The sequence below is a fragment of the Burkholderia sp. RF4-BP95 genome (assembly GCF_001521985.1).
Taxonomy (GTDB): domain Bacteria; phylum Pseudomonadota; class Gammaproteobacteria; order Burkholderiales; family Burkholderiaceae; genus Burkholderia; species Burkholderia diffusa.
In genome coordinates this window covers 515,014-745,699 of sequence record NZ_LOSX01000018.1, presented here as the reverse complement: position 1 = coordinate 745,699, position 230,686 = coordinate 515,014, and the positions used below count along the sequence as shown (strand labels likewise).

At 67.5% G+C, this 230,686-nt stretch carries 199 protein-coding genes (2 of these 199 running past the window's edge); 87 read left to right on the top strand and 112 right to left on the bottom strand.

Going from position 1 to position 230,686, the window contains the following annotated elements; translation table 11 throughout:
- From WS46_RS07975 to WS46_RS07960, 4 genes are all read right to left on the bottom strand, one after another.
- A protein-coding gene (locus WS46_RS07975; RefSeq protein WP_179949133.1) for a penicillin-binding protein 1A crosses the window boundary here: on the bottom strand, window positions 1–1,336 show its 5' portion. It extends 1,217 nt beyond the left edge of the window; only the first 1,336 of its 2,553 coding nucleotides appear in the window; it begins with the start codon at window positions 1,334–1,336; the stop codon falls past the left edge of the window.
- 198 nt (window positions 1,337–1,534) lie between these two features.
- Entirely contained in the window at window positions 1,535–2,542 is a 1,008-nt protein-coding gene (lhpH, locus tag WS46_RS07970) for a trans-3-hydroxy-L-proline dehydratase (protein ID WP_059690047.1), read from the bottom strand.
- 55 nt (window positions 2,543–2,597) lie between these two features.
- Window positions 2,598–3,719 carry a branched-chain amino acid ABC transporter substrate-binding protein gene (locus WS46_RS07965; protein WP_059690046.1) on the bottom strand — a complete coding sequence of 374 codons (1,122 nt, stop codon included), beginning with the start codon at window positions 3,717–3,719 and terminating at the stop codon, window positions 2,598–2,600.
- 122 nt (window positions 3,720–3,841) lie between these two features.
- Entirely contained in the window at window positions 3,842–4,579 is a 738-nt protein-coding gene (locus tag WS46_RS07960; protein WP_059690045.1) for a FadR/GntR family transcriptional regulator, read from the bottom strand.
- 266 nt (window positions 4,580–4,845) lie between these two features.
- Between WS46_RS07960 and lhpI the strand changes: the two genes are divergently transcribed.
- The 3 genes from lhpI (at window position 4,846) to WS46_RS07945 (ending at window position 7,168) form a co-directional block, all read left to right on the top strand.
- A complete protein-coding gene (gene lhpI, locus WS46_RS07955) occupies window positions 4,846–5,781 on the top strand; it encodes a bifunctional Delta(1)-pyrroline-2-carboxylate/Delta(1)-piperideine-2-carboxylate reductase (RefSeq protein WP_059690222.1) in 936 nt (311 codons plus the stop codon).
- Between the two features lie 182 nt (window positions 5,782–5,963).
- Complete coding sequence (locus WS46_RS07950; protein WP_059690044.1) at window positions 5,964–6,371, top strand: response regulator transcription factor; 408 nt, start codon at window positions 5,964–5,966, stop codon at window positions 6,369–6,371.
- Between the two features lie 17 nt (window positions 6,372–6,388).
- Window positions 6,389–7,168, top strand: coding sequence for a helix-turn-helix domain-containing protein (locus tag WS46_RS07945; RefSeq protein ID WP_059525375.1), 780 nt, complete (start codon window positions 6,389–6,391; stop codon window positions 7,166–7,168).
- Between the two features lie 18 nt (window positions 7,169–7,186).
- Here WS46_RS07945 and WS46_RS07940 read toward each other — a convergent pair whose 3' ends face one another.
- The 6 genes from WS46_RS07940 to WS46_RS07915 all read right to left on the bottom strand — a co-directional run bounded on the left by WS46_RS07940 (window position 7,187) and on the right by WS46_RS07915 (window position 11,533).
- Complete coding sequence (locus WS46_RS07940; protein ID WP_059690043.1) at window positions 7,187–7,540, bottom strand: hypothetical protein; 354 nt, start codon at window positions 7,538–7,540, stop codon at window positions 7,187–7,189.
- Between the two features lie 170 nt (window positions 7,541–7,710).
- Window positions 7,711–7,950 carry a hypothetical protein gene (locus WS46_RS07935; RefSeq protein WP_059525371.1) on the bottom strand — a complete coding sequence of 80 codons (240 nt, stop codon included), beginning with the start codon at window positions 7,948–7,950 and terminating at the stop codon, window positions 7,711–7,713.
- Window positions 7,951–7,966: 16 nt separating this feature from the next.
- Entirely contained in the window at window positions 7,967–8,257 is a 291-nt protein-coding gene (locus WS46_RS07930) for a DUF1488 domain-containing protein (protein ID WP_059525369.1), read from the bottom strand.
- A 115-nt stretch (window positions 8,258–8,372) separates the two neighbouring features.
- Window positions 8,373–8,771 (bottom strand): DUF488 domain-containing protein, encoded by a 399-nt coding sequence (locus WS46_RS07925; RefSeq protein WP_059690042.1) that lies wholly within the window; start codon window positions 8,769–8,771, stop codon window positions 8,373–8,375.
- A 130-nt stretch (window positions 8,772–8,901) separates the two neighbouring features.
- A complete protein-coding gene (locus WS46_RS07920; protein ID WP_059525365.1) occupies window positions 8,902–10,104 on the bottom strand; it encodes an amino acid aminotransferase in 1,203 nt (400 codons plus the stop codon).
- A gap of 43 nt (window positions 10,105–10,147) precedes the next feature.
- Window positions 10,148–11,533, bottom strand: coding sequence for an amino acid permease (locus WS46_RS07915; protein ID WP_059525363.1), 1,386 nt, complete (start codon window positions 11,531–11,533; stop codon window positions 10,148–10,150).
- Between the two features lie 320 nt (window positions 11,534–11,853).
- On the opposite strand from WS46_RS07915, the gene WS46_RS07910 reads away from it, so the two are divergent.
- The gene (locus WS46_RS07910) at window positions 11,854–12,327 is read left to right on the top strand and encodes an Lrp/AsnC family transcriptional regulator (RefSeq protein WP_006479071.1); all 474 of its coding nucleotides are present in this window, start codon (window positions 11,854–11,856) and stop codon (window positions 12,325–12,327) included.
- Between the two features lie 48 nt (window positions 12,328–12,375).
- On the opposite strand, the gene WS46_RS07905 is transcribed toward WS46_RS07910, so the two are convergent.
- On the bottom strand, window positions 12,376–13,287 hold the full coding sequence (locus WS46_RS07905) for an EamA family transporter (protein WP_059690041.1): 912 nt from the start codon (window positions 13,285–13,287) through the stop codon (window positions 12,376–12,378).
- 347 nt (window positions 13,288–13,634) lie between these two features.
- On the opposite strand from WS46_RS07905, the gene WS46_RS07900 reads away from it, so the two are divergent.
- Window positions 13,635–15,308 (top strand): phospholipase C, encoded by a 1,674-nt coding sequence (locus WS46_RS07900; RefSeq protein ID WP_059690040.1) that lies wholly within the window; start codon window positions 13,635–13,637, stop codon window positions 15,306–15,308.
- Window positions 15,309–15,409: 101 nt separating this feature from the next.
- Window positions 15,410–16,828, top strand: a complete 1,419-nt coding sequence (locus tag WS46_RS07895) for a cytochrome-c peroxidase (protein ID WP_059690039.1) — start codon at window positions 15,410–15,412, stop codon at window positions 16,826–16,828.
- A 24-nt stretch (window positions 16,829–16,852) separates the two neighbouring features.
- Here the strand turns inward: WS46_RS07895 and WS46_RS07890 are convergent, their stop codons facing one another.
- From WS46_RS07890 to WS46_RS07870, 5 genes are all read right to left on the bottom strand, one after another.
- Window positions 16,853–17,584: a class I SAM-dependent methyltransferase gene (locus WS46_RS07890; protein WP_059690038.1), complete on the bottom strand. Its 732-nt coding sequence runs from the start codon at window positions 17,582–17,584 to the stop codon at window positions 16,853–16,855.
- A 79-nt stretch (window positions 17,585–17,663) separates the two neighbouring features.
- Window positions 17,664–18,974: an FAD-binding oxidoreductase gene (locus WS46_RS07885; protein WP_059690037.1), complete on the bottom strand. Its 1,311-nt coding sequence runs from the start codon at window positions 18,972–18,974 to the stop codon at window positions 17,664–17,666.
- Window positions 18,971–19,726 (bottom strand): amino acid ABC transporter ATP-binding protein, encoded by a 756-nt coding sequence (locus WS46_RS07880; protein WP_059690036.1) that lies wholly within the window; start codon window positions 19,724–19,726, stop codon window positions 18,971–18,973. Before WS46_RS07880 ends, WS46_RS07885 begins: the two co-directional genes overlap by 4 nt.
- A complete protein-coding gene (locus WS46_RS07875; protein ID WP_059690035.1) occupies window positions 19,723–20,379 on the bottom strand; it encodes an amino acid ABC transporter permease in 657 nt (218 codons plus the stop codon). Before WS46_RS07875 ends, WS46_RS07880 begins: the two co-directional genes overlap by 4 nt.
- Window positions 20,380–20,467: 88 nt before the next feature.
- Complete coding sequence (locus WS46_RS07870; protein ID WP_059690034.1) at window positions 20,468–21,244, bottom strand: ABC transporter substrate-binding protein; 777 nt, start codon at window positions 21,242–21,244, stop codon at window positions 20,468–20,470.
- A 160-nt stretch (window positions 21,245–21,404) separates the two neighbouring features.
- Between WS46_RS07870 and WS46_RS07865 the strand changes: the two genes are divergently transcribed.
- Window positions 21,405–22,196, top strand: a complete 792-nt coding sequence (locus WS46_RS07865) for an IclR family transcriptional regulator (RefSeq protein WP_059690033.1) — start codon at window positions 21,405–21,407, stop codon at window positions 22,194–22,196.
- Between the two features lie 231 nt (window positions 22,197–22,427).
- On the opposite strand, the gene WS46_RS07860 is transcribed toward WS46_RS07865, so the two are convergent.
- From WS46_RS07860 to WS46_RS07850, 3 genes are all read right to left on the bottom strand, one after another.
- Window positions 22,428–23,762, bottom strand: a complete 1,335-nt coding sequence (locus WS46_RS07860) for a chloride channel protein (RefSeq protein WP_059690032.1) — start codon at window positions 23,760–23,762, stop codon at window positions 22,428–22,430.
- Between the two features lie 178 nt (window positions 23,763–23,940).
- Entirely contained in the window at window positions 23,941–25,182 is a 1,242-nt protein-coding gene (gene codA, locus WS46_RS07855) for a cytosine deaminase (RefSeq protein WP_059690031.1), read from the bottom strand.
- A 73-nt stretch (window positions 25,183–25,255) separates the two neighbouring features.
- Complete coding sequence (locus WS46_RS07850) at window positions 25,256–25,720, bottom strand: VOC family protein (protein ID WP_059525349.1); 465 nt, start codon at window positions 25,718–25,720, stop codon at window positions 25,256–25,258.
- 309 nt (window positions 25,721–26,029) lie between these two features.
- Between WS46_RS07850 and WS46_RS07845 the strand changes: the two genes are divergently transcribed.
- Both WS46_RS07845 and WS46_RS07840 read left to right on the top strand, forming a co-directional pair.
- Window positions 26,030–27,172 carry a porin gene (locus WS46_RS07845; protein ID WP_059690030.1) on the top strand — a complete coding sequence of 381 codons (1,143 nt, stop codon included), beginning with the start codon at window positions 26,030–26,032 and terminating at the stop codon, window positions 27,170–27,172.
- Window positions 27,173–27,395: 223 nt separating this feature from the next.
- Window positions 27,396–27,698, top strand: a complete 303-nt coding sequence (locus WS46_RS07840; RefSeq protein ID WP_059525344.1) for a DUF4148 domain-containing protein — start codon at window positions 27,396–27,398, stop codon at window positions 27,696–27,698.
- Window positions 27,699–27,851: 153 nt separating this feature from the next.
- Here the strand turns inward: WS46_RS07840 and WS46_RS07835 are convergent, their stop codons facing one another.
- On the bottom strand, window positions 27,852–28,799 hold the full coding sequence (locus tag WS46_RS07835) for a LysR family transcriptional regulator (protein ID WP_059690029.1): 948 nt from the start codon (window positions 28,797–28,799) through the stop codon (window positions 27,852–27,854).
- Window positions 28,800–28,990: 191 nt separating this feature from the next.
- Here WS46_RS07835 and WS46_RS07830 point away from each other — a divergent pair, with 191 nt between their 5' ends.
- Together WS46_RS07830 and WS46_RS07825 are read left to right on the top strand one after the other, a co-directional pair.
- Complete coding sequence (locus tag WS46_RS07830; protein WP_059690028.1) at window positions 28,991–31,174, top strand: FUSC family protein; 2,184 nt, start codon at window positions 28,991–28,993, stop codon at window positions 31,172–31,174.
- A gap of 157 nt (window positions 31,175–31,331) precedes the next feature.
- On the top strand, window positions 31,332–31,544 hold the full coding sequence (locus WS46_RS07825) for a hypothetical protein (protein WP_059690027.1): 213 nt from the start codon (window positions 31,332–31,334) through the stop codon (window positions 31,542–31,544).
- A gap of 138 nt (window positions 31,545–31,682) precedes the next feature.
- On the opposite strand, the gene WS46_RS07820 is transcribed toward WS46_RS07825, so the two are convergent.
- Together WS46_RS07820 and WS46_RS07815 are read right to left on the bottom strand one after the other, a co-directional pair.
- Window positions 31,683–32,792, bottom strand: coding sequence for a P1 family peptidase (locus WS46_RS07820; RefSeq protein ID WP_059690026.1), 1,110 nt, complete (start codon window positions 32,790–32,792; stop codon window positions 31,683–31,685).
- A gap of 43 nt (window positions 32,793–32,835) precedes the next feature.
- A complete protein-coding gene (locus WS46_RS07815; RefSeq protein ID WP_059690025.1) occupies window positions 32,836–34,242 on the bottom strand; it encodes an APC family permease in 1,407 nt (468 codons plus the stop codon).
- A gap of 132 nt (window positions 34,243–34,374) precedes the next feature.
- On the opposite strand from WS46_RS07815, the gene WS46_RS07810 reads away from it, so the two are divergent.
- A complete protein-coding gene (locus WS46_RS07810) occupies window positions 34,375–35,175 on the top strand; it encodes a helix-turn-helix transcriptional regulator (protein WP_059467907.1) in 801 nt (266 codons plus the stop codon).
- Window positions 35,176–35,191: 16 nt separating this feature from the next.
- On the opposite strand, the gene WS46_RS07805 is transcribed toward WS46_RS07810, so the two are convergent.
- Entirely contained in the window at window positions 35,192–36,631 is a 1,440-nt protein-coding gene (locus tag WS46_RS07805) for a cytochrome P450 (protein ID WP_059690221.1), read from the bottom strand.
- Window positions 36,632–36,718: 87 nt separating this feature from the next.
- On the opposite strand from WS46_RS07805, the gene WS46_RS07800 reads away from it, so the two are divergent.
- On the top strand, window positions 36,719–37,657 hold the full coding sequence (locus WS46_RS07800) for a helix-turn-helix domain-containing protein (protein WP_059690024.1): 939 nt from the start codon (window positions 36,719–36,721) through the stop codon (window positions 37,655–37,657).
- Between the two features lie 21 nt (window positions 37,658–37,678).
- On the opposite strand, the gene WS46_RS07795 is transcribed toward WS46_RS07800, so the two are convergent.
- Window positions 37,679–38,056, bottom strand: a complete 378-nt coding sequence (locus WS46_RS07795) for a nuclear transport factor 2 family protein (RefSeq protein WP_059525329.1) — start codon at window positions 38,054–38,056, stop codon at window positions 37,679–37,681.
- Between the two features lie 379 nt (window positions 38,057–38,435).
- Between WS46_RS07795 and WS46_RS07790 the strand changes: the two genes are divergently transcribed.
- The 3 genes from WS46_RS07790 to WS46_RS07780 all read left to right on the top strand — a co-directional run bounded on the left by WS46_RS07790 (window position 38,436) and on the right by WS46_RS07780 (window position 41,133).
- Window positions 38,436–39,320, top strand: a complete 885-nt coding sequence (locus WS46_RS07790) for a LysR substrate-binding domain-containing protein (RefSeq protein ID WP_059525325.1) — start codon at window positions 38,436–38,438, stop codon at window positions 39,318–39,320.
- A gap of 164 nt (window positions 39,321–39,484) precedes the next feature.
- Window positions 39,485–40,417, top strand: a complete 933-nt coding sequence (locus tag WS46_RS07785) for an AEC family transporter (RefSeq protein ID WP_059690220.1) — start codon at window positions 39,485–39,487, stop codon at window positions 40,415–40,417.
- Window positions 40,418–40,758: 341 nt separating this feature from the next.
- Window positions 40,759–41,133 carry a hypothetical protein gene (locus WS46_RS07780; protein WP_059468071.1) on the top strand — a complete coding sequence of 125 codons (375 nt, stop codon included), beginning with the start codon at window positions 40,759–40,761 and terminating at the stop codon, window positions 41,131–41,133.
- Between the two features lie 132 nt (window positions 41,134–41,265).
- Here the strand turns inward: WS46_RS07780 and WS46_RS07775 are convergent, their stop codons facing one another.
- Together WS46_RS07775 and WS46_RS07770 are read right to left on the bottom strand one after the other, a co-directional pair.
- The gene (locus WS46_RS07775; protein ID WP_059690023.1) at window positions 41,266–42,783 is read right to left on the bottom strand and encodes a CoA-acylating methylmalonate-semialdehyde dehydrogenase; all 1,518 of its coding nucleotides are present in this window, start codon (window positions 42,781–42,783) and stop codon (window positions 41,266–41,268) included.
- A 50-nt stretch (window positions 42,784–42,833) separates the two neighbouring features.
- Complete coding sequence (locus WS46_RS07770; RefSeq protein ID WP_059690022.1) at window positions 42,834–44,192, bottom strand: aspartate aminotransferase family protein; 1,359 nt, start codon at window positions 44,190–44,192, stop codon at window positions 42,834–42,836.
- A 105-nt stretch (window positions 44,193–44,297) separates the two neighbouring features.
- Here WS46_RS07770 and WS46_RS07765 point away from each other — a divergent pair, with 105 nt between their 5' ends.
- Window positions 44,298–45,263: a LysR family transcriptional regulator gene (locus WS46_RS07765; protein ID WP_059690021.1), complete on the top strand. Its 966-nt coding sequence runs from the start codon at window positions 44,298–44,300 to the stop codon at window positions 45,261–45,263.
- A 99-nt stretch (window positions 45,264–45,362) separates the two neighbouring features.
- Window positions 45,363–45,854 (top strand): 2,4'-dihydroxyacetophenone dioxygenase family protein, encoded by a 492-nt coding sequence (locus WS46_RS07760; RefSeq protein WP_059690020.1) that lies wholly within the window; start codon window positions 45,363–45,365, stop codon window positions 45,852–45,854.
- Window positions 45,855–45,981: 127 nt separating this feature from the next.
- Here WS46_RS07760 and WS46_RS07755 read toward each other — a convergent pair whose 3' ends face one another.
- Together WS46_RS07755 and WS46_RS07750 are read right to left on the bottom strand one after the other, a co-directional pair.
- A complete protein-coding gene (locus WS46_RS07755) occupies window positions 45,982–47,130 on the bottom strand; it encodes an epoxide hydrolase family protein (protein WP_059690019.1) in 1,149 nt (382 codons plus the stop codon).
- 74 nt (window positions 47,131–47,204) lie between these two features.
- A complete protein-coding gene (locus tag WS46_RS07750; RefSeq protein ID WP_059525317.1) occupies window positions 47,205–48,164 on the bottom strand; it encodes a GlxA family transcriptional regulator in 960 nt (319 codons plus the stop codon).
- Between the two features lie 139 nt (window positions 48,165–48,303).
- On the opposite strand from WS46_RS07750, the gene WS46_RS07745 reads away from it, so the two are divergent.
- The gene (locus tag WS46_RS07745) at window positions 48,304–49,104 is read left to right on the top strand and encodes an SDR family oxidoreductase (RefSeq protein WP_059690018.1); all 801 of its coding nucleotides are present in this window, start codon (window positions 48,304–48,306) and stop codon (window positions 49,102–49,104) included.
- Window positions 49,105–49,494: 390 nt separating this feature from the next.
- Here WS46_RS07745 and WS46_RS07735 read toward each other — a convergent pair whose 3' ends face one another.
- Together WS46_RS07735 and WS46_RS07730 are read right to left on the bottom strand one after the other, a co-directional pair.
- Entirely contained in the window at window positions 49,495–50,862 is a 1,368-nt protein-coding gene (locus WS46_RS07735) for an MFS transporter (RefSeq protein ID WP_059690016.1), read from the bottom strand.
- A 182-nt stretch (window positions 50,863–51,044) separates the two neighbouring features.
- Entirely contained in the window at window positions 51,045–52,004 is a 960-nt protein-coding gene (locus WS46_RS07730) for an MBL fold metallo-hydrolase (RefSeq protein WP_059525310.1), read from the bottom strand.
- 177 nt (window positions 52,005–52,181) lie between these two features.
- Between WS46_RS07730 and WS46_RS07725 the strand changes: the two genes are divergently transcribed.
- The gene (locus tag WS46_RS07725; protein ID WP_059690015.1) at window positions 52,182–53,834 is read left to right on the top strand and encodes an IclR family transcriptional regulator; all 1,653 of its coding nucleotides are present in this window, start codon (window positions 52,182–52,184) and stop codon (window positions 53,832–53,834) included.
- A 643-nt stretch (window positions 53,835–54,477) separates the two neighbouring features.
- Here WS46_RS07725 and WS46_RS07720 read toward each other — a convergent pair.
- The gene (locus tag WS46_RS07720; protein WP_006755380.1) at window positions 54,478–54,960 is read right to left on the bottom strand and encodes an Lrp/AsnC family transcriptional regulator; all 483 of its coding nucleotides are present in this window, start codon (window positions 54,958–54,960) and stop codon (window positions 54,478–54,480) included.
- Window positions 54,961–55,245: 285 nt separating this feature from the next.
- On the opposite strand from WS46_RS07720, the gene WS46_RS07715 reads away from it, so the two are divergent.
- The 4 genes from WS46_RS07715 (at window position 55,246) to WS46_RS07700 (ending at window position 59,778) form a co-directional block, all read left to right on the top strand.
- Window positions 55,246–55,887: a LysE family translocator gene (locus WS46_RS07715; protein ID WP_059690014.1), complete on the top strand. Its 642-nt coding sequence runs from the start codon at window positions 55,246–55,248 to the stop codon at window positions 55,885–55,887.
- Window positions 55,888–56,011: 124 nt separating this feature from the next.
- On the top strand, window positions 56,012–57,187 hold the full coding sequence (kch, locus tag WS46_RS07710; protein WP_059690013.1) for a voltage-gated potassium channel protein: 1,176 nt from the start codon (window positions 56,012–56,014) through the stop codon (window positions 57,185–57,187).
- Between the two features lie 37 nt (window positions 57,188–57,224).
- Window positions 57,225–57,656 (top strand): YqaA family protein, encoded by a 432-nt coding sequence (locus tag WS46_RS07705; protein WP_059690012.1) that lies wholly within the window; start codon window positions 57,225–57,227, stop codon window positions 57,654–57,656.
- 139 nt (window positions 57,657–57,795) lie between these two features.
- A complete protein-coding gene (locus WS46_RS07700) occupies window positions 57,796–59,778 on the top strand; it encodes a methyl-accepting chemotaxis protein (protein WP_059690011.1) in 1,983 nt (660 codons plus the stop codon).
- Window positions 59,779–59,817: 39 nt separating this feature from the next.
- Here the strand turns inward: WS46_RS07700 and WS46_RS07695 are convergent, their stop codons facing one another.
- Window positions 59,818–61,470, bottom strand: a complete 1,653-nt coding sequence (locus tag WS46_RS07695; protein ID WP_059690010.1) for an acyl-CoA synthetase — start codon at window positions 61,468–61,470, stop codon at window positions 59,818–59,820.
- A 168-nt stretch (window positions 61,471–61,638) separates the two neighbouring features.
- On the opposite strand from WS46_RS07695, the gene WS46_RS07690 reads away from it, so the two are divergent.
- From WS46_RS07690 to WS46_RS07660, 7 genes are all read left to right on the top strand, one after another.
- Entirely contained in the window at window positions 61,639–62,406 is a 768-nt protein-coding gene (locus WS46_RS07690; protein WP_059690009.1) for a Crp/Fnr family transcriptional regulator, read from the top strand.
- A 228-nt stretch (window positions 62,407–62,634) separates the two neighbouring features.
- Entirely contained in the window at window positions 62,635–65,802 is a 3,168-nt protein-coding gene (locus tag WS46_RS07685) for an efflux RND transporter permease subunit (protein ID WP_059690008.1), read from the top strand.
- 33 nt (window positions 65,803–65,835) lie between these two features.
- Window positions 65,836–67,068, top strand: coding sequence for an efflux RND transporter periplasmic adaptor subunit (locus WS46_RS07680; RefSeq protein WP_059690007.1), 1,233 nt, complete (start codon window positions 65,836–65,838; stop codon window positions 67,066–67,068).
- 5 nt (window positions 67,069–67,073) lie between these two features.
- Window positions 67,074–68,579: an efflux transporter outer membrane subunit gene (locus tag WS46_RS07675; protein ID WP_059690006.1), complete on the top strand. Its 1,506-nt coding sequence runs from the start codon at window positions 67,074–67,076 to the stop codon at window positions 68,577–68,579.
- Between the two features lie 21 nt (window positions 68,580–68,600).
- Window positions 68,601–69,296 (top strand): heavy metal response regulator transcription factor, encoded by a 696-nt coding sequence (locus WS46_RS07670; RefSeq protein ID WP_059450219.1) that lies wholly within the window; start codon window positions 68,601–68,603, stop codon window positions 69,294–69,296.
- On the top strand, window positions 69,293–70,750 hold the full coding sequence (locus WS46_RS07665; protein WP_059690005.1) for a heavy metal sensor histidine kinase: 1,458 nt from the start codon (window positions 69,293–69,295) through the stop codon (window positions 70,748–70,750). Before WS46_RS07670 ends, WS46_RS07665 begins: the two co-directional genes overlap by 4 nt.
- Window positions 70,751–70,845: 95 nt before the next feature.
- The gene (locus tag WS46_RS07660) at window positions 70,846–71,451 is read left to right on the top strand and encodes a LysE family translocator (protein ID WP_059690219.1); all 606 of its coding nucleotides are present in this window, start codon (window positions 70,846–70,848) and stop codon (window positions 71,449–71,451) included.
- Between the two features lie 99 nt (window positions 71,452–71,550).
- Here WS46_RS07660 and WS46_RS07655 read toward each other — a convergent pair whose 3' ends face one another.
- The 7 genes from WS46_RS07655 to WS46_RS07635 form a co-directional block, all read right to left on the bottom strand.
- Window positions 71,551–72,399, bottom strand: a complete 849-nt coding sequence (locus WS46_RS07655) for an AraC family transcriptional regulator (RefSeq protein WP_059690004.1) — start codon at window positions 72,397–72,399, stop codon at window positions 71,551–71,553.
- A 323-nt stretch (window positions 72,400–72,722) separates the two neighbouring features.
- The gene (gene tssL / locus WS46_RS07650) at window positions 72,723–73,961 is read right to left on the bottom strand and encodes a type VI secretion system protein TssL, long form (protein ID WP_059690218.1); all 1,239 of its coding nucleotides are present in this window, start codon (window positions 73,959–73,961) and stop codon (window positions 72,723–72,725) included.
- Window positions 73,962–74,073: 112 nt separating this feature from the next.
- Entirely contained in the window at window positions 74,074–74,775 is a 702-nt protein-coding gene (locus WS46_RS35120) for a hypothetical protein (protein ID WP_156443089.1), read from the bottom strand.
- Between the two features lie 67 nt (window positions 74,776–74,842).
- Entirely contained in the window at window positions 74,843–75,217 is a 375-nt protein-coding gene (locus WS46_RS07645) for a DUF2345 domain-containing protein (RefSeq protein ID WP_179949132.1), read from the bottom strand.
- A gap of 5 nt (window positions 75,218–75,222) precedes the next feature.
- On the bottom strand, window positions 75,223–75,912 hold the full coding sequence (locus WS46_RS35115) for a hypothetical protein (RefSeq protein WP_156443088.1): 690 nt from the start codon (window positions 75,910–75,912) through the stop codon (window positions 75,223–75,225).
- Complete coding sequence (locus tag WS46_RS07640; protein ID WP_059690002.1) at window positions 75,876–78,218, bottom strand: peptidoglycan DD-metalloendopeptidase family protein; 2,343 nt, start codon at window positions 78,216–78,218, stop codon at window positions 75,876–75,878. The genes WS46_RS35115 and WS46_RS07640 overlap by 37 nt, the downstream gene beginning before the upstream one ends.
- A gap of 20 nt (window positions 78,219–78,238) precedes the next feature.
- Window positions 78,239–80,737: a type VI secretion system Vgr family protein gene (locus WS46_RS07635; protein WP_082725269.1), complete on the bottom strand. Its 2,499-nt coding sequence runs from the start codon at window positions 80,735–80,737 to the stop codon at window positions 78,239–78,241.
- Window positions 80,738–81,414: 677 nt separating this feature from the next.
- On the opposite strand from WS46_RS07635, the gene WS46_RS07630 reads away from it, so the two are divergent.
- Window positions 81,415–82,209 carry an SDR family NAD(P)-dependent oxidoreductase gene (locus tag WS46_RS07630; protein WP_059690000.1) on the top strand — a complete coding sequence of 265 codons (795 nt, stop codon included), beginning with the start codon at window positions 81,415–81,417 and terminating at the stop codon, window positions 82,207–82,209.
- A 39-nt stretch (window positions 82,210–82,248) separates the two neighbouring features.
- On the opposite strand, the gene WS46_RS07625 is transcribed toward WS46_RS07630, so the two are convergent.
- The 5 genes from WS46_RS07625 to WS46_RS07605 form a co-directional block, all read right to left on the bottom strand.
- Window positions 82,249–82,623, bottom strand: a complete 375-nt coding sequence (locus tag WS46_RS07625; protein WP_059690217.1) for a hypothetical protein — start codon at window positions 82,621–82,623, stop codon at window positions 82,249–82,251.
- A gap of 223 nt (window positions 82,624–82,846) precedes the next feature.
- On the bottom strand, window positions 82,847–83,917 hold the full coding sequence (locus tag WS46_RS07620; RefSeq protein WP_059689999.1) for an AI-2E family transporter: 1,071 nt from the start codon (window positions 83,915–83,917) through the stop codon (window positions 82,847–82,849).
- A gap of 161 nt (window positions 83,918–84,078) precedes the next feature.
- Entirely contained in the window at window positions 84,079–85,188 is a 1,110-nt protein-coding gene (locus WS46_RS07615) for an NADH:flavin oxidoreductase/NADH oxidase (protein WP_059689998.1), read from the bottom strand.
- Between the two features lie 144 nt (window positions 85,189–85,332).
- A complete protein-coding gene (locus WS46_RS07610; RefSeq protein WP_059525276.1) occupies window positions 85,333–86,019 on the bottom strand; it encodes a type 1 glutamine amidotransferase domain-containing protein in 687 nt (228 codons plus the stop codon).
- A 414-nt stretch (window positions 86,020–86,433) separates the two neighbouring features.
- Window positions 86,434–87,468, bottom strand: coding sequence for a substrate-binding domain-containing protein (locus tag WS46_RS07605; protein ID WP_059689997.1), 1,035 nt, complete (start codon window positions 87,466–87,468; stop codon window positions 86,434–86,436).
- A 168-nt stretch (window positions 87,469–87,636) separates the two neighbouring features.
- Here WS46_RS07605 and WS46_RS07600 point away from each other — a divergent pair, with 168 nt between their 5' ends.
- On the top strand, window positions 87,637–89,223 hold the full coding sequence (locus WS46_RS07600; protein WP_059689996.1) for a glycoside hydrolase family 68 protein: 1,587 nt from the start codon (window positions 87,637–87,639) through the stop codon (window positions 89,221–89,223).
- A 166-nt stretch (window positions 89,224–89,389) separates the two neighbouring features.
- A complete protein-coding gene (locus WS46_RS07595; RefSeq protein WP_059689995.1) occupies window positions 89,390–91,045 on the top strand; it encodes a glycoside hydrolase family 32 protein in 1,656 nt (551 codons plus the stop codon).
- Between the two features lie 71 nt (window positions 91,046–91,116).
- On the opposite strand, the gene WS46_RS07590 is transcribed toward WS46_RS07595, so the two are convergent.
- Together WS46_RS07590 and WS46_RS07585 are read right to left on the bottom strand one after the other, a co-directional pair.
- Complete coding sequence (locus WS46_RS07590) at window positions 91,117–91,866, bottom strand: SDR family oxidoreductase (RefSeq protein WP_059689994.1); 750 nt, start codon at window positions 91,864–91,866, stop codon at window positions 91,117–91,119.
- A 146-nt stretch (window positions 91,867–92,012) separates the two neighbouring features.
- Window positions 92,013–92,930 (bottom strand): LysR family transcriptional regulator, encoded by a 918-nt coding sequence (locus WS46_RS07585; RefSeq protein WP_059689993.1) that lies wholly within the window; start codon window positions 92,928–92,930, stop codon window positions 92,013–92,015.
- Window positions 92,931–93,091: 161 nt separating this feature from the next.
- Between WS46_RS07585 and WS46_RS07580 the strand changes: the two genes are divergently transcribed.
- From WS46_RS07580 to WS46_RS07545, 8 genes are all read left to right on the top strand, one after another.
- Window positions 93,092–94,573 (top strand): PLP-dependent aminotransferase family protein, encoded by a 1,482-nt coding sequence (locus WS46_RS07580; protein WP_059689992.1) that lies wholly within the window; start codon window positions 93,092–93,094, stop codon window positions 94,571–94,573.
- 95 nt (window positions 94,574–94,668) lie between these two features.
- The gene (locus tag WS46_RS07575) at window positions 94,669–95,106 is read left to right on the top strand and encodes a carboxymuconolactone decarboxylase family protein (RefSeq protein WP_059689991.1); all 438 of its coding nucleotides are present in this window, start codon (window positions 94,669–94,671) and stop codon (window positions 95,104–95,106) included.
- 13 nt (window positions 95,107–95,119) lie between these two features.
- Window positions 95,120–95,542: a cupin domain-containing protein gene (locus WS46_RS07570; protein WP_059689990.1), complete on the top strand. Its 423-nt coding sequence runs from the start codon at window positions 95,120–95,122 to the stop codon at window positions 95,540–95,542.
- Between the two features lie 255 nt (window positions 95,543–95,797).
- A complete protein-coding gene (locus WS46_RS07565; RefSeq protein WP_059689989.1) occupies window positions 95,798–96,496 on the top strand; it encodes a TetR/AcrR family transcriptional regulator in 699 nt (232 codons plus the stop codon).
- Complete coding sequence (locus WS46_RS07560; protein ID WP_082725268.1) at window positions 96,493–97,458, top strand: HlyD family secretion protein; 966 nt, start codon at window positions 96,493–96,495, stop codon at window positions 97,456–97,458. Before WS46_RS07565 ends, WS46_RS07560 begins: the two co-directional genes overlap by 4 nt.
- Entirely contained in the window at window positions 97,455–98,426 is a 972-nt protein-coding gene (locus tag WS46_RS07555; RefSeq protein ID WP_059689988.1) for an ABC transporter ATP-binding protein, read from the top strand. Before WS46_RS07560 ends, WS46_RS07555 begins: the two co-directional genes overlap by 4 nt.
- Window positions 98,423–99,577, top strand: a complete 1,155-nt coding sequence (locus WS46_RS07550; protein ID WP_059689987.1) for an ABC transporter permease — start codon at window positions 98,423–98,425, stop codon at window positions 99,575–99,577. The genes WS46_RS07555 and WS46_RS07550 overlap by 4 nt, the downstream gene beginning before the upstream one ends.
- A gap of 10 nt (window positions 99,578–99,587) precedes the next feature.
- Window positions 99,588–101,057 (top strand): efflux transporter outer membrane subunit, encoded by a 1,470-nt coding sequence (locus WS46_RS07545; protein WP_059689986.1) that lies wholly within the window; start codon window positions 99,588–99,590, stop codon window positions 101,055–101,057.
- A gap of 154 nt (window positions 101,058–101,211) precedes the next feature.
- Here the strand turns inward: WS46_RS07545 and WS46_RS07540 are convergent, their stop codons facing one another.
- A complete protein-coding gene (locus WS46_RS07540) occupies window positions 101,212–102,432 on the bottom strand; it encodes a porin (RefSeq protein WP_059689985.1) in 1,221 nt (406 codons plus the stop codon).
- A 490-nt stretch (window positions 102,433–102,922) separates the two neighbouring features.
- Complete coding sequence (locus WS46_RS07535) at window positions 102,923–103,987, bottom strand: phytoene/squalene synthase family protein (RefSeq protein WP_059525247.1); 1,065 nt, start codon at window positions 103,985–103,987, stop codon at window positions 102,923–102,925.
- A 370-nt stretch (window positions 103,988–104,357) separates the two neighbouring features.
- Between WS46_RS07535 and WS46_RS07530 the strand changes: the two genes are divergently transcribed.
- Window positions 104,358–105,503: a glycerophosphodiester phosphodiesterase gene (locus WS46_RS07530; RefSeq protein WP_059689984.1), complete on the top strand. Its 1,146-nt coding sequence runs from the start codon at window positions 104,358–104,360 to the stop codon at window positions 105,501–105,503.
- 98 nt (window positions 105,504–105,601) lie between these two features.
- Here the strand turns inward: WS46_RS07530 and WS46_RS07525 are convergent, their stop codons facing one another.
- Both WS46_RS07525 and WS46_RS07520 read right to left on the bottom strand, forming a co-directional pair.
- Entirely contained in the window at window positions 105,602–107,227 is a 1,626-nt protein-coding gene (locus WS46_RS07525) for a rhodanese-related sulfurtransferase (protein WP_059689983.1), read from the bottom strand.
- Between the two features lie 123 nt (window positions 107,228–107,350).
- Window positions 107,351–107,917 carry a cysteine dioxygenase gene (locus tag WS46_RS07520; RefSeq protein ID WP_059689982.1) on the bottom strand — a complete coding sequence of 189 codons (567 nt, stop codon included), beginning with the start codon at window positions 107,915–107,917 and terminating at the stop codon, window positions 107,351–107,353.
- A 74-nt stretch (window positions 107,918–107,991) separates the two neighbouring features.
- On the opposite strand from WS46_RS07520, the gene WS46_RS07515 reads away from it, so the two are divergent.
- Entirely contained in the window at window positions 107,992–108,915 is a 924-nt protein-coding gene (locus WS46_RS07515) for a LysR family transcriptional regulator (protein ID WP_059689981.1), read from the top strand.
- A gap of 61 nt (window positions 108,916–108,976) precedes the next feature.
- On the opposite strand, the gene WS46_RS07510 is transcribed toward WS46_RS07515, so the two are convergent.
- On the bottom strand, window positions 108,977–110,308 hold the full coding sequence (locus WS46_RS07510) for an acyl-CoA dehydrogenase family protein (protein ID WP_059689980.1): 1,332 nt from the start codon (window positions 110,306–110,308) through the stop codon (window positions 108,977–108,979).
- A 449-nt stretch (window positions 110,309–110,757) separates the two neighbouring features.
- Between WS46_RS07510 and WS46_RS07500 the strand changes: the two genes are divergently transcribed.
- The 8 genes from WS46_RS07500 to WS46_RS07465 all read left to right on the top strand — a co-directional run bounded on the left by WS46_RS07500 (window position 110,758) and on the right by WS46_RS07465 (window position 118,899).
- Window positions 110,758–111,843, top strand: coding sequence for an LLM class flavin-dependent oxidoreductase (locus tag WS46_RS07500; protein ID WP_059689978.1), 1,086 nt, complete (start codon window positions 110,758–110,760; stop codon window positions 111,841–111,843).
- Between the two features lie 20 nt (window positions 111,844–111,863).
- Window positions 111,864–112,709: a class II aldolase/adducin family protein gene (locus WS46_RS07495; protein ID WP_059525233.1), complete on the top strand. Its 846-nt coding sequence runs from the start codon at window positions 111,864–111,866 to the stop codon at window positions 112,707–112,709.
- A gap of 36 nt (window positions 112,710–112,745) precedes the next feature.
- A complete protein-coding gene (locus WS46_RS07490; RefSeq protein WP_059689977.1) occupies window positions 112,746–113,780 on the top strand; it encodes an ABC transporter substrate-binding protein in 1,035 nt (344 codons plus the stop codon).
- Window positions 113,781–113,784: 4 nt separating this feature from the next.
- A complete protein-coding gene (locus WS46_RS07485; protein WP_059690215.1) occupies window positions 113,785–114,885 on the top strand; it encodes an ABC transporter permease in 1,101 nt (366 codons plus the stop codon).
- Entirely contained in the window at window positions 114,879–115,703 is an 825-nt protein-coding gene (locus WS46_RS07480; protein WP_059689976.1) for an ABC transporter ATP-binding protein, read from the top strand. Before WS46_RS07485 ends, WS46_RS07480 begins: the two co-directional genes overlap by 7 nt.
- Window positions 115,704–115,753: 50 nt before the next feature.
- Entirely contained in the window at window positions 115,754–116,935 is a 1,182-nt protein-coding gene (locus WS46_RS07475) for a cytochrome c (RefSeq protein WP_059689975.1), read from the top strand.
- Window positions 116,936–116,973: 38 nt separating this feature from the next.
- Entirely contained in the window at window positions 116,974–117,933 is a 960-nt protein-coding gene (locus tag WS46_RS07470) for an ABC transporter substrate-binding protein (RefSeq protein WP_059689974.1), read from the top strand.
- Window positions 117,934–118,032: 99 nt separating this feature from the next.
- A complete protein-coding gene (locus WS46_RS07465) occupies window positions 118,033–118,899 on the top strand; it encodes an MOSC domain-containing protein (RefSeq protein ID WP_059525223.1) in 867 nt (288 codons plus the stop codon).
- An 82-nt stretch (window positions 118,900–118,981) separates the two neighbouring features.
- Here the strand turns inward: WS46_RS07465 and WS46_RS07460 are convergent, their stop codons facing one another.
- Both WS46_RS07460 and WS46_RS07455 read right to left on the bottom strand, forming a co-directional pair.
- The gene (locus WS46_RS07460) at window positions 118,982–120,379 is read right to left on the bottom strand and encodes a sensor histidine kinase (RefSeq protein WP_059690214.1); all 1,398 of its coding nucleotides are present in this window, start codon (window positions 120,377–120,379) and stop codon (window positions 118,982–118,984) included.
- A 127-nt stretch (window positions 120,380–120,506) separates the two neighbouring features.
- Window positions 120,507–121,181 carry a response regulator gene (locus WS46_RS07455; protein ID WP_059450182.1) on the bottom strand — a complete coding sequence of 225 codons (675 nt, stop codon included), beginning with the start codon at window positions 121,179–121,181 and terminating at the stop codon, window positions 120,507–120,509.
- 125 nt (window positions 121,182–121,306) lie between these two features.
- On the opposite strand from WS46_RS07455, the gene WS46_RS07450 reads away from it, so the two are divergent.
- The 4 genes from WS46_RS07450 to WS46_RS07435 all read left to right on the top strand — a co-directional run bounded on the left by WS46_RS07450 (window position 121,307) and on the right by WS46_RS07435 (window position 126,566).
- Window positions 121,307–122,407 (top strand): ABC transporter substrate-binding protein, encoded by a 1,101-nt coding sequence (locus WS46_RS07450; protein WP_059689973.1) that lies wholly within the window; start codon window positions 121,307–121,309, stop codon window positions 122,405–122,407.
- 114 nt (window positions 122,408–122,521) lie between these two features.
- Window positions 122,522–124,294 carry an iron ABC transporter permease gene (locus WS46_RS07445; protein ID WP_059689972.1) on the top strand — a complete coding sequence of 591 codons (1,773 nt, stop codon included), beginning with the start codon at window positions 122,522–122,524 and terminating at the stop codon, window positions 124,292–124,294.
- Entirely contained in the window at window positions 124,287–125,354 is a 1,068-nt protein-coding gene (locus WS46_RS07440) for an ABC transporter ATP-binding protein (RefSeq protein ID WP_059450179.1), read from the top strand. Before WS46_RS07445 ends, WS46_RS07440 begins: the two co-directional genes overlap by 8 nt.
- A 138-nt stretch (window positions 125,355–125,492) precedes the next feature.
- Window positions 125,493–126,566, top strand: coding sequence for a porin (locus tag WS46_RS07435; protein WP_059689971.1), 1,074 nt, complete (start codon window positions 125,493–125,495; stop codon window positions 126,564–126,566).
- Between the two features lie 130 nt (window positions 126,567–126,696).
- Here WS46_RS07435 and WS46_RS07430 read toward each other — a convergent pair whose 3' ends face one another.
- Window positions 126,697–127,659, bottom strand: a complete 963-nt coding sequence (locus tag WS46_RS07430; protein ID WP_059689970.1) for a zinc-binding alcohol dehydrogenase family protein — start codon at window positions 127,657–127,659, stop codon at window positions 126,697–126,699.
- Window positions 127,656–127,943, bottom strand: coding sequence for a hypothetical protein (locus WS46_RS07425; protein WP_059525211.1), 288 nt, complete (start codon window positions 127,941–127,943; stop codon window positions 127,656–127,658). The genes WS46_RS07430 and WS46_RS07425 overlap by 4 nt, the downstream gene beginning before the upstream one ends.
- Window positions 127,944–128,038: 95 nt before the next feature.
- Between WS46_RS07425 and WS46_RS07420 the strand changes: the two genes are divergently transcribed.
- On the top strand, window positions 128,039–128,830 hold the full coding sequence (locus WS46_RS07420; protein WP_059525209.1) for a helix-turn-helix domain-containing protein: 792 nt from the start codon (window positions 128,039–128,041) through the stop codon (window positions 128,828–128,830).
- An 83-nt stretch (window positions 128,831–128,913) separates the two neighbouring features.
- On the opposite strand, the gene hpaI is transcribed toward WS46_RS07420, so the two are convergent.
- The 7 genes from hpaI to WS46_RS07385 all read right to left on the bottom strand — a co-directional run bounded on the left by hpaI (window position 128,914) and on the right by WS46_RS07385 (window position 134,825).
- A complete protein-coding gene (hpaI, locus tag WS46_RS07415; protein WP_059689969.1) occupies window positions 128,914–129,717 on the bottom strand; it encodes a 4-hydroxy-2-oxoheptanedioate aldolase in 804 nt (267 codons plus the stop codon).
- Between the two features lie 12 nt (window positions 129,718–129,729).
- Window positions 129,730–130,533 (bottom strand): 2-oxo-hept-4-ene-1,7-dioate hydratase, encoded by an 804-nt coding sequence (gene hpaH / locus WS46_RS07410; protein ID WP_059689968.1) that lies wholly within the window; start codon window positions 130,531–130,533, stop codon window positions 129,730–129,732.
- A gap of 20 nt (window positions 130,534–130,553) precedes the next feature.
- Window positions 130,554–130,946: a 5-carboxymethyl-2-hydroxymuconate Delta-isomerase gene (locus WS46_RS07405; RefSeq protein WP_059689967.1), complete on the bottom strand. Its 393-nt coding sequence runs from the start codon at window positions 130,944–130,946 to the stop codon at window positions 130,554–130,556.
- Between the two features lie 29 nt (window positions 130,947–130,975).
- The gene (gene hpaD, locus WS46_RS07400; protein WP_059689966.1) at window positions 130,976–131,824 is read right to left on the bottom strand and encodes a 3,4-dihydroxyphenylacetate 2,3-dioxygenase; all 849 of its coding nucleotides are present in this window, start codon (window positions 131,822–131,824) and stop codon (window positions 130,976–130,978) included.
- A 64-nt stretch (window positions 131,825–131,888) separates the two neighbouring features.
- Window positions 131,889–133,352 carry a 5-carboxymethyl-2-hydroxymuconate semialdehyde dehydrogenase gene (gene hpaE / locus WS46_RS07395; protein ID WP_059689965.1) on the bottom strand — a complete coding sequence of 488 codons (1,464 nt, stop codon included), beginning with the start codon at window positions 133,350–133,352 and terminating at the stop codon, window positions 131,889–131,891.
- Window positions 133,353–133,374: 22 nt separating this feature from the next.
- A complete protein-coding gene (locus WS46_RS07390) occupies window positions 133,375–134,139 on the bottom strand; it encodes a fumarylacetoacetate hydrolase family protein (RefSeq protein ID WP_059689964.1) in 765 nt (254 codons plus the stop codon).
- Window positions 134,136–134,825 carry a fumarylacetoacetate hydrolase family protein gene (locus WS46_RS07385; RefSeq protein ID WP_059689963.1) on the bottom strand — a complete coding sequence of 230 codons (690 nt, stop codon included), beginning with the start codon at window positions 134,823–134,825 and terminating at the stop codon, window positions 134,136–134,138. The genes WS46_RS07390 and WS46_RS07385 overlap by 4 nt, the downstream gene beginning before the upstream one ends.
- A 160-nt stretch (window positions 134,826–134,985) precedes the next feature.
- Between WS46_RS07385 and hpaR the strand changes: the two genes are divergently transcribed.
- Window positions 134,986–135,426, top strand: coding sequence for a homoprotocatechuate degradation operon regulator HpaR (gene hpaR, locus WS46_RS07380; RefSeq protein ID WP_059525192.1), 441 nt, complete (start codon window positions 134,986–134,988; stop codon window positions 135,424–135,426).
- Between the two features lie 78 nt (window positions 135,427–135,504).
- Here the strand turns inward: hpaR and WS46_RS07375 are convergent, their stop codons facing one another.
- Window positions 135,505–136,716, bottom strand: a complete 1,212-nt coding sequence (locus WS46_RS07375; RefSeq protein WP_059689962.1) for an SDR family oxidoreductase — start codon at window positions 136,714–136,716, stop codon at window positions 135,505–135,507.
- A gap of 650 nt (window positions 136,717–137,366) precedes the next feature.
- Between WS46_RS07375 and WS46_RS07370 the strand changes: the two genes are divergently transcribed.
- Together WS46_RS07370 and WS46_RS07365 are read left to right on the top strand one after the other, a co-directional pair.
- Complete coding sequence (locus WS46_RS07370; RefSeq protein WP_059525188.1) at window positions 137,367–137,714, top strand: DUF3564 family protein; 348 nt, start codon at window positions 137,367–137,369, stop codon at window positions 137,712–137,714.
- A 376-nt stretch (window positions 137,715–138,090) separates the two neighbouring features.
- Window positions 138,091–139,983 (top strand): penicillin-binding protein 2, encoded by a 1,893-nt coding sequence (locus WS46_RS07365; protein WP_059689961.1) that lies wholly within the window; start codon window positions 138,091–138,093, stop codon window positions 139,981–139,983.
- Between the two features lie 129 nt (window positions 139,984–140,112).
- On the opposite strand, the gene WS46_RS07360 is transcribed toward WS46_RS07365, so the two are convergent.
- The 4 genes from WS46_RS07360 to WS46_RS07345 form a co-directional block, all read right to left on the bottom strand.
- Window positions 140,113–141,834 (bottom strand): cation:proton antiporter, encoded by a 1,722-nt coding sequence (locus WS46_RS07360; RefSeq protein ID WP_059689960.1) that lies wholly within the window; start codon window positions 141,832–141,834, stop codon window positions 140,113–140,115.
- Between the two features lie 185 nt (window positions 141,835–142,019).
- Window positions 142,020–143,414: a cytochrome c gene (locus WS46_RS07355; RefSeq protein ID WP_059689959.1), complete on the bottom strand. Its 1,395-nt coding sequence runs from the start codon at window positions 143,412–143,414 to the stop codon at window positions 142,020–142,022.
- Window positions 143,411–145,189: a GMC family oxidoreductase gene (locus WS46_RS07350; protein WP_059525180.1), complete on the bottom strand. Its 1,779-nt coding sequence runs from the start codon at window positions 145,187–145,189 to the stop codon at window positions 143,411–143,413. Before WS46_RS07350 ends, WS46_RS07355 begins: the two co-directional genes overlap by 4 nt.
- Complete coding sequence (locus tag WS46_RS07345; RefSeq protein WP_059690213.1) at window positions 145,189–145,926, bottom strand: gluconate 2-dehydrogenase subunit 3 family protein; 738 nt, start codon at window positions 145,924–145,926, stop codon at window positions 145,189–145,191. Before WS46_RS07345 ends, WS46_RS07350 begins: the two co-directional genes overlap by 1 nt.
- Window positions 145,927–145,981: 55 nt before the next feature.
- Here WS46_RS07345 and WS46_RS07340 point away from each other — a divergent pair, with 55 nt between their 5' ends.
- The gene (locus tag WS46_RS07340; protein ID WP_059689958.1) at window positions 145,982–146,293 is read left to right on the top strand and encodes a hypothetical protein; all 312 of its coding nucleotides are present in this window, start codon (window positions 145,982–145,984) and stop codon (window positions 146,291–146,293) included.
- A 244-nt stretch (window positions 146,294–146,537) separates the two neighbouring features.
- Here the strand turns inward: WS46_RS07340 and WS46_RS07335 are convergent, their stop codons facing one another.
- Window positions 146,538–146,954, bottom strand: a complete 417-nt coding sequence (locus tag WS46_RS07335) for a DUF3995 domain-containing protein (RefSeq protein WP_059689957.1) — start codon at window positions 146,952–146,954, stop codon at window positions 146,538–146,540.
- Window positions 146,955–147,307: 353 nt separating this feature from the next.
- Between WS46_RS07335 and ald the strand changes: the two genes are divergently transcribed.
- Complete coding sequence (ald, locus tag WS46_RS07330; RefSeq protein ID WP_059689956.1) at window positions 147,308–148,423, top strand: alanine dehydrogenase; 1,116 nt, start codon at window positions 147,308–147,310, stop codon at window positions 148,421–148,423.
- A gap of 15 nt (window positions 148,424–148,438) precedes the next feature.
- Here the strand turns inward: ald and polX are convergent, their stop codons facing one another.
- Both polX and WS46_RS36735 read right to left on the bottom strand, forming a co-directional pair.
- On the bottom strand, window positions 148,439–150,205 hold the full coding sequence (gene polX / locus WS46_RS07325) for a DNA polymerase/3'-5' exonuclease PolX (protein ID WP_059689955.1): 1,767 nt from the start codon (window positions 150,203–150,205) through the stop codon (window positions 148,439–148,441).
- 169 nt (window positions 150,206–150,374) lie between these two features.
- On the bottom strand, window positions 150,375–150,767 hold the full coding sequence (locus WS46_RS36735) for a TraR/DksA C4-type zinc finger protein (RefSeq protein WP_059525174.1): 393 nt from the start codon (window positions 150,765–150,767) through the stop codon (window positions 150,375–150,377).
- Window positions 150,768–151,110: 343 nt separating this feature from the next.
- Here WS46_RS36735 and WS46_RS35960 point away from each other — a divergent pair, with 343 nt between their 5' ends.
- Complete coding sequence (locus WS46_RS35960; protein WP_175907158.1) at window positions 151,111–151,284, top strand: hypothetical protein; 174 nt, start codon at window positions 151,111–151,113, stop codon at window positions 151,282–151,284.
- A gap of 82 nt (window positions 151,285–151,366) precedes the next feature.
- Here the strand turns inward: WS46_RS35960 and WS46_RS07310 are convergent, their stop codons facing one another.
- Together WS46_RS07310 and WS46_RS07305 are read right to left on the bottom strand one after the other, a co-directional pair.
- Window positions 151,367–152,758, bottom strand: a complete 1,392-nt coding sequence (locus WS46_RS07310; RefSeq protein WP_059690212.1) for an undecaprenyl-phosphate glucose phosphotransferase — start codon at window positions 152,756–152,758, stop codon at window positions 151,367–151,369.
- A 32-nt stretch (window positions 152,759–152,790) separates the two neighbouring features.
- On the bottom strand, window positions 152,791–153,573 hold the full coding sequence (locus tag WS46_RS07305) for a Crp/Fnr family transcriptional regulator (protein ID WP_059525170.1): 783 nt from the start codon (window positions 153,571–153,573) through the stop codon (window positions 152,791–152,793).
- A gap of 917 nt (window positions 153,574–154,490) precedes the next feature.
- Between WS46_RS07305 and WS46_RS07300 the strand changes: the two genes are divergently transcribed.
- The 6 genes from WS46_RS07300 (at window position 154,491) to WS46_RS07275 (ending at window position 161,377) form a co-directional block, all read left to right on the top strand.
- Window positions 154,491–155,273 (top strand): Crp/Fnr family transcriptional regulator, encoded by a 783-nt coding sequence (locus WS46_RS07300; protein ID WP_179949131.1) that lies wholly within the window; start codon window positions 154,491–154,493, stop codon window positions 155,271–155,273.
- Window positions 155,274–155,441: 168 nt separating this feature from the next.
- Window positions 155,442–155,693 (top strand): acyl carrier protein, encoded by a 252-nt coding sequence (locus WS46_RS07295; RefSeq protein ID WP_047903457.1) that lies wholly within the window; start codon window positions 155,442–155,444, stop codon window positions 155,691–155,693.
- Window positions 155,690–156,886: an acyl-CoA dehydrogenase family protein gene (locus tag WS46_RS07290; RefSeq protein ID WP_059689954.1), complete on the top strand. Its 1,197-nt coding sequence runs from the start codon at window positions 155,690–155,692 to the stop codon at window positions 156,884–156,886. The genes WS46_RS07295 and WS46_RS07290 overlap by 4 nt, the downstream gene beginning before the upstream one ends.
- On the top strand, window positions 156,883–157,854 hold the full coding sequence (locus WS46_RS07285; RefSeq protein ID WP_059525165.1) for an amino acid--[acyl-carrier-protein] ligase: 972 nt from the start codon (window positions 156,883–156,885) through the stop codon (window positions 157,852–157,854). The genes WS46_RS07290 and WS46_RS07285 overlap by 4 nt, the downstream gene beginning before the upstream one ends.
- Window positions 157,851–158,906, top strand: coding sequence for a DUF1839 family protein (locus WS46_RS07280; RefSeq protein ID WP_059690211.1), 1,056 nt, complete (start codon window positions 157,851–157,853; stop codon window positions 158,904–158,906). Before WS46_RS07285 ends, WS46_RS07280 begins: the two co-directional genes overlap by 4 nt.
- Entirely contained in the window at window positions 158,903–161,377 is a 2,475-nt protein-coding gene (locus WS46_RS07275; protein ID WP_059689953.1) for a hypothetical protein, read from the top strand. The genes WS46_RS07280 and WS46_RS07275 overlap by 4 nt, the downstream gene beginning before the upstream one ends.
- Window positions 161,378–161,422: 45 nt before the next feature.
- On the opposite strand, the gene WS46_RS07270 is transcribed toward WS46_RS07275, so the two are convergent.
- Window positions 161,423–162,814, bottom strand: coding sequence for a sigma-54 dependent transcriptional regulator (locus WS46_RS07270; RefSeq protein WP_059525160.1), 1,392 nt, complete (start codon window positions 162,812–162,814; stop codon window positions 161,423–161,425).
- A gap of 860 nt (window positions 162,815–163,674) precedes the next feature.
- On the opposite strand from WS46_RS07270, the gene WS46_RS35955 reads away from it, so the two are divergent.
- The 3 genes from WS46_RS35955 (at window position 163,675) to WS46_RS07260 (ending at window position 166,256) form a co-directional block, all read left to right on the top strand.
- Window positions 163,675–163,971 (top strand): hypothetical protein, encoded by a 297-nt coding sequence (locus WS46_RS35955; protein WP_059525158.1) that lies wholly within the window; start codon window positions 163,675–163,677, stop codon window positions 163,969–163,971.
- A 129-nt stretch (window positions 163,972–164,100) separates the two neighbouring features.
- On the top strand, window positions 164,101–164,685 hold the full coding sequence (locus WS46_RS07265) for a drug:proton antiporter (protein ID WP_059525690.1): 585 nt from the start codon (window positions 164,101–164,103) through the stop codon (window positions 164,683–164,685).
- Window positions 164,682–166,256: a mannose-1-phosphate guanylyltransferase/mannose-6-phosphate isomerase gene (locus tag WS46_RS07260; RefSeq protein ID WP_059689952.1), complete on the top strand. Its 1,575-nt coding sequence runs from the start codon at window positions 164,682–164,684 to the stop codon at window positions 166,254–166,256. The genes WS46_RS07265 and WS46_RS07260 overlap by 4 nt, the downstream gene beginning before the upstream one ends.
- 114 nt (window positions 166,257–166,370) lie before the next feature.
- Here WS46_RS07260 and WS46_RS07255 read toward each other — a convergent pair whose 3' ends face one another.
- Window positions 166,371–167,660 carry a nitrous oxide reductase family maturation protein NosD gene (locus tag WS46_RS07255; protein WP_059689951.1) on the bottom strand — a complete coding sequence of 430 codons (1,290 nt, stop codon included), beginning with the start codon at window positions 167,658–167,660 and terminating at the stop codon, window positions 166,371–166,373.
- 415 nt (window positions 167,661–168,075) lie between these two features.
- Here WS46_RS07255 and WS46_RS07250 point away from each other — a divergent pair, with 415 nt between their 5' ends.
- From WS46_RS07250 to WS46_RS07240, 3 genes are all read left to right on the top strand, one after another.
- Window positions 168,076–169,125: a glycosyltransferase family 2 protein gene (locus WS46_RS07250; RefSeq protein WP_059689950.1), complete on the top strand. Its 1,050-nt coding sequence runs from the start codon at window positions 168,076–168,078 to the stop codon at window positions 169,123–169,125.
- A gap of 456 nt (window positions 169,126–169,581) precedes the next feature.
- On the top strand, window positions 169,582–170,730 hold the full coding sequence (locus tag WS46_RS07245; protein WP_059689949.1) for a glycosyltransferase: 1,149 nt from the start codon (window positions 169,582–169,584) through the stop codon (window positions 170,728–170,730).
- Window positions 170,731–170,757: 27 nt separating this feature from the next.
- Window positions 170,758–171,837 carry a glycosyltransferase family 1 protein gene (locus tag WS46_RS07240; RefSeq protein ID WP_059689948.1) on the top strand — a complete coding sequence of 360 codons (1,080 nt, stop codon included), beginning with the start codon at window positions 170,758–170,760 and terminating at the stop codon, window positions 171,835–171,837.
- 139 nt (window positions 171,838–171,976) lie between these two features.
- Here WS46_RS07240 and WS46_RS07235 read toward each other — a convergent pair whose 3' ends face one another.
- From WS46_RS07235 to WS46_RS07220, 4 genes are all read right to left on the bottom strand, one after another.
- The gene (locus WS46_RS07235) at window positions 171,977–173,146 is read right to left on the bottom strand and encodes an acyltransferase (RefSeq protein ID WP_059689947.1); all 1,170 of its coding nucleotides are present in this window, start codon (window positions 173,144–173,146) and stop codon (window positions 171,977–171,979) included.
- A gap of 87 nt (window positions 173,147–173,233) precedes the next feature.
- Window positions 173,234–174,637 carry an oligosaccharide repeat unit polymerase gene (locus WS46_RS07230; RefSeq protein WP_059689946.1) on the bottom strand — a complete coding sequence of 468 codons (1,404 nt, stop codon included), beginning with the start codon at window positions 174,635–174,637 and terminating at the stop codon, window positions 173,234–173,236.
- Window positions 174,634–176,907, bottom strand: a complete 2,274-nt coding sequence (locus tag WS46_RS07225) for a polysaccharide biosynthesis tyrosine autokinase (RefSeq protein ID WP_059689945.1) — start codon at window positions 176,905–176,907, stop codon at window positions 174,634–174,636. Before WS46_RS07225 ends, WS46_RS07230 begins: the two co-directional genes overlap by 4 nt.
- 58 nt (window positions 176,908–176,965) lie before the next feature.
- Complete coding sequence (locus WS46_RS07220; RefSeq protein WP_059525140.1) at window positions 176,966–178,192, bottom strand: polysaccharide biosynthesis/export family protein; 1,227 nt, start codon at window positions 178,190–178,192, stop codon at window positions 176,966–176,968.
- Between the two features lie 127 nt (window positions 178,193–178,319).
- Between WS46_RS07220 and WS46_RS35110 the strand changes: the two genes are divergently transcribed.
- Window positions 178,320–178,739, top strand: coding sequence for a hypothetical protein (locus WS46_RS35110; RefSeq protein WP_059689944.1), 420 nt, complete (start codon window positions 178,320–178,322; stop codon window positions 178,737–178,739).
- A gap of 162 nt (window positions 178,740–178,901) precedes the next feature.
- Here the strand turns inward: WS46_RS35110 and WS46_RS07210 are convergent, their stop codons facing one another.
- Window positions 178,902–180,758, bottom strand: coding sequence for a serine aminopeptidase domain-containing protein (locus WS46_RS07210; protein ID WP_059690210.1), 1,857 nt, complete (start codon window positions 180,756–180,758; stop codon window positions 178,902–178,904).
- A gap of 571 nt (window positions 180,759–181,329) precedes the next feature.
- Between WS46_RS07210 and WS46_RS07205 the strand changes: the two genes are divergently transcribed.
- Together WS46_RS07205 and WS46_RS07200 are read left to right on the top strand one after the other, a co-directional pair.
- Window positions 181,330–182,589 carry an oligosaccharide flippase family protein gene (locus WS46_RS07205; protein WP_059689943.1) on the top strand — a complete coding sequence of 420 codons (1,260 nt, stop codon included), beginning with the start codon at window positions 181,330–181,332 and terminating at the stop codon, window positions 182,587–182,589.
- A gap of 503 nt (window positions 182,590–183,092) precedes the next feature.
- Window positions 183,093–185,294: a glycoside hydrolase family 3 C-terminal domain-containing protein gene (locus tag WS46_RS07200; protein WP_059690209.1), complete on the top strand. Its 2,202-nt coding sequence runs from the start codon at window positions 183,093–183,095 to the stop codon at window positions 185,292–185,294.
- A 114-nt stretch (window positions 185,295–185,408) separates the two neighbouring features.
- Here the strand turns inward: WS46_RS07200 and WS46_RS07195 are convergent, their stop codons facing one another.
- The gene (locus WS46_RS07195; RefSeq protein ID WP_059689942.1) at window positions 185,409–186,656 is read right to left on the bottom strand and encodes an NAD(P)/FAD-dependent oxidoreductase; all 1,248 of its coding nucleotides are present in this window, start codon (window positions 186,654–186,656) and stop codon (window positions 185,409–185,411) included.
- Window positions 186,657–186,766: 110 nt separating this feature from the next.
- Here WS46_RS07195 and WS46_RS07190 point away from each other — a divergent pair, with 110 nt between their 5' ends.
- Window positions 186,767–187,486, top strand: a complete 720-nt coding sequence (locus tag WS46_RS07190; RefSeq protein WP_059689941.1) for a class I SAM-dependent methyltransferase — start codon at window positions 186,767–186,769, stop codon at window positions 187,484–187,486.
- Window positions 187,487–187,531: 45 nt separating this feature from the next.
- Here WS46_RS07190 and WS46_RS07185 read toward each other — a convergent pair whose 3' ends face one another.
- From WS46_RS07185 to WS46_RS07100, 18 genes are read right to left on the bottom strand one after another with little or no spacing between them, the layout of a single operon-like run.
- Window positions 187,532–187,930, bottom strand: a complete 399-nt coding sequence (locus WS46_RS07185; protein WP_059525684.1) for a hypothetical protein — start codon at window positions 187,928–187,930, stop codon at window positions 187,532–187,534.
- Window positions 187,931–187,977: 47 nt separating this feature from the next.
- A complete protein-coding gene (locus WS46_RS07180; RefSeq protein WP_059689940.1) occupies window positions 187,978–188,403 on the bottom strand; it encodes a hypothetical protein in 426 nt (141 codons plus the stop codon).
- A gap of 32 nt (window positions 188,404–188,435) precedes the next feature.
- Window positions 188,436–189,656 (bottom strand): beta-ketoacyl-[acyl-carrier-protein] synthase family protein, encoded by a 1,221-nt coding sequence (locus WS46_RS07175; protein WP_059689939.1) that lies wholly within the window; start codon window positions 189,654–189,656, stop codon window positions 188,436–188,438.
- Window positions 189,653–190,882 carry a beta-ketoacyl-ACP synthase gene (locus WS46_RS07170; RefSeq protein WP_059689938.1) on the bottom strand — a complete coding sequence of 410 codons (1,230 nt, stop codon included), beginning with the start codon at window positions 190,880–190,882 and terminating at the stop codon, window positions 189,653–189,655. Before WS46_RS07170 ends, WS46_RS07175 begins: the two co-directional genes overlap by 4 nt.
- Window positions 190,882–191,607, bottom strand: coding sequence for a 3-ketoacyl-ACP reductase FabG2 (locus WS46_RS07165; protein ID WP_059525124.1), 726 nt, complete (start codon window positions 191,605–191,607; stop codon window positions 190,882–190,884). The genes WS46_RS07170 and WS46_RS07165 overlap by 1 nt, the downstream gene beginning before the upstream one ends.
- Window positions 191,604–192,107, bottom strand: a complete 504-nt coding sequence (locus WS46_RS07160; protein ID WP_059689937.1) for a hotdog family protein — start codon at window positions 192,105–192,107, stop codon at window positions 191,604–191,606. The genes WS46_RS07165 and WS46_RS07160 overlap by 4 nt, the downstream gene beginning before the upstream one ends.
- 1 nt (window position 192,108) lies before the next feature.
- Window positions 192,109–193,296 carry a beta-ketoacyl-[acyl-carrier-protein] synthase family protein gene (locus tag WS46_RS07155; protein WP_059690207.1) on the bottom strand — a complete coding sequence of 396 codons (1,188 nt, stop codon included), beginning with the start codon at window positions 193,294–193,296 and terminating at the stop codon, window positions 192,109–192,111.
- On the bottom strand, window positions 193,293–195,704 hold the full coding sequence (locus tag WS46_RS07150; protein ID WP_059689936.1) for an MMPL family transporter: 2,412 nt from the start codon (window positions 195,702–195,704) through the stop codon (window positions 193,293–193,295). Before WS46_RS07150 ends, WS46_RS07155 begins: the two co-directional genes overlap by 4 nt.
- A complete protein-coding gene (locus WS46_RS07145) occupies window positions 195,704–196,375 on the bottom strand; it encodes an outer membrane lipoprotein carrier protein LolA (RefSeq protein WP_059689935.1) in 672 nt (223 codons plus the stop codon). Before WS46_RS07145 ends, WS46_RS07150 begins: the two co-directional genes overlap by 1 nt.
- A complete protein-coding gene (locus tag WS46_RS07140; protein WP_059525117.1) occupies window positions 196,366–196,794 on the bottom strand; it encodes a thioesterase family protein in 429 nt (142 codons plus the stop codon). Before WS46_RS07140 ends, WS46_RS07145 begins: the two co-directional genes overlap by 10 nt.
- Window positions 196,791–198,401: a histidine ammonia-lyase gene (gene hutH, locus WS46_RS07135; protein WP_059690208.1), complete on the bottom strand. Its 1,611-nt coding sequence runs from the start codon at window positions 198,399–198,401 to the stop codon at window positions 196,791–196,793. Before hutH ends, WS46_RS07140 begins: the two co-directional genes overlap by 4 nt.
- Window positions 198,388–200,094 (bottom strand): glycosyltransferase, encoded by a 1,707-nt coding sequence (locus WS46_RS07130; RefSeq protein ID WP_059689934.1) that lies wholly within the window; start codon window positions 200,092–200,094, stop codon window positions 198,388–198,390. Before WS46_RS07130 ends, hutH begins: the two co-directional genes overlap by 14 nt.
- Window positions 200,091–201,782, bottom strand: coding sequence for an AMP-binding protein (locus WS46_RS07125; RefSeq protein ID WP_059689933.1), 1,692 nt, complete (start codon window positions 201,780–201,782; stop codon window positions 200,091–200,093). Before WS46_RS07125 ends, WS46_RS07130 begins: the two co-directional genes overlap by 4 nt.
- On the bottom strand, window positions 201,779–202,414 hold the full coding sequence (locus WS46_RS07120) for a hypothetical protein (protein WP_059689932.1): 636 nt from the start codon (window positions 202,412–202,414) through the stop codon (window positions 201,779–201,781). Before WS46_RS07120 ends, WS46_RS07125 begins: the two co-directional genes overlap by 4 nt.
- 2 nt (window positions 202,415–202,416) lie before the next feature.
- Window positions 202,417–202,665 carry an acyl carrier protein gene (locus WS46_RS07115; RefSeq protein ID WP_059689931.1) on the bottom strand — a complete coding sequence of 83 codons (249 nt, stop codon included), beginning with the start codon at window positions 202,663–202,665 and terminating at the stop codon, window positions 202,417–202,419.
- Window positions 202,662–202,967, bottom strand: a complete 306-nt coding sequence (locus tag WS46_RS07110; protein WP_059525678.1) for a phosphopantetheine-binding protein — start codon at window positions 202,965–202,967, stop codon at window positions 202,662–202,664. The genes WS46_RS07115 and WS46_RS07110 overlap by 4 nt, the downstream gene beginning before the upstream one ends.
- Window positions 202,942–203,736 carry a 1-acyl-sn-glycerol-3-phosphate acyltransferase gene (locus WS46_RS07105; RefSeq protein ID WP_059689930.1) on the bottom strand — a complete coding sequence of 265 codons (795 nt, stop codon included), beginning with the start codon at window positions 203,734–203,736 and terminating at the stop codon, window positions 202,942–202,944. The genes WS46_RS07110 and WS46_RS07105 overlap by 26 nt, the downstream gene beginning before the upstream one ends.
- The gene (locus WS46_RS07100) at window positions 203,720–204,406 is read right to left on the bottom strand and encodes a beta-ketoacyl synthase chain length factor (RefSeq protein ID WP_059689929.1); all 687 of its coding nucleotides are present in this window, start codon (window positions 204,404–204,406) and stop codon (window positions 203,720–203,722) included. Before WS46_RS07100 ends, WS46_RS07105 begins: the two co-directional genes overlap by 17 nt.
- A gap of 435 nt (window positions 204,407–204,841) precedes the next feature.
- Between WS46_RS07100 and WS46_RS07095 the strand changes: the two genes are divergently transcribed.
- A complete protein-coding gene (locus tag WS46_RS07095) occupies window positions 204,842–205,429 on the top strand; it encodes a YigZ family protein (protein WP_059689928.1) in 588 nt (195 codons plus the stop codon).
- 208 nt (window positions 205,430–205,637) lie between these two features.
- Window positions 205,638–205,925 carry an H-NS family nucleoid-associated regulatory protein gene (locus tag WS46_RS07090; protein ID WP_059525101.1) on the top strand — a complete coding sequence of 96 codons (288 nt, stop codon included), beginning with the start codon at window positions 205,638–205,640 and terminating at the stop codon, window positions 205,923–205,925.
- A 55-nt stretch (window positions 205,926–205,980) separates the two neighbouring features.
- Here WS46_RS07090 and ppk2 read toward each other — a convergent pair whose 3' ends face one another.
- Window positions 205,981–206,931, bottom strand: a complete 951-nt coding sequence (ppk2, locus tag WS46_RS07085) for a polyphosphate kinase 2 (RefSeq protein WP_059525099.1) — start codon at window positions 206,929–206,931, stop codon at window positions 205,981–205,983.
- 244 nt (window positions 206,932–207,175) lie between these two features.
- The gene (gene ggt, locus WS46_RS07080; RefSeq protein ID WP_059689927.1) at window positions 207,176–208,897 is read right to left on the bottom strand and encodes a gamma-glutamyltransferase; all 1,722 of its coding nucleotides are present in this window, start codon (window positions 208,895–208,897) and stop codon (window positions 207,176–207,178) included.
- 399 nt (window positions 208,898–209,296) lie between these two features.
- Between ggt and WS46_RS07075 the strand changes: the two genes are divergently transcribed.
- From WS46_RS07075 to WS46_RS07065, 3 genes are all read left to right on the top strand, one after another.
- On the top strand, window positions 209,297–209,821 hold the full coding sequence (locus WS46_RS07075) for a metal-dependent hydrolase (RefSeq protein ID WP_059466236.1): 525 nt from the start codon (window positions 209,297–209,299) through the stop codon (window positions 209,819–209,821).
- A 277-nt stretch (window positions 209,822–210,098) separates the two neighbouring features.
- Entirely contained in the window at window positions 210,099–214,595 is a 4,497-nt protein-coding gene (locus tag WS46_RS07070) for a DEAD/DEAH box helicase (RefSeq protein ID WP_059689926.1), read from the top strand.
- Window positions 214,596–214,726: 131 nt separating this feature from the next.
- On the top strand, window positions 214,727–216,001 hold the full coding sequence (locus tag WS46_RS07065; protein ID WP_059525091.1) for an APC family permease: 1,275 nt from the start codon (window positions 214,727–214,729) through the stop codon (window positions 215,999–216,001).
- A gap of 95 nt (window positions 216,002–216,096) precedes the next feature.
- On the opposite strand, the gene WS46_RS07060 is transcribed toward WS46_RS07065, so the two are convergent.
- The 4 genes from WS46_RS07060 to WS46_RS07045 all read right to left on the bottom strand — a co-directional run bounded on the left by WS46_RS07060 (window position 216,097) and on the right by WS46_RS07045 (window position 218,759).
- Window positions 216,097–216,393, bottom strand: a complete 297-nt coding sequence (locus WS46_RS07060; RefSeq protein ID WP_059466239.1) for an XRE family transcriptional regulator — start codon at window positions 216,391–216,393, stop codon at window positions 216,097–216,099.
- Window positions 216,394–216,463: 70 nt separating this feature from the next.
- Window positions 216,464–216,823 carry a type II toxin-antitoxin system RelE/ParE family toxin gene (locus tag WS46_RS07055; RefSeq protein ID WP_059525089.1) on the bottom strand — a complete coding sequence of 120 codons (360 nt, stop codon included), beginning with the start codon at window positions 216,821–216,823 and terminating at the stop codon, window positions 216,464–216,466.
- Between the two features lie 134 nt (window positions 216,824–216,957).
- Window positions 216,958–217,944 (bottom strand): pca operon transcription factor PcaQ, encoded by a 987-nt coding sequence (gene pcaQ, locus WS46_RS07050; protein WP_059689925.1) that lies wholly within the window; start codon window positions 217,942–217,944, stop codon window positions 216,958–216,960.
- A gap of 77 nt (window positions 217,945–218,021) precedes the next feature.
- Complete coding sequence (locus WS46_RS07045; RefSeq protein WP_059689924.1) at window positions 218,022–218,759, bottom strand: helix-turn-helix domain-containing protein; 738 nt, start codon at window positions 218,757–218,759, stop codon at window positions 218,022–218,024.
- 120 nt (window positions 218,760–218,879) lie between these two features.
- Between WS46_RS07045 and WS46_RS07040 the strand changes: the two genes are divergently transcribed.
- From WS46_RS07040 to pcaG, 3 genes are all read left to right on the top strand, one after another.
- Window positions 218,880–219,443, top strand: a complete 564-nt coding sequence (locus tag WS46_RS07040; RefSeq protein WP_059689923.1) for a YiiX/YebB-like N1pC/P60 family cysteine hydrolase — start codon at window positions 218,880–218,882, stop codon at window positions 219,441–219,443.
- Window positions 219,444–219,736: 293 nt separating this feature from the next.
- Complete coding sequence (gene pcaH, locus WS46_RS07035) at window positions 219,737–220,444, top strand: protocatechuate 3,4-dioxygenase subunit beta (protein WP_059525082.1); 708 nt, start codon at window positions 219,737–219,739, stop codon at window positions 220,442–220,444.
- A 3-nt stretch (window positions 220,445–220,447) separates the two neighbouring features.
- Window positions 220,448–221,041 (top strand): protocatechuate 3,4-dioxygenase subunit alpha, encoded by a 594-nt coding sequence (gene pcaG / locus WS46_RS07030; RefSeq protein ID WP_059689922.1) that lies wholly within the window; start codon window positions 220,448–220,450, stop codon window positions 221,039–221,041.
- A gap of 459 nt (window positions 221,042–221,500) precedes the next feature.
- On the opposite strand, the gene WS46_RS07025 is transcribed toward pcaG, so the two are convergent.
- The 8 genes from WS46_RS07025 to WS46_RS06990 form a co-directional block, all read right to left on the bottom strand.
- Window positions 221,501–222,280: a helix-turn-helix domain-containing protein gene (locus tag WS46_RS07025; protein WP_059689921.1), complete on the bottom strand. Its 780-nt coding sequence runs from the start codon at window positions 222,278–222,280 to the stop codon at window positions 221,501–221,503.
- Between the two features lie 227 nt (window positions 222,281–222,507).
- Window positions 222,508–223,335: a M55 family metallopeptidase gene (locus WS46_RS07020; protein WP_059689920.1), complete on the bottom strand. Its 828-nt coding sequence runs from the start codon at window positions 223,333–223,335 to the stop codon at window positions 222,508–222,510.
- The gene (locus WS46_RS07015; RefSeq protein ID WP_059689919.1) at window positions 223,332–224,408 is read right to left on the bottom strand and encodes a P1 family peptidase; all 1,077 of its coding nucleotides are present in this window, start codon (window positions 224,406–224,408) and stop codon (window positions 223,332–223,334) included. The genes WS46_RS07020 and WS46_RS07015 overlap by 4 nt, the downstream gene beginning before the upstream one ends.
- Entirely contained in the window at window positions 224,408–225,301 is an 894-nt protein-coding gene (gene gsiD / locus WS46_RS07010) for a glutathione ABC transporter permease GsiD (protein ID WP_059450559.1), read from the bottom strand. The genes WS46_RS07015 and gsiD overlap by 1 nt, the downstream gene beginning before the upstream one ends.
- 7 nt (window positions 225,302–225,308) lie before the next feature.
- Window positions 225,309–226,229, bottom strand: coding sequence for a glutathione ABC transporter permease GsiC (gene gsiC / locus WS46_RS07005; RefSeq protein WP_059689918.1), 921 nt, complete (start codon window positions 226,227–226,229; stop codon window positions 225,309–225,311).
- 67 nt (window positions 226,230–226,296) lie between these two features.
- Window positions 226,297–227,859, bottom strand: a complete 1,563-nt coding sequence (gene gsiB, locus WS46_RS07000) for a glutathione ABC transporter substrate-binding protein GsiB (RefSeq protein ID WP_059525068.1) — start codon at window positions 227,857–227,859, stop codon at window positions 226,297–226,299.
- A gap of 129 nt (window positions 227,860–227,988) precedes the next feature.
- A complete protein-coding gene (locus WS46_RS06995; protein ID WP_059689917.1) occupies window positions 227,989–229,911 on the bottom strand; it encodes a dipeptide ABC transporter ATP-binding protein in 1,923 nt (640 codons plus the stop codon).
- Between the two features lie 27 nt (window positions 229,912–229,938).
- Window positions 229,939–230,686, bottom strand: the 3' portion of a protein-coding gene (locus WS46_RS06990) for an isoaspartyl peptidase/L-asparaginase family protein (protein ID WP_059689916.1). Its footprint extends 239 nt past the window's final position; the window shows 748 of its 987 coding nt (coding positions 240–987); the start codon falls outside the window, past its right edge; it ends in the stop codon at window positions 229,939–229,941.

The window sequence follows — 230,686 nt, the reverse complement described above, 5'->3', positions numbered from 1 at the left end:
CGACGTGATCGAACGGCTCGTTCGTGAAGTCGCGGCTGCCGACCCACGCGCGAATCTGCCCATCACGCGGATCGATCGCGACGAAGCCGGCCTGCACGTCGGTCTTCGCCTTGCACAGCGCGCGCATGAAACCGCGGTCGGCGGCGAGCTGCTTCATCGCGACGGCATCGTTCTTGCCGGCATCCTGAGCGGCCTTGTACTCGGGCGACTCGCGCATGAAGGCGCGGAACACCTCGTTGTCGGTGCCGCAGCCGTCGCGGCCGCTCCACGCGTTGTTCGCGATGCCCTGCAACTGGTTCGCCTGCAGCGTCAGCGCCTGGGTCGCCATCTGCTGCAGCCGCGAATCGATCGTGGTGCGCACGATCAGCCCGTCGGAATAGATGTTGTAGTCGTTGCGGTCGGCCCAGCCGATCAGCCATTTGCGCAGTTGCTGCGCGAAGTGCGGCGCGGGTCCCGGCGGTTCCTTCTGGCGCTCGAAATCGATGCGCAGCGGCCGGCGCTGCAACTGCGCGAACTGCGCCGGCGACAGCTTGCCGTACTTGACCATCTGGCCGAGCACCGTGTTGCGCCGCTGCAGCGCGCGCTCGGGGTTCAGCACGGGGTTGTAGTAGCTGTTGCCCTTCAGCATCCCGACGAGCGTTGCGCTGTCGAGCACGTCGAGCTCGTCGGCCGACTTGTCGAAATAGGTGCGCGCGGCCATCTCGACGCCGTACGCGTTGTACAGGAACGGCACCGTGTTCAGGTAGGTCTCGAGGATCTGGTCCTTGCTGTACACGGCCTCGATCTTCAGCGCGGTGATCGCCTCCTTCACCTTGCGCGTGAGCGTCGGCGCGCGGCCGATTTCGTCCGGATACAGGTTGCGTGCGAGCTGCTGCGTGATCGTCGAGCCGCCCTGGCGGCTGCCCGAGAACGTATGGAGCGCGGCCGACGCCGTGCGCTTCCAGTCGAGGCCGTGGTGCTCGTAGAAGCGATGATCCTCGGTCGCGATCAGCGCGTCGACCATGTGCGGCGAGATCTGCTTGAGCGACACCCATTCGCGGTTCGACGGCTTGAATTCCGCCAGCACCTTGCCGTCGGCGGACAGCACCTGCGCGGGCTGGTCGACGCGCGCCTTGCGAATGTCGCCGATGCCGGGCGTGAACGGAATCAGCGCCAGCACGTACAGCACGAACAGCACCGGTACGGCGGCGGCCGCGCGCAGCACGCCGCGGCGCGTCGGATGACGGAGATGGTGCCAGGCACTGGCCAGGACACGCTTGACGGGCACGGCGGCAGCGGCCGCGACGGGTTGGGCGCGCGCGACCCATTTGGCACAGAGGTCACGCACTGACGACACGTTTCGGCGATTCACGCGGGTGGGGGATCTGCTGGAAAGGCTGCATCGTACCAAAACTCGCGCGGCCCACCGGCCGGCGGCCGTCCCGGGCCCGCGCGAACGGTGCCGGATCGCGCATTTTTACAACAAAAAAGGCGCGCGTCCCGCAACGGGACCGCGCGCCAAACCTGGTACAACCCGGGGGCCGTGCGCCGTCGTTCAGCGCACGAGAAAACCGTAGGTCAGCGGATCGCGCTCGTCGACGATCCAGTTCGCGAACCCGCAAATATGCGCGCTGCCCTCCACTTCCGCAATCACGGCCGGGATGTCGCCGACCGTCGTCTCGCGCAGCACGCGTCCCTTGAACACCGTGCCGACGATCGACTCGTTGACGAGCGTGTCGCCGGCCGCGAGCAGGCCGCGCTGGTACAGCTGCGCGACGCGCCCGCCGGTGCCGGAGCCGGTCGGCGAGCGGTCGACCTCGCGATCCGCGAACACGCAGCAGTTCGCCTGCGTCGAGTCCGGATGGCGCGGCGCGTTCGCGATGATCGTGCCGTAGATATGGTTGATTTCGGGGATCTCCGGATGCGCGACCGGATATTTCGCGTTCGCGGCGACCTTCACCTCGGCGCCGAAGCGGATCAGCTTTTCCACCGCCGCTTCGCGCACCGGCAGGTCGAACGGCGCGCCGTCGACGTAGAAATAGAACGCGCCGCCATACGCGATGTCGCCGGTCACGGTGCCGAACGACGGCGTGTCGACCGACACGTCGCGCTGCCAGATGAACGACGGTACGTTGACGAAGCGCACCGGCCCCGCGTGTTCGCCGTCCCATTTCACGAACGCCTCGATGAAGCCGCACGGCGCGTCGATGCCGACGCGTGTCTCCGGCACGGTGCGCTGCACCCAGCCGAGCTCGACCGCGGCGGTCGACAGCGCGATGACGCCGTGTCCGCAATGGTCGCTGTAGCCTTCGTTGTGCACGAATATCACGCCGAAATCCGCGTTCGCCGACACCGGCTCGGTGAGGTAGCCGCCGTACATGTCGGCGTGGCCGCGCGGCTCGAACATCAGCGCCGTGCGGATCTCGTCGGCGTTCTCCTTGAGCCATGCGCGGCGCTGGACGATCGTGTCGCCGGGCAGGCGCGGCAGGCCGCTCGTGACGATGCGGAAGGCTTCGCCGCCGGTATGGACCTCGACGGTGGAAAGGGATCGGGAAATTTTCATGGAGGATCGAAGACGTGAAGACGAAGGACGGCGCCGCGGCGCCGTCCGGTGACGGTTACTTCGCGTACGGCTCGGGCAGGCCGTTGCGGATCACGTAGACGGTGGTCGGCGCGCCTTTCAGGTCGCCGCGTTCGTCGAACGAATAGGTGCCCGCGACGCCCGCGTAGTTCGACTTCGCCAGTTGCGCGATCAGCTTCGCCTTGTCGGTGGTCGTGCCGGCCTTGACCATCGCGTCGGCAAGCAGCTTCATGCCGTCGTAGTAGTTGACGCCGTAGACCTGCGTGTCCGTGTGATAGGTGTCGTGGTATTTCTTCAGGAATTCGCGGCCGGCCGGCGTCTTCTCGAGCGCGACGCCGCCCTGCGCGCAGTAGACGATCGACGCGGCCTCGCCCGCGACCTTGCCCATGTCGGCCGAGCAGATGCCGTCGCCGCCGAGCAGCTTCGCGCGCAACCCGCGCTGCTTCATTTGCTTCGCCATCGGCGCGCCCTGCGCCGCATAACCGCCGAGGAAGATCACGTCGGGATTGCTGGCCTTGATCTTGGTGAGAATGCCGAGGAAATCGGTCGCCGACGAGTTCGTGTATTCCTGGTCGACGATCTTGATCCCGTTCGCCTTCGCGACGTTCATGAACTGCTCCGCAACGCCCTGCCCGTACGCGGTGCGATCGTCGATGACGGCAGCGGTTTTCGCGTTCAGCGTCTTCGCGGCGAAGGTCGCCATCGTGCCGCCGAGCTGTTCGTCGCTCGCGCCGATCCGGAAGATGTTCTTGAAGCCCTGCCGCGTGAGCGCCGGGTTCGACGCGACCGGCAGGATCGGCACGCCCGCGTTGCTGTACACGCGCGACGCCGGAATTGCGACGCCCGAGTTGTACGGCCCGAGCACCGCGACGACGCCCTTGTCGACCAGGTTCTGCGCGACCTGCACGCCCGCCTTCGGGTCGGCCTGGTCGTCCTCGGACACCAGCTTGAACGTGACCGTCTTGCCGGCCACCTTCACGCCGGCCTTGTTGAGCTCGTCGACGGCGAGGCGCGCGCCGTTTTCATTGTCCTTGCCGTTCGCGGCCTGCGGGCCGGTCAGCGGTGCCGAATGGCCGATCATCACGACTTCCTGCGCGTGCGCGGAAGTCAGCGCGCCGGCGGCAACGGCCACCGAGAGCGCGGTAACGAAGTGTCGCATGGTTGTCTCCTGATTGGTTTTGTGTGGAACCAATGTAGGACACAAGTGGTCCACTTGCAAGCAATTTCAAAATGATTTTTGCGCTTCTGGTCACTTTCAAGACCAGACTGACGTGATGCCCGTCATTTCGGCGTGATGTCGCGCCGCACACGAAGAATGTGCTGTTCGACGTAGAAGGCGGCCGCATCGGCGTCGCCCGACACGATCGCCTCGTAGATCAGCCGGTGCTCGGACACGTAGAGCCGGATCCGGCCCGCGTCGTAGATGCCGTCGTCCTTCAGCCGCTTCCACAGCGGCTGGTCCATCGTCTTCGCGACTTCCTCCGCGATCTTCACGATCAGCGCGTCGCCGGTCATCAACGCGAGCTGCCGATGGAACAGCCGGTCGCTCTCGTTCCACAGCGCCCGCTGCTGCGGATCGTCGATGTCGGCGATGGTTTCCATCTGCGCGAGATAGCCTTCGGCGACGGGGTCGGCGCGCCCGTGCGCGGCGGCGAGGCGCGCGATCGCCGGCTCGAGGATGAGCCGCACGTCGAGCGTCGACGTCGGGCTGAAGTCGGCGTCGGGCACGCTGTGCGTGTCGCCGCGCTGCGCGAGCACGTCGAGCGGCGCCGACACGACGTAGGTGCCCGAATTGCGCTTCGTGAACACCAGCCCCTCGTTCTGCAGCGCGCCGAGCGCCTCGCGCACGGCCGGCCGGCCGACCTGGAACAGCGCCGCGAGTTCGCGCTCCGACGGCAGCCTCGAATCGGCCGCATAGCGCCCCGCGCGGATCTCGTCGCGGATCTTCTCGGCGACCTGTTCGTAGATCTGCAACGGCCGGAAACCGGCTTCGAGCGATTCGGGACGTGCGGACATCATCTTGGGCTCCTGCCCGGTCGGGTGGTGGACGGGGAAACGGGTTCGCACTATACCGGAGCGATACCGGCGCCGGTGTGCGCGACGCCCATCTGGACGGATATTAGAACCAAAATCGACCGTCTGCTGGCTTTTCCGGCTTGCCTGTCTGCGGGCAACTGGTATAGATTCGATCCAGAATGACTGCCATCTCGATATTCGGCAGCCTCCGGGGCGAGCGCGCCATGCGCACGTCGTCCCCGCCCACCGACACAACACCGACCGACACGATGACCGCTCTCTCCCGGATTCCCGCGTTCGACGCCGCCGAAACGGCCGCGCTGCTCGATTACCCCGCGCTGCTCGCCACGCTCGCACACACCGTCGCCGAATACGCGGCGGGCGAGTTCGTCAGCCCCGAACGCCTGGTCGTGCCGCTGCAGGCGGGCGGCGTGATGCTGTCGATGCCGTCGAGCGCACGCGACCTCGCGAGCCACAAGCTCGTGAACGTGTGCCCCGGCAACGGCGCGCGCGGACTGCCGACGATCCTCGGCCAGGTGAGCGCATACGACGCGACGACGGGCGCGCTGCGCTTCGTGCTCGACGGCCCGACGGTCACCGGACGCCGCACGGCAGCCATTACCGCGCTCGGCATCCAGGCGCTGCACGGCGCCGCGCCACGCGACATCCTGCTGATCGGCACCGGCAAGCAGGCGGCCAATCACGCGGAAGCGCTCGCGGCGATCTTCCCGGACGCGCGTCTGCACGTGCGTGGCTCGCGCGCCGACAGCGCGGCCACGTTCTGCGCCGCGCACCGCGCGCAGGCGCCGCAGCTCGTGCCCCTCGACGGCGACGCGATTCCCGATGCGATCGACGTCGTCGTCACGCTGACGACGAGCCGCACGCCCGTCTATCGCGAAGCGGCGCGCGAAGGCCGTCTCGTGGTCGGCGTCGGCGCGTTCACCGCGGATGCCGCCGAGATCGACGCCGACACCGTGCGCCACAGCCGGCTCGTCGTCGACGACCCGGCCGGCGCGCGCCACGAGGCCGGCGACCTGATCGTCGCGCAAGTCGACTGGCAGCAGGTCGCGTCGCTCGCCGACGTGCTGCGCGGCGCGTTCGAGCGCAGCGGGCCGCTGCTGTTCAAAACGGTCGGCTGCGCCGCGTGGGATCTGGCCGCGTGCCGCACGGCCCGCGACGCGCTGGACGCGCGCGCGGCCGGCTGATTCCGCGGCGGCGGCCCCCGATCCGCCCCGCCTGCGCGGGCCGCACCCGGTGTCGCCCGCACACAGCCTCGCCACTTTCCCGTACGCGTTGTAGGAAACGCCCTACAACGCGTCGCAGCGGCCTACACAAACTTCCAATTCGGCCGATTTCATTTTCGGCGGCGCAACACGATACTGCCGGCATGAATGCCAGCCTGTCGCCCGCCGTCGCACTCCGGGTGTTTCTCGTCGATCACGCCATTGCCGTCCGGCAACGGATCGCGCTGCTCGTCGGCGCGATCCGCGGCGTCGTGGTCGTCGGCGAGGCGGAAGACGGCGAGGACGCACTGACGCACATCCGCGGCAGCCACGCGGACGTCGTGATCGTCGACCTGCGGCTCGCTGACGGCAGCGGTCTCGACCTGATCGGGATGCTGTCGAAGGCTGCGCCGCGGATCGTCACGATCGTGCTGACGAACCACTCGGCGCCGGCATTCAGGGAGGCATGCGCGACGGCGGGCGCCGACTATTTCTTCGACAAGACCGCCGAATTCGACGCCGCATGCCACGTCATCGAATCCCTGGTGCGCGCTCGTGCGCACCGCCCCTGACCGAGCCGGAGTGACTCATGTCCACAGCCACCGCCTGCGCCGCCGACCCATCCGTCGCGCCTCGGCCAACGATTCCGCTTCCCGCGATCTCACGTAACGACGGCGCGAAACATCCCGCCGCGCGCTGCTCGGCTTGCCTGATGCGCTCGCTGTGCCTGCCGCCGCACCTGACCGCCGCCGAATACGGCCGCCTGGACGCGATCATCTGTTCGACGCGCCAGGTTCGCCAGGGCGACGCGCTGTTCCGAACCGACGATCCGTTTCACAGCATCTACGCCGTGCGCGCGGGCTCGTTCAAGACCGTGATGATGCATCGCGACGGCCGCGAGCACGTGACCGGCTTCCAGATCGCCGGCGAAACGCTCGGCATGGACGGCATCGGCGGCGGCCAGCACTGCTGCGACGCGATCGCGCTCGAGGACAGCGTCGTGTGCGTCATCCCGTTCGGCGCACTCGAGGCGGCGTGCCGCGAAATGAAGCCGATGCAGCATTTCCTCTACCAGATGCTGAGCAGCGAGATCGTCCGCGAGTCGAGCCAGATGCTGCTGCTCGGCACGATGTCGGCCGAGCAGCGCGTCGCGCATTTCCTGCTGAACCTGTCGTCGCGCTTCGAGGCGCGCGGCTATTCGGCATCGGAATTCAACCTGCGGATGACGCGCGAGGAGATCGGCTGCTATCTCGGCATGAAGCTCGAGACCGTCAGCCGGATGTTCTCGCGATTCCATCGGGATTCACTCGTCGAAACGCGCGGCAAGCGCGTGCGGATCATCGACGCACAGGCGCTCGCGCAGGTGTGACGCACGGCGCGTCGCGCATCATGGCGCGGGGGCGCCTGGCGTAGCCGCGTGCAGTGCGACCGCTTCGGATTCGCCCGCCTGCCATGCGGACAGTGTCTGCTCGGCCCGCGTGAACACGCGGCCAAGCACGTCGACCAGGTCGTCGCCGGTGCTGCACGGCAGCGATACCGGCGAGCGGCCGCGCGTGGTCAGCTCGAGCCGCACGTCGTAGGCCAGGCCGCCGTCCATGCGCGGGCGCGATTCGATCACCAGACGGCAATCCTCCAGCCGTGCGCGGAATCGTTCCAGCCGCACCAGCTGCACCCCCGCTTCTGCTTCCAGCGCGGCGGAACCCGCGAATCCGACGCAGACGATCTGCATGCCCACGCCCATGGCGCTCCTCCTGACGGGGTCGCCGCTCGTCGGCGGCGTTGCCTGTTCCTGTGTCTCCGTGCCTCGGTGTCCCGCGCGCGGCACGATCCTGCTTCACGCAGCGCGATGACGGCCGCGGCTATTACTGCCCTGGCAGCGTTGCATTCGCACCGCCATCGGCACGATGCGCTTCATACGTTGAATGTCTGCGACGCCTTCATTTCGATCCATGTCATCCCGGCCCGCAACCCTTCGATCGCCGCCTCGTGCTCGGTCGGGTACGCATGACTGTGCTCGAACGTGTGGTGAAAGCGCGCCGGCCCGTTGCCGTGCTCGACCGTCACGCGGCATCGGAATTCGCCGGATTCGCACTGCCGCGTCTCGATCTCGACCGACCAGTCGCGCTCATGAATCGTGCCTTGCAGTGTCATGCATCCTCCTGCGGAATCAGTCATCCATCCGGAAGTGACCGCTGTGCAGCAACACCGGCCGGCCGCCGATTTCGTCGAGCATCCGTCGTGCCATCGCCTCGATCGCCGACCGGTGCGCTTCGAACGCATGCAGCAAATCCCGTTCGAGCAGCGACGGCGCGCCGAAATGGTCTTCCAGCGCTTCAGCCGTGATCGCGCACTGCACGCAGCGGCCGTCGACCAGCGCCGAAAACGCGACGACCAGATCGCGTGCGCAATATTCGGGCGGTTCCGGTGGAAAGGCTATCTGCATCTGTCCGCCTGTCATCGTCGGGACGATTCATGACGTGAGCATAACGGCCCACGCCGCCGCACGCTTGACCCACGTCAACCGGCTCGCTGCGCCGCACGAGGCGGCTCACCGTCGTGCCGCCCGACGGGGTTCAGCCCGCATCCGTGACGAGCGCCGCGCCGCGCTCCGCGAGCAGTTCGCGCAGCACGCTGCGATGGCAGCGGCGCTCGTCCTCGCAGTAGCAGCCGATCGAAAACGCGCTCGTCGCCGACAGCGCGGCGAGCAGGTCCAGCACCTTCGGCGCGTCGCCATGCGCCATCTCCGCGCGGAAGTGGCGCGTGAACGCGCGCCATTCGGCGTCGGTTTCGGCGGCCTGCGCCTGCGCGACCAGCTCAGGGCTCGGCGACAGCGTCGGCAACCACACATCATAGTAGTCGCGCGATGCGAATTCCGCCTTCGGTACGCCGCGCGGCGGTCGCCGCACCGTGCCGATCCTCAGGCCCTCGCCGGCCGCGCGCGGCGTGCCGAGCCGTACGATTCGAATAGCCATGCCGCTCCTTCATCATGCGTTCGATCCGCCATCGTACCGCCGCGCCGCGGCCGCGCAAGAAAAAACCGGCTGTCTCCGCGAGGGAAACAGCCGGTTTCGGCGATGCGATTGGGCGCCCGCGGGCGCGCCGTCAGACGCCGCTCTTCAGCACCTTGCCGATCGCGTCCGCGACGATGCCGACGTTCGAATCGTTCAGCCCCGCGACGCACATGCGCCCCGAGCGCAGGATGTACACGCCGTGCACTTCGCGCAGCGCTTCGACCTGCGATTCGGTCAGGCCCGTGTACGTGAACATCCCGCGCTGTTTCACGTAACGCGTCAGCGCTTCGCCGCCGACGTGGTCGCGCAGGCCGTCGTGGATCGACTGGCGCATCCGCGCGATGCGGCGGCACATCGCGGCGAGCTCTTCTTCCCACTGCTTGCGCAACGCGGGCGTGTTGAGCACGGTCGCCACGACCTTCGCGCCGTAGGTTTGCGGGTTGCTGTAGTTCGAGCGCACCGCGCCGGCCAGCTGGCCCAGCACGCGCTCGGCCGCGGCCGCATCCTCGCAGACGACGCTCAGGCCGCCGACGCGCTCGCCGTACAGCGAGAAGTTCTTCGAGAACGAGTTCGCGACGAGCGTCGGCACGCCGCGGCGCGCCAGTTCGCGCACCGCGAACGCGTCCGCGTCGAGGCCCGCGCCGAAGCCCTGATACGCCATGTCGACGAACGGCAGCAGCCCGCGCGCCTCGATCACGTCGATCAGCTTCTCCCACTGGCCTTCGTCGAGATCGACACCGGTCGGGTTATGGCAGCACGCGTGCAGCAGCACGATGCTGCGCGCCGGCAGCGCGTCGATCGCCGCGAGCATCGCGTCGAACTTCAGGCCGCCCGTCGCTTCGTCGTAGTACGGGTACGTGTTCACCGTGAAACCCGCACGCTCGAAGATGAAGCGGTGGTTTTCCCAGCTCGGATCGCTGAGCCACACCTGCGCGTCCGGGAAGTAGCGCTTCAGGAAATCGGCGCCCACCTTCAGCGCGCCCGAGCCGCCGAGCGTCTGCACGGTCGCGATGCGGCCGGCCGCGCGCGCCGGGTGATCGGCGCCGAACACGAGCGCCTGCACGGCATCGCGATACGCGGCAAGGCCGACCATCGGCAGATAAGGCTTCGGGCCGAGGTCGCGCTGCAGCGCGGTTTCGGCTTCGCGCACGGCACCCATCACGGGAATCCGGCCTTCGGCATCGAAATAAATGCCGATGCTCAGGTTGACCTTCTGATCGCGCGGATCTTTCTGGAAGTTCTCGTTGAGCGTCAGGATCGGATCGCCCGGGTACGCGTCGATGTGTTCGAACATGGCTATGTCGGTCTCGTTTGGAAGAATGGTCGTGATGCCCGTGTCAGCCGGCGGACGCGCCGTCGCGGATCGCGTAGCCCGCATTCTTTTGCCGGAAGCGATACCCGATCGCGAGCACCGCGAGCCATACGGGGATCAGGTACACCGACAGGCGGAGATCCGGCGTCAGGTACATCACGACGAGAATGCCGGCCATGAACGCCAGGCACAGGTAATTCGTGAAAGGATAGCCCAGACTGCGGAAGGAAGTCTGCTCTCCGGCGATGCGCTTGGCTTGGCGGAACTTCAGGTGGATCAGCGTGATCATCGCCCAGTTGATGATCAGCGCCGACACGACGAGGCCCATCAGCACCTCGAACGCCTTGCCCGGCATGAAGTAGTTGACCAGCACGCACGCGCCGGTCGCGAGCGCCGACGCGCCGAGCGCGGCGAGCGGAATGCCGCGCTTGTTCACCGAGCACAGCACCTTGGGCGCGTTGCCCTGCTTCGCGAGGCCGAACAGCATCCGGCTGTTGCTGTACACGCCGCTGTTGTAGACCGACAGCGCGGCCGTCAGCACGACCACGTTCAGCACGTTGGCGACCACGTTGCTGCTCAGCGCGTGGAAGATCAGCACGAACGGGCTGCCGCCGGTGACGACCTTTTCCCACGGATACAGCGACAGCAGCACCGCCAGCGCGCCGATGTAGAAAATCAGGATGCGGTAGATCACCTGGTTGGTCGCGCGCGGAATGCTGTGCTTCGGATCGTCGGCCTCGGCCGCGGTGATGCCGATCAGCTCCAGCCCGCCGAACGAGAACATGATCGCCGCCATCGACATCACGAGCCCCGACACGCCGTTCGGGAAGAAGCCGCCGTGCTGCCACAGGTTCGCGATGCTCGCTTCGGGACCCGCATGGCCGCTCGCGAGCAGCCAGCCGCCGAAGCCGATCATCCCGACGATCGCGGCGACCTTGATGATCGAGAACCAGAATTCGGTCTCGCCGTACGATTTCACGCTCGCCAGGTTCAGGAGGTTGATCGCGACGAAAAACACCAGCGCCGACACCCAGGTCGGCACGCCGGGCCACCAGTACTGCACGTAGATCCCGACGGCCGACAGCTCGGCCATGCTGACGAGGATGTACAGCACCCAGTAGTTCCAGCCGGACAGGAAGCCGGTGAAGTGGCCGACGTACTTGTCGGCGAAGTAGCTGAACGAGCCGGCGACCGGCTCGTCGACGACCATCTCGCCGAGCTGGCGCATGATGAAGAACGCGACGACGCCGGCCACCGCGTAGCCGAGCAGCACGGACGGGCCGGCCATCTTGATCGTCTGCGCGATGCCGAGGAACAGCCCCGTGCCGAGCGCGCCGCCGAGCGCGATCAGCTGGATGTGCCGGTTCTTCAGCCCCCGCTTCAGGCCGTCCTTCTCGTTTCCAGAAACCATGTCTTCTCCATTCTGCCCGCCTCCGCCGGAAGCGGTGCGGCGCGCCTCGGTGTGCCGGGCGCTGTTTTGCTGTGCCGGCGGCCGTTCGTGGAGCCGCCGGGTTGGGGGACTGCAATCTTCGCGCGGCGACACCCGTTTCCGGTCGGCAGGCCCGCCAGACCGGCCGCCGACCGTCGCCCTCGCCCGCATTGCTGCGGGCGCACACGAAAATCCGGCGTCAGTTTAGCGTCGCGGCGGCGAAATCGGGTTGCGTAACCCGCTCATGCAAACCCTACATTATGAGATAAGATTGCATCCGGGAGACAGATGAGGAAACAAAAATGCCTGAACCGGTTCTCGATCGCATCGATCGCCACTTGCTGTCGGTGCTGCAGGAGAACGGCCGCGCGTCGAACCTCGACCTGGCGAAGGCCGTCGGCCTGTCGCCCGCGCAGACGCTGCGACGCCACCGGCGGCTGGAGGAAATCGGCGCGATCCGCCGTTACGAAACCCGTCTGTGCCCCGACACGCTCGGGTTCGGCGTCACCGCGTTCGTGCACGTGACGATGGAGCGCGGGCATATCCGCGACCTGTCGAAGTTCCAGAAGCTCGTGTCGGATCTCGCGCAGATCCAGGAATGTTTCTCGGTGACGGGCGATATCGACTACGTGCTGAAAGTCGTCGCGCACGATCTGAAGGGGCTGTCCACGTTCCTGCTCGAAACGCTGATGCGGATTCCCGGCGTGAGCGGCGTGCATTCCAGCGTGTGCCTCGACGAGATCAAGTGCACGAGCGCGATGCCGGTGGAAAGCTGACACGGTGCCGCGCGACCGCCCGGTCGACGCAATGCCCGGCCGCCGCGCTCAGCGCACCGCCTCGAACGCGCTGATCAGCAGCGCGCCGCCCGCGATCACCATGCATCCCGCCGCGCGACGCGGCGTCAGCCGCTCGCCGAGATACACGCGGGCGATCAACGCCGCGAACACCACGCTCGTTTCGCGCAGCGCCGACACCGGGCCCATCGGCGCGCGATCCATCGCCCAGATCACGATCGCGTACGCAAGCGCCGCGAAGACACCGCCGCATGCAGCCTTCGCCGTTTCGCCGACATCCTGCGCGAGCCGCAGCGGCCCCGCGCGCAGCCGGTAGTACGCGGCCATCAGCAACCCCGTCAGCACGAACATCCACGCCGTATAGCCGACCGTGCTGCCGCTTTCCCGCACGCCGATCCCGTCGACCACGCTGTACGCGGCGATCGATACGCCGGTGGCGAACGCGGTCGGCAACACCTGCGTCATCCGGTGCCGCGCGCCGCGGCCCCGCTCCAGCCCGATCGCCATGATGCCCGCGCAGATCAGCACGAGCCCGCATTGCGCGCCCGCGTTCAGGCGCTCGCCCGCGAACGCCGCCGCGCCGAGCGTGACGAGCAGCGGCGCGGTGCCGCGCGCGACCGGATACGCGACGGTCAGGTCGCCGTGCTCGTAAGCGCGCACCAGCAGCAGCGTATAGACGACGTGGATCACCGCCGACGCGACGACGCAGACCCAGCTCGCGGGCGTGATCGGCGCGGCGGCCGGCAGGAACAGCAGCGCGAACAGCCCGATCGCGATCTGCAGCACCGTGGCCGAGCGCAGCCGGTCGCCGCTGCTGCGCACGAGCGCATTCCACGCCGCATGCAGGAAGGCGGCGCACAGGACGGCAAACAGAACGGGGATCGGCACGCTGAACACTCGCTGACGGCCGGCAACGCGAAATCGTCGCCGCGAGCCAACCATCGTATGAATGCGTCACCCGATTGTCAAAAAGGAACGCGGCCCGGCACCCTGGACGAACCGGCCCGCCGTGCGCCGTCGCCCGCCCCGCGCGACATCCGCGGCCATGGCCGTGCCGATCGCCGAATGTGTCGCCCGGGTTGCATCCGCTCCGTCCCTTTCCGCTTTCTTTCGCGCCGCGTCGCGCCGTAATGAAACCGATACCGCGGCGCAACCGGCGCGAAACCGCTCCGCCCCCATATCTTCATACCGAACTGTTCCAATGCCGGAGCTCTATCGCGAGCTCCGCGCCGAACCGACACGGCAACGAGGCCGCGCTCCACCGTCGAAAATTTACCTGGAGTTTCCCGATGTTCCGTCAAGCCTTGCTCGTCACCGCGTGCGCCGGCGCGGCGCTTGCGCTGTTCGCCTGCGGCGGCAGCGACGATCCCTCGTCGACGCCCGCCGTGTCGTCGCAGGATGCGCTGCAGACCGCCACGCCGATCAAACACGTCGTCGTGATCTACGGCGAGAACGTGTCGTTCGACCACTACTTCGGCACCTACCCGAACGCGTCGAACCCGTCCGGCGAACCGGCGTTCACCGCGAAGCCCGGCACGCCGACGGTCAACGGGCTGACGGGCACGCTGCTCACCGCGAACCCGAACTTCACGAACACGGCCAACGGCACCGATGCCGCGAACCCGTTCCGCCTCGACCGCACGCAAGCCGCGACCGCCGACCAGAACCACGCGTACACGGCCGAGCAGCAGGCCGAGGACAACGGCCTCGCCGACCTGTTCCCGAAATATACGGGCAAGGGCTCGTCCGGCGGCGCCGGCGCGTTCGGCACGAAGGGCCAGGTGATGGGCTACTTCGACGGCAACACCGTGACCGCGCTGTGGAACTACGCACAGCGCTTCGCGATGAGCGACAACGCGTATACGACGGTCTACGGCCCGTCGACGCCGGGCGCGCTGAACGTCGTGTCGGGCCAGACCAACGGGATGCAGATCGTCAAGACGTCGAAGCAGCCGTCGACGCTCGCCGCCACGTCGTACTACATCAACGACGGCCAGGGCGGCTTCACGATGATCAACGACGTCGACCCCGGCTACGACGTGTGCTCGAGCACAACCGACCAGGCGATGATGAGCGGCAAGAACATCGGCGACCTGCTGAACGCCGCGAAGATCACGTGGGGCGGCTTCATGGGCGGCTTCAACCTGTCGACGACCAACAGCAACGGCACGACCGGCTGTAGCCGCAGCACCGTCGCCACCGCCGTGAACGCCGCGACGGCCGACTACATCCCGCACCACAACTGGTTCCAGTACTACGCGTCGACCGCCAACCCGCAGCACACGCGGCCGAGCGCGGTCGCGGCGATCGGTTCGAGCTTCGAAGCCGACGGCAAGACGGCCGAACCGGCGAACCATCAGTACGACAGCGACGACTTCTTCGCGGCCGTGAAGGCCGGCAACTTCCCGTCGGTCAGCTTCCTGAAGGCACCGGCCGCGCAGGACGCGCACGCGGGCTATTCGGATCCGCTCGACGAGCAGGCGTTCGTGACGAAGGTCGTCAACTTCCTGCAGCAGCAGCCGGACTGGCAGAACACGGCCGTGATCGTCACCTACGACGACTCGGACGGCTGGTACGACCACGCATACACGGCGCCGACGCATTCGTCGTCCGACGCGATCGACCAGTTGAACGGCAACGGCGCGTGCGGCTCGGGCGGCACCACCGGCGTGAACGGCGGCACGGTGAACGGCCGATGCGGTCCGGGTGTGCGCATCCCGCTCGTCGTGATCTCGCCGTACGCGAAGCAGAACTACGTCGACCACACGATGCTCGACCAGGCGTCCGTCGTGCGCTTCATCGAGGACAACTGGCTCGGCGGCCAGCGCATCGGCGGCGGTTCGTTCGATGCGACGGCTGGCGACCTGCGCGGCCTGTTCGACTTCTCGTCGAAGCCGAATACGGCGCCGCTGTATCTCGATCCGACGCAAGGGACCGTGCTGAGCGCGGCGCCGTCGATCTGACCGGCATCGCGTAACCGGCAGCAGCAGGCCGGCGCATCGTGCGCCGGCCGTTTCCGTTTGACGCGCCGCTTTCACGCGGCGCCCGACTTTCGACCGACAGCATGACCGCTCGTCCCGCGTTCCCGTCTCCCGACGCATCCGGCGCCGCCGCGCCGCGTTCCCCTGCCCGCGCGGTGCGCCGCGCGGCGTTCGCGCTCGGCGCGGCCGTACTCGGCTACGGCGCATTCGCGATCGCGTTTCCGGCCAGCACGCCGGCGGCGATCGGCGACGTCGTCGCCGACTGGACGGGCGCGAATCCGCATCCGGTCGTGCTGCAGCGCCCGGCCGCGCAGCCGCTCTCTGCCGTCGCGCAGCTCGGGCGTGCGCTGTTCGCCGATCCGTCGCTGTCGGCATCCGGCAAGCAGTCGTGCGCGTCGTGCCACAGCCCCGACCATGCGTACGGGCCGCCGAACGGGCTCGACGTGCAGCCGGGCGGCCTCGCGATGACACAGCAGGGCTACCGCCCGCCGCCGTCGCTGATGTATCTGTATCGCCAGCCGAACTTCAGCATCGGCCCCGATGCGGGCGAAAACGACGCCGCGCCGAGCGTCGCGCAGCAGGCTGCATCGGCGGCCGGGGTCGTCAAGGCGCAAAAGGTGGCCGGCGCGTCGGCCGCGCCGCAGCTCGTGCCGCAGGGCGGGATGTTCTGGGACGGCCGCGCCGATACGCTGCAGCAGCAGGCGTTCGGGCCGCTGCTGAATCCGGTCGAGATGGCGAATGCGAGCATCGACGACGTCGCGCGCAAGCTCGCGCAGTCGTCGCATCGCGCGCAGTTCGAGCAGTTGTTCGGCGCGCGCGTGTTCTCCAGCCCGCGGCTTCTGGTGTCGGAGGCGATGTTCGCGATCGCGCGCTTTCAGGTCGAGGATCCGTCGTTTCATCCGTACGACAGCAAGTACGACCGCTGGCTCGAAGGCCGTGCGCGCTTGACGCAGGCCGAATTGCGCGGGCTGCGGCTCTTCAACGATCCGGACAAGGCGAATTGCGCGGGCTGCCACCTGTCGAAGCCCGGCAAGGACGGCTTGCCGCCGATGTTTACCGACTACCAGTACGAAGCGCTCGGCGCGCCGCGCAACATGGCGCTCGCGCAGAACCGCAACCCGGCGTTCCACGATCTCGGCGTGTGCGGGCCGTTCCGCGAGGATCTCAAGGACCAGACGCAGTACTGCGCGATGTTCCTGACGCCGACGCTGCGCAACGCGGCGACGCGCCACGTGTTCTTCCACAACGGCGTGTTCCACACGCTCGACCAGGTGATGGCGTTCTACAACGAGCGCAGCATCTCGCCGCAAAAGTTCTATTCGCGCGGCGCGGACGGCAAGGTCGACGAATACGACGACATTCCGCCGAAGTACCGCGCGAACGTCGACGTGACCGATGCGCCGTTCGACCGCAAACCCGGTGACAAGCCCGCGATGACCGCGCAGGACATCAAGGATATCGAAGCGTTTCTCGGCACGCTGACCGACGAGCCGGCACGCTGACGGCTGGCCCGCCGCCGCTTTTGGTCAGCGCTGCGCGCGAATGCAGAGGAACGCCGGCGCCAGCGACAGCTCCGCATGGAGCCGCTCCGACACGGCCTTCATCTCGGGCAGCGGCTTCGGTTCGACGAACCGGTCGAGCTGCCAGCCGGCGTCGGCGAGCGCGTTCAGGATGTCGGCAAGCGGCCGGCGCCACGCTTCGACATAGGGCTTCGGTTGGCCGAAACCCGACCAGTGGAAGCCGAAACGGCTCGTATCGAAGTACGTGGCGTCCCCGCGTGTGCGCTCGTCCATCCAGTCGCGCATCGGATGCGCCATCGAGAACACGAGCGTCCCGCCGGGCCGTGCGACGCGTCTGAATTCACGCAGCGTCGGGGCGAGGTCACGCACGTAGTCGAGCGCGAGCGAGCACAGCACCTTGTCGACCGACGCGTCGGGCAGCCACGCGAGCGGCGCCTCCAGGTCGCCCTCCACGACGTCGACCGTGAGGCCTGCGCAGCGCGTTTGCGCGAGCGCGACCATCTCGGGCGTGATGTCGAATGCGTGGACGGTCGCGCCGTGGCGCGCGAGGTGCGCGCTGCAGATGCCGGGCCCGCAGCCGGCGTCGAGCACCGTCAGGCCGTCGACGTCGCCGAGCAGTGCCATCGTTGTCGGACGCTCGTAGAGTGCGTTGTGCGCCTTGGTCGGCGCGATGTCCGCGTAGCGTTGCGCGAAGCTCGCGTAAGCGCGGCGGGCGGGAGGTTCGGTCGGGTCGGTCATGCGGCGTCCGTCGGTGGAAAGGCGGCAGGCCGATTCTGCCCGATCGGACGATGGATGGCGACCCGCCCTCGCACCGGCGTCAGGACAGGCTGTCGAGCAGCCGATACCACGCGACCCCGGCCGCGATATAGAAGCGCTGCAGCCCGTGCAATGGAATCGGCCGGATCTGCGTGACCCGGAACGGCAGCGGCAGTTGCGCATCGCCCGACAGATGCGCGGCCAGATGTTTGCCGAGCGTCGTCGCCATTGCGATACCGCGACCGTTGTAGCCGAGCGCGATCGTCACGCCCGGCGCGGGCTCGTGCACGTGCGGCAGGAAATCCGCGGTGATCGCGACGCGCCCCGCCCAGCGGTATTCGAACCGGACGCCCTTCAGTTGCGGATACAGCAGCGTCGTCGCGCGCTCGAGATGGCGCCAGTCACCCGGCGCACGCGGTTCGGCGAACGGGCCGCGGCCGCCCATCAGCAGGCGCCCGGCGGCGTCACGGCGGAAGTACAGCAGCAGACGCCGCGCATCCGATGCGACCTCGCCGCCGGAGAGGATGTCGCGACCAAGCTCCGGCGCGAGCGGTTCCGTCGCGACGATGAAACTGTTCGCGGCGATCACCGACTGGCGCAAGCCGGGCCACAGCCCGTCCGTATAGCCGTTGGTCGCGATCACGACGCGCTGAGCGGACAGCGTCGCGCCGCCCGACGTCGCGATCCGCCAGCGGCCGTCGACGCGTGTCAGCCCGACGGCGCGGGTCGAGCCGTGCACGACGGCCCCGCTCGCCTGCGAGGCGCGCACCAGGCCGCGCGTATAGCTGAGCGGCTGCACGCTGCCCGCGCGGCGATCGATCCAGCCGCCCGCATACGCATGCGTGCCGAGCCGCCGCGCGACGTCGTCGCGGCCGAGCACCTCGACCGGCGCACCGCGCGCGGCCCATTGCTGCGCCCGGCCCGCGACCGTGTCGAGCATCGCGGAGGTCGGCGCCGGCTGGATCCAGCCGTGGCGACGCGCATCGCAGTCGATCGCATGCCGCGCGATCAGGTCGAACACGGTGTCGGCCGCGCCGCCGACGATGCCGGCAAGCTGCTCGCCGGCCGTATCGCCGAACCGGCGCACCAGTTCGTCTGGGTCGTATTTCAGCCCGGGAATCACCTGCCCGCCGTTGCGGCCCGACGCGCCCCAGCCCGGCTGCGCGCCGTCGATCACGCGAACGTTCACGCCGCGCTCGGCCAGGTGAAGTGCGGTCGACAGGCCGGTGAAACCGGCGCCGACGATCGCCACGTCGCACGATACGGACGCGTCGAGCGCGGGCGTATCGGGTGCCGGCGCGGCGGTCGCCGCCCATAGCGAATCCGGCCACGGCGAGTCGGGCCATCCGGGTGCCGCGTTCGTTGCACTCATGGTCGATCCGGGTTGTCGGCGCCGCCCGACGCCAGCAGGCGGCGCAGGAATTCCTGCGTGCGGGGATGCGTCGGCTGCGTCAGCACGGCGCGCGCCGGCCCGCTTTCGCAGATGGTGCCGTCGTGCAGGAAGCACACGCGATCGGCCACCTCGCGTGCGAACGCCATCTCGTGCGTGACGACCACCATCGTCATTCCGTCGCGGGCGAGCCCCCGCATCACGCCGAGCACTTCGCCGACGAGTTCGGGGTCGAGCGCCGACGTCGGTTCGTCGAACAGGATCGCCTGCGGCTCCATCGCGAGCGCGCGTGCGATCGCGACGCGCTGCTGCTGGCCGCCCGACAGCTCCGACGGATACGCATTCATCCGGTGCGCGAGCCCGACCTTGTCGAGCAGCGCGCGGGCCTGCTCGCGCGCTTGCGCGGCCGGCCTGCGACGCACGTGCACCGGCCCTTCCATCACGTTCTCGAGCGCCGTGCGGTGCGCGAACAGGTTGAAGCGCTGGAACACCATGCCGACGCACATCCGGAGCTCGTGGATGCGCTTCGAATGTGCGTCGACCTTCACGCCGTCGATCGTGATCGCCCCTTCGTCGTAGGTCTCGAAACCGTTGATACAGCGCAGCACGGTCGACTTGCCGGAACCGGACGGCCCGATCAGGCACACGACTTCACCCTGCTGCACGTCGAGGCTCACGCCCTTCAGCACCGCGTGTTGCTGAAACCGCTTGTGTATCGATTCGATCCTGATCATGCGCCCCTCCTCAGTGCGAGCCGCTTGCCGAGCCGGTTCACGCCGAACATCAGCGGCAGGCCGAGCGCGAGATACAGCAGCGCGACGAGCGTGTAGACGCTCATGTTCTGGAACGTCGACGACGCGATCAGCTGGCCGGCACGCGTGATTTCCGCGACCGTGATCGTCGACGCGACCGATGAATCCTTCAGCAGCATCACGAGCGTATTGCCGTACGGCGGCAGCGCGATGCGGAACGCCTGCGGCAGCACCACGCGCCGCATGATCATCGGGCCGCGCATGCCGATTGCGTGCGCGGCTTCGATCTGGCCGCGATCGATCGCCTCGATGCCGGCGCGGAAGTTCTCGGCCTGGTACGCCGAATACGCGATGCCAAGGCCGAGCACGCCGGCCTGGAACGCCGACAGTTGCACGCCGAGATCGGGCAGCACGAAGTACATGTAGAACAGCTGCACGATGATCGGCAGCCCGCGGATCACGTTGACGATCGTGCTGCCGGCCGTCGACACCGCCCGGTTGCGCGACACTTTCATCAGCGCGAGGATCAGTCCGAGCACCGAGCTGAGCACGAACGCGCATGCCGTGATCTCGACGGTGATCACCGCGCCCTTCAGCAGGATCGGCAGGAAATCGATCGCGTTCTGAAAAAACATGAGGTCTCCTATGCGACGCCCGAACGGCGCGCCGCGGTGGATGCCCGCGACGCGCGGGCGATGCCGGACGGGAATCGGGCGCCGATGCTCAGCTCATGTGCCACTTCTGCAGGATCTGCTGCAGCGTGCCGTCGCTCTTCATCTTGCGGATCGCGCCGTTGAGCTGTTCGAGCGTCGCGTTGTCGCCTTTGCGCACGATGAAGCAGACCTGCCCCTTCACCACGCTCTGGTATTCCGGCACGAGCCGCACCTGGCGATTGACGCCGTGCTCGATCTGGTAAGCGACGATCGGCTGGTCGGCGAAGCCGGCCTTGATGCGCCCGAGTGCGACGTCGCGCATGATGTCGGCGATCGAATCGTAGGTCCGGACCTCCTTGAAGATGCCCTTCTTGTTGAGCGCATCGACGAACGCGGTGCCGACCTGCGCGCCGACCACCTGCCCGTTGAAATCGTCCATCGACGTATAGCGGCCCGGATCGTCGGCCTTCACGATCAGGCCTTCGCCGAACGAGTAGACGGTGTCGGAGAAATCGACGACCTGCTGGCGCGCAGGCGTCTTCAGCATCGCGGCCGAGATGATGTCGATCTTCTGCGTGGTGAGCGACGGGATCAGCGCCGAGAACACGGTCTGCTGCACGTCGACGCGAAACCCGGCCGACTTCCCGGCCGCGGTGATCGCATCGACCATCATCCCCTGGATCGAATTGCTCTTGACGTCGAGAAACGTGAACGGCACGCCGGTGGCCGTCGCGCCGACCTTCAGCGTGGGCTCGGCCGCAACGGCGCTCGCCGAAGCCGTCGAAAGTGCGATACAGGTGGCGAAACCGGCGGCCAGTGCGCCGAACCGCTTGATGAACGAAACCATGACGTCTCCTTCTCGATTAACCCGGTGCGTCGGCCGGCCGCTGATCGACACTGCGACGATGACCCGATCTTAAAACGAATCAAAAATATCGCGAAAAGATTTTTGCATATCGATATTCGATACGATAGGATGCGATATCGAATCGATCACGCCCCTCGCCATGGAAACGTCACCCGATCAATCAAATGATCTGCTGTTCAATCAGTCGCTGGAAAAAGGGCTCAACGTGCTGCGCGCGTTCAGCGCGAAGCGGCGCACGATGACGCTGGCGGAAGTGGCCGACGCGGCAGGGATCACGAAAAGCTCCGCGCAGCGGATGGTCTATACGCTCGAGCAGCTCGGTTACATCCGCAAGCATCCAGTCACGCGGCGTTTCCAGCTCACGCCGCACGTGATGCGGATCGGCTTCAACTATCTCGCGGCCGATACGTTGATCGACGTCGCGAATCCGTTCCTGTCCGAGCTCACGAACCTGACCGGCGAGACCACCAATCTCACCGAGCCGGACGACGACGAAATGGTCTACGTCGCGCGTTTCGTATCGACGAAGTTCGTGCCGATCCACATGCCGATCGGCAGCCGTATCCCGATGTACTGCACCGGCAGCGGCCGTGCATTCCTGAGCGCGTTGCCGCCGCAGGAAGCGCGTGTGCGGCTCGACGGCATGGTGCGTACGCCGCATACGCCGCGTACGGTCACGGCGCTCGACGAACTCGTCGCATTGCTCGACGGTGCACGGCGCGAAGGCTACGCGACCAACCAGGAAGAATTGTTCATCGGGGACATGTCGATTGCCGCGCCCGTGGTCGGCAGCCAGGGGCAGCCGGTCGCGGCCGTCCACGTGGTCGCGCCGACGAGCCGCTGGACGTTCGACGATGCGCGCCGCAAGCTCGCGCCGGCGGTGATCGACTGCGCGCGCGGAATCAGCAATTCGATCCGGACGCTTGAATAGCGTCGGCGAAACGGCATACGGCGCGCCGTTGCATTGCGCAACGGCGTTTTATCGCTACTGCGACTTCGGCGAATGCTCGGTCCGATAGGTGCTGTTCGGGCGTAATACGAGCTGCTTCGCCGCGGCGTCCAGTTCCTTGCCGTGATATAGATCGATGCACTTCAGCGGCGCAGCCCGCGCGGCGCAGCCCGCGCGCCGCAGCCCGCGCGCCGCAGCCTGTGCCGAGGAGGGCTACCGGGTCGTCGTCACCGGCGTGGCGACGGCCGCGGCCGCCCCCAGCCGCCCCTCCACCACCCACTGCGCGAACCGGTACGCAACCAGCGAGCCGGCCACGGCCAGCAGCATCGGCACCAGGCTGTCGTGATTCACACGCGTGAACTCGAGCAGCAGCACGACGGCCGTGATCGGCATCTGCATCGACGCGGCAAGGAACGCGGTCGCGCCGATCAGCGCGCATCCGCCAATCGACGCGCCCGGCCACACGAGACTCCACACCCCGCCGAGCACGACGCCCAGCAGCGCGCCGTTCGCGAGCCCCGGCGTCAGGAGCCCGCCCTCCGCCCCCGCGCGCAGGCTGCCCGCCTCGATCAGCACCTTCAGCACGAGCAGCGTCGCCGCGACGCCGATCGTCAGCGTGCCGTCGAAGCCCAGTGAAGCCGGCCCCTTGCCATTGCCGAGCAGCTGCGGAAACCGCATCGCCAGCACGCCGATGACCGCGAAGTTGACCAGCGCGAGCACGGGGAGCAGGCGACCCTTCGGCGCATCCGCCCGCGCGCGAGTCGTGAGCCGCACGAAGCCGTAGGCGGCAAAACCGAACAGCGGCCCGCAGACGATCGACCACGCGACCAGCGGCGCGCTCAGCGCGAACGCAGGCACCGTGTACTGATGTTCGTTGCCGAGCCCGATCCATGCGACGGCCGCCGCGATCGCCGACGTGACGACGGCCACCACCAGCGCACGCAGTTCGAACGTGCCGAGCAGCACTTCGAGCACAAACACGGCACCGCCGAGCGGCACGTTGTAGACGGCCGCGAGGCCGGCGCCCGCGCCACACGCGACCATCAGCCGGCAATCGGCGGGCGTGAGCCCCGCGCGATGCGCGAGCCGCCCGGCCAGCAGCGAGCCGATCTCGCGCGGCGCGACTTCGCGGCCGAGCGGCGAACCGAGCGCGACGGTGACGATCTGGAGCAACGCGTGCACCGTCGTGCTGGCGAACGGCATCCGCGGATCGGCGGCGCGAATAGCCCGGCGGATGCTGACGAGCGGTTGGCCGAACCGGTAAAGCGCCCACCAGCCGCCGCCCGCGACGAGCCCGCAGACGACGAGCACCGCGAGCCGGCGCAGCGGCTCGGCGCCGGTCACGCCCGTGAGGAAGCTCTCGGTCCCGACGACGTGCGCCAGGCTGTAGCCGTAGGCCACATGCTGGATCGCGTGCAGCAGCAGCGCGAGCAGCATCCCGCCGACACCCGCGCCGACGCCGGTCAGGACCGTGACGGCAGCCATCCGCGCGAACGGGCTGGCCGACGGCGAAGAAGAAGCGGGAGCGGACGGGAGATCGAGGCGCATGAGGTCGGCGAACGAGAATCGACAAAACGGCGCGCACCATGCACGCCGCCGTCAGGACCGCATCGTAGGCTTCGGCCTCTCATGAGACCAACGTATTTTTCTGATCAACTCATGCATTTTCCGAATGCACGAGCGGCGGCGACTCATGGCGACGCGCGCCGCCGCCACCCCGATCGCACTACTCCGGATACGTGATGCGCTCCGGCTCCCGCCGCATGATCACTTTCCCGTGGCGCACCGACAGCGTGGCCTTCGCCTGCCGGCGCACGGCTTCGTAGTCGCTGTCCGCGTCGAGCACGACCAGATTCGCCGGCCGTCCGACCGCGATCCCGTAGCCGTCGCCGAGATGCATCGTCGTCGCGCCGTGATCGGTCACGAAGTCGAGGCAGCGCTGCAGGTCCTGGTAGCCCATCATGTGGCAGATGTGCAGCCCGGCGTCGAGCACGCGCAGGATGTTGCCGTTGCCGAGCGGATACCACGGATCCTTGATCGAATCCTGTCCGAAACACACGTTCAGGCCCGCGCGGTCGAGTTCCGCGACGCGCGTGACGCCCCGCCGCTTCGGAAACGTGTCGAAGCGCCCCTGCAAATGGATGCTCTCGGTCGGGCACGACACGAAATTCAGGCCCGCGCGCTTCAGCAGCCGGAACAGCTTCGAGCAATACGCGTTGTCGTACGAACCCATCGCGGTCGTGTGGCTCGCCGTCACGCGCGCGCCCATCCCGCGCACGCGCGCTTCTTCTGCCAGCACTTCCAGAAAGCGCGACTGCGGATCGTCGGTCTCGTCGCAGTGCACGTCGACGAGGCAGCCGGTGCGCTCGGCCAGTTCCATCAGGAAGCGGATCGAGCTGACGCCCTGCTCGCGCGTGTTCTCGAAATGCGGAATGCCGCCGACGACGTCCGCGCCCAGCTCGATCGCCTGCTCCATCAGCGCGCGGCCGCCGTCGAACGACTCGATGCCTTCCTGCGGAAACGCGACGATCTGCAGGTCGATCAGCCCGCGCGCCTCGTCCTTCACTTCGAGCATCGCCTTCAGCGCGGCCAGCGTCGGATCGGTGACGTCGACATGGGTGCGCACGTGCTGGATGCCGTGATCGCGCAGCATGCCGATCGCCGCGTGCGCGCGCGTCTTCGTGTCCGCGTGCGTGATCGTCGCCTTGCGCTCGGACCAGCGCTCGATTCCCTCGAACAGCGTGCCGCTCATGTTCCAGGCCGGCTCGCCGGCCGTGAGCACCGCGTCGAGATGGATGTGCGGTTCGACGAGCGGAGCAATCGCGAGCCGGCCGCCCGCATCGACATCGCCGGCGCCGACGGCGGCCACCGGTGCGGCTTGCGCGTCGATCCGCGCGATCCTGTCGCCGTCGATGCCGATCGTGAACAGCCCGTCGCGACCGCGCAGGCGTGCATTGAAGAGGTTCATGTGGGTCCAGGCGTCATGCGGCGCCAGCGCGCCGCGTGGTGGGGAAAACCGGCTCCGGCGATGCGTGCCGCGCTTAGTTGAAATCCTCGATCGTCAGGCCGGTGGCCGCGCGCATCTCGTCGTTCGTCACGTCGCGCACGTGCTTGCCGAACGTCCACACATGCCGGCCGGGATCGCGCGCGCGATACATGCGATCGCCGTAGAACTGGTCGGCCGGCGCCTGCAGGATCTCCGCGCCGGCCGCACGTGCGCGCTCGCAGTGCGCGTCGATGTCCGCGTCGTCGGGAAGGTGCACGTGGACGTGCTGCGTGTTGCGATCGCCGATGTCTTCCGGCGACGCGATGAAGTCGGCCCATGCGCCGCCGATCATGACGAGGCCGTCGCCGAACTTCATTTCGGCATGCGCGATGTCGCCTTCCGGCGTGGTGACGACGATCGAGCGCTCGAAGCCGAATGCCCGTTCGAGCCATGCCAGCGCGGCTTTCGGGTTGCGGTAACACAACGCGGAACTGAACGACGGACGGCGAGGCGTGGTCATCGGATGTCTCCGGATCTCGGCATGGGTCCGCCCATTCTCCACGCGCGCGGCGCGGCAATCAACTCCCGCACCGGTGACGCCCGTGTTGTCAATGCGCGACACGGCGAACACCGCTGGCCCGCATCTCGCGTCGCGCCATCGACGAAAACTCACGCCATCCGGCCTCCGCATCGATTTGTGAACGCCATGTGACGCACTCTTGCGCAACTCGCAACGGTGCGCTCGCGCGCCGGCGGCCGCAATCGCGCGACCCCGCCCCTACACTGGCGCCGAACTTTGGTCACTCGTCCCACACGCAGGAGCAGTTACATGAACAAAACCCTGATTGCCGCCGCAGCCGCCACCGCGCTGTTCGCCCCGCTCGCGCATGCACAGAGCTCGGTCACGCTGTATGGCCTGATCGATGCCGGCATCGCGTACACGAACAACGCGGGCGGCGCATCGCTGTGGCGCATGACCAGCGGCACAGTCAACGGCAGCCGCTTCGGCCTGCGCGGCACGGAAGATCTCGGCGGCGGCGTGAAGGCGCTGTTCGTCCTCGAGAACGGCTTCAACATCAACAACGGCGCGCTCGGCCAGGACGGCAAGCTGTTCGGCCGCCATGCATATGTCGGCCTGACCAGCAGCGGCTACGGCACGCTGACGCTCGGCCGCCAGTACGACACGATGGTCGACTTCGTCGCGCCGCTGTCCGCGACGTCCGGCGACTTCGGCGATGCCGGCTTCGCGCACCCGTTCGACAACGACAACCTGAACCACTCGGTGCGCATCAACAACGCGGTGAAGTACACGAGCGACACGATCGCGGGCTTCAAGGTCGGCGCGCTGTACGGCTTCTCGAACTCGACGAACTTCGCCGGCAACCGTGCGTACAGCGTTGCGGCGAGCTACACGAACGGCCCGCTGAAGCTGGCCGGCGCTTACCTGCAGATGAACGGCACGAAGGGCTCGACGAGCGCGAGCCCGGGCGCGACGGACGTGGCCGAAGCGAAGAGCGTGAGCCAGGGCGGCTGGTCGGTGGGCGCGGACCGCATGCGCAGCTACGGCGGCGGCGTCAGCTACGTGTTCGGTCCGGCGACGGTCGGCTTCGTCTATACGCGTTCGCAGTACGACAACTCGGGCTCGTTCGGCTCCACCGGCCAGGTCGCGTTCAACAACTACGACGTGAACGTGCGCTACGCGGTGACGCCGGCCGTCAGCCTCGGCGCCGCATACGTGTACACGGACGCCAGCGTGTCGAACCCGGACAGCAAGCACGGCACCGATCCGAAGTGGCACCAGGTCGACCTGCAGGCGGTGTACAAGCTGTCGCGCCGCACCGACCTGTATGCGGAAGCGATGTACCAGCACGCGTCGGGCCGCGGCTACCAGGCGTTCATCAACACGTCGGGCGGCGCATCGAGCACCGCGAACCAGATCGTCGGCACGATCGGCATGCGCACGCGCTTCTGAGTTCGGCGCCGCAGTACCGCACGTCGCCCGCCTGCCGCGAACCTGTCTTGACGGACGGGTTCGCGCAACGCGGGCGACGTGCGTCAATGTTGTTCCATCTGGAAATCTGCTTGCCTGGAATCGGGGTTTTTGCGCCCGCGTGCGCTGCATAGACTGGCATCGATGGTTCGGATCACACATCGATCGCCGAACCGGCCTCACACCCCGCCTACAGGAGAACATCGTGAAATCGCTCGTCGTTACCGCCGCCGCTGCCGTCCTGCTTGCCGCACCGGCCCTGTCGTTCGCTCAGTCCGCCAAGTCGCCCGTCACGCGCGCGCAGGTGCTGCAGGAGCTCTACGACCTCGAATCGGTCGGCTACAACCCGTCGCTCGGCGACGCCGGCAACTATCCGGACGACATCATGGCCGCGCAGGAACGCCTGGCGGCAAAACGGCTCGCCGAACACAAGGCCGCGCATGCCGCATATGGCCCGGCCGGTGCGGGCGCAACCGAATCGGGCGTGGCCGTCAAGCCCGCGCTGTGAGTGCATGACGCCACGTCGCGCCCGCATGACACGTGTCCTGCGGGCGCGGCGGAGTTCGCGTGAACCGGTCCGTGACGACGGATGCGGCCGGACCGCGTGCCGTCGGGCACGCGGCCATCTTTTTACGTAGTCGCGTATTCGGCGTATTCGCCCTCAGGCGGCCTGCGGTTCCCGCTCGATCGCGTTCAGCATCTCGACGTCGTGCGCGATCATTCCCGGCACCTGCGCACGCAGCATCTCGACCCAGGTGCGCACCTTGGCGTCGACGAAGCGGCGCGACGGATACAACGCATACACGTTCATCTTCTGCAGGATGTGACCGGGCAGCACACGCACGAGCGTGCCCTCCTGCAACGCGTCGATCGCCGCGTACAGCGGCAGCATGCCGATCCCGATGCCGTCGCGAATCGCGAGCGCGAGCGATTCGGCCGTGTTGGTCTGCACCGGCCCCGCGACATGGATCTGCTCGACGCCCTCGGCGCCTTCGAGCACCCATTCGTGGGTCGGAAACGCCGGCGTGCAGAGCGTCAGGCACGCATGCGCGCCGAGATCCTGCGGCCGCGCCGGCGCGCCGTGGCGCTTCACATACTCCGGCGACGCGCACAGGATGCTGAAGGTCGAACCGAGCAGGTGCGACACGAGCTCCGAATCGGGCAGCGACGACGCGGTCACGACCGCCATGTCGCTCGTGCCGTCGAACAGGTCGGGCATGCGCTGCGACAGCGACAGCTCGATCGATACGTCCGGATATTGCGTGTGATAGCGCGTGAGCGCGGGCATCACGTAGTGATGGCCGACGCTCGCGAAGCTGTGCATGCGCAGCACGCCGGCCGGCCGCTCGTGCGCGCAGCTCGCCTCTTCCTCGGCGCGATCGACGTCGGCGAGGATCTGGCGGCAGCGCCGCAGATAGCTTTCGCCGGCCGACGTCAGCGCGAGGCGGCGCGTCGAGCGATTCATCAGACGGGTGCGCAGGCGCGCCTCGAGTTCCGACACCGCGCGCGACATCGCGCCCGTCGTCGAATTCAGCGATTGCGCGGCCGCGGTGAAACTGCCCGCCTCGACGACGCGCGTAAACACCCGCATGTTTTGTAGGGTATCCATTCCTGTGAGCCACCTGTAGCGGAGCCGCTATTTTCCTCCAGCGGATGCGACAGATTGTTACGCGCCCTGCAACTATCGTTTCCCTGCAGCTGCGTTAATGCCCGCGCGCCGCACTCCTACAATCGGCGCCTCATCAGTCGAATGGACCCGTCCGGACGCGCCGCGACACCGCACGCGCCCCCTCTTTCTTCATGAAGCCACAACCTGCGATCGAGCGACCTTCCATCGAACCGGCACGATGGAGAACCTGGCTCGATCCGCTCGGCGGCGCCGCGCGCGACTGGGCCGCGAGCGACGGCCTGATCTGGCTGCATCTCGCCAAAACGGTGCTCGCCGCGCTGCTCGCGATGGGGATCGCGATGCGGCTCGAGATGTCGCAGCCGCGCACGGCGATGACGACCGTGTTCGTGCTGATGCAGCCGCTGTCGGGGATGGTGTTCGCGAAGAGTTTCTACCGCGTGCTCGGCACCGCGGCCGGCCTCGTCGGCGCGCTCGCGCTCGGTGGGCTGTTCGCGCAGCAGCCGGAGCTGTACATGGCCGGCATCACGTTGTGGATCGGCGGCTGCATCGCGCTCGCGGTCCGCAACCGCCATTTCCGCTGGTACGGGTTCGTGCTCGCCGGCTACACGGCCGCGCTGATCGGCCTGCCCGCGGTGATGACGCCGCAGACGCTGTTCCAGTCCGCGCTCACGCGCGCCGCGGAAGTCGCGCTCGGCATCGCATGCTCCGGCGCGGTCAGCGCGTTGATTCTTCCCCTCAGCTCCGCGAAGGCGCTGATGCGCTCGCTGACCGCCCGTCATGTGAAGTTCGCGGCATTCGCGGCCGGCGCGCTGTCGGGCGATCTCGCACGCGGCGATTTCGAGCGGCGCTTCGCCGATTTCGTCGACGAGATCGTTGGCTTCGAGGCCAACCGCGCGTTCGCGTCGTTCGAGGATCCGCACATACGCGCGCGCAGCCGCCGGCTCGCGCGCCTGAACAGCGAGTTCATGAATGCATGCACGCGCCTGCATGCGCTGCACCAGCTCGTCAAACGCTTGCGCGCGAACCGGTCCGACGCGGTGCTCGATGCGCTCGCGCCGCACATCGATGCGCTCGCGCAGCGGGTGACCGCGTTGCGCGACGAGCGGCAGCGCGGGATCGCGTCGACCACCGGCGCGCTGCTCGAACTGCGCCGCTTTCACGGCGCGCTGCCGAAGGCCGCGCGCGCGTCGCGCCGCGAGATCGAGGATCACGCGGCCGGCGGCCTGCTCGACTTCGACACCGCGATCGAGCTGATGTATCGCTTCATCGGCGAGTATCTCGGCTATGCCGACACCAACGCGTCGCTCGACCGCGACGATCACGCGTTCGAACGCTCGGTCACGCACTACGCGGTGAAAACCAATTCGTTCTTCGTCGGCTTCACGTTCCTGCGCACGCTCGTCGCCGTCGGCGCGATGAGCGCGTTCTGGATCGCGTCCGAATGGCCGAGCGGCTCGCTCGCCGTCATCGCCACCGCGATCGCGTGCGCGCTGAGCTCGACGTCGCCGCGTGCGCCGAAGTTCGTCGCGCAGATGGGCGTCGGCGCGGCGTTCGCGACGGCCGTCGGCTATGTGTTCCTGTGTTACGTCTATCCGAACATCGACGGCTTTCCGCTGCTGTGCGCGGCGCTCGCGCCGGTGCTCGGCCTCGGCGCGTTTCTCGCGATGCGTCCGGGCCTGTCCGGCTACGGAATCGGCTTCGCGGTGTTCTTCTGCCTGCTCGCCGGCCCCGACAACGCGATCGCGTATACGCCCGAGGTGCTGATCAACAACGGTTTCGCCATCGTCGTCGCGATGCTCGCGTGTTCGATCGTGTTCGCCGTGGTGTTTCCGACCCACATGCCGTGGCTCACGTCGCGCATCGCGCACGACCTGCGCCGCCAGGTCACGCTCGCATGCGACGGCACGCGCGACGGCCTCGCCGCACGCTTCCAGTCGAGCACGCACGACCTGATGGCGCAGTTGCGCACGCTGCTCGTCAAGCGCACGCGGCAGCATCGCGACGCGCTGCGCTGGATGCTGTCGACGCTCGAGGTCGGCCATGCGGTGATCGACCTGCGCGACGAGCTGCACGGATTCTGCGAATCGAAACCGCCGCAGACGCTGCACTGGACCGCATCGATCGATGCGGTGCTGCGCGAGCTGCCGCGCTTCTTCGACGATCCGACGACGGGCCACCATGCGCGCACGCTGAAATCGGTGAATCTGGCGATCCGCGCCGCCCAGCACACGCTGCACGCGTGGTACGCGGTGCCCGACGAGCGCCGCCGCATGCAGCGCATCGTCGGCTGCCTGCACTTCATCCGCAGCGCGCTGCTGGACAAGGACGCACCGTTCAATCGCCATCGTCACTGACCGTCGACGGCGATCGGCGGCGATCGATGCGCGCGCAACGTCATCCTTGTTCCGAATGGAAATAAGCTCTGCACCCGCGATGATTAATCTCTAAGCAGTGCGAGCCTATAGTTTCCTCACTGCCAGCGAGACTGGCACTGACCCAGGAGAAACCCAAATGAAGCCGCTGCACCTCGCCCTCGTTGCCCTGTCGCTCACCGCCGCCGTCGCGCATGCCCAGCCCGCGCCGGTCGACGCCGCGCAGCAACCGGCGAATCGCGCCGAAGCCGTCCAGGCCGCGGACCGCGTCGATCGTGCGCAATCGAAGCAGGAAGACCCGAACGCATGCGTCGGCCCCGTCAGCTTCTGCAACGTCTACTTCGGCAGCTGAACATGACGCCGCGTCGCCACGGCCAGGCCCGCCGCGCACGCATCGCACGCATCGCATGCGCGCGCGCACGACGCGCCGGCCGATCGCCGCAACGACACTGTCCGCCACGCCGCTTCGATTGAAGCGGCGCATGCCGTTTCAGGCGCCGCGCCCCGGCCGCCACCCCACTTCGCGCAACGCATCCAGCAAACGCGCCTGCCCCAGCCCTTCGACCCGCGCGCCGCGCGATTCGACGTCGTTCCCCGCGACGAGCGCATTCACGATCGCTTCCTCCACCGCTTCCGCCGCCGCGACGAACAGCGCGGAGATGTGGTCGTTGTTCACCATCTTCACGGCCGTCGTCGGCACGCCCTTGCTGCCGTAGTTCGCGGCCGGCAGCCCGTCGTTGCCCGTCGCGAACGCCAGGAAGATGTCGCCGCTCGAATCCTCGGTGCCGCCGCCGACGCGGGCCAGCCCGACGCTCGCCCGCTGCGCGAGGCGCGTGCACTGATGCGGCAGCAGCGGCGCGTCGGTCGCGATCGTGACGACGATCGAACCCATCCCGGCCTCGCCTTGTGCATCGGGCGCGCGAAAAGGCGAATGCACGTGCCGCAACACCTCGCCGACCGGATAACCGGCCACGCGCAGCATCTCGCGCACGCCGTAGTTCGCCTGCACGAGCGCGCCGACGGTCCAGCCGCCCGCGTCGGCCGCGACCACGCGCGACGCGGTGCCGATGCCGCCCTTGAACTCGTGGCAGATCATCCCGGTGCCGCCGCCCACGCCGCCTTCGGCGACCGGCCCCGACCGCGCGGCGGCCAGCGCGCGCTGCACGTGCGCGGCGCTCACGTGCTGCCCCCAGATGTCGTTGAGCAGGCCGTCGTAGGTTTCCATCACGACCGGCATGCACCAGTACACGCGGCCGACCGCCGCTTCGCGCTCGTTCGCGACCAGCGCATCGCGCACCGCGCCGACGCTGTGCGTGTTCGTGTAGGCGACGGGCGTCGTCAACAGGCCGGCTTCGCGGATCCATTCGAGCCCGGTCGCGTCGCCGTTGCCGTTCAGCACGTGTACGCCCGCGAAGCACGGCGAATCGTGCGCGGCGCCCGCGCGCGGCTCGATGACCGTGACGCCGGTGCGGATCGACGCATCGCCGTTCTCCACGTTCAGCGTGCAATGTCCGACCCGCACGCCCGGTACGTCCGTGATCGCGTTGAAGCGGCCCGGCGTGCCGAGTCCGATGCGGATGCCGAGATCCCTCGTGCGCATGATGCAATTCCTCCGTCTTTCGATGGTTCGGTGTTCGATATGGTCAGAGCGAGCGGAACGCATCGCTGTGGCGCGCCCAGACCGCATACATGACGAGCGCGGCCACCAGCAGCCCGCCGATGATGATCAGGTCGGTCGGCTTGGTCGCCGTCGCCAGTGTCGTGTAGAGCGTGTACGCGGCGCCCGCGACCGCGACGAGCGGCGTCACGGGCCACAGCGGCATCCGGTAGTGATGCTCGACGTCGCGCCGCACGAGGCGGCTCGCCAGCGCGGCCAGCCCGACGACGAGGTAGATCAGCAGCAGCAGGTCGACCGTGAACGCGGTCAGCTCGTCGAGGCTCGACACGAACACCAGCCCCGACGACGGCACCGCCAGCGCGAGCGTCGCGAGCCACGGCGACTCGAAGCGCGGATGGATCGTCGAGAACGCGCGGTTGCAGGTGCGCGACCAGAGCGCATGCCGCCCGCTGCTGTAAAGCAGGCGCCCCATCGTGATCACGATCGCGATGATCGCGTTGAACACCGACAGGAAGATCCCGCCGCTGACCACGCGCGACACCGCCGGGTTGCTCAGCGAACGCACGACATAGCCGATCGGGTCCGCGCTCTTCGTCAGCTCCGTCAGCGACGGCGCGCCGAGCACGATCGCGGTGAGCGGAATCAGTTCGACGACGAGGATCACCAGCAGCGAATAGATCACCGCCTTCGCGACGTTGCGGTTGCCGCCGCGCAGGTCTTCCGCGAGGTACGCGGCGGAGCCGAAGCCGTTGTAGCAGAAGATCGCCGTGCCGATCGCGGGCACGATCGCCGCGAGCGTGGCCGGCACCAGCGCATTGCCGCTCGCGACGACCGGCGCGATCAGCGCGTCGGCGCCGCGATGCGGGGAGCCGAAGCCGAGCCCCGCGATCAGCATCAGCACGCCGATCTCGACGACGAGAAACGCGCCCGTGATCCACGCATTCGTCTTGATGTTCAGCATCCCGAGCACGTAACTGAGCAGGACGATCGTGAGCGCGACCGACTGGTTGCCGAAGTGCGTGCCGAGCGCGTTGTTCAGGTACGGCGCGGCGCCGCTCGCGAGCACGGCCGGGATGAACACGCTGACGGACAGCACCGTGATGAACGTCAGGTAGCCGGGCAGCGTGCCGAACACGCGCTTGGCCATCACGTATTCGCCGCCTGCGCTGCGATGCGCGGCACTGAGCTCCGCGTAGCAGAGCGCGAACGCGAGCGCGAGCACGCCGCCGAGCAGGAACGACAGCACCGCGCCGCTGCCGGCCTGCTGGATCGCGAACGGCGCGATCACGAAGATCGAGCTTGCGGGCGTCACGCCCGACACGGTGATCATCACCGCGTCGCGCACGCTGAGCGTCTGCGACAGCGCGCGCGGCGCGTCTTCCGTGGCAGGCGTCGCTTGCAGCGTGCCCGTCGATTCCGACATCATCGCCATTTCGTTCTCCTGTTGCTCCTACCCTGCACTTTTTTGAACACCCATACTCGGGCCCGATTGATTGCGTGGCAGTCTAGGAAGCCAAATTCAGGACCGCTATTCCCCCTTCGTGTTACACCCTTCGGTGGTGGTATGGATCGACTCTTCTCCGAAATCGCGATGCACCAGGCGCTTGGCCGCGCGATCGATCATCTGGGCCAGCCGCGCTTCTGGCGCTTCCTGGTGCTGCTGCTCAACGAAATGGTGCCGTTCGACAACGCGCTCGCGACCGCGATCGGCCGCGACGGCGTGCCGCTCGTGCTCGACGAATACGACACGGGCGGCTCCGACAGCGCGTCGCCGGTGCCGCTTTACCTCAATGGGTTATATCTGCTCGACCCGTTCCTGCAGGCCGCGCACGACGGGCTCGCCGACGGCTGCTACCGGCTCGAGGAAGTCGCGCCCGACCTGTTCCGGCAGAGCGAGTATTTCCTGAGCTACTTCCGCGATGCGGTCGGCGACGACGAAATCCAGATCCTGCTGCGGCCGAACCCCGACTTGCTGCTGTCGTTGTCGCTCGGCGCGTCGGCGCGCTTCGACGTCGAGCCGCTCGGCAAGCTGACGGCCGCGATGCCGTGGGTGCTCGCGACGATCCGGCAGCACTGGCGGCTGGTGGGCGATGCCGCGCGCGCGACGCCCGACGACGATCTCGGCGCGCGCGTCGAGCAGGCGCTCGCGCGCTTCGGCGCGGGCGTGCTGACCGATCGCGAGATGTCGATCGCAAGAATGGTGCTGCGCGGCAATTCGTCGAAGGCGATCGCGGAACGGCTGGCGATTTCACCCGAGACGGTGAAGGTGCATCGGCGCCATCTTTACGCGAAGCTCGGGATTTCGTCGCAGCCGGAGCTGTTTTCGCGGTTCATTCAGGCGTTGGGGGAAGATGCGGCGGGCTGAGCGCGACGCCGCCGCGTCACGACGGTCCGACCGCCGCCGCCCGCCGTGTCGGCGCGATCGCCAGGTGCAGCGCGCGCCCGGGCCGCAGCGTCACGTTCAGCGTCGCGCGCGGCGCCGTCATGCCGGGCGGCACGGACAATTCATGGCGCTGCAGGATCATGGCCGCCACCACCGTCATTTCCGTCATCGCCAGATGCTGCCCGAGGCATACGCGCGGCCCCGTGCCGAACGGCAGGTACGCGCCGCGCGGAATCGCCGGCGCGTCGTCGGCGAAGCGCTCGGGCCGGAATGCCTGCGGTTCCGGAAACCACCGCGCGTCTTGATGCATCAGCTGAATCGGCAGCATGAACAGCGTTCGCACCGGAAACTGCCATGCGCCCAACGCGACCGGCCGCGATGCGCGACGGCTGATCAGGATCGGTGCCGCCGGATACAGGCGCATCGTTTCCTCGAGCGTCTGTGTCAGATAGCGCAATGCGGCGCGCGTGTCGGCGGTCGGCGCGCGGCCGCCCAGCACGCGCACGACTTCGTCGCGCGCGGCGGCCTGCGCGGCCGGATTCGCGGCCATGTTCCACGCCCACCAGGTCAGCGTGGCCGCGGCCGTCTCGTGACCGGCCAGGAAGGTCGTCATGCACTCGTCGTGCACGGCTTGCAGCGGCCAGGCGCGCATGTCGGCGCGGTGCAGCCGCAACAGGCGCGACAGCAGATCGTCCGGCCAGCCGTGCTCCGGCATGTCGAGACGCGCATGCAGTTGGCGGTCGATCAATCCGTTCAGCACCGCCAGCGCCCTCGCCTTGCCGCGCTTCCACGGCATCCAGTCCGGCGCGCTGGCCGGCTGGTAGAACTCGGCGTTCGCGGCCGCGCTGACCGTGCGCACGGCGGCCTCGGCCACGCGCGCGTCCGCGCCGATCGCATCCGAGAACATCGTGCGCATGATCACGTCCATCGCGAGCGACGTCAGCGCACTTTCGATCGGCCAGTGCGCGTCGTGCGCGGGCCACTGCGCGAGCGCATGACCGGCCGTCGCAGCGATCGACGGCACGAATGCCTGCACAGGTTTCGGCATGAAATTCGGCTGCAGCGCGTGCCGCTTGTCGCGCCATGCGTCGCCCTCGGCAATCAGCACGCTGTGCCCGTGAACCTGCGAAAACACGCGGATGCCGCGCTCCCAGCGCACGAACGCATCGTGATGCGTGACCAGCAACGCGCGCACGAGCGCCGGATCGGTCACGACCACCGCATGTTCGGGCCACATGCGCAGGTGCACGACGTCGCCGTGCACGCGCTGCCAGCCCGCGAGCGCGCCGGGCAGGTCGCGCGACATCGCGCGCAGCAACCGCCACCCCGTCAGGCCGGCACGCGGCCCCGGCGGCCATACGCCGGGCGGGTGAAGCGCGGGCGCCGCATCGGCGGCGTCCGCATGAAACGGGCATCGGGAAGAGGATCGTGTGTTCATGCGCCGGATTGTCCGGATCGACGCGCCGCCGGTCTTGAACGCAAACGACATCGACACGTGCGGCGCCGGTCCCTATACTCCGGCGTCATGCCCTTCGGTCCGTCTCCGACATTGCCGCCGTGTCCCGATCCGCTCGCGCGCGCGCCGCGCGTGCTGTTCGACGGCCGGTCGCCGCCCACCCGGCTGTATCAGCCGCCGGCTGCGCTGCAAGGCGCAGTCGTCGCGATCATCACGCGCGACACGCGCAGCTTCATGTTGAGCGACGCGCAGCGGCTCACGCATTTCCCCGCGTCGCCGCTCGTCTGCCTGTCGTGGTATCGCGGCCTCGACGTCGGGCTCGTCCGGCGCACCGGCGACGGGCCCGTATGGCGGCCGTTCGGCGCATCGGCGACGCTGTCGGGCAGCCAGTCGATGCCGGTCGCGAGCTGGGCGCCGACGAGCGGACAAGGCGGTATCGTCTGCCTGCATGCCGATGCGGCACGCGCGCTGTTCGGCGTCGCGTTGCCGGCGATCCACGACACCTTCGTCGACGCGCATGCATGTCTCGACGACAGCTGGCGGCCGCTGCTCGATGCGCTCGCCGATGCCGAACACGACGACGACGCGCTGGCCGCGCTCGACCGCCACCTCGCGCCGCGCTGGCATGCGCTGCGCGGCAGCGTGTCGCCGCTGTCGTCGCTGCGCGATGCGGGGCGCAGCTGGGTCGGGCGTCTCGCGTCGAAAGCGCGCGAATGGCGGTACACCCACAGCCCGCGTCAGGTCGAACGGCGCATCAAGTCGTACAGCGGTCGCTCGTTGCGCGACTGGCAAACGCTGGTGCGCACCGAAGGCGTGTTCTTCGCCGCGCGCGACCGCCAGGACGCCGGGCAGCCGGTCGACTGGGCCGCGCTCGCGCTGGACGAGGGATTCGCCGACCAGGCACACCTGAGCCGCGCGACGCGGCGCATCACGGGCTTCTCGCCGACCGAGTTCGTACGACGCTTCGCCGAGGACGAATCGTTCTGGATGTACCGCCTCTGGGTGTGACGGGCCGCTGCCCGTTACGCGTCAGCCGCCCGATTCGATGAACCCGCCCTCGGGCGCCTGGTGCGGCACGTACCAGCCGAAATACACCTCGGCCTCGACGATCCGGCCATCGCGGACACGCAACCGCTCCGCATTCCGGAACCGCCTGCCGGCAGTCGTGTCGGCTTCGTACACCACGAACACGTATTCGCCGTGCACGGCGACGTCGACGAACTCGAAACCGGCGAGCATCGCGCTGTTCGGCCAGCAGCGCGCCAGATACGCGTCGCGGTCGAGCCGGTTGTCGAGCGGGCTCGTGAAATGGAAGTCCGGTGCGATCAGCGCTTCGATCGCGTCGCGGTCCTTGTCGACGTACGCGCGATAGCTGGCACGCGCAACGTCGCCGGGGTCGTCTGTCATCGTCGTTACCTCCGCGAAGGGTTGGGCCGACGCGACAGCCCGCGTCGCCCCGAGGCGTCGATCAAACGCTTGCGGGCGGCACGACCGACCACGACCGCCCCCGCAGGCAGCGTTGCGCGCACGCCCGGCTCGATGCCATTCGCGAAAACCCGCACCTGGCGATCGGCGCGAGCGCCTGCGCGCGCAGATGCCGCGGTTGCCCGTTTCCGCACGCACGGGCATGATGTCCGCCAGCGTGCCGGCTGCGGCCGCCGGCTTCGGCGGTCGTCGGCGGTCGTCGGCGGTCGTCGGCGCCGCGATCGGCTTGCCGCCCGTGCGCCGCCTCCGGCATCACCGAGCAATCCGCGTGCCGGCCCCGGCCGCCCACTTCACCGAGTCCATGTCACTACGCGCATTCCGAACGCTGGTCGCGATCGCCCGATACCGCACCTTCGCGCGCGCCGGCGAAGCGATCGGGCTCACGCAATCGGCCGTGAGCCTGCAGATCAAGACGCTCGAAAGCGAATACAACGTCCGGTTGTTCGACCGTTCGCGCCGCCAGCCGGTACTCACCGAAGCCGGCAACATCCTGGTCGCGCAGGCCGAGCAGGTGCTCGCGATGGTCGACCGGATTCCCGATGCGCTCAGCGACGAAAAAAAACTCGTCGGCCGCCTGCGGATCGGCGCGATCCAGACCGCGCTGTCCGGCCCGCTGCCCGACGCGCTGCTCGCGCTGCGCGCCGCGCACCCGTCGTTGCGCGTGCACGTATCGGCCGGCATGTCGGCCGAACTGGCGAACCGCGTTGCGGCCGGCGAACTCGACGCCGCGATCACGACGCGCCCCGTGCGCCCGCATCCGGCGGAGCTGACGTGGACCACGCTGTACGAAGACCGCTTCTGGCTGCTCGCGCCGCCGCAGTATGCGGAGCGCGACGCGGGCACGCTGCTCGAGGCGTTGCCGTTCATCCGCTTCGACGCGCAGGCGTGGGCCGGCCGGATGATCGCCGCCGAGTTGCGCCGCATCGGCGTGCGCGTACGCGAGGAGATGGTGCTCGACAGCGCGGAGACGATCGCGCGGATGGTCGCGCGCGGGCTTGGCGCGGCGATCGTCGCGCTCCCCGACTCGACGCTCGCGCGGCTGCCGCCCGTCACGCGCTTGCCGTTCGGCCAGCCGCAGATGGGCCGCGAGGTCGTGCTGCTCGAACATCAGTCACGGCCGGCCGAGCGTTTCGCGCGTGCGCTGGCCGCCGAAGTCACCGCGTCATCCATGAGAATTTCTCATTGAACGCCCGATAATTAACCATTATTCCTGCTGCATCCGCATGTTAACTTGGCGGCATCGTCACTCTTTCGATTGCGTGCCGCCATGTTGCCCGCCGGATGGATTCCCGCTTCGTTCCGCCGCTCCTCGCGCCTGCCGTCCGGCCCGTGTCGCCTGAAGGCGCGTCGATGATCGGCCCCATCCTGCTCGCGCTCGCGCCGGTCGCGCTGCTGGTCGCGCTCGGCCACGGCCTCCGGCGCACGGGCTTCATCGGCGATGCGTTCTGGCCGCACGCCGAGCGGCTCTGCTACTACGTGCTGCTGCCGGCGCTGTTCGCGAACGGCCTCGCGGACGCGCGGCTGCAGGCACTGCCCGTCTTGCCGCTCGCGGCGGCGCTGGTCGGTTCGACCGTGCTCGTCGCGGCGCTTCTGCTGCTGGTCCGCCGCTTCGTTTCGGTCGACGGCGCCGGGTTCACGTCGGTGTTCCAGGGCGCGGTGCGCTTCAACAACTATGTCGGCACCGCACTCGCCGCCGGACTTTTCGGCGCGCACGGAATCGCGCTCGCGGCCGTGTGCGTCGCGGCGATCGTGCCGACCGTGAACCTGATGTGCGTGCTGGTGTTCGCGCGCTACGGCGACACGCGGCTCGGCGCGTGGGCGCTCGTGCGCCAGATCCTGTCGAATCCGCTGGTCGTCGGGTGCGCGCTGGGGATCGCGATGCAGGTCGCCGGCATCGCGTTTCCGGCCGCCGTCGAACCGGCCGTGCGCGCGCTCGGCGCCGCCTCGATGCCGCTCGGCCTGCTGTGCGTGGGCGCGGCGCTGAAGTTCGACGCGGCGCGCGAATGGATGCAGCCGATGTGCGTCGCGTCGGCGTTCAAGTTCATGGCGATGCCGCTCGCCACGCTCGCGGCCGGCCGCCTGTTCGGGCTCGGCGATGCCGCGCTGACCATCGCGCTGCTGTTCCAGGCGCTGCCGACGTCGTCCTCGTCGTACATCATGGCCCGCCAGCTCGGCGGCGACGCGCCGCTGATGGCCGGCATCACCGCGTTCCAGACGATCGCCGCCGCGCTCGCGATGCCGGCCGTGCTGTCGGCGCTCGCGTCGGCGCCGGTATTTCGCTGACGGCACGGCATCGCGGCGTGTCGCTATCCGTCGTGAAAGCGCGCCGCGGGGGCCCGTTCGACCCGCGAAGGTTCGGGGACGGATGCCGAATCCCGCCGCACGCGCGCAACCGCCGCGTCGTTGCGCGAGACATACGCATCGCCGATGCGCCCCCCGTTCTTCTCGCAGCCCCGCCAAAAACCGCCTATGGTGAATGAAGCGGGTCCGTGCCTCCGCCATTCGACTTCACGTCGCTCGCACCGGCGGCCACGGCGCCGCGTTCCGGCACCATTCCCCGCAGTCGCGCGCACGCCCGGCCATGCGTGCGGCTGCGCCGCCCACCGGACCACAAGGAGGTAATCATGAAAGCCGTGCTGCTCGTCAGCTCCGCCGTGCTCGCCATGGCGTCCGTTTCGGCCTCGGCTCAAGGCTCGATCACCAAGGTCGAAAACGGCGCGCTCGTCGCGGCGAACGGCATGACCGTTTACGCATTCGACAAGGACAAGCCCAACGCCGGCACCAGCGCCTGCACGGGCCAATGCGAATCGATCTGGCCGCCTTACAAGGCCAGCGCGACCGACGTCCCGGTCGGCCCCTACACGATCGTCAAGCGCGACGACGGCAGCCCGCAATGGGCCTACAAGGGCAAGCCGCTGTATTTCTTCGCGAAGGACATGAAACAGGGCGACCGCAACGGCGACAACTTCAAGAACATGTGGCACGTGGTCGCGCCGTAAGCGTGCCTTCCCCGACTTGAGTGTCGGCACGGCCGCCGCACGTGTGAAAAGGCCCGCCCCGGTCGTCGACCGGGGCGGGCCCGTGCGTCTTTACGCCGGCCGCATGGCGTCACGTCGCGGCCGGATCGCGCGTCAGCGGTTCGACGGGAAGCTGAACACCGTCCCTTCGCGCACGCCGGCCGACGGCCAGCGCTGCGTGATCGTCTTGCGCTTCGTGTAGAAGCGCACCGCATCCGGGCCGTACGCGTGCAGGTCGCCGAACAGCGAGCGCTTCCAGCCGCCGAACGAGTGGTACGCGACGGGCACCGGCAGCGGCACGTTGATGCCGACCATGCCGATCTGGATGTTGTCGCTGAAGTAGCGCGCCGCTTCGCCGTCGCGCGTGAACAGGCACGTGCCGTTGCCGTATTCGTGCGCGTCGATCAGCGCCATCGCCTCGTCGAGCGACTTCAGGCGGATCACGCCGAGCACCGGCCCGAAGATCTCGTGCTGATAGACCGGCATGCCGGGCTTCACGTTGTCGAACAGGCACGGGCCGAGGTAGTAGCCGCCGTCGTGGCCGTCGACCTTCACGCCGCGGCCGTCGACGACGAGCGTCGCGCCCGCTTCCACGCCCGCGTCGACGAAGCCCGTCACCTTCTCGAAATGCTGCTTCGTGACGAGCGGCCCCATGTCGACGCCCGCACCGTTGCCTGGGCCGACCTTCATCTTCGCGATCTCGGCCTTCAGGCCGTCGATCACCTTATCGCCCGTTTCATCGCCGATCGCGACGACCAGCGGAATCGCCATGCAGCGCTCGCCGCACGAGCCGTACGCGGCGCCCATCAGCGCGTTCACCGCGTTGCCGATGTCGGCGTCGGGCATCACGACCGCGAAGTTCTTCGCGCCGCCGAGCGCCTGCACGCGCTTGCCGTGCGCGCAGCCGGTCGCGTAGATGTATTCGGCGATCGGCGTCGAGCCGACGAAGCTCACCGCCTTCACGCGCGGGTCGGTCAGGATCGTGTCGACCGCTTCCTTGTCGCCGTTCACGATGTTCAGCACGCCCGGCGGCAGGCCGGCCTCGAGCGCCAGCTCGGCCATGCGCAGCGTCGACGACGGCGTGCGCTCCGACGGCTTCAGCACGAACGTGTTGCCGCACGCGACGGCCATCGGCCACATCCACAGCGGCACCATCACCGGGAAGTTGAACGGCGTGATGCCGGCCGCGACGCCGAGCGCCTGGAATTCGCTCCACGAATCGATCGCGGGGCCGACGTTCTTGCTGTGCTCGCCCTTCAGCAACTCGGGCACGTAGGTCGCGTATTCGACGTTCTCGATGCCGCGCTGCAATTCGCCCATCGCGTCGGCGAGCACCTTGCCGTGCTCGGCGGTGATCAGCGCGCACAGCTCGTCCGCATGCTCCTCGAGCAGCGTCTTGAAGCGGCTCATCACGCGCGCGCGCTTCAGCGGCGGCGTGTTGCGCCACGCCGGGAACGCGGCCTGCGCGGACGCGATCGCCGCTTCGACGGTCAGCTTGTCGGCGAGCGCGACGCTCTTGTGCGATTCGCCGGTGGCCGGGTCGAACACCGGCTGGACGCGGCTGCCGCCGTCGACGCGCTTGCCGTCGATCAGATGGCCGACGGTGGAGGTCACATTGCTGTCGTGTTTCATGTTTCTGGCTCTGTCTCGTGAATTCGGTTGTCGCGCGGCACGGGCCGCGCTCAGTTCACTTCGTTCAGCGCGTCGGACAGCGCGTTCACGAGGTTGTCGATCTCGCGCTTCTCCGAGATGAACGGCGGCGCGAGCTGGATCGTGTCGCCGCCGTAGCGCACGTAGAAGCCCTTCGCCCAGCAGCGCATCGCGATCTCGTACGGGCGCCGTGCCGGCTCGCCCGGCAGCGCCGCAATCGTCAGGCCCGCCGCCAGCCCATAGTTGCGGATGTCCGTGATATGGCGCTGGCCCTTCAGCCCGTGCACGGCCGCCTCGAAATACGGCGCGAGATCGCGCACGCGGGCCACCGCGTCTTCCTTCACCAGCAGGTCGAGCGCCGCGACGCCGGCCGCGCACGCGACCGGATGCGCCGAATACGTATAGCCGTGCGGGAACTCGAGCATGTACTCGGGGCCGCCCGCGGCCATGAACGTGTCGTAGATTTCCTTCGTCGCGATCACGCCGCCGAGCGGCTGCACGCCGTTGGTCACCTGTTTCGCGAAGTTCATGATGTCCGGCACCACGCCGAACGCGTCGGCGCCCGTCATCGCGCCGGCACGGCCGAAGCCCGTGATGACTTCGTCGAAGATCAGCAGGATGTCGTGCGCGGTGCAGATGTCGCGCAGGCGCTTCAGATAGCCCTTCGGCGGCACGACCACGCCCGCCGAACCCGAGAACGGCTCGACGATCACGGCCGCGATGTTCGATGCGTCGTGCAGCGCGATCAGGTCGAGCAGGCGGTCGGCCAGATCGGCGCCGTGCTCGGGCATGCCGCGCGAGAACCGGTTTTCGGCGAGCTGCGTGTGCGGCAGGAAGTCGGCGTCGATCCCCTGGCCGAACAGCTTGCGGTTCGGCCCGATCCCGCCGACCGAGATGCCGCCGAAGTTCACGCCGTGATAGCCCTTTTCGCGGCCGATCAGGCGCGTCTTCGTGCCCTTGCCCTTGGCGCGCCAGTACGCGCGGGCCATTTTCAGCGACGTGTCGGCCGCTTCCGAGCCCGAGCCCGTGAAGAATACGTAGTCGAGGCCGGCCGGCGTCAGGTCCTTGATCTTGTTCGCGAGCTCGAACGACTTCGGATGACCGAACTGGAACGCCGGCGCGTAGTCGAGCTGCGCGACCTGGCGGCTCACGGCTTCCGTGATTTCCGTGCGGCCGTGACCGAGGCCCGTGCACCACAGGCCCGACAGGCCGTCGAAGATCTTGCGGCCTTCGCCATCCGTGAAATACGCGTCCTTGGCCGATACGATCATGCGCGGATCGGACTTGAACTGGCGGTTCGCCGTGAACGGCATCCAGTGGGCGTCGAGCCAGGCGGCGTCGGTGCGGAGGTTCGTCTCGTCCTGCTGGCTGGCGGTGATCGTGTCGGTCATGTCGGTCGGCGCGGCGCGCCCCTCCTTCTTGTGATGATGTTGCGCATTGTCGGGAGGCCAATTAGTCTCTTCAATATCGCAATATCAATGTTCACTTGCGCAACTATGCAAGCAAAGAAACCGAAGAGCCGCGCGCTGCTCGGGCAGCTCAGCGACATGGATCTGCGGCTGCTGCGGGTCTTCAAGGGCGTCGTGCAGTGCGGCGGGATGGCGGCGGCCGAACTCGAGCTGAATATCGGCATCTCGACGATCAGTCGGCACGTGAAGGATCTGGAAACGCGCCTCGGCCTCGTGCTGTGCCGACGCGGCCGCGCGGGCTTCACGCTGACCGCCGAGGGGCAGACCGTGTACGAGGAAACCTTGCGACTGCTTGCGTCAATGGAGGCATTTCGCAGCAGGATCGACGGCATTCACGACAAGATGGGCGGAGAACTGCACGTCGCCGTATTCGACAAGACCGCCACCAACCCGAACGCACGGCTCGGCGACGCGATCCGCCAGTTCACGGACGAAGCGCCCGACGTCGCGCTGAACCTGCATGTCGCGTCGATCAACGAGGTCGAGCGCGGGATCATCGACGGCAGCTATCAGGTCGGGATCATCCCCGCGCACCGCAGTTCGGGCAGCCTCGTGTATTCGGAACTGTTCGACGAACGGATGCTGCTGTACTGCGGCCGCCAGCATCCGCTCTTTGACGCGCCGCACGGCAAGCTCACGTGGACGACGATCCGCAACCACGCGTTCGCCGGCCTCGGCTTCCATTCGCCGAACATGGAGCTGAGCCATCGCGCGAAGCTCACGCGCAGCGCGACGGCATCGGACCAGGAATCGATCGCGACGCTGATCCTGTCCGGCCGCTATCTCGGCTTCCTGCCCGACCATTACGCGGAGAGCTTCGAAAACAAGGGGCTGATGCAACCGATCGCGCCGCACCGCTTCAACTATCGGTGCCGGTTCGTGAGCCTGCTGCGGCGCTCGCCGCGACCGACGCGCGCGGCGCTGCTGTTCCAGTCGTGCCTCGACGCGGCGCATGCGGTGGCGCGGCCGGGCGGCGACGGCAGCGACGCGTAGCCGCGTTCAGGTTTCGCTGGCGGCGCCGTCCGACGAGAGGCTGCGGCCCGATCCGGCTCTGCGATAATGCGCACTTCCCGTTTCCGCTCGCCTCCCGCCATGACGCAGCCGTCCGCCCCGCTCCCGACCAACCTGCCGCCGATTTCGTGCCTGCCCGGCGACGCGCTGCCATGGCTGCCGATGAGCGCCGACCTGCCGGGGCTCGCGATCAAGTATCTGCATATCAATGCGGCGGAAGACACGCTGACCGCGCTGCTGAAGATGCCGGCCGGCGGCACGCTGCCGCGCCATCGCCACGACGGCGAGGTCTTCGTCCATACGCTGCAGGGTGCGTGGCGCTACCGCGAATACGAGTGGATCGCGCAGGCCGGCTCGACGGTGCTCGAACCGGCCGGGTCGGTGCATACGCCGGAAACGCTCGGCGCGCCCGGCGACGACGTGATCACGCTCAACGTAATGCGCGGCGATCTGGTGCTGCTCGACGACGACGGCCGCGAGACCGCGCGCGAGAATTGCCGCGTCGCGCTGCTGCGCCAGCGCAAGCATGCACGCACCGCGCCGCACGATGCGGCGCCGTTTGTCACGCGGTAATCACACGGTAATCGCGCGGCAAGACGGGCGACATCGTCGCGTCACGATCCGCACGGCGCATGCACTCGCCGACACGCGCATGAATGACCGCCGGCGCACTTGGTCACCCAAGCCGCACCCGGCGGCATTAGCGAAAGCGTCGGAAAAATCGGCGAATATCGTCGGCCAGCAGTTCCGGCTCCTCCATCGCGGCGAAATGGCCGCCGCTCGGCATGTCGGTCCACTGCACGACGTCGAACACCCGTTCGACCCAACTGCGCGGCGGACGGCTGATTTCCTTCGGAAACCGCGCAAACGCGACGGGCGCCGCCACGCGCTGCCCGGCCGCGAAGCGCATCGGCTGCAGCCGGTTTTCCCAATACATCTGCATCGACGAACCGATGCAGCCGGTAAACCAGTAGAGCGAGATACCGGTCAGCAGCGTGTCGTGCGAAAACCGCTTCGCGACGTCGCCATCGCAATCGCTCCACGTGCGGAATTTCTCGGCGATCCATGCGGCCAGCCCGGCCGGCGAATCGTTGAGCGCGACGGCCAGCGTCTGCGGCTTCGTCATGTGCACGTGCGCGTATCCGCCCTCCAGCGCGACCCACTCTCCGCGCTGCGTCACGAAGGCGCGTTCGTCTTCGGTCAGCGGGGAAGCCGCGTCGGTCGGTGGCTCGTAGTTGCCGGGCAGATAGTTCAGATGGATGCCGCGCACCACGTCGGCATGTCGCGCGCCGAGCGCAATCGACACGCCCGCGCCGAGATCGCCGCCTTGCGCGCCGAAGCGACGATATCCGAGCCCGGACATCAACGTCGCCCAGCGGTCGGCGACCTGAAATGCCGACATGCCGGGTGCCGCGGGCGCGGGCGAGAACGCGAAGCCGGGAAGCGACGGCGCGACCACGTCGAACGCGTCGTGCGGATCGCCGCCGAACGCGGCCGGATCGCACAGGCGATCGATCAGCGCGTCGAATTCGAGTACGGAGCCCGGCCAGCCGTGCGTGATGACGAGCGGATACGGCTTCGGCCCCGCCCCACGCCGATGGATGAAATGCACACGCTGCCCGCCTGCGTCCGCGACGAACTGCGGCTGCCGGTTCAGCGCACGCTCCGCCGCCCGCCAGTCGAAGCCCTCGCGCCAGTACGCAACCAGTTCGTGCAGCCACGCGCCATCCACACCCTGCTGCCACGGCGCGGCCGGTGTCAGCACCGGTGCGCGCGTGTCGCGCAGGCGCCGATGCAGGTCATCGAGCGCGTGATCGGGAATCGCAATGCTGAACGGGGCGGCGTGCATGATGTCTCCTCGCGAGGAATGCCGGAGATTCTGCGCGATTTTTCCGACCCGCGCTGGCGGCGCGCCCGCGCGCGTCAGCCCGATTCGCGCGTGTCCGCCCGCGCGTCGCGCCGCACGGCCTGCGGCGGCACGCCGAAGCCGCGCACGAACGCATCGCGCAGGTGGCGCCGGTCGCGGAAACCGTTCTCCTTCGCGATCACATCGAGCGAATGCCGGCTCTGCTCGATCATCAGCCGCGCGGCCTCGAGCCGCAGCCGCTCGATCGCCTTCGCCGGCGACTGCCCGGTTTCGAGCGTAAACACGCGGCTGAACTGGCGCGGACTCAGGTGGACGGCCTCGGCCAGTTCCTCGACGGTCAGCGCGCGGCCGAGATTCCGCCGCGCATAGTTGAGCGCGTTCTGGATCCGGTCCGATTTCGGCGCGAGGTCCAGCATTTCCGAATGCTGCGACTGCCCGCCCGCACGGCGCTGGTGCATCACGAGCTTGTGCGCGACCGAGCGCGCGGTGTCCGCGCCGAGATCCTTCTCCACCATCGCGAGCGCCAGGTCGAGGCCGGCCGTCATCCCGGCGGACGTCCAGATCGGGCCGTCGACGATGTAGATCCGGTCCTCCTCGACACGAATGTCCGGAAACTGCTGCTGCATGCCGCGTCCGTACGCCCAGTGCGTCGTCGCGCGGCGCTGCGCGAGCAGCCCGGCCTCGGCGAGCACGAACGCGCCCGTGCAGATGCCGGCGATCCGCCGCGCGCGCGCGTTCGCGCGCCGCAGGAACGCGACGACGCCGGCCGGCGCCGGCGACGCGAGCGGATCGTTGACGCCCGCGACGATCCACGTATCGACGTCGATCCGCCCGCGCAGCGCGCGCGTCGCGACCGGCAATCCGAGCGAAGAACGCACGTCGCCGCCGTCGACCGAATAGTTGTCCATCACGTAGAACGGCTCGCCCGCGACCATGTTCGCGTACTCGAACACCGATTGCGCGGCGAGCGCCATGATCTGGAAGCCGTCGCTGATCAGAAAACCGATGCGGTGCATGCGTATCTCCAGTAGCGGGGCATGATCGTCACGACCAACCCGATGTCCGAAATCATACCCATCTACGTCATTTGTGTCGCCGCGATTCGAGGCCAGAATGCCTTCACGCACTCACCTTTCCTCGACATGGAGCGACATCATGACTGAAGCACATCGCGGTACCGCCGTCATTACCGGCGCATCGTCCGGCATCGGCGCGATCTATGCGGACCGCCTCGCGCGCCGCGGCTACGACCTGATCCTGGTCGCGCGCAACCGCGACCGGCTGGCCACGCTCGCCGAGCGCATCACGAACGACACGCAGCGCAGCGTCGAAATCGTCGGCGCGGACCTCAACGACCGCGCGGCGCTCGCCGCCGTCGAGGCGAAGCTGAAGCAGGACGCGAGCATCACGCTGCTCGTCAACAACGCGGGCGTCGGCACGCACGCGCCGCTGCTCGACAGCGACGTCGACGCGATGACGCGGATGATCGACCTGAACGTGACCGCGCTCACGCGCCTGACCTATGCCGCCGTGCCCGGCTTCGTCGCACGCGGCCGCGGCGCCGTGATCAACATCTCGTCGATCGTCGCGCTGTCGCCGGAAACGCTCAACGGCGTCTACGGCGGCAGCAAGGCATTCGTGCTCGCGTTCAGCCAGTCGCTGCACCACGAACTCGCGGAACAAGGCGTGCAGGTGCAGGCCGTGCTGCCCGGCGCGACGGCGACCGACTTCTGGCAAACCGGCGGCCTGCCGCTCGAACACCTGCCGAAGGAGATCGTGATGTCGGCGTCCGACCTCGTCGATGCGGCGCTGGTCGGCTTCGATCGCGGCGAACTCGTGACGATTCCGTCGCTGCACGCGGCCGGCGAATGGGATGCGTACGAGGCCGCGCGCCGCACGATGGCGCCGCACCTGTCGACGGATTCGCCGGCGCCGCGCTATGCGGTTGCGCGCTAGTCGCGCAGTACCCGCGTCGCGCCCGTGCTGTCCGGGCGCGACGCTTCCGAATCGAAGCGCGTCGACGGCGCTTGCGTCACCGCAGCCGTCGACGCCGCGACGCATTCCGGACCCTCGGCACGGCCGGCGCGTTCGTCGTTTTCGCCGAAGCCGGCACGCAGCGCGTGGCAGCGTCCGACGGAACGCTGCCCGCCACGCTGCCTGCCGTGCACTTTCCGCCGCGTATCGGGCGCGCCTCGGCGCCCGACCGCCGATTCATCACACCCGAGGCGAGTGGGCGCCCGCTCGACGCGCCGCACGTCGTCGCGGCCTGCGAACTGATTGCGGCCGACGGCAGCGACGCTCGCGGTCCGGGCGCCGCCGCGATCACGATCAGCGCCCGGCCGTGGTTCAGGCCCGCCGCGCGGGTTCGCCCTTCACGCCGAGCATCAGCGCGGCGCCGCTCAGCGCGAGCAGCACGGCCAGCAGATACACGGCGAGATCCATGCTGCCGGTGCGCGTGCGGATCAGCCCGATCACCCACGGGCTGACGATGCCGCTCGTGATCCCGATGCTGCTGATCAGCGCGATCCCGGCCGCGGCCGCGTTGCCCGACAGATAGCGGGTCGGCACGGCCCAGAAGATCGGCAGCGCGGCGAAGATCAGCGTCGCCGCGATCGACAGGCACGCGAGCATCGCCGCGAAGCTGTGCAGGTGCAGCGTCAGCGCCGCGAGTGCGAGCCCGCCGCCGATCGTGCAGCACGCGAAGTGCTTGCGGCGCTCGCCGGTGCGATCCGAGCGGCGCGCGATCAGGATCAGCCCCACCGCGCCGACCGCGTTCGGCACGACCGTGTAGAGGCTCACGGCCACGACGTCGGTCACGCCGAAATCGCGGATCATCAACGGCATCCAGAAATTGAGCGTCAGCGACGCGCAGGTCAGCGAGAAGTAAATGAACGCGAACAGATAGACGCGCGGGTTCGCGAGCGCGGCCATCAGGCTGCGTGTGTCGTGCGCGCCATGCGCACGGCCGTCGCCGCACAGCGCGGCGACGCGCGCCTTTTCGTCGGACGTGAGCCACGCGGCGTCCTGCGGCCGGTCGACCAGATACGCGAACGCGAAGCACGCGAGCACGATCGCCGGCGCACCTTCGATCGCGAACATCCATTGCCAGCCGTGCAGCCCGAGCACGCCGCTCATGTCGCGCATGATCCAGCCCGACATCAGGCCGCCGAGCACGCCGGCCACCGCGACGCCCGCGAAGAACACCGAGATCGCGGCCGCGCGGCGGTTCGCCGGAAACCAGTAGGTCAGGTACAGCACGATGCCGGGAAAGAAGCCGGCCTCGAACACGCCGAGCAGGAAGCGCAGCACGTAGAAATGCGACGGCTGCGACACGAACATCATCCCGGTCGACGCGATGCCCCACAGCAGCATGATCCGCGTGAACGTGCGGCGCGCGCCGAAGCGCGCAAGCAGCAGGTTGCTCGGCACCTCGCAGAACACGTAGCCGACGTAGAACACCGCGGCGCCGAGGCCGTACATCGCATCGCTGAAGCCGAGGTCGTGCTTCATCTGCAACTGCGCGAAGCCGATGTTGATGCGGTCGAGAAACGACACGACGTAGCAGAGGAACAGGAACGGCACGATCCGCCATGCGATCTTGCGGAACAGCAGCGCGTCGCCGGCGTCCGACGCCGGTGTGGATTCATATGCGGAAGCCGACGCCGCAACACTCGCGTGCGCGATCGTCGCTTCGGCGGGAAGCGATTGGGGCATGTCTCTCTCCAAACGGGCCGCGCGATTCGAGCGCGCAGCAGTCTCCGAGGGCGTACGTGCGCCCTGCTTTCTTGTGAGACCGGAAGCCGGCGCCCCGAACCGCGGCCCAATGCCGCCGTCGTTCAGGCGCCGTCAGAAAAACGGCGGGACGCCCGCCTGGACGCCGCGCCGCGGTGAGCCGCTCAGTCCTGCAGCGCGTCCCACATTTCCTTGTCGCGCTGCGCGGTCCAGATGCGCGGATGCGTGATGCCGCTCGCCTCGTCGAACGCGCGCGACACGTCGAACGGCAGACAGTGCTCGTAGATGAACACGTGGCCGAACTTCGGATCCATCGCTTCGCGCGTGAGCGCCATCGACGCCTTCAGGTCGAGCTTGCGCTCGACAGCCTTGCGGCCCTGCGCGAGCAGCGTCGTCACGAAATCCTTCGTGTAGTCGAGACCCTTGTCGACCTCGGCCGGATTCAGCAACGCGGGGCCGCGGCCCGGCACGAGCTTCTCCGCGCCGAGCGCACGCAGCGCCTCGAGCGTGGCCGGCCATTGTTCGAGCTGCGCGTCGCCGCAATAGCAGGCCGCGTCGTATTCGACCAGGTCGCCGGAGAACAGCACCTTCTGCGACGGCAGCCAGACGATCGTGTCGCCCTTCGTGTGGCCCGAGCCGACGTGCATGATCTTCACTTCGAGCTTGCCGAGAAACAGCGTGATCTCGCGCTCGAACACGAGCGTCGGCCAGGTCAGCCCCGGCACCGTCTCGACGCCCGCGAACAGGCGCGGAAAGCGCTCGATCTCCGACTTCATGTCGGCCTCGCCGCGCTCGACGATCATCTCGTACGTGCCGCGGCTCGCGATCACGTGCTGCGCGCCTTCGGCGAAATACGCGGACGCGCCGAGCACGCGCACCGCGTGGTAATGCGACAGCACGACGTGCTTGATCGGCTTGTCGGTCACGCTGCGGATCTTCGCGATTAGGTCCTGCGCCATCGCGGGCGTCGCGGTCGTGTCGACGATCAGCACGCTGTCGTCGCCGATGATCACGCCCGAGTTCGGGTCGCCCTCGGCGGTGTACGCGTACGCGTTCTCGGACAGCTGCGTCCAGGTGACTTTCTTCTCTTCCAGATCGGCTTGGGAGGCGAATGCTTTGGCCATGTTGCGTTCCGTGGCTGCGAGCCATGTGTTGAGGGGAGTAAGCGGATCATCTGCCTGCATCGATTATTTGTCAATGACAAATGCACTTGCTATTGTCTAATACGGGTAAACCTGCGGGCTGGCGCGTCAAATGGCGTCGGATACCATGCGGGGTTTCGTCAACGGAAGAATCATCGCGTGCAGAACCACGAAGTCAGCGCGGACGACGCGCCGCCCAAGGCGCAGCGCGGAATCCAGAGCGTCGAGGTCGGCGGCCGGCTGCTCGACGCGCTCGCGCGCCGGCGCAAGCCGCTCGGGCTGTCGGAGCTGGCGGCCGCGGCCGAGCTGTCGACCGCGCAGGCGCACACCTATCTCGTCAGCCTGACGCGGCTCGCGCTCGTGAAACGCGACGCGCTCACGGGCAACTACGAGCCGGGGCCGCTGTCGCTGCGGCTCGGGCTGATGTCGATCGAACGCCAGCCGGCCTATCGCGCGGCGCTGCCGCACGCGGCGCGGCTCGCGGAAGCGGTCGGCCTGAGCGTGGCGCTGTCGGTGCCGGGCGTGCTCGGGCCCACGATCGTGCGCATCGAGCACGGCGGCTATCCGCTGCACGTGAACCTGCACGTCGGATCGGTGATGTCGCTCGACACGACGGCGACCGGCCGCGTGTTCCGCGCATTCGGCGACCCCGCGCAGCTCGACGCGATGGCGGCCAGCCAGGCCGGCGCCGGCGACACGCTCGCCGGCGCGGAAGGCGTGCAGCCCACGTCCGACGCCGGCGCGTGGCAGGCCGAACTCGACGCGATCCGCGCGCGCGGGATCGAGCGCGGCGTGGACCGGCCGAGTCCCGGCGTCAGCGCGATGTGCGTGCCGGTGCTGGACGCGGACGGACACCTGCAACTCGCGTTGACGGTGATCGGCTCGACCGGATCGATCGATGTCGGCTGGGACGGTCCGATCGCCGCGGCGCTGCGCGATGCGGCGCGGCAAGCCACCGCGTCGCTCGGCGCGGGACGCGATGCCCCGCCGGTCGCGCCGGGCATGCCCCCGGCCACGCAGCGCATGCCGCCCGCGCTTGCCGACGATACGAAAGCGCAGCGCGGCATCAACGCGCTCGACAGCACGGGCGAGCTGCTGCTGGCGCTCGTGTCGGCGGGCCGTGCGCTGCCGCTGCGCGATCTCGCGACGGCGGCCGGCATGCCGGCCGCGAAGGCGTTTCCGCATCTGGTGAGCCTGCAGAAGATCGGCCTGCTGAGCCGCGACGACGCCGGCTGCTTCGGCGGCGGGCCGCTCGCCCAGGCGCTCGGCCTGATCGCGATGCAGCGCGTGTCGCCGACGCGCGATGCGGAAACCGAGATCGTCGCGCTGGCGGCCGCGACCGACATGAGCGTGGCGGCCGCGACGCTCGGCCCGCTCGGGCCGACCGTGATCCGCCTCGAGGAATCCGCGCGGCCGCAGCACGTGAGCCTGCAGGTCGGCACCGTGATGTCGCTCGTGAATACCGCGATTGGGCGGATCTTCGCGGCGGGCATGTCCGACGACGTGCTGGCCGGCCTGCTGGCCGACGAGCCGGTGCGCCTCGCCGGCCGCGCGACGCAGGTCGACGACGCGTTCCGCGCGCGGCTCGCGACGATCCGCGCGGACGCGCTCGATTTCGCGTTCGATGCGCCGGTGCCGGGCATCGGGACGATCGCCGCGCCCGTGTTCGATCACACCGGCAGCATCCGGCTCGTGATCGCGATCATCGGCTCGTCGCGCGGCTTCCCGCGCGGGCCGGACAGCGAACTCGCGCATGCGCTGCGCGCCGCGACGCGCCGCCTGTCGTGGCGCTTCGGATGGATCGGCGAGTAGGCATCGCCCGCTGCCGCACCCTTTCTCCGCGCCTGACTTCCCCTTCCGCCCGTCAATGCAAGGCCGTGCTCGCCACGGCCTCGTCACGCCTGTCCGCCACGCGGAAGCCGGTGCAATTCATGTTGCGCAGCAGCAACAGAAATTGTCAGTAATTCTCATATAACGAAATCGCATTTCACAGCGCGGTGACGTTCCTCTATGATTAGGGTTATCCCTAACTCGCCACCTACATGGGGCTTCGTCATGCAAACGTCTAATGTCTCCGATCGTTCCACCCAATCCGCTGGCTGGCTCGCACGTGTTGGCGAGCTGCTTGCAGAAGCATGGGCACTGCACCTCGAGAACTGCGAAGTCATCGCTGAAGCGCACGCACGCCTGCCGCGCTGAGCGCAGCGTCACATCATCCGTCTGACCCGCCTGCCGGGACGCGCGCCGTAAGGCCGCCGCGTCCGGCATCGGCGTGGCGGATGAACGCCGCAAAAGCCGGCGGAAGATTCATCCGTTTTCCCGCCCCGCAGGCATTTCCCGCCTGTTTCCGGCTCCGGGCCGCGCCCGTTCGACGCGACAGCCCGATTGCCGCTCCTTTCCGGCACACCCGCGAATCTCGTCGTCACGACGATCCGCGTGCCGTCTCCCCCTGTCGTCACACCTGAATCGACGGCACGTCTTTCATGCACCGCAGCGCGAACATCGAGCGGCTGTGGCGGATGCTCGAAATCCTGTACAGCTTCTCGCGCAAGAAGCGCTCGTAGCCGGCCGTGCCGTCCACCGCGACCTTGATCCAGTAGTCGTATTCGCCCGACACGAGGTAGGCCTCGAGCACTTCGGGCAGCGCCGCGAGTTCGGCGCCGAAACGCGCGAGCGCGTCGTCCTCGTGGCGATCGAGCGTGACTTCGAGGATCACGATGTCCGCGTAGCCGAGCATGCGCTGGTTGACCAGGGCGACGTAGCCGTCGATGTAACCGTCGAGCTCGAGCTGCCGCGTGCGGTTCCAGCATGCGGTGGTCGACATGCCGATCTGTTCGGCCAGTTCGGCATTCGACAGACGCGCATTTTTTTGCAGTGCACCGAGGATCTTGCGGTCCTGGTTGTCGAGGGTTTTGGGCGTGCGTTCGCGGGTAGCCATGATGGAAAGAATCTTCTACTGAAAATCGGCATTCTATCTGAACAGGATTCCGGTTTCGGGTGCGTTTTGCTGGAAAACAGGAAGCCTTTTAACCGGCCCGCTTGATACATTTTCTCCATGCCTGTTGTCCGGCACGCTCCCCGCGACAACCCCTTCGCGCCGGGACGCCCGGCCGCAATCACGAGTTGCGGCGCCGGACACGCAGGCATGCAGTGTCCCGCCTCCCGCGCGCCTATCCGGCTGCACGGGCCGGCGCCTGATCCATCGTTTTCCGCATATCCCGTCATGTCGTTCAGGCTTTATCTGTCGTTCCTCGCTGCGTCCGCCGTCCTCATCTACGCCCCCGGCCCCGTCAACCTCCTCACGATGAACCAGGCATTGCGCACCGGCTGGCGCCGCGCGCTGCCGTGCGTATGGGGCGGCACGCTCGCCGTGCTGCTGCAGCTCGCGCTGACTGCGCTGTGCCTGAATTCGCTGGTCCGTCTCGACGAGCACGCGCTGAACGTGCTGCGCTGGGCCGGTGCCGCCTACCTCGTGTGGCTCGGCTGCAAGCAATGGCTCGGCCGCGCGCCGATCGCCGCGCCCACCGCGTCGGCCCAGCCCGGCGGCACCACACCCGACGACAGCGAACGCGCGCTGTTCTGGCGCGGCGTCGCCACCTCCGGCCTGAATCCGAAGACGCTGCTGTTCTTTCCGTCGTTCTTTCCGCAGTTCATCGTTCCGAGCGCGGACTGGAGCCTGAACGCGCAGTTCCTGCTGCTCGCGACGTCCTTCGCGCTGCTGTTCGCCGGCGGCGTCGCGTCGATGGCGCTCTTCTCGCACCGGCTGAGCCGTGCGCTGCAGCGTCCGGCGCGGATGCGCGCGATGAATCGCGTGACGGGCGGGCTGCTGGTCGGCATGGGCGCGATCATGGCCGGCTGGAACTGAGACCGGGCGGCCTCACGCGCGGGTGCCGGGTCAGCCCCGTGCCCCGCGAAAAAGCAGCCGATCGCCGAATGCTTTAGGGTAGCGGCTGGTTCGTTGGACATGCCCGGCTCGCCCGGGCGATTGCATGAAGCACGTCACTACCCGCCTGCGGCGCCTGTTCGCGCCGATCGGCCTGCACTGGTATCTCGCTCTCCTCCTCGCGCTCGATGCACTGATGGTGCTGCGCCCCGTCGTCGCCCATGCGAAGCTCGGCGCGCATCATGCGTGGCTTACCGATGCGCTGAACCTCGTCGACAATGCCGGCCTCGTCGTGCTGCCGCAGGTCGTCGTCGCGGCCGGCCTCGCGACGATGGCCATCGGCATCGTGCTGCGTGCCCGCGTCGCGTGGGTGCTGTCGATCCTGCTGCTGGTCGCGGCCGCCGCGATCAGCATCCTCGGCGGCTACCGCAGCAACGCGGTATTCGTGTACACGGCCGTCCTCGCCGTCACGCTGATCTACTACTGGCGCCATTTCGACCGCGCGAGCGTCGCCGCGAGCAGCCTGTTCGCGCTGCTCAGCATCGTGTCGCTGCTGATCTACGCGACTTTCGGCGTGCTGTATCTCGGCGACGAATTCACGCCGCCGGTCCACGACCTCGCCACGGCCGTCTACTTCTCAATCGTGTCGATGTCGACGGTCGGCTACGGCGACATCGTGCCGCACGCACCCACCGCGCGCCTGTTCACCGCGTCGGTGATCGTGCTCGGCATCACGGTGTTCGCGACGTCGATCAGCGCGGTCATCGGGCCGGTGATCGGCGGCAGCCTGAAACGGATCGTCAAGGGAGGCATTTCGAACGTGATCCGCAAGCATCATTTCCTGATCGTCGGCGCGACGCCCGTCGCGCATGCAGTGCACGACGGGCTGCGCAAGCGCGGCTACGCCGTGACCGTCATCGTGCCGGCCGGCGTCGAGCACAACTATGCGGGCGCGACCGACCTGATCGTCGGCGACGCCACCGACCACGCGGTGCTGGAAAGCGCCGGCGCGGCCACGGCCCGCGCGGTGCTCGCGCTGCGCTCCGACGATGCCGAGAATGCGTTCATCATCCTCGCGATCCGCGAGATCGCGTCGACGGTGCGTACCGTCGCGCTCGTGAACCAGCAACGCAACCTCGAGCGGCTGCGCCTGCTGAAGCCGGACATGGTGTTCTCGCCGCAGCAGCTCGCGGGCGAACTGCTCGCCAGCACGCTCAACGACGAACCGGTCGACAAGTCGGTGATCTCGCACCTGCTGTTCGGCACCGACGCCGCCGCGTGAGCGGTGCCGGCCGGCGTGCGGCCGGTACAATCGCGCGATGTCCGAATTGCTCACTTACGGCGGCCTGTTCGCCGTGTCGATGGTCGCCGCGACCCTGCTGCCGCTCCAGTCCGAAGCCGTGCTCGCCGGCCTGCTGCTCGCCGGGCGCGAGCCCGTGTGGGCGCTGGTGCTGGTCGCGAGCGTCGGCAACGTCGCGGGCTCGGCGGTCAACTGGGTGCTCGGCCGCGGCATCGAGCACTTCCGCGACCGCCGCTGGTTCCCGGTCAAGCCGGCCGCGCTCGCGCGCGCCGAGCGCTGGTATGCGCGCTACGGCCGCTGGTCGCTGCTGCTGAGCTGGGCGCCGGTGGTCGGCGATCCGCTGACGATGATCGCCGGCGTGCTGCGCGAGCCGCTGCCGACCTTCCTCGCGATCGTCACGATCGCGAAGGTCGGGCGGTATCTGGCCGTCGCATGGCTCGTGATGCACTGACGCCGCCCGCCCGCGTGGGGCCAACCTGCTCGCCCCTTGCGGCTTCGCACCGCTAAAGAATTCGCCGAACCTGCCGTATTCCTTACGGTATGCGGTGGCGCGTGCGTTCCGCCTCTCTCCCTCTCCACTCAGGATTCGTATGAGATTGACCCAACTGGGCCGGGCGAGCGTCGGCGCGCGCCTGGCCGCGCTGGCATGCGTGCTGGTCGCGCTGCTGTTTACCGCCTTCGCATGGGCGCTCGCCCATTTCGCCGGCCAGCAACTCGCCGACGAGGCCCATGCGCGCATCGCGGACAAGGAGCAGTCGATCCGCGCGATGGTCGAGATGTTCGACAAGGCGCTGTCCGCCGAAGCCACGCGCTCGATGGCGCTGTTCGCCAGTTTCCTGCCGGCCGATTTCGCGCTCGACCCGGCCCGCACCGTCGACATCGGCGGCGTCGCCGCACCGACATTGTCCGCGGGCGGCCAGCCGCTCGACCTCGATTACGCGATTCCCGACCAGTTCCTGAAGAAAAGCGGCGCGATCGCGACGATCTTCGCGCGCGACGGCGACGATTTCGTCCGCATCACGACGTCGCTGAAGAAGCAGGACGGCACGCGCGCGGTCGGCACGCGCCTCGATCGCGCGGGCCCCGCCTACGCGCCGCTCGTCGCCGGACGCAGCTATACGGGCCTCGCGAAACTGTTCGGCCGGCCGTACATCACGCAGTACAGGCCGGTCACCGACGCGACGGGCCGCGTGATCGGCGCGCTGTTCGTCGGCCTCGACGTCGGTGCCGAGCTGCAAGTCGTGCAGGACGGCATCCGGGCGCTGAAGATCGGTGAAAACGGCTATTACTTCGTGCTCGACGCGTCGCCGGGTGCATCGCGCGGCACCTTCGTCGTCCATCCCGACGCGGCCGGCCAGCGCGCGGACGACGCGCGCGCGCCGTACACGCAGATGCTCGCCGCCGGCCATGGCCGGCTCGCTTACACGTCAGCCGATCCGGCCGCGCACGACACCGGGCCCACCGCCAAATTCGTATCGTTCACGACGATTCCGCAGTGGCAATGGCTGGTCGGCGGCATCGCGCTCGACGACGAACTGCTCGCGAGCATGCGCACCGTCCGCAACCGTTTCCTGATGATCGGGGCCGTGCTCGTCGCGGCGTTCGCGGCGTTGTTCCTCGTCGTCGTGCGGCGCGTGGTGAGCCGGCCGCTCGATGCGGCGGCGCGTGCGTCGGAACGCTTCGCGGCCGGCGACCTCAGCATCCGCATCCGCGACGGCGCCGCCGCGCGCGGCGCGGCGGGCAACGACGAGATCGGCCGGCTCGTGCAGGCGGTCGACGGAATCGGCGACGGCCTCGCGCGGATCGTCGCGCAGGTGCGCAGCGGCTCGTCCGACATCGCGCGCGGCACGGTCGGCATCGCGGCCGGCAGCGGCGACATCGCCGCGCGGATCGCGACGCAGGCGAGCAGCGTCGAACAGACGGCAGCCAGCATGGAGCAGATCACGGCCGCCGTGCAGCAGAACGCCGAACATGCGGCACAGGCAAACGCGCTGGTCGCCGACGCATCGGCCGCCGCGACCGACGGCGACACGGCGGTGCAACGCGTGGTCGCGACGATGGACGACATCGGCCGTGCGACGCGCCGGATCGCCGAAATCACCGGCACGATCGAAGGCATCGCGTTCCAGACCAATATCCTGGCGCTGAACGCTGCCGTCGAGGCCGCGCGCGCGGGCGAGCACGGCAGGGGCTTCGCGGTGGTCGCGGCCGAAGTGCGCGCGCTCGCGCAGCGCAGCGCGGCCGCGGTCAAGGAAATCGACGCGCTGAGCGCCGAATCGTCGACGACCGTCGAACAGGGCTATCGGATCGCGGACGCCGCGCGCGGCACGATGCGCGACATCGTCCAGCGCGTCGATCAGGTCAGCACGCTGATCGGCGAGATCAGCGCCGCGTCGCGCGAGCAATCGACCGGCATCGAGCAGGTGAACCAGGCCATCACGCAGATCGGCGAGGCGACGCAGCAGAACGCGACGCTGATCTCGGATGCCGAACGCGCGGCCGTCGCGTTGCGCGACCAGGCCGCGCAATTGTCGGAAGCCGTCAGCGTGTTCCGGCTGGCCCGCGACGCGTGACGCACGACGAACGACCGGGCAACCGCCCGGTCGCGTCGATCACTTCTTGTCCCCCGCCAGGTCGATCGCCTTGTCCGACCCGACCGCGTTGCGCAGCTGGAATTTCTGGATCTTGCCGGTCGACGTCTTCGGCAGCTCGCCGAAGCGCACGACCTTCGGCACCTTGAAACCCGCGAGCAACTGCCGGCAGTGCGCGATGATCTCCTCCTCGGTCGCGCTCATGCCGTTGCGCAGCTCGACGAACGCGCACGGCACCTCGCCCCATTTCGGGTCGGGCATCGCGACCACCGCGGCGACCTCGACGGCCGGATGCCGGTACAGCGCATCCTCGACCTCGATGCTCGAGATGTTCTCGCCGCCGGAAATGATGATGTCCTTGCGGCGATCCTTGATGCGGATATAGCCGTCCGGCGTCAGCACGCCGAGATCGCCCGTATGGAACCAGCCGCCGTGGAATGCCTCGTCCGTCGCGTGCGGGTTCTTCAGGTAGCCCTTCATGCAGATGTTGCCGCGGAACATGATCTCGCCGAGCGTCTCGCCGTCGGCCGGCACCGGCGCCATCGTGTCCGGGTCGAGCACCGTCGCACCCGCTTCCAGGTGATAGCGCACGCCCTGCCGCGCATTGAGCCGCGCGCGCTCGTCGTCGGGCAGTTCGTCCCAGTGCGCCTGCTTCGCGCATACGGTCGCCGGGCCGTAGACCTCGGTCAGTCCGTACACGTGCAGCAGGTCGAAGCCGATCTCCTTCATCTTCGCGATCACGGCCGGCGCGGGCGCGGCACCGGCGACCATCGCGTGCACCGTGTGATCGATGCCCGCGCGGAACTCGGCCGGCGCATTCGCGATCGCGCTCTGCACGATCGGCGCGCCGCAGTAATGCGTGATGCGTTCGCGGCGGATCAGGTCGAACACCGTCTTCGCGTCGAACTTGCGCAGGCAGACGTTCACGCCCGCGCGCGCCGCGATGGCCCACGGGAAGCACCAGCCGTTGCAGTGGAACATCGGCAGCGTCCACAGATACACGGCGTGCTTCGGCATGTCCCATTCGAGGATGTTGCTGATCGCCGCGAGATACGCGCCGCGATGGTGATAGACGACGCCCTTCGGGTCGCCGGTCGTGCCGGACGTGTAGTTCAGCGCGATCGCCTCCCACTCGTCGGCGGGCAGTGTCCACGCGTAGTCCGGGTCGCCGCCCGCGACGAACGCCTCGTAGTCGGTCGCGCCCGCGAAGCGCGCGGGGTCGGCCGGCATCGCGTCGGCGACGCTGACGATCTTCAGGCCCGGCACTTCGAGCGCCGCGCGATGCGCGAGCTCCGCGTATTCGGTATCGACGATCAGCACCTTCGCTTCGCCGTGACGCAGCATGAACAGCACCGACGAAATGTCGAGCCGCGTATTGATCGTGTTGAGCACGGCGCCGGCCATGGGCACGCCGAAGTGCGCCTCGACCATCGCGGGGATGTTCGGCAGCAGCGCCGCGACCGTCTCGCCGCGCGCGACGCCGGCCCGCGCGAGCGCGCTCGCGAGCTGCTTCGCGCGCTTGTAGGTCTCGCCCCAGGTGCGCCGCACGTCGCCGTGCACGATCGCGAGGCGCTCGCCGTAGACTTCGGCCGCGCGGACCAGAAAGTCGATCGGCGTGAGCGGCACGTAGTTGGCATCGCGGCGGCCGAGTCCGGCCTCGAACATCTGCGTCATGATCCTGTCTCCCGTTTTCTGCCGGCCGGCGTGCAGGCACCCCGATCGGTTTTGATGTGGTTCAATTGCCGATAGCCTAACGGGCGCTATTGTGAGCCGTCTGTCATCGAAACGACAGAGTGCCCGACGAACGCTGCGTGTTATCCCTATCCTCGCAAACCCGCACCCATGCACGACCACTCCGTTGCGCCGCCCGACGCGGCCGCTACGCCGGACCACTCGCCGGCCAACCCGCCGCCCGAACCGGGCCCGTTGCCCGCCCTGTCCGTGCTGTTCGGCCAGTGCGCGTGGTTCCGCGCGCTGGCGCCGGAACACCAGGCGCTCGTGCTCGCGCAGTCCCATGCGGAACGGCACGAAGCCGGCGACGTGATCGCGCAGCGGCTCGCGCCGTCCGAATACTGGATCGGCGTGCATCGCGGATTGCTGAAGCTGGCGATCTTCAACGCATCGGGGCGCGGCTGCACGTTTTCCGGCGTGCCGTCGGGCGGCTGGTTCGGCGAAGGCAGCGTGATCAAGCGCGAGCTGCGCAAATACGAAGTCGTCGCCGTCCAGCGCTCGATCGTGCTGTTCGTCCCGGTCGACACGTTCCATGCGCTGCTCGACACGAGCCTGCCGTTCACGCGCTTCGTGATCCATCAGTTGAACAACCGGATGGGCGAATTCATCGCGTCGATCCAGAACAGCCGGTTGCTCGATGTCGACGCGCGCGTCGCGCAGGCGCTCGCGCAGCTGTTCAACCCCGCGCTGTACCCGGACACCGGCCCGTCGCTCGCGATCTCGCAGGAGGAACTGGGGATGCTCGTCGGCGTGTCGCGGCAGCGGATCAACCAGGCGTTGCAGCAGCTCGAGAAACTCGGCGTGCTGCGGCTCGCGTACAACCAGATCGAGGTCGTCGATCTGGCCGCGCTCGCGCGGGTCGGGATGGAACAGATCTGAGCGGCGTCCGATGCGCGGAAGCGCCGCCGATGCGGCGTGCGCGTGCGGTCCGGCGGCGGTCTCCGCGCAGCTGCGTCCGCGCACGTTTCATCCGATGAATCGACCTTGCGCCGCCCCGCCCCAACCTGACAATTCCGCCAGTTTCGCGCCAGTGACCCGTTCCGCCCCGACGCCTATCATTCGGGTTCCCTTCACCGACGCCTGATCACCGCCTGTCCCGCTGCCTCCATGTGGATTGTCAATCTCGCGCTCAGGCGCCCCTACACGTTCATCGTGATGGCCATCATGATCGTGCTGGCCACCCCGCTTGCGCTGATGCGCACGCCTGTCGACGTCCTGCCGGCGGTCAACATTCCCGTCATCAGCGTGATCTGGAATTACACGGGCTTCTCCGCGAAGGAGATGACCAACCGGATCACGGCCGTCCATGAACGGATCCTGACGACGACCGTCAACAACATCCAGCACATCGAGTCGACCTCGCTGCCAGGCATCGCGGTCGTGAAGGTGTTCCTGCAGCCCGGCGCGAACGTGCAGACCGCGATCGCGCAGACGGTGTCGTCCGCGCAGGCGATCGTGCGGCAGATGCCGCAGGGCGCGACGCCGCCGCTCGTGATCACCTATTCCGCGTCGAGCATCCCGGTGATCCAGCTGGGGCTGTCCAGCAAGACGCTCAGCGAACAGTCGCTCGCCGACATCGCGCTCAACTTCCTGCGCCCGCAACTGATCACGATCCCGGGCGCGCAGATCCCGTTTCCGTACGGCGGCCGCACGCGCGTGGTCGCGATCGACCTCGACCCGCAGGCGCTGCTCGCGAAGGGCCTCACGCCCGCCGACATCGTCAACGCGGTCAACGCGCAGAACCTCGTTCTGCCGACCGGCACCGCGAAGATGGGCCAGACCGAATACCGGATCGACACGAACGCATCGGCCGACACGGTCGCCGACATCAACGGCCTGCCGGTGCAGACCGTCAACGGCGCGACGACCTACCTGCGCGAAGTCGCGTCGGTGCGCGACGGCTTCGCGCCGCAGACCAACGTCGTGCGCCAGAACGGCCAGCGCGGCGTGCTGATGTCGATCCTGAAGACCGGCGACGCGTCGACGCTGAAGGTCGTGTCGGACCTGAAGGCGCTGCTGCCGAAGGTGATCCCGACGCTGCCCGAAGGGCTCACGATCACGCCGCTGTTCGACCAGTCGGTGTTCGTGAACGCCGCCGTGCAGGGCGTGATCCACGAGGCGCTGATCGCCGCCGTGCTGACCGCGATGATGATCCTGCTGTTCCTCGGCAACTGGCGCAGCACGCTGATCATCGCGATCTCGATTCCGCTGTCGATCTTCACGTCGCTGATCGCGCTCGCCGCGCTCGGCGAGACCATCAACATCATGACGCTCGGCGGGCTCGCGCTCGCGGTGGGGATCCTGGTCGACGACGCGACCGTCACCATCGAGAACATCGAGCGGCACCTGCATCTCGGCACCAACCTGCACGACGCGATTCTCGAAGGCGCGGGCGAGATCGCGGTGCCCGCGTTCGTGTCGACGCTGTGCATCTGCATCGTGTTCGTGCCGATGTTCTTCCTGACGGGCGTCGCGCGCTTCCTGTTCGTGCCGCTCGCCGAAGCCGTGGTGTTCGCGATGCTCGCATCGTACGTGCTGTCGCGCACGCTCGTGCCGACGCTGGCGATGCTGCTGTTCCGCCCGCAGCAGGCCGGCACCGGCCCCGAGCACTCGACGTCGCGTTTCGCGCGGCTCCATCACGCGTTCAACGCCGCGTTCGAGCGGCTGCGTGCGTGGTACATCGTGCTGCTCAGCATCCTGCTGGTGCGCCGCCGCTTCTACGCGACGTGCTTCCTCGGCTTCTGCGTGCTGTCGACCGGCCTCGTGTTCGTGCTCGGCCGCGACTTCTTCCCGAACGCCGATTCCGGCAACATCCGGCTGCACATGCGCGCACCGACCGGCTACCGGATCGAGGAAACCGCGCGCCTCGCCGACCAGGTCGAGCGCGTGATCCGCGAAGTCGTGCCGCCCGACGAACTCGGCGCGATCGTCGACAACCTCGGGCTGCCGGTGAGCGGCATCAACCTGTCGTACAGCAACAGCGGCACGATCGGCACGCTCGACGGCGAACTGATGATCGCGCTGAAGCCGGGCCACCGCTCGACCCAGCACTACGTGCAGACGCTGCGCACGCTGCTGCCGCAGCGCTTCCCCGGCGTCGAGTTCTTCTTCCAGCCGTCGGACATCATCACGCAGATCCTCAACTTCGGTCAGCCGGCCGCGATGGATGTGCAGGTGCTCGGCAACGATCTCGCGAGTAACATGGCTATCGCGAGCAGCCTGATGAAAAAGATCAGGCAAATCCCCGGCACCGTCGATGTGCACGTCCTGCAGCGCAACGACGAACCGACCCTGGTGGCCGACATGGACCGTACGCGCATGCAGCAGCTCAGCCTCTCCGCGCAGAACGTCGCGCAGAACATGCTGATCTCGCTGTCCGGCAGTTCCCAGACGACCCCGTCGTTCTGGATCAACCCGCGCACCGGCGTCCAGTACCCGCTGCAGATCCAGACCCCGCAATACAACATCGCGTCGATCGACGACCTGCTCGGCACGCCGATTTCCGCGAGCGGGCGCACGGGCATGCCGCTGCAGCTGCTCGGCAACCTCGTGCAGATCCACCCCGTCTCGAACCCGGCCGTGATCACGCATTACAACATCCGCCCGGCGATCGACCTGTACGTGAGCGTCGAGGGCCGCGACCTCGGCTCGGTCGCGGGCGCGATCGACCGGATCGTGTCCGACGCGCGCGCGACGCTGCCGCGCGGCACCGACCTCACGGTGCGCGGCCAGGTCGAGACGATGCGCACGTCGTACATCGGTCTCGGCGCGGGCGTCGCGATGGCGATCGTGCTCGTCTACCTGCTGATCGTCGTGAACTTCCAGTCGTGGCTCGATCCGCTGATCATCATCAGCGCGATGCCGGCCGCGCTTGCCGGCATCGCGTGGATGCTGTTCATCACCGGCACGCACCTGAGCGTGCCCGCGCTGACGGGCGCGATCATGACGGTGGGCGTCGCGACCGCGAACAGCATCCTGGTCGTGTCGTTCGCGCGCCAGCGCCTCGCCGCCGGCGCGCCGCCGCTCACGGCCGCGCTCGAGGCCGGCGCGACGCGGATCCGCCCGGTGCTGATGACGGCGCTCGCGATGATCATCGGGATGGTGCCGATGGCGCTCGGTCTCGGCGAAGGCGCCGAGCAGAACGCGCCGCTCGGCCGCGCGGTGATCGGCGGCCTGCTGTTCGCCACCGTTTCGACGCTGCTGTTCGTGCCGCTCGTGTTCGGCGGCGTGCATTCGCGGCTGGCCCGCCGGCGCGCGCGCCAGGCCGGACACTGACTTTCGCCCCTAGCCTTTAGACCCGGTCAATTCATGGAAGAGAAACATCACAGCTCCGTCGGCATCCAGGTGGACGAACACGGCATGCACCTGCCGACGCGCACGTCGGTGTCGCGGCGCGGGCGGGTCGTGCTGATCGTGGTCGGCGTGCTGCTGGCCGCGGGCGCCGCGCGCACGATCGTCGTCAACGTGCTGAACCGCAACCGGCTCGACGCGGTGGCCGAGCAGAACACGCGCCAGTACGTGAACGTCGTGCATCCGGTCGATGCGGCCACCGGCGGCAAGCTGACGCTGCCCGGCACGCTGCGCGGCTTCGTCGAGGCGCCGATCTATGCGCGCGCGAGCGGCTACGTGCTGCGCTGGCAGGCCGACATCGGCGCGCACGTGAAGCAGGGGCAACTGCTCGCCGAGCTCGACACGCCCGAGCTCAACCAGGAACTCGCGCAGGCCACCGCGCAGCGTCAGCAGGCGCAGGCCGCGCTCGCGCTCGCGAAGACGTCGTTCGACCGCGCGCAGCAACTGCGCCAGCGCGATGCGGTGTCGCAGCAGGAGCTCGACGACCGGCAAGGCGCGTTCAACCAGGGCAGCGCGAACCTCGCCGCGGCCGACGCGAACATGCGCCGGCTCACCGAACTGAAGGGCTTCCAGCGCATCGTCGCGCCGATCGACGGGATCGTCACGCAGCGCAACGTCGACGTCGGCGACCTCGTCAATTCCGGCAACGCGGGCCGCTCGCTGTTCACGGTCGTGCAGGCCGACCAGTTGCGCCTCTACGTGCAGGTGCCGCAGGCGTACGCGCAGCAGGTGAAGGTCGGCCAGCACGTGAGCGTCGCGCAGGCCGAGCTGCCCGGCCAGACCTTCGACGGCACGATCACGCGCACGTCCCAGGCGATCGACGTCGCGACGCGCTCGCTGCAGATCGAGATCACGCTGCCGAACCCGGACGGACGGCTGCTCCCCGGCTCGTATGTGCAGGCGACGCTGCCGATGACACCGGTCGGCCGCCTGCAGATTCCGGCCAACACGCTGCTGTTCCGCGCCGAAGGGCCGACCGTCGCAGCCGTCGATGCGAACGGCCAGGTGCACCTGAAGGCAGTGACGATCGCGCGCACGATCGGGCAGACGCTCGAAGTCGACGGCCCGCTCACGCCGAACGACCGCCTCGTCGCGAACCCGAGCGATGCGCTCGCGAACGGCGACACCGTCATCGTGCAGGCGCCGCCGGCCGTGAAGCCGGCGTCCGCCGCCGCGGGAGCGAAGTCGTGAGCGCGATGCGCGCCCGCCTGCGCCCCGCCGCGGTCCTGGCCGCCATCGCGGTCGCGGCCCTTGCCGGCTGCACGGTCGGCCCCGACTACCGGCGCCCCGCCGTCGAGACGCCGGCCGCGTGGCGGCTCGACCCGGCCGACGCGTACTGGCACCCGGCCGCGCCCGCCCGTGCGCCGCTCGATCCGGCCTGGTGGACCGCCTTCGGCGACGCGCGGCTGGACGCGCTCGAAGCCGACGCGTTGCGCAACAACCAGAACCTGAAGGCCGTCGCCGCACGCTACGACCAGGCGAAGGCGACGCTCGCGTCGGTCGCGTCCGCGCAGTATCCGGCCGTCGGCCTGAACGCGAGCGGCCAGCGCTTCAAGATCTCCGCCGACCGGCCGCAGACCAACTACGCGACGCGCAGCATGTCGACCGTGCAGAACGACATCCAGGTCGCCGCAAGCGTCAGCTACGAACTCGACCTGTTCGGCCGCGTGCGGCGCAGCGTCGAATCCGCGCAGGCCAGCTCCGAGCAGGCGCGCGACGATTTCGCGAACGCGCGCCTCGTGCTGACCGCCGATCTCGCGTCGAGCTACTTCGCGCTGCGCGAGCTCGACAGCGAGATCGACGTCGTCAAGCGCTCGATCGACCTGCAGCAGAAGGCGCTCGACTACGTGAGCGCGCGCCACGACCTCGGCGCGGTGTCCGGCCTCGACCTGCTGCAGCAACGCGCGCAGCTCGACGCGACGCGCACGCAGGCGCAGCTGCTGATCCAGCAGCGCGCGCAGGTCGAGACCGCGATCGCGACGCTGGTCGGCACGCCGGCCCCGGAATTCTCGCTGCCGCCGCGGGTGGTGCCGATCAACGCGCCCGCGCTGCCGACCGGGATGCCGAGCGACCTGCTGCAGCGGCGCCCGGACGTCGCGTCGGCCGAGCGCGCGATGGCCGCCGCGAACGCGCAGATCGGCGTCGCGCGCGCCGCGTACTTCCCGCGCATCGCGCTGTCGCCGGACATCGGCTGGGACGCGACGCGCTTCTCCGGGCTGTTCACCGTGCCGGCGCTGCTGTGGTCGATCGGCGCGTCGGTCAGCCAGCCGCTGTTCGAAGGCGGCAAGCTGAAGGCCGGCGTCGATTTCGCGCAGGCCGGCTACGTGGCCGCGCAGGCCAGTTACCGGCAAACCGTGCTCACCGCGTTCCAGGAGGTGCAGAATGCGGTGACGGGCCTGGCGGTGCTGGCCGAAGCCGCGCAGCAGGCGTCGGCGGCCGTCGACGACGCGCGCAAGCTCGTGTCGCTCGCGCAGGACCGTTATGCCGGCGGCCTCACGCCGTTCATCGACGTGCTGACGGCCCAGCAGCAGTTGCTGACGAGCGAGCGCCAGGCCGTGCAGATCCAGGGTCAGCGTGCGGCGCTCGTCGTGTTTCTCGCGAAGGCGCTCGGCGGCGGCTGGGACGGCGGCGCGACAGGCGGCGCCACGCCGACCGACGTCGCGGCGGCAACCCTCCGGCCCGCCGCGAGCGTCGGCCCCTAACCCGGTTACAAGGACACACCCATGAAAGTCCTGATCGTCGAAGACGAACCGAAAGTCGTCGAATACCTGAAAAGCGGCCTGACCGAGGAAGGCTGGGTCGTCGATACCGCGCTGGACGGCGAGGACGGCGCGTGGAAGGCTGTCGAATTCGAATACGACGTGGTCGTGCTCGACGTGATGCTGCCGAAGCTCGATGGCTTCGGCGTGCTGCGCGCATTGCGCGCGCAGAAGCAGACGCCCGTGATCATGCTGACCGCGCGCGACCGCGTCGACGATCGCGTGCGCGGGCTGCGCGGCGGCGCCGACGACTATCTGACCAAGCCCTTCTCGTTCCTCGAACTGATCGAGCGGCTGCGCGCGCTCACGCGCCGCGCGCGCGTGCAGGAATCGACGCTGATCTCGATCGGCGACCTGCGCGTCGACCTGATCGGCCGGCGCGCGTCCCGCGACGGCACGCGCCTCGACCTGACCGCGCAGGAATTCCAGCTGCTCGGCGTGCTCGCGCGGCGCAGCGGTGAGGTGCTGTCGAAGACGACGATCGCCGAACTCGTGTGGGACGTGAACTTCGACAGCAACGCGAACGTCGTCGAGACGGCGATCAAGCGCCTGCGCGCCAAGCTCGACGGCCCGTTCGCGGAGAAGCTGCTGCACACGATCCGCGGCATGGGCTACGTGCTCGAAGCGCGCGAGGACGCCGACAGCGAGAGGCACGCATGAAACGCTCGATCACCCTGCGTCTGTCGGCGATGTTCGGCATCGTGTCGCTGCTCGTGTTCACGCTGGTCGGCTGCGGGCTGTTCGTGATGATGGAGCGCCAGCTGTTTGCCGAACTGCGCGCGACGATCGACACGCGCGCGAAGGTCGCGCAGATGATCGTGTCGCACGCGACCACCGCCGCGCGCGGCCGCCTGATGCAGGAAAAGCTCGCCGATCTCGAACCGCCCGACGGGTCGACGCGTTACCAGATCGACAGCCCCGACGCCAACTTCCGCTTCGGTCATCCGGTCGACGGCGTGCCCGTCGGCAAGCCGTTCGGTGCATTCCAGCAATACGCGCTCAACCGCAGCAGCTACGACGTGATGACGAAGACCGTCCCGATCGCGGGCAGCGGCGAGCGCCCCGACCTGAAGCTGATCGTCGCGTCGTCGTGCGAGCGCACGCAGCGGATGCTGCGGCGTTTCGTGTGGACGCTCGCCGCGCTGATCGCGATCGCCACCGTCGTCACGCTGCTGCTGAGCCGCGCGGTCGCGCGCTTCGGGCTCGCGCCGCTCGAACGGCTGTCGCAGGACGCGGCGGCGATCAACGCCACCGACCGCCGCCAGCGGCTGCACACCGACGCGTTGCCGACCGAGCTGCGCGATCTGGCCGCGTCGTTCAACGGCGCGCTCGAGCGCATCCAGCAGACCTACGCGCGGCTCGAGGCCTTCAACGCGGACGTCGCGCACGAGCTGCGCACGCCGATCAGCATTTTGATCGGCCAGACCCAGGTCGCGCTGACGAGCCGCGACCGCTCGGTCGACCGGATGCGCCAGACGCTGCAGTCGAACCTCGAGGAGTTCGAGCGTCTGCGCGTGATCATCAACGACATGCTGTTCCTGTCGCGCAGCGATCGCGGCGAGCGCGCGACCGACCTGAAGCACGTGTCGCTCGCCGACGAAGTGCGGCGCATGCTCGACTTCCTCGAGATTCCGCTGGACGAGGCGCAGTTGCGCGCCGAACTGCACGGCGATGCGCGCGCGGCCGTCGACCCGTCGCTGTTCCGCCGCGCGATGACCAACCTGCTGATCAACGCGATCCAGCATTCGGCGCCCGGGGCGACGCTGAACGTGACGATCACGCCGCGCGACTCGCTCGTCGACGTGTCGGTCGCCAACCCCGGCGAGCCGATCGACCCCGTGCAGCGCTCGCACGTGTTCGAGCGCTTCTACCGGCTCGAGGAAGCGCGCGCGAACAGCAAGGAGAACCACGGGCTCGGGCTGTCGATCGTCAAGGCCGTCGCGGAGATGCACGGCGGCAGCGTGTTCGTCGCGTGCTCGGGCGGCGTCAATACGTTCGGCTTCTCGGTGTCGACGCAGGCGTGCAGCATCGGCCCGATACGCTCAGCCGACGCGGGCGACGCGGGCGACCCGCACGCGCTGCGACCGACCCACGCGCCGCGCGCGATGCACTGACGGCACCGCGCCGCCCCAGGGCAGTTTTCTTCAATACGGACACGCGCGGCTTCTTTAGTCTCGATGCGACTTTCACATTCGCATGGAGACACATGATGAGCATGCTGGTTTCGATGGCCGCGTTCGCGCTGGCGTCGTCGATCACGCCCGGTCCCGTCAATATCGTCGCGCTCGGCGCGGGCGCGCGCCACGGTCTCGGCGCGAGCCTGCGCTATGCGGCCGGCGCGACGCTCGGTTTCGTCGCGCTGTTTCTGCTGATCGGCCTCGGGCTGCACGCGGCGCTCGCGCGCTGGCCGATGCTGACCACGGCCACCCAATGGTCGGGGATCGCGTTCCTGCTTTACCTCGCGCTGCGGCTGGCGCTCGACGACGGCCGGCTGTCGACCGATCCGGCCGATCCGGACGCGCCAAACGTCGCCGGCCCGTCGGCGGCGGCCGGCGCGGCGATGCAATGGCTGAATCCGAAGGCGTGGCTTGCATGCGTGGCCGCGATGGGCGCGTATGCGGCCGATGGCGATCGCGCGCAGGTGTGGCAATTCGCGGCGCTGTATCTGGTGATCTGCTTCGCGTCGATCTCGTGCTGGGGGTATGCGGGTGCGTCGCTGCGGCACTGGCTCGCGAACGCGCGGCGGATGCGGCTGTTCAACCGCGCGATGGCGCTGCTGCTCGCGGGCAGCGCGCTTTATCTGCTCGACGTCTAGCGTCGTCGCTTCGAACGGGTGTTGCTGCGGGTGGCGGGCAGCGGGCGGCGAGCCGTCGCCGGCCGCTGCGGCGCCGGCATGGGGCGGCCCTTCCCCCGCTCAGTTCGCGGCGCTTCGATATTGGCCCGGCGTGGCGGCCGCGATGCGCCGGAACGCGCGCTGGAAATGCGCCTGGTCCGCAAAGCCCGCATCGAGCGCGACCTCGGCGATCGGCCGGCCGCGGCGCAGTTCCGCGCGGCCGTACTGCACGCGACGGTCGACCAGGAACGCATGTGGCGTCATCCCGTAGCGGGCGTTGAACGCGCGGATCAGGTAGGACGGCGACAGGTCGGCGGCCGCGCAGATCGCATCGAGCGTGACGGCCTGACGGCAATGCGCGGCGATGTAGTCGGCCGCGCGCGCGAGCTTCGCGTTGTCGGTCCCGCGCCGCGTGTCGACGGGCAGCCCGCGATCGAGCGCGCCGTGCAGCCGCGTGAAGAATTCGACCGCCGCGCTTTCCTTGCCGAGCGGATCGACGCCGGGTGCCACGAGCGTGCGGTAAAAGCCGCCGAACTGCGCGAACAGGTCGCGCCGCTCCGTCAACTTCGGCGAAAAGCCGCGAAAATCGCTGTTCGGGTCGCGTCCGAGCGCATGCTGCAGCCGCGCGAGCCAAGGCACGTCGACATAGACCATCCGGTACGCCCATGCGTCGGGGCCATACGGATTGCACGCATGCACCTGCTCCGGATCGATGATCACGAGCACGCCGCGCCCGACGTGTTCCTTCGTCGCGCCGTTCAGGTAAGTGCTCGTGCCGCCGACGATCGCGCCGAGCGAAAACGTGTCGTGCGTGTGCTTCGCGTAGCAGATCGTCCGGCCGTCGTCGACGGTGCGCGCCTCGATGAACGGCAGCGCGGCGTCGCGCCAGAACGGCGACGGCACGGCGAGGGGGGTAGCGGAACGGCTCACGCGACGGGCTCCCGGATCGGATGGCGAACGCACACCGTACAAGACTGCGCGGCGCGATGCAACCGCGAACCGACGCTTCGCGGCCGGATCGCCTAAGCTTTGATTTCGGCCGCCACGGCAGACGCGGCGGGTTCCGTTTCCCTCTTCCAACCGGTAACTCTGCACTTCGATCTGCGCGGCCAACGGCATCGCAGCATGTCGTCGAATCCAGAAGCGGTGGTCACGGTCAACTCGCAAACCGCCCCTGGATTCGCCTGCAGCCGCCACCGTCCGAATCTCTGCATGAACAACACGTGGCCCCCTCAACGGACAGGCATCGCGATTTAGCTCTGCCGCGTGACGACAATCTCGACGCGTCGGTTTTGCGAACGCCCATCCGTCGTTTTGTTGTCGCCGACCGGATCGGCATCGCCCTTGCCGACGGCTTCGAGACGATTGGCCGGGATGCCAGCAGCTTGCAGCATCTGCATCACATGCGTCGCACGCTCGTGAGACAGTGCCTGATTCGACGCGAACTGGCGGCTGCGGATCGGTATGTTGTCCGTGTAGCCGGTGACCGTCACCTGGCCCGGCACCTTGGCGATCTCGCCCGCAATCTTCGCAATCAGTGGGGCGACCGTCGCCTTCACTGACGCATCGCCCGGCGGGAACATCGCATCGCCCCGGAACGTCACCGAGCTGTGGTGCGGATCCTCATCGACGCTCACGGTACCCGCTGCGATCTCGCTTTTCAGCAGCTGTTTCAGGTGCAGGGCCTGCGATGCGGATGGCGGCCCCATGTGGCCAATGTCGGCGATCTGCTTCTGGACTTCGGCCGCGCGGGTCGCAAGCCGGTACTTGTCATAGCCATACATGCCCAGCAGGATCACCGACAGCACCGCGACCGTGATCCATACGGGGAAGTTGTAGAACGACACGCGCCTGCCATTCGTATCCGGTCGCCAGTTCGGCGACAGTGCCACCGGCACAGGTTCCCGTCGCGACATGAACTCATCGTAGAGCCGCTGCCTCACGGCCTCGTGCTTGCGGTGACCGTCCGTTTCGAGTCGGTAGCGGCCCTCGAAGCCGAGACTCAGTACGCGGTGGATCACTTCGAGCAGATCACGGTGTTCGTCCGGATCGTTCATCAGCCGGCCGATCAGCAGATAAATCTTGTCGCCGCCCTGACGGTCTTCGTGAAAGACTGTTGCGAGGCCGTTCGTGATCCACGCCACCCCGTTTTCGCAGTTCTGCCCCCAGGCCGTCTGCATCGCTACCTCATCGAGCGCCGTGCACAGGCAGTAACGCGCGCCGATCATGTGATCGCGCCTAATACTCGCCTGCTCGCACAGCTTCTGGAATATGCGCATCTCCTGTTCGAGCAGCGAGCGCAGCGCGGGGATGGCGTCTGTATCAAGATATTTCGGCATATCCGCCTGGACGCGCAGCAGCGGCCGGGCCGCTTCCAGCAATGGATTCCGGTGGGCGCGAACCGCTGCCAGGCGTTCGATAAAAGGTTCCGGCGGTGGAATCTCCTTGGGCGCGTCAGGCGGTGTTGAGGCTTCGCTGGGTTGAGTGTTCATGGTTTCAGATGCGTACAGCGCCGGGTGCGGCCAGGCACGCAGCACGGGCTCTCTTGATGGATTGTTGAAACGCAGCGGGAAAAACGCGACACAGGCGGCGTTGACCCGAAGGTCATTGAGGCGGAATGACTGCCGGTGATGGAGTCGCAGCCGATGCAGCGCGAGCGCCATCGTCTGGCGCGTCGATGAACTCTATCGATTTGACTACGGTTAGAGCGAAAGGCAAGAGGTCGCTTTTCTGGTAAAAGGGACGAGCGATTTGTGGTGTGCCGCCGCATAGCATGACCGGGGGATGGCGCAAACAAAACGCAAACCGGCGGTCACGCGTCTTTGGATCACCGTTCGTCTGCTCTTGAGTTACGGCGATGCCCGTGCTATTTGCTGCCTCCAGAGGAAATATCCGAGTGACCGGCTTCAGCAAGGCTACGTCTTCAGCGGACAACGCAGAAAAATCCTCTTTCCATTGCTTTCCGTTTTCGTCAAATGATGCGGAAACGATATTTCGGATTGCCTCAGCGTCATTAGAATTCGCACACTCAAACTGTAGATAAAGTTCCCCGAGCCCCGTTCGTCGATACGGAAAGTGGTCGAGCACATATCTCGTTTCGGTAACACGGGCGTTATAAGGATCGACAAGTCTGATCGGGCATTGAACTCCATCCGTGGTAACGACAATCTGCTTGACTTCCTTGGTCGGCTGTTCAGCATGTCCGGAGGTAGCCCAGCACAACGTCAGGCAAAATCCAATCGCCGCTGTAATCACGGTCCTGATCATTTGAAGGAGCTTTAGTGCAACCTGTTTTCGCTTCGTCATACGCGCCTCAATATCTGATTTTCCGGCGTCTCGCCCGGCTGCCCTTGCGCCGGGAACTTTGTTTCGCCTAACACCGACAACGCGACTGTGGCGCGTCCGTCGCATGGTCATCCGCATGGACGAGAAACTGGCCGTCCGTGAAGCCGAGAATGCCCTTCGGGCTGATTTCGAGTTCAGTACCACCGCCATTCAGCCGGATGCCCTGCTTGGCAGTCAGGTTGATCCAGTCACTTGTGCTCATCAGTTCAAGTACCTTCTTCGCGACGATCTCGACGTTGTCGCCCTGTGCCTCGACACGCACATTGCCCGACGCCGCAACCAGCTTGATACCGAGCTTGTGGACAAACAGCGAAAACGCCTCCGCATACAAGTTGTACTCGTAGTCGATCAAATAGATTGAGAGGCTGCGCCAGAGCAGAGCCGGCGTAGCCTCCAATGGCACGGTGGTTACTGATGCGGGCGGACTGTCGGTGATGGAACTGTAGCCGATGCACCGCGCGCGCCATCGCCTGACGTATCAATGAATTCGATACTGCGCAGCAGTTGCATGACCTCAGGCTCGACGCTTTTGTGTTTGCCGTAGAGAGCATCGACAGACGTCCCTCCAAATAGGGTTGCTCCGCTGAGTGACGTTAAGCAGAAGCCCAGATTTCTGCCGCGGTTTTGCTCGTCGCCCGTTGTATCGCTTTCGATACGCACCGCGCCTGATCCATTGACGCTGCGAAGTTCGCGCACTTCTACGTGAGCGGCTTTGGGAGGCGGCCCCTGATCCAAGGTATCCCACGCGACCCAGCCGTGGGCGGTATGCTCCACACCACCGAATTCGTGGCAAACCTGCACCGGAGGGCGCGTGTCACATCCAAACTGAATATGGAAGGCGTTCGGAAGAGTCTTTCTTCTTAGCTCCACGTTATAGTCAGCATAGGGGGGCGATCCGTTAGGATTGGCTCTCAACTCTCCACCAAAGGTATCGGTAAGCTTGAATTCGCAGGCACCGACATTCGCCACGTGCACGATCGGTGAAATCACCTTTGGGTCATAAGCGGATGACGTCACGGCCAGAAATAGAAGGGCCATACATCCAAACAATATTGAAAGCTTTACCACGAAGTTCTCCGCTGGAAGTTTTCCGGCCATTCTTTCGCAACTCCATGTGCATCGGGAAATGATGGCGTATCGGTTAGTACTACGAGCGCGTTTGCATAAGCGCTGTAACGATCGGTAAGTCCGTTAACAGAGTAGTGGCCATAGACCGCGCCCGGAATGTTAACCATCGCGGCCGTCCTGCGTGCAGTTTCGTTGCTGTAGTACACCTGCTGACCATGCACCACCGACACGCTATGGCGCACGTTAGGGTGTAGTTCGTCCGCGTACTGCAACGCAGTTTCAGTCGCATGAGGCGAGGACGAGCTGAATTGGAACTTGGTCCAGTAAAAGCCTGCGCTTTGTGCGGCATCGTCCGGGTTATTAGCAACATCCTGACGCCATTGCAGAGTCTGACTGGTCGGTGGAATCGGAATTGGCGCGCGCCCACGCCACCGGAAGTAGTTGTAGTAGTTGTTATTGCCGTGATTCAGGTTGCCGTGAGGCGCGGTCAGTTGCAGGAAGCCCCGCCCGTACCAGCCGTTATGCAATGCGGCATTTCTTCCGCTCCCCTCTTCGAGGGACCTGAACCAGTCACTTTCAACCGTCGCCTGTGCAAAAAATGCTGCTATGCGAGATGGCGTGGTAATACCGTACTTCCGCAGCGACTTGTTTAGTTCGACACGATAGCGTTGAATAATTGCATCAGTACGGCCGTTATGTGGAACGGGTTCCCAATGGTGTTGACCATGCCCATCCTTGCGGACGATATGCATCGGCAGCAACTGCTGCATCTCGGCCTTGCTCAGCCATGTGCATTTTCTCAGGTGTTCGATGATTGCCTTCGGCGGCAGGTGCCAACATTCGGCAGCAGACGGCAGATCCGGAGTCTGGATGTCCTCCCAGAACGCGAGCGCCTCGATGTGCGCCGTCAGTGTGTCGAAGTCTTCCGCAGCAAGCGCAGTCGGCAACGCGTCGTGTGGCAATTTGAGCCATCCCCAGCGCGTATCGATATCCTGCTTCGCCCATTCAACAGGGAATTTGCAGATCGCCTGTGCCATGCGTTTCCGCACGTCCCTGTGATGCAGCGCTTCTTTCGCTTCCGCATGCGTAACCTGACCATCGCCGTCGAGGTCGAGCCACCGTTTGATCGTTGACGACTCGCACAGGCTATCGGGTGTCGCATCGTCGTCGATCAGGCTCCAGCCCGCCCAGTGTGGAAAATCCGCATCGCTGTAGACGCTGATTCCCGCATACGGCGTGGCACCGTGGTGACCGTCGTTCTTTGAAGCGTTCAGGTTGATCCAGCCGGTACCATCAGGCGTGGCAATCTTGCGCCAGTGGCCGAATTTCACGTTTGCGGGCATCGGCTCGCCGATCGCACGGCCAAGGCGCAGCATTTCGTAAATCAGGCTGGGCGCAGGTGCTGCAGGCGCGGGTGCGGCGGGATTGGTGCTGCCATCGCGGTACTGCCTGTTCAGACGCATGGCTTCGGCGTACAGGCTGTACTCGTAGCCGTGTGTTTTCACCGGTTCGCCGACTCGAACGCAACGACCGTCGCTGGCCAGCGTAAACGTCGTGAGCGTGCAATCGCCTCTTTCGTAATGCATCTGGATGAGCAGATCGACCGCCGTCGTACCGGCAGCCGGCTGTGTCTGCACCGAAGGGTGTGGCCCTTGAGGAGGCTCAGTGTCATCGCGCCGGTAAGGATGCGGCCGATTCGCAAAGAACTTGAGGCCCTTGGGCACCTTGAACCAGATATCGCCGTAGATCGCATCCGTGCGGCCCTGCGTTGCAGTGAGCGGCCCCGTCGTCCGTCCCACCAACTTCTTAAGGTTGGCCGTGTCGCAAACGATCTCGAAATGTATCTGGCCGCGCTGCCCATAGATCTGCCCAGGCATACCAAGCAGGTCCTTTCGGTAGACAGGCTTGCCAAGCTTGACCGTGACGCTTTGCAGATGCATGTAGATCGAGTAGAAGGTGACTTTTGCGCTATCGCCTTCGCCAATCTCTGTCGTATGTTTGATCACGACGCAACCATCGTCAGTGCGGACATTACGGTATTGCAGGGAAGGCTTCTCGCTTGCGTCGGTCTGGCGGACATAGACGACTTCGCCGTCGGCAATTGCGCGCACCGGCTCGGACTGGCCGTTCGCGGCCTTCGGCGCGACGAGATGAGGGCCGCCATGCCAACCGAGGCTATAGCTCACCGGATAGGCGCCGTTACCGGGAGCGCATTCCTGCATACCGGACTGACAGATGTCATGATCCGGCACGACAGTATTACCGGCGGTGGCCGAGTCCATTTCATGCCCGGTCCCGGACGGTTGGGATGACAGGAACGGTGGGCTGATGATCATTGATTAAGATTCCTTGATGGTCACAGCGAAAACGGGAATGCCTGATTCACTTTCCCGGACGGGAACGACGGAAAATCAGCAGGTTTCGACTGTGGTGCCTCTGTCGCATGGTCATCCGCATGAACGAGAAACTGGCCGTCCGTGAAGCCGAGAATGCCCTTCGGGCTGATTTCGAGTTCAGTACCACCGCCATTCAGGCGGATGCCCTGCTTGGCAGTCAGGTTGATCCAGTCTGTCGTGCTCATCAGTTCAAGTACCTTCTTCGCGACGATCTCGACGTTGTCGCCCTGTGCCTCGATACGCACATCGCCCGACGCCGCAACCAGCTTGATACCGAGCTTGTGGACAAACAGCGAAAACGCCTCCGCGACACTTGCGTAAAACGACTTGCGCGCGGCAATGCCGACGTGGCCGCCCGTCGTAAGCGCGAGATTTTCGTCACTCGCAATGTGTGTGCTGCCCGCAGTGGTGGTTTCGATACCGGCCGGACTGGCGAACACCAGATGCGGCGTGCTCATCTCGGGATGCGGCTCGTCGCTGGTCGGCGTGCCGCCCCGAATGGCATCGTTCTGCGCCTTGATCGCCGTCGTGACCTCGCTCTGGCCGGCGTCCACCTGCTGCGCTTCATGCCGCTGCGCGAGCCTGGTCAAGCTCAAGTGAATGTCGCGCGCCTGCGTCAGGCGCTGGACCGTCTCGCCCATATCCTTCGCGTGCGACCTCGCACCGTTGCGCGCTTCGGTCGTGATCAGCAACCCCATCGCCGCGCGCACGACTCCCCACAAGTCGGTGCGAAGATCAAAGCCCTTGCCACGTGCGTCTTGCCGTCCCTTGTTGCCCAGGATGCGCCGCACGAAACCGAGACTCAGTTGCGAGGTGCCATAGTCGCTTGATAGCTGCGTCTGGATTTCGCCGTTCGTGTCGTCCTGCACGAAGTGATTCGACTGACCGCATTTCAGTCCACGACTGCGGAAGCCCGAGAGCGCCTGATTGTCCGGCAGCGCCCAGGCTGGCTGGTTGAACGCGTTCACCACGCGCCCTGTCACCACCGGCAGGTCAGGGTCGCCGTTGATGTGTTCCACCAGTACTTCCTGGCCGATGCGCGGCAGGTGCGTCGCACCGAACTGGTTGCCCTGCCACGGTGACGATACGCGCACCCAGCAGCTTGACGTGTGATCGTGCGCTCCCAACCGGTCCCAAAGGAACTGGACTTTCACGCGGCCATATGCGTCGGTCCAGATTTCCTGATCCGCAGGGCCTGCTACGACCGCGTATTCCGGGCCGGACGTGCGCGGCTTCGTGAGGGTCTGCGCCGAGCGGAATATTTCGCTCGTGGGCTGGATTTCGAATTCCGTCGTGCAACGGTAGTGCTGGCCGATACCGCTCGCCTGGGCCACTTCCTCAATCGTAAGCGTGCTCGAGACGACCAGATATTCACGATTGGCCGCCTGCTGCGGGCAGCGTTCGAGCGTGAAAGTCTGCCCGGTCACGAGGCCGCGCAGATTGCCCACTCCCTTCGCGCGCAGGCCGGGGCAACGAAGCGCATCCATGCGCACCCGCACCAAATAGTCCGCCTCGCGCGTCGCATCGTTATGCACCCCGGACAGGCCGCTCACGCCGGCCTGAGGCTGCGCGTAGTCGCCCCATCCGTAGTGCTCCTGACCGGCATGCGCGGTGTCGCGCGGGTTTTCATCGCGGCTCGTGAGGTCTGCGCGCGGACCGGTATAGTCGTAATCGACACGCGTGACGCGTCCGGTCGTGAGATGGTTTTCTACCGACAGCTCATGGATGTGCTCTTGATCGATATGCTTGCCACCCGGCCCCTCGTAGCGGATCATACGGTACGCCTCGCCATGCGGTCGGTGCGCGCCAATCGAATCACAGAGGATCAGCCGGTGATGTCCGTTACCATGATCAAACCAGAAATAGATGCCCCATTCCTGCCACAGGCGGCAGACGAATCCGAAATCGCTCTCCCAGTTTTGCCGTTGAATGTCGCGCTTCGGGTAATTCCCGGCCAACCATTTTTCGACCGGAAACATATAGGCGGACAGTACGGCGTCCGTGATCTCCATGACATCCATGTCCTGGAACAGGCGACAGTCCTGGTTCTTCGTGGCAAGCCACAGCCACGGGCGCAGCGTTAGTTCGTACACCATCGCGCGACCTTCCTCGCGCACGAAGCGTGCGGAGGTGACCATGCCGGTGATCTCGCGTGTGCCCGCGCCGATATTGCCCATGCCGGTGTTGCCCGGCATGCCGGGAACAAAGTTGCCGCCTCCCTCGATCTCGACTAACACTGTGACCTCGGTGCCAATCAGTTTGTCCAGATCGACATTGGCAGTGATGCTCGGTGAGAACGCCAGCGTATCCGCGGTCTTCAGTTCGAGCGTGTAGCAGAACAGCTCGCCAAGCGTTTCGGTACCCGACAGACGTGCCGGCACCAGAACTGGCGTACCGTTGAATACCGGCAGTGCCGCGCCAACAACAGCCAGCGTGCGAGACTGAAGAAAGTCAGGCATGGGGTAGATCCTTGCAGAAAATCAGCCGCGATGGGCGCGCTTGCCGGTGGCGACGATAGGGAAGGTGCCGCCACACTTCGGGCACGCAACCGGATGGCCGTCAAGCGCGACGGTGATACACGGTGTTTCAGATCGAGGGTCGCCTCGAACATCTTGCCGCCGTGATCGGTCGCATTTGCCAAGCTGCGCCATGTCGCGACCCTGTTCGTTTCATGCAGACTTCCCTTTGGCGTTTACTTTCTGGCTGTTAAAGGCCAGACATGCAGGCTAGCCAACTACATGAAATCGTCGAATAAAACGTGCCCCAAATATTTCTCCATTTTTTCTCAAGGCACAATCGGACAATTCTGAAAAATTGGCCTCGAATCAATGCGCCCGGGCCGCTTTACATTGATTGACCTGCGCCAGATTCTCGCTAATATGATTTCTATCGGGATGGTCAAAATTTGATCCCAAACAAAAAGCCCGCGTGTAGCGGATTTTTTATTTCAAAATCTCTTGGGCGTCGGAGCCGCTCGGCTTTCGTATTCGGTTACACGCCTTCCAGGAAGATTGTCTAGAAGCACGTTCGTCGCAACGGACCTCAATCCACTACGCGAGATGCTTGCCTAAGCTTTGATTTCGGCCGCCGCGGCAGACGCGGTGGGTTCCGTTTCCCTCTTCCAACCGGTACATTCATGCATATCGATCTGACAGGCAAAACCGCGGTCGTCACCGCTTCCACCGCCGGCATCGGGCTGGCGATCGCCGAAGGGCTCGCGCAGGCGGGCGCACGTGTCGTCGTCAACGGACGCAGCGACAAGTCGGTCGATGCCGCGCTCGCGCAGCTGCGCAGCGCGGTCCCCGGCGCGGACGTCGACGGCGTCGCCGCCGACCTGTCCGATGCCGCCGGCGTCGCGCGCGTCACGCAGCACACGCCGGAGGCCGACATCCTCGTGAACAACGCGGGCATCTACGGGCTGAAGGCGTTCTTCGACATCGACGACGACGAATGGGCCCATTACTTCCAGATGAACGTGATGTCCGGCGTGCGTCTCGCGCGGCACTACCTGAAGGGGATGCTCGCGCGCAACACGGGCCGCGTCGTATTCATTTCGTCGGAATCGGGCCTGAACATCCCGGTCGACATGATTCACTACGGGTTCACGAAAACCGCGCAGCTCGCGATCGCGCGCGGCCTCGCGAAACTCGCGGCCGGAACCAACGTGACCGTCAATTCGGTGCTGCCGGGGCCGACGATGTCGGAGGGCGTGCGCGCGCTCCTGAAGGAAACGGCCGACGCGACGGGCCGCAGCATCGACGACGTCGCGGTGGATTTCGTGCGCAGCGAGCGCGCGAGCTCGATCATCCAGCGGCCGGCAACGACGGAGGAAGTCGCGAATCTGGTCGTGTACGTCTGCTCGCCGCAGGCCTCGGCGACGACGGGCGCGGCGTTGCGCGTCGACGGCGGCGTGGTCGACACGATCGCGTGACGACTGCGTGACACGCTCGCGCGGCGCATGGCGGCCGCGCTATCGCGAGGCCGCCTTGTCCGGTTGAAGCGTGCCCTTGCGATCGGCGTCCATGCAGGTATCGAAGCCGTATTGCGTGACGGCCCCGGCCTTGTCGAACACGACGAAGTACGCCCGGTGTTCGTTGCCGTGCTCGATGAAGTAGTTGTAGCAGACGCCGCTGCCGTTACGGACCATCCACACGCTGCGCGGGTTGCCGCCCGCGCGGACAACGTCGGCGCGCGTCGCGCCGTGCCGCGACGCGGCCCGCGCCAGCGGCGTGCGCGAATAGGAGAACGGCAGCCACGAGTCGAACCACGCGCAACCGTGCAGCATCAGGCAGCTGGCGGCCAGCGACAGCGTCGCTGCGGGACGGGACATCGGAATCAATCGCATGCTTGGAAAAATCTGCCGCGCCATGCCGGCGTGATCGAAAGCCCCATGCTACTAGACCTTTGGGTCCGGATCGAAAAGAAATGTAGAGACTTGTGTCCGACGCCGCGCTCGGCGCGGCCCGGCGCGTGCCCGATCGTCGCGAACCGTGAAGGCGCCGCGCGGGCTCGCACACGCGTCGATGCCGTTGCGCCGATGGCCCGGATCGGCACAACGAGCCTCGCCGTCACGCGACCCACTCGGCCCACAGCATCGTCAGCACCGTCATCAGCGCCGGGCCGACGAACAGTCCGATCAGGCCGAACGTCTCGGCGCCGCCGAGGATGCCGAACAGCACGAGCAGGAACGGCAGGCGGGTCGAGCTGCCGATCAGCACCGGCCGCACGAAATGCTCGGCGACGAACACGACCACGAAGCCGAGCGCCAGCACCACGACGGCCCACGCGGTCGCACCCTGCACGAACAGCCAGAGCGCCGCGCCGCAGAACACGATCGGCGCGCAGAACGGCAGCATCGCGGCGACGGCCGTGACGAGGCCGAGCAGCGCCGCATGCGGAACACCCGCGAGCGCATACGCGACGCCGAGAATGGCGCCCTCGCCCAGCCCGACGACGACCAGCCCCGTCACCGTGCCGTACACGGCCGCGACCATCCGTTCGATCAGGTGCGCGCCGCCGCGGCCGAACGCACGCCGCGCGCCCTGCAGCAACGCACCCGACAACTTGTGGCCGGCCCGCATGATCACGAACAGCGTGACCAGCATGAAGCCGAACTCGAACAGCGCATGCGCGAGCTTCGTGCCGAACTGCCGGCCGAACGCGATGAACTTCTCGCCGCTCGCGCCATGCATCGCGGTGCCCGCGTGCAGCGGATGACCGAGATTGGCCTGCCACCACTCGGTGACCTGCGCGGCACCGTACGGCAACCGGCCGACGACGTCCGGCAGCGGAATGCCGTTGTCCTGGATCGAGTGCAGCCAGATGCGCAGGTCATGCGCCTGCGAGATCGCCTGGCCCAGCGCGATGGCGACCGGCAGCACGACCAGCAGCGACACGCCCGCGGTGATCGCGGTCGCGATCAGGGTTGGCCGGTCGCGAAACCAGCTGTCCGATTCGAAGCGTTTCAGCAACGGCCACAACGCGATCGCGATCACGCAGGCCCACGCGATGGCGGGAAGAAAATCGCGGATGACCCACAGCGCGAGCACCAGCAGCGCCGCATACAGCACGGCGCGGGCGATCTGCTGGGCACGCGGCCGCGCGGCGGATTCCTGGGAAGGCGAGACATGTGCGCGCATGGCACCTCTGTCGAAATGAAAAAATGGCGGTTCGCGCGGGCCGAGGGCCGGTGCGAACCGCCATTCTATCCATCGATACCGCCACGGCACGCGGACGCGATGCCAAGCATTGTCAAATGCATGGCGCGAACGTCGCGCCCGCCGCGCGGTGCGACCTGCGCTCAGGCCACCTTGTCGGCGACGCGATAGCGTTCGAGCCAGTGCGCGTACGGCGCAGGCAGCGTCCACGACGGGCGCTCGACGTCGAGCTGCTTGGCCGCGTAGTACGGCCAGTGCGGATCGGCCAGATGCGCGCGGCCGACCATCACGAGGTCGAGCTGCTGTTCGGCGACGACGCGCTCGGCCAGTTGCGGCGTGTCGATCCCCCATGCGGACGACACCGGCAAGCCGGCCTCGCGGCGCACGCGTTCCGCGATCGGCGCGAGGAACGCCGGGCCCCACGGAATGCGCGCGTCGGGCGTCGAGAAGCCGACCGACACGCTCAGCATGTCGAGGCCTTCCTGCTTCATCCGCTGCGTGAGCGCGATGGATTCGGCGAGCGTTTCCTCATCGCGGCCGTCGTATTCGATCACGCCGAGACGCGCGGTCAGCGGCAGATGCTCCGGCCAGACCTGGCGGACGGCCTTCAGCGTGTCGACGAGGAAACGGCCGCGGTTTTCGGCGGAACCGCCGTACTCGTCGTCGCGCCGGTTCGAATGCACGGAGAAGAAGCTCTGGCCGAGATAGCCGTGCGCGAAGTGCAGTTCGAGCCATTCGAAGCCGAGGTCGCGGGCACGCTTCGCCGACGCGACGAAGTCGGCCTGCACGCGTGCGATGTCGTCGTGCGTCATCGCGCGCGGCGTCTTCGGCAAATGCGCGCCGAACGGCACGGCCGACGGTGCGATGGTCTGCCAGCCGCGCGGATCGCCGTCGGCGATGTGGTCGTCGCCTTCCCACGGTCGGTTCGCGCTCGCCTTGCGGCCCGCATGCGCGATCTGGATGCCCGGCACCGCGCCGGCCGCCTTGATCGCCGCGACCGACGGCGCGAACGCCTCGGCCTGCGCATCGGTCCACAACCCGGCGCAGCCCGGCGTGATGCGGCCTTCCGGCGACACGGCCGTCGCCTCCGCGATCACGAGGCCCGCGCCGCCGCGCGCGATGCCGGCCAGATGCACGTGATGCCAGTCGTTGACGACGCCGTCTTCGGCGACGTACTGGCACATCGGCGGCACCGCGATGCGGTTGCGCAGCGTGACACCCTTGAGTTTGAACGGTTCGAACAGGGCAGACATCCACCACTCCTTTGCTTGGTTCTACGAAACGACTGGATGAGCCGTCGTGCGGTGCGCACGACGGAACGGTTCGGGCCGTCGCCGGGCCGGATGCGCCCGACGACGGAAACGGCCAGGTGCCGGTCATGCCGGCACCGCGCCGGCTTACTGACGGCCGAGCTTCGCGAGCAGCGCCTCGGCAGCGGGTTCCGACGACGCGGGGTTCTGCCCCGTGATCAGCAACCCGTCGGTGACGACATGCGGCGCCCAGTCGGCGCTGCGCTCGAACTGCGCGCCGTTGGTCTTCAGCATGTCCTCAACGAGGAACGGCACCACTTCCGTCAACTCGACGGCCGCTTCCTCGCTGTTGGTGAAGCCCGTCGCACGCTTGCCGCGCACGACCGATTCGCCGGTCTTCGGATCCTTCACGTGGCGCAGCACGCCCGGCGCGTGGCACACGGCCGCGACCGGCTTGCCCGCCGCCAGCGCGCGCTCGATCAGGCCGATCGAGTGCAGGTCCTCGGCGAGATCCCACAGCGGGCCGTGCCCGCCCGGATAGAACACCGCGTCGTAATCGTCGACCGACACGTCGGCCAGCTTGCGCGTGGCCGCGAGCGCGGCCTTGGCCGCCGGATCGGCGTCGAAGCGGCGCGTGGCGTCGGTCTGCGCGGCCGGGTCGCTGCTTTTCGGGTCGAGCGGCGGCTGGCCGCCCTTCGGCGATGCGAGCGTCAGCTCGATACCCGCATCCGTGAACGCGTAGTACGGCGCGGCCAGTTCCTCGAGCCAGAAGCCGGTCTTCTTGCCGGTGTCGCCGAGCGTGTCGTGCGAGGTCAGGACAACCAAAATCTTCATGATCGGACACTCCTTCGAAATGGGGGAACGGGGCCGCGTCGCGGCGGCAGCCCACGCGACGCACGCCGCGTGCCGGCGACGACGGCGCGCCTGCCGGTTAGGCCGCCGGCACGCGTCAACGTGCCGGCTCCGTGCCAAAAATATTGCTCGAGTCTATTAGACCAGTCGTCTAGAGTTGGCTCGAAAAAAAACGACGGCATCTCCTGCACCACCAGCATTGCAGCGCGATATGGCATCTTCGCGTCCGTTGGCAGGAACGACGTCGCATTCATGAGGCTGGATGATAGCCCCGGATTAGACCGGTCGTCTAGAAACCTGGCATTCAGCCCTGCCGCCGTCATGGCTTTTGCGCCGGAGCGCGCCCCGCAACGTGCGTTGCCGATCGCGCCCCACGGGGGCGTGCCGCCGAAACGGCTAGCCGTGTACCGGCCCGTCCGTATCGCCTGCCTCGATGATCGGCATCTCGAGCCGATGGCCGCGCACGCCGTCGGCGAGCAGGCCCAGCATCAGATCCGCCAGCGCACGCCCGGTCGCATGCCCGGTCGGCTGCACCACGGCCGTTACCCGATGCGGACACGCGACCTCCGGCGGCACCCCGTCATAGACGATGAGCGACATGTCCCGCCCCAGGCGCAAGCCGCTGTCGACCAGCGCCCGGAACGCGCCGCCCCCCGAAATGTTGTTGTCGACGAGCAGCGCAGTCGGCCGTTCAGCCTGTGCGAGCAGCGCCTGCGCGCCCTGCTGGCCGCCGTCGCGCGTAAACGGACACTCGACCAGCAGCGCCGGATCGGGTTCGATGCCGGCCTCGCGCAGCGCCGCGAGATAGCCGGCGCGGCGCTGCATCGCGAAATTCAGCGACAGCGGCGCACTGATCATCGCGATCCGCCGATGACCGAAGCCGATCAGACGCCGCACCGCATCGCGCGCGCCCGCTTCGTTGTCGAAATCGAACCACGCGTAAGGCTCGGCGGTTTGCGTACGGCCATACGCGACATACGGAAACGCATTCGAGCGCAGGTACGCGAGGCGCGGGTCGTCGACCAGCGTGCGCGCGACGATCAGCCCGTCGACGAGCCGGCCGTCGACGAGCCGGCGATACGAGTCGAGTTCGGCGTTCGGCCGTGCGGCCGCGATGATGAAGTCGAGATTGCGCTCGCCAAGCCGCTCGGTGATGCCCGCAACGACTTCACCGAAGCGCGGGTCGCCCAGATCGCCGGCTCCGAACGGATACACGATGCCGATCGCATCGGCACGCCCCGTCGCCAGCCGCCGTGCGGTCGGATCCGCGACATAACCGAGTTCGCGCGCAGCCTTCATCACGCGTTCGCGGGTCGCCTCGCTCACATCGTCGTAGCCGTTCAGCGCCCGACTGACCGTCGTGCGCGACAGTCCGAGCGCATCCGACAGCGCCTTCAGATTCACCTTCACGTCGCTCCTCGCGTTGTGCATGCCATTCGTTCAATCCGCGCGTAGCGGCAATTATTTCCGAATGGTAGTTATTACCGTCAAATATTTATCTTTTGACGTCCAAACCGGTTTGAAATAGCATCCAAACCGGTTTGGATATCAATGCCACCTCAGCAGTTCCTTTTCACCGTCAACGGAAACAATGCCGACATGACTTACTTTCCTTTTTGCCGCGCGACCGCGGCCAAACGTTTGCTGTTCGCTGGCGCGGCACTGGCCGCCTTCGCGTCCGCGTCATCCGTCGCGCACGCGCAAAACACCGGCGCCCCCGCGCCCACGCCGCATACGCAGCAGGCCTACGATCCCGAAGGCAACTTCACGATGCGCTGGACCCGCGCGGACATCCGCCAGATCGTCGCGCAGTCGCACACGGCCGGCGCGGACAAGAATTCGCTGCCGCAGTCGCTGACGATGCCGGAAATCCCGCAGGATTTCCCGCTGATCAACTCGAACGTGTGGGTCTGGGATACCTGGCCGCTGGCCGACCTGCGCGCGAACCAGCTCAGCTACAAGGGCTGGGAAGTGATCTTCTCGCTCACGGCCGATCCGCACGCCGGCTACACGTTCGACGATCGTCACGTCCATGCGCGCATCGGCTTCTTCTATCGCCGCGCCGGGATTCCCGCGTCGCAGCGTCCCGCGAACGGCGGCTGGACCTGGGGCGGCCACCTGTTCCCGGACGGCGCGAGCGTCAAGGTGTTCGGCACGTCGCCGATGACCAACAACGCCGAATGGTCGGGCTCCGCGCGCCTCACGCAGGGCGACAACGTCAGCCTCTACTACACCGCGACCTCGTTCAACCGCTCGGCCCCCGGCGGCGCCGACATCACGCCGCCGCAGGCGATCATCACGCGCGCCGATGGCCACATCCATGCCGACGACAAGCACGTGTGGTTCAGCGGCTTCGACGATCACAAGGCGCTGCTGCAACCGGACGGCAACTACTACCAGAGCGGCCAGCAGAACACGTATTTCTCGTTCCGCGATCCGTTCGTGTTCACCGACCCCGCGCACCCGGGCAAGACCTACATGGTGTTCGAAGGCAACACCGGCGGCCAGCGCGGCGCCCGGACCTGCACCGAGGCCGACCTCGGCTACGCGCCGAACGATCCGCACCGGGAAGACCTCAACGCCGTCATGAACTCGGGCGCAGTGTATCAAAAGGCCAACGTCGGCCTGGCGGTCGCGACGAACCCGCAACTGACCGAATGGAAGTTCCTGCCGCCGATCCTGTCGGCGAACTGCGTCGACGACCAGACCGAGCGCCCGCAGATCTATCTGAAGGACGGCAAGTACTACCTGTTCACGATCAGCCACCGCACGACGATGGCCGCGGGCGTCGACGGGCCGGACGGCGTCTACGGCTTCGTCGGCAACGGCATCCGCAGCGACTTCCTGCCGCTGAACGGCGGCAGCGGCCTCGTGCTCGGCAACCCGACCGACTTCTCCGCACCGGCCGGCGCGCCGTATTCGCAGGACCCGAACCAGAACCCGCGCGAATTCCAGTCGTATTCGCACTACGTGATGCCGGGCGGGCTCGTCGAGTCGTTCATCGATGCGATCGGCCCGCGTCGCGGCGGCACGCTCGCGCCGACGGTGAAGGTGAACATCAACGGCACGTCGACGGCCGTCGACCGCACGTACGGACGTAGCGGCCTCGGCGGTTACGGCGACATCCCGGCGAACCTGCCGGCGACGGGCGCCGACCACAACGGCGGCCCCGGCACCCGTCCGTAACGGGTCCGCTACGGACGCAGCGGGCATCGCCCGCCGGCGTCGAGGCGGCGCACATCGCGCGTGTCGCGTGCGTGCCGCCTCCCTCCTTCGCAGAATCGCGCATGCTGCCGTCGCAAGCGGCATGCGCCACCTTTCCCGCTTCGCGCGCCGAAGCACGGAACCCCGCATGAGATCGACGTTTCTTCGCTTTCCCCGCCTGATTACCCGGCTGCTGCTCGCGTGTGCGGCAAGCGCGGCCTGCACGCACGCCGCCGCCGCGCCCTGCGACGCACCGCCCGGGCACGGCACGCCGCAATGGCGGCCGGCCGTGCACTACACGCCGCAACGCAACTGGATGAACGATCCGAACGGCCTCGTCTACGAGAACGGCCGCTATCACCTGTTCTATCAGTACAACCCGCTCGGCCACGACTGGGGCAACATGTCGTGGGGCCATGCGACCAGCACCGACCTCGTCCACTGGCGCGAGCAGCCGGTCGCGATGCGCGCGAACGCGACGGAGGAAATCTTCTCCGGCTCGATCGTCGCCGACACGCGCAACACGTCCGGCCTCGGCGCGCCGGGCGAGTCGCCGCTGGTTGCGCTTTACACGAGCGTCTACAAGGACGGCTCGGGTCACGCACCGGGCACGCAGGCGCAATCGCTCGCGTACAGCCTCGACCACGGCGCGACCTGGCGGCCCTACGCGCACAACCCCGTGCTCACGCTCGATCCCGAATCGAAGCAGTTCCGCGACCCGAAAGTGTCGTGGTACGCGCCTGGCGGCTACTGGCTGATGACGACCGTCGTCGCGGACGCGCAGGTCGTGAAGCTCTATCGATCCGCCGACCTGATTCACTGGTCGTTCCTGAGCGACTTCACGCTGCCGGACGTGCCGCATGCGGGCGTGCTGTGGGAAATGCCCGACCTCGTGCCGCTGCCCGTCGACGACGATCCGCGACACGTCAAGTGGGTGATGATCGTCAACGTCAACCCGTGGTCGGTCGCCGGCGGCTCCGGCGCGATGTATTTCGTCGGCGACTTCGACGGTCGCACGTTCACGCCCGACCACGTCGCGCCGGCCGGTTCCGATCCCGCGCGATTCCGCTGGGTCGATCACGGCGCCGACTTTTACGCCGCCGGCACGTTCTCCGGCGCCCCGGGCGCGCGGCCTGTCGCGATCGCATGGATGAGCAACTGGGATTACGCGGCGAAAGTGCCGACGGCGCCCTGGCGCGGCGCGACGACGTTGCCGCGCGAGTTCGCGCTGAAGACGATCGGCGGCGAACCGACGCTCGTCGTGACGCCGGCCGCCGCGTTCGATGCGTGGGCCGACGGGCGGCCCGCCGTGCACGAAGGCAACCTGAACGTCGAGTCCGCCACGCGCGCGCTGTCGGACGCCACGCGCGGTGTCGTCCAGCGCATCACGGTGACGATCGCGCCGCGGCATGCGGCCCGCGCGGGTGTGATCGTGCGAGGATCGGCGGATGGCTCGATCGGCACCCGGATCGTGTACGACACGGCGAAGCGCACGCTGACGCTCGACCGCTCGCGCGCCGGCTCGACGGATTTCGCGGGCACGTTCAGCCGCGAGCACATCGTCGATCTGCCGCTCGATCATGGGCAACTGCGGCTCGAAATCGTCGTCGATCGCGGGTCGGTCGAGGTGTTCGCGAACGGCGGCCGCGTCGCGCTGACCGATCTGATCTTTCCGCCGCTCGATGCGGACCGCGTCGCCGTGTTCGCCGAGCACGGCAGCGCGACGTTCTCGGGGCTGACGGTGACGCAGCTCCACGGACGCGATCGGGCCGACGAGGTTCGTGACGCCTGCACATCGCGCTAGCGATACGATCGCCCGGCGGGGCTGCGCCGCCCGACGTCGCGTCGGGTCGTGCGGCCCCGCCGGTCATCCGCTCAAAGCAAGCCCATCCCGCCCGACGCGATGATTTCCGCGCCGACGATGAACGCCGATTCCGGCGCGCTCAGATGCAGCACCGTCGACGCGATTTCGTCCGGCGTGCCGAACCGGCCGATCGGGACGAGCCCCTTGATCTTCTCGGCCGTCTCGTCGAGCGAGGCCGCGTCGAGCCCGAGCTTGCCGTACAGCGGCGTCTGGACCGGGCCGGGGCTCACCACGTTCACCCGCACGCCGTGCGGCAGCAGTTCCGTCGACAACGTCTTCGCGAACGAATTGACGGCCGCCTTGCTCGCCGCGTACAAGGACGAGCCCGGCATCCCGATATGCGCGTTGATCGAGCCGTTGATCACGATCGACGCGCCGCGGTTCAGCAGCGGCACGAGCGCCTGGATCTGGAAATAGGCGCCCTTCACGTTCGTGTCGAACACGAGGTCCCACAACGCCTCGTCGATATCCGCGAACGGCGCGAGTTTCGCGACGCCCGCGTTGACGAACACGGCGTCGAGCCGCGCGCCGGAGGCCGCGATCGCATCCGCCAGCGCCCGCGCCGACGCGACGCTGCCGGCCTCGTTGCGGATCGCGAGCGCGCCGTCGCCGAGCGACGCGCGCGCGGCGGCGAGCGTCTGCTCGTCGCGACCGGTGATGATGACCCGCGCGCCTTCGGCCGCGAATGCCCGTGCGGCCGCCAGGCCGATGCCGCTGTTGCCGCCCGTGACGAGGACCGTTTTTCCTTCGAAGCGTTGCATGATGTTCTCCTGTGAACCGGTGAGTTGACCGTGAACACAGGATGCGCTCGGCGCCCGCCCTTGCCGTACGACCGGCGCGGCGGACACGTTCGAAATCTTCGAACGTGTTTGTCGGGACCTGTCCGCCCATTGCACGGCCGACGCACTCAGCCCGTCACGTCGATCCCGTCGAGCAGGCGCTGCGCGAGCCGCGGTTCGCGCAGTTGCTCCAGCCACCATTGCAGCGCGCGGCCGTCGCGGTCGCCGCGCCACGCGACGTACAGCACGTTCGGCTCGCGCGGATCGGCCGTTTCCTTCTCGACAAGCTCGCCGCGCGCGAGCAGCGATGCTACCCGCCGGCGCGGCACCCAGCCGACGCCGAGCCCGTCGCGCTGCGCGAGGATCTTGGCGCGCATCGACGGCACCGCGAGCACCGCCTGCCCGCCGAGCAGCCCGTACGCGCGGCCGACGGCCCGCCGCGACGAATCGGCGACGACGACCGCGCGATGCGCGCAGATCGCGTCGCGGGTCAGCCGCTCGCTTGCCGCGGCCAGCGGATGGCGCGGCGATACGGCGAACACCCATTCCATCGCGCCGAGCTCGAACCATTTGAAACCCGGAATCGCCGGCGGCTCGTTGGTCGCGCCGACGACCAGATCCGCGCGACCGTCGCGCAGCGCTTCCCAGGTGCCGCCGAGCACTTCGTTCGTGAAGCGCAGCGACACGCCCGAATCGAGCGCATCGAATGCGCGGACGACCGGCAGCAGCGTATCGAACTCCAGCACCTCGTCGCTGACGATCCACAGCCGGTCCTCCCAGCCGCTCGCGACCTGCCGCACGCGCTGCGTGAGCCGCGCGACGTCCAGCGCGAGGCGCGACGCCTCGTCGGTCAGCAACTGGCCGGCCGGCGTGAGCTGCAGCCGGTAGCCGCGCCGGTCGAACAGCAGCGCGTCGAAGCGCGTTTCGAGCTGCCGCGCTGCGTGCGAGATGGTCGACGGCGCCTTGCCGAGCCGCGCGGCCGCCCGCGACAGGCTGCCGGTGGCGCGGATCGCATCGAGCAGCGCGAGTTCGTCTTCGGACAGCATGGGGGCACTCCGGTCGGGGATTGTGATGGATCGTAAGGCACCGGCGGGCGGCGGTCCAATCGAATGGCGCCGTGCCGCTGCGTTCGGCGGATGCCGGGCCGGCCACGAACTTCCGGTATGCTCATCGACATCAAATTGCCCTATTCGAGGTAACCACTGCGATGGACATCGCGATCCGCATCGAAGGCCGTCACGACCTCACCGGGCAAATCTTTCGGCAGCTGCGCACCGCGATCGTCGACGGGCGGCTCGAAGGCGGCGCCCGGCTGCCGTCGACGCGCGACCTCGCCAGGCAGCTCGGCGTGTCGCGCAAGACGACGCTCGACGCGTTCGAGCGTCTCGTCGCCGAGGGCTTCCTGAACACGCGCGCGGGCGACGGCACGTTCGTCGCCGACGGCCTTGCGCGGGTGCCGCACGCGGCAGACTCGACGCCGTCGCTCGTCGAGGCTGCACGGCCCGTCCATGCCGTCGACGCACGCGCGCTGTGGGACGAACTGCCCGACGCGCTCGCGATGCCCGCGCCGCAGGACACGCCCGCGTTCGACTTTCGCGGCGGCGTGACCGACAAGACGCTGTTCCCGTTCGACGCGTGGCGCCGCTGCCTGCATCACGCGTTGCGCCAGCAGGCGCGCGGCCCCGGCCAGTACCACGACCCGGCCGGCGATCCGCAGTTGCGCGGCGCGATCGCGCGCTACGTCGCGTTCAGCCGCGCGGTCGCGTGCGGCTGGGACGACGTGCTCGTCACGCAAGGCGCGCAACAGGCGCTCGACCTGATCGCGCGCGTGGTCGTGCGGCCGGGCGATGTCGTCGCGGTCGAGAATCCCGGCTATCCGCCGGCGCGCGCGGCGTTCGCGTCGCTCGGCGCGACGGTGATCGGCGTGCCAGTCGATGCGCACGGCCTCATCATCGAGCGGCTGCCCGACGACGCGCGCCTCGTCTACGTGACGCCGTCGCACCAGTTCCCGCTCGGCATGCCGATGACGCTGGACCGGCGCGTCGCGCTGCTCGAATGGGCGCAGCGACGCCGCGCGGTGATCATCGAGGACGATTACGACGGTGAATTCCGCTTCGAAGGCCGGCCGGTGGAGTCGCTGAAGAGCCTCGACCGCACGGGCCTCGTCGCGTACGTCGGCACGTTCTCGAAGACGATCTTTCCCGAACTGCGGATCGGCTACGCAATTCCGCCGCGCGCGCTGCGCGGCGCACTCGCCAAGGCGAAGCAGATCGTCGACTGGCATACCTGCACGCTCACGCAGGCGGCGCTCGCGCGCTTCATGCATGAAGGCGATTTCGCGCGACACCTGCGGCGCGTGCAGAAGCATTACGACGCGCGCCGCAAGATGCTGCTCGCGCATTTGCGCGGCAGCCTCGCGCCGTGGTTCGACCCGATCGTGCCGACTGCCGGCATCCACCTCGCCGCGCACCTGAAACCGGGGCTCGACGAAGCCGCGCTGGTCCGCGCCGCCCGCGAGCACGACATCGGCCTGTACGGAATCTCGGCGTTCCACGTCGGCTCGGCGGCGCGCGCGGGGCTGCTGTTCGGCTATGGCGGGATCGACGCGCTGCGCATCGACGCCGCGCTCGCGAAACTGGCCGCGCTGCTGGACTCGGGCAACATCGGCGGCGGGCCACTGGTTACCTGAATTTTCCCGGAATTGGCCATTCAAGCAGGCCAGTGCCACGCTTAAAGTGGGTCCTGTCGCGCCACCGTGCGCATCAACCGGAAAAAGGACCTGCCATGCAACCGCGCCTGAACTTCTATACCGCCAGCCCGAACGCCATCAAGGTGATGCGCAACGCCGAGGAATTCATCGCGAAAAGCTCGATCGAGAAGCCGCTCGCCGAACTGGTCCGGCTGCGCGCGTCGCAGATCAACGGCTGTGCGTTCTGCGTCGACATGCACACCACCGATGCGCGCAAGGGTGGCGAGACCGATCGCCGCCTGGCGACGGTCGTCGTCTGGCGCGAAACGCCGTTCTTCACCGAGCGCGAACGCGCGGCGCTGGAGTGGACCGAAGCGCTGACGCTGATCGCCGACAACCACGTGCCGGATGCCGTCTGGGAAGCCGTGAAGCCGCACTTCAACGACACGGAGCTGTTCGAACTGTCGATGCTGATCGCGACGATCAACACGTGGAACCGCTTCGCGATCGCATTCCGCAAGATGCCCGAGTAAGGAGACGACGATCATGCGCTCCCGCTTCACGCTCCGCCGCGCGATGCTGTGCACGTCGCTCGCGCTCGTCGCCGCGCTGCCGGCCGCCGCCATTGCGCACGATGCCGCCGACAACGTGCACGCGATCATGCAACAGGCCGTGCCCGAAGCGCCCGGCAAACTCGCCGTCGTCGCGACTGTCGACTATGCGCCTGGTCAGGCATCCGAAGCACACAAACACCTCGGCTCGGTGTTCGCGGTCGTGTCGAAGGGCGAAGTGCTGTCGCAGGTGAACGACGGCCCGGTGCGCCGCTATCGCGCCGGCGAAGGCTGGTACGAGCCGCCCGGTTCGCGCCACCAGGTCTCGCGCAATGCGAGCGCGACCGAGCCCGCGCAACTCGTCGTGTTCGGGCTGACGGGCGAGCACCAGCCGCTGAAGTCGCCGATCGATCAGTGACGACGTTCGGGGTGCGTGCCGTGTCGGGCACGCACCCGTGACGCGCGGCGTCCTCGCCAGCCTCGGGCGCTTCTTCCCCCGGCTCCCCGTGGTTTCCCCATTAGCCGCTTCCTACATTCCGCCACTGGCATACGCCCCGTCGTCACGCCGCCACCCCGCTCGTCCGCACCGCCGTTCGACACACGCCTGATCTCGATCAACGCGGGCGAAAACCCTTCCTTGAAATTAACTAACTCGTCAATTAGCGTCGTCTGCATGAACGCGAAATCCACCGTCGCCAGGCCGCGCGGGCGTCGCCCGTCGGTGGACGACTTCGACCTGCGCGACCATATGCTCGACGTCGCGATGCAGTTGTTCGCCGAGCGTGGCATCGCGGCGACGACCGTCGCGCAGATTGCCGCGGCCGCCGGCGTCACGTCGGCGATGGTCCATTACTACTTCACGAATCGCGAGCAGCTGCTCGACGCGATCGTCGAGGAGCGGCTCGCGCAGGTCATCGCGTTCGTGTGGCGGCCAACCGCCCCGCAGATCGAAAACGATCCGTTCGCGCTCGTCGCCGAACTCGTCGACCGGTTCTTCGACGTCACGGATCGCATGCCCTGGCTGCCGTCGATCTGGCTGCGCGAGATCGTCCACGAAGGCGGCCTGCTGCGCGAGCGGATGATCCGGCGCATTCCGCTCGAGCACGTCGGCCGCTTTGCCGAGCGCATCCGCGCCGCGCAGCAGGCCGGCACGCTGAACCCCGCGCTCGAACCCGCATTCCTGTTCCATTCGATCATCGCGCTCGTGATGCTGCCGCTCGCCACCGCGAAGCTGTGGCAAAGCGCGCGCGGCCTGCCGCCGGTCGATCGCGACGTGCTGCATCGCCACGTCCGCGCGCTGCTCGATTCCGGCTTGCAGCCGCCCGCCGCCGTGCCGGATGCCGGCGCACATTCGCCCCGGAGGCCGTCGTGAACGTGTCCCGCCCGCCGCCGCTCGCCCTGGCCGCCGCCGTCGCGCTGCTCGCCGGCTGCGGACGGCCGGCGAACGACGTGGCAACTTATCAAGGCTATGTCGAAGGCGAATTCGTGTACCTGTCGTCGTCGCAAGCGGGCACGCTGACGCAGTTGTCGGTCGAACGCGGCCAGGCCGTCGCGGCCGGCATGTCGGTGTTCTCGCTCGAAGCCGTCAACGAAACGGCCGCATTGCTGCAGGCGCAGCATCAGCTCGCGGCCGCACGCGCGCAACTTGCCGACCTGCGGACCGGCAAGCGTCCGCCGGAAGTCGCGGTCACGCGGGCCCAGCTCGCGCAGGCCACCGCACAGGCCGCGCGCGCCGCCGCGCAACGCGCGCGCGACGAGCGCCAGTACGCGGCCGGCGGTCTGTCGAAGCAGCAGCTCGACGATTCGCGCACGTCCGCGCAGACCACCGCCGCGCAGGTGCGCGAGTTGCAGAACCAGGTCGACGTCGCGCGCCTGCCGGGACGCGCGCAGCAGGTGGCCGCCCAGGCCGCGCAAGTCGATGCCGCGCAGGCGGCCGTCACCGAAGCGCAATGGAAGCTCGACCAGAAGCGCGTCGCCGCGCCCGCCGCCGGGCGCGTGTACGACACGCTGTACCGCGTCGGCGAATGGGTGCAGGCTGGCAACCCGGTCGTGCAGATGCTGCCGCCGCAAAACCTGAAGGTGCGGTTCTTCGTGCCGGAAGCCGCCCTCGCATCGATCGCCCCGGGGCGCACCGTCGCGATCCGCTGCGACGGCTGCCCCGCCGACGTCCCCGCGCACGTCACCTACGTGTCGCGCGAGGCCGAATACACGCCGCCCGTGATCTACAGCAACGAGAGCCGGACCAAGCTCGTGTTCATGGTCGAAGCGCGCCCCGCCGTCGCCGACGCGCCGAAGCTGCACCCGGGCCAGCCCGTCGCCGTGAGGATGCGATGAACGCGCCGCCCGCTCCGTACGCGATCGACGTCGACCGCCTGAACAAGCGCTTCGGCGACAAACACGTCGTGAAGGACGTCTCGCTGCGCGTCGCGCGCGGAGAAATTTTCGGCTTTCTCGGGCCGAACGGCAGCGGCAAGACGACGTCGATCCGCATGATGTGCGGCCTGCTCACGCCCGACTCGGGCAGCGGCACCTGCCTCGGCTACGACATCGTGCGCGACAGCGCGCAGATCAAGCGGCGTGTCGGCTACATGACGCAGCGCTTCTCTTACTGGGAAGACCTGTCGATCCGCGAGAACCTCGATTTCGTCGCACGCGTGTACGGGATGCCCGATCGCCGGGCGGCCGTCTCGCGCGCGCTCGACGGGCTCGGCCTCGCGAGCCGTGCGGACCAGCTCACGGGCGCGCTGTCGGGCGGCTGGAAGCAGCGTCTCGCGCTCGCCGCGTGCATGCTGCACGAGCCGGAACTGCTGCTGCTCGACGAACCGACGGCCGGCGTCGATCCGGCCGCGCGCCGAGACTTCTGGGAAGAACTGCACCGGCTGGCCGCGCAAGGCATCTCGGTGCTCGTCAGCACGCACTACATGGACGAAGCCGAACGCTGCCACAAGCTCGCATACATCGCGTCCGGCGAACTGCTCGCGCAGGGCACGTCCGAGGAAATCGTCGCGTCGCAGCACCTGTCGACACGCTCGGTCACCGGCGGGCATCTGGCCGAACTGTCCGCGCGCCTGCGCACGCTGCCGGGCGTCGACCAGACGGTCGTGTTCGGTTCGACGCTGCACGTGAGCGGCCGCGATCGCGCGCTGCTCGACGCAACGCTCGCGCAGGTCGCGTCGCAAGCCGACGCGCAGACGGACGGTCGCGCACCGCTGCAGGTCGCGCCGATCGAGACCGGGCTCGAAGACGTCTTCATCTACATGATGGGCCGCGCGTCCGGGCCGCCCGGCGGAGCGGCGACATGAACGCGTGGACGGGCCTGCGCGAATCGTTCTCGGTCGCGCGCTGGTGGAGCATCGTGCTGAAGGAATTCCTGCAGCTGCGCCGCGACCGCGTGACGTTCGCGATGATCGTCGGCGTGCCGATCATCCAGCTCGCGCTGTTCGGCTTCGCGATCAACACCGACCCGAAGCATCTGCCGACCGCGGTGATCGTCGCCGACTCGAGCCCGTTCGCGCGCAGCTTCATCGCCGCGATGCGCAATTCCGCGTACTTCGACATCGTCGCGACGCTGCCCGACGAATCGGCCGGCCGGCATGCGCTCGCCCGTGGCGACGTGCAGTTCGTGCTGAGCGTGCCGGCCGATTTCTCGAAGCGGCTGCTGCGCGGCGAGCGCCCGGCGCTGCTCGTCGAGGCGGACGCGACCGATCCCGTCGCGACCGCGTCGGCGATCGGCGCGCTGCCGGGCCTCGTGCAACCCGTCGCCGACAAGGACCTGACCGGCCCGCTCGCGCACCTGAACGGCCGCCCGGCCGCGTTCGACGTGGTGCTGCACCGCCTGTACAACCCCGAAGGCATCACGCAGTACAACGTCGTGCCGGGGCTGATGGGCGTGATCCTGACGATGACGATGGTGATGATGACGGGCCTCGCGATCACGCGCGAACGCGAGCGCGGCACGATGGAGAATCTGCTGGCAACGCCCGTGCGGCCGCTGGAGGTGATGACCGGCAAGATCGTCCCGTACGTGTTCATCGGGCTGATCCAGGTGTCGATCATCCTCGCCGCCGCGCGCTACGTGTTCGACGTGCCGTTCGTCGGCGGCGTGTTCGCGATCTACCTGTCCGCGCTGCTGTTCATCGCGGCGAACCTCACGGTCGGCATCACGCTGTCGTCGCTCGCGCAGAACCAACTCCAGGCGATGCAGCTCGCGGTGTTCTACTTCCTGCCGAACATCCTGCTGTCGGGCTTCATGTTTCCGTTCGCCGGGATGCCGCGGTGGGCGCAATTCATCGGCAACCTGCTGCCGCTCACCTACTTCAACCGCCTCGTGCGCGGCATCCTGCTCAAAGGCAACGGCTGGGCCGACCTGTGGCCGTCCGTGTGGCCCGTCGCGCTCTTCACGCTCGTCGTGATGGGCATCGCGCTGCGCTTCTACCGGCGCACGCTCGACTAGGGGCCGCGCGATGAAACCGGCTTCGCGTCACGCCTCACACACCGCCCGCGGCAGCGCATTGGCGGCCATTGCGCTGCTCGTCGCCGGATGCGCGGTCGGGCCGGATTTCCGCACGCCGGACGCGCCGGCCACGCAGCGTTACACACGTGACGAAGCGCCCGCGGCGACCGGCGACGCGCAGACGTTCGCGCCTGTCGCGCACACGCTGCAACGCTGGTGGACGCGGTTCGATTCGGCGCCGCTTAACCGGCTCGTCGATACCGCGTGGCAAAACAGCCCGACGCTCGCCGAGGCCCGCGCGCGGCTCGACGAAGCGCGACAGAACCATGCGGCGCAAGCCGGCGCGACGATGCTGCCGCGCGTCGACGCGAACCTGTCCGCCACGCGCCAGAAGGTCGACGTCGCCGCGTTCGGGCTGCCCGCCAACGTGCCGAATCCTGGGCCATTCACGCTGTACGACGCGTCGGTGAGCGTGTCGTACGTCCTCGACGTGTTCGGCGGCAACCGGCGCGCGCTCGAAGCGCTGCGCGCCCAGATCGACTATCAGGCATACACGCTCGACGCCGCGCGCCTGACGCTCGCGGGCAACGTCGTCGCGACCGCGATCCTGCGCGCGTCGCTCGCGCAGCAGATCGCGCTCACGCGCCAGCTCGTCGACGCGCAGGCGCGGCAGTTGCGCATCGTCGAAGCGCGCTTCGCGGCGGGCGGCGTATCGCAGGCCGACGTGCATGCGCAGCGCACGCTGCTCGCGCAGACGCAGGCCTCGCTGCCGCCGCTCGCGGCCCGCTTCGCGCAGGCCGGCCACCGGCTCGCGATCCTGCTGGGCGCGCCGCCGTCCGACGCCGCATTGCCCGACCTCACGCTCGATGCGCTCGCGCTGCCACACACGCTGCCGGTCGCGCTGCCGTCGACGCTCGCGCGCGAACGGCCCGACATCCGCGCGGCGGAGGCCGTGCTGCACCAGGCGAGCGCGAACGTCGGCGTGGCGACCGCGAACCTGTATCCGCGTTTTTCGATTTCGGCGGGAATCGGTTCGGAACGCACGCGCATTGCGGATATCGTGAGCGGGCTCAATGTCTGGAATGTCGGTCTCGGCCTGACGCAGCCGCTCTTTCACGGTGGCGAACTGCGCGCGAAAAAGCGCGCGGCCGAAGCCGCATACGACGCCGCGTTCGCAAGCTATCGGGAAACCGTGCTGCTGGCGCTCCAGCAGGTGGCCGACGCGATGCGCGCGGTCGAACACGATGCGGCGGAGCTCGAGGCACGAGACACGGCCGCACGGGAAGCGGCGGCAGGCAACGCGATTGCCGGCGACCGTTACGCGGCAGGCGGGATCAGCACGTTCGCGCTGCTCGATGCGCAGCGGCAGGCACTGCAGACCGCACTCGACCGCACGCGCGCGCAGGCCGACCGGCTTGCCGATACGGCGGCACTGTTTCAGTCGCTGGCGGGGAACTGGTCGGACGATTCGAGCCGCTGACGATCGGGACGGCTTGGGCATACGTCGTCGGACGCTGCTCGGCCGACGACGGCACCCGCGCCACGCGTGCGGCGCGCACCCACGAAAAAAAACCGGCCCGAAGGCCGGTTTTTCATACCGCATGCCGTGAGCGGCGCTCACGCGCCGCGCGACATCAGAAGCGGTGGATCAGGCCGACGCCTGCAGCGATCTGGTTCTGCTTCGAACCCGCGCCCACGCCGTCGCCGATCGACGTCGTTGCGTTGACGATGCCGCCGGTCAGGCCGCTGATCGTGTTGCCGCTAGCGTGCTGGTACGCTTCAACCGCGTACAGGCCCGTGCGCTTCGACAGGCTGTAGTACTGCGACAGCGTGACCTGGTGGTACTTGGCCGCGCTCGAGACGCCGTTCGATTGGGTCGCACGCGTGTACGAGTAGCCTGCCGCGAAGTCCCACTGCGGCGCTGCCTTCCAGTGCAGCACTGCGCCCGCCGTGTTGAAGATCGCCGTATTGTGGAATGCCGACAGGTTGCCCGGGATGTACTGGACGTTCGAGTACGACACCGAGATGTCCCACGCCGGCGTGAACTGGTAACCGGCCGTCACGGCGACACGCTGCTGCGACTGTGCCGTCTTGTAGCCGCCGTTGATCGACGACACGGCCTGCTCGGCACCGTTGCCGTTCGAATCCAGACCGTTTTGCGCGGTCGAGTTCGCGCCCCACACGCCGCCGCCGAGCGTCGCGTTGTTGATGCGCTGATAGCCGACCGCGATGCCTGCCGGGCCGTTCAGGTACTGGATCGCCGCGCTCCAGGTCGAGCCGCGGTTGAAGCTGCCTGCCACGCCGCCGAGCGAGTACGAACCGCCGACCGTGAAGCCGTAGAACTTCGGCGACATGTAGACGAGCGAGTTGTTCGCGCGGTAGCTGGTGTCCAGCGAGTCGATATCGCCCGGGTGCGCGCCGTAGTAACCGGTCAGCCAGGTCGTCGGGCTATACGGCGACAGCAGCGTGTAGTACGCGGTGTACTGGCGGCCGGCCGTCAGCGTACCGTACGTCGGGTTGGTCAGACCCACCCACGCCTGACGCGTGAAGATGCCGTTCGTCCATTGCGACGAGCCGTTGTTCGCGTTGAAGCCGGCTTCCAACTGGAAAATCGCCTTCGTGCCGCCGCCGAGATCTTCGCTGCCCTTCAGGCCGAAGCGGCTGCCTGCCCAAATGCCGGTGGCCATCTGCACCTTCGAGTGACCGCCCGAAACCGCGCTGGTCGCCGACGAGTTGTTCTGCCAGGCGATGGCGTTGTCGACGATACCGTACAGGGTCACGCTGCTCTGGGCGTGGGCGGCGGTAGCGGCTGCGAGACCCACTGCCGTCATGGCGAAAGCGACGCGCTTTTTCATTGATTCTCCGTCCTCAAAGAATGATTTCTTTTCTGGTGTGGTTTTATGACTGACACATGTGCGAGTACATGCCGGTGCGATTCTGACGGATTACCAATCGTTTCCCAACATGTGCAGTCGGTCATCGTATGATCGACGCAACGCAGGGGTTCACCAAACGGTTACATAACACCTGAAAACGCTTACGCGGTGGGCCTTTCCGGCATTTCCCGGTGAAAACCCTAGCTTTACATTTTTACTGGTGCATCGCGACCGTCCAATGTCGTCAGACGCCTTCGGCAACAACCTTCTTACAAATGCGCGACCGCGGCGGCTGCCACGATTCAACGCCGCCGCGCAGGATCGCTGACATTCATGACACCCACGTTTCGGAAAGCGAAATCGTGAAAACGTTTCAGTGCGTGTGGGGAGAATCGGACGGAAGCGGCCCGGCGAATGCGGGCCGAGGGGCGATGCCCGCGCCTGTCGCGCCGGCATCGTTCAGCGAGAATCAGCGCGCGGACGGCTGCTCGATCCGCGCGTTCACCGCGTCGACGAGCGCGTTCATGCGCGCACGGATCGCCGCGTTCGAGCCGACGAGCGCGAGCGACGACGCCATGATCCGGTAGATCCGCTTGCGCGGCACCTTCGCCGGCCTCGCCGGATCGAGCCACGCGTCATGGCCGGCCAGCCGTTCGAGCGTTTCGAGGCCGATCATGATCGGCCACAGACACGCGAGCCGCAGACGCACGAAACGGCGCGGAATCGCCAGCGTGTACCGGCACGCGTCGCGATACTGATCGAGCGCCACGCGCAGCAGGTCGACCAGCACGCCGCGCGCGCGCGCCGACGCGTCGGGCGACATCAGGTCGGCGACGCCCACGCGGTGCGCGGCCAGCACGTCGTCCGGCAGGTAGCAGCGGCCGATCCGCAGGTCCTTCGCGCAGTCGCGCAGGATGTTGGTCATCTGCAGCGCCTTGCCGAAACGAATGCCCTTCTCGCGCATGTCCGCCAGGTCCCAGCCGCGCGCGGCCCGCGTGTGCGCGCCGGTCATGTCGGTCCAGAATTCGCCGACGCAGCCGGCGACCAGATACGTGTAGCGATCGAGCATGTCGCGGTCCGGCAACGACGCGACCTCTCCCGACTGTTCGTCGGGGAACGTGCGCAGGTCGAACTCCATCCCCGACGTCAGCGTCGCGACGACCTTGCGGATCGATGCGCGATCCGCCTCCGGCTGCGCGCGCAGCAGCGCGAGCATCGGCTGCATCGAGCCGAGCAGCACGTGCTCGTGCGAATCCGTCTGCATTCGCGTCACGTCCTCCAGCGCACGCGACAGCGCCGCGCCGTCGCCGAGCCGCTCGACCTCGTCGCGCAGGTCGGTCAGCAGCGCCGCGCGGCGATCGGGCGCGACGAGCGCCGTGTCGGCGATCGTGTCGGCCGCGCGCGCGAGCAGGTAGGCCAGGCCGACCGGGTCGCGCATGCCGTCGGGCAGCACGCGCAGCGTCAGGTAGAAGGAGCGGGAAACGTTCTTCAGCAGGTCGCCGAGCAGGTAGGCGGGATCGGTATGGGTCGTCATGGGTCGGTAAAAATCGGCCGGCGCGGGCCCCGGACGCACACGGGCGCCGGGCGCCCGCGCCGGCCCGCGAGTCGCCGCATCGTCGCGCGGGCGGGCGTCGGCCCGGCGCGGCGATGCAAAAGTCCCGCAAGTTTAGTGCATCCGGCGCGCCGGCTCCCGGCGACGGCCGGATCGCACCGCTCGCACGGTCGCGCGATCCGACCGTCCCGTGCGTCTTGCGCGGCAACACAAAAGAAAGGCGCGAGTAATACATATGTAATTATTCGATGCGACGATCGCGTCCCGTTCGATCCCGCTCGGCCCGCCGAGACAGGCCGCAGCGCCGGAACGACGCCCCTTTCACCGACTTCCGTTTCGAAGGTTCACCGACATGCTCTTCACGCGCCCGACCGCCCTGCGCTGCATCCCGTTCGCCTGTGCCGCCGCCCTCCTGCTCGCCGCCTGCGGCGGCGACGACGTGTCGGCATCCGATCCGACGCAGCCGATCTCCGCGAAGGTCCAGGTGGTCGGCCATCGCGGCGCGAGTGCGCTGCGCCCCGAACACACACTCGCGTCGTACCGCAAGGCGATCGAGGACGGCGCGGACGTGATCGAGCCCGACCTCGTGTCGACGCGCGACGGCGTGCTCGTCGCGCGCCACGAGAATGAAATCTCCGGCACGACGAACGTGTCGACGCTGCCGCAGTTCGCGAGCCGCAAGGCGACCAAGACGATCGACGGCGCGCAGCTGACCGGCTGGTTCACCGAGGATTTCACGCTCGCCGAGTTGAAGACGCTGCGTGCCCGCGAGCGCATTCCGCAGGTCCGCCCGGCGAACACCGCGTACAACGACCAGTTCGAGATTCCGACCTTCGACGAGATCGTCGCGCTCGCGAAACAGATGTCCGCGCAGACCGGCCGCACGATTCATCTGTATCCGGAAACCAAGCACCCGACCTACTTCCAGTCGGTCGGCCTGCCGCTCGAGGACCGTCTCGTCGATGCGCTGCTGAAGGATCCGTACACGGCACGCACGGCGACCGTCTACATCCAGTCGTTCGAGGTCGCGAACCTGAAGGCGATCCGCAACCGGATCAAGTCGAGCCAGCCGAACTGGAAGCTCGTGCAGTTGATGGACGAAGCCGGCCAGCGTCCGTACGACTTCGTGATGGCGAACGACAAGCGCACCTACGGTGACCTGTCGACGCGCGACGGCATGCGCGAGATCGCGTCCTATGCGAACGGTGTCGGCCCGTACAAGACGTCGATCATCGCCGTGGCCGCGGACGGCACGCTGCAGCAGCCGACGCCGTACGTGCGCTACGCGCACGAAGCCGGCCTCGTCGTGCATCCGTACACGTTCCGTCCGGAGAACAACTTCCTGCCCGCGTCGCTGAAGGACGGCGGCACGCCGGCCACGCGCAACACCGCGGGCTCGGTGCGCGAAATCCAGGCGTACCTGCGCGCGGGCATCGACGGCTTCTTCACCGACGATCCGGCCGTCGGCCGCACGGCCGTCGATACGTTCAAACGGTGAGCGTACCGAACGTGTCGGATGCGCATGCGATGCGCCGCTGAACGCGCGGCAACCGGGCGCGGCGCAAGGCGTGCCGCACACCGGATGCCGCGCCGCGCTCAGATCACGCGGAAGTGGTGCGTGCCGTCCCGCTTCAGTTGGTCGACCAGCCCGTATTCCCAGTCGAGATACGCCTGCATCGCGGCGGCCGCGTTGTCCGTGCCTTCATACGGGCGCCGGTAGCGGTCGACGCGCGGCGACGCCAGATGCGTCTCGCCGTGCTCGAGCGGCAGCCCCGCGTCGATCCACGCGGTCGTGCCGCCGGTCAGCACCGAGATCGCCGCGGAAGCCGGCAGCAACGCGCGCGCGTCGTCCGCCGCGAACCGCGCGAGCAGGCTCGATCCGCACGTGAACACATAGCGCTTCGCCGGCGGAATCGCGGCGAGCGCGTCGCGCAACCGCGCGCGCACGACGAACCACGCGCCGGGAATATGCCGCTTCACGTAGTTCGCGCTGGTCGTCACGTCGACGATCGCGATCTCGCCCGCCCCCGCCTCCTTCAGCCAGCCCGCGAGCGTCGCGGGCGACACCTCGGCCACCTGCGGCGTCGCCGGCACGTCGCGCGGCGGCTGGCCGCGCTCGGTGAAGGCCGCCGTGCCGGCCGGCTCGATCACGCGCACGTCCCAACCCATCTGCGCGAGCCACGACGCGGTCATGTCCGCGCGCACGCCGTCGTCGTCGGCGAGCACGATGCGCGCGCCGCGCACGGCCGCGTGATGGTCGGTCTCCTGGACGAGCTGGCCGCCCGGCGTGCCCAGGAAGCCTGGCAGATGGCCGGCCTCGTATTCCTCCGGCGTGCGCACGTCGAAGCGATACAGCGTGCGGCCCGGCTCGTCGAGCGCGGCGACGTCCGCGAGCGCGATGCGCGGCACGCCGGCGCGCTCGGCCACCGCGCGCGCGGCGCGCCGGGCTTCCTCGCGCTGCGCGGGTTCGACGTCGTCGGGAAAGCGTCGCGCGGCGCCGTGCTCGAGCGTCTGGCCCGCGAGCGTCCAGCCGATCGTGCCGTTGCGCAGTGCCGCGACCGGGTTCGGCAGCCCCGCGTTCACGAGCGACTGCGTGCCGATGATGCTGCGCGTGCGGCCCGCGCAGTTCACCACGACCCGGGTCGCGGGGTTCGGCGCGAGCGCGCGCACGCGCAGCACGAGTTCCGCCCCCGGCACGCTCGTCGACGTCGGGATGTTCATCGTCTGATACTCGTCGAAGCGGCGCGCGTCGACGATCACGACGTCGGCCTTCTCGTCGATCAGCGCCTGCACTTCCTGCGCCGACAGCGACGGCGTATGGCGCTCGGCCTCGACCCATTCGCCGAACGACTTGCTCGGCACGTTCACGTCGATGAACAGCTCGCCGCCCGCGGCGAGCCAGCCCGCGAGACCGCCGTCGAGCAGCCGCACGTCGGTATAGCCGAGCTGCGCGAGCTTCGCGGCCGCGCGCGGCGCGAGATCCTCGCCGTCGGCTTCGCCGAACACGACGATCGGCGTATCGCGGCGCGGAATGCGCGTCCACGCGTCGAGTTCGAGCTTCGACAGCGGAAAATTCGCGGCCCAAAGCGGATGGCCCTGCGCGTATGGATCTTCCTCGCGCACGTCGATCAGCGCGAGCTCGTCGCGTGCCAGGAGGCGTGCGCGTACGTCCTGGTACGACGCGACGGGGAAACGGGAAGTGGAATCAACGGATTGCGTCACGATGTCTCTGTCGGATTCTGTTGAAGGCGGTGAAGAAAGCAAACGGAAAACGGATGAAGCTCGGGGCTGCGGGCGTGTGCGCTCGCAACGGGACGCCCGCGCGTTGCGGCGTCACACGTTCGATCACACGTTCGAATAGCCGGACACGAACGGCTTCACGGTGCCGTCGTCGAGGAACACCGCGCGCTCGACCTTGCCGATGTTCGCGCCGTACACGTGGATGCTGATCGACACCTGGTCGGCGAACGCGTTGGTCACGCGATGCACGTCGCCGATATGCGGCGACACGGCCTCGACGTCGCCCGGCTTCAGCCGCACCGCATCGCCCGACGGTACCGGCTTGCCGGTCGCGTCGAATCGGTACGGCTGCGAAAACTCGCCGCCGCGCAGCATGCCGATCAGCCCCCACACCGTGTGATTGTGGATCGGCGTCGTCTGGCCGGGCCCCCACACGAAGCTGACGACGGAGAACCGCTCGTCGGGATCGAGATGCAGCAGGTACTGGCGGTAGCGCTCGGGATCCGGTTGCGCGAATGCGTCGGGCAGCCAGTCGTCGTGCGCGACGAGCGCGGCAAGCAGCGCGCCGCCCTCGTCGAGAATGCGCGCCTCGTTCGCGCCGGACGCGAGCAGCGCGCCCAGCCCGTCGACGAACGGACGCAGCGGCGTCTGATGCAACGAAAGCGTACTCATCGGCTGCCTCCTCGAATATGATGCCGAATATGATGAATCGTCATGATGCACCCGAAATACCATGCAGAACAAACATGAAAATTAGCGATATCGACGCTTTTGCAGCGGTCGTCCGCTGCCAGACGCTGAGCCAGGCCGCGGCCGAGCTCGGGATGACGCAGCCGGCGATCACGCGGCGCGTGCAGAATCTCGAGGAAGCGCTCGGCGCGACGCTGCTCGACCGCAACACGAAACCGCCGCGTCCGACCGACATCGGCCTGCAGGTGTTCGAGCAGTGCCGCGCGATCCTGCGCGAGGTCGATGCGCTGCGCGAACTGACGGCCGGCCAGCGGCCGCCCGCCGGCGAATTCCGCGTCGGCCTCACGCAAGGCCTCGGCGAACTGATGCTGCCCGGGCTGATCGCGCGGATCGCCGCGCAATGGCCCGCACTCGCCACGCAGGTCACGACCGCCTGGGGCGGCATGCTCGTCGAGCGCGTCGCGCGCCGCGAACTCGATGCGGCGCTGGTGTTTCTGGCCCGCGAAATGGTGCTGCCGCCGCACGTCGAGGGCGAACGGCTGCTGGCCACCCGGCTCGTCGCGGTCGGCCGCAAGGGCGACTGGCCGCGCCGCAGCTACCGGCTCGCCGACTGCCAAGCGCGCGGCTGGGTGCTCAATCCCGACGGCTGCGGCTTTCGCGCGGGCCTGCGCCGCGCGCTCGACGCGCAAGGGCTGCCGATGCCCGTCACGCTCGACGTGTATGGTCGCGACCTGCAATTGCAGAGCGTCGCGAACGGCTTCGGCATCGGGCTGATGCCGCTGCCGCTCGTCGAAGGCAGCCCGCTGCGCGACGCGGTCGAGATCGTGCCGCTCGCCGATTTCAAGCCGCAGATCGATCTGTGGCTGCTGCACCGGCAGGATGCCGCGCGCATCAAGGCGCCGCTCGCGGCCGTGGGCGCGCATGCGCGCGCGGCATTGGCGCTGCCCACGGATGCCACCGCGCACGACGAGGCCGCTTGACCGAGGCCGGCGACGCCGGCACCGCGCTGTCGCGTTTGCGCCGACCGTCCTGCGGTCCCGCTCACGCATCGCTTCGACCGGATGCCGGTGCGTCGCGCGACGTCCCGCCAGTCTCCGCGTTCGCGTTCGCGGTTGCGCTTCGCGCCGCAGCGTCGAGCGCCGCACGCCCGGCGGCGACCGCGATCGCATCGTCCTGCGGCGTATGCACGCGGCTGCACAGCACGTCGCGATAATGACGTTCGAGCGGATTGTGGCGACTCAGCCCGTGATTGCCCGACAGCTTCAACGCGTGCTCGACCGTGCGGATCGCCTGCTCCGTCACGGTTCGCTTGACGAGGCCGCTCGTCGTCACCGTCGGCGCGTCACCCGCATCGGTGCGCGCGATGTGCTCGTCGAGCAGCACGCGGTTCGTGTGCAACCACCCTTCGATCTCGCCGACGGCCTCCTGGATGCGCGGCAGCGTCGCGAGCGGGGCGCCGAGCCCGCTCGGCGCGCGCGTCGTCGCGAACGCGAGCAGCCAGTCGCGTGACGCGCGCGCCACCGCATCGTAGAGGCTGCCGAGCAGCGCGACCATCCACGCCTGCTGGTCAGCCTGCGCGTCGACATCCGCATGGCTCGCGGCCGATACGGCCCACGCATCGGGCGCGCGCACGTCCACCGCATGATCGGCGGGCAGCCGCACGTCGTCGAACACGACCTCGTGGCTGCCCGAGGCGCGCAGGCCCAGGTGATTCCAGCTTTCGATCACGCGGATGCCTGCGTCGTCTTCCACATCGCGCTCGCGCCGCACGAGGAATACGCCGACACGCGGCTCGGGTTCGTCGGTGCGTGCCCACACGGCGAGCCAGCGCAGCGCCGGAATGCCGGTGCTGTACAGCTTGTGGCCGGACAGCCGCCAGCCGTCGCCGTCGCGACGCGCGATCGTTTCGGGCAGGCCGCCGCGCGACGGCGACCCGAGCGCCGGTTCGACGCGCAACGCGTTGATCAGCGCGCCTTCGGCGACCGCACTGTCGAACACCGCACGTCGCACGCGCGCGGGCCAGCGGTTGTCGGCACGGCCGAGCGCGCGATGCTGCAGATACGTCATCGTCAGCACCAGCGCGGTCGCGGGATCGGCGCGGGCGACGGCGGCCACGATCCGGCTCGCCTGCGCGAGCGTCGCGCCCGCGCCGCCATGCTCGCGCGGCACGACCTGCGCGATCAGCCCGGCGCGATGCAGCCGCGCGAAGTTCTCGTGCGGGAAGCGGCCGTCGACGTCGTTACGGGCCGCGTCGGCGGCGAGTTCGGGCGCGAGGCGCTCGAGCAGCGCCGCGACGCGCGCATCGTCGGCAGGCAGGTGGCGCAGCGACGACTGCGGCGGTAGCGGCGAGGAAGCGGCAAGGCTGGCGGACATCGGTACGGATTCCCTCGGTGACTGGGTAGCTGGGTAGCTGGCTAACGGATCGGCGGTCATGGCGAAGATCGATCGGCGGATGGCGCGGCGGCGCGTGAAGCCGGCGGCGACCTGTTGCGCACTCGCGCGCCGTGCCGGTTCGCGGACGTTTGCCGCGAATGCGTGCGCACGCATCGGCATTCGCACCGCGCCGCGCATCCCGGGGCGCATGCCGAGCCGGTTCCCGCCCGGCGCGAAAGCCCCGCCCGACACGCCCCCGACGCCCTTTCGACGCCATCGCGAGCCCACAGCGTATGCGCAACGCACACGCGACCAAACCATGCAAATCTGATATTCAAATCGGGATTGATTATTTCCGTTCTGCATGATCCCGGCGGTAATCTGCGCTCCATTCCCGCCCCGCCGTCCGTTGCCGGCCACGTGGGGCCGTCCTTGCATCGGAGACCCAGATGAGCGTCGAATTCATCGGCATGATCCAGAGCCAGAAGCAGTCGGAAATCCATCCACCTGCCGGCCCCGTCGTCGACCCCGACTACGTGCGCGACTTCGCCCGCGCACATGAAACGGCCGGCTTCGACCGGATCCTCGTCCCGCACCATTCGACCGGCCCGTCCGCGACGCTGACGATCGCGTTCGCCGCCGCCGCGACCGAGCGCATTCACTTCATGCTCGCGCATCGGCCGGGTTTCACCGCGCCGACGCTCGCCGCGCGGCAGATCGCGACGCTCGATCAGTTCAGCCGCGGCCGGCTCGCCGTGCACTTCATCTCCGGCGGCTCGGACAGCGAGCAGCAACGCGACGGCGACTTCCTCGACCACGACGCACGCTACGCACGCACCGACGAGTATCTCGGCATTCTGCGCCGCATCTGGACCGAAACGCAGCCGTTCGATCACGACGGCGCGCATTACCGCTTCACGCAGGGCTTTTCGGAAGTGAAGCCGTTCCAGCAGCCGCACGTGCCGATCTACTTCGGCGGCGCCTCGGAAGCGGCGCTGCAAGTCGCCGGCAAGCACGCGGACGTCTATGCGCTGTGGGGCGAATCGCTCGACCAGGTGCGCGACCTGACGACCCGCGTGCGCGCCGAAGCCGCGAAGCACGGCCGGCAGGTGCGCTTCTCCGTGTCGTTCCGGCCGATCCTCGCGGCGACCGAAGACGAAGCATGGGCGCGCGCGCATCGGATCCTCGACGAAACGCGCCGGCTGCGCGAAGCGGCCGGCCTCGGCAGCGGCGGCCCGCAGCAGAGCGAAGGCGCGCGACGCCTGCTCGCCGCGGCCGAACGCGGCTCGCGCGTCGACAAGCGGCTGTGGACCGAGATCGCAAAGCTCACCGGCGCGCGCTCGAATTCGACCGCGCTGGTCGGCACGCCCGAACAGGTCGCCGACGCACTGCTCGACTACTACGACCTCGGCGTGACGACGTTCCTGATCCGCGGCTTCGATCCGCTCGAAGACGCGATCGACTACGGTCGCGAACTGATTCCGCGCGTGCGCAGCGCCGTCGCCGCACGCGACGCGGCGCGCCGCGCGGCCTGACGCAAAGGGAGACGCCGACCATGTCCGCCGTCCTGGCTTCGTCATCGCCCGTGCGCACCGCGTCGGGCCTCGTCCTCGCCGACACGCCGCGCCAGCATTTCTGGTTCGATCCGCCCGCGCCGCGCGTCGACGTCGCCGCCGAGCGCCGCCACCGGCAGGAGCGGCTCGCGGCCGCGTTCCGCCTGTTCGCGCGCTTCGGGTTCGCGTCGGGCCTCGCCGGCCACATCACCGCGCGCGACCCCGAACTGCCCGACCACTTCTGGGTGAATCCGCTCGGCGTGCATTTCTCGCGGATCAAGGTATCGGACCTGCTGCTCGTCAACGCACGCGGCGAAACCGCGATCGGCAACCGGCCGCTGAACAAGGCCGCGTTCGCGATCCACGCGGCGATTCACGACGCGCATCCGCACATCGTCGCCGCCGCGCACACGCATTCGACCTACGGCAAGGCGTGGTCGACGCTCGGCCGCCCGCTCGATCCGCTGACGCAGGACGCGTGCGTGTTCTACGAGGATCACGCGCTGTTCGACGACTTCACGGGCATGGTCGTCGACACGAGCGAAGGCGCGCGGATCGCGGACGCGCTCGCGAAGCCCGACGGCACCACGCACAAGGGCGTGATCCTGAAGAACCACGGCATCCTGACGGCCGGCCCGACGGTCGAGGCCGCCGCGTGGTGGTACATCGCGCTCGACAACGCCGCGCACACGCAGTTGCTGGCCGAAGCGGCCGGCACGCCGCAACCGATCGATCACGCGACCGCGCGACACACGCACGGCCAGATCGGCGGCCCCGACGGCGCATTGCACGCGTTCGACAGCCTGTTCGCACGCGTCGTCGCCGACGAACCCGACCTGCTCGACTGAGCGCCCTGCCGCACGACCGGAACCGGAGACCACACGATGACCGAACCCACCGCACCCGCGCCGACCGGCGCCCATGACGACAAGCGCCGCCGGCTGCTGCGCGCGGCCGGCGCCGCCGCGCTCGCCGCGCCGGCGATCACGCTCGGCCGCAAAGCATGGTCCGCGCCGCCGCTGAAGAAGCTCACGTTCGCGTGGAATCAGAACGCGTTCTGCCTGACGCCGATCGTCGTCGCGCAGGAAAACGGCTTCTTCGAGAAGAACGGGCTGAAGGTCGAGCTGATCAACTACAGCGGATCGACCGACCAGTTGCTCGAATCGATCGCGACCGGCAAGGCCGACGCGGCGGTCGGGATGATTCACCGCTGGCTGAAGCCGCTCGAAGCCGGCTTCGACGTGAAGATCATCGGCAGCTCGCACGGCGGCTGCGTGCGGCTGCTCGGCGCGAAGACGGCCGGCGTGACGACGCTGCAGGCGCTGAAGGGCAAGACGGTCGGCGTCAGCGATCTCGCGGCGCCCGGCAAGCACTTCTTCTCGATCCTGCTCGCGAAGAACGGCATCGATCCCGAACGCGACATCACGTGGCGGCAGTATCCGGCCGATCTGCTCGGCGTCGCGGTCGACAAGGGCGAGATCCAGGCGATCGCCGACGGCGACCCGAATCTCTATCTGCTCGAAAAGCGCAGCAACGGCGCATATACGGAACTCGCGACGAACCTGTCCGGCGAATATGCGCGCAAGGTGTGCTGCGTGATCGGCGCGCGCGGCGACCTCGTGCGCAACGACCGGCCGGCGGCCGCCGCGCTCGCGCGCTCGATCGTGCAGGCAACCGAATACACGCACGACAACCCGAACGAAGCCGCGAAGGCGTTCGCGAAGTATTCGCCGAAGATCAATCCGGAAGATCTGCGCAAGCTGTACGCGACGCTGACCTACACGCACCACCCGACCAACGTCGATCTGCAGCAGGAAATCGCGTTCTACGCGGACGATTTCCGCCGGATCAGCGTGCTGAAGAAGAGCACCGACCCGCAGCGCTTCGCGCAGCAGGTCTATGCGAACGTGCTGGGGTGACGCGATGTCGACGATCGAACACGCGGCCGCCGCGCGCACCGCAACTGCAACCGCAACCGGCGGTACCGCCGCCGCGCCTGCCACGTCCCGCGCAGCGTGCACGGCCTGCGACGCGACGCTCGCGGCCGAAGCCCGCCGTGCGCGTATCTGGCCGACCGGCGTCGTCGCGGCGCTCGCGTGGGCCGCGCTCGGCGCCGTGACTGACGTGTGGCCGAACCGCGTCGTCGGTTTCACCGACTGGGCGTACACCGACACGTTCGGCATCGCCGCGTGGGCGATCGCCGCGCTGCTGCTGGTCGCCGCGACGCTCGGCCATCGCGTGCCGGCCACGCGCGCGCGGCTTGCCCGCGTGCGCCCGGCCGGCCCGTGGCTCGTCGCACTGCCGCTCGTGCTTGCCGCGTGGGAAATCGTCACGGCCAAAACCGGCTGGCTGCCGACGCCGTTCTTCGCGCCGCCGCAAGCATTGATCGAGGTCTACGTCGACGACTGGCCGCGCCTCGCCGGCAGCGCCGGCAATACGCTGAAGCTGCTTTCGCTCGGGTTCGCGTACGGCGTCGCGGTCGGGTTCGCGGTCGGCGTATCGATCGGCTGGTCGCGCCGCATCGGCTACTGGGTGCATCCGGTGCTGCGCGTGCTCGGCCCGGTGCCGGCCACCGCGCTGCTGCCGCTCACGTTCTACTTCTTCCCGACGAGCTATTCGGCCGCCGCGTTCCTGATCGCGCTGTCGACCGGCTTCCCGGTCGCGGTGCTGACGTGGTCGGGCGTCGCGAGCGTGAACCGGCAGTACTACGACGTCGCGCGCACGCTCGGCGCGAACGCGCGCTTCCTGGTGCTGCGCGTCGCGATTCCCGCCGCGCTGCCGCACGTGTTCGTCGGCATCTTCATGGGGCTGAGCGCGTCGTTTACGGTGCTCGTCGTCGCCGAGATGATGGGCGTCAAGTCGGGGCTCGGCTGGTACCTGAGCTGGGCGCAGGGCTGGGCATCGTACGTGAACATGTATGCGGCGCTGATCGTGATGGCGCTGCTGTTTTCCGGGCTGATCGCGCTGCTGTTCGCAGTGCGCGACCGCGTGCTCGCGTGGCAGAAAGGAACCGTCAAATGGTAAGCGCCGCCGTTCCCGAATCGTCCGTCTCCGCGGCGCCCGCCACGCCCGATGCCACGGCGCCACGCGGCGCGCGCATCGACATTCGCCGCGTGAGCCATGCGTTCGACGGCCCCGGCGGCCCGCTGCCGGTGCTCGACGACGTCACGCTGTCGGTCGCGGCCGGCGAATTCGTCGCGCTGCTCGGCCCGAGCGGCTGCGGAAAATCGACGCTGCTGCGGCTCGTCGCGGGCCTCGATGCCGCGCGACAAGGCCGAATCGCGCAGGACGGCGTGCCGATCGAGCGGCCCGATCCATCGCGCATCGTCGTGTTCCAGGATCCGACGCTCTACCCGTGGCGCCGCGTGCGCGCGAACGTCGCGCTCGGCCTCGAGGCGCGCGGCGTGGCTCGCACCGCGCAACATCGTGTCGACGATGCGCTCGCGCGCGTCGGGCTGCAGGAATTCTCGAACGTGTTTCCGCATCAGTTGTCGGGCGGGATGGCGCAGCGTGTCGCGCTGGCGCGCGCGCTCGTCAACGATCCGCGCCTGCTGATTCTCGACGAGCCGCTCGGCAAGCTCGATTCGCTGACGCGGTTGACGATGCAGGCGGAGCTGACCGCGCTGTGGCAACGCGACGGCTTTTCCGCGCTGCTCGTCACGCACGATGTCGAGGAAGCGCTGTTTCTCGCGCAGCGCGTGATCGTGTTCGGCCCGCGTCCCGCGCGGATCGTCGCGGAACTGCGCGTCGACCTGCCCTATCCGCGCCATCGCGGCGACCCGCGTCTCGCCGAACTGCGCCACGAAGCGCTGCGGCATCTCGGACTCGATGCGAGCTGGTAGATGCCGAGTGCCGCTGGCAGGATGGCCCGCGCACGGCAAAGGCTGCGCCGATGAATGCACCGCCGTTCGCCGACTGGGCGCTGCTGTTCCTGCAGATGCTGTATCGCGCGCAGATCGCATTCGCCCGCGCGCTGCATGCGGCGGGCCTGACCGGGGACGCCGACGGACAGGCCGCGTGGCCCTGGGCACACCGGATCGCGCTCGAAACGCTGCGCATCGATGCCGGGCTCACGCGACAGCTTGCGTTCGCTTGCGCGGCAACCGCGTTCGCCGTGGCGCTGGGCTGCATCGCGCTCGTTTCGCGCAAGTGGCGGGCGGCATCGGCGATCGCCGCACTGGCCGTCGCGTGGTTCGCGCCGTGGCCGCCGGCATCGCTGTGGCTCGCACCCGCCGTGCCGACCAGTTTCCAGCGCAATCCCGCGCCGCTTTCCGTCGCGAACGTGACGCGCGGCGCGCACTTGTATGCGCGGCATTGCGCGGCATGTCACGGCGCGGACGGTCGCGGCGAAGGGCCGCTCGCGGCAACGCTCGCGCATTGGCCGCCGACCTTCGCGGGTGCGCTGCTCGCCCGCCGGCTCGACGGCGAACTGTACTGGCGCGTGCGACACGGTACGCACGACGCGCGCGGCGCGTCGTCGATGCCGGGCTTTGCCGCGACGCTCGGCCCGGCCGACACGTGGGCCGTGCTCGCTTACCTGAAGGCGCTGTCGGCCGGCAGCGGCGCACGGGCGGAAGGCGCGTGGCCCGTGCCCGTTCCGCTGCCCGCGCTCGACGTGCGTTGCGGCAGCGCCGCGCCGCAACCGCTCGAGCGCTGGCGCGAAGGCCAGCGCGTGCGCGTCGTTGCGCTCGCGCCAGGCACCACGCCGCCGACGGAGGATCCGCGCTGGCAGACGCTGCTCGTCACCGCCGACGACACGCCCGCGCCACCGGCAACCGGCCCGCGCGCGAACTGCGTCGCGTCGACGCCGGGTGCCTGGCAAGCGTTCGCGACGATCGCCGGCGTGCCGCCCGAGACGTTCGGCGGCACGCAACTGCTTGCCGACCGGCGCGGCTGGCTGCGGGCGCGCGCGTTGCCCGGCAGCGCGGGCTGGTCGGCCGACGATTTGTTGTGCCGCTCGGACGCGACCGCCCGGCCGTCCGCCGCCCGCGCGAACGTCGATCCGCTGACCGCGCTGCTGCTGCGTGCGGACGCTGAACCCGTGCGCGACGTGCAGGCCGGGCTCCCGCATTGAATCCCTGAACCGTTTCCTCCGATCGACCGAACTTCACGATGAATCCGACCCGACGCCACTTTCTCGCGCAAGCGAGCGCCCTCGCCGCCGCCACCCTCGCCGTCGCGCCGACCGCATTGCACGCGCAATCGGGCACGCGACCGCTGCTGCGTGCCGGCGACCAGAAAGGCGGGCTGCGCGCGCTGCTCGAAGCGGCCGGCGAACTGAACGGCCTCGCATACGACATCGCATGGACCGAATTCCCGGCCGCCGCGCCGCTGGCCGAGGCGCTGAACGCGGCGGCCGTCGACTGCGGACCGATCGGCGACGCACCGGTGATCTTCGCGCTCGCATCGGGCGCGCGCATCAAGGTGATCGGCGCGAACCGCTCCGACCCGTACGGCACCGCCGTGCTCGTGCGGCCCGACGCGACGCTGAAGGACGCCGCCGACCTGAAAGGCAAGCGCATCGGCACCACGCGCGGCTCGATCGGTCATTTCGTCACGCTGAAAGCGCTCGACGCCGCGGGCCTGCCGCCCGACGCCGTATCGTTCCGCTTCCTGCCGCCGGCCGACACGATGCTTGCGCTCGCAACCGGTTCGATCGACGCGTGGGCGACGTGGGAACCCTATACCGCGCTCGCCGAAACGAGCGGCCGCGCGCGCGTGCTCGTCAACGGCCGCGGCCTGTGGTCGGGCCTCAGCTACGTCGCGGCGACCGACGCGGCAATCGCATCGAAGCGCGACGTGCTGCGCGACTTCCTGCAACGCGTCGTGCGCGCGCAAACCTGGTCGTACCGGCACGTCGACGCGTATTCGGCGGCGCTCGCGCGCATCGTCGGCATCCCGCCGGCGGCCGCGAAGCTGCAGTTCGAGCGCCGCAACACGCGTTGGCAGCCGATCGACGCGACGGTGATCGCCGGCCAGCAACGCACGGCCGACTTCTACCTGAAGGCCGGGCTGCTGCGCCAGCCGCTCGACGTGCGCACGACCTTCGACCGCGGCTTTCCGCTGGCGTGACCCGACGCGCGGCGCGGCGCGACGGCCTGCAACCGCCCAAACGGCTTCCGCATGATCTGGCACAATCGCGATTCGACCATCCCGCCTTCAGCCAGCGTCATGCCAGCCATCTCCGAACTCTTCGTCTATCCGATCAAATCCTGCGCCGGCATCGCGCTGTCGCGTGCGCAGCTGCTCGAAACGGGCCTCGCGTACGACCGCCACTGGCTGATCACCACCCCGGACGGGATGATGATCACGCAGCGCACGCACCCGCGCCTCGCGTTGATCCGCACCGCGCTCGAGCACGATGCGCTCGTGCTGAACGCGCCGGGCATGCCCGAGATCCGCACGCCGCTCGACGGCGATGCGACGCCCGCCACGCCGAAGATGGCCGCGACCGTCTGGCGCGACACCGTCGACGCGATCGACACGGGCGCCGAGACGGCCGCGTGGCTCACCGAATTCCTCGGCGTGCCGTTGAAGCTTGCGCGCTTCGGCGCCGAGTCGCGCCGCGGCTGCAACCGCAAATGGACCGGCGACATCGACACGCACACGCAGTTCGCGGACGGCTATCCGCTGCTCGTGATCGGCCAGTCGTCGCTCGACGACCTGAACGCGAAGCTCGTCGCGAAAGGCGCGCCGGCGATTCCGATGAACCGCTTCCGCCCGAACATCGTCGTGTCGGATCTCGATGCATACGAAGAAGATTTCGTCGAGCATCTCGACGCCGAAGGCGACACGCCCGTGCGGCTGCGCCTCGTGAAGCTGTGCACGCGCTGTCCGATGCCGACGATCGACCAGGTGACCGGCGCGCCGAACCCGGAATGGCCGCACGAGCCGACCGACACGATGCAGACCTATCGCGCACATCCGAACTACGACGACGCGCTGACGTTCGGCATCAACGCGATCGTCGTCGAAGGCGCGGGCGCGTGGCTCGAGGTCGGGCAGTCGCTCGAAGCGGAGATCGGGTTCGGCGACTGAGCATATCGCGCCGACGCTGCGCGACGGCGCATCGCTTTCGCCGTCTCCATTCACCGCGGTTGCGTCGAGCGCGGCCCGCCTTCTACTGCGCCGCCGGAACCGTCGGCAGCATCACCGTCACGACCAGCCCGCCGCCCGCCGCATCGGTCAGCGTCACGCTGCCTTGATGCACGCGCGCGATCTCCCGCACGATCGACAGCCCGAGCCCTGTGCCTTCGACAGTCTGCGTCTTACTGCCGCGATGGAAGCGCTCGAACACCGCGTCGCGCTCGGCTGCCGGAATGCCCGGCCCGTTGTCGATCACGTCGAGCCGCGCATGTTCGCCGTCGCGCGACACGCGCACCGTGATCACCGCACGGTCGCCCGAATAACGGATCGCGTTGTCGATCAGGTTGCCGATCATTTCGCCGAGCAGGTCCGGCTGACCGTGCACGTCGACGTCGGCCTCGTGCTCGAAGCCGAGATCGATGTCGCGCGCCCGCGCCACCGGCGACCAGTCGAGCGTCACGCTGCGCGCCAGCCGATGCAACGCGACCGGCTGGTGCGCGACCGCATGGCCGCTGTCCGAATCGAGCCGCGACAGCGACAGCAGCTGCTGGACGATCTTCGCGGCCTGCCGCACCGCACCGTTCACACGCCGCAAGTGCACGTTCACGCGCGGTTGCTCGTCCGGCCGCAAGGCCAGTTCGACGCCGGCCTGCACGGCGGCGAGCGGCGTCTTCAGCTGATGGGCCGCGTCCGCGAAGAAGCGCCGCCGCGCGACCTGCATCCGCTGCGTGCGGCCGATGTACTGGTTGATCGACTCGACGAGCGGCGCGAGCTCGCTCGGCATGCCGCCGGTGTCGAGCGGCGTCGGATCGCCGTCGGTACGCGCGGCGACCTTCGCGGACAGCCGGTTCAGCGGCCGCAGCCCGCGCCCGACGCCGAGCCACACGATCCCGAGCGCGAGCACGACGAGCAAGCCTTCCTGCAGCAGCGAGCCCATCAGGATTTCGCGCGCGAGCGCCTGGCGCCCCTCGATCGTTTCGCCGACCATCACCCATACGATGCGCGTCTGCGCGGTCGGCACGTCGTGCACCGGCACGCGCAACGCGGCCATGCGCAACTGCTCGCCGCGATAGACGACGTTGTAGTAGCGCGTGACGAACAGCGCGCCGTCGCCCGACGGCAACGGCAGGTCCGGATAGCCGGTGATCGTGTGGCCGTTGTCCTCGCGGATCAGGTAGTAGATCTTGCCGCCGTCGCCCGACTCGAACATCTCGAGCGCGAGATACGGCAGGTCGACCTCGATCTCACCGTCGTTGAGCCGCACGCCTTCGCGGATCGACTTCAGCGACGACGACAGCGTGCGATCGAACGCGACGTGCGCGGCGCTCATCGCGCGCTGGTACGTGAGCCACGAGTCGAGCGCGAGCAGCCCGAGCAGCGGCAGCAGCAACCACAGCGCGACTTGCGTGCGCAGGTTCGGACGGCGGATCATCATGTCTGCCACCGGGCCGCCCCAAGCGCGGCATGCGCCCCTTCGGCGGGCAGCGGACGTGTCGATCCGGAATGGCGCTTCAGCGCATACACCGGTCCCGTGCAAGGCTGGCGAGCGTGGGGTTGGTTCATCCGGCGGCCTTCGCTTCGAGCAGATACCCGAGCCCCCGCAGCGTGACGATCGCGACGCCGGTGTTTTCCAGCTTCTTGCGCAGCCGGTACACGTAGATCTCGATCGCGTCCGCATTGACCGATTCGTCGAGCCCGAAGATCTTCTCCGACAGCGTCTCCTTGTTGATCGCGCGCCCGTTGCGCAGGATCAGCACCTCCAGCACCGAGCGCTCGCGCGGCGTGAGCGGCAACGCTTCGCCGGCGAGGTGGAAGCTGCGATCGATACTGTCATACGAAAGCGGCCCGCATTCGACCCGCGAATGCTCGTGACCGAGGCTGCGCCGGATCAGCGCCCGGGCGCGCGCCTCCAGTTCGGTCAGTTCGAACGGCTTCGCGAGATAGTCGTCGGCCCCGAGATCGAGCCCCTTCACGCGGTCCTCGACCGAGCCGTGCGCGGTCAGGATCAGCACCGGCACCGGATTGCGGCGCGCGCGCAACCGTCGCAGCACCTCGAGCCCGTCGAGCTTCGGCAGCCCGAGATCGAGGATCACCAGCGCGTAGTCCTGGGTGCGCAGCACGTGATCCGCCGCCTCCCCGTCCGCCATGTGATCGACCGCGAAACGCGCGGCGCTCAGCGCGTCGTTCAGCGACTGCGCCAGGTTCGGGTTGTCTTCGACGAGCAGCACACGCATGGGGACCTCGGGAAATCCATGACACAAAGGACGCTATTGTGAACCGAAATGAAAGCAGGCTGAAAGTGCTTCGCAATTAACATCCGCGTCACTCGAACAACACACACGCATCACTGGAGGAAGACATGCCGTTTGCACCGAAGCAGCTCGCCGCCGCGCTGGCGATCGTCCTGGGCACCGCCGCCGGCGCCGCCGTCGCGCAGGTTCCGGCCGGATATCCGGGTAACTACCAAGGCGTCGTCGACGCCGCGAAGAAGGAAGGCAAGCTGATCGTCTACTCGACGACCGACACGGGCCTCGTGCGCCCGCTGATCAAGGACTTCGAAAGCCTGTACGGCGTGAAGGTCGAGTACAACGACATGAACAGCACCGAGCTGTACAACCGCTACATCAGCGAGAACGCGGCGAGCAGCACGAGCGCCGACGTGCTGTGGAGCTCGGCGATGGACCTGCAGGTCAAGCTCGTCAACGACGGCCTGATGGCGTCGTACGATTCGCCCGAAAGCGCGAACGTGCCGCAATGGGCGCAATACCAGAAGCAGGCGTACGGCACGACGTTCGAGCCGCTCGCGATCGTCTACAACAAGCGCCTGATCCCCGAGAACGAGGTGCCGAAGACGCGCGCCGACCTGATCAAGCTGCTCACGTCGCAACCCGACAAATTCAAAGGCAAGCTGACGACGTACGACGTCGAGAAATCCGGCGTCGGCTTCAACGCGCTGACGCAGGACGCGCACCTGAACGAGAAGGTCACGTGGGAGCTCGTGAAGGCGATCGGCGCGACCGGTCCGAAGCTGCAGTCGAGCACCGGCGCGATGATGGAGCGCATCTCGTCGGGCGAGAACCTGATCGGCTACAACATCATCGGCTCGTATGCGTACGCGAAGGCGAAGAAGGACAAGTCGATCGGCTACGTATTCCCGAAGGACTACACACAAGTCGTGAGCCGCCTGGCCACGATCTCGAAGAAGGCGAAAAACCCGAACGCCGCGAAGCTGTGGGTCGACTACCTGCTGTCGAAGCGCGGCCAGACGCTGATCGCGAACCAGGCGAACCTGTACGCGATTCGCACGGACGTGACCGGCGAAACGTCGGTCGCGAGCCTCACGAAGGAACTCGGCGATTCGCTGAAGCCGATCCCGATCGGCACCGGCCTGCTCGTCTATCTGGACCAGTCGAAGCGGCTCGCGTTCCTCAAGCAATGGCAGCAGGCGATCAAGAGCTGATCCGCTGATCGGCTTCGGCCGACCGACGGCCGCCCGCCGCACGCCGCGCGGGCGGCCCCTTCCCCTTACCGACTTCCTAGAGGCGGCCATCCGGATGGCCGCAGGGGCGAACTCATGCTTTCAACCAGCACACGCGGAGCGGCGCCGGCCGTTCCGCCCACCACCGGCCCGGGCGGCGCGATTCCCGCGCTGCAGGCCAGCAACCTGCAGCCGCTCGCCGGCATGCTGCGCTGGATCGTCGTCGCGGTGCTCACCGTCGCGGTCGCGCTGCCGCTCGGCTTCATCCTGTTCCAGAGCCTGCTGTCCGCGCCGTTCTTCGATGCGAACAAGACGCTCGGCATCGAAGGCTTCCGCTTCATCTTCACCGACCCGGACTTCTGGTCCGCCGTGAAGAACTCGTTCATCATCGCCGGCGGGATGCTGTTCATCTCGATCCCGCTCGGCGGCATTCTCGCGTTCCTGATGGTGCGCACCGACCTGCCCGGCCGCCGCTGGCTCGAACCGCTGCTGCTCACGCCCGTGTTCGTGTCGCCGATGGTGCTCGCGTTCGGCTACGTGGTCGCGGCCGGCCCGGTCGGCTTCTACTCGGTGTGGTTCAAGGAACTGTTCGGGGTGCAGAACGTTCCATGGAACGTCTACTCGATCTTCGCGATCACGGTGATCGTCGGCCTCACGCACGTGCCGCACGTGTACCTGTACTCGTCGGCCGCGCTGCGCAACCTCGGTTCGGACGTCGAGGAAGCCGCGCGCGTGACGGGCGCCCGCCCGTTCCGCGTCGCGCTCGACGTGAGCCTGCCGATGACCATGCCCGCACTGCTGTTCGCCGGCGTGCTCGTGTTCTTCCTCGGCTTCGAGGTGTTCGGTCTGCCGCTCGTGCTCGGCGATCCGGAAGGCCACCTCGTGCTCGCGACCTATCTGTACAAGCTGACCAACAAGCTCGGCGTGCCGTCGTATCACCTGATGGCCGCGGTCGCCGTGTGCATCGTTGCGATCACGTTCCCGCTCGTGCTGCTGCAGCGCCGTTTGCTGAAGACCGCGAACCGCTTCGTCACCGTGAAGGGCAAGGCCGGTCGCGCGACGGTGCTGCCGCTCGGCGTATGGCGCTGGGTCGCGCTCGCGCTCGTCGCGCTGTGGCTGATGCTGACGGTGATCGTGCCGATTTCCGGCATCGTGCTGCGCGCATTCGTGACCAACTGGGGCGAAGGCGTCGCGCTCGCCGAAGTGCTGACGCTGTCGAACTTCATCGAGCTGTTCGAGCAGGACAACCTCGTGCGCGCGATCGTCAACACGCTCGGCATCGGCGTGATCGGCGGCGCGCTCGCGATCGGCTTCTACTCGCTCGTCGCGTTCGCCGGCCACCGCCGGCACGACTGGGCGACGAAACTGCTCGATTACCTCGTGCTGCTGCCGCGCGCGGTGCCCGGCCTGCTCGCCGGTCTCGCGTTTCTGTGGATATTCCTGTTCGTCCCGGGCCTGCGCGAGCTGAAGAACTCGATGTGGAGCATCTGGATCGCGTACACGGTCGTGTGGCTCGCATACGGGATGCGGCTCATTCAAAGCGCGCTGCTGCAGGTCGGCCCCGAACTCGAGGAAGCCGGCCGCAGCGTCGGCGCGACGCGCAGCCGCGTGTCGCTCGACGTAACGCTGCCGCTCGTGCGTTTCGGCCTGCTCGCCGCGTGGCTCCTGATCTTCATGATCTTCGAGCGCGAATACTCGACCGCCGTCTACCTGCTGTCGCCCGGCACCGAAGTGATCGGCGCGCTGCTCGTGTCGCTGTGGGCGACCGGCGCCGTCGACCAGGTGGCCGCGCTCTCTGTCATCAACATCGCGATGGTCGGCGCCGGTCTAGGCGTGGCCCTGCGCTTCGGAGTGAAACTTCATGGATAAGCTCATCGTCGACGACCTGCATCTCAGCTACGGCGCCAACCCGATCCTCAAGGGCGTGTCGTTCGAACTGAAGGCCGGCGAAGTCGTGTGCCTGCTCGGCGCATCGGGCAGCGGCAAGACCACGCTGCTGCGCGCGGTGGCCGGCCTCGAACAGCCGTCCGACGGGCGCATCCAGCTCGACGACCGCGTATTCTTCGACGGCGCGCGGCACGTCGACCTGCCGGTCGAACAGCGTTCGCTCGGCCTCGTGTTCCAGTCGTACGCGCTGTGGCCGCACCGCACCGTGGCCGACAACGTCGGCTACGGGCTCAAGCTGCGCCGCGTCGCGCCGGCCGAACAGAAGCGCCGCGTGCAGACCGCGCTCGATCAGCTCGGCCTCGGCCATCTCGCCGAACGGTTTCCGCATCAGTTGTCGGGCGGCCAGCAGCAGCGTGTCGCGATCGCACGCGCGCTCGTCTACAACCCGCCCGTGATCCTGCTCGACGAGCCGCTGTCGAACCTCGATGCGAAGCTGCGCGAGGAAGCACGTGCGTGGCTGCGCGAGCTGATCGTGTCGCTCGGGCTGTCGGCGCTCTGCGTGACGCACGACCAGACCGAAGCGATGGCGATGTCCGACCGCATCCTGCTGCTGCGCAACGGCCGCATCGAACAGGAAGGCACGCCGGCCGAGCTGTACGGCGCGCCGCGCTCGCTGTACACGGCCGAGTTCATGGGCAGCAACAACCGCATCGACGCACGCGTCGCGGCCGTCGACGGCGAACGCGTGACGCTCGCCGGCGACGGCTGGGAACTGCAGGCGCTGGCCCGCGACACGTTCGCACCGGGCCAGGACGCACAGGCCGTGATCCGTCTCGAACGCGTGCAGGTCGCCGACGGTCCGGGGGCGAACCGGCTGCAGGCCGATCTCGTCACGTCGATGTATCTCGGCGATCGCTGGGAATACCTGTTCCATTGCGGCGAGATGCGCCTGCGCGCGTTCGGCCACGTGCCGCGCGCGGCCGGCAAGCACTGGATCGAATTCCCGACCAACGACTGCTGGGCGTTCGCGAAAGCGGGCTGACCCGGGCGCGGCGTGCTCTGTGCGCCGCGCACGTCGAGCAAGGCAATGACAGACCGTCCGGCGAACGCTTTCCGGCGTTGGCCTCGACCGCGTCACACCCGTTTCACCCAACCGACAATAAATCAGGAGACACCGTCAATGAAATTTCGCGCAGCAGTCCTCACCAGCTCGGCCGCCGCGGCCTGCATCGCAGCCCCCGTCGTGCACGCGCAGTCGTCTGTCACGATGTACGGGATCATGGATGCCGGCATCGAATACACGAACCATGCGGCGCCGGAGGGCGGCAGTTCCGTCAAGCTGAAGTCCGGCAACAAGAATACGTCGCGCTGGGGCCTGCGCGGCGTCGAGGATCTCGGCGGCGGGCTGAAGGCCGTGTTCCGCCTCGAAAGCGGAATCGATCTCGCGAACGGTGCGTTCGACGACGGCCCCGACTCGATCTTCGCGCGTCGCGCGACGGTCGGCCTGAAAGGCAAATGGGGCGAGCTGACGCTCGGCCGCAACTACACCGTCACGTACGACTACATGCTGCCGTTCGATCCGATGGGTTACGCGCAGAACTACTCGTGGGCGACATCGTCGATGGCGACGGGCGGCCGCAAGGACGGCATGTTCACGCGCTCGTCGAACGCGGTGCGCTACGACGGTGAATTCAGCGGCGTGAAGTTCGGCGCGATGTACGGCTTCGGCAACGTGCCGGGCAGCGTGAAGACCAGCTCGAAATACGACTTCGCGCTCGGCTACGAGACCGGCCCGTTCGCGGCGGTGCTCACGTTCGATCGGCAAAACGGCGCGGCCGACAGCGTCACGCCGGCCGATACCGTCAACTACATCCAGGGCATTCACGCGGGCTTGAGCTACGACTTCGGCGACCTGAAGACGATGGCCGGCTATCGCAACTACAAGCGCACGTTTCGCACTGCGGCGGCGAACCAGTTGAGCGACACGTACTGGGTCGGCGGAGCGTACCAGTTCACACCGACGTTCTCGCTGATCGCGGCCGTCTATCATCAGAACGTCAAGGGTGGCAGCGATGCCGATCCGACGTTGGTGTCGGTGCGCGCGAATTACGCGCTGTCGAAGCGCACGGTGCTGTACGCGGCCGGCGCGTTCGCGATCGCGAAGCATGACCAGAAGGTCGGCGTGTCGCGCGATTTCGCCGGGTACGGCACCACGCAGGTCGGCGTGACGGCGGGGATCCAGCAGCGGTTCTGATCCGGTGCCCGGGCAGGCGGGCGGCGGTCGGCCGCCCACCTGCCGCGCAATGCCATGAGCAATGACCACGGGCAGCCGGCCGTTGCCGCGGGTGGCCCCGCGCCGTTCCAGGCATCGATCCGATCGCCGCTCAGTCGCTGCGCATCGTGAACACCGGCCGCACCGAGCTGTCCGCATCGCCCCAGTGTTCGGCGACCGCCGAAAGCGGCACGATACGCGTCTCGATCGCGAGACCCGCCGCTCGCGTCGCGCCGAACACACCGCGCACCGACGCCAGCAAACGCGGCAGCGACACGCTGCCGAGCCCGCTACCCATCAGTTCGATCGCGGTGGCGCGCAGTACGGCACCGGGCAACGCCACGTTCGCGCCGCCGATCGAGCCGATCTGCACGAAGCGCAGCCGGCGGCCGTCGGGCGTCGCCTTCGCGGCGGCAATCAGCAGCGCCTGCGCACTGGTGCCCCACAGATAATCGAGGACGACGTCCACGCCCGCCCGGAAATGCGGTTCGAGCGTCCGCGCCAGATGCGCATCATCCTGCTGCAGCGACACGACGGCGTCCGCGCCGGCATTCAGCAACGCGTCCAGCGCGGCCGCGTTGCGGCCCGTGGCGATCACCTTCGCCGCGCCGAGATGCTTCGCAATCCGTACGGCCAGCCGCCCGGACGTTCCCGTCGCGCCGTTGACGAGCACCGTCTCGCCCGCCACGAGCCGCGCGCGTTCGATCAGCGCCGCCCACGAGGACATGCCCGGAATCGCGATCGCCGCGGCCGTGACGTCGTCGAGGTCATCCGGCAATGGCACGCACAGCGCGTCGGGCACGATCGTGCACTCCGCCATTGCACCGAACGGCGCCGGCGCGCCGAAGAAGTACACACGCCGACCGTCATCGCCGTACCCGACACCATCCACGCCGGCGACGAACGGATAGCCCGTGCCGGCCGAATAATGCGTGCCTGCCGCGCGTCCCTGAGCGAGTCGGCTCAGCGCGGATGCGCTCACCTGGATCAGCCGATGGCCGGCCATTGCTCGCGGCGCGTCGAACGTCATGTAAGCGGGACGCTCGCCGAAGCCCGTCACGACTGCGGCCTTCATGTCGATTTCCTCGCATGGGCGGCTGCCGTCGCAGGCCGTGCGTCGATCCATGCGCGCAGCGCCGGGTCGCGCACCTCGAGCAGTTCGAACAAACCGATCGCGCGTAACGCGGGCAACGCGTCGACGAGATCGGCTTCGGCCGTTGCGCGCTCGGCGGGTGATGCGCCCGGGTCGGTCAGCACGCGCGCATTGACGAGGAACGCGCCCACGGTGCCCTTGCGGATCGTCGTTGCGCCGGCCTCGATCCGGTCGGCATGGTCGGGAAGTATCTGTTCGGCTCGCATGGCCTCTCACTCCGGTTGACGTCGATGCACGCAGTGTAGGCGTGCGATTTCGGCCAATCTCCGGTATAACGGCCAATCGATACCGATATCCGGCCATGTCCGATCCGCTCCTGCCCGCCCGATTCGTCACGTCCGACGACGGCCCGTTCGTCGTCGCCGCCGTCCTGTCCCAACGCGATCCGCGCGTGACGCCATCGCACGCGCATGCGCGCGGCCAGCTCGTGGGCGCGTCGAGCGGCTTGGTGACGATCGGCCTCGACGACCAGGACTGGGTCGTGCCGGCGATCCATGCGATCTGGATTCCGCCGCATTACCGGCATTCGCTGCGCTCGTTCGGGCCGATTTCCGGCTGGTCGGCGTTCGTCGCCGAAGCGCGCTGCGCGGCGTTGCCGCCGACGCCGCGCGCGATTCGCGCATCGCCGCTGCTGCGCGAAGCCGTGCTACGCGCGGCAAGCTGGGGCGATACCGCGTTGACGGCCGCGCAAACGCGAATCGCCGACGTGATTCTCGATGAAATCGCGGCATCGAAGGCCGAAGCGCTGGGGCTGGTGCGGCCGCGGGATCCGCGGCTCGTGAAGATCACGGATGCGCTCGCCGCGGATCTGGCGGACAACCGGCGGCTGGAGGAATGGGCCGAATGGGCCGGTATCGGCGCACGAACTATGAGCCGCCGCTTCGTTGCGGAAACCGGGCTGACGTTCGCGCAGTGGCGTCAGCAGGCCCGGCTGCTGCGGGCGCTCGAGAAAATCGCCGACGGCGTGCCGGTGACGACGATCGCGCTCGATCTCGGATACGACAACGTCAGCGCGTTCATCGACATGTTCCGGCGTGCGCTGGGGACGACGCCGGGAAGATACATGCACGCGGGCCCGCTCGCGGCGGAATAGACGCGGCCATCCTCGCGCACGGCCGCGCATGACGGCAAGCGAGCGCTCGCCGGGCCGACGTCCGCTGCGCGCCGCCGCCTGGCTCAATACGTCCCTGCGCCCTCTTTCGCCGCGTCATTCTTCCCGTTGAACCGCGCCGCCAGTCGCTCCGCACTCCGCGCCAGCAGCGTCGTATCGACTCCCACCGCAACAAACAGCGCCCCCGCTTCGAGATACCGCCGCGCCGCCGCCTCGTCCGCGCTGAGAATGCCCGGCGCCTTCCCTGCCGCCTTGATCGCTCGGATCGCGCCGTCGATCGCCATCTGCACGTCCGGATGCCCGGGATTGCCGAGATGTCCGAGGTCGGCCGCCAGATCCGCCGGCCCGATGAACACGCCGTCGACGCCATCGACCCGCGCAATCGCGTCGATCGCATCGAGCCCGGCGCGCGTCTCGACCTGCACGAGCACGGCCATCTCGTCGTTCGCGCGATGCAGGTAGTCGCCAACGCGATTCCAGCGCGACGCGCGCGCGAGCGCGCTGCCGACCCCGCGAATCCCGTGCGGCGGATAACGCGTCGCGGCCACCGCCGCGCGTGCTTCCTCGGCGCTCTGCACCATCGGCACGAGCAGCGTCTGCGCGCCGAGATCGAGCACCTGCTTGACGATCACTGGATCATTCCACGGCACGCGCACGACCGGATGCGACGGATACGGCGCGATCGCCTGCAACTGCGCGAGGATCGTCGGCACCGTGTTCGGCGCATGTTCGCCGTCGATCAGCAGCCAGTCGAAACCGGCACCCGCGACGACTTCGGCGCTGTACGGATTCGCGAGCCCGAGCCACAGTCCGACCTGCGCATCGCCGCGCGCGAGCGCGGCCTTGAAGACATTCGACGGAATCAGCATCGTTCGCTCACCTCACTCGAAATGACACTGGATCGTCCCGAGCGGACCGTAGTCGACGCTGAACGTATCGCCCGAACGTGCCGCGCACGGCCGCGTGAACGAACCGCCGAGCACGATCTGCCCCGGTTCCAGTGCGACGTCGAAGCGCGACAGCCGATTGGCGAGCCACGCGACGCCATTGGCCGGATGGTTCAACACGCCGGCCGCGACGCCCGTTTCCTCGACCACGCCGTTGCGCGACATGATCGCCGCGACCCAGCGCAAGTCGACGTCCTGCGGCCGCACCGGCCGCCCGCCGATCACGACGCCCGCGTTCGCCGCGTTGTCGGCGATCGTGTCGAACACCTTGCGCGGCCGCTTCGTATCGGGGTCGATCGACTGGCTGCGCGCGTCGATGATCTCGAGCGCGGGCACCACATAGTCGACCGCGTCGTACACGTCGAAGATCGTGCAGTTCGGGCCCGTGAGCCGCTTGCCGAGCACGAACGCGAGTTCGACTTCCACGCGCGGCACGATGAAGCGGCCGGTCGGAATCGTGCCGCCGTCGTCGAAGAACATGTCGTCGAGCAGCGCACCGTAATCGGGTTCGTCGATTTGCGACGTGTTCTGCATCGCCTTCGACGTGAGGCCGATCTTGTGCCCTTTCAGCGTGCGGCCTTCCGCGAGCTTGAGGGTCACCCACGCGCGCTGGATCGCGTAGGCGTCGTCGATCGTGATGTCGGGATGGTCGAGCGAGATCTGGCGGATCTGCTTGCGCTCGCGCTCGGCGTCGTGCAGACGCTGCGCGAGCTGGTCGATGATGGCGGGTTCGAGCATGGTCGGATCGGGAATGGTGTTCAGCCGGCCCGCTTGTAGCGGGCGTGGATGTTGTTGTGCTTGTACGAGCCGCCTTCGCTGAACTCGGTCAGCTCCATCGACAACGCGAGATAGCGTTTCGCGTACAGCTCGGCGAAATGCGCCTTGATCGCGTCGAACAACGCGTCGCACGCGGCCTTCTTCGTTTCGTCGCTGCGGCCCGAGCCGATCTTCAGCGTCACGTGGACGAACGCGTCGTCCCCGGTGCCGTCGGCGATGCAGTAGTCCTGCAGCTCGATCGCGCGCGAGCGGATGCCGCCCGTCGGAAACACGCCGCCCTGCGCGATCAGCGTCGCGTTGATCGTGCGCAGCAGCGCGGGAATGCGCGCGTCGTCGCGGATGTTCGCGGTGTACTCGACGACGATGTGTGGCATGGCAACGCTCCGGATAGGTGATGCGGCGCTCAGGCGAGCGGGAAGATCGCGTTGATCTGCCCGGTGCCCGAGCTCGCGAAATAGTCGGTGACGATCTCGACGGGCTTGTCGTAGCGATCCCAGCCGAGCAGGCCGAGCAGCATCGCCGTGTCGTGCATGCCGCCTTCGCCGTGGCAATGCGTGTTGTACTCCGGCAGCATCGCGCAGAAGGTCTTGAAGTCGCCCTGCTTCCACAGCTCGACCACGCGCAGGTCGACCTGCCGGAAGAATTCGCGGCTGATCTGGTGGATCGATTCCTCGGGGCTGCCGTTGTCGTTGAAGCGGTGCGACAGCGAACCGCTCGCGAGGAACGCGACGTTCGAATCGCTCTTTTCAATGGCCTCCAGCAGCGCCTCGCCGAAGCGCCGGCTTTCGTCGAGCGTGTGCCACATGCACCAGCCCGCGATCGACACGACCTTGAAGTGCTGGTCGCCGTTCATGTAGCGCATCGGCACGAGCGTGCCGTATTCGAGTTCGAGGCTGTTGATCTCGTGCGCGCGCGTCGCGATGCCGCGCGCACTGGCCGTCTCCGCGATCAGGCGGCCGAGCGCCGGGTTGCCCGGATACGCGTACGCCATGTCGCGGATGAAATGCGGCAGTTCGTTGCTGGTGTACGTGCCTGCGAACCGCGCATTGCAGTTCACGTGATAGCCGGCGTTGACGAGCCAGTGCACGTCCGACACGACGATCGTATCGACGCCGAGCGCGCGGCAGCGCTCGCCGATCAACTGATGGCCGCGGATCGCCGCTTCGCGGCAGCCATGATGCCTGCCGGGCAACTCCGACAGGTACATCGACGGCACGTGCGTGATCTTGGCGGCGAGGGACAGTTTGCCCATCGTTGAGTCTCCGTATCGTTCTGGCGTTCTGACGGCGTTCCTGCGGCGAAACGATCCACGCCCGTTACACGCCCCAGCGGGGAATGTGATGCGAACCCATCGAGATGCACACGTTCTTGATCTCCGCGAACACCTCGAAGCTGTATTCGCCGCCCTCGCGCCCGGTGCCCGACTCCTTCACGCCGCCGAACGGCTGGCGCAGGTCGCGCACGTTCTGGCTGTTCACGAACACCATCCCGGCCTCGATGCCGCGCGCGAGGCGATGCACCTTGCCGACGTCCTGCGTCCAGATATACGACGCGAGCCCGTAGGACGTGTCGTTCGCGAGCCGCAGCCCTTCTTCCTCGTCCTCGAACGGGATCAGGCACGCGACCGGCCCGAAGATTTCCTCTTGCGCGATGCGCATCCGGTTGTCGACGTCCGCGAACACGGTCGGGCGCACGAAGTTGCCGTTGCGCAGATGGTCGGCGAGACCGGCCGGCTTGTCCGCGCCGCCTGCCACCACGTGCGCGCCTTCCTGCTCGCCGATCCGGATATAGCCCGTCACCTTCTCCCAGTGCTGGCGCGTGATCATCGCGCCGAGCTGCGTCGCGGGATCGGTCGGATCGCCGACCACCAGGTTGTTCGCGCGGCGCGCGAATTCCTGCACGAAGCGATCGTAGATCGTGCGCTGCACGAAGATCCGCGAGCCCGCGGTACAACGCTCGCCGTTGATCGAGAAGATCGTGAACAGCGACGCGTCGAGCGCGCGGTCGAAATCGGCATCGTCGAAAATCAGCACCGGCGACTTGCCGCCAAGCTCCATCGAATACTTCTTCAGCCCCGCGCGTTCCATGATCCGCTTGCCCGTGACCGTGCCGCCCGTAAACGACACCGCGCGCACGTCCGGATGGCGCACCAGCGCGTCGCCGGCGGTCGCGCCGTAGCCCTGCACGACGTTCAGCACACCCGGCGGAATGCCGGCCTCGAGTGCGAGCCGGCCGAGCTGGTCGGCCGTCAGCGGCGACAGCTCCGACATCTTCAGCACGGCCGTGTTGCCGAGCGCGAGACACGGCGCCGTCTTCCACGTCGCGGTCATGAACGGCACGTTCCACGGCGACACCAGCGCGCACACGCCGACCGGCTGGTACAGCGTGTAGTTCAGCATCTGGTCGTCGACCGGATACGTGCGGCCGTTCATCTGCACGCACACTTCAGCGAAGAAGTTGAAGTTCTCGGACGCGCGCGGAATCAGCTGCTTGCTCGTCTGAGCGATCGGCAGGCCGGTGTCCTGCGTCTCGAGCGCGGCGAGCATCGGCACGTTCTTCTCGATCAGTTCGCCGAGCTTGCGCATCAGCTTCGCGCGCTCCTTGGCCGGGGTGTTCGCCCATTTCGGGAATGCTTCCTTCGCCGCACGCACGGCCGCGTCGACTTCGGCCTCGCCGGCGGACGCGACGTCGGTGATCACGTCGCCCGTCGCGGGGTTCAGCGTCGTGAACGTCTCTCGACTTTCGACTTCGCGGCCGTCGATCCAGTGCTTGATGGTCATGTGCTCTCCTTGGGCGACGGGCTCAGCCGGCGCGATAGTAGTCTGCTTCGCCGACGACCGTGTTCACGAGCCGGCCGATCCCTTCGATTTCGGTCACCACCTCGTCGCCCGGCTTCGTGTCGGCCAGCCCTTCCGGCGTGCCGGTCAGGATCAGGTCGCCCGGCGAGAGCGTCATGAAACCGCTGATGTGCTCGATCAGCGCGGGTACGTCGAAGATCATGTCGCGCGTGCTGCCGCGCTGCGTCTCCCGGCCGTTCACCGTCGTGCGCAGCATGAGGCCGCCCGCATCGCCGATCTCGTCGCGGCTGACGAACCACGGCCCGAGCGGCGTGCAGGTGTCGCGGTTCTTCACGCGCAGGTTCGGGCGGTAGTAGTTTTCGAGGTAATCGCGGATCGCATAGTCGTTTGCGACCGTGTAGCCGGCAACGTAGTCGATTGCCCGCGCCCGGCTCACGTTGCGCGCCGGGCGGCCGATCACGACGGCCAGCTCGCACTCGTAATGCATGTGCGTCGCGTCCGCCGGGCGCACGGTGTGCGACCGATGGCCGATGAACGTGTTCGGCCCCTTCAGGAAAATCAGCGGCTCGCTCGGTGCCTTGAACGCGAGTTCCTTCGCGTGGTCCGCGTAGTTGAGGCCGAGCGCGAACGTCGTGCGCGGTGCGACGGGCGGCAGCCACGTCACCGCGTCCTCGGCGAGCACGCGCCCCGTGTCGAGGCGGATCGCGCCGTCGCCGGCCGGTTCGGCCGCATGCAGTGCGCCGTTGTAGATCACGCGCGCCGTCTTCATCGTGCTTCCTCCGCAATCAGCGTATGCCGCAACGTGCCGATGCCGGCAGCGTCAATCTCGACCGTGCTGCCCGCGCGGGCACGCGGCGCGCCACCCGCGACGCCGAGCAGCAGCATGTCGCCCGCGTCGAACGACATGAACGCCGTCACGTCGGCGATCAGCTCGCGCACCGGGCGGATCAGCGTGGCGGTCGATGCGGACACCGCGGTGCGGCCGTCGATCCGTACCGTCAGGCCGATCGCGTCGATGTCGCCGAGCGCGGCCGCCGGCACGATCGCCGGGCCCAGCGGGCAGAAACCGTCGCGACATTTGAAGCGCACGGCCGGACGGTAGTAATCGGGATGCGGAACCGACACGTCGCTCGCGAGCGTGAAGCCATGCACGTAGTCGAGCGCCTGCGCGGCCGGCACGCGCGTCGCGCGCCGCGAGAACACGACGGCCACCGATGCGCCGATCTCCAGCGCATCGACGCCCGCCGGCACCACGACGGCCGCGCCATCGGCTGCGTGCGTGTTGGCCGGTTTGATGTAAAGGATCGGTGCCTGCGGCGGACGGCCGTAAGGCGGAGCGTGCACGGCGTCGCCGAGCGCGTCGAGTGCGGCGCGCTCGTTGAGCAGCGCACCGTAGACGGTACCGATGGCGACCGGCAGCGGCGGCGCCGCGGCGGTCATGCAGGACAGCTCCATGCGTCATTCCCCTGCCGCGCGTCGCGGCGCAACGTCAATAGTTAACATCTTAAGTAAACAATCGAATGCCCGCAACCTCGATTACCCTGATACGCGAAATTCATCACCATCGGCTGTTAAGATTGATGCGTCCCCGTCCTCTGCACCTCTACCCACCCCGATGAACCGTACGCTCGACCATCGCAACCTGGCCATGCTGCTGCTCGAGGCCCGCGAAACGCTGATGGGCCTGTTCCGCCCCATTCTCAAGGAATTCGCGCTGACCGAACAGCAATGGCGGATCATCCGCGTGCTCGACGGCGAGCCTTCGCACGCGCTCGAAGCGGGACAGATCGCGCGCCGCTGCTGCATCCTGAGCCCGAGTCTCACGGGCGTGCTGGAACGGATGGAGCGTGACGGCCTGATTACGCGCACGCGCGCGCAGGAGGATCAGCGCCGGCTGCTGGTGAGCCTGACGCCGCAAAGCAGGAAGTTGGTCACGGAAATCGGTCCGCGCATCGACGAGCAGTATCGTCAGCTTGAAGCGCGTTTCGGCCAGGACGGCCTGGACGACATCTACCGCGCGCTCGACCGGCTGATCGAACTCGGCAGCGCGTCGTAGGGCCTGCCGTCGCCGGACCGCCGCGAGCGGCGGCGAACCGGCCGCCGGGAATCGGCAGGCCCCGAATCGCGCGGGCGCTCAGTGCAGCGTGCCGCGCATCAGTTCTGTCACCGCGACGCCGCGCGACGTGCGCATGCACTCCTCGACGTAGTCGATGAACGGCAGCGGCTCGAAATCGATTTCGTCGCGCACGCGGCGGTTGTCGAACACGCGATCGACCATCGCGAACTCCGCGCAACGCTGCAACGCGCGGCCGATCACGCGTTCGAGCGCCGGATCGGACCGCCCGAGCACGTCACGCACCACGAGCGGCAGTTCGGCCGGCGCACAGGCCACGTAGCGCGGCGCGCCCGTCATGCCGGCCGCCTCGTCCATCGCGCGCACGATCTGCGCGACCTGCGGTGCCTCTTCGCCGGCCGACACGTGATACACGTCGTGCATCAGCGTCGGCTTCACGGCCAGCAGCATCGTCGCGCGCGCGACGTCGTCGACCGACACGATGTCGATGCGCGTCATCGGCCGCGCGGTAAAGCGCCGCGCCGCGTGCGCCACGCGGAACATCCAGAACGAATTCGGTGCGGGCCGCGTGCCGAGCACCGTGTGGCCGACGACGTGCGACGGACGCACGACGACGAGCGGCAGCCCGAGCGCGCGCAGGCGCTGCTCCGTTTCCGCCTTCGCTTGCAGGTAGTCCGCCGCGAGCACCGCGCCGTGCAACCCGTCGCCGCCCTGCGCCGCGTCGCTCGCCGACGCGCCCGCCGTCGCCTCGTACACGATCCCGCCACGGCCCGCGTGCGCATAGGCGGTGCCGACGTACACGAAACGCTGCAGCTGCGGCGCATGCGCGAACCGTTCGGCAAAGCGCAGCGAATCGGCGATGTCGGCCTGCAAGTGCGAGCCGTCGGCCGGCGACGCATGGCCCGCGCAATGGATCACGTGCGTCGCGCCGGCGAGACGCGACGCGTCGGTGCCCTGCCACACGTCGCCGAGCGCACCGACGACCACGTTCGCGTCGCCGAGACGCGATGCCCAGTACGGCGCGAGCCCCGCGCGCAACGCCGCTTCACGCAAACGCGCGACCGCGTGGCCGCGATTCTCCGCACGCACGACACACACGATGCGCTCGAGCAACCCGGCGTTGACGAGCGCCGTCAGCACGGTACTGCCGATGAAGCCGGTGGCGCCCGTCAGCACCAGCCGTCCGACGTTGGCCGCCGCGACCGGTGCGCTGGCCGGCGACACGAGGCTCGTGCGCCAGTTGAGCGACAACGCGGTTTTCCAGATCAGCACGATAGTCTCCTTCGAAGAATCGGCCGGACGGCGCGGCCGCCCCGGATCGCGGAGCGGCGCGCGGCTGTCGGCCGGGCCGGGGCCGACGCTCGCCCCGGCAATCCCGATCGGGCTGCGGCCCGCGATCGCGTCGATCGCGTCTCTGGCACGAGGCGGCGGCGGCCCGCCGCGGACGGGCGTCCACGGCGCAGGATCGGAAAATCCAAGTGTGGGGCCTGATCGCCCGCAAGTCTGTCCTGAAAGTTTCGTGAAAGTGTGAGGATTTGTACGCGAATGTCGGAGTGTGTCGCGTCGGCCAGGCGCTCAAATCGTCGAAACGTCCGGGCCGGCAGCATTCGGGATGCGTCAGCGGCCGGACGGCCGATGCGCGCGGAGCCCTCGTTTCGGCGCGACACTTCGACGCGGCCGCTCACGGGGTCATCGCATGTCCGGGACACGCCAGGGTCCGATCGCGGTGCGCGGATCATGCTGCGCTTGCGTTTGCGCGCGCCGTCACGATCGCGGCGGATCGTCAGACATCGTTTCATCGGGAAACGCCTATAGGCGCAATTCGGATTTATTGCGGATTATCACTTGCGTTTCACCGCAGTCTATCTAGACTGGTCAAACCAAAACGGTCGAATGTGTCATTTTCTTCAGGAGACGATCCAATGCGCCTCACTATTCGGATTAATGGCAGCGAGTCGGCAACCCGTCACTCCTTCGCGGTGCTCTGGGTCGATACCGACGAGGGGCTGTGGTCACGCGAGGCTCACCAGGGGATCGATCTTCCGAGCTGGGGCAAGGTTCGGGACGTGGAAGGCGCAATGGCCCTCTGCGCGGCCGACAGCGGGAAGGCCGTGTGCCAGTTGAAGGGGCTGTCGTTCAGCGCGACGCAGCGCGAACAAGGTCCCGCGGTGCTCGCCGGCGAGCACCCCGACGGTGCATGGCGTCTGCAAGCGGTCGATCGTTCCACGGCAGAGCCGGAATACCATGAATTTATTTCCGTCGCGCGATAGGTATTTTTGACGGCAATCCTCTGCGGTTTTCGGGTTTATTCCGGTTTCCGCGATATTCATTTCGATATTCATCAATAAGGCGCCTCTCTTCAAGGCGCCTTTTTATTTTTCCAGTCCCTGAATTAATCGGGGCCGGGTTAATCGAACCGCGGCGACGGTAACGATCCGCCCCCTCCATTCCGGCTCCGTTGCGTCAGCACGTCAGGCCGCGCCGCCATTTCGCCCCGCTCCCACCTTTTCCCGACCGTGCCCGGGCGGAAACGCCAATCTTTTACGGGGCCGAAACACACTTTCCCCACATGATGTTTACTCATTTATTACAATCGCATTATTCCGACTGACTCGCCGCCGTCCGGCGGCCCGACCCGGCCCTTGCATGAGCGTGAAAAAGAAGACCCACCCCGCCGATCCATACGCCGCCGCGACCAAGCATCCGATGCTCGCGTCACGCCTGCCGATGTGGCGCTCGAAGCTGGTCGTGATCATGGTGTCCCTCGGTTTCGCCGCGCTGATCGGACGCGCCTTCTGGGTGCAGGTCGCGAACCAGGATTTCTACGTCGGGCAAGGCCAGAAGCGCTACCAGCGCACGATCGAGCTCGACGCGATGCGCGGGCGCATCGTCGACCGCAACGGCGCGATGCTCGCGGTCAGCCTGTCGACCTATGAAATCTGGGCAAATCCGAAACAGGTCGCCGAAATCGACTATCCGCAGATCGCGAAGCTGCTCGACATGCCGCTCGTGGAAGTGAAGCGCCGCCTGCGCAACGACCGGACGTTCGTGCTGCTCAAGCGGCAGATCGACGCCGACACCGCGAGCCGGCTCGACAAGCTCGAGATCGACGGCATCACGCAGATCGCCGACTCGAAGCGTTTCTATCCGGAGGGCGAATCGGCCGCGCACGTGGTCGGCTTCACCAACGTCGAGGACAAGGGCCAGGAAGGCGTCGAGCTCGCGGCGAACGGGCGGCTGTCGGGCACCGCCGGGCAGCGCGAGGTGATCCGCGATCGACTGGGCCGCATCGTGTCCGACACGCGTCCGCTCGTGCCCGCGCAGCACGGCGCGACGATCGAACTGACGATCGACCGACGCATCCAGCAGCTCGCGTTCAGCCAGCTCAAGGCCGCGGTGCTCGAGAACAACGCGGTAGCCGGCAGCGTGGTCGTGCTCGACGCGCAGAACGGGGAAATCCTCGCGCTCGCGAACTACCCGACCTTCGACCCGAACGACCGCGCCCGGCTGACGGGCCAGCAGCTGCGCAACCGCGCGGTGATCGACACGTTCGAGCCGGGTTCGACGATCAAGCCGCTCGTCGTCGCGCTGTCGATCGACGAGCGCAAGGTCACACCGAACACGATCATCAACACGTCGCCCGGCACCTACAAGATCGGCCCGGCCGTGATCCACGACACGTCGAATCACGGCTCGCTGACCGTCTCGCAAGCGCTGCAGAAGTCGAGCAACGTCGCGCTCGCGAAGCTGGCGCTGAACCTGCCCGCCGAAACGATCTGGAACAAGTACCAGGAATACGGGATCGGCCGCGCGCCGGAGCTGACGTTCCCGGGCGTCGCGTCGGGCCGCCTGCGCGGCTACAAGCGCTGGCGGCCGATCGAGCAGGCGACGATGGCTTACGGCTACGGGCTGTCGATGTCGCTGCTGCAGATCGCGCAGACCTACACCGCCTACGCGGGCGACGGCACGCTGCACCCGGTGTCGCTGCTGAAGAACGGCTCCGACCCGCAGACGATCAATGCCCATCGCGGCCACCGCGTGACGTCGCCGCAAACCGCGGCGGCGATCCGCGCGATGCTCGAGTCGGCCGTCGGCGAAGGCGGCACCGGGCGCCGCGCGCGGGTCGACGGCTACCGGATCGGCGGCAAGACGGGCACGGCGCGCAAGCAGGTCGGCGCGACCTATGCGAAGGGCAAGTACCGCGCATTGTTCGCCGGGATGGCGCCGATGAGCAACCCGCGCCTGATCGTCGCGGTGATGATCGACGAGCCGCGCGGCAAGGGCTATTACGGCGGCACGGTGGCCGGCCCGGTGTTCTCGTCGGTCACGAGCGGCTCGCTGCAGTTGCTCGGCGTGCCGCCCGACGCCCCGGTCGAGCCGACGCCGAGTGCGCCGGTCAAGGCCGCGCCGCAGAAGACCGTCGCGGCGCCGAAGGCCGCGGCGCAACCGAAGACGGCGGCCGAGCAGAAGGCATCGGCGCCCGTGAAAACGGCCGGGCAATCCGGCGCGGCCGTACAGGCGAAGGCGGCGGCAGGCTGAAGCCGCCGGGGCGCACTCGGCGCCGCGCGCGGCGAACAGGTCGATCGTTCGCCGTGTCGAATGCCCGGCACGCCCGCTTTCCGCTGGCCGATATGCTCCCTCTATCCGCGCAAATCCGCCGCGCGACCGTCAGTGCGCGTGCGCGGCAGCCACCGGCTTCACCATCCTGCCGAGCACGTGCTCGGTCATTCCGCGCGCGAGTTCGCTCTCGCCCATGAACACGGTGCCGACGCCCTCGCTCGACAGCAACGCGGCCTCGTCGCTGCTGTTCGTGCACAGCACGACCTCCAGCGTCGGATTCAGCGTGCGCGAGATCTCGACGATCTGCCGCACGTCGAATACGTCCGGCAGCGTGACGACCAGCATCCCGGCGCGCGCGATGTGCGCCTGGACGAGCACGATCGGCTCGATCGCATCGCCCGACACGGCGGCGACGCCGTCCGCGCGCAGCTTCTCGACGAGCTCGCGATTCTGCTCGACGACGACATACGCGATTCCGCGCTCGTCCAGCGCATGCGCGATCCGCGTGCCGACCTTGCCGTAGCCGACGATCACGACCTGCCCGGTCAGATGCGTCTGCGGCGTCGACATCGGCAGCGCGGCGAGCGGATCGTCGCGTGCCTCGAGCTTGCGCGCGAACGCCGAATGCTTGCGGATCCACGCGAGCGCCGGATCGATCATCGCGAACAGCAGCGTGTTCATTGCGATCGAGATCAGCGCGACCGCGAGGATCAGGCTCTGCCCTTCGGCCGACAGCAGCCCGAGCGCGCGACCGAGCCCCGCGAGAATGAACGAGAATTCGCCGATCTGCGCAAGGCCCGCGCCGACCGTCAGCGCGGTGTTCAGCGGATAGCGGAACGCGATCACGAGCGCGACCGCCGCGAGCGTCTTGCCGACCAGCACGATCGCCGCGACCTCGATCACGTGCAGCGGCTCGGTGAGCAGCACCGTCGGGTCGAACAGCATCCCGACCGAAATGAAGAACAGCACCGAGAATGCGTCGCGCAGCGGCAGCGTCTCGTCGGCCGCGCGCCGGCTGAACTCCGACTCGCGCATCATCATCCCGGCGAAGAACGCGCCGAGCGCGAATGACACGTCGAACAGCTTCGCCGCGCCGAACGCGATGCCGACCGCCGCGGCAATCATGCACAGCGTGAACAGCTCCCGCGAACCGGTGCGCGCGACGAGCCACAGGATGCGCGGAAACACGCGCTTGCCGACCACGAGCATCAGCGCGATGAACGCGGCCACCTTCAGCATCGTGACGCCGAGCGTGCCCCATACGCTGCCGCCGGCCGCGTGCGCGTCGCCGGGCGGCGTGCCGCCGAGCAGCCCCGCGACGGGCGGCAGCAGCACGAGCACGAGCACCATCACAAGATCCTCGACGACGAGCCAGCCGACCGCGATGCGCCCGTTCACCGTCTCGACGAGCCCGCGCCCCTCGAGCGCCCGCAGCAGCACGACCGTGCTCGCGACCGACAGCGCGAGCCCGAACACGAGCGCCGCGCCGAGGCTCCAGCCCCACGTGAGCGCGAGCCCGCCGCCGAGCAACGTCGCGACGGTGATCTGGACGACGGCCCCCGGCAGCGCGATCCTGCGCACCGCGAGCAGGTCGCCGAGCGAGAAATGCAGGCCGACGCCGAACATCAGCAGCATCACGCCGACTTCCGCGAGCTGCTGCGCGAGCGACAGGTCGCCGACGAAACCGGGTGTGCCGGGGCCGATCACGATCCCGGCGAGCAGATAGCCGACGAGCGGCGGCATTTTCAGCAGTGACGCGAGGTAACCGAAGATCATCGCGAGACCGAAACCGGCCGCGAGCAACGCAATCAGGCTGACGTCATGAGGCATCCTCCCTCCCAAGTTCTTGTAACTATTTAGTAAGGTTCAAGAATGAAAGGATAAGGGATGAGATGGAAAAATGGCGGGCCACCGCGAAAAATTCACGCGATGGCCCGCCATTGCGGGGTACTACCCCGGGTGGTCGGCTCGTGAGGCGGATCGATCGGGCGGGGCCCGGCGCCCCACCGTGCGCGTCAGCGCGACGCCTGCGGGAACCGCGCGCCCGGCGGCGGCTCCGGCCGCGTCGACGGCGTGCTCTTGCGCACCTTCGCGACCTGCGCGGCCGTGATCGCCGCGCCCGTATTACCCCAGCTCGTGCGCACGAAGTTCGACACGTCCGCGACTTCCTGGTCCGACAGGCGCCAGCCGAACGGCGGCATCGTGAAGGTCGACGGCGCCGTGTGCGTGCCCTGCAGCGCGCTGCCTTCCAGCACGACGTGGATGAGCGACGTCGGGTCCTCGCTTTGCACGACCGGGTTGCCCGCAAGCGCCGGGAACACGCGCGTGTAGCCGTGGCCGTCGCTGCGGTGGCACGCCATGCAGTTGTCGCGATAGACGGCGGCGCCCGGCTTGCTCGCATCGCCGGTCTGCAGCGCCTTCGCCGCGGCCGCGTCGTACACGTGCGGCTGCTCGCCCTGCACGCGCGGCGGCAGCGTCTTCAGGTAGCGCGCGATCGCGGTCAGGTCGTCGTCAGTCATGTGCTGCATGCTGTGGCCGACCACGTCCGTCATCCCGCCGAACGCGGCCGTGCGCAGCGTGCGGCCGGTCTTCAGGAACTGCACGATCTCGGTTTCGTTCCACGTGCCGAGCCCGGTGCGCGGCTCGCCGCGCAGGCTCGTCGGCACCCAGCCGTCGATCGCCGCGCCGCCGGCCAGGAAGTCGAGGCCGCCTGCATCGGTCAGCGCGCGCTCCTGCATCGTCGCCGCGCGCGGCGTGTGGCACGCACCGCAATGGCCGAGACCCTGCACGAGATACGCGCCGCGCGCGACCACCGGATCGGTGTACGACGCCGCATCGAACGGCTTCGGCGCCGGCGCGAACATCTTGCGCCAGAACGTCAGCGGCCAGCGCATCGACAGCGGCCACACGATGTCGACCGCGCGGTTCTCGCGTTCGACCGGCGCGACGCCGTGCATGAAGTACGCATACAGCGCCTTCACGTCGTCATCGCTCAGCCGCGCGTAGGACGGATACGGCATCGCCGGATACATCGTGTCGCCGTTCTTGCGGACGCCCTCGCGCACCGCGCGGGTGAAGTCGTCGAGCGTCCAGCCGCCGAGGCCCGTCTTCGGGTCCGGCGTGATGTTGGTCGAATAGATCGCGCCGATCGGCGTGTCGAACTTCAGCCCGCCCGCGAACGGCTTGCCGCCGCTCGCGGTGTGGCACGCGATGCAGTCGCCCGCGCGGGCGAGGTATTCGCCACGCTTGACGAGGTTCGCGTCGGCGGACTGTGCCGCCGGCGCCGCCGGTTGCGCGACGGCCGCGCCGCCCGCGAAACCGAACGCCGCCCATGCCGTGCCGATCGCCAGTGCACGCCGCAGCGGGGAAATTCGGCGCGCGGCGTTGTGATGGTTCACTGTCCTCTTCATGCGGTCACCAGCGGGGCGGGATTTTTCAGGTATTGCTCGCGGATCGCACGTGCCGACCAGTAGGCCAGCGCCGCAATGATCCCGGTCGGGTTGTAGCCGATGCCCTGCGGCAGCGCCGACGCGCCCATCACGAACACGTTGTGCACGTCCCAGCACTGCAGGTAGCGGTTCAGCACGCTCGTCTTCGGATCGGTGCCCATGATCGCGCCGCCGACGAGGTGCGTCGTCTGGTACGCGCGCGAATCGAAGTGCTTGCCGAACTCGCGCGTCGACACGCCGATCGCCTTCGGCCCCATCGCCTCCGCGATCTTCTTCATCTGCCCGGTCACGTACTGCGCCATCTTGATGTCGTTGTCCTTCCAGTCGAAGGTCATCCGCAAGAGCGGCTGGCCGTACGAATCGCGATAGGTCGGATCGAGGTCGAGGTAGACATCGCGGTACGACATGTTCGTGCCGTGCGCGTCCATCGAGATCGTATGCGCGTAGTTGTCCTTCACGGCCTTCTTCCACGCGGCGCCCCATTGCGGCGTACCCGGCGGCGTCGCAATGCCGCTGATCGGCTTCACGCCGGCCTGGTTCACCCACAGCGGCGAACCACCGACAAAGCCGAGCGGGCCATGGTCGAAGTTGTCCGCGTTGAAGTCGTCCACCGCGACGCCGTTGCCGCCCGCGCCGATGAACGGGTTCGTGAAGGTGTCCTTGTCGAAGAACGCCTTGATCGTCGACAGGTTCTGGTACGCGAAATTGCGGCCCACGACACCCTCGCCCGAGATCGGGTCGTACGGCTTGCCGATGCCCGAGAGCAACAGCAGGTGCACGTTGTGATACTGGAACGCCGCGACGATCACGAGATCGGCCGGCTGGTGCACTTCACGGCCTGCCGGGTCGACGTAGGTGACGCCCGTCGCGCGCTTCTTCGTGTCGTCGAGGTCCACGCGCAGCACGTGGCACTTCGAGCGCAACTCGAAGTTCGGCACCTGCTTCAGCGCGGGCAGGATGTTCAGGTTCGGCGACGCCTTCGAGTACATGTAGCACGCATAGCCGCTGCAGTAGCCGCAGAAGTTGCACGGCCCCATCTGCACGCCGTACGGGTTCGTGTATGGACCCGACGTGTTCGCCGACGGCAGCCGGTACGGATGCAGCCCGAGCGACTTCGCCGCATCGAAGAAGCGTTGCGCCGAATACGTGTTGAGCTGCGCGGGCAGCGGGAAGTTGTCGCTGCGGTTCGCCTCGAACACGTTGCCGTCGCCGACCACCTTGCCGCCGACCTTGTATGCCTGCCCCGACGTGCCGAACACCTTCTCGGCGAAGTCGAAATACGGTTCGAGCTCGTCGTAGCTGACGCCCGTGTCCTGGATCGTCATCCCTTCCGGGATGAACTTCTTGCCGTAGCGCTCCTCGTAGTGGCTGCGCAGGCGCAGCTCTTCCGGCGTGATCCGGAAATGCACGCCCGACCAGTGCAGCCCCGCGCCGCCGACGCCCTCGCCCGGCAGGAACGCGGCGAGCTGCCGGTAAGGCAGCGCGGTGTCCTGCACGCCGTGGCGGATCGACACGGTCGTTTTCGACAGGTCGAGGAACAGCTTCTTGCGAACGTTGTAGGTCAGCTCGTCGATCGTGTTCGGATACGCGCCGTCCGGATAGGTGTCGCGATACTCGCCGCGCTCCAGCGCGACGACGTTCAGGCCCGCTTCGGTGAGTTCCTTCGCGAGAATCGCGCCGGTCCAGCCGAAACCGACGATCACCGCATCGACGTGCGGCTTCTTTTCCGCTGCCATCAGGTGCGCTCCCCGTTGATCGAGACCGGGCCGTACGGGTACGGCTTGCCGTTCTGGTTGACGAAATCCATGAAGTCGGCGCGCGCGCCCGGAAAACCGATCATCTTCCACGCGGCCATGTCGTGATTGCCGCCATGCACCGGATCGCAGAAGTAGCCTTCGCGCGTGTTCTGCAGCAACTGGCCGAAGAACACGACGGACGGCACGTCGTCGATCTGCGCGCCGCCTTTTTCCAGTACGCCGAGCACGGTGTCGCGAGTCGGCGCGTCGAGGTCGGCGAACACCTTGCCGTGGGCCTTTTCGCAGTAGCGGTTGACCGCCGCGATGCCGAGCCGGTAGATGTCGCGCGGCACGAGCTTGAGCTGGTAGCCGAGCTCGGGCACGCCCTGCTGGAACGGCCCCTGCATGTACCACGTCGCGCCGTGTGCGTACGGGGTTTCCATCTGGCGGTCGATGAATTCGGGCACGCCGGATTCGAGCGCACCGGGGCCTTCGGCGTCGGCCGGGATCAGGCGGTCGACGGCGGCCTGGACGAACGCCCACTCCTTCGCGTCGAAAAAGGTCGGCTTGTACGGCGCGCGTTCGACACTGGCCGATGCGGTGGACGCATTGCCGGCCGTGGTCGCGGACGACGACGAGCGCAGGTCGCAACCGGCGACCGACGCGATCGGCACGAGCGCGACCGACGTGCGCAGGAAACGGCGACGCGAATTGGGTTTGTCGGGTGGCGTGGACATGGTCGGATGGTGATCGTTGGGGAACGTGGTTCGGGGCGCGCATTCCGCATGCGGCATGCCCGGCACGGCAGCCATGCCGCGCGCGGCTGGCCGTCCTGTTCTTGCGGTGTTGCGAACAACCTCGATGCGGGCGCGCCGCGCGTTGCGCGGTGGCGCCGTCATGCAGCCGTGCAGCGCGCCGGTTGTCGGCGCGCTGCATGGAGTCGACCTCTTCGCGGGTCTGATCTTCGGACAAATACCGGCTTACCGCCCGCATCTGCCCTGCATCGCCATGGCCCTATCCAACTTAGACGCCGCGCTGGCCGGCGGCAAGCGCTTCGTGCACGACCCTCATTCCGGGCCCGGCGACAAACGTCGCGAATTATAGATGGAACCGGTTCCATCTCCAAAGGGTTCGATGCAATTCATTACATCGAAAATCGCAATAATGGGGAAATCGTTTTCTGGTTTGCGCAAGAGCCGTGGTGCGGTCGTGTCGTCGCTCACCCCGCCGGCGCGATGCGCGCGCGGGCTTCGCCCGCTTCTCCCCGGTCTGCGCGTTCCATCTCGACGCCGCGACGAGCGTCAGGGCTCCCGTCGCTGCACACGGCCTGCCGCGCCGGGCGCGACGCTCACCACGGCCACAGCATCGACGCGATCGACCACGAGAGCGCCACGCACAGCGGCGAGTAACACACGCTGTCCATCCGCGCGAAACGCGACCCGCGAACCCGCTTGAAGAAGCCGACGTAGCGGAAATCGCCGACCGCGCGCACCGCGAAGATCAATGCGAGCGCAACGATCGCGAACGCGATCGCGCCGGGATACCGGTTCGGCCACAGCCAGCCCGCGCGCGACGCCACCACGCATGCGCCGGCCAGCAATGCCGTCGCGACGGCGAGCGTGCCGAGCATGGTCGGCCGCAGCAGCGGCACTCCGTCCTGTTCGGGAATGGCCGCGCGCCTGCCGAGCCGTCCGCCGAACGCCCAGTAGACGTGAACGAGTGCGATCGCACAAAGCGTCGGCACGCTGAAATACGCGCCGGTCATCTCGGTAAGGTTCCTTGTCTCATCGTGTCGTCGTGTCGTGATCCGGCCGGACAGGCTCCGGCCGCGCGCGGCCCCGGTTCCGCGCAACACGAGACGATACCCAAACCACGTGCCGCATGCATTGCGACGTCCGGTCGCAATGCGCCATGCCGCGTGCTGCGGTGCAGTGCGCGCGCCGTCTCGCCGGCCGCCGCTTGACTTCCCTCCGGGCACCACTACCCTTTTATTCCAGTACGGCACTCGAACCGTGCATGCGCGACCGTCGCACACGTGCCGTTCGCCGGCACGCTCGATCGGACGATCGCTGCGCACCCGGGCACGACGACAACGACGAATACCCATGGAGACGACTCATGCTGATCGGTGTGCCGAAGGAGATCAAGAACCACGAATACCGCGTCGGCCTCACGCCGGCCGGTGCACGCGAACTCACGCGGCATGGCCACGGCGTGCTCGTGCAGCGCGGCGCGGGCACCGCGATCGGCCTGCTCGACGACGACTACACGGCCGCCGGCGCGGCATTGTGCGACCACGCGCGCGACGTCTTCGCGCGCGCCGACATGATCATCAAGGTCAAGGAGCCGCAGGCGGCCGAGTGCGCGATGCTGCGGCGCGGACAGATTCTTTATACGTATCTGCATCTCGCGCCCGATCCCGAGCAGGCGGCCGCGCTGGTGAAGTCCGGCGCGGTGTGCATCGCGTACGAGACCGTGACGGGCCCCGGCGGCGGGCTGCCGCTGCTCGCGCCGATGAGCGAGGTCGCGGGACGCATGTCGATCCAGGTCGCGGCGACGCACCTCGAAAGCCCGCGCGGCGGCCGCGGCGTGCTGATGGCCGGCGTGCCCGGCGTGCCGGCCGCGCACGTCGTGGTGCTCGGCGCGGGCGTGGTGGGCACCGGTGCGCTGCAGATGGCGGTCGGCCTCGGCGCACGCGTCACCGTGCTCGACACGAACGTGGGCCGGCTGCGCCAGCTCGACCTGGTCTTCGCGAACCGGATCGCGACCGTCTGCTCGAACGCGCACACCATCGACGAAGCCGTGCGCGACGCCGACGTCGTGATCGGCGCGGTGCTCGTGCCGGGCGCGTCGGCGCCGCGGCTCGTCACGCGCGACATGATCGCGACGATGCGCACGGGGGCGGTCGTCGTCGACGTCGCGATCGACCAGGGCGGCTGCTTCGAGACATCGCATGCAACGACCCATGCGCAGCCGACTTTCGTCGTCGACGGCGTCGTGCACTACTGCGTCGCGAACATGCCCGGCGCCGTCGCGCGCACGTCGACGTTCGCGTTGAACAACGCGACGCTCGGCCATGCGCTCGCGCTCGCCGACAAGGGCTGGAAGCGCGCGATGGCAGACGATCCGCATCTGCGCGCGGGCCTGAACGTATGCGACGGCCGCATCACGTACGAGGCCGTCGCGCTGGCGCTCGGCCTGCCGTACGTACCGGCGGAAGACGTGCTGGCCTGACTTCGGCGCGCGCCGTCACGCACCCTTCGGGCGGCCGCGATTCGACGCGCCGCTCGCGCGCATCGTGCGCGCCAGCAGCGGCCGCAGTTGCGCGAGCGTGCGCGTGTTGAGCACGTCCTGCCGCGTGAGCCAACCACGCCGCGCCTGGCCGATACCGTATCCGAGGTTGTCCAGATCGTTCGCGCACAGCGCGTCCGAGCCAATCGCCACGGCGACGCCGGCTTTCGCGGCCTCGCGGCACCAGACGTCCGGCAGATCGAGCCGTCGCGGGTCGCCGTCGAGTTCGACGAAGCAGTGGCGCGCGGCGGCCGCGGCGAGCACGCGCGGCACGTCGAGTTCGCATGCGTCGCGTTCGCCGAGCAGCCGACCGGTCGGATGCGCGAGGATCGTGAAATTCGGTTGATCCATCGCACGCAGGATCCGCGCGGTCTGCGCGTCGCCCGACAGGTCGAAGCCGTCGCGCACCGCGCCAACGACGAGGTCGAGGCGGCCAAGCACGTCGTCGGGCACGTCGAGGCTGCCGTCCGCGCGAATGCCGGCCTCGACGCCCTTCAACAGCACGAAGTCGTCGAATGACGCGTTGAGGCGGTCGATCTCGTCGATCTGCCGCACGAGCCAGTCGCCATCGGCGCGGTGACCTTTCGTATCCGGTGCGCGATCGGTGACGGCCAGATAAGCGAGCCCGCGGGCCCGGGCCGCATCCGCCATTGCGCGCAGGCTGTCGCGCCCGGCCGACGCTGCGGTATGCGCGTGCAGATCGCCATGAACGTGCCTGCGCTCGACCAGCGCCGGCAGCGTGCCCGCGCGCGCCGCGTCGATCTCGCCGCGGTTCTCGCGCAACTCGGGCGGCACCCAGTGAAGACCGATCGCCTCGTAGACGGATGCCTCCGTCGCGCCCGCGATCCGCTCGTCGCCGCGGAATACGCCGTATTCATTGATCTTCAGCCCGCCGGCCTGCGCGATCCTTCGCAGTGCGATGTTGTGCGCCTTCGATCCCGTGAAATAGACGAGCGCCGCGCCGAACGCGTCGGCATCGACGACGCGCAGATCCACCTGCAGCCCGTTGCCGAGCATGATGCTCGAACGCGTCTTGCCGTTCGCGAGCACGCGCGCGACTTCACCGTTGCCGACGAACGCATCGGCCACCGCGGCCGGATCGCGGGCCGTCACGAGGATGTCGAGATCGCCGACCGTCTCGCGGCTGCGGCGAAAGCTGCCGGCCGGCACCGCTTCGCCGACGCCGGCCACCTTGCGCAGACGCTCGAGCAACGGCATCAGCGATTGCGCGGCATCCGGCAGCAGGAAGCGTTGCGGCTCGCGCTTCAGGCGATCGTCGATCGCGTCGAGCAGATGGGCTTCGGTCCTCGCGCCGAAACCCGGCAGCGCACGGATGTGCCCACTCTTCGCTTCGGCGCGCAGCTGTTCGAGCGAGTCGACGTGCAGTGCGTCATGCAGCGCCTTGACGCGTTTCGCGCCGAGCCCCGGCACGTCGAGCAGTTCGACGATCGCGCCCGGCAGCGCATGGCGCAGCGTTTGCTGCAGTTCGCAGGTGCCGGTCGACGCGATCTCGCGCAGCTTCGCCGCGAGATCGGCACCGATCGATGGAATCCGGCCGAGATCGCCGCCGCTCGCGATGATCGCGGGAATGTCGCGCCCGTAGTCGGCAATCGTGCGGGCCGCGTTGCGATAAGCGCGCACCCTGAATGGATTGGCGCCCTGGATCTCGAGCATGTCGGCGATTTCGGCGAAGACGGCCGCACACTCGGCATTGTGGATCGGCATGGTCGGCGTGGCTCCCTTCCACGTGGATGGCGCCGTGCGCCGGCGCGCCGGTGTCTGCCCGCCCGGCACCGCTTGTCGACGACGGCGGGCACCCGTTGGTCATCTCGCACCGATTGCCCGTGTCGTGTCGCGCGCGACATGCGGCTTGCGCGGCGCCTGCGCCGATACCTCAGAGCGATGCGCGCGGTGTCGTCGCGTAGCGGCGCTCGTACAGGGACTGGCAATGCGTGCAACGCTCGGCAGTCGGGCGTGCGAGCAGCCGCTCGTAGCCGACCGGCGCATCGCAGTCGATGCATTCGCCGTAGCTGCCGTCGCGCATGCGCTGCTGCGCGCGCCCGATCGCACGCAACTCGGTCAATTTCATCCCGATCAGCGCGTGATCCATGTCGACGAACAGATCGGCGTTCGCCTCGTCACCCTCGTCCGGCGCCGCGCCGGCGAGCTCCGCGTAGGACTCCGACGCGCGCTGGTCCTCGCTCGTGCGGATATCCGCCCGCAACGCCTGCTCGCTCTCGGTCAGTCGCTGCTGCAGCGTCCGCCGTTGTTCTTGATCGAGCGCCATCGCCGTCTCTCCTTTTTCGGGTTCCGCGCAACGAGCATACGGCGCGCGGTTGTCGCGCCGGTGCGCGGCGGACCGGAACGCCCCGGCTCGCCGCGCCCGGATGCACGTCCGGCCGCACGAAGCGCCGGACGCCTTCGACGCAGCATAAACCCAATGCACACGCGTGTGTTGACCGGCGTCAGCGCCCACCTCGTGCGCGCGAAAACGGGGGACCGACGCGATAATCGCGCCCACCCGCATTCGTCTGACGCAGCCGCCGTTGAGGTCGATCAATCCCCTGTAAAAAGTTGCGACATAGATTGAAAACATGCGCGGCGAATCCGCTGCTTCGAGGGAGAACGTCATGTTGTTCGGCGTCGTCATCTGGGTGGCCCTTGCGGCCCTGTTCCCGACGATGGTCGTGCCGACGATCCAGCACGCCATCCAGCCGTCGAGCGCGCAAGCCGCGCCCGACGCCAGCCCCGCCGCCACGCCCGCTGCGTTGCCGGCGGCCGCTCAGCCGCCGTCGGACGGTTGACGCGCGGTTTCAGGTGCGCCGTCGCGGGGCGCATCCCATCGACGACGAAAACGCCGCACAGAATACTTCGCAATCCTCTTCGTCAGAATGCATTGCGTCCGACGAAGCCACGCACGACCGTCATCAGGATGATCTTCATGTCGAACCAGAAGCTCCAGTTCTGCATGTAGAACAGATCGAACTTCACGCGTGTGGCCATCGCCTCGACCTTGCGCGTCTCGCCGCGATAGCCGTTCACCTGCGCCCATCCCGTGATCCCGGGCCGTACGCGATAGCGATACATGTAGCAGTCGACCAGTTGCCGGTAGAAGTCGTCGTGTTCGATCGCATGCGGACGCGGACCCACCACCGACATCTGGCCGAACAACACGTTGAAGAACTGCGGCAGCTCGTCGAGCGACGTGCGCCGCAGAAACGCGCCGACGGGCGTGATGCGCGCATCGTTGCGCGAGGCCTGCCGCACGACACCGGGCTGTGCGCGATGCACGCGCATCGTCCTGAACTTGAGGATGTGAAACTCGCGGCCGTCGGCACCCTTGCGGCGCTGTCTGAACAAGACGGGCCCCGGCGACGACAGCTTCACCGCGATCGCCAGCACCGCAAGCAGCGGCAGCAGCGGGATCAGCACGGCGACCGCGAACAGCCGGTCGAACGCGAACTTCGCCCACAGTTCCGGCGCGGAACGCGGCGTGGTCGCGAGGTTGATTGCCGGCATGCCGAGCACATCGGTCGCGGATCGCTCGACGACCGCCATCTGCCGCACGTCCGGCAACAGTCTCAACTCGACGAACTCGTCGCGCAGTTCGCGCACGATGCGCTGAATACGCGACTCGTGCGACATCGGCAGCGTGAGCCACACTTCGTCGATCTCGCCGCCGCGGATCATGCGCCGAAGCGCGACCCAGTCGCCGATCACCGGCACGCCGCCGATCCCGGCGGTGGCTGCCGCGGCCGGCGCGTCGTCGTCGAACACGCACGCCGCCGCGAATGGGCCGGTCGGCTCGAGCTGCATGCGCTCGATCGCCACCCGTCCGTAAGCGGTCGCGCCGACGATCGCGACCCGCCGCTGCCGCGTGCGCGAATCGCCGCGCTTCATCGCCAGCGCGCACAGTGCCAGCCTGCCGAGCAGCAGTGCCGCGTCGCCGGACAGCGCCGTCCGCGCAATCCAGCGCGTCGTGACCGTGCCGCCGCGGTTCATGATCCACATCGTGCCGGCCACCGTCAGCGTGCCCGCGCACACGACAGCCACCACCGTGCGCGTCAGCACGGTTCCGCTGTCATGCGACGACGACGCCCCGCGCGACACACGCACACTGCGCGGCAACAACGCGACCGTCAGCGCGCACAGCAATGCAATCGCGCCGCGCTGCGCATCCGACAGATCGCGCCACGCGAGCCCCGTCGCAACCTGCGCGGCGAGCGCGCCTGCCAGCACGAGCGCGACATCGGCCGCGGCGATCGCGGCGCGCCGCATCGTATTCGTTCCACCCGCCGTCGCGTGCATCGTCACGCACCATGCACCGGAAATCCGCCGTGCACGTCGTGCATGCGCGGTCGCACCGGCATCGATCGCGCGCCGTTCCGCGTGCCGAGCAGCCGGCGAAAGTCCGCACGAATCAGCTCGTAGCATTCGCACGCCTGGCGCTCGAGGCCGTCGCGGTCGAGCACCGTGATGCGGCCGCGACGCTGACGGATCAGCCCGGCTTCCTGCAGGTGGCCGGCTGCTTCCGTCACGCCTTCGCGGCGCACGCCGAGCATGTTCGCGATCGTCTGCTGCGTGACGGCCAGTTCGTCGCCGTCGATCCGGTCATGCGCGAGCAGCAGCCAGCGGCTCAACTGCTCGCTGACCGAGTGATGCCGGTTGCACAACGCGCTGCGCGAGATCTGCGCCATCGTCGCCTGGCAGTAATTCAGCAGCAGCCGATACGTCGCCGGGGAACGTTCGAATTCCGAGCGCATCACGCAGGTCGGCACGCGATAGGCCATGCCGCCGATACGGACTTCGACGCGGTTCGATATCGCGGTACCGCCGACGAGCGTCGCCAGACCGACCACGCCTTCGCGGCCGACCACGGCGACCTCGACCATCGCACCGTCCTCCATCAGGTGCTGCACCGACATCATGGCGGTCGTCGGGAAATGCAGGTGGCGCATCGGTTCCCCGACACGGTCGAGCATGCCTGCCTTGATCCTGACCAGTTCGAGGTGCGGAGCGATGGCGCGGATGCTGTCCTCCGGGAGGGCATCGAGGATGGCGTTCGCCGAGTAGCTCGAGTGAAGATGAAGCATGTCTGTATCCCATTTTGTCGTCCGCGCCGCATGCAGCCGCGTCAGCGGAACTCGTTATCGCGATGCGCGTCCCGACGGCGACTCGGGTTGCGGCCCACAACCCTCCTTCCAATCGACCGTCGGCTTCGCGCCGCCGGATCGAATCGGCAGTCCCGTTTCGATGCGCCCATCTCAATAAGCGATTTACGTGCCAATACCCGCTTCATCCTTAATATATAAATGACCCGCGATTTTGCACCCCCGAATTGCCGACTGAAAACCGCAAAAAGCGTCTCATTTTCGGACACCCTCTGCCGCAGCGGACACAGCCGGCGATTCGACTGATCAATGACCACCGAGTATGCGGCGGCTCCGGCAGCGGGGCCGCGAAGCTTATCGTTCAACTACTTACGGCCCGTTTTCAATTGTTTCCGTGACGTCCCGCGCGACACCCGAGTGGCGCCCGACACCTCGAATGATCGTTTGAAACTGTCTCAAATATGAATCGTTATATTAATTTACGACTCTGTAAGCAAACGCACACAACCACCGCAACCCCATGATTCAATTGATAAATTCATGACTAAAATCTCAATTGTCAAATAATGTTCAATGCATTCTTAATGTTTTACCTGTACGATATGCATCGCTTCCCGATTGATTCCAGATCGTCATCGAATTCCCGACTTAACCATCTATCCATATCAACTCGATTAACTCGTGAAAACATGATCTTCAAATCCATATAACGTTTTCGTTTATTCCGAATCGTCAAACTTTGTGAAGTTACGCAGTGCGCAATTTATCGAATTCAATTGCGTGCTAGCCTTTTCCCGCCATCGGCATTCGAATTCCGACGAACTCAAATCCGCACGCGCGTGCTAAATCCCCATGGATGCCGCCGCGCGACGTGCGACCGCCCCCTACGAGGATGCGCCGTGACCCACCAGGCCAATGACGCCGTCGCCCACGCGAGCGGCATGATCGAGCTCTCCCACAGCTTCGACGCCAACCGGTTCCTCGCGGCCCTCGACCGCGAGGAACGCGCCACGCTGATCGCCAATCTTCAGCTCGTTCACCTGAAATCGGGCCAGGTGCTGTGCGAACCCGGCGAAATGCTCACCGCGGTTTACCTGCCCGTCACGACGGCGATTTCGTTGCAGTACGTATCGTCCGGCGGCATGACGCTGGAAGTGGCCGAGATCGGCAGCGAGAGCGTCGTGTGCGACGACGTGATCGGCGGCAGCGGCCGGATGCCCTGCCGTGCCGTCGCATGCCGCGACGGCTTTGTCTACCGGCTGGACCGACGCATCTTCGCCGCCGCGTTCGATGCATCGCCGGTGATTCGCCATCTGGTGTTTGTCTGCGTGCGACTGCTGATGGCCCAGGTATCGCAGATCACGTTCTGCAGCCGCCATCATGTGCTCAAACATCAGTTATGCAGATGGTTCCTGCTTGCCTACGACCGGTCGCGCAGCATCGAGATCCAGGTGACTCACAGCATGCTCGCGCAGATGCTCGGTGTGCGGCGCGAGACGGTCACGGACGCAGCCGGCGAGATCCAGAAACTCGGCCTGATCCGCCAGTACCGGAGCTCGATCGAGCTTGCCGACCTTGCGGGCCTCGAGAAAATGTCGTGCGGCTGCCGCGCGATCGTGCGCGACGAGATGAAGCGCATCCTGTCGGCCGACTCGAGCGTGGCCGCTGCGGCACGCGCGTGATGCGCACGGCGTTTCGGCGCACGCGTGCGATCCGAGTCAGCCGATTGTAGGGTGGCGAACAGAACACCGTGCTTGCGAATGGTCTACTGATGCCGGACTGCCGGGGGGATGTCAGCGCGCTGCGCGCGTCCGCCCGTGCGGACGACACCACACACGCCGGAGCAGCACGTGAAAAACGAAATCAGAACCATCCTCAAGCACGTCGCCCACCTCGAAGCCGCGATCGATTCGATCGGTGACGGGGACGACCTCTACGAAGCGGGCCTCTCCTCGCTCGACACGATCCAGTTGATGCTCGCAATCGAGAAGCAATTCAACATCGAGATTCCCGACGAGATGCTGAACCGCAATCTGTTCCGCAGCATCGACGCGCTCGCGGATACGATCGCGACCCTGCAACGCTCCGAGCATTCCGCATGAGCGCGCTGCTTCCCGAACTCGCGGCCGACGACGAAGCACGCCGGCTCGACGAGGCCGCGCATGCCGTCGCGCATATCGCCGCCCAGCATGCGGATGCGGTCGATCGCGATGCGCGCTGCCCCGTCGAAGCGATCGAGGCCATGCGCGCGCGCCGCCTGCTGAGCGCAATGGTCCCGACCCGGCTCGGCGGTGCCGGCGCGTCGCTGGCCGACATCGCATCGGCATGCTCGATCCTCGGGCAAGCGTGCGCATCGTCGGCGATGGTGTTCGCGATGCACCAGATCCAGGTCGCGTGCATCGTCAATCACGCTGCCGACCAGGGCTGGCACAAGCTGTTCCTGCAGCAGCTCGTGCGCCATCAGTGGCTGCTCGCGTCGGCGACATCCGAAGACGGCGTCGGCGGCAACCTGCGCGCGAGCCAGTGCGCGCTCGAAGCCAACGGCGGCGCATTCCGGCTGCACAAATCCGCACCGACGATCTCGTACGGCGACTATGCCGACGGCATCCTCGCGACCGCGCGGCGCGACGCCGACGCGCCGGCGTCCGAGCAGGTGCTCGTCACGCTGCTGCGCGACGGCTACACGCTCACGCGCCGCGGCGAATGGGACACGCTCGGCATGCGCGGAACGTGCAGCAACGGCTTCGTGCTCGACGCACAGGGCGCGACCGAACAATGCCTGCCCGTGCCGTTCGCGCAGATCGCCGAGCAGACGATGGTGCCGGTTTCGCACATCCTGTGGGCGGCGGTGTGGATCGGCGTGGCCGGCGATGCGTTCCATCGCGCGCATCAGTTCTTCCGCGCGCAGGCACGCCAGACCGACGGCGCGCCGTCGCCCGCGTCGCGGCGAATCGCCGAATCGCTTGCGCTGATGCAGGCGATGCAGGCCCGCGTCGACAACGTACTGCGCCTCTATGCCAGCGCGTCGCCCCGCTCGTGGTCGGCCGGCATGGCCTGGGCCGCCGAGATCAACACGCTGAAAACCTATGTGTCGTCGACCGCGCTCGAAGTCGCACAGCAGGCGATGATGATCTGCGGGATGGCCGGCTACAAGCACGGCACGCCGTTCAGCATCGGCCGCCACCTGCGCGACCTGCACGCGGCGCCGCTGATGATCAGCAACGACCGCATTGCCGCCAATACCGCGAGCCTGCTGCTCGCATTGCGTCCCACGACGCTGGAGAAACATTCGTGAACGACCGCCTGTCCGTGCCCTCTGCCGCCACCCCGTCCGACGCACCGCTCGACCGCGCGGGCGTCAATCCGCTGCGCGACGCGCTGATCGATGCGGGCCTGCTCGTGTCCACCGGCATCCAGGGCCTGTTCGGCCGCAGCGAACGGTTCGAGCGCGTCGTCGAAGCGCTCGACGCCTTCGTCACGCGCCTCGGCGCCGACCAGCAGGCCGAAGTGCTGCGCTTCCCGCCGGCGATGAGCCGCACCGAGTTCGAGCGCAGCGAATACATGAAGAGCTTCCCGCAGCTCGCGGGCAGCGTGCATGCGTTCTGCGGCGACGAGCAGCGCCACCAGCGCGTGCTGCAGTGCCTCGACCGCGGCGAGGACTGGACCGAAAGCCAGAAGCCAACTTACGTCGTGCTGACGCCGGCCGCCTGCTACCCGGTCTATCCGGTCGTCGCGCGCGCGGGTGCGCTGCCCGACGACGGCCGCATCGTCGACGTGTTCTCGTATTGCTTCCGCCACGAGCCATCGCTCGACCCGACCCGCATGCAGCTGTTCCGGATGCGTGAATACGTGCGGATCGGCACGCCCGAGCAGATCGTCGCGTTCCGCGCGACGTGGATGGAGCGCGGCACGCGGATGATCGAGGCGCTGCGCCTGCCGAACGCGATCGATCTCGCGAACGATCCGTTCTTCGGGCGCGGCGGCAAGATCGTCGCGAACAGCCAGCGCGAGCAGAACCTGAAGTTCGAGCTTCTGATCCCCATCGAGCACGACGATCGCCAGACCGCGTGCCTGAGCTTCAACTACCACATGGATCACTTCGGATTGCTGTGGGACATCCGCACCGCGACGGGCGACGTCGCGCACACGGGCTGTGTCGGCTTCGGCCTCGAGCGGCTGACGCTCGCGCTGTTCCGTCATCACGGTTTCGACATCGACGCATGGCCGGCCGACGTTCGCGACGTGCTGTGGGGTACGCGATGAAATTCGTGTCCCGCGACGGCGAGGACGCGTCGTTCGAGGACGTGCGCCACCGCGCACGCCACTACCGGCCGCACCCGCTGCACAGTCAGGAGATGGTCTGGAAGCAGACCAACTGCTACGTCGACATGTGGCTCGAGGTGCTCCGCTGGTGGGGTCTCAATCCGTACGCGGCACTGCCGTTTACGATCGCGCTCGATTTCGAGGGCGACCAGTTCACGTTCTTCAAGTTTCCGCACGACGAACTGGAGCGGCTTTACGGAATCGTCGTGCAGGAGCATTCGATCTACGAGCCGCTCGACCAGCACGTCGAGACGCAGGTCGCACGCGGTCACCTGATGATCGTCGAGGTCGACGCGTGGTTCCTGCCGGACACGCGCGGCAGCAGCTACCGCGCGCAGCATACGAAGACGACGATCGGCATCGACTCGATCGATCGCACGCACCGCCAGATCGGCTACTTCCACAACAGCGGCTATTACGTGGCCGAGGATGTGGACTACGACGGCCTCGTCGGCGGCGGTTCGCCGATGCCGCTGCCGCCGTACGTCGAGTGCGCGAAGCGGCGTTTCGCGCCGCTCGACGAGCGCGCGCTGTGCGAAGCCTCGCTCGCGGCGCTGCAGCGCCATCTGCGCCGCCTGCCGGTCGTCAATCCGGTCGCGGCGTTCCGGCGCCAGTTGCAGATCGATGCGAAATCGCTCGCCGATTCGCCGCTCGAACGGTTCCATGCGTACTCGTTCAATTCGGTGCGGCAACTCGGTGCGAACTTCGAACTGTTCGGCCATTACGCGCGCTGGCTGCAGGCAAGCGGCTGCGTCGGACCGTTCGCCGAGATTCGCACCGCCTGCGACCGCATCGCGTCCGAGGCGATGGTGCTGGAGTTCCGGCTGGCGCGGGCCTGCGCGCGCGGCAAGGAAGAGCGCGGCGACGCGACGCTCGAAGCGATCGAAGCGGCCTACGCCGACCTGATCGACTGCGCGCGGCAGATCACCCCGCCGCTTCAGCGCGCGGTGCCCGTTCGCGCCGACGCGGCCTCCGTGCCGTCGATGCGGTGAGACGCGCGCCCGCCGCGCTCGCGTGGTCGATGCTCGCCACGGCAGCGGGCGCCACGCGCGGGCCGCGCGATCTTCCCGCCGACGGCTGGATCGCCGCCCCCGTTCCCGGCACGGTCGCGCAAGCGCTCGTGCAGGCCGGACGCCCCGACGATACGGCGTCGCTCGACGAGCGCGACCACTGGTATCGCGTCGAACTGCACGGGCACGGGCCGCGCGTGCTGCGCTTTCACGGCCTCGCGACACTCGCCGAAGCCTGGCTCGACGATACGCCGATCCTGCGCTCCGACAGCATGTTCGTCGCGCACGACGTGCCCGTGTCGCTCGATGCCACACACCGCCTGACCGTCTGCTTCCGCGCCCTCGCGCCGCACCTGCGCGACGTGCGCGCACCGCGCCGTGCACGCTGGCGCACGCGACTGGCCGAACCGGCGACGCTGCGCACCGTTCGCACGTCGCTGCTCGGGCACATGCCCGGCTGGTTTCCGCGCTGCGTGCCGACCGGACCGTGGCGGCCCGTCGAAGTGCTCGATCCGGCCGACGGGCCCGTTCTCGTTCATTGCGACCTGCATGCGCGCATCGATGGCGACACCGGCTGGCTCGACGCGGAACTCGCGTTTGCCGGGCCGCTACCCGATGCGTTCACGGCCCGGCTGTCGTGCGGCGAGCACCACGCGACGCTCGAGCGCAGCGGCGCCGACCGGCTGCACGCGACCGTCGCGGTGCCGAACGTGCGCCGCTGGTGGCCGCACACGCACGGCGAACCGGTGCTCTATGAAGTCGCATTGCACATCGGCGCCGATCGACGACCGCTCGGCGCAACGGGTTTTCGCACGATCGAGCAGGACGCGGGCGACGACGGCAAGGGTTTCGGCCTGCGCGTGAACGGCGTGCGCGTGTTCGCGCGCGGCGCCTGCTGGAGCAGCGCCGCACCGCTCGCGCTGCACGCCGACGACGCAACCTATGGCCGGCTGCTCGGACTCGCGCGCGACGCCGGCTTCAACATGATTCGCGTCGGCGGCACGATGGCGTACGAGGCCGACGCATTCCACGCGTGGTGCGACCGGCTCGGACTGCTGGTCTGGCAGGACTTCATGTTCGCGAATTTCGATTACGCGCTCGACGATCGCGCGTTCGCGGACGCCGTCGATCGCGAAGCCGAACAGTTCCTCACGCGCCACCGCGCATCGCCATCGCTCGCGGTTCTGTGCGGCGGCAGCGAGATCGCGCAGCAGGCCGCGATGTCTGGGCTCGGGCCGAAGCAGCGCTTCCTCGAACTGACCGCCGAGCGCCTCGCCGGCCATGCGGCGGCGCGACGGCCCGACACGCTTTACGTCCCCGACTCGCCCGACGGCGGCGTGCTGCCGTTCATGCCGCGCGAACGCGTGTCGCACTATTACGGCGTCGGCGCGTACCTTCGCCCGCTCGACGACGCGCGTCGCGCCGACGTGCGCTTCGCAAGCGAATGCCTCGCGTTCGCGAACGTGCCGTGCGATGCGATGCTCGCAAGCCTCGGCTGGCCGGGCGTCCATGAGCCGCGCTGGAAAGCGGCCGTGCCGCGCGATCCCGGCACGTCGTGGGATTTCGACGATATTCGCGATCACTATCTGCAGACGTTGTACGACGTGGCACCCGACCGCCTGCGGCGCGAGGATCCGTCGCGTTACTTCGAGCTCTCGCGCGCGGTGATCGCGGACCTGATGCGCGACACGTTCTCGGAATGGCGGCGCACCGGCTCACGCTGCGCGGGTGCGCTCGTCTGGCAGTTCCAGGACGTGATGGCGGGCGCCGGATGGGGCTTGCTCGATGCGACGCAGCGGCCGAAATCGGCATGGTATGCGCTGCGCCAGGTACTTCAACCGGTGCAGGTCCTGCTCGTCGACGAAGGGTTGAACGGGCTCGACGTGCATGTGATCAACGAACGGCCGGCGCCGCTGTCGGCAGCCGTCGAGCTGGTCGCGCTGCGCGACGGCCGTACGCCGGTCGCGCGGGCCGGCGGGGCCCTCCGGATCGCCGCGCACGACGCTGTGCGGCTCGAGTCGGCCGAATTGCTCGGCCGCTTTTTCGACTGGACCTATGCGTATCGCTTCGGCCCGTGCGAGCACGATACCGTCGTCGCGACGCTGCGCGCCGAGGACGGCACGCTGCTGTCGCAGGCTTTCTACTTTCCGTCCCGCACGCATCCGGCCGTGTTCGCCCGCCGCGAACCCGGCATCGAGGCATGCGTGTCGCGCACCGGCGACACTTGGCACGTCGACATCGATACGCGCCACGTCGCGCGTCATGTGCAGATCGACGCACCGGGCTTCGTGCCGCGCGACGACTGGTTCGATCTCGCGCCCGGCACGCCGGCACGCGTCGCGCTCGTGCCGCTGGATAACGCCGGCGACCATCCGGCCGCCGGCGCGCCACCGACTGTCGAGATCCGAGCGGTCAACGCCGCGCGAACCGTGCGCGCCGCGTTGGCCGGCTGACGCGGGCGGGACCGCTCACACGGTCGCACGGCCGCGCCGCGCACGTCAGTCCGACGAGCCCGTGCCGCGCGGCCGCTCGATTCCGTACGCTTCCATCCAGCGATAGAGCGTGGCACGCGACACGCCGAGCTCGCGTGCAGAAGCGGCGACGCGCCCGCGCGTGCGCAGCAGCGCGGTTTCGATCGCTTCGCGTTCGATCGACTTGCGGATATCGGCAACGGACGGCGACGCCGCGTCGAGACAGTATTCGAGCTCGAGGTCCTGCGCGGTGATCAGGCGCCCTTCCGTCATCACGACCGCGCGCCGCACGCGGTTGATCAGTTCGCGGACATTGCCCGGCCAATCGTGCTTGTAGAGCGCCGTGATCGCATCCGTCGAGAAGCCGCGCACGCGATGGCGCGCGTCGCCACGAAAGCGTTCCAGCATGTGATGCGCGAGCAGCTCGATGTCCTTGCCGCGCGCACGCAGCGGCGGCTGATCGATGCGCATCACGCAAAGACGGTGGAACAAGTCCGCGCGGAAACGCCCTTCTTCCATCGCTTCGCGCAGGTCGACGTGCGTCGCGGAGACGATCCGCACGTCGACCGGCACCGGATCGCTGCCGCCGAGGCGATGAATCGCACGCTCCTGCAGGAAGCGCAGCAGGCTCGCCTGGCTCTCGTGCGGCAGGTCGCCGATTTCGTCGAGCAGCAGCGTGCCGCCGTTCGCGGCCTCGACGTAGCCGATCTTGCGTGCGTTCGCGCCGGTAAACGCGCCGCGCTCGTAGCCGAACAGTTCCGATTGCAGCAGGTGGGGCGGGATCGCACCGCAATTGACCGCGACGAACGGGCCGTTGCGCCGTTCCGAATGACGATGGATCGCGACGGCCGTCAGTTCCTTGCCGGTTCCCGTTTCGCCGAACACGAACACCGGTGCGTCGGTGCGCGCGAAGCGCCGCACCGTATCGAACAGCCGCAGCATCGCGCTGCAGGTGCCGACGATGCCGTGCTCCCGCGATTCGAGCGCTTCGCGATCGCGCGCGAACAGGCATTCCATTCCGTACGCATGGCCGACCGTATCGGCGATTCGTTGGTGCGACGCGGGCAACGTGATGTAGTCGAAGCAATAGTCGCGCAACAGTGCGCGCACGTTCGGCGACGCCGTCTGACCGGTTTCGACGAGCGCGACCCATACGACATCGCGCATCGACGCGCAGGTCGACGCGATGCTGCCGATCGCGTCGGCGTGGCCGCCGCTCAGGTCGAGGATGCCGCAGGTGATTTCGCCGGAGGTGTCGCGCAATTCGTTTGCGTGCGCAACGACCGTCACTTTCCAGTCACGCCGGGCAAGTTCCTTGCGCAGCATGACGGACGGCGACCGGGTCCAGTAAATCAGAGGACGCTGCCCGGTAGTCCTCCCCCCGCCGGCGCTCTTATCGCGCGTTATTGGCATATTCATAACGAACCATCACTTTCTCCACTCCGCGAACCGTTCGCGTGCGCTGCGGACGGCGGCGCATGGCCGCCTGTCCGCGCTGCGTTTCCGCAGCTTTGGCGAAGATCGAAACTGCACACGGCGAGAGCCCCCGGAGGTCGAGCCGGATGTCATCCGGCCTCGTTGTCATCGAACTCGAAGGGAACGCACGGCCGCGGGAGCCGCGGCGTTCCGGCTTTCATGCGACGCGCCGTCAGGCGGAGCACGTCGGCAAACGGGAATTCCGTCCGCATTTGCGTCGCGTCGTACACGACAGTCGCGCCCGATGCTGAACCGGATGGCCGCCAACCCGCTTTCGGAATGGTGACCTCATTTCATCCGCTCCTGAATTTACACCCCGTATCGAGATGCCCTTGTTACCAAAAGCTAAACATCGATTCAGCCGATTACGGTGCCGCTCCGCCTGCGCGGCGCGCGTTTAGCGACTCAGATTTGATTATCTACGACCATTCCCGTCAATCAGTGGCAAATCCCACTTTTCTGCAAGATCGGCCCCTCCCATTGCCCGCGATTCTCGCCTGAATCGCACAAAAAGTCCGCACAGCATGTTCCACACGTCGGTAATCGTGCGTCGCGCGCGACGCAGCATGACGCATCGAACGCGGGGAAACCGGGCTGTTCGTTACAACATCGTAACGAAGCAGCCGGCCGGACCATCCGTCTCCTGCCGCGATGCAGCATGACCGCCATGCCTGTCGCTGCCGACGTGCCGATGCGACAGGCACCGCGCTGGTGCAAGCCCGCATGCAGCCCGAAAAGAGTCGCGCAGCAATAAATGGCAAGTATGCGCGTGTTGACCGGCGCGTCGAAATGATCGCGGCCCGATGAAGGATGTGCGCACCGCGCGGAAACCCGCGATGCGATGGACGTTGGCTTGCGAGCGACAGCCGATCGCGAGGCGCGACCTGCCTGCCGTGAACGATCGCAATCTTCAAGTACGGCCCCGGTTCTTCAATCGCTTCGATGCGGACGACATCGCTGCGGATTTTGCAGCGGTGCGTCGCGACGATTCAATTATGGGAAAGCCGCCATACGGCCACCGTGTGCTACCGCACATTGCCCCGTTCGCGGCACGCGGCCCGTGTCGCGCAGCCGGCATCGGCCGCGCGAAACAGGAATAACGGGAGCGTGAGTACGCTTTCGAACAGACCACCGCGCGCCGCATCCGCATCATGGATATCGTCGAGCCCCATGGAACGAACGCGTTCATGCGGCACGGCGTGCTGAAGGCTTCACACGAGGACCGCATCATGGAATGGCATTGTTGTGAATTCGAACATCTTAGCCCGATCGATCTCTACGCAATCCTGCGCTCGCGAAACGCGGTGCTGGTGGTCGAGGACGCGCACACGCATCTCGACATCGACGGCAAGGATGCACACGCACTGCACGTGTTCGCGTGCATGCACAAGGGCGACACGACGGAAGTCGTCGCCTATGCGCGCGTCCTCCCCGGCGACGACGCCGATCCGGACGTCGTGATCGACAAGGTGCTGACAAGCGAGGCGTGTCGCGACGACCGCACCCTCGAACAACTGATGCAGCGCGCGCTCACGGCCGCGCAAGCCGCATGGCCCGACGTGGCTGTGCGCACGCACGTGCCCGCACAACGCCAGTCCTTCTACAAGCGTTTCGGATTCCGCAAGGCCTACGGCCCCTATCTCGAACAAGGCGCGCCGTTCGTCGGTCTCGTCCGGCCGGCAGACCGCGCCGCCGGCGCGCTGCGCCAGCTCCTGTCGCGGGCCATCTCCGCGCCGCGATCGCGAAACGAGGACGCGCGCGTCGACGGCCGCGCGCACAACCGGCTGTCCGCCGATACCGGAGCCAATCGATGAGCGCCACCCTTCGCCCGGTTCCCGAACCGGAGCTGCCCTGCATCCTGCCCGTCATTCTCGCCGGCGGTTCGGGCACGCGCCTCTGGCCGTTGTCGCGAGAGCAGTATCCGAAGCAGTTGATCGAACTGACCTCGAACGAATCGCCGCTGTCGTCGACCGCGCGCCGCCTGAACGGCATCGCGAACGCGGCACTCGGCGACACGCTGCTGCTCGTATGCGGCGAACAGCATCGCATCATGAGCGCCGCTCAGGTGGTCGGGCGCGCGGCGCCTCCCCGAATCCTGCTCGAACCGGCCGCGCGCAATACGGCACCTGCGCTGACGCTCGCGGCGCTCGACGCCAGTGCGCTTGCGGACGATCCCATCCTCGTCGTCATGCCGGCCGATCACGTGATCGGCGACGTCGCCGCATTCCAGGACGCGATCGGACGCGCGGCGCGCTACGCTCAGGAAGGCGCAATCGTCACCCTCGGCGTGCTGCCGCGCCGCGCGGAAATCGGCTACGGTTACATCCAGGTCGGCGAACCGCGTGCCGGTCGCCTCGGCGGACAAGGCGGCTATGCAATCGGGCGGTTCGTCGAGAAGCCGAACGCCGCACTCGCCGAACGCTACCTGCATTCGGGCGATTATTGGTGGAACAGCGGGATTTTCATCACGCGCGCATCGATCTGGCTGAAGGCCATCGGCGCGCTCGCACCCGACATCCATGCGGCCTGCGACGCCGCATGGCGCGCGGGCACCGCCGAGGATCCGTTCTTCCGCATCGACGCGGCGGCTTTCGACGCGTGTCCGTCCGACTCGATCGACTACGCGGTCATGGAACGTCTCGCGGAGAACCCCGAACTTGGCATCGACGGCATCGTGGTCCCGCTTTCCGCAGGCTGGTCGGACGTCGGCACCTGGGATGCGATCTGGGAAATCATGCCGAAGGACGATCACGGCAACGTCGCGCGTGGCCCGATCGTGTTCGAGGACACGCAGGACAGTCTCGTGCGCTCGGAAGGCCGGCTGATCGCGTGCGTCGGGATGAAGGACGTCGTCGTGATCGAGACACCCGATGCGGTGCTGGTCGCGAACAAGCACGACGTCCAACGCGTGAAGAACATCGTCGCGCGCCTGAAGACCGAGCAGCGCCCGCAGGCAAGCGAACACCGCAAGGTGCAGCGGCCGTGGGGACACTACGATTCGATCGATCTCGGCGAGCGGTTCCAGGTGAAGCGGATCGTCGTCGAGCCCGGCAAGCGATTGTCGCTGCAGATGCACTATCACCGTGCCGAGCACTGGATCGTCGTGCGCGGCACCGCGAAGGTCACCCGCGGCGACGAAACCTTTCTGCTCAGCGAGAACGAATCGACCTACATCGCCGTCGGCGAGGTTCACCGTCTCGAGAATCCCGGCCGGATTCCGCTCGAGATCATCGAGGTGCAGTCGGGCGACTATCTCGGCGAAGACGATATCGTGCGGTTCGACGATCAGTATGGACGGCCGGTCGTCGAGGCTGCGCGGCAGCGACCGTCGCTCGCCTCGCGCGAACCGGACGAGGAAGCCGCGGAACGCGACGTCATCCGGTAGGCGCATGCGAATCGCGGCGGCGCGCGTGACGATGACGGGCGCCGCCGCGCGAACAAGCGGCGGCGGTCCGTTCGCCGTATGTCGCCTCGGACCGGCGGCTCACGCGTCGCACCATCAGTCGATTCCGCCTTGCGACCAGCGCGCCTGCCTGACGGACTCGCGCACGCGCGGCAACAACGACGTATCCGCGCCGACCGCGTCACCCGCCACCGACGGCGATTGATGCCCGGCCGCACACTGCGTGCCCTTCGCCCGCCCTCCCGATGCCGTCGCCGGCCGGCTGGTCGCGCAATCGTGCGCCGGGTCGATCCGGACCGGCATTCCGCCGATCTCCGATAATTCGTTGTCCGCAAGACGCACGCCCGACACGTTTCCCCACAGACGAATGCCGTCGAATCGCGCATGCGATACGCGGTTGCCGATCACGGTCACGCGCGACACCGAACCCGACCAGGTGCTGACCTCGATCGCCGCCTGCTGTGTGATCGGGCGAGGATCGGGCCGGCCCTTCGCGGTCTGGATATCCGCGATCGAGTTGCTCTCGATGCGGATGTCGGACGAGCCGGCGGTGCGGTTGCTGTCTTCCTGCGCGACGAGAATCCCCGAGCTCACCTGCACGTTGCGCACGATGTTGTTCGAGATGGTGACGTTCGCGCCGCCGACCACCGTGATGCCCCGGCCCCACGGATTGCCCTCCAGCGAGTTGCCGGTAATCAGCACGTTGCGCGTCAGCACGCCTTCCGCCTGGTAACTCACCACGGCGATCATGTCGTCGCCGGTGCCGCGCACGACGTTGCCTTGCACGAGTATGTTGTGCGAGCCGTGCGTCATGTGAATGCCGTCCGCCAGCGTCGACAGCACCTCGTTGCCGACGATCGCGACGTCCGCGCCGCCGAACACGAAAATGCCGGCGCCGGCGCCGCCGTCGATCACGTTGTCGAGCACCTGCACGCCGCGCCCCGTGACCTCGACCTTCGTCGATGCGGGCGTCGTGAGCCGAGTCGTGCCGGTTCCCGCGAGCCGGAAGCCGACGAGTGTCGTACCGTCGCCGCGCATCTCGATCGTCTGGTCGTCGGGGGTTGTCGCGATCAGCGTCGCACCGTAGCCCGACAACACCACATTCGGCTGCCGCACGACCAGCGAACGGCCGATCACGTACCGCCCCGGGGCGAATATCAGTCGCTGGCCCGGCTGCAATGCGTCCAGCGCACGTTGCAGCATGTCGGCCTGATCCGCCGCGTTCGCGGCGGGACGCACGTACGCATCCGGTACGTTCGCATGAAGCGCACCGGGTGCGGGCGTGCCGGGCGCCGCCATGGCACTGCTCGGCCACGCCAGCCCGCCTGCCATGCACATGCCGGCGATCGCCGCGCATGCGAGGAACGGGCCTTGTGATCTATACATATCGAATCGACTCCCTCGAATGACTTCATGCGCGTCGGCTGGCGCATCCGAAAGCGGGATCCCAGCCGGATTGCCTGCTCGTGATACCGCCGAAGCAGGCGACGCGATACGTTCGATTAGATCATTCGAACCAGGTGCGTTTCGGTGCGTCAACAGACCAATGCATCCCTCGTGCGCGGCGTGCGCTCACGTACCGTTGATCATTCGTCGCGCCTCCCGTGATGCGAATCGCCGAACGGTAGGCTCGCGAACCGAGTGCACATCGGCGACGCGTATCATGGTCATCATGCGACGCGACCGCGCTGCGGCATAACCCAAAGGCACCGGCCGCTGCCGATCCGGCGTCGTGGTCCCGACGGGGTCCCATGCGCGCCGCACCCGCATCGTCCGCTCTTCGCTCGTCCAGAACCCGTTCATGACCGACCTGACCATCGCAATCTGCAACTACAACCATGGCGCTTACTTGCGTGACGCGATCGATTCGGCGCTCGCACAGACCGCGCACGGTGTACGCGTGCTGGTCGTCGACGACGGTTCCACCGACGATTCGCGCGACATCATTCGCTCGTACGGCGAGCGGGTGACGGCGGTGTTTCAGGAGAATCGCGGTCAGGTCGCCGCATACAACCGCGCGCTCGAGCACGTCACGACGCGCTACGTCATCCTGCTTGACGCGGACGACCTGCTCTATGACGACGCCGCGATCCGCGTGCTGGCCGCGTTCGCGTCCGGCGACTTCGTGAAGGTGCATTTCCGGCTCGACGTGATCGCGCGGGACGGTGCGGTGACCGGGGCAAGCGTGCCGCAGTCGGCCGTCGACACCGATTGCGGCCGACTGTTGCGCGCGGGCTGGCTGTACCCGTCACCGCCGGCATCCGGCAACGCGTATCGGGTCGATGCGCTCAAGCGCATCTTTCCGGTTCCCGTCACGCCGGACAATCTGCATGGCGCCGATTTCTACGCGATCTACGGTATCGCGTTGCTCGGCGCCGTGCACATGATCGATGCAACGCTCGGCGGTTATCGCGTGCATCAGCAGTCGGATACGCGGCCGGCCGAGGACACGCCGTCACTTGCCCTCACCAATTCGGAAGACGCCGCGACCGGCGCGCTGAAAGCTGAACGCCGTTGGTCGACGCTGCGCATGATCGCCGGCACGCGGCTGCACGAGACATTGCCGATCGCGCCGCTCGACTTCGCGATCGAGAAGGCCCGCTTCGCAAGCACGCTGTATCGCGCGCCGCTCGTGCGGCGCTGGCGCTGGTTCCTGTGCGAATCCGGGCGCTACTGGCAAACCGTGCTGCGCAATCCGTTCTGGGGTCCTGCCAAGAAGGTGGCCATCGCCGGGCTTTCACTGGCATGCCTGCTGCCGTCGGCAACGCTCAGCAATCGCGCGATTCACTACATCTCCAACCCTCTCGCACGCGTGCGCAAGTCATCCGGGCATCGCGCCGACGCTCGATAGTCGCGTCGGGCCAGCGCATCCAGCGCCAAATCGCTCCTTCGGTAAGCCATCGCACCCAGTGGGTCGCGCATGGGCTGCACAATGATCCGGACCAGTGGATTCACGCGCGCTGACCAGATCTCGCCGTGTTCTCTCCAGTCGTCGTAGTCGAACGCCGGCATCCGATGTTCGGAGGAATCCGGCCGACGCGTAGCGCGCCGCATGGATTCTCCGTACCGCATCGTGTTCGGTGCTCTCCGGCTACGTCTACCCGATATTGCATCGGCTGAAATCATCCGGCCGCCTCGCCAGCTCATACATGCGACCGCGACTCCAGGATCCAATGGTCAAGGACACCATGCATTTATCAATCAGGAATGCATAGTTTAACGAACCGGACACCGAGACCGCACGATTTGCAGGCGACTCATCGTCACGATGGGCGATGAGTGTGCGATCGGATCGCCAGACCCAAAGATGACCAAAGAAAAGATCGTTCATATTGCCGAGGCATTTGGCGGCGGCGTGCTTTCGATGCTGACCCATCTCGCGAACCATGCGGCGGCATCCGGTGTCGACGTGACGGTGCTGCATTCGATCCGACCGGAAACTCCGGCCGATTTTCCAACGCTGTTCCTGCCCGATGTGAAGCTCGTATACGTCGAGATGGCGCGCGAGGTGAGCATCAAACAGGATCTGCGGAGCTTGCGTGCGCTGATCCGGAACCTGCGCGACTGCAAGCCGACCGCGATTCATCTGCACTCGTCGAAGGCCGGCGTGCTGGGGCGAGTCGCCGCCCGGATCGCCGCACCGGACGCAAGGGTCCTCTACTCGCCGCACGGACTCTCGTTCCTGCGCCGAGACGTATCGCGCATGAAGCAATACGCTTATCTGAGCTTCGAACGCATCGCGGCGCATATCGGCGGAACCATCGTCGCGTGCTCGGGCAGCGAACTCGCCGAGATCAGGGGAAGAGTTCGTGCGAAGTCAGCCGTCCTGGTGGAAAACGGCGTGAATGCGGCGGAGATTCCGCTGCGTCGAACGCGCGACGATCGCAAGGTCGTCATCGGGATGAGCGGTCGGGCGTCGTTCCAGAAGAATCACGAAGCATTCGTGCGTCTGGCCGACGCGCTGCACGGCGCGGACGTCGAGTTTCTCTGGATCGGCGGCGACGCCGCCGAGATTCCGGACCCCCGCCAGCGCCGCGCTGTCGTCTGCAGCGGCTGGGTAACCCGCGCACGCGCGCTCGAGCTGACGTCGGAACTGGACATCTACGTCCAGACTTCCCGCTGGGAAGGCATGCCGGTCGCGCTGATCGAAGCGCAGGTCGCCGGCATACCGGCCGTGGTGACGGACGTCGTGGGCAATCGCGACGTGGTGATTCACGGCGTGACCGGCTACGTCGCGTCGAACGCCGACGAGATGACCGCATATCTGAGCCTGCTCCGCGACGACCGGCAGCTTCGCGAGGAAATGGGTGCGGCTGCCCGGCAACGGGCGATTCAGCGATTTTCGATGAACGCGATCTTCCGTCAGTGGCACGCCCTTTACGGACTCGACACCGACGAGCCGCGTGTCGACACGCGCGACTTCAAGCCGGTTGTTCCGGATCACGTCAAAGCCTGATTCCGAATTCGACATTCCCTTATCGACATGACCGCTTTCAAGAAATCGAAGCAACTCGTCTACAACGGCCGATTCACGACGCAAAAAACAACCGGCGTGCAACGCGTCGCGCGCGAACTGATCGCCGCACTGATCAAGTTTCAGCCGCAGGATCCGGTGACCGTTCTGGTGCCGCCGCAGCCGGGCGTCGAGGTAAGCGGCGCGAAGACGGTCAAGGTGGGGTTCTACAAGGGCGTGGTCTGGGAGCAGCTGATTCTCCCGCTATTCGCGCGCCGCGGCTGCATCGTCAATCTCAGCAATTCGGCATCCATTTTCATCGGCAACCAGATCATCTACATGCACGACGCGGCGGTGTTCGACACGCCCGCGCATTTCTCCAGGGCGTTTCGCGCGTGGTACCGGATCATGTTCTGGATCCTCGCGCGAACCTCCGTTTGCGTGCTGACCAACTCCCGTTTCTCGCGGGATCGCCTCGCGCATCACTGCGGCGTTTCCGCGGAGAAGATCAGCGTCGTGCCGCTCGGCGCGGATCACCTCGACGCCCTGGAACCGGACACGAGCGTGCTCGGTAAGCATGCGCTGACGCCGGAGCGGTTCGTGCTCGCGGTCAGCAGCATGAATCCCACCAAGAACTTCGGACGGCTGATCGCGGCGTTCCGGCAGATCAACGATCCGTCTGTCGATCTCGTCATCGTCGGCATGCAGAACGCCACCGTGTTCGGCAAGCAGGATCAACTCTCGGCAGCCGAGCCGAACATCAAGTACGTGGGCTACATCAGCGACGAGCAACTGAAGGCGCTGTACCAGAACGCGGCATGCTTCCTTTACCCGTCGATCTATGAAGGCTTCGGCATACCGCCGCTCGAGGCGATGCGATACGGCTGTCCTGTGGTGGTCGGCAAATCGGCCGCACTGCCGGAAGTCTGCGCCGATGCGGCGTTGTACTGCGATCCGTATTCGCAGGACGACATCGCGCAGAAGTTGCGGAGCCTGCTCGATTCCGCCGATCTCAGGGCCGAGCTCAAACGCAAGGGAAGCCTGCACGCGCAGAAATATCGCTGGAGCCGAAGTGCGGAGATGATGAAGGAGATCTTCGAGTCGCTGTAGGTCGATCGCGGCGTGTCGTCATCGGAAAACGTTCGATCGACACGCCCTTCTCTCATGCACCTCCCGGCGTCCCGATCGACACTAGCAGTTTCATGTAGTCGCGCCGCCACCGGCCGACATGCTCGGCGAATCGACGCAATTACGCGACGTTGACCGTGCTGCCGGTCGCGGCCCGTCGATTTCCGAACAGGCGCTTGCCGAGATACGACCTGATCGGCTCCTCGACGAATTTCGCGAGGACGGCAGCGGAGACGATCGAAACGCACGCCGCGAGCATCGCCGTTCTGACGACGTGGATGTCGCCATGCGGTGCATACGCGAACACCAGCCTTCCGATCGGGTAATGCACGCAATAGAGCGGGTAAGAGATCCAGCCGAGGAATGCACTGATACGGGCAATGACCCTGCCGCTCGGAGCCAGCGTGGCGCCCCGATAAACCAGCGCAGGCGCGACGAACCACAGCACGGCCAGCGCGTAAATTCCCTTGATCGACGTCGGAAACACGACAACCAGCAGGAAAGCGGCAAACAGCATGTAATCGTTCTTGATGAGCCCGACGACAAACCAGTGCGGCCTGGCCGAGAGACTGGCGTCGTGCATCTTCCCGATCGCCACTCCCAGCAGGAACCCGTAGCCGACCCTGAAGAACCCGCCGATGAAGTTATCGGCCGACCAACCCTGATTCAGGATGACGGTCAGCTTGTCGTTGTCGAGGCCCACGAGCCATCCATAAACGACGAAAGCGCCGAGACACGCATACGCCAGTCGCAGCAGATTCCGCGCATTCGTCCTGATCGCCGCGATCAGGACGACACTCGCGAACAGCTCGAAGAACAGCGACCATGCAGGCGGATTCAGAGGAAACACCCCCGGGTCATCGACCGCCGGCAAGCCGTGGTTCGCCGCGCCGACGAAGCCCGACACCGAGAAACGACCGAGATACGGAACGAGGAAATAGTTCTGGCCGGTGGCTGCCGCCAGGTTACCCAGCGAAAACGCAGCCGACGCGTGGATACGCATGACGACGAGGCTCACGAACCCGATCGTGAGCCCGAGGCATATCATCGGATACAGGCGTATCACGCGGCGCTTCAGATACTCGCCCCACCACGACTCCTGCCGCAATCTTTCGCCGTAAGAGTGCGTCAGGATGAATCCACTCAGCATAAAAAAAACGTCCACCGAAAGATACGCGCTCTGCAGTATCGGAATCGGCAGATCCTGAAGGAAATGCATGAACATCACGCTGATTGCCGCAATACCGCGCAATCCGTCCAGAATTTCAAACTTCTGCTTGTGAGTAGCCATGAAAAGTGGTGGCTCCGGGAAATATTGGTTTTGGGACCCGGCAATCTATGAAGCGGTCGCATGCCCCGTACCGCGCGACCCTTGCTGTTATCGCGACAACACTGGATCGATGTCCGCGGCGCGATTCCCGCGCGCGATGGCGCGCCTGCTTCCGTCTCCATCTGATCCGGCGCCGGCGGCCTCGGGCGCCGCGCGTGCCCGAACCTTGGCGAACCAGTGAAATACGGCGATGAGCAGTACGACCGGAACGAAATTCCGCCCGCCGAACAGGTTCGGAGTCCGCATGACTTCCATGACCGACACGAACAGCACCGCGTGTACGCAGCACCAGAAGCCGTTCCCGCTCCGCCAGCCCGCATAACTGCGGCCGACCGCCCAGCCGAGCACGAGCGCGTCGAACAAGCCGAACCAGCCCCACTCGTAGAAGTGAACGAAAATCCCCGACGGATTATTGAACTCCGGATCGGCGTAGCCGTTCAGGAACAGGTTGATGCTGTCTCCCGAGTCGAGCCACGGCTGCAACGTCGCGCCGATGATCGGGAAACGCAGCAGCCAGTCGAACGTGAACATCGGGTGGCCCTGGTCCCAGCCCAGCACACTCAGTATTCCCGCGCCGTTGTTCAACGACGTCGAGTAATACAGGCCGAGACGTTCGAGCGCGAAATCGAACAGGTTGTCGTAGATGTTGACGTAATAGGCTTCCCACGACCGGTTGTACTCGTTCGCGATGAACAGCCCGAACAGGAGCGGGATCGCCGCATACGGGCCGAACGTCAACAAGCGCGAGTACCTGCCGCCGAGGCGGAATCGCACGACCATGAGCGCAAGCGGCATCACCATTTCGATCAGCGCGAGCCGCTCGGCGAAGATGAAACTGCGCAGCAGTGTCAGTACCGCAAGCACGGCGAAGTAGATCTTGTAGCGATTCAGTCCCTTTACCGGGGTCCTGAACACATAGAAATACAGGACAACATACGGTGCGGTCGCCTGCGTGAACGTGCTGAGGCCCGTGATGCGACCTTTCAGATCGAGCATGTCGTATGCATTCGCTTCACCACGGACGAACGCGACCAGCAGTGCGGGATGCGTGACGATGCCGCTCAACAACAAGGCGTAGCCGAACAGCGCAAGCGCGAACACGAAATCGAGCACGCGAGGCGACAGTTCGACCTCGGCGGGCGGCGGGCCGCGTCGCGTCCGCACTTCGGTCGTCGCGAGCCACGACGCCGCCATCACCACCACCAGGAACAGCGCGCCGACGAACGCGTAGTAGCCGTCGAAGTAGATCCGCGCAATCGACTTCTGGTCACCCAGCAGGCTGAGCGACAGCAATCCGTACAACGGCAGGATGAAGATCAGCACGAGGCGCGCCGGATCTTCCCACCAATAGCCCGTATAACCGCCCGCGCCACCGCGCACGCGCGCCATCCTGCGCATCGTCGCCGGGCGCTGTCGTGGCTCGCCCCGTGCGCCGCCCGCTCGCCGGTTCATGACACCCGTTCCACCCGTTGCCGCGGCGCGATCACCCCAGCATATCCGGACGCGGCCTGATGCGTGTTCGTATCCGTATAGCCGTAGTCGTACCGTCCCGGCGCGCCCTTGTAATCGTTCAGGACCACACCGCGCACGTCGATATGCGCGTGTTCGAGCCGTCGCGCGCTTTCGTCGAGTTCGGCGAGCGTCGTCACGCCGCTGCGCGCGACGAGGAACACGGTTCCCGCGAGGCGGCCGAGCACCAGCGCATCGGCCACCGGCAGCAACGGCGGCCCGTCGATCACGACCATGTCGTAGCGCGATGCGACCTGCTCGATCAGTTCGGCGAGCGCGGGCTGCAGCAGCAGTTCGCCCGGATCGAGCACGACGCTGCCCATCGCGATGAAATCGAGACCCGGCACGACGCCGCGCTTGATCGCCTCGTCGAGCCTGTGGGTGCCTGCCACCACGTCCGACAGGCCCGGTGAGCGGCTATAGCGGAACCGCTCGTGCAGCGATCCCTTGCGCAGATCGGCATCGATCAGCAGGACTCGTCGCTTCGCCGCGCCGACGAGCGATGCGATATTCGCGGCGACGAACGACTTGCCGACGCCCGTCGTCGGCCCGGAGATCAGCACGACGGGATTCGACGCGCCCGGCATCGACAGTTGCAGCGCCGCGCGGAAATTGCGCAGGCTTTCGAGCGCCGCGTCCTGCACGGCCACCGGCGGAACCTGCGCGCGCGCGCCGCGCCGTCCGGCCTTCGGGCGCAATTCCGCTTGCGCCGCGGCCGGGCTGTGCGGCACGGTCGCGAACACGGGCAGCCCTGTCGTCCATTCGATTTCCTCGGCATCGCCGATCGTGCCGACGATGCGCTGCCGGACGATCACGATCGCCGCGCCTGCCAGCAGGCCTACCATCAGCAGGGCGATCACGGCGACCCCGCGATGCGGACCGATCGGCTGCTCGGCGACCTTCGCCGTATCGACGATCCGCACGGTGCCGGTCTTGCTGGCCCGCGCGAGGATCATCTGCTGACGCGTATTGAGCAGGTTCGTGTACAGCGCCGTGTCGACGGCCACATCGCGCTGCAGCTGCAGCACGCCCTGCTCGACGGTAGGCAGTTGCTGAATCTGCTTGCGTGTCGTGTCGAGCGAACGCTGCGCGTCGGAGAGCTGGGCATCGACGGCCACCACGGCCGGATGCTTCGGCATGAAGCGCGTCAGCAATTCCTCGCGCCGCTGCTGCAGCGTCTGCACGCGCGTCTCGATGTCGACCGACTGCTGGCGCAACGCCAGCGCCTCGTCGCTCGTATTGACCGTCCCGTGCGAGGCCCGGAATGCGTTGAAGCGGCTTTCCGCCTTTTCGAGCTGCGCCTTGAGCTGCGGCAACTGGGCGTCCATGAAGCGGATCAGCTTGTCGGCCGCCTCGGACTTGCGCTGCGTGTTCTGCGCCAGGTACGCGTCGCCGATCGCGTTCAGCACACGGCTGTCGTGTACGGGATCGGTCCCGTCGAGCGTCACGCCGACCATGTTCGACTGCTTGCCGCGCTCCGAGATCAGCGCGTTCTTCTGCAGCCAGGCCGTCGCCTCCTCGTCGCTGTAGCGCGTCAGGTCGAAGCGTGCGCCGGGCTTGCCGGCCACTCCGCGCACGAAGATGTCGAGCGGCCCCTGCGGCGTCTCGACATGCAGCGGCTGCCCGATGCGCCCCTGCCATGCCGGGCCGCTTCGGCCGAACCAGCCGGTACGCTGCAGCGTGTAGGCGCCGTCGTCGCCGACGGTCAGTGCGAACCGCTTGCCGAGAAGGCGCTTGGGCACGTCGAAGGTCGGCACGTCGATGCGCTCGGTGCCGTACACATAGCCGCCCGGCAACGGCGACGACACCCCGTCGGCCGCGTTCACGAGCCGCCAGCCGATCAGCGGCAGGTAGTGCGGCCGTGCGTCGACGGCCAGATTGGTGCTGTCGATCGCGCGATCGAGCACCGCGCGGGATTTCAGCACTTCGATCTCGGTCGACGCGTCCGTCTTCAGGTCGAACACCGACGACGGATCGCCTGTGGGCGACGTCGATTTCGAGTCGGTCGGGCTTTGCTCGACCTGGAACAGGATGTCGGTCCGGTAGACGGGAGCCGCACACAGCGCATACACGGCGCCGATGAGCGCGCCTGCGAGCGCCGTGCAAAGGATCAGGCGCCGGCCGCCGTACAGCATGCTCCAGTAGCGGCGCACCGGATAGGACGGCCGCAGGGCGGGCCCGCCGTGCGGGTCGGGCAGGGTCGAAGAAGTCATACGGCATCAGTCCCGTAGGCGCGACGCGCGGTCGCGATGACGAAATGGGTCACGAGGGTCACGGCGAAATCGCCTTGGCCGTCAGCGCGCCCTGCGCGGACGACGGAATCAACAGGTTGACGACACGGCTCCAGCGCACCAGCGACGACGCATCGACGAACACGACGTCGCGACGCTCGAGCGGAAACTGGTCGGCCAGCGCGAACGACGCGGGCGAACTGCCGTCGAGGTGGTACACCCGCGGACGGTTGTCCGGGCCGCGCCGCACGACGAACACCTGGCGCGCGTCCGACGTGTACTGGCTCGCGCCGCCCGTGTCGCCGAGCGCTTCGCCGAGGCTCATCCGGCCGTCGGTCAGCGTCAGCGTCGCGGGCCGCGACACCTCGCCGAGCACGAACACCTTCGCGTCGCTCGCCGCGCGCACGCGCACGAGATCGCCGTCGCGCAGCAGGATGTTCGACGGGTTCACGCCCGCGGCAATCAGCGCGGGCAGGCTCACGTTCACGGTCCTGTCGCCGCGCGTGACCGAGACCTGCGAGCGGTCGGCCGTCGGGGTGAAGCCGCCCGCGCGGTCGATCGCCTCGGGCAGCGTCATCGGCATGTCGTTGACGATCTGCAGACCCGGCGTGCGCACCTCGCCATCGAGATAGACACGCTTGCTGCGATAGGTCTGCACGCGCAGCGCGATCTGCGGCTTGCGCACGTATTCGCCGAGCCGCTTCGTCAGCAGCGCGCGCGCCTGCGCCTCGGTCAACCCCGCCACGTGCACGAGGCCGGCGTACGCAAACTGCACGTTGCCGTTGGCGTCAACCGTGTAACCGGTCGCAACCGAACTGGCGCCGACACCGTCGCCGCTCCCCGTCGTCTGCGTCGTCGGCAGATTCAACTCGGGGTGATCCCACACGACGATGCCGAGCACGTCGCCGGGGCCGATCGCGTACGGCTTCGGCTTGCCGAACAGTTGACGGATTTCCGCGTCGACATCGGCCGGCCGGCCCGCGTGCTGCTGCGCGACGAATGCCGGCGTGATTTCGATCAGCTCCTCGCTCGACACGTTCTGCACGCCGTCGAGGCCGCCCGAGCCCGACGCATCGGCGCTCACGCGCGCGTTCGCGTCACGGTCGGCAGGCGCCCGGTACGTCATGCCCGGCGACAGCACGCATGCGCTCAGCGCGCACGCGGCCGCCACGATCGCCATGCGCGACAGCCACGGTGCGCGACGGGTGCCGCCCGTGCATGGCCGCGGCGTCCCTGGCGTCGATTCGGGTTGCGTGGTGATTGACATCGTGCCCTTCCAAAACTGTGTGGTAACCCGCCGAACGCGGCGAATTCCGGCATTACGCTTGCCGGCGCGGCTCGCATCGCGGCGCCGCACCTCCCTCTACACCGCACGTCATTCCGTACGATTCGTCATGAACTGCTCTTCGTCGCTTTCGTCACTCGTCTGCATCGTCTCGGCCGGCATTGCCTGCGCCGTCAATGCGCAGACGTTGCCCGCCGTCCCGGCCGACGCGCCGGCGCTCGCATCGTCGGCGGTGCTTCCGCCGGCACCGCTGCAACGTTCGGCGCAAGCCGCCGCGACAAACGACGCCGCCGATCCCGCAGCAACCGCCTCCGGGGTCGCGACGCCCGCCTTCATGCGTCCCGCCGCCAGCGCCGCGGTCCAGCCCGACACGCGCGCCCGTGGCATGCTGCGCCGGCCGCTCGTGCCGGGGCGGCCGCATCGCTCGCGCGTGGCCGTTGCTCCCGCCGACGACGTATGGCGCAGCGACAGGTTGTACGAGTCGCCCTACGCGAAGTCGCCCTATGAGCAACCGGATGTTCCGGACTGACGCATCCCGGCCGGTCATGTCGCGACGTGACCGGCGATGCGCCGATACGGGATTGGACACCACGGCGAACGGCGCGTCTGTGAGGGACCCCACCGAACGCCGATCTTCATATGTAACGGGGATCGCACCCCGAAGCGCCCGACGCGTACGACGCCGCACGCATCACGACTGGCCGACCGACACGCTCGCGTACGATCGCGCGGCCGCTTCGGGTGTGGCCGGATCGGCGACGCGCGCGACCGGCCGGGCCGCGTCGCGGCCCAGCGCCTGCATGCACCGGTCGATCACGATGTCCGTGCCGACCGCGCCGTACACCGCATGGTCGACCTGCGGCTCGAGGTGCAGACGCACGTGACGCGAGCGCCGGAACGCACACTCGATTGCGCCGAAGTGACGCCGGACATCGTCGATGCCGGGATCGAGCGCGCCGTATACCAGCGTCGTCCATACGTCGCGCCGCGCAAGCTCGTGCATCACGCCGCGTGGCGTGCCGATGCCCGGCTTCCAGCCGACGCGCGCGGCGAGTTCCTTCACCGGCACGCTGACCCGCGCAATCGCATTCGCGGCGACGGCCCGCACGATGGGCCGCAGGTCGCGCCGTTCGCGCACGAGACGCTTCCACTTCTGCCAGTCGCGCACCGACAGCCAGTAGCCGCGCACCGAGTTGTTCCGCTGCTTCTGCACCACCTCGAGCGAGAGCCCGGCGGGCCAAACGAAGCGGGCGAGATTGATCGCGATCACGCCGCCGAGCGACGGTGTCTTCACGGCCGCATGCAACGCGGCATAGGCGCCGGAACAAATGCCGGCCGCGGCGACCTCCGGGTGACCGAGCGCGCGCAGCCAGTCCGCGGCAGCGGCCACGTCGTCGCTCGACTGCGCCGAATACACGACGCCCGACTGATCGTCCAGCGCAGCGGGCCCGCTATCGCCGACGCCCTGCACGTCGATCCGCAACGTCGTCACGCCGGCGCGTGCCAGCGTGCGCGCGAGGCGCACGCTGAAGCGCCCTTCGCCGCTGCGCGGATTCGTCGACGTGTTCGCGATCACGACCGCCGGCCCCACCGGATTCGTCGGCCGCGTGTCGGCGGGACGGCATAGCACGCCGACCAGCCGGTCCGGACCGACCGCGACGACCTGCTCGGTCATGTCGTGCAAGTCGAGCGCGACGGCCGATTCGCCATTCCACGCCGGATCCGCTCGCGACGGCGTCTCGACGCCAGTCGCCATACCCGGCGCGCGTGCGACGATCCAGTTCGCGAGTGTGTCGATCGCCGCGAGCGGCAGGCGCGAGCGCGTGCCGTCCAGCATCGTCGTCGGCCATTCGCGGAACGGATCGCTCGCCACGTTCACGCCGCGCTCGAGCAACGCTTCACGCAATGCGGGCCCGTCGCCCTGATCGGGCTGGATCAGCAACATCGCGCCGGGCAACGTCGGCGCATCGCGCACGACGTCGCACAGATCGACCGCCTTCAGCGCGTCGACGAAATCGGCGGGAAAGCGGTGCCCCAGCACGTTCATGCACGGTTCGTCGCGATGCGCGACGCGGATGGCGGGCGACGTGGTATCGAGCCACTGGCGATGCACGAACGACAGCTCGCGCAGGTAGGCGCGGCCGCGCACCACGGGCGCCAGCGCCACCAGTGCGTCGACACGCGGCGCCGGGCGCGGGCCGAAACCCGCGGCGGCCAGCATCGCGAACAGCGCGCCCGCGCGGATCCCGACGAGCGTCAGCGCGGTGACGCCGGCCTGATCGCGCAGCAGGTCAATCGCGTCGTGAATGCTGGCGATGCTCGCGGCATGTCGACCGGCATCGCGATCGTCGCCCGCCGAGTCGCCGGTGCACGGATAGCTGAATCGCAACACCGTGACGCCCTCGCGGGCCAACCGCTCAGCGATCGCCCGCATGAGCTTGTGCGTCCATGAAGCTTCGTGACCCAGCGATTCGCACAGGATCACGCCTCGTGTCGTCTGTCCTTCGTGCAGCCACCCCACGCAGCTGCCGAACGTTATCGGCTTCAATCGGTACTCCTCGGATCGGTATTTGTTATCGGATGCGAACGCGCGTTCCGGCGGCTCCACCGGAATCGGCCACTCCACGATCATGTGACTGCGCGACAAGCACGGCCTTCAGGCGACAGACCTTCGCCGCGCCCCTGCGCGACTCGTTCGACCTTCGCCATGCGTTGTCCCGGTCCCGCTGCGGCAGGTTGCCGGCCTGAGTCGTCGTCAAGCCTTTCCGCCGCGAACCCAAACAGTCGTTCGATTAGAGCACTCGGCCCGAGCATTCTTCGGTGCGCCAGCTTACAAATGCATTCATCACTGCGGCGATACAACGAGGCGCGCGCGGTCGCGATTCGCGCCGCACATGCGCACCGAATCCTCGAAAGGTAGGCTCGCGAACACTGCCGTCCCGCTCGGCCCGTATCATGACCGCCATACGATGTGGCCGTATCCGGCATCGCCGGATGAAACCGGCGCCAGCCGGAACGGGCCGCGAACCCACGCAGCCGGGTCAGCGCCGACCGGCCGCGCGAGCGCACGGCGGCACGCGCGCCGCCGCCCAGCGACACCCACGGCGCCGACCAAGCGAATGTCAAACATCAAGAAGAATTTCCTGCTGCTGCTGACGCTGCAGATTTCGATGTATGCGGTGCCGCTGCTGATCGCACCGTTGCTCACGCATGCGCTGGGCCCGGAAGGCTACGGACAGCTCGCGTTTTCGCTTGCGGTCATCGCGTATCTCACCAACTGCACGAGCTACAGCTTCGACCTGACCGCCACGCCGCGCATCGCGCTCGCCCGCGACGACCGCGCCGAACGCTCGCGCATCTTCTGGGCGACGCTGTATGCGCAGATCGGCATCGCGGTGATCTGTTTCGTCGTGCTGGTCGGGCTGATCGTCCTCGTCGGCCGCTTCGGCGAGGACCGCGACCTGCTGCTGATCGGCTTCGGAATGGTGGCCGGCGTGGCGTTCACGCCAGGCTGGTATTTCCAGGGCATGGAGAAGTTGCGCGCGCTGAGCGTGATCCTGTTCGTCGGCCGCATCCTGAGCCTGCCCGCGATGTTCGCGCTCGTGCACAGCCCGGCGGACATCGATCGCGCGATGATCGTCAACGCCGCCGTCCCGACGCTGTCCGCGCTCGTGCTGGCCGTCTATCTGTATGCCCAGCGCGAAATCGATTTCGTTCGCGTCGGTTTCGCCGACATCGCCGAATCGCTGAAAGGCGGCTGGCAGGTGTTTCTCGCATCGACGTCGATCGCGTTCTATGCGTCGACCAACACCGTGCTGCTCGGCTTCGTGTCGGGCAACGTCGCGGCCGGCTATTTCGCCGCCGGCGACAAGCTGATCCGCGCGGCGCTCAGCATGCTCCAGCCGCTGAAGGCCGCCACCTATCCACGCATCAGTTATCTGATGCGGCATGCTCGAAACGATGCGTTTTCCTTCCTGCGCAAGCTGTTCGTCGTGCAGGTCGCGATGGTGCTCGGCATCTCGCTCGCGATCTTCTTCGGCGCGCCGCTCGCCGTGCGCATCCTGTACGGGCCTTCGTACGAACCGACGGTCCAGGTTCTGCGGTGGATGGCCTTCATTCCCTTCATGGCCGGGATGACCGACCTCTTCGGTGTGCAGACGATGCTGCCGCTCGGGATGAAGTCCGAATTCACTCGCGTGCTCATGTCATCGGGCATTCTGAACATCGTGCTCGTGCCTGTGCTCGCGAAGTACTTCGCCGAACTGGGCGCCGCCGCCGCCGTACTGACGGCCGAGGCTGCCGTCGCCGCGGCGCTCGCGATCGTCGTCTATCGCGCCGGGATACCGCTGCCCGGCAGCCCCGTCGCGCGACGCGGCTAGCGAGTCCGGACGAGCCGCCGCGATTTCGCCGAAGCGGCCGGATCCCCGCGGTGTCGCGTTCGATGCGCGCGCAACGAGCGGCGTCGCACGGGCACACACCTCTGCGCCTCTCTCCCCCTTCCAAACGCTCGCGCGCAGGTACTTCTTACTCTGCTGCATACGCACAATCAGGAACGCTTACTGCCTTTTCCCCACACCGCGCGACCATCTCGAAAAAAGATCATATGTATCGGTAGAAATACCGATGCTGTAGTCAAACTACATTCGTACGATTGGTCGCTGCAGAGAATCGCTACATCCGATTCGGCAGCGTCGGACGGTCCGCGTCGCCGTCCGCGTTGTTCGATCGGGCCCAACCGGCCGTAACGATTCCCCGCCTGGCCTGGCATGCCGACGCGCAACCACCCTGCATCGCCAGCCGAATGCGTCCGGTGCGAATCCACCGGGCGTGCGCAGCTCCAGACATCATTCGAACAACCGGCAATACGATCATGGAGAGCAACATGCGGGACACACTCTGGCCGGCCGCCGTGCTGGCAGCGACCCTCTGCACCACCGCTTACGCGGGCAACGCCGATTTCAATGCACCGGGCGACGCCGCCGACGCGTTCGCGTCTTCCGCCGTGCAACGACGCGCCGACCTCCTCGTGCGCAAGATGACGCTCGACGAGAAACTTCAGTTCATCCATTCGCAATACGAAATGTCGAAGGTGCCGGGCGGCGGGGCCGGCTACATCCAGGGTGTGCCGCGGCTCGGCATTCCCGATCTCAACATGGTCGACTCGGCGACCGGTTCCGGCAGCACGTCGCAGGCCAGTACGACGTTTCCCGCGACGATCGCCGTCGCCGCGAGCTGGGATCGCCGCCTGTCGTACGACTTCGGCAAGCAGGTCGCGATCCAGTTGCGCGCGCAAGGGTTCGGCATGGGCCTCGCCGGCGGCACCAATCTCGCTCGCGAACCGCGCGGCGGCCGCCTGTTCGAGTATCTCGGCGAGGATCCGTTGCTCGCCGGCGACCTGCTCGCGGAGCGCACACTCGCCACGCAGCGGCAGAAGGTCATCGCGACCATCAAGCACTATGCCGGCAACGAACAGGAGCATGGCCGGATGGGCGGCAACACGCAGATCGACGAGCGCACGCTGCGCGAGCTCTACCTGCTGCCGTTCGAGATCGCCGCGAAACGCGGGCAACCCGGCAGCGTGATGTGCAGCTACAACCGCCTGAACGGCACGTATGCGTGTGAGAACAATCACCTGCTCAACGACGTGCTGAAAAACGAATGGGGCTTCCAGGGGCAGGTGCAATCCGACTGGGGCGCGACACACAGCACGGCCGCCGCGATCAACGCCGGGCTCGACGAAGAAGAGGACGTCGGGCCGTCGGTCTACCTGACGCCGGCCGCCGTCAAGCAGGCGATCGCGAACGGCTCGGTGTCGACCGCGCGCCTCGACGACATGGTGCGCCGCAAGCTGGCCGTGATGATTCGCGTCGGCGTGATGGACGATCCGGCCAAGGGCGGCGGCACGATCGATTTCGCGGCCGCGAATCGGTTCGCACAGGGGGTCGCCGAGCAGTCGATCGTACTGCTGAAGAACGACGGCAACCAGTTGCCGCTGGCGGCCGCGGCGTTGTCGCGTATCGCCGTGATCGGCGGCCACGCCGACGCGGCCGTGCTGTCGGGCGGCGGCTCGGGCAACACGCGCGATCCGGTCACGGGTTCGTTCGCGGGCTGCGGCGGGCTGACGTTCGGATCGTCGACGGGCTGCAGCTGGTGGCGCAATCCGTGGCTCAAGGTCGACGTGCCGATCGTCGCGGCGATCCGCGCGCTCGCGCCGGCGGCACAGGTCACGTTCGCGGGCAACAGCGATCAGCAGTCGCCGTTCCGCGCGTACACGCAACAGGAAATCGACCAGGCCGCGGCACTCGCGGGCCGCTCGGATGTCGCGATCGTCGTGGTCGCGCAGCCGGCCGGCGAGGATTTCGGTGACCTGCAAAGCCTGAGCCTCGCGAATCCGTCGAACCAGGATGCACTCGTCGAAGCGGTCGCGCGTGCGAATCCGCATACGATCGTCGTCGTCCAGAGCGGCAATCCGGTGCTGATGCCGTGGAAGGACAACGTGTCGGCGATCGTCGAGGCGTGGTATCCCGGCGAAGGCGGCGGCAAGGCCATCGCGAACGTGCTGTTCGGCGCTGTCAATCCATCGGGCAAGCTGCCCGTCACGTTCCCGGCGCGCGACCAGGATTCGCCGGCGTGGGGGCAAAACGGCGCGTTCGAGAACGATCCGGTCTATGCGGAGAAGCTGAACATGGGCTACCGCTGGTACGACGCGCGCAACATCAAGCCGATGTTCGAATTCGGCTACGGGCTGTCGTACACGCACTTCGCGTATTCGGGCCTGTCCGTGTCGCGGCAACGGGACGGTTCGCTGAGCGTCGCGTTTACCGTGCGCAATGACGGCCGCGTCGCCGGTGCGGAAACGCCGCAGGTCTATCTCGGCGTGCCGTACAAGGACGAACCGCCGAAGCGGCTGGTCGGCTGGGAAAAGATCCGGCTGAACCCGGGTGAGGCACGGCATGTCCGCGTGATCGTGTCGCCGCGGATGCAGAGCGTGTGGGACACGTCGCGCAACGGATGGAAGGTCGTGCCGGGCGGGACGGTGTATGTGGGCGCGTCGTCGCGCGATATCCGGCTGCAGGGGAGCTGATCGGACAGCCCGGCGGCCCGCGCGCACCGGCCCGCTCGGCTGACAGGTGAAACGGGAAGCCCGGACGTCTCACGACGTCCGGGCTTCCCGCATCGCACATGCGGCTCAGATGAATCAGCCGAGGCCGCCGGCACGGCAGAATTCGGCGAGCACGTCGAGGCCGCGCGCCGGTTCCCGCACAAACGGATTCGACTCGTCCCACGCGTAGCCGGCCAGGATCGAGCAGACCATGCGCTTCACGTCGGATGCCTTGTCTTCATGAAACACGATGTCTTGCAGCGGCCCTGAATACCAACGCTCGACGAAGGCGCGGAAGGTGTCGATGCCCTTGCGCAACGCGACGTCGTAATCGCGCGCCCAGTCGACGGTCTCACCGCGCAACTGCCGTTCGAGCACGGCAACGGCCAGATGAGCGGACCGCAGCGCGATCGTCACGCCCGACGAGAAGATCGGATCGAGAAATTCGCCCGCGTTACCGAGCAATGCATAGCCGCGGCCGTGCAGAGACTCGACATTCGACGCATAGCCCGAAATGCGACGCACCGGCATCACGAAGGGCTTGCTGCCGACCAGCCGCGACAGTGTCGGCTCGCTCTGCAGCAATTCGCGCAACAGCGATTCCTGCTGCGCTTCCGGCACGTCCAGAAATCCGGCATCGGCCACACACCCGACCGACGAACGTCCGTTCGTCAGCGGAATCATCCAGAACCACACATCGCGTCGCGCCGGATGGACAGCAATGCAGATCTTGTCTCGATCGGTCGATCCGGCAGGCAAGCTGTCTTCGACGTGCGAAAAGATGGCCGCGCGCGTCGGCAGGCCGGTGGGCGCCTCGAGCCCCAGCAAGCGCGGCAACACACGACCGAACCCGCTCGCATCGAGTACGAACGACGCCTGAACGGAATATTCGTGGCCTGCCTCGTCGACGACGTCGAGCCGCGGCGTATCGCCGGGCTCGAAAGCGCGTACGGTATGGCCAAATCGCACGTCCGCGCCCTGTTCGGCCGCACACCGGATCAGCAGATCGTCGAACGTTGCGCGTTCGACCTGATACGCCGTTCCCCAGCCCTCGGAAAACTTCTCGCGGAAATCGAATGACGACATCCTGTCGCGATAAACGAAATACGCGCCGTTCTTGAACTGGAAGCCGGCCTCGACGACTGCCTGCAACATGCCCGCCTCTTCGAGATACCGCATGCTCTGGGGCAACAGGCTTTCCCCGATCGAAAAGCGCGGAAAATGCTGACGTTCGAGCACCAGCACCGAGCGACCAGCCTTGCGCAGCAGCGCGGCTGCGACTGCACCGGACGGCCCTGCCCCGATGATCGCGACGTCGATCGAATTCGATTTCATTTCACTCATGCTTGCCAATTCACTTCGATTGATTGGGTATCTTACGTTTCTCACGCCACGATTTGACGTTGCAAATTACAATAGGCGCTCAACAAATCCAAGATTCCGACGAGAGGCCCATGACGTCCTACCGCACGCACGCTCCCGCCTATGTTCCCGAAACCCGATTCGGCATCTGGTTTCTTCGCACGCATACCTGGGAACATCACGTGCTCAGGGTGGCCATCGACGATCTGAAGCGGCTTGTCGCGGCGCCGCTGCCGACGGCGCCCGTCATCCTCGATGCAGGCTGCGGCCAGGGTAAATCGTTCCGCCTGCTGTGCGAAGCGTTCTCGCCCGGCAAGATCATCGGCATCGATTGCCACGATGACTCGCTCGAGCATGCGTCGGAAGAGGCGCATCGCTGCGCAACGCCCGTCGATCTGCATCACGCCGACTGCACGCAGATTCCGCTCGCCGATTCGAGCGTCGACATCGTGTTCTGCCATCAGACCTTTCACCACCTCGTCGACCAGGAACATGCACTGGCCGACTTTCGACGCGTGCTGAAACCCGGCGGGCTGCTGCTGTTCGCCGAATCGACCGATGCGTACATCAAGTCATGGGTGATCCGTCTGCTGTTCCGTCACCCGATGCAGGTTCAGAAAAGCGCTGACGGCTACCTTGCGATGCTCCGCCACGCCGGGTTTGCGTTCGAACCGTGCAACGTGTCGTTTCCCTACCTGTGGTGGAGCCGCGCGAAAGACTTCGGCCTGCTCGAGCGCATCGGCCTGTATGCACCGAAGCCCGGCAAGCGCCGCGAGACGCTCGTCAACGTCGCTGCACGCAAACCTGCCTGAGCGAACAAGGCCGCCGTCTGGCGGCCCCTTCCCGACGCGTGCCGATTACGGCTTCAACGTCACGATCTCGCCGGTCAGTGCTGCCCCGGCCACGATCGCACCGGCACCGCACGTGAACTCGGTCGCGCTGGATCGCAACACGTTGCGGTAATTGCTCTTGATGCCGATGACGGCATTGCCGCCCTCCTTTCGCGCGCGCGCCTGAAGCTCGATCACGGCCGACAGGAATACGTGCTGGCACGCCGCCTCGTCGCTCTTGCCGAACGAATTGGTCTTCTTGTTGGTCGCGAACGAACCGTACGACTTGATGACGCGCGGATGCGCCTGATCGCCGAAATAGAGCGCGATGCCATTGTCGAGCTTGCCTTCCTCGCTCTTCAATGCGCTTTCGATCGGATAATCGTTGATCGTGTCGCGTGCGTGTGCAACCGAGACCGCGAACATCGTGCCGAACAGCGCCAGTGCAATGCGATATTTCACGTGCGCTCCCGTTATTGCGCGTTCAGCTGCACGACGTCGCCCGACACGGCGATCGCACCCGCACTGCCGCTCACGCCGCACGTATATTCGCTCGTCGAATTTGAGCGCTTCTCATGAAAGCGTGTCGTCACGTTGATGACCGCATTCCCGCCATGATTCTTCGCATAGACGCGCAGACGGTTCAGCGCTTCGGCCAACGCCTGGTCGCACGTCGGCTGTTCCGCCTGCGTCCCGCGCGACACACGGACCGATTCCGAACGCGGACCGATGCTGGTCTTGACGTCCGGGTGCGGTTGCGCGCCGAAATAGATCGCGACGCCGCTCGTGTCCGATGCCGTCGCCGCTGCCGGCAGAGGCAGCGAACGGACCACGGTGCCGCACCCCGTCAGCAACGATGCCGCGACCAACATGCCGGCCAGATGTCGTTTGTGCTTCATTGTTATCGTCCTCTCAGCTCAGTAAGTTCACATCAATCGCCCTTCCAGGCGTCCAACAACACACTTGCACAGCTGCCGCCGAATCCGAACGAAACCGACAGCGCCCGCTCGATCGTCCATTCGCGTGCGTCGCGAACGAGCGGCATGCCGTCGATTGCCGGATCGGGCTCGCGGCCGACGGCCGTGCCCGCGACAAATCCGTCGCGCATCATCAGGATCGTATAGATCGCTTCATGCGCCCCGCTCGCGCCGAGCGGATGCCCCGTCATGCCTTTCGTCGACGAGAACGCCGGCACGTCGCCCCGAAATACGTCGATGAGCGCCTTCAGTTCCTCGATGTCTCCGAGCGGCGTCGATGGCGCGTGCGTATTGACGTAGTCCAGACGCCGTCCGCCGCCGTCGAGCGCGCCGCGCATCGCCCGCGCGATCCCCGCCGCGTGAGGCGTCGCCATGCCGGCGCTGTCCGTGCATTGGCCGAACCCGGCGACCTCCGCGTAAATTCGCGCACCACGCGCACGCGCGTGCTCGAGCGATTCGAGCACGAGAATGCCTGCGCCGGATGCGATCACGAAGCCATCGCGGCCAAGCGCATACGGACGCGACGCGCTATCCGGCGTACAGTTGAAACTGCCGGACAACACACCCATCGCGTCGAACATCAACGTCATGTTGTCGTGCAGCGCCTCGCTCCCGCCAGCAAGCACGATGTCCTGGCAACCGGACCGGATCAATTGCGTCGCTTGCCCGATCGCGAGCGCCGCGCTCGTGCACGCGGACGACGGCGAGTACGACACGCCCTCGATGCCGAACAACTGCGCGACGCATGCCGACGCCGTGCTGCCCATCGCCTTCGGAACGACATAAGGTGGCGTCTTGTCGATACCGCGATGCTGCGCAATCGTCATCGCATCGTCGTAATCGGCCATCGATCCGATGCCCGACCCCACGATCGCGCCCGCGCGCGGCGAACGAAGCAGACCGGCATCGATGCCTGCATCGTCGAGCGCCAACGCGGCCGCATGCGCCGCAAAGCGCGCCGTGTCGCCCATGAACCGTTCGTGCTTGCGCGAAAAACGCGCCGCCGATGCGACCGACGCCACCCCTGCGACCTGGCTGCGAAAACCGCGCTCGCGCCATGCGCTCACGTGACTCACGCCCGAGCGACCGGCTCGCAGCGCGGCCGATACTTCGTCCAGCGAATTACCGAGGCACGACACGATGCCGAGCCCGGTGACGACGACGCGCGCCGTCATCGGCCGGCCCGCCGGAAAATCAACGACGTGTTGATTCCGCCGAATGCGAAGTTGTTGCTCATCGCGAATTCCACGTCGATCCGGCGCGCGTCGCCGACGATGTAGTCGAGCGGTGCACAGGCCGGATCGACTGTCTCGAGATTGAGCGTCGGTGCATACCAGTTGCGCTTCATCATCTCGATCGTCCACCACGCCTCGAGCGCGCCGCACGCGCCCAATGTATGACCCACATAGCTTTTCAGCGAGCTGATCGGCATACGCTCACCGAACACGGACGCCGTCGCGTGACTCTCCGCCACATCGCCTCGATCGGTCGACGTACCGTGCGCGTTGACGTAGCCGATCGCATCGGCATCGAGCCCCGCGTCACCCAGCGCGAGACGCATGGCGACCGCCATCGTCTCGGCCGTCGGCTGGGTGATGTGTGCACCGTCGGAATTGCAGCCGAAGCCGACGATCTCCGCATGGATCGTCGCGCCGCGCGCGATCGCGTGCTCGTATTCCTCGAGCACCAGCGTCGCCGCACCTTCCCCGACAACCAGGCCGTCACGAGCGGCGTCGAACGGGCGCGGCGTCAGGTTCGCGTTATCGTTGCGCGTGCTGGTCGCGTACAACGTATCGAACACCGCCACCGCCGGGCCCGACAACTCTTCTGCGCCGCCCGCCAGCATCAGCGTCTGCTTGCCCGTCGCGATCGCCTCGTAGGCATAGCCGATCGCCTGGCTGCCGGACGCGCAGGCGGACGACGTCGGCACGATCCGGCCTTTCAGGTCCCAGAACAGACTGACGTTGACCGCCGTCGTGTGCGGCATCATCTGCACGTAACTGTTCGATGTGACGTCCCGCATCGAACCCGTCTCGATCATCGTGCCGAACGCCCGGATCGGTTCGACCGATCCCGACGACGACCCGTACGCGACGCCCATCCGGCCGTCCCGGATCGACGGATCGTCGGTCAGCCCCGCATCCGCCAGTGCGAGTTCGCTCGCTCGCACCGCGTACATCGAAACCGGCCCCATCGAACGCGTCTTCTTGCGCGGATACGTGCCCGGCAACTCGAAGGCCGGCAACGGACACGCGAGCCGCGTATGCAGCGCTTCGTAGCAATCCCATTCCGGCATGCGCCGCACCGCATTGCGCCCGTCGCGCAAGCGCGCCTCGATTTCCGGCCAGCTTTGGCCGAAGGCGGTCACGCCACCCATCCCCGTCACGACCACTCGCTTCATCACACCATCCCGCCGTTGACGCCGATTACTTGCCGGGTGACGTAGGTCGCCGCATCCGACATCAGGAAGCCGACTACCGCCGCGACTTCGTCGGGTTGACCGACGCGGCCCATCGGCACCGTCTTCAATGCGTGCTCGAGCGGCACGTCGTCGAGCATGCCGGTGTCAACCAGCCCCGGAGCAACGCAATTGACCGTGATTTTGCGCGATGCCAGTTCGACCGCCAGCGCCTTGGTCGCGCCGATCAGGCCCGCCTTCGCGGCGCTGTAGTTGACCTGGCCGCGATTGCCCATCACGCCCGACACGGACGCGATCGTCACGATGCGTCCGCCGCTACGCAGGCGCACCATCGGCATGGTCAGCGGATGAACGATGTTGTAGAACCCGTCCAGCCCGGTTTCGATCACGACGTCCCAGTCCTCTTCGGACAACGCCGGAAATGCACCGTCCCGCGTCACGCCTGCGTTGCAGACGATCCCGTAGTAAGCGCCGTTCGCTTCGACGTCGGCCTCCAGCTCGCGCCGGCACGCCGCACGATCGCGCACGTCGAACTGCAACACGCTGGCCGTGCCGCCCTGCGCGCGAATCGTCGCGGCGACCGCTTCCGCTGCCTCGCGCCCGGTGCGGCAATGAACCGTCACGGCGAAGCCGTCGGACGCCACGCGCAGTGCCACGGCGCGGCCGATGCCGCGGCTCGCCCCTGTCACGAGAACTCGCCGAGTCATGAATTGAAGCTCCCTTCGATAAAAGATTGGAAATCGTTTGGTTGGTAGACCTTGACGACGGCTTCCGCGAAACATTGACCTTCGGCATGAATCGCGCATTCGTATGCGCCATGCCCCTCGTCGCCGCGCAGCAGTTCCCGCGCGACGATGCGCAGCACCGTGTCCGCGCCGAACGTCGTGCGATGCGCGACATAGCGGTTGGCCCCGAGCAGCACGCCCGGCTTCGCGCGGCCGCCCGCATGTGCCGCGAGCAGGCCGACGTGCGCGGCAATCGCCTGCGCCATCAGCTCGATGCCGATCCACGCCGGCATCGCCCCGCTGCCGTCGGCATACCACGCATCGCGGCGCACGGTCGCGCTCACTTCGATGCCGGTTTCCGAGCAGCGCTCGATTGCATCGAGCAGCAGCATCGTGCCGCGATGCGGCAATACGTCCGGCACGTTCCCGACCGGGATATCCGCACCGCCGTGCAACGCGTCGATCAATGGTTCGGCATGCATGTCAGGCTCCCAGAATCAGGCTGGCATTGCTGCCACCGAAAGCGAATGAATTGCTCATTACATAGCGCCCTGTTGCATCGCCCGCGAGGCGGCGCGCGCCGTGGACGAGATCGAGTTTCGGCAGCGCCGGATCGTGCTCGCCGTCCCAGACGTGCGTCGGCAGCGGGATCCCGCGGGCCAGTGTCAGCCAGCCGAATCCGAGTTCGGTCGCGCCAGCCGCGCCCAGCATGTGCCCCGTCAGCGGCTTGGTCCCGCTCGCCGGCACGCCGTGCGGAAACACCCGCGCCGTCACGTTCGCTTCCATTTCGTCGTTCAGGCGCGTCGCCGTCGCGTGCAGGTTCACATAGCCGATCGCGGACGAAGCCACGCCGGCGTCCGCGAGCGCGGCGCGCAGCGCGTCCTCCGCGCCATATCCTGCCGGGTCCGGCGCCGAGATGTGATGCGCATCGCTCGACTCGCCAACGCCGGCCAGCCGCACCGCGGCTTCATCGCGGCACATCACGAACAGCGCGGCGCCTTCGCCGATATTGATGCCGCTCCGGTTCCGGCTCATCGGATTGGTCCGCCCCGGGCTGACCGATTCGAGCGAGGCGAAGCCTTGCAACGTCAGCTCGCACAGCGAATCCGCTCCACCGACGACGACCGCGTCGCACAGCCTCAACTGCAACAGGCGGCGCGCGGCTGCAAATGCCTTCGCGCTCGATGTGCAGGCCGTCGACAGCGTGTAGGCCGGCCCGGCCACACGCAGCGCCGCACGCACGAACGGCGCCGCCGTGCCGATTTCCATCTGCCGATAATCGAATCCGGCTGGCATCGCGCCCGTTGCGGCACGCTGTGCGAGTGCCTGCTCTGCTGCCTGGATCCCGGACGTACTCGTGCCGATCACGACACCGACCCGGCGCGGGCCGTAACGCGCGATCGCCGCGTCGATGCAGGATCCGATCTGCGCCAGCGCCGCAAGCAGCAGGCGATTGTTCCTGCAATCGAAATGCGCGAGGGATTCGGGCGGCGCGACATCGAGCGCCGACCGCACGCGCCCGACCCAGCCGCCGGCGGGAACATCGGTGCGCGGCGCCATGCCCGGTGCGATGCCGGCGCACAATGCGTCGACGATTTCGTCCGTGGTTGCGCCAAGCGCGTTGATCATGCCGGGTGCCGACAGATAAACCGGCGCCTGCTTCGAATTCATGCGCGACACTCCTTCGTGGACGGCGTGGCAAGCGGCGCGAACAGCACCGAAAACACGATGCCCATCGCGAGGGTCGTGCCGAAGCTGCGCAGCGCGGGCATCGCGCTCGCTCCGAGCATCCCGAACGACAGCAAGGTCGTGGCCGCCGACAGCAGCACGCCGGTCCACACTGCGCCGATGCCGGCACTGTCTCGCATGCAGCCTTCGCGGAGGAACACCGCGTAGTTGGCGCCCACGCCGAGTACCAGCATCAGCGCGAGCCAATTGAACAGCGTAAGCGGCACCCGTGCATAGCCGAACGCCGCAAGCGTCAACGCAATGGCGAACACGACCGGCAACGTCGTTGCGATGCCGCCGCGCACGCCGTAGCGCCACATCAGCAGCCCGGCGACCACGACGAGCGCGCCGGCCAGCCACAGGCCGCTGTCGACCCGATAGGCACCGAACAGGCTCGACACACTCGATGCCTTGTCTACCCACGATACGCCCGGCAGCGTGCGCGCGACGGCCGCGAAAGTTTCGGCATTCGCCGCATCGACCCGCTCGGGAATCGCTAGCGCCGCATCGACGGGACCCGCGCCGCCCTCGATTCGTCCGAGCCACAAATAGCGGAACGGCGCCGACCAGCGTGCCGCCAGCCACGTGTCGATGGAGAGCGTCTCCGGGGCACTGCGGGAATACGCGTTGATCCACGCGTCGACCGCCTCGTCGCGGAAGCCCGCGCGCGCCAGCGTCCCGCGCAGTGCGGCGGTATCGGCAAACACGTGCGCGTCCAGCACCGCACGGTCATGCGCCTGCTGCTTGGCCGACGGCACGAACGTCGTGATCGACTGGACACGGCCGACCCGCTGCTGATCGAGCGACCCGATCAGTGCCTCCGAACGCTCGAGCACCTCCTCCGGCGTTGCGCCCTGAACGACGAAGAACTGTGCCGTGTTCGCCAGCCCGACCGCCGCGCGAATATTGTTCTCCTGCCGCGCGAGGTCCGCATCGCGCTGGATCAGCAGATGAATGTCGTCGTCGCTCTTCAAGAGGGTCCAACCCGGGATCGCAACCAGCGCAACCAGCATGGCAGCGAACAGGGCGCGCCGACCGGCCAGCAGCGATTGCCATCCGCGCAGCAGGCGGGCCGCGCACGCGAAAACACCGGACGGCACGCGCCGTGGCCCCTTCGTCAGCATGAGCGGCAAAAAGCCGGTGACGGCCGCGAACGCGCTGAGGATTCCGACGATTGCAAAGCACGCGATCTGCTTGAGCGCGGGGAACGGCACCCACATCAGGATCGCGTAACCCAGCAGACTGGTCGCCAGTGCCACCATGAGTGCCGGCCTGACCGCCGCCGCACCGCGACGCGCATCCCATTGCCGCCCCGCGGAGAGATACGCGACGAAATACTGGATCGAATAATCGACGGCTTCGCCGATCAGACTCACACCGAACACCAGCGTCAACAGGTGCAGCTTGCCGAATACGAGCAGCGTTGCCGCCAGCGCGCACACGATGCCGAATGCCGTCGACGCGAACGCGAGCACCAGCAGGCGCGGCGAACGGAATACGCTCATGAGCAGCAGCGCGATGCCGCCCAGCGATACCGCGCCGATCACGTGTACGTCGCGCTCGGCGCTGGCACGCGCGGCTTCCGCATGAAAGACCGCGCCGGCACGGTCGACGCGAACGCCCCGAAACTCAGCCGCGAGCGCATGTTCCGCATCGTCCGTCGCGACGCGCACAGCATGCTGGATCTTCGATTCGTAAGCCGAGCCCGGCAACGACGTCATCACGAGGACGCCAGTTGCGCCATCGCGATGCGACACCAGCATGCCGTCCTCGAGTGACAGATTGGACGCCGCGAGCGGCAGTTCGCCGAGCCAGTGCTGCAACCAGCCGAACGGGTCGTCCGCCACGGCGGTCTGCAAGCCGTCGACGGGCGGTGCATAGAGACGCCGGACCAATCGTTCGTCGAGCGTGGCCCCGCCTTGCTCGAGCGACCGGCGATCCGCATCCGTCAGCAGACCGAAACGGGCCGGCATGTAGGTGGCCGAGATATCCGACAGATTGAATGGCGGCACCTCGACCGTCACCGAACGAAATGCTCCGCTGGCGTCGAGCCGCGCACCGAACTGCTTCGCGGCGGCCTTGGCGCGGGCGGCGTCCGGGTCGGTCACCAGGTAGACGGTGCGATTGCCGAGCGCATCTCCGAGCATGTCGACCGCTCGCTCGGCAACCGGGTTTGCCTCGGTAGCCGGCAGCAACGCGAGCAGGTTCGTCTGCAGCGGCACGGCCCCGCTCGAGAAGCGCCATAGGATGTACGCAGCCGCCACGAGCGCAACGAGCAGCCATGCAGCACACAGTCCGCGCCGCCGTGCGCGTTCGCCCGATGCGTCGACGACATCACGCGCCGCATCCATCACCGGGCCTCCAGCCACGCGCGCTCAAGCGGCGCGGGTGCGTCGACCGGCGTCGGCCGAGCGAACTCCAGCGATGTCACATTGCCGTTCGCAAAAGTCAAGTCGAGCCGGCCGAGATAGGTGCCTCCGCTCATTTCGAGCACACGAACCGCCTGGGCGAGCTGCGGCTGATTCGGCCGCAGCACCATCCGCCACCGTTCCGGCGTTCCGCTCGCATCGACGTCGAATTGCGCGTACAGCGCCGACAGGTCGCCCCCGAGCATGTCGCGCATCATGCGCGACACTTGCGCGACGCCGCGGCCGCCGCCGCTTCCGGGCGCGACGAGGTGCCCGTCCGCGCCGACCTCGCGCACGCCGCTATCGGTGATCACGTAAGTGGCCTTGTAAGGCGTCTCGATTCGCCAGACGACACCCGACCTGCGATCGAACAACATCGATCCGGTGCTGACGAGCGGCTGCTTCATCGCCGACAGCGTCTGAGTCTGCCGAAAATCCGTGCGAATCGCGCCCACGCGCGCGAGCCGCGCAGCGACGTCGGACACGAGCGCGGCATTCGACGGCCGCGACGCCGCAACCGGCGCCGGGGCGGCCAGCACCGTGCCGCCGGGGAGCGTCATGCATACGGTCAGCGTCACCGCCGCAAACCATCGGTAGTGCGAATTCAGGCCCATTGTGCATGCACCTTTTCGATCAGGGTCGGCGGCGACACGAACTGCAGTTCGCGCGTCGTCGCATCGACGGCCAGTTGCACCGTATACCCCTTCGTCAAGCGCTCGCCGGACGCTGCGTCGACGATTTCGTACCCGATCTTCAGCCGGTTCTCGAATTCGAGCAGCGTCGCGCGCACGTCGAGCTGCTGACTGTAATGGGCCGGACGAACGTACTTCAGATGCGCCTCCACCACCGGCCACATATAGCCCGACGCCAGCATCGCGGGATAGTCGTAGTCGATCATGCGCAGCAACGCAGCACGGCTGCTCTCGAAGTACTTCAGGTAATGGCCGTGCCAGCAGACGTTCATGGCATCGACGTCGTGAAACAGGACCTCGACACGGGCCGTCGCGGTCAGCGGCGGACGAGATGCGTTCATGCCGCCTCCCCGTGCCGGATTCCGCCGTACGCGCCGCCGATCGCCTCGCACGCGGCAAGACGCGCGGTCAGCGCGCGCAACTCGGCTTCGAGCGGCCGGTCCTCGACCACCAGCGGCGATTGACGATCCACATCGTCGACGAACGCGCGAAGCGCGGGCGAAAGTTGTGTCTGCTGATTATCGCGAAGTCGCAGCCGGGTAGCCTGCACGGTCGCGAGCACATGCGCCGCGGCAACTTGTTCGGTCAAGGTCAGAACGCGCAGGCAATCGCGCGCAGCAATCGTCCCCATGCTGACCTTGTCCTGATTGTGCGACTCCGTTGAGCGGGAGAACACGCTCGCCGGCATCGTGAGCTTCAGCGCCTCCGCCGTCCACGCGGAAGACGAGATCTGCACGGCCTTGAAGCCATGGTTGATCGCCGCGCGTTCCGGCCCGGCGCCCGTCAGGTTGCGCGGGAGTCCATTGCTGAACTTGTCGTCGACCAGCAGCGCAAGCTGGCGATCCATCAGGTCCGCGAGGTTGGCGACCGCGGTCTTCAGCGCATCCATCGCGAACGCGATATGACCGCCGTAGAAATTGCCGCCATGCAGTACGCACCCTTCGTCCGGGTCGATCAGCGGATTGTCGTTCGCACTGTTCAGCTCGTTCTCGATATCGCGGCGCATCCACGACAATGCGTCGCGCGCCACGCCGATCACGTGCGGTGCGCAACGTACCGAATAGCGATCCTGCAACCGGCGTCCGGGCAATTCGTCGCGCCCGACCAGGTCGGCGCGGATCCACGCCGCCGCCTCCGCCTGCCCCGCGTGGGGTTTCGCGTCGAACAGCCGCGCATCGAAGTGCCCGGCCCGGCCGTCGAGCGCGACGGTGGTCAATGCCGTCAGGCGAGCGGCCACACGTGTCAGGTAGTCGGCGCGCGCAAACGCGAGACAGGCCAGCCCGGTCATGACCGCCGTGCCGTTCATCAACGCCAGTCCTTCCTTCGGCGCGAGCGTCAGCGGCGTGCGATCGATCGCATGCCACACCTCCCGCGCGTCCCGCTCGGCGCCGTCGAACACGACGGTGCGCTCGCCGACCAGCGCCGCGGCTACGTAGGACAGCGGTGTGAGGTCGCCGCTCGCGCCGACCGAGCCTTCCGATGGAATACGTGGCAGGATGCGGTGATTCACCATGTCGGCCAGCCGTTCCAGCAACGTGAACCGAACGCCCGAGTAGCCGAAGGCGAGCGAGTTGAGCCGGGCGACGATGATGGACAACGTTTGCGTCGCATCGAACCGGTCACCCATGCCGCACCCGTGATAGCGGGTCAGCTGCAGCGGCAGCGCTTCGACGAGCGACGGCGGCACCTCTACCACGCAGGCGTCGCCATATCCGGTGGTTACGCCATACAGCGTGCCGCCATTCGCAAGATAGGCGCGTAGCCAGGTCGCACCGCGCTCGATCCGCGCGCGCCATTCGGGTCCCGCGTTCAGTGCGACGGGCGCACCGTCGCGGGCGATCGCGACGATGTCCTCGATCGTCAGATGGCGGCCTCCGACCACCACGGCCGGCCGATTCGGATCCGCGGCGGTGCATGCCGCGACGTCGTTCATGTCATGCTCCGCCACGCGGACCTCCATCGGGCCGCGCCCAGAAATCGAAGAAGTTGAACCATTGGTAGGGAGCCTTGCGGCAATAATGTTCAAGCCGCGCGGCGTAGCGCTGCGCCCATGCCGCGACGTGTTCGGCGCGCTCACGGCGCGGTAGCTCGATCCGGTCGGCGAACGGCTCGAAATAGAGGCGGTAGCCGTGCGCCTCCTTCAGGCAGAAGAACAGGTAGACAGGACAACCAAGGGCGTGGGCGAGGATATACGGGCCCTGCGCGAACGGCGCAGTCGCGTCGAGAAAACGGGCGTCGACCGTTTTACCGGAATCACGCGGCGGCACGCGGTCGCCGACGATCACGAGCAACTCTCCCGCGTCGATGCGCGACTGCATCATCATCGCCGTATCGGGTCCGAAGTTCGACACCTCGACGAGCTGTTTGCCGAATTCCCGGTTCGCACCGGCAAGCACGCCGGCAAAACGCTTCGCATGCTCGGTGTAGACGATTGCCGTCACTTTCGTGTGTGCGTCGCGCAGCGCAAGCGCCCGTGTCATTTCCAGGTTGCCCAGATGCGCGCCGATCACGAGTGCGCCGCGCCCGCTCGCCGCGAGCGCATCGAACGCGGACGAATCGTCGAAACGCACGTCGAGCTCGTCGAGACGGCCGGACCACGCGACGAACTTGTCGAATCCTGCCTGTGCAAAGGCAAGCATGTGCCGGTAAGCACTGCGCCATCCCGGCTTCGGCACGGCCGCCGCCTCCGCATCGCGCAGGCGCGCGATATACGCATGCGACGCGGTGCGCGCCGTGCGATTCGTCAGCACGAAATAGCCGACGATGGGATGCAGCCAGAACGACGTGAAGCCCTTGCCGAACCAGCGGCAGCTGAGCGCCAGCAACGCCATGCCGATCCGGCTGCCGCGCTCCGGCATGCGCCACCATGCGCGCGTGCGGCCCGTCGGCGCCGCGCCGCGCCGCCCGGCCAGACGGCGTGTCAGGAGCATCGGCGCGCGGACGAGCATCCCCGCGACGAGCCGTGTGTGGCTCAGGCTGATGCGCACGTTGTCGCGCCAGACATCGAAATGGGACACACCGTCGACCGGGTAGATGACTCGCGTCGGAACCGTCCTGAACGCGAGGCCGCGCCAGTGGAGACGGACCAGGATTTCGCTGTCGAAAGCCATCCGCGTGGGCATCGATACCGCGTCGATCAGTTCGCAGACGACGTCGACCGGATAAAGACGAAACCCGCACATCGCATCGGGAATGTCCAGCGACAGGGTTTCGATCCACACCCATGCATGCGTGAGGTAGCGGCCGTACAGGCGCGCCTTCGGAACGCTGTCGTCGAAACGCGGCCGGCCGAGAATCACGGCGTCCGGCTCGGCCTGTGCGGCCGCGACGAACTTCGGCACATCGGCCGCGTCGTGCTGGCCATCGGCATCGATCTGAATCGCGTGCCGATAGCCCCGGGCACGCGCGGCGCGCAATCCTTCCATGACCGCCGCACCCTTTCCGCCGTTGACCGGCAACCGGAGCAGCGTCACGAGGCCGGCGTAGCGCGTCGCCAGCGTGGCCAGCACCTGTTGCGTCGGCTCGTCGCTGCCGTCGTCGATCACCAGGATCGGCAGGCCGTGCACGACCAAGCGCGCCAGCGTGCCGCCGATCGCGGCGCGATGGTTGTAGATCGGAATGACGATGCAGGTGTCGCTCATCGGACCGCCGTGCCATAGACCAGAACGCCCGATGTGCATTCGCGGTCGCCGCAACGGAACGCGAAGCGCGTGGAGCCGCGTACACGGTCATGCGCGATACGCAGCGACAGCACCGCGCCCGGCGGCACCGGTGCCTTGAACTTCAGGTGTTCGACGGAACGGATTTCGCGCACGGTCGGCATCTCGCGGCCAGCCAGGCGCGCAGCCCAGTCGATTTGCACGACTCCGGGCAGGATCGGCAGGCCCGGAAAATGACCATCGAAATGCGCGAGCGTGGGCGGCACGCGCAACTCGTAATGCAACGCGTCGTCGCTGCGCCATGACGCGAGCAGTTCAAAGCCCTCCGGCGTAGCCGTGAATGCGGCCGCCAGCGCGGCGGCGGGCAACTTGCCGCGTGCATCGAACGGCATCGCGTGCAGGAACCGCCAGTAGCGCGGTAATGCGGCCGCGTCGAAATATGCACCGAGCGCTTGCCGCAAGGTCGTGGCAACGGCAACCCGTCCATCCGCCGCCAGCGCATCGCGCCCCGCCGCGGTCAATACCGCCACGACGCCGACGTGCGCGCGCGTCGTGCCGTCGACCACCACGGCCGCCGCTTGCTCGACGTATGCATGCGCGAGTATCCGCGCCTCGAGCTCCGGCAGCGACACGCGCTTGCCGTCCAGCTTGACGACGCGATCGCGTCGTCCTGCGAGCGTAAAGCGACCGTTCGTGTCGAATCGTGCGGTGTCGTCGGTGCGGTGCCAGCGATCGTGGCCGAGATGGGCAGAGCGAACGCACAGCACGCCGTCGTCGTCGCAGCGCACGTCGACGCCATTTAGCGGCTGCCACGCGTGCGCAACGTCCTGGCGACGCCATGCAATGCCACCGGTTTCGGTACTGCCAAATATCTCGAGCGGCGCAGCGCCGAATGCGTTCGAATAGGCCGAAGCCGCATCGGCCGGCAACGGGCCGCCCGACGAGAAGAACGCGCACGGCATGGGCGCCCGCATCGGAAAGCCGGGCAACGCCGGCCAGCGCATCAGTTGCGACGGCGTGGAGACCACGACACCGCCACCGTATTCGGCCAGCCGCTGCTGCAGTTGCAGCGGTTCAAGCACCGTCATCCGGTCAAACGCGCGGCCGGCCGCCAGCGGCCAAAGGATCCTGAAGAGCAGTCCGTAGATGTGATGATGCGGTACGCTCGACAGTGTCACTGCCGCGCCTGTCCGGTCGCCCCATTCGCGCTGCAACGTGCGCACTTCGGCATCAAGCTGCGCGAGCGACTTTCGCACCGGCTTCGCGGTGCCGCTGCTGCCCGACGTGTAAAGCGTCACCGCTGCGACAGCATCGATCGGGCGGGTGAAGCGCGCAGATCCGGCATCCGTGTCGTGCCCGCACGCGGCCAGTGCCGGCGCATCCAGCACGAGGTCGTATGCATGCGCCAGTGCATCAAGATAGCCGGGTGCGCTGCTGGCCGGAATCACGACTTCCCCGTGCGCTGCCGCAACCGCAAACAATGCACACGCGAACTCGTACGGATCATCCGTGCAGATCGCGACGCGTCGCGCGCCGCTCGCTTCCACCACCCTCGCAATCGCGCCGGCGCGAGCGCGCAGATCACCCAGCGTCAGCACCTCGGCGCCATCGCGACAAACCGCCACTCCGCTATCCGCTTCGGCACACAGGATCTCGTGCAGCGCAATCATGCGACACCCGTTCGCTTTCGCGCGACGGCGATGAAGCGCCTGCGCCACAGCCACTCGCCTGCTATCAACGCACCGATCAGCACATACGCGATCAGCCCGTTGTAAAGCGCCCATCCCCCACGGCTCCAGTACAGCGCCGTATAAACCGAAAAACTGCCGTTTACGATAAAGAACGCGCACCACACCTGTGTGACGCGCCGCGTGTACCGGACGATTTCCGGATTCGGCTCGGGATAAGTCAGTCGTGCGAATTTTTCGATCATGGTCGGACCGTGCCGCAACGTCGCGCCGAACGCGACCAACAAGCCGACACTCACGCATGCCGGATAGAGATGAAGAAGTCGTTCGCTATCGGTCACGGCAATCGCGGCCGACAACACGGTCAATGCACCGGCCACGCCCCAGTCGAGTAGCGTGAGGCGTTTGAGCGCCTTCGCCAGCGTGCCTTTGCCGACCGTGCGCTGCAGCCACAGCAATGCGATCAACAGGCAACCGACGTAACGCGGCGACATGCTCTGCCACGCAAACAGGATGACGAGCGGATAGGCAAGGACCAGTGCAGCCCTGGTCGCGACACCTGCCCAGCGCGGCAGGACCGTGCCCGTAGTAGCCCGCATGCCCGTCACCACCATCGTCAAGCGCGCGCGAGCAACACGTGAACGGCGGCGATAACGTCACCGACGGTCCGTACGGATTTGAACTCTTCCGGTTTGATGCGCCTGCCTGTCATTTCCTGAAGCTTGATGGCCAGATCGACCGCGTCGATGCTGTCCAGATCAAGCTCTTCGAACAGGTGCGTATCGGGCGTTACCCGCTCCGGCTCGATCGCGAAATTCTCATGAAAGATGGCGCGGATGCGCTCCAGGATTTCTGCGTCGGTCACGAGTGACTCCCTTTTTCCAGCACGGCTTCTTGCGATGCCTGATGAGACTGCTGGTCGGCAATGAACGCCGCCAGCGTGTTGATCGAACGGAAATGCGCTTTCGTGCGTTCGTCGTTCGCGGCGATCGTCAGGTGAAATTTCTTGCGCAGCATGATGCCGACTTCGAGCGCATCGACTGAATCGAGTCCGATTCCGTCCGTCGAGAACAGTGGCGCATCGTCGTCGATGTCGTCGACCGCCATGTCGCTGAGATCGAGCATCTCGATCAGAAGCTGCTTAATTTGCAGTTTTAAAGTATCCATGCTGAAACAGGCTTTGAGTAATGTGCACTTCCACCTCGCGGGCGATGCTGCGAGCGGCAATCGACGGTGATGTCACGTTCGGCGCCAGCCGGTTCAGGTCCATCGGCTCGAGGACGTCGATGCGCATACGAAATGCTCGAGCCGGCACGTGATACCAGCGCAGCGCCTTGGTAAATACCGGTGGGTCGCAATCGATCAGCACCGGCTGGATCCGGGTGCGGGACTGCAGCGCCATATGTGCGAAACCGCGTGAGAACGAATGCAGGCGATTGCCGCCCGGACTGCGCGTCCCCTCCGGGAAGATGATCATCGTGTAGCCCGCCGCCAGTTGTCGCGCGCCAGCCTCGACAAGATGGACGGCATCGGCATTGCTCACGTACTCGGCCGCGCGGACGATACCCCAGAAACAGGGGTTGCCCCAATGACCACGCTTTACGACGCAGCACGCCTTCGGCGTCAGCGACAGCAGCACCATGACGTCGAGCCAGGTCGGGTGGTTCGCGACGACGATCGCAGGGCCGTCCTTTGCGAGGCGCTCCGTGCCGCTCAGCTCGAGCCTCATCACGCCGATGTGTTGCAGCATCGCGACCAGCGCGCGGAAGAAATAATGGATGACAAGCGTCACCCCGCGCTGGCGCGAGCGCCGATGCGGCCATAATCCGCCGACGACGATGGCCAACAACGAGAACGCCGATCCGCACAGCGCGAAAAACGCCAGGCTCGCACCGGTCGCGAACAGACGCCAGCCGTAGTCAAGCCGCGCGATCATGCAAGCTCCATCGCCAGGATGCGTGCTGACAGCGCCACGACGCCGTGGTGCGCGCGGACAAGCAACGCAGCACCGCCTCGCTTTGCGTACCGGCCGCATCGTCGGCATCGCCCGCGTCGCCCGCCGCCATCTCACAGGTCAGATAGTCGGCCGATTCACCGGCGCCAATCAGAATGGCCAGCCCGACACTTTCAGGATCGTCATCGACATCGCCATAAACGGGATCGGCTGGCTCGTGCGCATAGACGAGCAGCACCGGCGAGCCCGGCGACGTTGCGTACTGGGAAAAGGCTTCGAGCAGCGCGTAGCCTAGCGTTTCATGGCCGGCCGCGATCGCCGTGGCTGCCGTTCGGTCGCGACGGGCGATTCCGAAAATACCCGTAACGGCATTGAGAACCGAGAGACTGAAGGCCGTCGGCGAGACAGGTTCCGAGGCGCCGATGTCGGCAAGAATGCCGGTGGTGCGCACCAGTTCACCGTGACGCGATGCGAACACCATGCGCAACGGATTTTCCGTTCCGGCGCAATCGTAGGCCGCCTGGAGCGCGAGCCGCGACAGCCGGCTCAAGCGGCGTCGCACCATCGGATCGAGGGCTTCGACGCCCGGCACCCCCGCGGTCGAAATCGACGTCCATCTGGCGATTGGCATGGTCCAATGCAAATCGGCCATTGTTGTTCTCGTTAGGATTGCTTCTCTTGGGTGTCTTTATATCGCGCCACCCAGCATCAGGCGGTTGCGCTCCGCTTTCGATGAAAGCCGCCCATCGCGTATTGACCACCGGACTCGCGCCATCGACTCCCCCTTCCGGTACGATCTGGAAAAATCGGGAATCGTAATGTTTGCGAAGCCGGCACCCGGATTGTCAATCGCTGCGATTGAATGAGCGGCATATCAGTGCGCCGGAACTGTAACAGGGCCGTTACAAAAGATCAACGCCACTGCGCGAGGCGCCTTCCAGATTTAACCATTTATCAATTTCTCGAGAAAATCGCGCATCGTCGGTTATCGAGCCGATCCCCGACCCGGCGTGCCTTGCGTCGATCCTGCACCGGAATGGCTCATAATGCGCTCGATGCCGCCCCCACACGACCTGCTTTCCGTTCAATGAGTTATTCACTCGCTACTGTTTACACGCGCGAACTCGAAATCCGCAAGAGCCGCTTCATCGCATTCGCGATCCCCGTCGAGGACCGCGATGCCGCCATGCAGGCGTTGCAGCGCCTGCGCGACGAGCACCCGACGGCCACCCACGTGTGCTGGGCGCTGCTTGCGGGCGGTCAGTCCGGCATGTCCGACGACGGCGAACCGTCGGGCACCGCCGGCCGGCCGATCCTCGAAGTGCTGCGTCATCACGATCTCGACGGCGTGCTCGGTGCGGTCGTCCGCTACTACGGCGGCGTGAAGCTCGGTGCGGGCGGCCTGGTGCGCGCCTATACGGATGCGATCGCCTCGGCGCTGCTCGACGCCGAGCGGGTCGAACGCATTCGCCACACGCGGTTCGCAATCGAAATCGGCTACCCGGACGAGGCGCGCGTGCGCCGCTGGATCGAGCAGGCGGGTTATGAGCTGGTGGACAGCGCGTACGGGATGACGGCGAAGCTCGTGATCAAGCTGCCGGAAACGGCCGAGGCGGCAGCCAAGACCGAGCTGTTCGACTTGACGCAGGGGCGCTCCGGCTTCCCCGACCTGTGAGGCGGGCAGCCTCCCCGGCATCGCCATCACGGTTTCACACAGATGCCCGTGAAAATTCAGATACGTCCGATAGAAAATCCGCGCGCCGAAACTTAATCTCTCCCGTGTTCCTCGCGACGCGCCCTGCAAACGTCTGGCCGAATGTACAGACACGCGGCGCATCGCGCGACAGCCAACAATCACAATTCAGCTACGGGGATATCGACGCATGCAACTGCAGCAACTACAAGCCCAACTCACGGAACTCGATCAACGCATCCGGGCGGCGCGCCGCCGCGAACGCCACGCGGCGCTGGTGCAGGTACGCGAGCTCGTGAAGACCCATGCGCTGACCGCTCGGGAAGTCTTCGGGCAGGGCTACAGCAATCGCGCGAAGCTGTTCACTGTCGGTGCGAAATATCACGATCCGGTGACCGGCGCCACCTGGAGCGGACGCGGTCGTGCGCCCGCGTGGATCGCCGGCCGCGACCGCAGCGCGTTCCTGATCCGGGAGTAACGCGCGCCGCGTTGCACGGCGCGCCTCAGTGGTCGATCCGGCCGGCCCGGGCCGCTCAATAAACGTCCGGGACGATCATGCTGTCCGGCGTCGGACGGCGAATGTAGTCCTCGTGGTGCTCACGCTGCGGCAGATCGATCGTCGGCCGCGGCACCTCGTGATACGGCACCTGGGTCAGCAGGTGGTGGATGCAGTTCAACCGCGCGCGCTTCTTGTCGACCGCCTGCACGACCCACCACGGCGCCTCGGGAATATGCGTGCGCTGCATCATCTCTTCCTTCGCGGCCGTGTACGCTTCCCAGCGGCGGCGGCTCTCGAGGTCCATCGGGCTCAGCTTCCACTGCTTCAGCGGATCCTCGATCCGGCTCTGGAAGCGCAGCTCCTGCTCGTGGTCGGTGATCGAGAACCAGTATTTGACGATCTGGATCCCGCTGCGCACGAGCATTTTCTCGAACTCGGGCACCGAGCGGAAAAACTCCTCGTATTCGTCTTCGGTGCAGAAATTCATCACGCGCTCGACACCCGCGCGGTTGTACCAGCTACGATCGAACAGCACGATCTCGCCGCCGGCCGGCAGATGCGCGACATAGCGCTGGAAGTACCATTGCGTGCGTTCGCGGTTGCTCGGCGCCGGCAGCGCCGCCACGCGGCACACGCGCGGGTTCAGGCGCTGCGTGATGCGCTTGATCGCGCCGCCCTTGCCTGCCGCGTCGCGCCCCTCGAAAATCACGACGAGCCGGTGCCCCGTGTTCACGACCCAGTCCTGCAGCTTCACGAGCTCGCCCTGCAGCCGGAACAGCTCGCGGAAATACTGCTTGCGCGCTTCGCGGCGCTCCGGCGAGAACAGCAGATCCTCGTCGTTGTCGAAGCGGCGGTCGTCGAGCTCCATTTCGAGTTCTTCGTCGTACGCGTCGACGAGGTCTTCCTCGAAACGGCGCTGGCGCGACTCGAGCGATGCCGAATCGGTGAAGTTGTCGGTCTCGGTGCGGGAATCGTTATCGCCCATGGGGGCCTCCTTCCTTCAATTGACGCAGCCAAACTCCACCATTATCCCAGCGTCTCGCGTCAAATTGATGAAAAAGGGGCCGATCCGCCCCTCACAAGCGGAATCCGAGCCGCACCGGGTTCGCGGGAAATATCGAAGGTATTGGACGCCAGCCTCCGGCTCGGCGTGCTGACGTCGAGCCTGATCCTCGTGCGTAACAGGAAAAGCCCAGCACGTGATCGAGCAGTACCCCAACCCGCCTCCGTCATTGAATGATCCGCGTGACCCCGCGTCCGCGCGGATCGGCCATCGCCTCCGGCGTCTTGCCGTCGATCTTGATCACCTGGATGTCGCCGCTGAAGTCCTGCCCCTTCAGCGTGTAGCCGCGCGCCTCGATCTGCTTCGCGAGTTCGCCTTCGATCGGGTGGTACGGCTCCCAGAAGATCGTGTTCGGCGGCAGCAGCTGATGGTGGAAACGCATCGCGCCGACGGCCTCCTTCAACGGCATCCCGAAATCGTAGATGTTGTTGATCACCTGGAAGATCGACGTGAAGATCCGCGAGCCGCCCGGCGTGCCGATCACGAGCGACACCTTGCCGTCCTTCGTCATGATCGTCGGCGACATCGACGACAGCGGTCGCTTCTTCGGCTCGATCGCATTCGCATCGCTGCCGACCACGCCGAACATGTTCGCGACGCCCGGCTTCGCGGAGAAGTCGTCCATCTCGTCGTTCAGCACGATGCCGGTGCCGTCGGCGATCACGCCCGAGCCGAAGTAGCCGTTGATCGTGTACGTGTTCGACACCGCGTTGCCCCACTTGTCGACGACCGAGAAGTGCGTCGTCTCGGCCTTCTCCGGCATCGACGTGCCGAGGCCCGGCTGCACGCTCTTCGTGTCGGCGATCTGCGTCGGGCTCACTTCGGCCGCTCGCCTCGCGATGTACGCGTCGTCGGTCAACTGCGCGACCGGCACCTTGTAGAAGTCGGGGTCGCCGAGATACTGCGCGCGATCGGCGAACACGCGCTTCTCGATTTCCGCGACCAGGTGGACATATTGCGGCGAGTTGAGCTTCACGCCCTCGAAGTCCTGCTTGAGGTCCGCCTTCATCTTCAGCAGTTGCACGAGGCCGATGCCGCCCGAGCTCGGCGGCGGCGCGGTGATCACGTCATAGCCGTTCCACTTCGCCTGCACCGGCTGGCGCCACACCGCACGGTATTGCGCGAGATCCTCGGTCGTGATCAGCCCGTTGCCGTCGCCGGTCTTCATCGACGCGGCGATCAACCGGGCCGTCTTGCCCTTGTAGAAGCCGTTCGCGCCGTCGTTCGCGATCCGCGCGAGCACGTCGGCGAGATCGGGCTGCTTGAAGTTCGTGCCGGCCTTCATCGTGGAGAAGTACTTGTCGAAGTTGGTCTTGCCGCCGAACTCCTTCGACGCGTCGACGCCGCGCTGCGCAAGCTGTTCGTCGACGACGAAGCCGTCGCGCGCATAGCGGATCGCCGGCGCGAGCACCTGCTTCCACTTCAGCTTGCCGAAGCGCTTCTGCGCTTCCCACATGCCCGACACCGTGCCCGGCACGCCAGCCGCGCGCGGCCCGTACAGGCTCATGCCCTTGACGACATTGCCGTCCTTGTCGAGATACATGTCCTTTGTCGCGGCGAGCGGCGCGCGCTCGCGATAGTCGATGAAGTACGGCTTGCCGTCCTTGTAGATCGTCATGAAGCCGCCGCCGCCGATGTTGCCGGCCTCCGGATACGTGACGGCGAGCGTGAACGCGATCGCGACGGCCGCGTCGATCGCGTTGCCGCCTTCCTTGAAGATCTGCTCCGCGGCGTCCGCGCTGTACTTGTCGGCCACAGCGACCGCCGCGCTCGTCAGGACCGCCGGCTGCGGCCCCTTCGCATAGGCCGGCGCATTCGGCAGGAAGCCGATGCCGGCCACCGCCGCGAGCACGGCAGCGGATGATTTGAAACGATTCAGCGTAGTCATTAAATGTCCCCCATGGATCTCCGGCGAGCTGGAATAAGCCCCCGATCCGCTTATAGCCGCTGGCACGCGGTCGGTCCCACGCCGTTTTCGTAGTAAATAAATGCGCCGGGACGGAAAACCCGCCGCTCACTACGAATCATTGCGAATCCTGTGCGCTCGGCCACACGGCTGAGCAAAAAGCGGGCCGGCGGATCGGTCGAAATTGCATGCGGCGAATTCGACGCGCATCGCGCAATCGGAAAATCACGGCACGCGGCGCTTGCGCGGTGCCGTGCATGCAAAAAAACCGCGATCGGACCGCCCGCTGCGCGGGCCGATCTGAGAAGATAGCGCCCCGCTTTCGCGGCCGATCGTTCCCGCTCGTCTGCCGTCGCTTCACGCTTTTTCGTCTCGTTTCCTATGGCATCACACAATGCGCACCACGCGTCCGGCTTCGCGGCCGGCGTCGCCGCCGCCGTCCTCGTCGCGCAAACCGGCGCGACCGGCCCCTGGCACGCGGGCCTGCTCGCCGCGTTCGCGGCCGGCGTCGCGGGCGGCACCGCGCCCGACTGGCTCGAAGTCGCGTGGTGGACCCGCAAGCGCCGCTTGTGGATCACGCACCGCACCGTCACGCACTGGGGCATCGGCTGGATCGCGCTGCTCGCGCTCGGATGGCACGGGCTCACGCATCATCCGCATCCGCTGTGGGCCGCGCCGCTGTTCGGCTTCGCGTGCGGCGGCGTGATGCACCTGCTCGCCGACTGGCCGAATCCGCTCGGCGTGCCGTGGATCTGGCGGCGCCATTCGCTGAACCTGTGGAACAGCGGACATTGCGACCTGATCGTCGTGGCCGCCGCATGGGGCGGCACGCTGTGGCTCGCGCAATCGCTGTGGACGCGCGCCCCGTTCCTCGAACACTGGCTCGGCTGGCTGCATCGCGTGTAGCTGCGTTTAGTCGCGTGCAGTTTCGCGTGGCCGCGGATCGAGCCGCGCAACCGCCCGACGCACGTCGAACGCGACGTCCTCCTCTCGCCGATCCGGCACCCGCGACCCGACGGGTGCCGTTCCGCGCGCCCAGCCGTTGAAATGCCGGCATCGCACCTCATCTGAATCTCCGACGCGCGCGTTCTCTCGCCCGCGGTGTCCGGCACGCGCACGCGACGTCTGGCACACTGACGATTCGCGCGCCGCCCACGCGCTCGCACCCCAATTCAACGCTCCGATGGACGTCACAGCCACCCGCCCCGCCAACGCGCTCGACGTGTTCCACCCGGCCGTCGCCGCGTGGTTCCGCCGTGCGTTTGCCGCGCCGACCGGCGCGCAGGCGCTCGCGTGGCCGCACATCAAGGCCGGGCGGTCGACGCTCGTCGCCGCGCCGACCGGCTCCGGCAAGACGCTCACCGGGTTTCTGTGCGCGCTCGACGATCTCGTGCGCGATGCGCTCGCGCACGACGGCGCGCTGCCCGACGCGACGCTCGTCGTCTATGTGTCGCCGCTGAAGGCGCTGTCGAACGACATCCACGTGAATCTCGACGCGCCGCTCGCCGGCATCGCCGAATCGCTCGCGCAACTGGGCCTGCCGGTGCCGGCGATCCGCACCGCCGTGCGCACCGGCGACACCACGCAGGCCGAACGCGCCGCGCTGCGCAAGCGCGCGCCGCACATTCTCGTGACGACGCCGGAGTCGCTGTACGTGCTGCTGTCGTCCACGTCGGGGCGGCAGATGCTGTCCAGCGTGCGTTCGGTGATCGTCGACGAGATCCACGCACTGGCATCGTCCAAGCGCGGCAGCCACCTCGCGCTGTCGCTCGAACGCCTCGACGCGTTGACGGGTCGTGCGCTGCCGCGCATCGGGTTGTCGGCCACGCAGAAACCGATCGACGCGGTCGCGCGCTTCCTGGTCGGCGGCCCGGCCGACGCGCCGCGCGACTGCACGATCGTCGACACGGGTCACACGCGCGAACGCGACCTCGCGCTCGAGCTGCCGAACGTACCGCTCGAACCGGTGATGGCAACCGACGTGTGGGAGCAGGTGTACGACCGGATCGCCGCGCTCGCCGCCGCGCATCGCACGACGCTCGTGTTCGTGAACACGCGGCGCACCGCGGAGCGCATGGCGCGCCATCTCGCCGACCGTCTCGGCAAGGACGCGATCGCGGCGCATCATGGCAGTCTCGCGAAGGAGCATCGCTTCGACGCCGAACAGCGGCTCAAGCGCGGCGAATTGAAACTGCTCGTCGCGACCGCGTCGCTCGAACTCGGCATCGACATCGGCGACGTCGATCTCGTGTGCCAGGTCGGTTCGCCGCGCGGGATCGCGCCGTTCCTGCAGCGCGTCGGCCGCTCGGGGCACCATGTCGGCGGCGTGCCGAAGGGCCGCCTGTTCCCTCTGTCGCGCGACGAACTGGTCGAATGCGCGGCGCTGCTCGACTGCGTGCAACGCGGCGAGCTCGACGCGTTGCGGATTCCCGAAGCGCCGCTCGACGTGCTCGCGCAGCAGATCGTCGCCGAAGTCGCCTGCGCGGAATGGCGGGAGGACGCGCTGTACGCGAGCTTCACCCGCGCGGCGCCATACGCGAGCCTGTCGCGCGAACGCTTCGACGACGTGATGAAGATGCTCGCCGAAGGCTTCACCAGCCGTCGCGGCGTGCGCGGCGCGTATCTGCATCGCGACGTGGTCGGCGGCACGGTGCACGGGCGCCGCAACGCGATGATGACCGCGACGACATCGGGCGGCACCATTCCCGACATGGCCGACTACGCGGTGCTGCTCGAGCCCCAGGGCATCCAGGTCGGCACCGTCAACGAGGATTTCGCGATCGAGAGCCTCGCGGGCGACGTGTTCCAGCTCGGCAACCAGTCGTACCGGATCATTCGCGTGGAAACGGGCCGCGTGCGTGTCGAGGACGCGCAAGGCCAGTCGCCGAGCATTCCGTTCTGGCTCGGCGAGGCGCCCGGGCGCAGCGACGAGCTGTCGGCGGCGGTCGGCCGGCTGCGCGCGCGGCTCGACGGGCTGTTCGCCGAAGGCGATCGGCACACGGAGGCCGGCGGACGCAAGCACGCGAGCGGCGCCCCGGCCGGCAAGACGGGCACGCGCGGCAACGCCAGGCCGGCGGCGGAAGCCCGTGCCGCCACCGATTCGCGCGGCGACGCCGTCGGCACCGCGATCGGCCCGGCCGAAAGCCGCCTCGCGCCGGCGCTGCGCTGGCTCGTCGACGAACTTCATCTGTCGCCCGATGCGGCCCGCCAGATCGCCGACTATCTCGCCCGCACGCGCGCGGCGCTCGGCGCACTGCCGACGCAGGACACGCTCGTGATGGAGCGCTTCTTCGATGAATCGGGCGGCACGCAGCTGGTGATCCATTCGCCGTTCGGCAGCCGCATCAACCGTGCGTGGGGGCTCGCGCTGCGCAAGCGTTTCTGCCGCAGTTTCAACTTCGAGCTGCAGGCCGCCGCGACCGACGACGCGATCATTCTGTCGCTGTCGCTCGCGCACAGCTTCGCGCTCGACGAAGTGTGGCGCTACCTGCGCTCGGCCAGCGCGGAGCACGTGCTGGTCCAGGCACTGCTCGACGCGCCGATGTTCGGCGTGCGCTGGCGCTGGAACGCGACGACCGCGCTCGCGCTGCCGCGCTTCACCGGCGGCCGGCGCACCGCGCCGCAGCTGCAGCGGATGAAGAGCGACGACCTGCTCGCGACCGTGTTCCCCGATCAGGTCGCGTGCCTCGAGAACATCGTCGGCGAACGCGAGATCCCGCATCATCCGCTCGTCGACCAGACGCTCGACGATTGTCTGCACGACGCGATGGATACCGACGGCTGGCTCGCGCTGCTGCGCCGGATCGAAAGCGGCGCGATCGAGCTGATCGCGCGCGACCTGCCCGCGCCGTCGCCGCTGGCGGCCGAGATCCTGAACGCGAAGCCCTATGCGTTCCTCGACGACGCGCCGCTCGAGGAGCGCCGCACGCAGGCCGTGCAGTCGCGCCGCTGGAGCGATCCCGAATCGGCCGACGATCTCGGCGCGCTCGACGCCGACGCGATCGACGCGGTGCGCGACGAGGCATGGCCGCTCGTGCGCGACGCCGACGAAATGCACGATGCACTGCTCACGCTCGCCTGCGTCGCCGACAGCGAAGCGCATGCGCACGACGGCTGGCCCGAGCGGCTCGCGGAACTGGCCGAACGCCGCCGCGCGACGAAGCTCGTCACGTCGGACGGCGCCGCGCTGTGGGTGCCGGTCGAACGGCTGATCTGCATGCGCGCGCTGCACCCCGACGCACGCGTCGCGCCGGCGCTGAAGGTGCCCGCCGCCTGCGCACAACCATGGGAAGTCGATGCCGCGCTCGTCGACGTGATCCGTGCGCGGCTCACCGGCTTCGGGCCGCTGACGCTCGACGCGATCGCGCAGCCGCTCGGCCTGCCGTCCGCGACGATCGCGACCGCGCTCGCGGCACTGGAGCGCGAAGGCTACGTGATGCGCGGCCGCTTCACGCCGGGCGCGACGACCGACGAATGGTGCGAACGTCACCTGCTCGCGCGCATTCATCGCTACACGGTCAAGCGGCTGCGCCGCGAGATCGAACCGGTCGAGCGCGCCGATTTCATGCGCTTCCTGTTTCACTGGCAGCACCTGACGCCCGACACGCGCGGCACGGGCCGCGAAGCGCTCGCAGCCGTCGTCGAGCAGCTCGAAGGCTACGAAGCCGCGGCGAGCGCATGGGAAGACGCGCTGCTGCCCGCGCGCCTGACCGACTACACGGCGGGCGGCCTCGACGAGCTGTGCCGCTCGGGCAAGCTCGTGTGGACCCGCATCGGCGCGCCGGCCCGCGCGGCCGGCACCCCCGTGAAAACGACGCCGGTCGTGCTGCTGCCGCGCCGCCACCTCGGCGCATGGCAGGCGCTGCGCGACCCGGACGCGCAACCGGCGCTGACCGCACGCGCGACGCAGGTGCGTGACGCACTCGCCGCGCATGGTGCGATGTTCTTCGACGCGTTGCTCGACGAACTGCACATGCTGCCCGTCGAACTCGAACAGGCACTCGGCGAACTCGTGTCGGCCGGCCTCGTGAATGCGGACAGCTTCGCCGGACTGCGCGCGCTGCTGAAGCCCGCGGTCAAGCGCAGCGCGACGTATGCGCCGCGCACGCGGCGCGGCGGCGCGCTGATCGGCGGGATGGACGACGCCGGTCGCTGGGCGCTCGTGCAACGCGCTTCGGCACCGGACGATGCGCCCGCACTGAAGCGCGGCCCGGCCGCGACCGATCCCGACGCACTCGAACATATCGTCTGGACGCTGCTGCGCCGCTATGGCGTGGTGTTCTGGCGGCTGCTCGAACGCGAGGCCGACTGGCTGCCGAGCTGGCGCGAACTCGTGCGCGTGCTGCAACGTCTCGAAGCGCGCGGCGAGATTCGCGGCGGACGCTTCGTCGCGGGGCTCGCGGGCGAGCAGTTCGCACTGCCGGAAGCGATCCCGATCCTGCGCGAACTGCGTCGCCAACCGGGCGACGGCCAGTACGTGTGCGTGACGGGCGCCGATCCGCTGAACCTGGCCGGCACGTTGTTGCCCGGCGACAAGGTGCCGGCGCTGGCCGGCAATCGCGTGCTGTTCCGCGACGGCGTGCCGGTCGCGTCGCTCGTATCGGGCACGTTCCACTACGTGCCCGAGCTGCCGCCCGCTGCACGCGAGGATGCGCGGCTGCGGCTCGCACGCCGCTACTGACATCGACTGACACGCGGCACGTCGCGGACTACTGAACGCCGCGCCGCATCGCCGCGCCCGTTCGGGTAGCATCGAGCGATTCACCGCGCGGCCGTCCGCGCGCATAACAAGCCTCCCGGAGACTGCCCTTCATGTCCTCGCATGCCGATTCGCCCGCCGCTCATCACGCGGGCTCGCTGACGATTTTCCAGGGCGCCGCGCTGTATATCGGCGCGGTGCTCGGCACCGGCGTCATCGCGTTGCCCGCGCTCGCCGCCGAGGTCGCGGGCCCGGCGTCGCTGCTTGCATGGGCCGCGCTCGTCGTGCTGTCGGGGCCGCTTGCGGCCACCTTCGCCGCACTCGGCGCGCGCTATCCGGACGCGGGCGGCGTATCGACCTACGCGCGACGTGCGTTCGGGCCGAAGGCCGCGGCGATCGTCGGCTGGTGTTTCTATTTCGCGGTGCCGGCCGGTGCGCCGGCCGCCGCGATGTTCGGTGGCGCGTACGTCGCGGCCGTCACGGGCGGCGGGCATACGACGGTTATCGTCACGGCTGCCGCGCTGATCGCGACGGTGTCGGCCGCGAATGCGTTCGGCGTCACGGTGTCGGGCCGCATGCAGCTCGTGCTGTCGGCGCTGCTCGTCGCGCTTCTGCTGGCCGCCGTGCTCGCATCCGCGCCACATGCGCGCCCGGCGAACCTGCATCCGTTCGCGCCGCACGGGTGGCTCGCGGTCGGCCAGGCTGCCGCACTGCTCGTGTGGAGCTTCGCGGGCTGGGAAGCGATCACGCACCTCGCGGCCGAATTTCGGCGGCCCGCGCACGACATGCCGCGCTCGGCCGGCATCGCCGTCGTGGTCGTCGGCTTCCTGTACCTGTCGGTCGCGGCTGCGAGCGTGACGGTGCTCGGGCCATCGGCCGGCGCGTCCGGTGCGCCGCTTGCGGAACTGATCGCGGGCGGCATCGGCGGTCATGCACAGGTGCTGGCGGCCGCAGCCGCGCTGCTGCTCACGCTCGGCACGATGAACGCGTATTTCGCGGGCGCGGCCAAGCTCGGCGCGGCGCTCGGGCGCGACGGCGCACTGCCTGCATGGCTCGCGCAAGGCAGCCAGGTCGGCGGCGTGCCGCGCCGCAGCCTCGGCGTGATCGCGATGCTGGCGGCCGTCGCGCTGGCCGCGACGACGCTCTCGGATGTCGGGCCGAAGCCGCTCGTGCTCGTCACGTCCGGGTGCTTCGTGATGGTGTACGGCCTCGGCGCGGCCGCCGCGCTGAAACTGCTGCCGCGCGGCGGCATTGCGTATCGCTGCGCATGGATTTCGCTGGTCGCCGTCGCCGGGCTGTTCCTGACGACCGGATGGTATTTCCTGTGCCCGCTGCTGCTCGCGGGCGGTGCGCTGCTGTATCTGCGGATAGCCGGGCAGCGCACGTGATCGCTTGCCGGTGCCGTGTGCGGACGAGCGCGCGCCCGTTCACCGCGATGCACCGGCACGCCGTGCATCGGCCGCGCACCGCTTCGCCCTGTGCGTCAGGCCGGCACGAGCTCGAAGCTGAGCCGCTTGCCGAGCGCGGTGGCGGCGCTCGCGAGCGTCGCGAGCGTGAGGCTCGTATCGGTTTCGTCGAGCAGCCGGTTGAGTGCGGCGCGGCTGGTCTTCATCCGCGCGGCCATCGCGGTTTTCGTGATGTGCTGCGCCTTCATTTCCTGCCCGATCTGCCACGCGATCACGCGCTTGATCGCGGTGGCGGTGGCCGCTTCGAGGTGCCCTTCCTCCTCGAGGAACGTGTCGAAGTCGCTGCCGATATGCGGATTGTTCGTGGTCGTCATGGGTACTCCAGTGCATGGCGTTGCCGGCCGGCACATCGCCGATCGCATGTGGCGGCGCAGCCGGGGGAATTCAGATGGCGCGCGTCAGCGCTTTCAGCCGCGCGACGGTCACATCGAGATCGTCGGACGGCGTGGCCTGCGACTGCTTGAAGAACGCATGCAGCAGCACCATCGTGTCGCCGACGATCGTGAACAGCACGCGCGCGCTTCGCCGCGGCAGCATCACGCGGATTTCCCAAAGATCCGCAGACATCTTCCGGACCAGCGGCATGCCGAGCGGCCAGCCGAGCTGAACGGTCTTGATCTCTTCGCCGATCACCCTGCGTTCGATCTGCCCGAGCGCCTGCAGCCATTCGCGCACCGGCTCGTTACCACGCGCGGTGCGGAAGAACCGCACGCCGAGCGTGATCTGAATCTGCTGTCTCGCCATCGTCGTGTCATCGATCGTATCAAAAACGGTACGATATGCCAAGCATGACGAGGCCCGCTACTGACCGAACGGCTAACGAATGGAGGTGAAAGAACGGCGGCCGGACACCGCCCGCCCACGCCCTGCCCGGCGGCTCAATGCGCGCGGCGAGCCGGCTTGCGCGCGCCGCGGGGCGTGCGACGGGTGGGCGCATCGCCGAACCGCGCCTGCGCGATCTCGCGCACGGCGTCGATCAACGTCCGGGCGACGGGTGACGGTTGCGCGTCGGTGCGCAGCACGAGTCCGACCGGCTCGTCGGTGCCCGCGGACGGCAGCGGGAGCCGCGCAAGTGCACCGGCCGACAGGTCGTATTCGGCCGCATAGAGCGGCACGAACCACACGGCGTCGTTCTCGAGCGCAAGCGCGCGCGCGACCGACACCGACAGCACCTCGATGAACGAATCCAGCGGCGGCGCGCCGCACGCGCCGAGCAGTTGCTCGGCCGACTGGCGGATCAGCGTGCCGAACGGCGGCAGCACGACCGGGTAGCGCGCGAGCTCGACAGCCGGCGTGGCGCTCGTCAGCAGCGGATGGCCCGCGCGCACGACTGCGACGAGCGGTTCGTTGTACAGCTGCTCGAACGCGAGGCCGATCATCCGCTCCGGCTCCGACAGGCGCCCGATCGCGCATTCGATCGTCCCGGCCTTCAGGCGCTCCAGCAGCTCGGTGTTCGCGGCCGTCGCGATCCGCACCACGATGCGCGGCCAGCGTGCGGTCAGCGCCTTCATCAGCGCGGGCGCGAGCGATGCCGCAACCGTCGGCAGCATGCCGATTTCGAGCGTCGCCGCGGCCGCGCCGCCCTCGCGCGCGAGCAGCCCGACGCCCTGCCGCAGCGCCAGCACGCACGCGTTCGCATGCGGGATGAACAGTTGCGCTTCGCGGGTCGGCTGCGCGCCGTGACGCCCCCGTTCGAACAACTTCACGCCGAGGATCGACTCCAGTTCGGCGATCGTCTTCGATACGGCCGGCTGCGTGATCGACAGGCTTTCGGCCGCCTTCTGCACGCCGCCCAGTTGCGCGACCGCGAGAAAACATTGCAGGTGCCGGAACTTGACGCGGCCGTCGGCGATACGGTTATTCATAACGAGCAGTTATGCGAGTGACGATGAATTGCCATTTTGCATAACTTTCCGGAAAGGCCCAAGCATTCGGCGCGGTGTCACGCATGACGCCGCAGCGCGTGGAATCCGGTCGGCTCCCAGATCCGTTTCGCGATCAGCAGGGCCGTGCCGCGCTTCTGCCCGAGCGGCGCCGACGACGACTCCGCATGCAGCGCCGCCGCCTTGCTGCCGAGCCGCCGCAGTTCCTGCTCGAGTTCCGCGGCGGCCGCGTCCGTCAGCATCCCTTGCGAGAACGTCATCGTCTCGCCCGGGCCGTCGAAGCGGCTGCCGAGAAAGTCGTCGAGCACGTGCGCATGGAAATAGCGGCGGATCGGCCCGCCCGGCAGCCAGTCGAAATCGCGCGCGACGCGCACGCGAATCCGGTCGCCCGGGAGCAGCGCGATCACGTTCATCCGGTCGAGCATCAGCAGGTATTTGACGCACTCGGCCTGCGTCACGCGATAGGCGGACACGATGTCCTGCACGGTCCAGTAGTTGATCGCGCAGACGGCGACGAGCAGCAGCTTCTCGTCCGACACGAGCAGCGCCTCCTGCTGCTCGGTCAGCACGCGCAATCGCGGCGCGGACGCCGACGCCTCCTGCACGAGCTCGGCGAGCGTGTAGCCGAGCAGTTGCGCGATTTCCGCGACACGCTCCAGCGTGAAGCGGCCGCTCGCGAACAGCCGTTTCACGCTCGTCTCGGACAGGTCGAGCGCACGCGCGACGTCGCGGTAGGTCATCCCCTGCGCCTTCAGCTGGCGCTTCAGCGTTTCGATGAGTTGGGCGGTCTCGGTCATGTTGGTATCGAAAAATGATGCTAATGGTCGGATATTAGGCTACTCGCGCATCCGAACAAGCACTTTTGGATACTCGTCTGCATAATCCGCTCCGTCCTGTCATGCACCGACGGAGCCGCGATGAACACCCGAACCGACACCCATTCCTTCGATCCGCAGCACGCTGCTCGGCGCGATGCCCGCGACACCGATCGCACGCTGCCGCTCGCCACGATGCGCACGCTGGCCGCCGGCGCGCACGTCGGGGATCTCGTGTTCATCCGCGTACCGGCCGGCGCGTCCCGTGCCGCCGCAGGCAGCGTGGACGCGTGGGCCGGTCGCTTCGGCATCGTCGTCGATACGTCGGGCGACGAGCCGCTGATCGCCGAGCCCGCGTTTGCGCGGACGAAGCTCACGCCGCTGTCGCGCTTCGTCGCCCGCGCCGACGGCGGCCGCATCGCGCTGGCCCGCCGCGTCGCGGCACCGAACGCCGACGCGCAACGCAACGTGCACGCGCTGGCCGAACAGCGGATCGACGCGCTGCTCGGCAGCCGCGTCAAGCTGCTGGCGCAGCGCGGGTTCTGCGCGAACTATGTGACCGACGTGCTCGGCGCTGACCGCGCCGCGACACCGGCCGCGCTGCTGCGCAGCGGCACGCTGTCGCTCGAATTCAACGGGATCGTCTTCGATCCCGCCCGACCGTAAAGAGACGAAGGACGAACGACGGACACGCTCGGGGAGACCGGATAACAACAACAACGAAACACAATAAAGCAGCGACGGGCTGGCTGGAGGGCCGTGCACGGAGTCGTCACCGACGACGCGAAGCCCGATCGCTTTTTCCGCCGGACAGGCCGCCTGTCCGGCGGATTTTCATTGGCGCCGCAAAACATAACGAACGGTTATGCAATTCGCGAAAAAAGGTCATTTTTCATAACTTTCCGGCTTGGCTAAAGTCTTGCCATCCACTTCGCGAAATACCTATCAGGAGACGCCCGATGGATTCCCCCACGATCCTCACGCCGCGCGACTGGCCGTCGCATCCCGCGTATGTCCACCCCGAGTACCGTTCGTCGGTGAAGCGCGGCCCGACGCGCCCGATGATCCCGTTGAAGGAAAAGCTGCGCGACCAGTTCGCACCCGTCTACGGCGCCGAGGATCTCGGCGCGCTCGACCACGACCTGACGAAGAACGCCGTGAAGAACGGCGAGCCGCTCGGCGAGCGCATCGTCGTCACCGGCCGCGTGCTCGACGAAGGCGGCAAGCCCGTGCGCAACACGCTCGTCGAGGTATGGCAGGCGAACGCGGCCGGCCGCTACGTGCACAAGGTCGACCAGCACGACGCGCCGCTCGACCCGAACTTCCTCGGCGCCGGCCGCTGCATGACCGACGCCGAAGGCCGCTACCGCTTCCTCACGATCAAGCCCGGCGCCTATCCGTGGGGCAACCATCCGAACGCGTGGCGCCCGAATCACATCCACTTCTCGCTGTTCGGCGACTACTTCGGCTCGCGCCTCGTCACGCAGATGTACTTCCCCGGCGACCCGCTGCTCGCGTACGACCCGATCTTCCAGGGCACGCCGGAAGCGGCGCGCGACCGCCTGATCTCGCGCTTCTCGATGGACATCACCGAAGAAGGCTATGCGCTCGGCTACGAATTCGACATCGTGCTGCGCGGCCGCGACGCTACCCCGATGGAGCGCTGAACCATGACGACGCTGAAGCAAACCCCTTCGCAGACGGTCGGCCCGTACTTCGCGTACGGCCTGTGCCCGCAGCAATACAACTACGATCTGAAGAGTCTGTTCACGCCGACGATCGCCACGCCGGACGCCGACGGCGAGCACGTGCTGCTGGTCGGACAGGTGTTCGACGGCGACGGCAACGTCGTCAGCGACGCGGTGCTCGAATTCACGCAGGTGGACGCCGCGGGCCGCTATCCCGCGTCGCGTGACGACATCGCGAAGTCCGGTTTCACGGGCTTCGCCCGCGTCGGCACGGGCACCGATGCGCAGCACCGCTTCGTCGTATCGACGGTGAAGCCGGGCCGCATCGCCGCCGACGAAGCACCGCACGTCAACGTGACCGTGATGATGCGCGGGATCCTGACCCATGCGTTCACCCGCGTGTATTTCGACGACGAAGCTGCCGCGAACGCGGCCGATCCGGTGCTGAACCTGGTGCCGGCCGAACGCCGCGCGACGCTCGTCGCGAAGCGCGACGCGCAACCGGGCCGGCCCGTCGTGTATCGCTTCGAAATCCGCATGCAGGGGCCGGACGAGACCGTGTTCTTCGACGCGTGACGCGCGAGCCGGCGCCGGCCGGCTGCTCGCACCGAACCGCCGCGTGGCGCGATTCCAACAGGTATCGCATCGCGCGGCGGTTTTCATTTTCGCGCATCAACATTCGATGCCGTGCCGCAGCACGCCCGGTCGGGATTGCCGACGCCCGTCGCTGGCTCCTTCGGACCCGAAATCGAACGCGCGATTAAAACGCATGCTGCGACTGCACATAAATCGTGGGGGTCGCGCAATATCGTTTGCGCGTTATGCGGCGTATGCTTTGCTATCCGCAGTCCGCCGAGGCAATTAATTCGAAACAAGCAACAATTTCACGATTCGATGCACGAACACGTCCCGCTGGCTGTCGCGCATTTTTTCTGACCGAGTGCCTTTAAGCGCGTCTGACCGAAACCTGGCAGGCGCGTTTTTTTCGTCCGTGACCGAAGCGCGGCACCGCGCCCGCCACCGTATCCGTTCCGACTAGCGGCGCGCCTCCAGATACCGGCTCGGCGTTTCGCCGAGGATGCGGCGAAACGCCGACGTAAAGGCGCTCGCGCTCGCATATCCGAGATCGAGCGCGACACGCGTCACCGGCTGCCCGTCGCTCAGCCGTGTGATCGCCGCCAGCATGCAGACCTGCTGGCGCCACGCGGCGAAACTCACGCCGGTCTGCGCGCGGAACAGCCGCGTAAACGTGCGCCGGCTCACGCCCGCATCGGTCGCCACCTGGTCGAGATCGGCCGCGATCGACGGCGACGCGAACAGATGCCGGCAGATCTTCGCGAGGCGCGCATCGCTCGGCAGCGGCGCGTGCAGCGACAGCCGCGGCATCGTCGCGATTTCCGCGATCAGCAGCGCCATCAGCTTGCCTGCCCGGCCGTCGACGTCGTACATCGCCGGCAGGTCGATCGCATCGTCGATCAGTTGCCGCAACAGCGGCGACACGCCGTATACGCCACACTGGTCCGACAGCCCCGCGGCCCGGGCCGCGTCTTCGGACACGAACGCGTTGAGCATCGTGACCGGCCCGGTCATCGTCATTTCGTGCCGCACGCCGGCCGGCACCCAGCACGCGCGCTGCGGCGGCACCAGCCAGCGGCCGTGCGGCGTCGACACGCTGATGGTGCCGCGCGACGCGAACGCGAACTTCCCGCGCCCGTGCGCGTGCTCCGGAAACGTCGTGCCCGCCGCGTAGTCGTTGGCGGTCGCCACGACGCTACGCGGAATATGTTCGTAGGGATCCAGCAGCGTATTTCTCAAGGCCCGAATTCCATCATGAAGGAACCGATAGCGAAGGCGGGTCACCTTCGATCGGTCTACGATCCGCTCCACGCTTGCGCGACCGGACGGCCGCAAGACCCGACGGCCGAAACGGCCGGATAGCGACTTCATCGGAGCGGAGATGTCGAATACATTTCATCTCGCGGGGCGTGGGCCGACACGGATTTCAGCGACCAGATCGCGGTCCGGCATCCGGTCGGCACGCATCACCGCAGCATGAACGACATGGCCGACAGGCTGTTCAGCGTGCGCACCACGTGCTCCACCGACGGCCCGTCGAAGCGCAGCGTCACCGCATCGACCCGCTCGAGCGACGGCAGCACGCAGAACAGATCGGCGAGCGCGGCCGTCTGCACGCGCAGCGTGCAAGCAGCCGGCGCGGGCCGATGCGCACCCGCGCGCCAGCCGGACGACAGCGCGTGCGCGACCGTTTCGCGTGCGGCGGTCGCGATGCGCGCGCAGGACGCTGCCGGCGTGAGCGTGTCGCCGCTCGATGCGCCGCCAGCCGTCTTGACCGTCTCGAAACGCGCGTCCGGAAACAGCGGCCGGGTTTCCTCGGCGAATACGTCGTCGCCCGACGCCAGCGCGACGCGAGCGCCGTATTCGCGCGCCAGCGCGCCGTACAGCCCGGCTTCGCCGAGCTCGACGCCATTCAGCCACACCTGCGTGAACGCGAAGTTGTTGATGGTGTGCGCCAGCACGCCGCGTGTCTGCGATTTCGCGTGAAAGCCGATCATGAACACGAGGTCGGGCTGCTGTTCGAGGCCCGCCATCATCCCCAGCGTACGCGGCTTGCCGAGCACGACGCGGGCACGGGCATCGAGCCCGTCGGGCAGCAGATTGCGGAAGCCGCCATGCGAATCGTTGACCCAGACGGCCTGCGCGCCGCCGGCGAACGCGCCTTCGATCGCCGCGTTCGCCTCGGCGGTCATCCAGCGGCGCGCGCGTTCGTATTCCGGGTTGCCGGCACGCGTCTGCTCGACGGCGAACACACCGGCCACACCCTCGATGTCGGTCGAGATCAGAATCTTCATGAATGGATCGGACGTCCTTCGTTGTCTTCGTTGAATAACCGTTCGAGATCGGGCACCGCGTCGCGCAGCGATTGCCGCACATGGCCGTCGCGCCCGGTCACTGTCACGGCCTGCAGCAGCGCGTCGGCGATCGCGTGTTCGACGCTCTCGGCCGCGGCCATGAACAGCGGATCGAGCGCCGCATCGGCCACGAGGGCCGGCAGCGCGACGGTCGATGCATCGGGCGCGATCGTGTACGCGGTCGAAAAAGCGAGCGCGATGTCGCCGCTGCCGTGCCCGTAGACCGAGCCGGTGCGAGCAAGCCCGGCGCCCGCGCGACGGGCGAGCCGCGACAGTTGCCGCGCGTCGAGCGGCGCATCGGTCGCCAGCAGTAGGATGATCGACCCTTGCTCCGGCGCCTGCGCGTTCGCGGCGGCACGCCGCTGCGCGACGACGCGCCCGAGCGGCACGCCGCCGAGCGTCAGCATCGGCAGCCGGCCGAAATTCGCGAGCACCAGCGCGCCGACCGTGTACGGCCTGCCGGCCGCGACGGCCACGCGCGACGCGGAGCCGATCCCGCCCTTCAGGTCGAAACACGACATCCCGCGCCCGGCGCCCACCGCGCCACGCGCGAAGTCTCGCGCCGCCGTATTGCAGGCTTCGTCGTAATGCGCGGCCGTCACCGCGAACGCCTGGATGTCGTTCAGATAGCCGTCGTTGCACTCGAACACGAGCGGGTTGACGGTCGACCAGTCGCGGCCGATGTGCGGATTCTTCGCGATCGCCGCGCGGATCTGCGCCTGCGCGACCGCGCCGACGCCGAACGTGTTGGTCAATGCGATCGGCGTGTCGAGCGTGCCGAGCTCGTCGACCTGCACGAGCCCGACGCTCTTGCCGAAGCCGTTGATCACGGCCGCGCCGGCCGGCACCTTGCTGCGGTAAAGATCGCCCGGATGCGGCTTGACGACGGTGACGCCCGTCTGCACGTCACCGGCATCGAGCGTCGCGTGGCCGACCGTCACGCCCGGCACGTCGGCGATCGTGCCGCGTGGCCCGGCTGGCAGCGTCGCGGCCCACATGGGTGCAGCTCGCATCAGCGCCGCTCCAGCTTCGGGTCGAGCGCGTCGCGCAGCCCGTCGCCGAGCAGGTTGAACGCGAGCACCGTCAGGAAGATCGCGAGGCTCGGGAAGATCGCGACGTGCGGCGCGGTCACCATGTCCGCGCGCGCCTCGTTGAGCATCGCGCCCCACTCCGGCGTCGGCGGCTGCGCGCCGAGCCCGAGGAACGACAGGCTCGCGGCCGTGATGATCGACGTGCCGATCCGCATCGTGAAGTACACGACGACCGACGACACGGTGCCCGGCAGGATGTGCCGCATGATGATCGTCCAGTCGGACGCGCCGATGCTGCGCGCGGCTTCCACGTAGGTCATGTGCTTGAGCATCAGCGTGTTGCCGCGCACGAGCCGCGCGAACGCCGGAATGCTGAAGATCGCGACCGCGCAGATCACGTTGACCATCCCGTTGCCGAGGATCGCGACCACGCCGATCGCGAGCAGGATCCCCGGGAACGCGAACAGCACGTCGGCCACGCGCATCGTGATGCGGTCCCACCAGCCTTCGTAGTAGCCCGCGAGCAGCCCGAAGAACGTGCCGACGAGCGCGCCGAGCGCGACCGAGAAGAAGCCGGCGGCGAGCGAGATGCGCGTGCCGGTGACGATCCGGCTGAAGATGTCGCGGCCGAGCGAGTCGACGCCGAACCAGTGCACGGCCGACGGCCCCGCGTTCAACGCGTCGTAGTCGAAATAGTTCTCCGGATCGAACGGCACGATGTGCGGGCCGACGAATGCGAGCACGACGAGCGCCAGCACGAAACCGCCGGCGACCAGCGCGACGGTCTGCTTGCGGAACTTGCGCCAGAATTCGCGCCACGGCGTGCGGATCGCGCTCGATGCGGCCGACGCCGCGGGCTGGACAGTCGCGTTCATGCGCGCCTCACTTGAACCGGATGGTCGGGTTGATGACCGCGTACAGCACGTCGACGGTCAGGTTGATCAGGATGAATTCGAGCGAGAACAGCAGCACGATCGCCTGGATCACCGGGTAGTCGCGCATCGTCACCGCGTCGACCAGCAGGCGCCCGAGCCCCGGCCAGTTGAACACGGCCTCGACGACGATCGAGCCGCCGAGCAGGAAGCCGAACTGCAGCCCCATCATCGTGACGACCGGGATCATCGCGTTGCGCAGGCAATGCTTGAGCACGACCATCGGCTCGTGCACGCCCTTGGCGCGCGCGGTGCGCACGTAGTCCTCGTTGAGCACCTCGACGAACGACGCGCGCGTGAAGCGCGCCATCACGGCCGCGACCGCGGCGCCGAGCGTCAGCGACGGCAGCACGTAGCTCTTCCACGTGGCGTCCGGCACGACGGGCAGCCAGCCGAGCTTCACCGAGAAGATCTCCATCAGCAGCATGCCGAGCGCGAATGCCGGAAACGAGATGCCCGACACCGCGATCGTCATCCCGAGGCGGTCGGGCCAGCGGTTGCGCCATACCGCCGACGCGATCCCGATCGCCATTCCGAACGCCGTCGCCCAGACCATGCTGACGAGCGTCAGCAGCAGCGTCGGCATGAAGCGCTCGCCGATCTCGGTCGACACCGGACGCTTGCTGCGCGTCGACATGCCGAAATCGCCGTGCGCGATCTTCACGAAGAAGTTCGCGAACTGCGTCGGCAGCGGCCGGTCGAGCCCGAGATCGGCGCGCACGAGCGCGACCGTCGCGTCGTCGGCTTCCGGGCCCGCCGCGAGCCTCGCCGGATCGCCCGGCAGCAGGTGCACGAACAGGAACACCAGCACCGCGACGATCGCGAGCGTGGGCAGCAGGCCGAACAGGCGTTTGACGAGAAAATTCAGCATGGGGCACCGATCGAATCAGCGCGCCGGCAGCTTGCGCCGCCGGCGCCGCACAACGGGCGAATCGCCGTCATTTCACCGAGATTTCGTCGAAGTTGAACGAGCCGTCCGGCATCACGTACATGCCGTGCAGGCGCTTGCTGCGCGCATAGACGATCTTCTCCTGCACCAGGAAGATCCACGGTGCGTCGGCCCACACCTGCTTCTGCGCGTCGGCGTACAGCGCGGCCTTCTTCGCGTTGTCGGTCGTCTCGAGCGCCTTCGCGAGATCGTCGTCGACGGCGCCGTTCTTGTAGTACGCGGTGTTGTAGAGCTTCGGCGGCGCGGATGCGGACGCGAGCAGCGGCGACAGCGCCCAGTTCGCCTCGCCCGTCGAAGCCGACCAGCCGCTGTAATACATCCGCACCGGCGCCGTCGCCGGGTCCTGCGCGCTCTCGACCTTCGCGACCCGCTCGCCGGCCTCGAGCGCCTGCACCTGCACCTTCACGCCGACCTGCGCGAGCTGCTGCTGGACGAACTGGATCAGCTTCTGCGCCGTCGAATGGTTGTACGCGGACCAGAGCGTCGACTCGAAGCCGTTCGGATAACCGGCCTCCTTCAGCAGCGCGCGCGCCTTCGCCGGATCGTACGGCCAGGGCCCGAGCTTGGTCGCGTATTCGACGCCCACCGGGGCGACGCCCGTCTGCGGGGTTGCGTAGCCGGCGAACACGACCTTCGCGAGTGCTTCCTTGTTGACCGCGTAGTTCAGCGCTTCACGCACCTTCGGATTGTCGAACGGCTTCTTCTGCGTATTCAGCGAGATGTAGCGCTGGATGATCGACGGCCGCTCGATCAGCTCGACCTTCGGATTGCTCTTCAGGTCCGCAGCCTGCTCGAACGGGATCGTGAACGCGAAATCGGCTTCGCCGGTCTTGAGCAGCGCGGCGCGCGTGTTGTTGTCGACCACCGGCTTCCAGTCGATCGAATCGACCTTCGGATAGCCCTTCTTCCAGTAGCCGGCGAACTTCTTCACCTTCATGTCGTCGGTCTGCTTCCATTCGACGAACTCGAACGGGCCCGTGCCGACCGGATGCAGCGACACGTCGCGCCCCCACTTCTTCAGCGCGGCCGGCGAAATCATCACCGCCGACGGGTGCGCGAGCGTGTTGACGAACGCGGAGAACGGCTCGCGCAGCGTGAAGCGCACCGTCATCGGATCGACCACCTCGGTCTTCTCGATCACGCGGAACAGCCCGTAACGCTTCAGCTTGTTCGCCGGATCGGTCACGCGGTCGAAGTTCGCCTTCACAGCGTCGGCGTTGAAGTCCGTGCCGTCGTGGAACTTCACGCCCGGGCGCAGCTTGACCGTGTAGACCTTCGCATCGGGCGACGCCTGGTAGCTCGTCGCGAGCACGTTGACGAGCTTCATGTCCTTGTCGAAGCCGAACAGCCCTTCGTAGAACGACTTGACGACGGCTTGCGACACCGTGTCGTTCGCGTCGTACGGGTCCATCGTCGTGAACGTCGAGTACACGGCGACCACGACGTTCTGCTGCGCGAACGCGGGCACGGCGACCGACAGCGCGAGCGCGCCGGCCCCCGCGGCGAACAACGCGCGCGGACGGAACATCGGGAACGAATGCGACTTGTTCATTTTGTCTGGCTCCTGTGGATGATTCGGTAACGCGTGGTGGAAATCGCGGCGTGACTGCATCCGCTCGGGAAAATGGCGCCGTTGTCTGGCGCGTGCGCAGCTGCGGTCCATATGCGACTCGCCGTGCAATCAATACGCGCCGCCGACGCGATGCGTCGCGACGTAATGATCGGGGCCGACCGCGACGAGCGGCGCGACGAGCGGCTCGTCGCCGACCGCGCGGATCGGGCTCGGAATCTCGTCCGCCGCGAGCTGGCGCAGCGCATGCCGGCGCGCGGGGTCGGCCACCGGCACCGCGCTCATCAGCTTCTTCGTGTACGGATGCTGGGGCGCCTCGAACACCGCGCGGCGCGGGCCGATCTCGACGATCTGACCGAGATACATCACCGCGACGCGATGGCTGACGCGCTCGACGACGGCCATGTCGTGCGAGATGAACAGATACGCGACGCCGAGCTCGCGCTGCAAGTCGAGCATCAGGTTCACGATCTGCGCCTGCACGGACACGTCGAGCGCCGACACCGATTCATCGGCGATCACGACCTTCGGATTCAGCGCGAGCGCGCGCGCGATGGCGATCCGCTGACGCTGGCCGCCCGAGAATTCGTGCGGATAGCGGCGCGCGGCATCCGGCGGCAGGCCGACCTTGTCGAGCAGCCAGTCGACGCGCGCCTGCGCTTCGCGACCGCTCGCGACGCCGTGCACGAGCAGCGGCTCCATGATCGAGAAACCGACCGTCAGGCGCGGGTTCAGCGACGCGAACGGATCCTGGAAGATGAACTGGATGTTTCGGCGCAGCGCCTGCAGGTCATGGCCCTTCATCGCGCTGATGTCGCGGCCGTCGAATTCGATCGAGCCGCTCTGCGATTCGACGAGGCGCAGCAGCGAGCGGCCGGTGGTCGACTTGCCGCAGCCGGATTCGCCGACGAGCGCGAGCGTCTCGCCGGCGCGCAGCTCGAAGCTCACGCGCTCGACCGCGTGCACGTATTGCGACACGCGGCCGAACACGCCGCTCTTCACCGGAAACCGCGTGACGAGATCACGCACGCGCAGGATCGGCGGCGCGGCCGGATCGACGCGCGGCTGCCCGGCGGCGGAGGCCGCGGCCGCGTTGCCCGCATCGTTCGCGGCCGGCGCCGGCGCGGCCGCGCTCGCGCCGTCCACCTTCAACAGCGGGAATTTCTCGGGGTTATCGGTGCCGTGCATCGAGCCGAGCCGCGGCACGGCCGCGAGCAGCGCACGCGTGTAGCGATGCGCGGGCGTCGCGAAAATGCGTTCGGACTCGCCCTCCTCGACCTTCTCGCCGCGATACATCACGAGCACGCGATCGGCCACTTCGGCGACCACGCCCATGTCGTGCGTGATGAAGATCACGCCCATGTTCATTTCGTCCTGCAGGCCGCGGATCAGCTGCAGGATCTGCGCCTGGATCGTCACGTCGAGCGCGGTCGTCGGTTCGTCGGCGATCAGGAGCGCCGGCCGGCACGACAGCGCCATTGCGATCATCACGCGCTGCCGCATCCCGCCGGACAATTGATGCGGATAGCGCGCGAACACGCGGCGCGCCTCCGGAATGCGCACGAGATCGAGCAGCCGCAACGCTTCCGCGCGGGCTTCGGTCGCGCTCTTCGACTGGTGCAGCGCGATCGCCTCGCTGATCTGGTCGCCGACCGTAAACACCGGGTTCAGCGACGTCATCGGTTCCTGGAAGATCATCGCGATGTCCGCGCCGCGGATTCCGCGCATCGTCGCCGCGCTCGCCTGCGCGAGGTCGACGAGCGCGCCGCCGCGACGCCGCAACACGATCCGGCCGCTCGTGATCTCGCCGCCGCCATGCTCGACGAGCCGCATCAGCGCAAGCGACGTGACCGACTTGCCGGAGCCCGACTCGCCGACGATCGCGAGCGTCTCGCCGCGATCGACGTGAAACGACACGTTGCGCACCGCATCGAACGTCGCGTTTTCGCGGCGGAACATGACCGACAGGTCGTCGACGGCGACGACGCGCTGCTCCGGCAGCACCAGCGCGGACGGGGTTCGGCTCGAAGTCATGCGGAGGTCTCCTGGTGCGGTCCGGAATCAGGCCGCATCGTCGCGATAGATGCCGACCACGGGCGTCTCGCCGACGCGTGCGTAGCCGCGATACATCCCTTCCGTGTTGAACGGCATCGCGACGTTGCCGTGCGCGTCGACCGCGATGATCCCGCCGCGCCCGGCCAGGCGCGACAGCTTGTTCATCACGGCGTCGTGCGCGGCATCGGCGAGCGATGCGCCGCGATAGGCCATCTGCGCGGCCACGTCATGCGCGGTCGAGAGCCGGATGAACATCTCGCCGGTGCCCGTCGCGGATACCGCGCAGGTCGCGTCGTCCGCGTAGCAGCCGGCGCCGATGATCGGCGAATCGCCGACGCGGCCGGGCTGCTTGTTCGTGATGCCGCCGGTCGACGTCGCCGCCGCGATATGGCCGTGCACATCGCACGCGACCGCGCCGACCGTGCCGTGCTTGCGGTCGGGATCGAGCGGCTCGGCCGGCTGCCCGGCGCCGAAGGCGAAGGTCGCGGCATCGTGATCGAGCATCGTGCCGGCCGCCGCGCGCGCCTTGACCCACTGTGCATGACGCGCTTCCGTGTCGAAGTAGCCGGGCTCGGCGAGTTCGAGGCCCTGTGCGGCCGCGAACGCGTCGGCGCCCGCGCCCGCCAGCAGCACGTGCTCGCTCGCCTCCATCACGCGCCGTGCGGCGAGCACCGGATTGCGCACGCGGGTCGCGCAGCAGATCGCGCCGGCCGCGAGCGTCGTGCCGTCCATCACCGCTGCGTCGAGTTCGTGC

Coding starts and splice junctions, on each gene's coding strand:
- WS46_RS07795 (WP_059525329.1), bottom strand. CDS start 38,056: ATGACAGACGACCCCGGCGACGTTGCGCGTGCCAGCTATCGCGCGTAC.
- WS46_RS07930 (WP_059525369.1), bottom strand. CDS start 8,257: ATGACAGGCGGACAGATGCAGATAGCCTTTCCACCGGAACCGCCCGAA.
- WS46_RS07065 (WP_059525091.1), top strand. CDS start 214,727: ATGTCCTCGCATGCCGATTCGCCCGCCGCTCATCACGCGGGCTCGCTG.
- WS46_RS07680 (WP_059690007.1), top strand. CDS start 65,836: ATGGAAGAGAAACATCACAGCTCCGTCGGCATCCAGGTGGACGAACAC.
- WS46_RS07350 (WP_059525180.1), bottom strand. CDS start 145,189: ATGGCAGCGGAAAAGAAGCCGCACGTCGATGCGGTGATCGTCGGTTTC.
- WS46_RS07770 (WP_059690022.1), bottom strand. CDS start 44,192: ATGACCGACACGATCACCGCCAGCCAGCAGGACGAGACGAACCTCCGC.
- WS46_RS07205 (WP_059689943.1), top strand. CDS start 181,330: ATGTCAAACATCAAGAAGAATTTCCTGCTGCTGCTGACGCTGCAGATT.
- ald (WP_059689956.1), top strand. CDS start 147,308: ATGCTGATCGGTGTGCCGAAGGAGATCAAGAACCACGAATACCGCGTC.
- WS46_RS35960 (WP_175907158.1), top strand. CDS start 151,111: ATGTTGTTCGGCGTCGTCATCTGGGTGGCCCTTGCGGCCCTGTTCCCG.
- WS46_RS07405 (WP_059689967.1), bottom strand. CDS start 130,946: ATGCCACACATCGTCGTCGAGTACACCGCGAACATCCGCGACGACGCG.
- WS46_RS07175 (WP_059689939.1), bottom strand. CDS start 189,656: ATGACGGCGCGCGTCGTCGTCACCGGGCTCGGCATCGTGTCGTGCCTC.
- WS46_RS07665 (WP_059690005.1), top strand. CDS start 69,293: ATGAAACGCTCGATCACCCTGCGTCTGTCGGCGATGTTCGGCATCGTG.
- WS46_RS07805 (WP_059690221.1), bottom strand. CDS start 36,631: ATGAACACACGATCCTCTTCCCGATGCCCGTTTCATGCGGACGCCGCC.
- WS46_RS07630 (WP_059690000.1), top strand. CDS start 81,415: ATGCATATCGATCTGACAGGCAAAACCGCGGTCGTCACCGCTTCCACC.
- WS46_RS07105 (WP_059689930.1), bottom strand. CDS start 203,736: ATGATCGCGCGGCTTGACTACGGCTGGCGTCTGTTCGCGACCGGTGCG.
- WS46_RS07690 (WP_059690009.1), top strand. CDS start 61,639: ATGCACGACCACTCCGTTGCGCCGCCCGACGCGGCCGCTACGCCGGAC.
- WS46_RS07480 (WP_059689976.1), top strand. CDS start 114,879: ATGGTAAGCGCCGCCGTTCCCGAATCGTCCGTCTCCGCGGCGCCCGCC.
- WS46_RS07430 (WP_059689970.1), bottom strand. CDS start 127,659: ATGAAGGCCGCAGTCGTGACGGGCTTCGGCGAGCGTCCCGCTTACATG.
- hpaI (WP_059689969.1), bottom strand. CDS start 129,717: ATGCTGATTCCGTCGAATGTCTTCAAGGCCGCGCTCGCGCGCGGCGAT.
- WS46_RS07595 (WP_059689995.1), top strand. CDS start 89,390: ATGAGATCGACGTTTCTTCGCTTTCCCCGCCTGATTACCCGGCTGCTG.
- WS46_RS07580 (WP_059689992.1), top strand. CDS start 93,092: ATGGACATCGCGATCCGCATCGAAGGCCGTCACGACCTCACCGGGCAA.
- WS46_RS07745 (WP_059690018.1), top strand. CDS start 48,304: ATGACTGAAGCACATCGCGGTACCGCCGTCATTACCGGCGCATCGTCC.
- WS46_RS07015 (WP_059689919.1), bottom strand. CDS start 224,408: ATGCGAGCTGCACCCATGTGGGCCGCGACGCTGCCAGCCGGGCCACGC.
- WS46_RS07450 (WP_059689973.1), top strand. CDS start 121,307: ATGCCGTTTGCACCGAAGCAGCTCGCCGCCGCGCTGGCGATCGTCCTG.
- WS46_RS07090 (WP_059525101.1), top strand. CDS start 205,638: ATGCAACTGCAGCAACTACAAGCCCAACTCACGGAACTCGATCAACGC.
- WS46_RS07890 (WP_059690038.1), bottom strand. CDS start 17,584: ATGACCGACCCGACCGAACCTCCCGCCCGCCGCGCTTACGCGAGCTTC.
- WS46_RS07165 (WP_059525124.1), bottom strand. CDS start 191,607: ATGACTCGGCGAGTTCTCGTGACAGGGGCGAGCCGCGGCATCGGCCGC.
- WS46_RS07870 (WP_059690034.1), bottom strand. CDS start 21,244: ATGGTTTCGTTCATCAAGCGGTTCGGCGCACTGGCCGCCGGTTTCGCC.
- WS46_RS07885 (WP_059690037.1), bottom strand. CDS start 18,974: ATGAGTGCAACGAACGCGGCACCCGGATGGCCCGACTCGCCGTGGCCG.
- WS46_RS07730 (WP_059525310.1), bottom strand. CDS start 52,004: ATGGCCAAAGCATTCGCCTCCCAAGCCGATCTGGAAGAGAAGAAAGTC.
- WS46_RS07460 (WP_059690214.1), bottom strand. CDS start 120,379: ATGATCCGCCGTCCGAACCTGCGCACGCAAGTCGCGCTGTGGTTGCTG.
- WS46_RS07825 (WP_059690027.1), top strand. CDS start 31,332: ATGAAGCCGCTGCACCTCGCCCTCGTTGCCCTGTCGCTCACCGCCGCC.
- WS46_RS07785 (WP_059690220.1), top strand. CDS start 39,485: ATGATCGGCCCCATCCTGCTCGCGCTCGCGCCGGTCGCGCTGCTGGTC.
- WS46_RS07810 (WP_059467907.1), top strand. CDS start 34,375: ATGGATCGACTCTTCTCCGAAATCGCGATGCACCAGGCGCTTGGCCGC.
- WS46_RS07720 (WP_006755380.1), bottom strand. CDS start 54,960: ATGGCTACCCGCGAACGCACGCCCAAAACCCTCGACAACCAGGACCGC.
- WS46_RS07185 (WP_059525684.1), bottom strand. CDS start 187,930: ATGTTCGCGGTCTCGGTTGCACACGCACGCGACACGATCAACGATTAT.
- WS46_RS07220 (WP_059525140.1), bottom strand. CDS start 178,192: ATGTCAATCACCACGCAACCCGAATCGACGCCAGGGACGCCGCGGCCA.
- WS46_RS07675 (WP_059690006.1), top strand. CDS start 67,074: ATGCGCGCCCGCCTGCGCCCCGCCGCGGTCCTGGCCGCCATCGCGGTC.
- WS46_RS07940 (WP_059690043.1), bottom strand. CDS start 7,540: ATGGGCGTGGGCATGCAGATCGTCTGCGTCGGATTCGCGGGTTCCGCC.
- WS46_RS07255 (WP_059689951.1), bottom strand. CDS start 167,660: ATGTATAGATCACAAGGCCCGTTCCTCGCATGCGCGGCGATCGCCGGC.
- WS46_RS35110 (WP_059689944.1), top strand. CDS start 178,320: ATGAACTGCTCTTCGTCGCTTTCGTCACTCGTCTGCATCGTCTCGGCC.
- WS46_RS07635 (WP_082725269.1), bottom strand. CDS start 80,737: ATGCCTGACTTTCTTCAGTCTCGCACGCTGGCTGTTGTTGGCGCGGCA.
- WS46_RS07765 (WP_059690021.1), top strand. CDS start 44,298: ATGCAAGCAAAGAAACCGAAGAGCCGCGCGCTGCTCGGGCAGCTCAGC.
- WS46_RS07605 (WP_059689997.1), bottom strand. CDS start 87,468: ATGCACAACGCGAGGAGCGACGTGAAGGTGAATCTGAAGGCGCTGTCG.
- WS46_RS07925 (WP_059690042.1), bottom strand. CDS start 8,771: ATGGCTATTCGAATCGTACGGCTCGGCACGCCGCGCGCGGCCGGCGAG.
- WS46_RS07910 (WP_006479071.1), top strand. CDS start 11,854: ATGCCTGAACCGGTTCTCGATCGCATCGATCGCCACTTGCTGTCGGTG.
- WS46_RS07425 (WP_059525211.1), bottom strand. CDS start 127,943: ATGCGAGCCGAACAGATACTTCCCGACCATGCCGACCGGATCGAGGCC.
- WS46_RS07670 (WP_059450219.1), top strand. CDS start 68,601: ATGAAAGTCCTGATCGTCGAAGACGAACCGAAAGTCGTCGAATACCTG.
- WS46_RS07020 (WP_059689920.1), bottom strand. CDS start 223,335: ATGAAGATTCTGATCTCGACCGACATCGAGGGTGTGGCCGGTGTGTTC.
- WS46_RS07155 (WP_059690207.1), bottom strand. CDS start 193,296: ATGAATTCGAAGCAGGCGCCGGTTTATCTGTCGGCACCCGGCATGATC.
- gsiB (WP_059525068.1), bottom strand. CDS start 227,859: ATGAACAAGTCGCATTCGTTCCCGATGTTCCGTCCGCGCGCGTTGTTC.
- WS46_RS07390 (WP_059689964.1), bottom strand. CDS start 134,139: ATGAAGACGGCGCGCGTGATCTACAACGGCGCACTGCATGCGGCCGAA.
- WS46_RS07510 (WP_059689980.1), bottom strand. CDS start 110,308: ATGTCCGCCAGCCTTGCCGCTTCCTCGCCGCTACCGCCGCAGTCGTCG.
- gsiD (WP_059450559.1), bottom strand. CDS start 225,301: ATGAACGCGACTGTCCAGCCCGCGGCGTCGGCCGCATCGAGCGCGATC.
- WS46_RS07830 (WP_059690028.1), top strand. CDS start 28,991: ATGAAGCCACAACCTGCGATCGAGCGACCTTCCATCGAACCGGCACGA.
- WS46_RS07490 (WP_059689977.1), top strand. CDS start 112,746: ATGACCGAACCCACCGCACCCGCGCCGACCGGCGCCCATGACGACAAG.
- WS46_RS07715 (WP_059690014.1), top strand. CDS start 55,246: ATGTCGTTCAGGCTTTATCTGTCGTTCCTCGCTGCGTCCGCCGTCCTC.
- WS46_RS07225 (WP_059689945.1), bottom strand. CDS start 176,907: ATGACTTCTTCGACCCTGCCCGACCCGCACGGCGGGCCCGCCCTGCGG.
- WS46_RS07850 (WP_059525349.1), bottom strand. CDS start 25,720: ATGACCACGCCTCGCCGTCCGTCGTTCAGTTCCGCGTTGTGTTACCGC.
- WS46_RS07200 (WP_059690209.1), top strand. CDS start 183,093: ATGCGGGACACACTCTGGCCGGCCGCCGTGCTGGCAGCGACCCTCTGC.
- WS46_RS07570 (WP_059689990.1), top strand. CDS start 95,120: ATGCGCTCCCGCTTCACGCTCCGCCGCGCGATGCTGTGCACGTCGCTC.
- WS46_RS07290 (WP_059689954.1), top strand. CDS start 155,690: ATGAGCGCGCTGCTTCCCGAACTCGCGGCCGACGACGAAGCACGCCGG.
- WS46_RS35120 (WP_156443089.1), bottom strand. CDS start 74,775: ATGACGAAGCGAAAACAGGTTGCACTAAAGCTCCTTCAAATGATCAGG.
- WS46_RS07695 (WP_059690010.1), bottom strand. CDS start 61,470: ATGACGCAGATGTTCGAGGCCGGACTCGGCCGCCGCGATGCCAACTAC.
- WS46_RS07445 (WP_059689972.1), top strand. CDS start 122,522: ATGCTTTCAACCAGCACACGCGGAGCGGCGCCGGCCGTTCCGCCCACC.
- WS46_RS35955 (WP_059525158.1), top strand. CDS start 163,675: ATGAAGGATGTGCGCACCGCGCGGAAACCCGCGATGCGATGGACGTTG.
- WS46_RS07590 (WP_059689994.1), bottom strand. CDS start 91,866: ATGCAACGCTTCGAAGGAAAAACGGTCCTCGTCACGGGCGGCAACAGC.
- WS46_RS07270 (WP_059525160.1), bottom strand. CDS start 162,814: ATGAATATGCCAATAACGCGCGATAAGAGCGCCGGCGGGGGGAGGACT.
- WS46_RS07170 (WP_059689938.1), bottom strand. CDS start 190,882: ATGAAGCGAGTGGTCGTGACGGGGATGGGTGGCGTGACCGCCTTCGGC.
- WS46_RS07150 (WP_059689936.1), bottom strand. CDS start 195,704: ATGGATGCGGCGCGTGATGTCGTCGACGCATCGGGCGAACGCGCACGG.
- WS46_RS07780 (WP_059468071.1), top strand. CDS start 40,759: ATGAAAGCCGTGCTGCTCGTCAGCTCCGCCGTGCTCGCCATGGCGTCC.
- WS46_RS07550 (WP_059689987.1), top strand. CDS start 98,423: ATGAACGCGTGGACGGGCCTGCGCGAATCGTTCTCGGTCGCGCGCTGG.
- WS46_RS07620 (WP_059689999.1), bottom strand. CDS start 83,917: ATGCGCGCACATGTCTCGCCTTCCCAGGAATCCGCCGCGCGGCCGCGT.
- WS46_RS07865 (WP_059690033.1), top strand. CDS start 21,405: ATGGAAACGTCACCCGATCAATCAAATGATCTGCTGTTCAATCAGTCG.
- WS46_RS07705 (WP_059690012.1), top strand. CDS start 57,225: ATGTCCGAATTGCTCACTTACGGCGGCCTGTTCGCCGTGTCGATGGTC.
- WS46_RS07045 (WP_059689924.1), bottom strand. CDS start 218,759: ATGACCGAGACCGCCCAACTCATCGAAACGCTGAAGCGCCAGCTGAAG.
- WS46_RS07340 (WP_059689958.1), top strand. CDS start 145,982: ATGCCCGGCACGGCAGCCATGCCGCGCGCGGCTGGCCGTCCTGTTCTT.
- WS46_RS07950 (WP_059690044.1), top strand. CDS start 5,964: ATGAATGCCAGCCTGTCGCCCGCCGTCGCACTCCGGGTGTTTCTCGTC.
- kch (WP_059690013.1), top strand. CDS start 56,012: ATGAAGCACGTCACTACCCGCCTGCGGCGCCTGTTCGCGCCGATCGGC.
- WS46_RS07540 (WP_059689985.1), bottom strand. CDS start 102,432: ATGAAAAAGCGCGTCGCTTTCGCCATGACGGCAGTGGGTCTCGCAGCC.
- WS46_RS07565 (WP_059689989.1), top strand. CDS start 95,798: ATGAACGCGAAATCCACCGTCGCCAGGCCGCGCGGGCGTCGCCCGTCG.
- WS46_RS07040 (WP_059689923.1), top strand. CDS start 218,880: ATGAACACCCGAACCGACACCCATTCCTTCGATCCGCAGCACGCTGCT.
- WS46_RS07900 (WP_059690040.1), top strand. CDS start 13,635: ATGTTCCGTCAAGCCTTGCTCGTCACCGCGTGCGCCGGCGCGGCGCTT.
- hpaE (WP_059689965.1), bottom strand. CDS start 133,352: ATGACCATCAAGCACTGGATCGACGGCCGCGAAGTCGAAAGTCGAGAG.
- WS46_RS07235 (WP_059689947.1), bottom strand. CDS start 173,146: ATGGCTACTCACAAGCAGAAGTTTGAAATTCTGGACGGATTGCGCGGT.
- WS46_RS07245 (WP_059689949.1), top strand. CDS start 169,582: ATGACCAAAGAAAAGATCGTTCATATTGCCGAGGCATTTGGCGGCGGC.
- WS46_RS07230 (WP_059689946.1), bottom strand. CDS start 174,637: ATGAACCGGCGAGCGGGCGGCGCACGGGGCGAGCCACGACAGCGCCCG.
- WS46_RS07895 (WP_059690039.1), top strand. CDS start 15,410: ATGACCGCTCGTCCCGCGTTCCCGTCTCCCGACGCATCCGGCGCCGCC.
- WS46_RS07190 (WP_059689941.1), top strand. CDS start 186,767: ATGACGTCCTACCGCACGCACGCTCCCGCCTATGTTCCCGAAACCCGA.
- WS46_RS07385 (WP_059689963.1), bottom strand. CDS start 134,825: ATGGAGCTGTCCTGCATGACCGCCGCGGCGCCGCCGCTGCCGGTCGCC.
- WS46_RS07180 (WP_059689940.1), bottom strand. CDS start 188,403: ATGAAGCACAAACGACATCTGGCCGGCATGTTGGTCGCGGCATCGTTG.
- hpaD (WP_059689966.1), bottom strand. CDS start 131,824: ATGGGCAAACTGTCCCTCGCCGCCAAGATCACGCACGTGCCGTCGATG.
- WS46_RS07920 (WP_059525365.1), bottom strand. CDS start 10,104: ATGTTCGAACACATCGACGCGTACCCGGGCGATCCGATCCTGACGCTC.
- tssL (WP_059690218.1), bottom strand. CDS start 73,961: ATGAACACTCAACCCAGCGAAGCCTCAACACCGCCTGACGCGCCCAAG.
- lhpI (WP_059690222.1), top strand. CDS start 4,846: ATGACCGCTCTCTCCCGGATTCCCGCGTTCGACGCCGCCGAAACGGCC.
- WS46_RS07130 (WP_059689934.1), bottom strand. CDS start 200,094: ATGAGCGACACCTGCATCGTCATTCCGATCTACAACCATCGCGCCGCG.
- WS46_RS07365 (WP_059689961.1), top strand. CDS start 138,091: ATGAGCGTGAAAAAGAAGACCCACCCCGCCGATCCATACGCCGCCGCG.
- WS46_RS07305 (WP_059525170.1), bottom strand. CDS start 153,573: ATGCTTCATCTTCACTCGAGCTACTCGGCGAACGCCATCCTCGATGCC.
- WS46_RS07240 (WP_059689948.1), top strand. CDS start 170,758: ATGACCGCTTTCAAGAAATCGAAGCAACTCGTCTACAACGGCCGATTC.
- WS46_RS07495 (WP_059525233.1), top strand. CDS start 111,864: ATGTCCGCCGTCCTGGCTTCGTCATCGCCCGTGCGCACCGCGTCGGGC.
- WS46_RS07370 (WP_059525188.1), top strand. CDS start 137,367: ATGCGCCTCACTATTCGGATTAATGGCAGCGAGTCGGCAACCCGTCAC.
- ppk2 (WP_059525099.1), bottom strand. CDS start 206,931: ATGGGCGATAACGATTCCCGCACCGAGACCGACAACTTCACCGATTCG.
- WS46_RS07760 (WP_059690020.1), top strand. CDS start 45,363: ATGACGCAGCCGTCCGCCCCGCTCCCGACCAACCTGCCGCCGATTTCG.
- WS46_RS07060 (WP_059466239.1), bottom strand. CDS start 216,393: ATGACGACCACGAACAATCCGCATATCGGCAGCGACTTCGACACGTTC.
- WS46_RS07530 (WP_059689984.1), top strand. CDS start 104,358: ATGCTCTTCACGCGCCCGACCGCCCTGCGCTGCATCCCGTTCGCCTGT.
- WS46_RS07360 (WP_059689960.1), bottom strand. CDS start 141,834: ATGCCTCATGACGTCAGCCTGATTGCGTTGCTCGCGGCCGGTTTCGGT.
- WS46_RS07500 (WP_059689978.1), top strand. CDS start 110,758: ATGAGCGTCGAATTCATCGGCATGATCCAGAGCCAGAAGCAGTCGGAA.
- WS46_RS07455 (WP_059450182.1), bottom strand. CDS start 121,181: ATGCGTGTGCTGCTCGTCGAAGACAACCCGAACCTGGCGCAGTCGCTG.
- WS46_RS07875 (WP_059690035.1), bottom strand. CDS start 20,379: ATGTTTTTTCAGAACGCGATCGATTTCCTGCCGATCCTGCTGAAGGGC.
- WS46_RS07485 (WP_059690215.1), top strand. CDS start 113,785: ATGTCGACGATCGAACACGCGGCCGCCGCGCGCACCGCAACTGCAACC.
- WS46_RS07520 (WP_059689982.1), bottom strand. CDS start 107,917: ATGAGTACGCTTTCGTTGCATCAGACGCCGCTGCGTCCGTTCGTCGAC.
- WS46_RS07140 (WP_059525117.1), bottom strand. CDS start 196,794: ATGAACGCATCTCGTCCGCCGCTGACCGCGACGGCCCGTGTCGAGGTC.
- WS46_RS07095 (WP_059689928.1), top strand. CDS start 204,842: ATGAGTTATTCACTCGCTACTGTTTACACGCGCGAACTCGAAATCCGC.
- WS46_RS07600 (WP_059689996.1), top strand. CDS start 87,637: ATGACTTACTTTCCTTTTTGCCGCGCGACCGCGGCCAAACGTTTGCTG.
- hpaR (WP_059525192.1), top strand. CDS start 134,986: ATGAACCGTACGCTCGACCATCGCAACCTGGCCATGCTGCTGCTCGAG.
- ggt (WP_059689927.1), bottom strand. CDS start 208,897: ATGACTACGCTGAATCGTTTCAAATCATCCGCTGCCGTGCTCGCGGCG.
- WS46_RS07545 (WP_059689986.1), top strand. CDS start 99,588: ATGAAACCGGCTTCGCGTCACGCCTCACACACCGCCCGCGGCAGCGCA.
- WS46_RS07260 (WP_059689952.1), top strand. CDS start 164,682: ATGAGCGCCACCCTTCGCCCGGTTCCCGAACCGGAGCTGCCCTGCATC.
- WS46_RS07280 (WP_059690211.1), top strand. CDS start 157,851: ATGAAATTCGTGTCCCGCGACGGCGAGGACGCGTCGTTCGAGGACGTG.
- WS46_RS07880 (WP_059690036.1), bottom strand. CDS start 19,726: ATGATCAGGATCGAATCGATACACAAGCGGTTTCAGCAACACGCGGTG.
- WS46_RS07195 (WP_059689942.1), bottom strand. CDS start 186,656: ATGAGTGAAATGAAATCGAATTCGATCGACGTCGCGATCATCGGGGCA.
- WS46_RS07915 (WP_059525363.1), bottom strand. CDS start 11,533: ATGGTTTCTGGAAACGAGAAGGACGGCCTGAAGCGGGGGCTGAAGAAC.
- WS46_RS07420 (WP_059525209.1), top strand. CDS start 128,039: ATGTCCGATCCGCTCCTGCCCGCCCGATTCGTCACGTCCGACGACGGC.
- WS46_RS06995 (WP_059689917.1), bottom strand. CDS start 229,911: ATGACTTCGAGCCGAACCCCGTCCGCGCTGGTGCTGCCGGAGCAGCGC.
- WS46_RS07555 (WP_059689988.1), top strand. CDS start 97,455: ATGAACGCGCCGCCCGCTCCGTACGCGATCGACGTCGACCGCCTGAAC.
- hpaH (WP_059689968.1), bottom strand. CDS start 130,533: ATGCTCGAACCCGCCATCATCGACCAGCTCGCGCAGCGTCTGCACGAC.
- WS46_RS07820 (WP_059690026.1), bottom strand. CDS start 32,792: ATGCGCACGAGGGATCTCGGCATCCGCATCGGACTCGGCACGCCGGGC.
- WS46_RS07075 (WP_059466236.1), top strand. CDS start 209,297: ATGGCATCACACAATGCGCACCACGCGTCCGGCTTCGCGGCCGGCGTC.
- WS46_RS07700 (WP_059690011.1), top strand. CDS start 57,796: ATGAGATTGACCCAACTGGGCCGGGCGAGCGTCGGCGCGCGCCTGGCC.
- pcaH (WP_059525082.1), top strand. CDS start 219,737: ATGGATTCCCCCACGATCCTCACGCCGCGCGACTGGCCGTCGCATCCC.
- WS46_RS07440 (WP_059450179.1), top strand. CDS start 124,287: ATGGATAAGCTCATCGTCGACGACCTGCATCTCAGCTACGGCGCCAAC.
- WS46_RS07110 (WP_059525678.1), bottom strand. CDS start 202,967: ATGGATACTTTAAAACTGCAAATTAAGCAGCTTCTGATCGAGATGCTC.
- WS46_RS07750 (WP_059525317.1), bottom strand. CDS start 48,164: ATGCACCGCATCGGTTTTCTGATCAGCGACGGCTTCCAGATCATGGCG.
- WS46_RS07610 (WP_059525276.1), bottom strand. CDS start 86,019: ATGAAGATTTTGGTTGTCCTGACCTCGCACGACACGCTCGGCGACACC.
- WS46_RS07815 (WP_059690025.1), bottom strand. CDS start 34,242: ATGGCGATGATGTCGGAATCGACGGGCACGCTGCAAGCGACGCCTGCC.
- WS46_RS07515 (WP_059689981.1), top strand. CDS start 107,992: ATGAAAATTAGCGATATCGACGCTTTTGCAGCGGTCGTCCGCTGCCAG.
- codA (WP_059690031.1), bottom strand. CDS start 25,182: ATGAACCTCTTCAATGCACGCCTGCGCGGTCGCGACGGGCTGTTCACG.
- pcaG (WP_059689922.1), top strand. CDS start 220,448: ATGACGACGCTGAAGCAAACCCCTTCGCAGACGGTCGGCCCGTACTTC.
- WS46_RS07775 (WP_059690023.1), bottom strand. CDS start 42,783: ATGAAACACGACAGCAATGTGACCTCCACCGTCGGCCATCTGATCGAC.
- WS46_RS07535 (WP_059525247.1), bottom strand. CDS start 103,987: ATGACGACCCATACCGATCCCGCCTACCTGCTCGGCGACCTGCTGAAG.
- WS46_RS07310 (WP_059690212.1), bottom strand. CDS start 152,758: ATGCGGCGCGCCGCGATCGCCGCGGCCGATGTCGCGCTCGTGCTGGCA.
- WS46_RS07345 (WP_059690213.1), bottom strand. CDS start 145,926: ATGTCCACGCCACCCGACAAACCCAATTCGCGTCGCCGTTTCCTGCGC.
- WS46_RS07640 (WP_059690002.1), bottom strand. CDS start 78,218: ATGATCATCAGCCCACCGTTCCTGTCATCCCAACCGTCCGGGACCGGG.
- WS46_RS07070 (WP_059689926.1), top strand. CDS start 210,099: ATGGACGTCACAGCCACCCGCCCCGCCAACGCGCTCGACGTGTTCCAC.
- WS46_RS07905 (WP_059690041.1), bottom strand. CDS start 13,287: ATGGTTGGCTCGCGGCGACGATTTCGCGTTGCCGGCCGTCAGCGAGTG.
- WS46_RS07250 (WP_059689950.1), top strand. CDS start 168,076: ATGACCGACCTGACCATCGCAATCTGCAACTACAACCATGGCGCTTAC.
- pcaQ (WP_059689925.1), bottom strand. CDS start 217,944: ATGAATAACCGTATCGCCGACGGCCGCGTCAAGTTCCGGCACCTGCAA.
- WS46_RS07790 (WP_059525325.1), top strand. CDS start 38,436: ATGTCACTACGCGCATTCCGAACGCTGGTCGCGATCGCCCGATACCGC.
- WS46_RS07055 (WP_059525089.1), bottom strand. CDS start 216,823: ATGGCGAGACAGCAGATTCAGATCACGCTCGGCGTGCGGTTCTTCCGC.
- WS46_RS07625 (WP_059690217.1), bottom strand. CDS start 82,623: ATGCGATTGATTCCGATGTCCCGTCCCGCAGCGACGCTGTCGCTGGCC.
- WS46_RS07835 (WP_059690029.1), bottom strand. CDS start 28,799: ATGGATACCCTACAAAACATGCGGGTGTTTACGCGCGTCGTCGAGGCG.
- WS46_RS07800 (WP_059690024.1), top strand. CDS start 36,719: ATGCCCTTCGGTCCGTCTCCGACATTGCCGCCGTGTCCCGATCCGCTC.
- WS46_RS07435 (WP_059689971.1), top strand. CDS start 125,493: ATGAAATTTCGCGCAGCAGTCCTCACCAGCTCGGCCGCCGCGGCCTGC.
- polX (WP_059689955.1), bottom strand. CDS start 150,205: ATGCCGATCCACAATGCCGAGTGTGCGGCCGTCTTCGCCGAAATCGCC.
- WS46_RS07575 (WP_059689991.1), top strand. CDS start 94,669: ATGCAACCGCGCCTGAACTTCTATACCGCCAGCCCGAACGCCATCAAG.
- WS46_RS07845 (WP_059690030.1), top strand. CDS start 26,030: ATGAACAAAACCCTGATTGCCGCCGCAGCCGCCACCGCGCTGTTCGCC.
- WS46_RS07660 (WP_059690219.1), top strand. CDS start 70,846: ATGAGCATGCTGGTTTCGATGGCCGCGTTCGCGCTGGCGTCGTCGATC.
- WS46_RS07335 (WP_059689957.1), bottom strand. CDS start 146,954: ATGACCGGCGCGTATTTCAGCGTGCCGACGCTTTGTGCGATCGCACTC.
- WS46_RS07965 (WP_059690046.1), bottom strand. CDS start 3,719: ATGCGACACTTCGTTACCGCGCTCTCGGTGGCCGTTGCCGCCGGCGCG.
- WS46_RS07585 (WP_059689993.1), bottom strand. CDS start 92,930: ATGCTGTCCGAAGACGAACTCGCGCTGCTCGATGCGATCCGCGCCACC.
- WS46_RS07120 (WP_059689932.1), bottom strand. CDS start 202,414: ATGGTGGTGACGGGCATGCGGGCTACTACGGGCACGGTCCTGCCGCGC.
- WS46_RS07945 (WP_059525375.1), top strand. CDS start 6,389: ATGTCCACAGCCACCGCCTGCGCCGCCGACCCATCCGTCGCGCCTCGG.
- WS46_RS07935 (WP_059525371.1), bottom strand. CDS start 7,950: ATGACACTGCAAGGCACGATTCATGAGCGCGACTGGTCGGTCGAGATC.
- WS46_RS07465 (WP_059525223.1), top strand. CDS start 118,033: ATGCCAGCCATCTCCGAACTCTTCGTCTATCCGATCAAATCCTGCGCC.
- gsiC (WP_059689918.1), bottom strand. CDS start 226,229: ATGCTGAATTTTCTCGTCAAACGCCTGTTCGGCCTGCTGCCCACGCTC.
- WS46_RS07265 (WP_059525690.1), top strand. CDS start 164,101: ATGGAATGGCATTGTTGTGAATTCGAACATCTTAGCCCGATCGATCTC.
- WS46_RS07735 (WP_059690016.1), bottom strand. CDS start 50,862: ATGCCCCAATCGCTTCCCGCCGAAGCGACGATCGCGCACGCGAGTGTT.
- WS46_RS07475 (WP_059689975.1), top strand. CDS start 115,754: ATGAATGCACCGCCGTTCGCCGACTGGGCGCTGCTGTTCCTGCAGATG.
- WS46_RS07470 (WP_059689974.1), top strand. CDS start 116,974: ATGAATCCGACCCGACGCCACTTTCTCGCGCAAGCGAGCGCCCTCGCC.
- WS46_RS07755 (WP_059690019.1), bottom strand. CDS start 47,130: ATGCACGCCGCCCCGTTCAGCATTGCGATTCCCGATCACGCGCTCGAT.
- lhpH (WP_059690047.1), bottom strand. CDS start 2,542: ATGAAAATTTCCCGATCCCTTTCCACCGTCGAGGTCCATACCGGCGGC.
- WS46_RS07960 (WP_059690045.1), bottom strand. CDS start 4,579: ATGATGTCCGCACGTCCCGAATCGCTCGAAGCCGGTTTCCGGCCGTTG.
- WS46_RS07860 (WP_059690032.1), bottom strand. CDS start 23,762: ATGCGCCTCGATCTCCCGTCCGCTCCCGCTTCTTCTTCGCCGTCGGCC.
- WS46_RS36735 (WP_059525174.1), bottom strand. CDS start 150,767: ATGGCGCTCGATCAAGAACAACGGCGGACGCTGCAGCAGCGACTGACC.
- WS46_RS07125 (WP_059689933.1), bottom strand. CDS start 201,782: ATGATTGCGCTGCACGAGATCCTGTGTGCCGAAGCGGATAGCGGAGTG.
- WS46_RS07100 (WP_059689929.1), bottom strand. CDS start 204,406: ATGGCCGATTTGCATTGGACCATGCCAATCGCCAGATGGACGTCGATT.
- WS46_RS07160 (WP_059689937.1), bottom strand. CDS start 192,107: ATGCATGCCGAACCATTGATCGACGCGTTGCACGGCGGTGCGGATATC.
- WS46_RS07615 (WP_059689998.1), bottom strand. CDS start 85,188: ATGTCTGCCCTGTTCGAACCGTTCAAACTCAAGGGTGTCACGCTGCGC.
- WS46_RS07685 (WP_059690008.1), top strand. CDS start 62,635: ATGTGGATTGTCAATCTCGCGCTCAGGCGCCCCTACACGTTCATCGTG.
- WS46_RS07145 (WP_059689935.1), bottom strand. CDS start 196,375: ATGGGCCTGAATTCGCACTACCGATGGTTTGCGGCGGTGACGCTGACC.
- WS46_RS35115 (WP_156443088.1), bottom strand. CDS start 75,912: ATGGCCGGAAAACTTCCAGCGGAGAACTTCGTGGTAAAGCTTTCAATA.
- WS46_RS07355 (WP_059689959.1), bottom strand. CDS start 143,414: ATGAAGAGGACAGTGAACCATCACAACGCCGCGCGCCGAATTTCCCCG.